Origin of the sequence: Pseudodesulfovibrio portus (assembly GCF_026000375.1) — a bacterium.
GTDB lineage: Bacteria > Desulfobacterota > Desulfovibrionia > Desulfovibrionales > Desulfovibrionaceae > Pseudodesulfovibrio > Pseudodesulfovibrio portus.
Genome location: NZ_AP026708.1, coordinates 1476814 through 1705296, shown reverse-complemented (window position 1 = coordinate 1705296; position 228483 = coordinate 1476814). Strand labels below are relative to the sequence as shown.

The following is a 228483-nucleotide window of genomic DNA, read 5'->3' as shown; positions in this document are numbered from 1 at the left end:
CGGTTCCGGTTTCGAGGAGCGGGACGGGATCAAGGGCCAGCACGCGGACGGGACCACCCGCTATTTCCGCTACCGGGGGGCCATGAATTACGTGGCCTCGGGAAGCAACAAGACCATCACCTTCAAGGACGCGCCGGGCAACAACCAGATCGAATCCGTCTGGACGCCGGGGGGCGAGCTCAACGCCGACTTCTGGGAGTGCTTCGAGGTGGGGGACCGCACCGACGCCCCGGCGGGCGAGGAGCCCCTGGACGATGACGGCATCGAGGTCACCCTGGCCGGTCGCCAGGCCAACGCCATCGAGTTCGTGGTGCCGCGGAACAGCCTGTGGATCGGCACGGCTGGCGGTGAATGGACCCTGAGCGGCGCGGGAGGCCCGGTCACGCCGGAGACCATCCAGGCCAATCAGGAGGGCACCTGCGGGGCGTCCTCGGCCCGGCCCGAGTCCGTGGGGTTCGCCACTCTCTACATCCAGCGGGCGGGCCGCAAGATACGGGAGATGTCCTACCGCTTCGAGTCCGACGCCTACGTGTCCAGGGACCTGACCATCCTGTCCGAGCACATCACCGGGACCGGGCTCACGGCCATGGCCTTTGTCCAGGAGCCGGATTCCATCGTCTACGCGGTCCGTGCCGACGGGGTGCTGGTGGCCCTGACCTACGTACCGGACCAGGAGGTGGCCGCCTGGTCCAGGATCACCACCGACGGGGTCGTGGAGCACGCGGCGTCCGTCTACAACGACCAGGAGAAGCGCGACGAGCTGTGGATCATTGTCCGCCGAACCGTGAACGGGGTCGAGCGCCGCTGCGTCGAGTTCCTGGAAAGGGATTTCGACGGCAACATCGAAAACGGCTTCTACGTGGACAGCGGCCTGTCCTTTTCCGGCGAGCCGACCACTGTAGTGGCCGGTCTGGATCATCTGGCCGGGCGCACCGTGTCGGTGCTGGCCGACGGGGCCATCCAGGCGGACAGGGTCGTCGGCCAGGACGGCTCCCTCACGCTGGACCGCCCTGCCTCGAAGGTCCACGCGGGACTGCCCTACGTGTCCCGGGTCCAGCCCATGCGCTTGGAGGCGGGCAGCGGGCGGGGCACCGCCCAGACCAAGAGCAAGCGCATCACCAAGGTGGCGGCCCGTTTCTACAACACACTGGGCGGGCGCATCGGCCCGGACGAAGCCCACTTGGAGCCCGTGTATTTCCGGTCGCCCTCAACGCCCATGGGCCGGTCCGCAGGCGCTTTCACGGGCGACAAGATCGTGAATTTCCCCAAGGGATGGGGCCGGGACGGTGTGCTGACCATCGTGCAGGATCAGCCCCTGCCCATGTCCGTGCTGCTCATAGTGCCCCACCTTGTGGTCAACGAATAAATCGGGATGCGTCCCATCAACCAGAGAGGAGATCAATAATGGGAACCAATTCGGAGCAAACCATCCAGGCCATCAACCAGGGGATGGGCATGATCGAGGAGTTCAGCGGCAGGATGAAGCGGGACCGGTCCGGTGCCGCCGAAGCCGCGCTGCTGGAAACCGACGCCAGGGCCGACGCCCGGGAAGCGCAGCGCCGGGCCGCCAAGGAGGCGAGCCGTGTGCGTGCCGAAAACGAGCGGGAGCGATCCGGGGAACGCGCCGATTGGGGCGGTTCCAACCTGGCCATGTCCGGCTCCAAGGCCATTGTGCGCGACGCAAGGAGCATCAAGGACATGCAGGAAGAGGAGGACGTCCTCTTCGAAGGCCGACAGAGCGCCGATTCCATCCTGCGCCAGGCCAGGGGCCGGGCCAACATGCTGCGCATCAATTCCGGGTCGTCACCGGAGCGCTCCACCCTGTCCCTGGGGTCGAGCATCTACGGGCCGAGGAGGTAGCCATGACCATTTCATCCATCAAGAGCAAGGAAAGCTTCGAAGGCAACGGTTCCACCACGGAATTCCAGATCGACTTCATGTTCCTGCGCGACGAGGACGTGGAGGTGGTGCTCAAGGACGAGGCCGGGACGGAGAGCGTTCAGGTGGCCGGCACCGATTACCAGCTTTCCGGAGTCGGAGAGGTGGCCGGGGGCACGTGTCGCATGACCGTTCCGCCCGCCGTCGGTCAGAGCCTGCACCTGCGCCGCGTCCCGGCCATCGTGCAGGAGACCGACTACCCGGAGAACGACGCCTTCCCTGCCGCCTCCCACGAGGCCGCCCTCGACTACCTGACCATGATCTGCCAGGCCCTGTCCGAGCGGCTGGACCGGACCATTTCCTTCCGGGTCTCGTCCGCCGTGACCGGGGTCAGCCTGCCCGAGCCGGACCCGGACCGGGTGCTGGCCTGGAACGGGACCGGGGACGATCTCGAAAACCGCGACGTCCTGGCTTGCGGCAACATCCTGGTGCCCGTGTCCGTCGCCCAGGGCGGCACCGGCGCCGACAACGTGACCGAGGCACTGTTCAATCTCGGTTTCGGGGCCATGGGTGCGGCCCTGGCCGGATGCGAGTCCGGCAGCGAGGCCGTGGAAGCCCTCGACCCGGACCTCCTGCGTGCGGACATCCCTGACCTGCTCCGGGCGGCCTACGGCGACGAGGCACAGTCCCACGCCGGAACGGACCTGTCCGGGCTGGCGGTCGCCCGCAACCACATATCCTGGACGCTGACGGCGGACAGCCAGTTCTCCGACGTCGCCCTGCCCTATGACGGGACATATGTGTTCCACGTCTATCCGGCGACCCACGGCCTGGCCCTGGCCGCCTCCTACAAGACGGACGGCAGCCTGCCCGACCCGGATTCCGGGGCCGGGGAAATCCGTATCGCGGTTGAGCAGTATGGTGGTCGCAAGACCATCGTCAGCCTGCAGAACATGGAGGCGTGATCATGCTGACGCCCAAGGAAACCGGCGGGTCCCCTTCCGCCAGTCCGTTCGAGGTGGCCTATTCCGGCCTGCTGGAGGGCGGGTACGCTTCCGCCGGGACCGTGGCCGATACCGCGACCATGGCGCTCGGCTTCAAGCCCACGGTGGTGAACACTGCCTTTCCCCTGTGCGACCCGGCCGTCCACTATCTGTTGCTGATCGTGAAAAACGGTTCCGTCGTGGAGGTTTTTGCAAACAACGCAAGCCTCGGGACCTACGGCACATCGGCCGCCACCCATGCGGCCCTTCTGTCCGAAGCCCTCACGCAGTATGCGGGAACGGATTGCGGTTACCATTCCAACCTGTTCGTGATCGACGGCGCGGCCCTAGCGTGGGAAACGTTCTTCGAACCCTCCGCCCGGATCGAGGGGGCCTGGTTGTGGCGGGAGAACCCGGCATGGGAAACGCCCTGCGTCTACAGGATCGGGGACAGGACCGGGGAGATTGCGGTTGCGGTCTCGGACGAGGTCCTGGCCCTGACCAGCGGACCGCCCGCCAATTTCGTTGACGGGGGCGACGACAACGACTGCTGGTTCATTGCCAAAGCGGTTGCAGGCAAACACATCCGTTTCCAGTTCGACGTCCCCCGGCGGGTCGTCGAGGCCCGGCTCAGGCAGCAGTCCGGCTACAACCACGGGGAATGGAAATGGCAGGCCTGCAATGACGGGGAGACGTGGATCGACCTGTCCGAGCCGTTCACCATGGGCGGGAGCACCTCGGCCATCCTGGGCGACCTGGGCGGCAACGGCGCGTCATACACCCACTATCAACTGCTCGGCATGGGCGGATACCTCAGCGCCACCCCGTATCTCTATGCCATCGAGTTCAGGGATTGCGCCGCCTCGGATTCGGCATACGGACCCGGCGGCGGTCGGTACGAGTTCCTCGACTGCATGGCGCCGGGGGCCGACTCCTCGGGCAACGGGAACCACTGGGACGCCCCCGGCTCCCAGTCCACGGACACGCCGACGAACAACCTGCCGGTGATCAATCCGCTGCCCGACGTCGGCTGGCTGCTGACCGAGGGGAACCGTTCTTTCGAGGGCCATGAATCGGTGGCTTTCATGAAGGCCACCCTGCCCTGTTTTGACGGCTGCTATTGGGAGCTCGCCTGGACCGCCGCCTCCGGGGCCGCTGCGGGCGTCATCTCCGACGGGGTCGGCCAGGCCCAGGACGTCGGTTCGTCCTGGGTGGCAGGGAACTCGGACGTGCACAGGTTCGACGGGACCGGCGGCAGCTTTCCCGCCTCGGTGCCCGACGCGGGCGTCCTCGGCTTTGCCTATAAAAACGGCAACCTGTGGATGTCGGTGGACGGCGTGTGGGACGGCGATCCTGTCGCCTTTGCCGGTCCGGTCGACGCCACCATCGCGGGCGAGGTCTTCCCGTTCGTTTTCGACAGGTTCGCCTCGAACATCCCCTGCGGCGTCTTCCGGTTCGCGGGGCATGATCTGGCCTATTCGCCGCCTGCGGGCTTCAAGCCCTTTGGCGGCTAACTCTCAATCGCAAGGAGACTGCAATGGTTTGGAGATACCCTGACGGCTCGCGCCGGGCCGCACCGCCCGCCCATGTCGTTTTTGATGGATTTCGAAGAAAATTCAATGACCTGACACGCGAGCAGCGTGACGCGATCGGTTACAACGAGGCCGTGCCCGTGAAACGGGAGCCCTTCACCGCCTACGAAACTGCCTGGGACAAAGGGGAGGACCTGATATGCCGCGAGACCGTGATGGCGGTTCAGGTGGACGACTCCGCCCGGGCGGCCCACGTCGCGGCCACGATCCGGGCAGCGCGGGACAGGCTGCTCGTGGAGTCGGACTGGACGCAACTGGCCGACAGTCCGCTTTCCCCGGATGAAAGGACGGCCTGGGCGACCTATCGCCAGGGGCTCAGGTCCGTGCCGCAACAGGCCGGATTCCCGGATGCGGTGCAGTGGCCCGTTCACCCGGAATCATAGGGAAACAGTTCAACACCGACCTCGGCGGGTTTCTTCCTGCCCGCCATCCCTGCCTCAGGGGTGCGTCCTACGGGGCGCACCCCGTCCCTTATTCCCGGGTCAGGAGGGTGATCTGCTCTGCAAAGCCGGGATACTCAGCCAGGAGCTTTGCACGAACGCCGTGGGCGTAGTCCGCGAACTCGAAGCCCGGGGCCACGGTGCAGCCCATGAGCGCGAAGGTGCCGCCGGGGAGCAGCCGCATGCCCTGCCAGGAGTCTCGCGGCACCCTGACCTGCGGGCGGTGGCCCCGGGCCAGGTCGTTGCCGAGGACCACGGTCTCACCCGAGCCGTCCGGGTGGAGCCGGATCATTTCGCACGGGTCGCCCGCGTAGAAGTGGAAGACCTCGTCGGTCTTGAGCCGGTGCATGTGGGAATAGGTCTCCGGGGTGAGGAGGTAGTAGATGGCCGTGGAGTGGCGGCGTTCGCCCGCGTATCTGCCGGGCAGCGCGTCCGGGGCGAAGGTCTCGTCCGAGCGGTGGGTTTCCAGGAACCAGCCCCCTTCCTCGGGGTGGGGGACCAGGCCGAGCATGTCGATGACTTCCCGGGCGGAGAGTTTGGTCATGGTCGGTCCTATCCGTTGTAGTGGGGCGGCGGCACATCCAGCCCGCCGGATTGTTCCATGTCCGCGTCCAGTTCCCTGACCTTGCCTGCCAGCCGTTCCACGATCTTTTCCAGGTCGCGGATCTGCTGCTGTTGCTCGAACAACCGGTCGCTCAGGTCCTCGATGGTCCGGTCCTGCAGGGCGACCAGGCTTTCCAGCCGTTCCACTCGCTTTTCCATGGCGTGCCTCCTTGATATCCCTACCATGCGACAGGGGGGCGCGAATTGCAATGAAACCCGGTCAGGGCCGGTTGGTCAGGTACACGCCGGTGATGACCATCAGCCCGCCCACGGCCAGGGAGAGGTGGATGGGCTCGCCGAGCAGCAGGAAGCTCATGATGACGGCAAAGACCGGCACGGTGTTGATGAAGATGGAGGAGCGGGCCGCGCCGATGACGGCGATGGCCTGGTAGTACCAGAGATAGGCCAGGGATGTGGCCAGGAAGCCGAGATAGACGATACAGCCCCAGTCGAGCATGCGGGCGCGCATCATGTCGGCCGCCAGACCCTCGGCCAGGGCTGCGGGCAGGAGCATGAGCGTGCCGAAGATGGAGGACCATGTGACGCAGGCCAGCGGCGGCACGGATTTCATGACCGAGCGGCCGCCCAGGGTGTAGGCGGTCCATGAGGCCACGCAGCCGAGGATCATGAAGTCGCCCCGGCTCACGCCTTCGGACAGCAGCGCCAAGGGAGAGCCGTCAGCGATGACCACGGACACGCCGATCAGGGAGAGCAGGGCCCCGGCGATGCGCAGCGGGCCGAATTTCTCCTTGTACAGCACGGCGGACAGTGCGGCCACGCAGACCGGGATGCAGGCCACGATGAGCGCGGCCCGGCCCGCAGAGGTGGTCTGCAGGCCGGTGAAGAAGAAATAGCTGTATGCGAACACGCCGGTGGCGCCGATGAAGGCCACGGGCAGGATCTGTTTTTTCGCCAGCCTGGGCATCCCTCCCTCGACCTTCCAGCACATGGCGGCCAGGCCGATGGAGGCCAGGGTGAAGCGCAGGAAGGCGGCGGTCATGGGATGGATGGACTGGGCCAGAATGCGCCCGGCAACCCAGGTGCCGCCCCAGAGCATCATGGAGATGACGAGCAGGGTATACGTATAGGCGAGGGATCGTTGCTGCATGGGGCTGGGATATACGCCTGTGAGACCGAATAATCCAGTGTTTTGCCCCGTGTTTTTTCCGATGGAGGGCATCAGCCGGGGCTGATGATCTTCTCCTTTCGCGTGCCTTCGTACAGTTCGTATTCGAGCAGGCGGCACTCGATCTTGGCGCTCCAGAATATCCTGCGGCTCTTGGTGCGCAGCCCCACCAGCTTGGCCAGCTTGGCGTTGCCCGTGAAGATGAAGCCGGTCTTGCCGCCGCACTGTTTCTTGAAGAAGTCGCCGATGGCCTGGTACACGGACTCGAGCTCCTTGATGTCGCCCAGCCGCTGGCCGTATTCCGGGTTGAGCATGACCAGTCCCGGGCCCTCGGGGATGTCCGTTTCGGTGAAGTCGCAGATGCCGAACTCGATGAAGTCGCCCACCCCGGCGAGCCGGGCGTTGTCCCTGGCCGCCTCGATGGCCTCGGGGTCGTGGTCCGTGGCGATGATCCGTCCTTTGATCTCGGCGTTTTCCGCATCCTCGGCCCGGACCACCATGTCGTCCCAGGCCGCCGGGTCGAAGCCGACCAGGTGCATGAAGGCGAAGTTGTCCCGCAGCAGTCCGGGCGCGCCGTTCAGGGCCATGAGCGCGGCCTCGATGGCCAGGGTGCCGGCCCCGCACATGGGCGCGATGAAGTGGCCGCCCCGTTTGGCCAGCTCGGGCCATCCGGCGGCCAGGATGCAGGCCGCGGCCAGGGTCTCCTGCATGGGGGCCTTGTGCGGCCGCTTGCGGTAGCCCCGGCGGGGCAGGGGCTCGCCCGTGGTATCGAGATACAGGGAGGCCAGGTTTTCGCGCCAGTGCAGGAACAGGCAGACGCCGGTGGTGTCCGGCCCGGAGTCCGGGCGCTTGCCCTGCCGTTCCATGAACCTGTCGGCCACGGCGTCCTTGATCCGAAGCCCGGCGAACCGGGAGTCGTTGACCGTGGTGTCCCGGATCGCGGCGTCCACGCGGAAGTAGCCGTCGGCGGCGATGTACTCCTCCCAGGGGATGGCCTTGGCCTCGCGGTACAGCTCATCCGCGTCAAAGGCCCGGAACTGCTTCAGCCCGAACAGGACCCTGTGCCCGGTGCGCACCATCAGGTTGAGGCGCATGCAGTCGTTGAGCGAGCCGTGCACCTGCACGCCCGCGTCGAGGACCTCGCCTTCCGGAAAACCGAGGGCCGTCAGCTCCGCCTGCAGATATTCGGGCAGCCCCTTGGGGCAGGTGACCAGGATGGGGGCCTTTTTTGAAAAATCAGTCATAACGTCTCTCTTGACGGTTACAGGGGGCCCATGTCCCATTGTCGGGCCGGGTCGGATTCAGTGCCGGGTTCCGGCTCCGGGGCGTCGGGTGCCGTCGTGTCTCCGGGCAGGGGCGCGGATTTCGACAGGGCCAGGATGAGCGCCAGGCCGAAGGGTGCGCCCAGGGCCGGATCGTGAAAGAGCGGCGTGGACATGCCCTGGGCGAAGAGCGCTGCGGCCAGCCCGGCCCCCATGTGCGTCATTCGGCGGAAGAGCAGGAAGAAGAGCGCGGTCAGGCCGCCGAGGGGGATGAGCGCGCCCCAGCCGAGCAGGACGCGGAGCCAGAAGGATTTCACCTGGAAGAGGTGCGCGCCGAACAGGGCCGGGGTGGCCGTGACCCGCTCCCACACGGTTGTCAGTTCCGGCGGGACGGCAAAGGGCAGCGCCTGGTCGAGCGGCAGCCCCGTGAGCAGCAGTCCCGGTTCGCGGAGGTACAGGGCCACGGACTGGGCCCAGAACCAGTAGTCGATGTAGCGCGCCCCGTCCACCCGGGCATAGGGGAGCACGAATGTCAGGCCCAGGAGCAGGAACAGGATGAGGGCGACGAGGATGCGCCGCAGCCTGGAGCCGCGCCCGAAGAAGAGGAATATCCAGCCCGCCCCGAAGAGCCCGGTGCGCGACAGGCAGGCGGCCAGGCCGAGCAGGATCAGCACCCGCCAGATGCGGTGTCCCTGGTCCGGCTCGGACACCCCGTGGTCGTCCCTGCCGGGACGCAGGCCCGCGCACAGGGAGACGAGCAGCAGCCCGGCCAGCATGTCCGCGTCGCCCAACAAACGCTGGACCGGCAGGGCGTGGTGGGTGAACACTCCCGTGGCTAGGTCCATCACGCAGAGCACGGCCAGGGCGGCGCCGTAGCCCTGGAAGGCATCCCGGTCCGGCACGCCGAAGGTCATGGACCACATCAGGGAAAAGCCGAGGATGCCCGCCGGGGCCAGCTCCCAGGCATAGGGCAGGGCGAGCTCCATCTGTTGCAGAAAGGCGTCCTGGCGGAGAAACAGCAGGACCGCCACCCCCAGAAAGGCGAGGGCCTCGAAGAAAAACCGCTTCTTGACAGGGACGCCGGAGCGGCGGAAAAGCATGGCCCAGAATGATCCGAGCCCGGCCAGGATCAGCCAAGGCAGGTACGGAGACGCCTCGGGTCCCGGCCCCATGCGCTGCGTCAGGGCGTTGGTCAGCGGCAGGGCGAGATAGGCCACGACCAACGGGATGGGCGCCATCCTGGATGGGCTCCAAGGCGTGTTTGGTGGAAATTTGCGGACCGGCTGAACCTGAGACATACGGTTGCTCACTTACCCCTTTGCCGGACACAGGTAAAGGCGCATTCCCCTGCACCCCGAAAAAGACGGCTTGTCCCGGCCCGTCTAAATTTTTTTTAGACTTTATTTGGTGCGCCGGGTGCCAGTGGTAATAAAAATCGAATTTAACACTCTGTAATTCAAAGAAAAAACTGCATTTCTGAATATCGATAACTCAACAGCCCTAAATGCTTTGAAATAGTTGTCCGATTAAGATGAATAGTTTAAAGTACCAAAGTGTTACCAAGCCTGGGGGGGCATGCGTGGAACATCGCACCTGCAAAGGAGTGTCCATGAAAAAGGTTACACCGACCATTTCCGGGAAATCGATTTCCCGTTTGCTGGCCGTGTCGGCTCTCGCCGCTCTTCTTTCCGGTTGTGCGGTGATAGGGCCCTTGCTGAGTCTCGGCGGAATGGCCGGGCTCGCGCCGTTGCAGTATGCGTCGACGGTCTACACCATCGGTGAGTTCACCTATGAATACGCTGCCAACGACAAGACGCCCGATCAGGTCATCCAGGCCAAGATCGATTCCGTTGTTTCGGGCGATGCCTTTCACATGCCCGATTACATGAACGACGAACCCGCCGGTCCCGAATCCGCAGTCATGGTGGCCGAGGCCGAAACCGGGCCTCAGGCGGACGCGATCCAGGACCCTGCCCTGTCCGAGGAGCTTCGCCAAAAGCGCATCGAGAACCTGCTCGGCCAGCGCCGCGTGCAGTTCGAGCGTCTCGAGCTGAGGCGCATGGCCTTCCTCAAGGCCCAGAACGAAAACAAGCTGAGCCTGCGCCAGACCGCCATGGCGACCAACCCCGATCTCTTCACCGGTTCCCGGGACAAGGTCTCCCTGGATTAGCCGGAAACATTTCAAGTCAAGGTGCGCGGCCGTTCAGGCCGCGCACCTTTTTTTTGTCGTTTCAGCGGGTCGCCGGGTTCTTGACCTTGTAGAACATGGCGTACAGCACCGGGACCACGATCAGGGTCAGGATGGTGGCGAACGTCAGCCCGGACATGATGGTCACGGCCATGGACGAGAAGAAGGCGTCGAAGACCAGGGGAACCATGCCCAGGATGGTGGTGGCTGCGGCCATGGCCACGGGCCTGATGCGGCTGACGGCCGAGTGCACGACCGCCAGGTACGGGTCCTTGCCGTTTTCCAGCTCCAGCTTGATCTGGTCCAGCAACACCACGGCGTTCTTGATCAGCATGCCCGACAGGCTGAGGAAGCCGAGCAGGGCCATGAAGCCGAAGGGCGCGCCGGTTGCCAGCAGGCCGATGGCCACGCCGATTATGGCCAGGGGCACGGTCAGCCAGATGATGGCCGGGTTCCTGAGGTTGTTGAAGAGCATGATGGTCACCAGGATCATGACGATGAAGGGCAGCCCCAGGCAGGCGGCGAGGCTGGCCTGGGCGTCCGAGGAGTCCTCGTACTCGCCGCCCCATTCCATCATATAGCCCGGCGGCAGTTCCATGCCTTCAATCTGCGGCTGCAGCGTGGTGAGGAGCTCCGAGGGCAATCCCTCCACCGGGTCGCAGGAGGCCGTGATGGTCAGCATCCGGTTGCGCGTCTTGAGAGTGCCGAATTGCATTTCGGTCCGGAATTCGGAAACGATCTCCTCCACCGGGATCATGCGCCCGGCCACCGGGCTGAAGACCTGGACGTTGTCCAGTTCCTGTATCGACGAGCGTTCTTTTTCCGGCGGGCGGACCACGATGGGCAGCAGCTTGTCGCCCTCGCGGTACACACCCACGTTCCTGCCGTTGAAGAAGAGCTCGAGCGCTTCCGCGAGGCCGGGCCGCGTCACCCCGGCCAGTTTGGCCTGGGCTTCGGACATGACCGGGCGGACGACCTTCACTTCCTGCCGCCAGTTGTCGCGTACGCCGCGCGCCTTGCCCGACGCGTGCATGATCTCCTGAGCCTCCACGGACAACCGCTTCAGGACCTTTGTGTCCGGGCCGCTGAACCGGACCTCGATGGAGGCGTCGCGGCCGGGGCCGAGGCGGAATTTCTTGAACTTGGGTTCCGCGTCGGGGTATGACGCTTCGACTTTTTTCCGGTATTCGGACAGGACCGCGTCTACCTGGTGGTAGTCTTCCACCTCGACCAGCAGCATGCCGTAGGCCGAATTCGCCTTTTCCGGGGTGTAGGTCAGGATGAACCGGGGGCCGCCCTGGCCCACGAAGGTGGTCACCGAGGTGACCCGCTCGTCGTCGAGCAGCATCTTCTCGATTTCCGCCAGGTCGGCGCTGGTGGCCCGGATGTCCGTGCCCTGCGGCATCCAGTAGTGGATGAAGAAGCGGGGCTGCGTGGAGTCGGGGAAGAAGGACTGCTTGACGAAGCCGAAGCCGTAGACCGAGGCGGCCAGCAGGGCTGCCAGGGAAACCATTGTCGTGACCCGGTGACTCAGGCAGAACTCGAGGGCCCACCTGTAGCCGCGATAGACCGGGCCGCCGTAGGGGTCCTCGCCCTCGGCCACCGTGGGCTTGAGGAACATGTGGCACAGCAGCGGGGTGACGGTCACGGCCGTGACCCAGCTCATGAGCAGCGAGATGCAGAGCACGATGAACAGGGAGCGGCAGAATTCGCCCACCGCCGCCTCGCTCAGGCCGATGCCCGCAAAGGCCATGATGGCCACCACGGTGGCGCCGAGCAGGGGCCACTTGTTTTGTTCGACGATGTCCACGGAGGCCTGGAGCCGGTCCATGCCCTGCTGGTAGCGGATGAGGATGCCCTCGACCACGACGATGGCGTTGTCCACCAGCATGCCCAGCGCGATGATCAGCGCGCCCAGCGAGATGCGCTCCAGGGCGACCCCGGCCATCTGGATGAAGATGAACGAGCCGCAGATGGTGATGAGCAGGATGGCCCCGATGAGCACGCCCGACTGCATCCCCATGAAGAGGAGCAGGACCACGATGACGATGCCCACGGCCTCGGCCAGGTTGAGGACGAACGAGTTGACGGCGTCGTCCACGCGCGAGGACTGGAAGTAGACCTTGTCCACGTGCATCCCCAGCGGGGTCTGGGCCTGCAGCTCGGCCAGCCTGGCGTCGATGGCGTGGCCGAGGTCCACCACGTTGCCGGACGAGACCATGGAGATGCCCAGCGCCACGGACTCGGAAGTGTTGTAGCGCATGAGCTGCGACGGGGTGTCGGCGTAGCCGCGCCGTATGTCGGCGATGTCCCTGAGCGGGACCATGTTGCCGCTGGAGGCGTCCTTGATGAGCAGGTCGCCGAGGTCGCTCACGTCGCGGATGGTGCCGGTGGGGGATATCTCCACGTATTCCCGGCCTACGCGGACGTTGCCCGAGGGCACGACCAGGTTGCGCTGGGACAGGGCGTCGTACACGGACTCCATGGACAGCCCCATGCGGCTCATGCGGGCGCGGGATATCTCCACGAAGACCTGTTCCGGCTGGCTGCCCCAGGCCGTGATCTTGGCCACCCCGTCCACCAGCAGAAGCTCCTTGCGCAGGTAGTCGGCGAAGTCCTGGATGTCCTGGCGGGAATAGTCTTCGCCGGTGACGGCCAGGAGGATGCCGTATACGTCGCTGAAGTCGTCGACCACCACGGACGGCCCGGCCCCGGGGGGCAGGTCGCCCTGGGCGTCGTTGACCTTGCGCCGCAGTTCATCCCAGACCTGGGGCAGGGTGTCCTTGTCGTATTTGTCCATGACCTCCACCGTGACGATGGACTGGCCGGGGTTGTTGACGGACGAGACCTTGTCCAGCTGGCCCAGCTGCTGTGCGGCGGACTCGATGACGTCGGTCACCTCGTCGGCCACTTCGGCGGGCGTGGCGCCCGGATAGTTTGTCACGATCAGCGCCTGCTTGATGGTGAACTCGGGGTCCTCCAGGCGCGGCATGTCCATGAACGCGAGCGCTCCTCCCACGAGGAAGCAGATCGTCAGGACGAGCGTGATCGTCTTCTTGCGGATGGAAAATTCTGCCAGGTTCATTATTCACGGCCCCCGATGCGGCCGTTCAGGATCTTCACCTTCTGGCCTTCGCGCAGGTAGTTGACGCCGGCCGTCACGATCACGTCCCCGACGGCCACGCCGTTTTCCACGCGGAACATGTCGTTGACGATCCGGCCCACTTCGATTTCGCGCCGGGACACGGTGTTTTCCTTGTCCAGGACCCAGACGTACTTGTCCCCCCCGTCATCGCCCGTCACGGACGAGAAGGGGATGACCACGGCATTTTGGGTCTGGTCGGGAGAGAGGCTGCCCACTATTTCGGCGGTCATGCCGGGCTGGATGCCCAGGTCGGCGGGGTTGTCCATGGTCAGTGTGACCTTGTAGGTCTGGGTCTCGGCATTGGCGTTTGTCTGGTATTCCTTGACGCGCACGGGAATGAGGACGCCGGGCATGGACTCGAACCGGGCGTGGATGGAAGCGAGGTCGATGGTCTTGGTCTGGAAGGCCCCGATCCAGACGGATTCGGGCACGTCGATGACCACGTCCAGGGCCGATGTGTCGGCGAGCTCGACAATGGGCTCCTTGGCCTGGACGTACTCGTGGTTGGACGGGATCTTCCTGGCGATATAACCGCTGAAAGGCGCTTCCAGGCGGGTGTATTGCAGATTCAGTTCGGCCCGGCGCAGGGACTGCTCCATGGACTGGACCTCGGAGCGGCTGGTCTCGAAATTGGATTGGGCCGTGTCAAAGGCGGACTGGGCGATGATGGATTGCTCCAGGAGCTGGCGGTTGCGCTCGATGTTGAGTCGGGCCTCCTTGAGCACGGAGCGGGCACCGGCAAGCTTGGCCCGGAGATCGGCCACTGCGGCCTGGTAGTCCCGCTGGTCCAGCATGGCGATGAGCTGTCCCTTTTCAACGTAATCCCCTTCCTTCACGTCCAGGCGGACGATCTGGCCGGAGATGCGGAAGGCCAGGGAGGCCTCCCTGGTCGCCTTGACCTTGCCCGGGAATGTCCGGGTGGCGTTCTCGGTGCTGTCGGCCACTTCATAGACCCTGACCGGCCGGATCGGATCGGCCTTTGTCATTTCTTCCTTGCAACCGGCCAGGACGGCCAGGGCCAGTACGGCCAGAGCCATGGCAATGACGCTGTCTCTCTTCATGTTGTCTTCCCTCGGTGTGAGTTAATCAGTTGATTAATTTCAGGTGAAAAAAAATTATGCCCAGTACTTCGGCATGCCGGACTGGAGTATGGTGATAACGGTTTGTTTGTAGGCTTCAAGCACTGTGTCGTCGTCGAGGCAGGAGCCGCCGCCCAGCAGGTAGTCGGAGAAAATCATGCCGAGGGTCGCCGTGAATCCGAGGGTGCGGAATGCGGGATCGTCGGGGATGTTTATGCCCAGCCTGTCGATGTTGGCCACAAACACGGCTTCGGCCTTGGAGTGAAAATCCTCCCGCAGGTCGTGCAGGTCCTCAGAGTCGTGATTGAGCTCCTTGAGACCCACCAGGTAGACGTCCCGGTTCATCCGTGCGCTGTCCAGCACGCTGCTCACGAATCGCCTGATCAGGTCGTTCTGGGACGTGGCTTGCTCCAGGGCCAGGCCGGATTCGTACGACAACAGCCGGTCGAAGCGGAGAAATATCTCGCGCAGCAGCCCGACCTTGCCGCCGAAGTAGTAGGATATCATGGCGCTGTTCACCCCGGCCTCGGCCGCGATGTCGCGGATGCCCACCGAGTTGAAGGAGCGCTTGGCAAAAAGCCTGGCCCCGGCCTCGAGTATGATTTCCTTCTTGGTCATGGGGGTGTTTAATCATTTGATTAGCGGATGTCAATCATTTGATTAAATTTCACAAACTGCTTATATAATTACACTAATATGACAATCAATCCTGTGTTTCTGCAAAAGAAGCAGGCCGTGAACTGGCGGGTTGCGCCGGGACGTTTTCCCCTGCGCAACCACGGCTTGCATCTCGCCGGGTTTCGGTATAGGTAGGCCTTTCCCCGTTTCGGCGGGGTTACATCATATTATAAGGAAGACGGTAAGACTGCATGATCAAAATCCGCAAAAACGACAGGGAAGCTGCCTTCGACGACGAGCAATTCGTCGACAAGTCGAAGGTCGTATCCGCCCACCGTTTCGACGACATTTCCGAAATCGACACCCAAATTTTGAACCTGCTGGAAAAGCGGGCCTTTCTCATCCGCAAGGAAGGGGCCTGGCGCAAGTCCCGGCAGAAGTCCCTGGTGGACCCCAAGCTGGAAAAGCTGCTGCGCGGCTCCTTCGACAAGCAGTCGGGCGACCGCGGCCTGGACGCCAAGCTTTCCCGCCAGCTGTTCACCCTGCTCAACCAGTTCTCCCTGGCCGACGTCCGCAAGGCGTTCACCGGCGAGGGGTACAAGCTGGCTCCGCGCGTGGAGAAGATCAACGCGTCCATAGCCGGGCCGCGCTCCTTCCGCCACACCCGCATGATGCTGGCCATGGCCGCAGCCTCGGGCGCGCGGACGCAGCTCTCCCCGGTGACCATGAACGCCCCAAACAAGGACCTGGCCAAGGCCCTCAAGCAGGTGGGCGCGCCCATCTCCTGGGATGACGACTGGATCAGGAACGACGGCGGCAAATTTCTCGAATTCGAGGGGGCCATGGCCTTTGTGGGCGAGGACCCGTTCAACTTCTATATGCTGCTTTGCCTGGCCCTGGGCCATGCGGGCCGCTGCAAGTTCACGGGCAAGCCCGCCCTGCAGCTGCTGGACGCGGCGGCGTTGAACAAGGTGCTGCCCCGCCTGGGCGCCCGCCTGGTGCCCATGAACCCGAACAACCCCGGCCTGCCCGTGCGGCTGGAGTGCGGCGGCGCCATGGACGAGGAAGTGACCCTGCCCGGCGGCATCGAGCCGGATTTCGCGGCCGCCCTGACCCTGGCCGCCTGGTCCTTCCCCGGCGGGCTGACCATCAAGGGCCTGACCGCCGCCGCCCGCATTCGCGTGGCCGAGGCCGTGGACGTGCTCAAGGGTTGCTCCATCAAGGCCGAGCTGGGCAAGGACTTCGTGACCGTGTCCGACGGCATCCCGGTCATCGAGGAGAACCCGGTCCTGCCGCTGTCCGTCAAGCTCAACTCCATGCTCCTGGCCCTGCCGGTCATGTCCGGCGGCTCCATCAACATCCAGGGCTCCTGGCCGAAGAACGACCAGGCCGACCTGGTCCTGGCCGAGCTGCGCAAGCTCGGCGTCCGGGTGGACGTCGCCACCGAGAACATCATCGCCACCATGGAGGGGTCGCAGCCCGAATCCGTGGACATCGTCCTCGGCGAGAACGACGAGCTCATGCCCCTGGCTCTGGCCCTGGCCCTCAAGGTCCGGAACGCCAGGCTGTCCGGCAAGGACAACGACGTGGCCCTGGAGCTGCTCGACCGCATGGGCGCCAGCTACGAGCTGACCGACGACGGCATCGAGCTGAAGCCCTTCAGCGCCAACTGGGACGGCACCTGGTTCAGCCCGGACCCGATCTGGTCCATGGGTTGCGCCCTGGCCGCTTACGCCGTGCCCGGCATCGTTTTGGAGAACCACGGCGAGGTGACGTCCACCTGGCCGGAATTCTGGAACTTCTACAACTCCCTGCCCACCGGCAAGATGAAGCCCAAGCCGGTACGAGAGAAGAAAGATGACCCACGCAGACGAATCAAAATCCGCTAGCCCCGCACAGCAGGGGGAAGCGCGCCTGAGCGACGATATCCCGACCCTGGAGGCCGAAGTGGCCCAGCTCACCCTCGAGCGGGAAAAGACCATCAAGGCCATCCGGGATCTGAGGGAGGCCGAGGACCCGGCCAGGCGCATCTTCCATCACGAAGAGATATTCCGGATGCAGCAGGAAAAGCTGCGTCTTGACGTGGACATCAAGTTCCGCACCAACAAGATCAACCGGATCAACCTCGGCATGGACGAGGCGCAGGTGGCGGACGGGATCAAAGGCGGCTTCCTGTTCTGATCCGTTGAAAAGGGCATGGCCGCCGCGTGGCGGAGGGAAAGCCGAGCCCCGGTCCCGCTCTTTTGCACAGATCAGGAAAGTCGCTGCTGGAAATAGAGGAAACAATGTCCCGTTCGGCATGGAGGCCGGGGAGATGAGAGCCCCATGGCCGCACATCCTCGCCGGGCGGTTTTGAGAGAGACCCTTTTGCGATTTCGAGGAGGAGTAATGGGCAAGTCCATCACACACAAGATCATAGAGAAACACCTTGTCTCCGGGGAAATGGTCCCGGGCAGCGAGGTGGGTCTGCGCATCGACCAGACCCTGACCCAGGACGCCACCGGCACCATGGCCTGGCTCCAGTTCGAGGCCATCGGCATCGGCAAGGTCAAGACCGACCTGTCCGTCAGCTACGTGGACCACAACACCCTGCAGATGGGCTTCCGCAACCCGGACGACCATCGCTTCCTCCGCACCGTGGCCGCCAAGTCCGGCGCGGTCTTCTCCCCGGCGGGCACCGGCATCTGTCATCAGCTTCACCTGGAGAATTTCGCCAAGCCCGGCGCGACCCTGATCGGTTCCGACTCCCATACGCCCACTGCGGGCGGCATCGGCTCCATGGCCATGGGCGCGGGCGGGTTGTCCGTGGCGCTGGCCATGGCCGGCGAGGCCTACTTCATTCCCATGCCCAAGGTGGTCAAGGTTGAACTGACCGGCGAACTGACCGGCTGGGCCGCAGGCAAGGACGTCATCCTCGAGCTGCTTCGTCGCCTGACCGTCAAGGGCGGCGTGGGCAAGGTCTTCGAATACGCCGGTCCCGGCGTGGCCACGCTGTCCGTGCCCGACCGGGCCACCATCACCAACATGGGCGCGGAACTCGGGGCCACCACCTCCATCTTCCCGTCCGACGACCGGACCAGGGATTTCCTGGAGAAGATGGGCCGCGGCTCCGACTGGATGGAACTGGTCGCCGACGCCGACGCCGAGTACGACGAGGTCATCACCATCGACCTGTCCGAGCTGGAACCCATGGTCGCCCAGCCGCACATGCCTGACCAGGTGTGCAAGGTGAAGGAACTGGCCGGGTTGAAGATCGACCAGTGCGCCATCGGCTCCTGCACCAACTCCTCCTACTCCGATCTCAAGAACACCGCCCAGATCCTGTCCGGCAAAAAGACCCCGCCCGAGACCGACCTGCTCATTTCCCCCGGCTCCAAGCAGGTCATGAAGATGCTCTCCCGCGAGGGGCTCATCGAACCCCTGCTGGACGCCGGAGCGCGCGTACTTGAGTGCACCTGCGGCCCGTGCATCGGCATGGGCGGCTCCCCCACCTCCGGGGGCGTGTCCGTGCGTACCTTCAACCGCAACTTCGAAGGCCGGTCCGGCACCCAGGACGGCAAGATATATCTCGTGAGCGCGCAGACTGCGGCCCGCCTGTCCCTGGAGGGCGAATTCTCCGATCCGGCCACCTGGGGCCCGGCTCCCGAGCGCGTGGAGCTGCCCGAGGACGTGCCCTCCATTCGCGACCTGTTCGTGTTCCCGCCCGAGGACGGTTCTTCCGTGGAAGTCCTGCGCGGCCCCAACATCGTGGCCCTGGAGGACTTCGACAAGCTGCCTGAGACCGTGGAGGCCAAGGTGCTGCTCAAGGTGGAGGACAACATCACCACCGACCACATCCTGCCCGCGGGCGCGGAGATCACGGCCCTGCGGTCCAACATCCCGGCCATCAGCCAGTACATCTTCTCCCGCGTGGACGCGGAGTTCGTCGGCCGCATGAAGGACCACGGCAAGGGCGTCATCCTGGGCGGCGAGAACTACGGCCAGGGCTCCAGCCGCGAGCACGCGGCGCTGGGTCCGCGCCACCTCGGCGTCAAGGCGGTCATCGTCAAGTCCCTGGCCCGCATCCACCGCGCCAACCTGGTCAACTTCGGCATCCTGCCGCTGCTCCTGGTGGCCCCGGCGGATTACGACAGGCTCAGTGAAGGCGACGACCTGACCATCCCCGCCTCCGCCATGACCCCCGGCGGCACCGTCGAGATCGGTTTGGCCGATGGCGGGAAGGTGGCGGTCACAAATGATTTGACCAAAAAGGAACTGGAGATTATCCAGGCAGGTGGCCTCCTCAACGCCGTACGCGAAGGCCAGTCCTAAAACGATACGATCCGGCAGCCGCCCGGGGTGGGCGGCTGCCGGTCAAAAGAGTTACTGGAGCGAAAATGTTAGACATAATGCGTAAGAACGCATCAGGCTGGATCGTCAAGATTCTTTTTGCCGTTATCATCGTCGTCTTTGTCTTTGCCTTCGGCATGTCCGGGCTGAACTCCACCGGCGATCCGGTGCTGGCCAAGGTCGGCGACCAGGTCGTCACCAGGGCCGAGTTTGAAACGGTATACCAGCGCATGGCCGAGGCCGTTTCACGCTCCAACCCCGACGTTCCCAGGGAACAGCTCCAGAGCCCGGAATTCCGCAAGATGGTCCTGGGCGACCTGCTCAGCAGGAAGCTGCTGCTGGCCGAGGCCGAAAAGCTCGGCATCGCCGCATCGGACAAGGAAGTGTTTGCGGGCATCGCCGTCCAGAAGGGCTTCCAGGACGCGAACGGCAGGTTCGACAAGGATATTTACGCAGCGGTCCTGCGCCAGAACCGCATGACCCCGGCCCAGTTCGAGGCGGATTTCAAGCAGCAGCTGATCATGAGCAAGGTCAAGGACGCCGTGGCCTCCTCGGCCAGGGTCACCGCTGAGCAGGCCCGCCAGATGTACGACTGGGTGGGCGAACAGGTCCGCATCGACTACATTCAGGTCAAGGCCGCCATGTTCGTGGATGACGCCGCCGTGTCCGGCGACGAGGTCAATGCCTTTTACGAGGCCAACAAGGAGCGGTTCAAGATTCCCGAACGGATCAAGATCCGCCAGTTGGTGTTCACGCCCGTGGAGCTGGCCAAGAACCAGGCCGTGACCGACGAGGAAGTGGCTGCCTACTACGCGGCCAACCAGGCCTCCATGGAAGAGGGCGAGCAGGTCAAGGCCCGCCACATTCTGGTCATGGTCAAGGACACCGACCCCGACTCCGTGAAGACCGAAGCCAAGAAGAAGATCGAGATGGTGCTTGAGAAGGCCAAGTCCGGCGAGGACTTCGCCAAGCTGGCACAGGAATATTCCGAAGGTCCCACCGGCCCGTCCGGCGGCGACCTCGGCTGGTTCGGGCGCGGCGCCATGGTGCCCGCCTTCGAAGAGGCCGCGTTCGGCGCCGCCAAGGGCGACATCGTCGGCCCGGTCAAGTCCCGGTTCGGCTGGCACGTCATCAAGGTGGAGGACCGCAAGGAAGGCTCCGCCCGGACCCTGGACGACGCCAAGGACGAAATCCGCATCCAGATCGCCCAGGAAAAGGCGTCCGAGCAGGTCCAGGACCTTCTGGACCAGTCCCTGGACCGGCTGGTGTCCGGCATGACCCTTGAAGACATCGCCAAAGAACTCGGCCTGGAAGTTGTTTCGGGCGAGCCCATGCCCGCCGATTTCCTGAGCCAGGCCTACGGCGTCACTCCCGAGGTGACCCAGGCCCTCAAGGAGCTGGCTCCGGGCAAGGCGTACGAGTCGCCCGTGAACATCAACGGCGGCTACATGCTGGTGGAAAAGGTCGAAGACGTTCCTGCCGCCTACATGGAAATCGACAAGGTGACTCCCGCCATCACCAATCTGCTCAAGAATCAGAAGACCGCCGAACTGGCCGGGAACAAGGCCGACGAGATTCACAAGGCCCTGATCGCCGACCCCGTCGGCGCGGAAAAAACCTATGAGCGCAAGATAGCCGTGTCGGAACCCTTTGACCGCCAGGGCAACATCACCGGCCTGGGCGCGAGCCAGGAACTGGCCGAGGCCGTGTTCGCGGCCAAGGATACCGCCTGGCTGCCCGATGTCTACGTCATCAACAACAGCGCGGTCATCGCCCGCCTGGACGAACGCATCCCGGCCTCCGAAGCCACCTGGGAACAGCAGAAGGACTTCTGGATGGAACAGGCCGGCAACGCCTACAAGCAGGAAATGCTCGCGGCCTACATGGACGAGCTGAGCAAGAACGCCGACATCGAGATCACGCGGCCCGATCTGCTTCAGTAAACGAAACAATCCCTTGAATGCGAAACGCCCTGCCGGACCCGGCAGGGCGTTTTTTCGTGTTCCCGGATGCGTGCGATGCGCTCAGGGCATTCGGAGGATTGCGTAAAATCCTGCGGACAGATGGCCGTGCATGGTGGCGTAGGTCACTTCTTCGAAGGCGAGGGTCTCGAAATCGAAGAACAGGGCTTCCATGTGGTTGCGGTCGTGATGACGGAGGATGCCGCCGTCGCCGGAGTCGAAGGTGCCGTAGACGCCGTACCGCTCCTTGCCGTCGCGGTAGCGGTCGAGATTGCGCTTGTCGCGGTTGAGCAGGAAGTCGTTGACGTAGAGGATGGAGCCGGGCTTGAGCACGCGCTTGAGCTCGATGAGGGTCTCGGCCTGGGTCCGGGTCTCGGGCATGCAGGTCAGGACCGCGAGCATGACGGCGGCGTCGAACGTGTCGTCGGCGCAGGGCAGGGGGCCGCCGGGATAGGCGTTCAGGTCCAGGCCGGGGTTCTCCTTCCGGCCCCGCTCAATGAGGGAGTCCGCGAAGTCGATGCCGGTCAGCTTGGTGTATCCGGCGTCACGCAGTTCGGCCAGGGTCCGGCCGTATCCGCAACCGAAGTCGAGGACGGCGGCGTCTTCCGGGACGTGCTGCCGGAACGCGTCAAGCCTGAAGGTGGAGGTGAAGTCCTTGGCCGCGCAGTTTTCGTTCCAGTACCGTTGTTGGTCTTCCATGGAAAGTACCTAAAGCGTCAGGCGGACCGTGTAAAGGTTTCTGCCGCGCTGTACGCGCATGAGCACGGTCTTCTGCATACGGTTGCGCAGGAAGGCGTTGAGCAGGTCGATGCCCGAGGCCAGTCGCCGGTTGCCGATCTGGTGGATGATGTCGCCGGGATTGAGGCCGAGCTTGGCCGCTGCCGAGCCGGGCGTGATGTCGGTCACTTCCGCGCCGGAGCCACTGCTGCGGTCGGAGAGGTCGAAGCCCCACCTGGAGCGGACCAGCTCGAGGGCCATCCCCTTGTCCAGGACCTGCGGGTGCAGGGTGTGCGCGACCTCGCGGCCGTCGCGCAGAGTCGTCACGGTCAGGGATTCGGACTTGGTGACGTTGAACAGCCGGGTCAGGTAGTCGTCCTTGTCGGTCACGGTCCGACCGTTCATGGACACGATGATGTCGCCCGCGCGGATGCCGGACCGGGCCGCCGGGGTGTCGGGGTAGACCTCGGACACGAGCATGCCGTGCAGGTCCTTGAGGTTGAAGTAGCGGGCCACGGATTGGTCCACGTCCTGGCCGAACACGCCCAGCCAGATGGGCGAGACATGGCCGGAGGAGAGCAGCTCGTTGACCACCAGCCGCGCCTTGTTGATGGGGATGGCGAAGCCGATGCCCTCTGCCCGGGCCAGGATGGCGGTGTTGATGCCGATCAGCTCGCCGTTGATGTTCAGCAGCGGTCCGCCGGAGTTGCCGGGGTTGATGGCCGCGTCGGTCTGGATGAAGCTGCCGGACGAGCCCGCGTTGGTCTGCATGGGGCGGTTCAGGGCCGAGACCACGCCGGTGGTCACGGTGTGGGAATAGCCGAAGGGGTTGCCGATGGCGATGACGGTCTCGCCGATGTAGATGTCGCTGGAATCGCCCATGGCCACCTGGGGCAGGCGGGAGGCGTCCTTGAGCTTGAGCACGGCCAGGTCGAAGTCCGCGTCCGAGCCCACCAGTTCGGCTTCGAAGTCGCGGCCGTCGTTGAGCCGGACCGTGATGTCGCCGCCCGAGGCCACCACGTGGGCGTTGGTCAGGACCAGCGCCTTGTCGCCGTCGATGATCACGCCGGACCCCAGGCTCTGGGATTTCCGCTCCCGCTGCTTGCCGTAGTATTTCTCGAAGAACTGGTCGAAGAAGGGGTCGCCGAAGGGCGAGCGTCCGGTCTTGGAGGTCGTGACCACGGTGATGTTGACCACCGAGGGGGAGACCGCCCGGACCGCCTCCACCACCGGTGTGCGCCGATGGTCGGCCAGGGCCGGGAGGGTCGCGGAGAGCAGAAGGATCGTTGCCAGTAGGGGGATGGTGTGTTTCATGCCGTGTTACCTGTCGTGGGCCATGGCGTGGAGCCGGGCGATGCGGTCTTCGATGGGCGGATGAGTGGCGAACAGGGATGCCGCCCGTCGGCCCGAGAAGGGGTTGACGATGAACATGTTTTCCGTGGCCGGGCTGCCCTGGAGCGGAATCTGCCGGGAGGCGGCGTCCAGCTTGCCCAGCGCGCCCGCCAGGTGCAGGGGGTTGGACAGCCGCGCGCCGGTGGCGTCGGCCAGGTACTCGCGGGACCGGGAGATGGCCATCTGGATCAGGGCGGCGGCGATGGGCGCGAGAAAGGCCATGGCCAGGGCGGCCAGGGGATTGCCTCGGTCCTCGTCGTCGGAAAAGCTGCCGAAGATGGCCGTGAACTGGAGCATGTTGGCGATGAACACGATGGCCCCGGCCAGGACCGCCGCGATGGTCTGGATGAGGATGTCCCGGTTGGCGATGTGGCCGAGCTCGTGGGCGAGCACGCCGCGCAGTTCGTCGGGGCTCAGGATGTTGACGATGCCTCGCGTGACCGCCACCACGGCGTTCTCCGGGTTGCGGCCCGTGGCAAAGGCGTTGGGGGCGTCCTGGGGGATGAGGAAGATGCGAGGCTTGGGGATGCCCGCCTTGTGGGCCATTTCCTCCACCACCCGGTGGATGTGCGGAGCGTCGCCGGGCGAGAGCTCGGCGGCCTTGTACATTCTCAGGACGATCTTGTCCGAGTACCAGTAGCTGCCCACGTTCATGAGCATGGCCAACCCGAAGGCCAGGAAGAGTCCGGCCCGGCCGCCCATGGCGCCGCCGATGAGCATCAGCAGGCCGGTGAGCAGCCCCAGAAGAAGTATGGTTTTGATCTGACTGGTCATGTCGGGGATTCCTCCGAATACGATGTATTGCCAGTAGATAGGAATTTCGGCGGGGACGTCAAGGCGGGAGGGGCGAATCGCTGCAATTGCAGTCGGACCGGATTCCCCGGCCCGTCATGGCGGCCCGCCTGTCGTCCATGCGAACCAATTCAATTAAAAAATTGATCAGACAGGGAAATAGTTATAATAATGTGAGCGATGTCCCACCCTACTCCACGAGGTCGAGCATGAGAACCTGTCAGGACGAGTCCGTTGACGCCAAGAACACCGACATACCCGTCGTCGGTCAGGCCAAGATAAACAACCCCATCAAATTCGGCCGGTTCGTCCACGAAGACGATGCCGTGCTGGTGAACATTTCCCGGCGCAGCATCCTGGGCGCGGGCAAGGGACGCAAGAAACCTGAAATGGCCTTTTTCGAGCCCGCCGGACCCAGGAGCAAAATTTATTACGACGCCAGCAAGACCAAGTGCGCGGTGGTCACCTGCGGCGGGCTGTGTCCCGGTCTCAACGACGTCATCCGGGCCATCGTCATGGCCGCCCACCATGAATACAAGGTCCCGTCAGTGCTCGGCATCAAGTTCGGGCTGGAGGGGTTCATCCCGGAATACGGGCACGACGTGATCGAGCTGACCCCGGAGTACGTCAGCCGCATCCACGAGTTCGGCGGCACCATACTGGGCAGTTCGCGCGGTCCCCAGGACCCGGAAGCCATCGTGGACGCCCTGGAACGCATGAACGTCTCCATCCTGTTCATGATCGGCGGGGACGGCACCATGCGCGCCGCCTCCAAGGTAGTGGAGGAGATATCCTCGCGCGGGTTGTCCATCTCCGTGGTGGGACTGCCCAAGACCATCGACAACGACATCAATTTTGCCTCGCCGTCCTTTGGTTTCGACACCTCGGTGGAGACGGCGGCCATGGCCATCAAGGGAGCCCACGTGGAAGCCACCGGCGCGCCCTGGGGCATCGGCATGGTCAAGGTCATGGGACGCGACGCGGGCTACATCGCGGCCCAGTCCTCCCTGTCCTGCCAGGAGGTCAACTTCTGCCTCATCCCGGAGGACCCCTTCGACATTCAGGGAGAGAACGGCTTCCTGGCCGCCCTGGAAGAGCGCATGCGCGGGTCCGGCAACGCCGTCATCGTGGTGGCCGAAGGCGCGGGACAGGATCTGCTCAAGGCTTCGGGCCGCAAGGACAGGTCCGGCAACGCCCGCTTGAGCGATATAGCGACCCTGCTCAGGGAGGAGATCATGGATCACTTCAGGGCGCAGTCCATCGAGCCGACCCTCAAGTACATCGACCCGAGCTATATCATCCGATCGGTCCCCGCCAACGCCAACGACCGCATCTATTGCTCCTTCCTCGGCATCCACGCCGTGCACGCGGGCATGACCGGACGCACGGGACTGGTCATCTCCCGCTGGAACGGCCGGTACGTGCATATTCCCATGGACCTGGTCACCAAGGGCAAAAAACGGATCAACACCTGTTCCAACTACTGGCGGGCCGTGCTGGAGTCCACGGGCCAGCCCGTTTCCATGAAAAACACTAAGTCGAAATAATAATTATTCTTGATCTCTGTGTTTGAGCTGTGTATGTTACCCGGAATGTTGGATAATTAGTTTTCAAGGCAATGGTTGTTTTACGGCAATATCCGCAAGGGGGTTTGTATGGATGTGCTGATGCTCTCTCGGCTGCAATTCGCGGCCGCCACCATGTTCCACTTTATTTTCGTCCCGCTGACGCTGGGGCTGTCCGTCCTCATCGCCTGCATGGAGACGCAGTACGTGCGCACCGGGAACGAGGCGTATCGCGACATGGCCAAATTCTGGGGGAAAATCTTTCTGGTGAACTTCGCCCTCGGCGTGGTCACCGGCATCACCCTGGAATTCCAGTTCGGCACCAACTGGTCCCGATACTCCGCCTATGTGGGCGACATTTTCGGTTCGCTCCTGGCCATTGAGGCGACGGCGGCGTTCTTCCTGGAATCCACCTTCATCGGCGTCTGGCACTTCGGCTGGGACAAGCTCTCGCCCAAGGCGCACGCCACGGTGGCCTGGCTGGTGGCCGGCGCCTCCAACCTGTCCGCCATCTGGATTCTCATCGCCAACGGCTTCATGCAGAATCCCGTGGGCTTCACCCTGCGCAACGGGCGTGCCGAGTTGACCGACTTTTTCGCGGTCATCGCCAACAAGTATGCCTGGCTGGAATTCTTCCACGTCATCCCGGCGTCCCTGCTCCTGGCCGGGTTCTTCATCATGGGCATCTCGGCCTGGCACCTGCTGCGCAAGAGCAACGTGGACTTCTTCAAGCGGTCCTTCACCCTGGGCGTGACCGTGGCCCTGATTTTCTCCGTGGTCACCGCCATGGAAGGACACATCCACGGCAACAACCTGTCCGTGACCCAGCCCGCCAAGCTGGCGGCCATGGAGTCCCACTGGGAAACCCAGACGGCCGCTCCCATGAACCTGCTGGTTATCCCGGGCGAGGACGGCAACCTGCTCGAGGCCCTGCCCCTGCCGGGCGTGCTGAGCTTCCTGGCCTACAATGATTTCAACGCCGAGGTGAAGGGGCTGAACGACTTCCCCAAGGAAGACCGTCCGCCCGTTGTCCTGACCTTCCTCTCCTTCCGGTTGATGGTCGGCCTGGGGACCCTGTTCCCGCTCCTGGCCGGTTTCGGCTGGCTCATGCGCAAGCGGCTGGACGACTTCCCGCTCTACCTGAAGGTGCTCCCCTACTGCATACCGCTGCCCTACATCGCCATCTGGGCGGGCTGGACCCTGACCGAAGTGGGCCGCCAGCCGTGGATCGTGTACGGGCTGATGCGAACCTCCGACGCGGTTTCGCCGGTGGGAACGGGCGAGGTGGGCTTCTCGCTGGTGCTGATGACCGTGCTCTACTCCCTGCTCGGCGCGGCGGGCATCTGGCTGATGATCAAGCTTGCCAAGAAGGGGCCTGAAGACAACAGCCCCATCCAGGTCTAACCCAGCGAATGAAAGGAGAAAATCTATGGAAACTTTGATGGAAACCGGTTCGCTGCACTATTACCTGGCCATGGTCTGGTTCCTGCTTTGGGGGGTGCTGTGGTCCGTCTACTTCATCCTTGACGGTTTTGACCTGGGCGTGGGCAGCCTGCTGCCGGTCCTGGCCAGGTCCGAGGCGGAAAAACGGGCCATGTACAACGCCACCGGCCCCTTCTGGGACGGCAACGAGGTCTGGCTCATCGCCGCCGGCGGCGTGACCTTCGCCGCCTTCCCCTATGCCTATGCCCAGATGTTCAGCGGCCTGTATACGGCGCTCATGCTGCTCTTGTTCACCCTCATCGTGCGGGGCGTGTCCTTCGAGTTCCGCTCCAAGGTGGACCATGAAGGCTGGAAGAAGCTGTGGGACACCCTGCACGCTCTTTGTTCCTTCCTTCCCGCACTGCTGCTCGGCGTGGCCTTCGGCAACATCTTCCAGGGCATCCCGCTGGACGAGACCGGGTTCTCCCAGGCCGGGCTGTTCGGCCTGCTCAATCCCTACGGCATCGCGGGCGGCATCCTGTTCGTGACCATCTTCCTCATGCACGGCGCGCTCTGGCTCTGCATCCGCACGACGGGCGATTTGCAGGTCCGTGCCGAGGCACTGGCCGTCAAGCTGTGGCCCGGCGTGGTCGTCCTGACCGTCCTGTTCCTGGCCTACTCCGCCGTGTCCACCAAGCTGTTCACCAACTACCTGGTCTACCCGGTGCTGTTCGTGATCCTGGCGCTGCCCGTGGCCGGGCTGGTGCTCATGCGCTCCTACCTGGGAGCCAAGAAGTACTGGATGGCCTGGGCCGCTTCCTGCCTGTACATCGGGGGCACGGCCCTGTTCGGCGTGATCGGCATCTTCCCGGCCATCATCCCGTCCAACCCCAATCCGGCCAATTCGCTGACCATCATGAACTCCGCGTCCAGCCCTCTGACGCTGCAGATCATGCTCGGCGTGGCTTTGGTCTTCGTGCCCATCGTCATCGGCTACCAATTCTGGGCCTACAAGACGTTCGCCACACCGCTGACGGACGACGACATGCACTACTAACCCTTCCTGCCGACACAACAAGGGCTGCCTTCGGGCAGCCTTTTTTTTGGTCCTTTCCTCCCTGTTGGAATTCGCCCCTCCTGCGGTGCCGCCAGGTCTTCGCACCGGCCAACCGATTTGGTATCCAATAATCTCCAATTACATAATAATCGAGAGGAAGAGATTGTGACGAGTGGGCTGCATCATCAAGCCGGAACTGCACGGCGACATCAAGGAACTGCTGACAAAGCTCGTCAGGGCGCTCATCACCACCGGCGTGGGCAGCGCAGGCAACAACGGGACCAGGAATGTCAAGGGCATCCCCGCCAAGGGCGAGCGAGCCGTGCGGGAACGGGTCGCCTAGCACTTATCGCCTTTTCGGCAGGCGCATCGGCGACCGTTGTCGGCATCCCGCGCGGGGTGCCCCCGTCCCGGCGGCGCGTCGAAAAAAGTGGGCGTTGCGCTTCTTTTGGTATATTGTATTATCCGACAGGAGCCGCCCATGCGGCGCAAGCGGTCTCGGGAGGTCGGCGGTCCAACCGTGCCGCGGGTAAAAAATCGAAGAGGCAAGGGGGTTGCCATGCGTACATTTTTGATATCGGCGTTGGTTGTCTGTTTCCTTGCGGCCGGGCTCGGCTGCAACAAGGCGCAGCAGGGGGCCACCGGAGGCGCCCTGGCCGGTGCGACCATCGGTGCGCTGACCTTCAACAACAAGTTGCTCGGAGCCGCCGTGGGTGCGGGTGTGGGCCTCATGGTGGGCTACATCATCGGCAACGAGTGGGACAAGAGCGACGAAAAGCAGGTCCAGCAGACCCTGGAATCGGGCCGGTCGAACGAGACGGCCTCCTGGACCAATCCCGACACCGGGGTGAGTTACTCGGCCACGCCCAGCCCGGCCTACACCGAGGAGAACCGGGTCTACCGGGATGTGACCATCAAGGACGAGAAGTCCGGCGAAGTGGTCAAGGCCCAGGCCTGGCGCGACGAGAACGGCGTCTGGCACATCAAGGACGAGCCGCAGCCGACGTCCTAGACGCGCAAGTGAGTCAGTTCAGAGCAGGGGAGTGGTCCGGGTGACCGCTCCCTTTTTGCATCCCCCCCCCTACCGCCGCACCACCCCGGCGATGCCGCGCAGGGTGACGGCGGTGATGACCACCGCGCCCCCGGCCACGGCCCACGCGCCGGGCAGCTCCCCGTAGCCCAGGGCCACGAGCACGGGATTGAAGATCGGTTCCAGCATCATGATCAGGATCGCTTCCAGCGCGCCCAGCCGCTTTATCGCCCAGACGTAGAGCGCCAGGGACACGCCCTGCTGGAGAATGCCCAGATAGAGCAACCCGGCCCAGGACTCCACGGACGGCATGGTCGCGAACATGAAGGGCAGGCCGCACAGCGCGGTCAACCCGTGTCCCATGATCACCGACTCCACGGGCGAGGCGTCCTTCTGGGCCCGCATGCACAGGGTGAAAACGGCGTAGGACACGCCCGTGGTGATGGCGATGATATTGCCCCACAGCCCGGTGGGGGAGAGCCGGTCCAGAAAGAAGAGCACCATGCCGCCCACGGTCACGGTGATGAATATCCAGTCCGCCCGCCGGGTCTTTTCCTTGAGCAGCCACGGCGCGAGCAGGGCCACGTACACCGGTGCGGTATAAGCCAGCAGGATCGCATTGGCCGAGGTGGTCAATTTGGTGGCCACCACATTGGTGACCAGCAGCCCGGCATATCCCGCAGCTGCCGCCCACTGCACTCTTGATGGTTTGAACGTGATCCGTCCCCGGAACAGTATGGCCAGGGTCGCCGCCGCCAACGCGCTCCGTACCCCGGTGATGGCCATGGGATTCCACTGGACCAGCTTGATGGCCAGCCCCCCGGAACTCCACATCAGCGCCGTCGTCGCCATGAGCAATATGGCCTTGGTTTTGTCGGACATCAGCAGCTAGTGCAGCAATTCCAGCCCCCTGGCAAGAGGTTCCCAAAAGGAAACCGTGATCACTCCACCGTCACCCGCAATATTTCATCCCAGACGGTCGTGTATCGCGGCGACATCATTTCCCTTTTCATTTTCCAGCTTCGTCTGGTCCCCGATGCGGCAAAGGAGACGGTGTCCCGGCCCCATCGGCTGTTGCACGAGTCCACGGCCTGCATGAGCGGCTTGTGGTCCGGTCGGTGGGCGGGCGGCAGGGCGAGGAGGCTGAGCCAGCGGCTGTGTTCCGGTTCGAGACCCGAGAGCATGACCCCGCATTTCTTGTAGCTGTACCCGTCCTTGAAGATGCTCTCCATGGCCGCGCAGGCGGCGCGGATGAGCGTGGGGGTGTGCGACGTGGCCACGGGCAGGGGCACGGAACGGGTGCCGGAATGCTGGGGCTCGCCGAGCTTGAAGGTGTTGGTTTGCAGGAAGACGAGGATGTTCGACGTGACGGCGTTCTGCCTGCGCAGCTTTTCGGCGGCCCGCGTGGTGTACTGGGCCGCGGCTTCCAGCAGGTGGTCCAGGCGGGTGACCGGGTGGCCGAAGGATCGCGAGGAAACAATGGTCTTCTTGTCCACCGGGCCGTCGGCAAAGTCGAAACAGGGCCAGCCGCGCAGCTCGAGGAGGGTGTGGAGCCCGGCGATGGTCATGCGTTTTTTGACCCAATCCCTTTTCAACCCGCGAAATTCCAGGGCGTTGTTCACGCCGAGTTTGCGCAGCCGCCTGGCGTGGCGCGGGCCGATTCCCCATACGTCGCCGACCTCGGTCCACTTGAGGACCCGGTCCGGGTCCGGGCTGGCGGACAGGTCGAACACTCCCCGGCAACGGGGCTGTTTCTTGGCGAAGCGGTTGGCGAGCTTGGCCAGGGTCTTGGTCGGCGCGATGCCGACGGAGACCGGAATCCCGGTCCACCTGAAAACCGTGGCCCGCAAGCGACGCCCGAACGCTTCCGCCCCTCCCGGCACGCCCGTCAGGTCGCAGAACGCCTCGTCGATGGAATAGATTTCCACCTCCGGGCAGAACCGGGTCAGCACCCGCATGACCCGCGCCGACAAGTCGCCGTACAGTGCATAGTTGGACGAGAACACCGCCACCCCGTTGCGTTCCAGCATGTTTCGGCATTTGAAGTACGGCTTGCCCATGGGGACGCCGAGGTCCTTGGCTTCGTTGGAGCGGGCGATGATGCAACCGTCGTTGTTCGAGAGCACGACGACCGGTCGTTTCCGCAATTCGGGCCGAAAGGCCCGTTCGCATGACGCATAGAAGTTGTTGCAGTCGATGAGGGCATAGGATTTGGGCATGGTCACACCCTGTGGACCACATGGCGGACCACGCCCCAGACCTCGAAGTCCGTCTCAGGGGTCACCTGTATGGTCTTGAACTCGGCGTTTTCGGGAGCCAGGGCCAGCCCGTCCTTTGTCCGGACCAGTCGCTTCACGGTGAACTCCCCGTCCAGAAGGGCGATGACAATATTCCCGGGAGCGGGTGATTGCGCCCGGTCCACCACCAGGATGTCGTCGTGGTGAATCCCGGCTCCCACCATGGAGTCCCCGGATACCCGCACGAAAAAGGTGGCCTCGGGCCTTGGGGCCACATACGCGTTCAGGTCGAGGGGCTTTTCCAGGTATTCATCGGCAGGGGAAGGGAAGCCCGCAGCCACGGCCTCCCCGGCCAACGGCATGGCCGACGCACCGGTCGCAACCAGCCGTCCCGCCTCCCCGGCCCACGGCGTGCACGTGAAGTCAGCCAATATCACCATCAAACAACCTCCAAGAGTCAATCTAGAATAAACATTTTGAAGACTGAGGCTTAATTTGTCAATCTAAACAAAACACATTTCGCATGCCCTCCCTCGCCTCTTTTCCCTGACGCCCCGAGGCTTGGAAGAGTGGGTCAGATGTGGATTTTCCGGGCACGGCTCAACCGGAGGCGTAGCAGCGCTACGGTGAGGATTGAGGCGCGCCCGGAAAATTCGCAGATGGCCCGCTATCCCAAGCCGGCACCCGGTCGATTCCGACTGACAAATGAAAAGGGGAGGTTGCGCAAGCAACCTCCCCTTGAATGGTCAGTCGGAATCGACCGGCGAAGCTACATGTCGGCGCCGGAAGCGGCCTTCTGCATCTTGACCTCGACCTTTTCGGTCAGGCCGGCGTAGTACTCGCGCAGACGCACGAGGACTTCGTCACGACCGAAGTGGTCGACGACGTCGGCGCCTTCGGAAAGGGCCTTACGCAGCTTGGTACCGGACAGGATGACGCGGTCTTCCTTGGTGTGCGGGCAGGTGCGCATGGAGGCCATGCCGTCGCACTTGTAGCAGTAGAAGGTCCAGTCGATGTTCATGTTCTTGCAGAGAAGGGCCTTGCCGGGCTCGGCGGTGCATCCGTCCTGGTAGGGGATCTTCTTGAAGATTTCCTGGGCTTCGAACAGACCGTAGAAGTCGCCGACGCCTGCGTGGTCACGACCGATGAGCATGTTGTTGATGCCGTAGTTCTGGCGGAAGGTGGCGTGAATGAGACCTTCGCGGGGACCGGCGTAACGCATGTCCAGGGGGTAACCGGCGTTGATGACGTTCTCGGGAACGAAGTAGTTGTCGATGAGGATCTGGATGCACTCGATGCGGACGTCACCCGGGATGTCGCCCGGCTTCAGGTTGCCGATCAGGGAGTGGATGACGACGCCGTCACAGACTTCAACGGCGATCTTGGCCAGGAACTCGTGGGAGCGGTGCATGGGGTTACGCAGCTGCAGAGCGGCAACGTTGGACCAGCCGCGCTTTTCCATCTCGGCACGGATCTGGGCGGGGGTCAGGTAGACACCGGGGAAACGCTTGGCGTAGTCGCCTTCGGACAGGACCTTGACGGGACCGGCCAGGTTGTACTTGCCCTGGGCCATGACCATCTGGACGCCCGGATGATCTTCCATGGCGACCTTCCAGAAGACGTCGTCAGCGGACTCTTCGCCTTCGCCCTTGTAGACGTTTTCGCATTCCCACTTCTTGTCGGCCTCGGTCATCTCGTACTTCTCTTCGACCTTCATGGTGGCGTAGATGACGCCGTCCTTGGCCTTGAGAGCGATCTCGTCGCCGACCTTGATGTCGTCATCGTCGGTGTCGAGGGTGATGGGGATGGGCCAGAAGGTGCCGTCTTCCATCAGGAAGTCGGCGCAAACACCCTTCCAGGATGCCTTGGTCATGAAACCGTTCAGCGGAGAGAAACCGCCGATACCCATCATGATGAGATCGCCCTTGGCGCGATCGGAAATTTCAAGGGTCTTCAGGCCTTCAGCTTTTTTGATTTCAGCTTCGAGCTCAGCGCCTTCGAGCAGGCAGCATACGAGACCTTTACCACCGTGAGGTGCTACGAGGTTGGACATTTAAGCCTCCTAAGTAGATTTTTGTCAATAAAACCATTGCCTTACATACATGGTGCGCGGACCAAAGCGCTTACAAACCATGATTATCTCCCATTTTCAGGGTCAGACTTTATTGTACGTTTGTGAAAGTCGTGTCAAGCGCTTTTTTCCGGAGCTTCCGTTACATTAGTATATGACAAAGCAGTGCTGCTGCGGAATAGAGAATATCCCAAAAAAGTCTAGAGAACGTGGGCTTTCTGTGCGATATTTTGTGCTGTCATTTCAGGTTGTTGAATCCGGGCTGCGATTAATGCCAATCGTCGCGAAAAATGTCTTGCATTTGAAGGATTATTTACACTAAAAACTGTGAGGATTCGTGCAGAAAAAAGTCCGCATCCCGACGTGGCTTTAACTGCCGGGGATAGGGCAGGAGCCAAGGTTTGGCGCGGGTATCCCCGCAAACTGCGCAATCAGGGCCGAAATGCGCTTGTTCAAAAATTCACTTTCACGTTGACAAGGGTGTTTGGTCTTGCTAATTCCCAATTTCCGCCTGTTTAGAACAGGTGGCGTATTTTGTTTTAGGTAGAGGATGTCGGTTATTGTGAATAATAAAACCCTATTTAGGAGGAGAAGTTATGCCGACCTTTGTTAACCCGGAAAAATGTGACGGCTGCAAGGGTGGCGAAAAGACCGCTTGCATGTACATTTGCCCCAACGATTTGATGATCCTGGATCCGGATGAGATGAAAGCTTACAACCAGGAACCGTCTGCATGCTGGGAATGTTATTCTTGCGTGAAAATTTGCCCCCAGGGCGCCATTGAAGCCCGTCCCTACGCTGACTTCGCACCCATGGGTGGTACCTCCATCCCCATGCGTTCCGCCGAAGACATCATGTGGACCATCAAGTTCCGTAATGGCTCCGTGAAGCGCTTCAAGTTCCCCATCCGTACCACCCCGGAAGGTTCCATCAAGCCCTTCGACGGTAAGCCGGAACCCACCGACCTCGACAACGAACTGCTGTTCACCGAGGCCGAGCTGAAGGCTCCCATCGCTTTCATCGCAGAAGAAGCTTCCGTCACCGAAGCCGATCTGAAGAAAGAGTGGAAGATGGACGACTACGCCAACCTGGTCTAATTGACCCGATTGAGCGCTTATTGTCTCTTTGAAGAACTTGAATCACGTATAATACAGGAGAAATATTATGCCTCTGCTTCCCGCTAAAGAAGCTTCTAAGGGTGTTGCTCTCGCCGAGCCGGAAATCATCGAGAAAAGCGTTGATATCCTGATGGTCGGCGGTGGCATGGGTAACTGCGGTGCTGCTTTCGAAGCCATCCGCTGGGCCGACAAGGTCGATCCCTCCATCACCATCGAGCTGTGCGACAAGGCCGCTCTCGAGCGTTCCGGCGCCGTTGCTCAGGGTCTGTCCGCCATCAACACCTACATGGGTGACAACGATCCCGACGATTACGTCCGCATGGTCCGCACCGACCTGATGGGCATCGTCCGTGAAGACCTGATCTACGATCTGGGCCGCCACGTTGATGATTCCGTCCATCTGTTCGAAGAATGGGGTCTCCCCGTTTGGGTCAAGAAAGACGGCAAGAACCTCGACGGTGCCAAGGCCAAGGCCGAAGGCCTCGCCATCCGCAACGGCGCCGACCCGGTCCGTTCCGGTCGCTGGCAGATCATGATCAACGGTGAGTCCTACAAGTGCATCGTTGCTGAAGCCGCCAAGAACGCCCTGGGCGAAGACCGCTACGTCGAGCGCGTGTTCATCGTCAAGATGCTCCTGGACGCCAACGAGCCCAACCGCATCGCCGGTGCCGTCGGTTTCTCCACCCGCGAAAACAAAGTGTACATCTACAAGTGCAACGCCGCTGTCGTTGCTTGTGGTGGCGCAGTCAACGTCTACCGTCCCCGGTCCACCGGTGAAGGTATGGGTCGTGCATGGTACCCGGTCTGGAACGCTGGTTCCACCTACACCATGGTCGCTCAGGTTGGCGGCGAAATGACCATGATGGAAAACCGCTTCGTCCCCGCCCGTTTCAAAGACGGTTACGGCCCGGTCGGCGCCTGGTTCCTCCTCTTCAAGGCCAAAGCCACCAACTACAAGGGTGAAGACTATTGTGAGACCAACCGCGCAATGCTGAAGCCTTACGAGGATCGCGGCTACGCCAAGGGTCACATCATCCCCACCTGCCTGCGTAACCACATGATGCTCCGTGAAATGCGTGAAGGCCGCGGCCCGATCTTCATGGACACCAAGACCGCCCTGCTGAAGACCGTCAACAACGACATGACCGGTCCTGAGTGGAAGCACCTCGAGTCCGAAGCCTGGGAAGACTTCCTCGACATGTGCGTTGGCCAGGCCAACCTGTGGGCCGCCACCAACTGCGCTCCTGAGGATCGCGGTTCCGAGATCATGCCCACCGAACCTTACCTCCTCGGTTCCCACTCCGGTTGCTGCGGCATCTGGGTTTCCGGTCCCGACGAAGAATGGGTTCCCGAATCCTACAAGATCAAGGCTGACAACGGTAAGGTCTACAACCGTATGACCACCGTCAACGGCCTCTGGACCTGTGCTGATGGCGTTGGCGCCTCCGGCCACAAGTTCTCCTCCGGTTCCCACGCTGAAGGCCGCATCGTCGGCAAGCAGATGGTGCGCTGGGTTGTCGACCACAAGGACTTCACCCCCACCCTGAAGGAAAACGCCGCCGACCTCGCCAAGGAAGTCTACCAGCCCTGGTACACCTACGAAGAGAACAAGGCCGGTTCCACCGATCCCGTCGTGAACCCCGCTTACATCACTCCCCACAACTTCATGATGCGCCTCATCAAGTGCACCGATGAATACGGTGGTGGTGTCGCTACCCTGTACATGACCTCCAAGGCTCTGCTGAACACCGGTTTCTGGCTGCTCGGCATGATGGAAGAAGACTCCCAGAAGCTCGCCGCTCGTGACCTGCACGAACTGATGCGTTGCTGGGAACAGTTCCACCGCCTCTGGACCGTCCGCCTGCACATGCAGCACATCGAGTTCCGCGAAGAATCCCGTTACCCGGGCTTCTACTACCGCGGCGACTTCATGGGCCTGGACGACTCCAAGTGGAAGTGCTTCTGTAACTCCAAGTACGATCCCGCCACTGGCGTGACCACGGTCTTCAAGAAGCCCTACGTCAAGATCATCCCCGACGCCTAAGCTTAGGTAATGATCACCCCGAGAGCGCGGGTCCCCGGACCCGCGCTCTCTTAAAAATACCGGGGCTAAAATGGTCTGAATCCGGGCCGGGAAAACCGCTCCCGGTCCGGGTTTAGGCCATTTTGTTGGCTTGAGCCTCAACTTTATTCGGGAGGAGTTAAGAGAATGTCGAATAACAGTATTCTCGTAGTAGGCGGAGGATTCGCAGGGATCACCGCCGCCCTCGAAGCCGCTGAAATCGGCTACGAGGTGTACATCGTTGAAACCAATCCCTACCTCGGTGGACGGGTTGCTCAGCTCAATCAGTATTTCCCGAAGCTGTGCCCGCCCTCCTGTGGTCTTGAGATTCAGTTCCAGCGCATCAAAAACAACCCCAATGTCAAGGTCATCACCATGGCCGACGTCACGTCCGTTTCCGGCACCGCCGGCAACTACGACGTGAAGATCACGCAGCGTCCCCGCTTCGTGAACGAAAAATGTACCGCCTGCGGCGAATGCGAGAAGGCCACGTCCACCAAGGTCGAATCCGAATTCGACTTCGGCACCGGCTCCCGCGGTCTGGCGTACAAGACCCATCCCTTCATGTTCCCCATGCGCTACGTCGTGGATGCCGAGAACGCATCCGAGTCCGAGCTGTCCGCCATCCAGGCCGCCTGCCCGTACGACGCCGTGGCCCTGGACGACGCCCCCAAGACCATCGATCTGGCCGTCGGCGCCATCGTGGTCGCCACGGGCTGGAAGCCCTATGACGTTGCCAACCTGACCAACCTGGGCGGCGGCGCATTGAAGAATGTGGTCACCAACATGCAGTTCGAGCGTCTGTGCGCGCCCAACGGCCCCACCAACGGCAAGATCCAGCGTCCTTCCGACGGCGCAGAGCCCAAGAAGATCGCCTTTGTCCAGTGTGCCGGTTCCCGCGACCAGAACCACCTGAACTACTGCTCTTATATCTGCTGCATGGCTTCGCTGAAGCATGTCCGCTACGTGCGGGAACGCTCCGATGCCAGCGCAACGATCTACTACATCGACCTGCGCACCCCCGGCCGCTACGACAAGTTCAAGTCCATCACCGAGGCCGACGACAAGCTCAGCCTGGTCAAGGGCAAGGTCGCCGGGATCGTCGAGGATGCGAACGGCAACCCGATCGTCACCGTGGAGAACGCGCTCACCGGCATCAAGACCGACGAGAAGTTCGACATGGTCGTCCTGGCCACCGGCATGCAGCCCAGCATCGCCGAACTGCAGGTCCCGGCCGGTCAGGCCGACGCTGACGGTTTCGTCATCGACGGCGAGGGCATCATTGCCGCCGGTTGCGCCAAGCAGCCCTTTGATGTCATGAAGACCGCCCAGTCCGGCACCGCTGCCGCGATGAAGGCGATTCAAACCGTGGTAGGGAGGTAACCGATGGCTGAAAAGCTTGGAGTATATATCTGTGGAGGCTGCGACATCGGCGCGAATCTCGATGTCGATGCCCTGGCTGAATTTGCCGCCGGCGGCAAACACTCCTCCTGCGTGACCGTGGCCAAGTCCAATGCTGTCCTGTGCAGCCCCGAGGGCAAGGCCATGATCGAGGCGGACATCGCTGAAAACGAACTGGACGGCGTGGTCTGCTGCGCCTGTACCCCGCGTTCCAAGTGGGACGTGTTCAAGTTCGGCGACAAAGTCCAGGTGGAACGCGTGTCCCTGCGCGAGCAGTGCGTGTGGTCCTACCAGGAAGACCCCGTATTCCCCGGCCAGATGGAAATCATCGCCAAGGACTACATCAACATGGGAATCACCAAGCTGTTCAACAGCCGGATTCCCGCTCCGGAGCTGCCGGACGCCTTCAAGACCGTGCTGGTCGTGGGCGGCGGTTACACCGGTCTCAACGCGGCGCTGAACGCCGCCAGCCTGGGCTACTCCGTGGTCCTGGCCGAAAAGAGCGACACGCTGGGCGGCAAAGCTGCGACCATGTACAAGTCCTTCCCGCTGGGCGCTCCCTATTCCGAACGCGAGCAGCTCATCGACGTGCCCGACCTGATCGCCAAGGTGGAAGCCAGCGACAAGATCCAGGTCCTGACCGGTGCGACCCTCGAGTCCCTGGCCGGTGCCCCGGCCCAGTACAAGGCCACCATCAGCGGAACCGAATACGAGATCGGCGCGGTCGTCATGGCCACCGGCTTCGTGCCCGGCAATCCCAAGTTCCTGGCCCCGCTGGGCTACGGCACCATCAAGAACGTGGTCACCACCGCCGAACTGGAAGCCATGGCAGCCAACGGCGGCATCAAGACCGCCGACGGCAAGACCCCGTCCTCCGTGGCCTTCATCGTCGACACCTCCCTGCTCATGAAGGGCGTCTCCTACGGCGCTTGCGGCGAAGCCTGCGAGGCTCCCGAGGACATGCCCTGCAAGGAAGAGGACGAAAGCGGCGACGCCGACGAGTGCGAGACCTTCGTCTATGAGGACAAGGAATCCGCCAAGCACCTGGCCTACTCCTCCGAGCTGACCTCCCTGGTCGCCCTGAAGCAGGCCAACTACGTGCGCGAGCTCGCCCCCAACGCCGTTGCCTACATCGTGTACGATCACATGATGGTCCCCGGCATCAACGAGAAATACTATCAGGCAGCCCAGGACGATCCCGGCGTCATGCTGACCAAGGGCACCGTGACCGGCGTCTCCGAGGCCGGTTCCTCCGTGGTCATCAAGGCCAAGGATACCCTGCTGGGCGCCGACGTGGAGCTGGCCGCCGACCTGGTTGTCGTCCCGACCGCCATCGTCCCGACCACCGCTGCCGACCCGACCATGAACTTCGTCTACCGCCAGGGCCCGGCATTCCCGGACCTCGAGCTGTTCGACGGGTTCGCCGATTCCAACTACATCTGCTTCCCCTACGAGACGCGCCGCACGGGCGTCTACGCAGCGGGTTGCGTTCGCCAGCCCATGGGCATGGGCCTTGCCGCCGAAGACGCGGCCGGTGCCGCCCTCAAGGCCATCCAGTGCATCGAGTCCGCCAACCGCGGCGTGTCCGTACACCCCCGGTCCGGCGACCTGAGCTTCCCGGAGTTCAACTTCACCCGTTGTACCCAGTGCAAACGCTGCACCGAGGAATGCCCGTTCGGCGCTCTGGACGATGACGAGAAGGGCACGCCGCTTCCGAACCCCACCCGCTGCCGCCGTTGCGGTACCTGCATGGGTGCGTGTCCGGAGCGCGTCATCAGCTTCTCCAACTACGGCATCAGCCAGATGGGTCAGGCCATCAAGGAAGTCAAGGTTCCCGACTCCCTCGACGCCGGCGGCCCCCGCTTCATCGTCCTGGCCTGTGAAAACGACGCCTACCCGGCCCTGGACATGGCTGCCATGCGCGGCAAGTCCTGGTCCCCGTATGTCCGCTTCCTGCCGGTGCGCTGCCTCGGTTCCGTCAACGCCATCTGGGTGGCAGACGCCATGTCCAAGGGCATTGACGGCGTGATGCTGCTCGGCTGCAAGTACGGCGACGACTACCAGTGCCACTTCGTCAAGGGTTCCGAGCTGTGCAACCGCCGCAAGGAAAACATCGCCGAGTCCCTTGGACGCCTTGGTGTCGAGCCTGAGCGCGTTGAGCAGTACGAGGTCTCCATCGACATGTACGACCAAGTGCCCGACATGATCGACGAGTTCGTCAGGAACATCACCACCAACTTCGGCCCGAACCCGTTCAAGGGTTACTAGGAGGTACGGCATGTCCAATACCGTCAAGGTACAACCGGACCTTACGTTCGTGAAAGAGTTGCAGGCCGTAGGCGGCGACTCGCTGAAAAAATGCTACCAGTGCGCCACCTGCTCGGTGGTATGCCCTCTCTCCCCGGCTGACAGCCCCTATCCCCGCAAGGAGATGGTCTGGGCCCAGTGGGGATTGAAGGACCGCCTGGTCAACGATATCGACATCTGGCTGTGCCACAACTGCGGCACCTGTTCCGATCTCTGCCCCCGCGGCGCCAAGCCGGGCGACCTGCTGTCCGCCCTGCGCAACATGGCCTACCGCAACCTGGCTCCGCTGCCGATCATCGGCAAGCTGATGTCCAGCTCCGCAGGCATCCTGCCCCTGGCTGCTCCGGCATTGATCTTCTACGGTCTCATCTGGGTCATCATGGCTGGCAAGTTCGGCACCATGTTCCCCACCTTCGAGTGGAACGCGGCCGACCACGCCTGGACCGCCGTTGAAGGCGGCAAGGTCGTCTTCGGCGGCCTGTTCCCCGGCGACTACACCATCGACCCGGTCTTCATGCTTGTCTTCGCCTTCATGATCTTCATGTTCTATGCAGGCGTGAGAAACATGCTCAAGGCGTTCGACGCGCAGCCCAAGACCTTCATCGTGGGCCGCAAGGAAGAACCCTGCTTCCTCTCCTGCCTGATCGACACCCTGCAGTACGAAGTGCTGCAGCACACGCAGTTCTTCGACTGCAAGGACGAGCAGACCGACGAGCTGGACGAGAAGCGCGCCACCGGCCACCGCTGGCTGATGTTTGCCTTCATCGCCCTGGCCGTGGTCACCGGCGTCGTCGCTTCCGGCCACTGGGGCGGATGGCTCCTGCGGAACCTCGGCATCACCGGTCTCGGTGACATCGTGTCCGCCATCGGTCACACCCCCATGCCGTTCTACCACCCGATCAAGCTCCTCGCCCTGGTTGGCGCGGGCCTGGGTGTGTACGGCCTGCTGGCCGTGACCAAGCGCAGGGTGAACCTGGACCAGGCCAAACAGTCCTCCAGCTGGTACGACTGGTACCTGCTGGCCGTGATCTGGACCGTCTTCCTGACCGGCATCGGCGCCATGGTGTTCCGCGTGCTCGGCGTCGGCCTGCTGGCCTACCCGATCTACTACGTGCACCTGGTCGGCGTATTCATGCTGTTCGCGTACCTGCCGTGGTCCAAGCTGGGCCACCTGGTCTACCGTACCGTGGCCCTGTCCTGCGCCAAGAAGATTGGTCGCATCCCCATGGGCGCCGACAAATAGTCGCCTGGGTGAACACATTAAAGAAGCTTACTTAGTTAAGGAGGCATCAAATGGCTGAAGCTAAGGTTTTCCCCATGAACGCTTTTGTGTCTGTTCTGCGCGGCGAAGCCGCCGATCAGGCTCAGCTCGATATGCTGGCTTACATCACCCAGGCCGAATCCTTGGACGCTGACATGGCCCCCGTGGCTCAGGCACTGTCCAAGGCCTGGATCTATGAACAGGAACCCGGTCTGACCGCTTACGCCGAAGGCGACATCGCCAAGCTCGGCAACCAGGTCAAGGTCGAAGCCCTTCCCGAGTCCGACGCCGCCCGTGCGCAGGCTGTCCTGGACATCCTGTCCGGCCTCAAGGAAGAGAACGCAGCCCTCAAGGCCGAAGTTGAGAAACTGACCGCCGAGAAGGCTGATCTGGCCGCCAAGATCGGTCCCCTGGAAGCCAAGGTCAAGACCATCGACGCTGCCAACGCCGCAGGCGAACAGCAGGTCTCCGTGGCCACCACCAAGCTCAACGAGATGACGAGCAAGCTCAACGACCTGATGGCGGAAGTCGAAAAGGTCAAGAGCCAGGGCGTCGTGGTTGCCGGTGTTGCCGGTGACGGCGCTGCCGCTTCTGCCGATGCAGGCATGTCCACCGGCCCCGAGGTCGGCGGCGAGCCCGAGGCCGACTTCGGTCTCGGCGGCGATGCATTCGGCGGCGACAACTGGTAGCCCCGGATCTCCCGATACAAGACAAGGCCCCGCGCTTCGGCGCGGGGCCTTTTTTACGTCTTCGGTCCGGGGGCGCGAACTCCTGCGCAGTGCCTCGGGCCCCTGGATGCGGGGCATCGGGGACAGTCGGCTTGAGGCCACGCTTCACGCTGCAGGTGCGCATCTGCGCTGTCTCAGGGGGCTTCAGGCCACAGGGGAAGGGGGGATGCCGTATCGTCCCCGATTGGCGGAAAAGACCGAGAGCGCCCGTCCGGTTTTTCCGGATTACCGGGCCGCCGACGGTGGAAAGGGGAGCAATGGGTTGATGTCAGTGGGTTGGAATGGATTTTGCTGAAATCCGGCGAAATATGAAGTTTTGCTAATTGATAATTAAATGTGTTGTGGAAAACAGGAATTTGACAGGGCTCAAGAAAACACAGATTTCTAGTTCCTGTGCGGCTTACCGGGCGATCAGGGTTGCGAGGCGATCGCAGGTGCCCGGAGAAGGGAAAGGCGCAAGAGGTGTAAATTCCGGTTTTATCAGACAGTCAAAAGGATGACCTCGATTGCGGGCCTGGGTTTGAACAGGCAAAACAACAGGCTGCAATTATTGATAATCCATAACATTGAATGAATTTTGCTATTGGCAAATCGTCCGTGCTGGTCCGGGGTGGATGGCATGCACGGAACGCGGATAACACAATGCTCGTAAGGAGACGGTCATGAAGACTCGCTTTCTTGGAATTGTGTTTGCTCTCGGTTTGATGTTGATCCCTGCCTTGGCCTCCGCTTCACCCATGGACGGTACCTATATCGGTGCCGGTTCCGTGGTGACGGGTTTCGGGACCATGAACATTAACAACTACACGGCTGTTATCGGCGCCGACCCCAGTCAGTACGCGGTGGATTACACCAATGCGTATCTTCCGAGCGCCGATGACCTGCCCCTCGGCGACCTGGCCTCCGACGGTTTCACCGTCTGGCTGTCCGCCCCCTCGGTCATCTCCTTCAGCGGCAATCTCACTGAGTTCACCGGAACCGGAACCCTGTCGTTCTTCGACCTGGACCCGGTCCTGGGCTACATGACCGCCGTGCTGTCCGCCAGCGGCATCAGTTCCCTGTTCGGCACCTTCGCTGCCGATGCAACCCTGTATAAACAGGCCGCCACGCCCATTCCCGGCGCCATCTGGCTCCTGGGTTCCGGCGTCATCGGCCTTGTGGGATTGCGGAGAAGAGCCCGCAGAGCGTAGATTGTCTGCGCATTGAGCCTGAAAGGGCCGGCAACCGCATGCGGTTGTCGGCCCTTGTTGCTTTTCCTGCAACGGCCCGCCGGAGACGGGCGGCAGCCGATGAGCCCGTCCGGGGCTACACCTCGTCCCTGTCCACGGCGAACATGGCGAAGGACTGCTGAACGGGCATGACCTCGATGGCGTTGATGTTGACGTGGGCGGGCAGGGCGGTGGCCCAGTAGACGCATTCGGCGATGTCGTCGGCGGTGAGGGCATCCACCCCCTTGTAGACCTTGGACGCGGCGTCCTTGTCGCCCTTGAACCGGACTTCGGAGAACTCGGTTTCGCACATGCCGGGCTCGATGTTGGTCACGCGCACGCGGGTGCCGGCCAGGTCTGCGCGCAGGTTCTTGGAGAAGTGGTTCACGAACGCCTTGGTCCCGCCGTAGCAGTTGCCCCCGGGGTAGGGATAGTTCCCGGCGATGGAGCCGAGGTTGACCACGTGGCCCTTGTTGCGCTCGACCATGGCGGGCAGCACGGCGCGGGTCATGTATGTCAGCCCCTTGATGTTGGTGTCGATCATGGTCTCCCAATCATCCAGGGAACAGGCCTGTGCAGGCTCCATGCCCAGCGCCAGGCCCGCGTTGTTGACCAGCGCGTCCACGGGCAGGAATTCGGCGGGCAGGTTGGCCACGGCCTCTTCGCAGGCCTTGCGGTCGCGGACGTCGAAGACCACGGTGTGCACCTTGGCCGGGGCGAGGGCGGCCTTGAGCTCGTCGAGGCGTTCGGCGCGGCGGCCCGAAAGGATCAGCTGCCAGCCTTCCCTGGCGTACCGTTCCGCCATGGCCTTGCCGAATCCGGCTGTTGCTCCGGTAATGAATATGGTCTTTTGCATGTGGATGCTCCTTGTTTTTGTCGGTTCGGTGACAAGGGTACAGCAGGCAAATCATGAAGAAAAGCCTTGTTTGAAGCCCGATAATCAGTATGGATGTACCAAAATACGCAATAAAAGCCATGTATGCACGAATCTGGCCGGTCAAATCACGAACAAAATTTGGCGTTTCTCAAAAGTCGCTAAACTTTGGTCTGATTATCAATTATTTCAGCGTGTATTAGACTTTTTTAGTCAAATGGGGTAATAGTTGTCGTCCTCTTATAAATAGTTCGTCATTTCAGGCGATTGGTTGTTGCGGGAAACGTCATTGCGAGGTGTTCCCGGTGGTTTTTTCTATCTTATTGGATTCATATGGCAAATCTTATTCTTGATGACATTTGTGTCCGTTTCGGCGGGCTCCAGGCCCTGACCGAAGTCGCCTTCACCGTGACCGAGGGCGAAGTGGTGGGGCTGATCGGCCCCAACGGGGCGGGCAAAACCACGGTGTTCAACGTGATCACCGGCGTATACAAGGCTTCTTCCGGTTCGGTGTCCTACGACGGCACGACCATCACGGGGCTGAGGCCCTACCAGGTCCTGTCCATGGGCATTGCCCGGACTTTTCAGAACATTCGTCTGTTCCAGAACATGACGGCCCTGGAAAACTGCATGGTGGCGCAGCACTCCCGCTCCAGGGCGGGCGTGATCGGGGCGATCCTTCGCAGTCCCGGCCAGCAGCGGGAAGAGGCGAGAATCATCGAAAGGTCGCAGAAGGCGCTTGATTTCATGGGGCTCGGCGGGGTGACCGACGAGGTCGCCTCCAACCTGCCGTACGGCCATCAGCGGCGGCTCGAGATCGCCCGCGCCCTGGCCAGCGACCCCAAGACCATCCTTTTGGACGAACCGGCGGCGGGACTGAACCCGGCCGAATCCATGGAGCTGATGCGCGACATCGGCCGCATCACCGAACTCGGCATCAACGTGCTCATGGTGGAACACGACATGAAGGTCGTCATGGGCATCTGCAACCGGATCGTTGTTCTCGACCATGGTGTAATGATCGCGGAAGGGCTGCCCGAGGATATCCAGCGGAACCCCGACGTGATTGAGGCATATTTGGGCCAGTAAGAGAGAGGCTGGCATCAACCGCAAAAATGGAGAGAGGATTTATGAAACGTTTACTGGTACTCGTGGTTGCCCTGGCCGCCCTGGGCCTGTTCCTGGCGGGCTGCGGTGAAGAAAAGAAAGCCGATCAGGTCCTCAAGATCGGCACCATGTCCCCCCTGACCGGTCCCTACGCCGCTGACGGCAACGACATCCGCCAGGGCACCGAGATCGCCGTCGAAGTCTTTATGGAAGCGGGCGGCATTCCCGGTTTCACCAATATCGAAGTCATTCCCCAGGACACCGCCTGTGATCCGAAGCAGGCCGTGGCCGCCGCCAACAAGCTGATCAACGAGAAGGTCACCGGCGTGGTGGGCGCGTACTGCTCCAGCTCCACCATCCCCGCCTCCGAGACCCTGGCCGAGGAAAACATCATCATGCTGACCCCGGCTTCCACCAACCCCAAGGTCACCGAGCGCGGCCTGCCCTACATGTTCCGCACCTGCGGTCGTGACGACCACCAGGCCCCTGCCGCCGTCAAGTTCATGAAGGAAGCCGAAGGCGTGAAGACCATCTTCATCGTCGACGACAAGACCACCTACTCCCAGGGTCTGGCCGAGGGCGTTGCCCTGGCCGCCAAGGAAGTGGGCATCGAGGTCCTGGAACACGACCACGTCAACCAGGGCGACAAGGACTACTCCGCCGTCCTGACCAAGATCAAGTCCGCCAACCCGGATCTGCTCTACATCTCCCTGCAGAACTCCGCCACCGGCGCTCTGATGGTCATCCAGGCCAAGCGCATGGGCATCGACGCCATCCTCATGGGTCAGGACGCCGTCTACCATCCCAAGCTCATCGAAATCGCCAAGGGCGACGCCGAGGGCATGTACTGCACCTTCGGCGCCATCGACAAGAACGCGCCCGCCTACAAGGAATTCCTGGCCAAGTACAAGGCCAAGTCCGGCAACGAGCCCGGCGCGTACTCCGCGTACTCCTTCGACTCCGCCACCGCGTACCTGATGGCCGTCAAGGCTGCGGGCACCACCGATCCCGTCAAGGTCCGCGAAGAGCTGATGAAGCTCGACTTCACCGGCGCCTCCAAGCAGATCAACTACCAGGAGAACGGCGATTCCGGCTCCAACTACACCGTGTACAGGATCACCGACGGCCAGTTCGTGCCCTACTGGAACTCCCTGACCGGCGAAAAGTACTAGCCTTCAACGCTTAACAACCAAACCGGGACCCCGCGACTGCGGGGTCCCGGACATCGGAACAACATGGACTTAGAATTTTTCATACAGCAGCTGATCAACGGCATCACGCTGGGGGGCGTTTACGCTCTCATTGCCCTTGGCTACACCATGGTCTACGGCATCATTCAGCTCATCAATTTCGCGCACGGCGAGTTCTTCGCCGCCGGCGGCTACATGGGCGTGATCCTGATCTCCTACCTGGCGTCCCAGGGACTGCATCCTTACGCCTGTCTGGCCATCGCACTGGTCCTGGCCATGGGCTACTGCGCCCTGCTGGCCATGGCCGTGGAACGACTCGCCTACAAGCCGCTTCGCAACGCCTCGCGACTGGCCGCGCTCCTGTCCGCGCTCGGCATGTCCATCTTCCTGCAGAACGGGCTGATGCTCACCCAGGGCGTGTACGACAAGGCGTACCCCACGGAGATCACCTCCGGCGGCCTTGAGTGGGGACTCATCTCCGTCTCCTACATGCAGATGTTCATCGTCGGCCTGACCGCCGCGTTGTTGGTGGGGTTGAACATCCTGGTCTTCAAGACCCGCATCGGCCGGGCCATGCGCGCCACGGCCCAGGACAAGGTCATGTCCGCCCTGGTCGGCATCAACTCCAACCGCATCATCGCCGTCACCTTCGCCATCGGCGCGGGGCTGGCTGCGGCTGCGGGCATCATGGTCGGCCTGTACTACGGGTCGGTCAACTACTCCATGGGCTTCGTGCCCGGCATCAAGGCCTTTGCGGCGGCGGTGCTCGGCGGCATCGGCAATATCACGGGAGCCATGATCGGAGGACTGATCATCGGCATGGTGGAAATCTTCGCAGCCGGATACATCTCCGGCGAATACAAAGACGTGTTCGCCTTCATTATCCTCATCGGCGTGCTGTACTTCAAGCCCACCGGCATCATGGGAGAGAACGTTGACGATACGCGAGTCTAAAAAATTATGGCTGGCCTGCGGGGTCGGCCTGCTCTGGTTCCTTATCCTGCTCTGGCCCATGCTCGGCATCACGCCCGACGGGCTGGAATTCGGCAAGACCCTGACCGTCTTCGGCTACGTGGTCGTGGCTTCGGTCATCATCATGCTCTTCTACCAGATCCAGCAGGCGGGCAAGCTCGACGCCGTGGGCACCCCCCTGAAGGCGGCCACCGTCTCGGTGCAGGGCCTGTACGAGAGAACCCCGCGCTGGGTGCTCCTGTCCATCGTCATGGGCTGCGCCATCGCCTACCCGCTGTTGACCGAACGCTATGCCCACGACGTCGCCATCCAGGTGCTGGTCTACGTCTGCCTCGGCCTGGGGCTGAACATCGTCATCGGCCTGGCCGGGCTGCTCGACCTGGGCTACATCGCCTTCTACGGCGTGGGTGCCTACACCTACGCGCTCATGAGCCTGCACTTCGGGCTGTCCTTCTGGCTCTGTCTGCCCGTGGCCGCCCTGACCGCAGCCATCGCCGGGTGCATCATCGGCTACCCGACCCTGCGCATGCGCGGCGACTACCTGGCCATCGTGACCCTGGGCTTCGGCGAGATCGTGCGCCTGATCCTGAACAACTGGATGGCGCTGACCAACGGCCCCAACGGCATCCTGTCCATCCCCCGACCGGAGCTGTTCGGCTATTCCTTCCGCTCCCTGTCGAGCATGTACTATGTGATCCTGGGCATCGCCGTCATCACCATCCTTTCGGTCTACCGCCTCAACTATTCGCGCATCGGACGCGCCTGGGAGGCCATCCGCGAGGACGAGACAGCCGCCGAACTCATGGGCGTGAACACCTTTCTGCTCAAGCTCCTGGCCTATGCCATGGGCGCGACCTTTGCCGGATTCGCCGGGGCCTTCTTCTCCGCGCGCATGAAGTTCGTCGGGCCCGAGTCCTTCACCTTTCTGGAATCCGCCATGGTCCTGGCCATGGTCATCCTCGGCGGCATGGGGTCCATCCCCGGCGTCATCCTCGGCGTCCTCGCCCTGGTCGCCCTGCCCGAGGTGTTCCGCGAATTCGAACTCTACCGCATGCTGGTCTTCGGCGGCGTCATGACCCTGATGATGCTGATCCGCCCGGCAGGCATCTGGCCCGCCAAGCGCGTGGGCAGGCGATCCGAGGAGGCGGAGTAGAACCATGCACGACAAGACTCCCATCCTCGAACTCAGGAACGTGGTCTCCGCCTACGGACGCATCCAGGCGCTCAAGGGCATCTCCATCAAGGTCTATGACGGCGAGATCGTGTCCATCATCGGGGCCAACGGCGCGGGCAAGTCCACCACGCTCATGACCATCTGCAACATCGTCAAGGCCGTTTCGGGCGACATCCTGTACAAGGGAGACCGCATCAACGACGTGGGCAGCGACGTCCTGCCCACCATGGGCTTGTGCCAGGTGCCGGAAGGCCGCCGCATCTTTCCGCGGCTGACGGTCATGGAAAATCTCGATATGGGCGCGTTCTTCCGGACCGACGCCGGGGGAATCAAGGACGACATCGAGCGGGTGTTCGATCTCTTCCCCAAACTGCGCGAGCGGCGCAAGCAGCTCGGCGGCACCCTGTCCGGCGGCGAGCAGCAGATGCTGGCCATGGCCCGCTCCCTGATGAGCCGCCCCAAGGTCCTGCTCCTGGACGAACCGTCCATGGGGCTGGCACCGCTCCTGGTCAAGCAGATCTTCGACATCGTCAAGGAGATCAATTCCCAGGGCGTGACCGTGGTCCTGGTCGAGCAGAACGCCAACCTCGCCCTGCAGGCGGCCCAGCGCGGCTATGTCCTGGAGACCGGCAACGTGGTCATGGAGGACGATGCGGCAAAGCTCCTGGCCAATCCCGACATCCGCAAGGCGTATCTCGGCGAATAGCCCCGACGCGCAAACAGCATAGGCAAAGGCCCCCCGGATGATTCCGGGCAAGGCGTTTTCCATAAATGTTGATAAAAATGGCCTCGACGTTATCGAGGCCATTTTTATTGTTACTCAAATAGATACAGCGATTTACTATCGCCTTCTAGCAAACGCAAAACCCAAAAAAAAGTATGAATGACTACCCACTTCTTCGTGCCATCTTATTGGCTATGAGCGAAACAAGACACCCAAACACGATATAACCCAAAATGGCCTCCGTACACAAAAGGAATAGTTCTTGGGAGCCACGATTATGAGAGTCTATGAATCCAAAAGAAGTAAACGTCATAATGCTTGTATAAAGCGGGTGCTCGATGTGCGGGAAAAAATCAAACAGAGCCCAATAAATATAAATGATGAAGCAAGACCATAGAAGGAGAGGAAACCATGAGCGCCCACAATTGGAAGTCATTTCCCAAATGTAGTGAATTGTCGGATGCTGATCCTTGAATTCTTCTATATAGCTTAAATCCATGACATGCCGGACAAATCGCTGACTGCCAAAACAGTCTTGAATATTGATCCCATAGCATTTCATGAAGTTGTCATATTTAACACCTGTAACGTCTGTGCCATGCATGACTGCATTTTGAAGATCTGCCCCTTTCACAGTCGCCCAAATAAGATCTGCGTCTATGAAAGATGCAAATTGAAGATTTGCTCCCTGAAAATCAGCATCGAAAAGATCTGTTCCCTTAAAATGTGCTCTTCTGAGGTCTGTATTTCGGAAGTTTGCCCCGGCGAGATTTTTCTTTTCAAGAACCACAAATTTAAGGTCAGGACATATATCTGGATTGTCCTTGCGCCACTCATTCCAGACCTCAACATCATTCTCCAGTATTGCCAAGTGCTTTGAATTAGCCACGGCTTTATCCTCCAATGCTAATGTGAATTGGATTAATTTATTAACAAGATCATTTGAAGGGGAAAGCAATGTCAACCTGATTGGCAGCTTGGGCCGAAAAAACTAGCACAGGCAACACATCGTTAGTTGGATAACTCTTCTAGTGACGTCGCAACCTGGGAAAATATTTTACCCATAAGAAGAACCCCCTGTTTGCTTTTGCAGACAGGGGGTTACGGTTGTTTTTCGGCGTTTTCGTCAACATTTATTGAAAACGTCTTGGATCCCGGGGGGCCTTTTGTTCGGGAGAAGATCGAAGGGCGGCCCGGGCTGACGCCCGGGCCTGAAATGGCTGATTCAGCGGTTAGACGTAATCGCCCCGGTTGAACTTGAACTGTTCCGTTGCGGCCAGGGTCTCCAACTCGTCGACAATGGCGTTGAGGCCGGGATGGGACTGCCCCAGTTCAGGCTGCTCGCTTCGAATGGCGGCCACCTCGCTGGCGATGTCGTCCAGGGTCCCGTACGCGGACTTGAGCCCGGCATCGGTGTCCGACAACGTCTCGGCATAGTTGTCCCACTTGTCGAGGATGGATTCCACCTGGCCCGTCACCCGGTCGGCGGTCACGTCACTGACGTTGACCACTGCACCTGCTGCGATCAGGGGATTCACGATCGGAGGCGGCGTCGCGCCCTGCACTGCGGCAGGTGCGTCTCCCCGAGCCACTTCCTGATTGAGAAGATCCCCGAAGGCCTGTTCAGGCTGTTTCGCCTTGTCCTTCCGTTGCGACTGCTCCGGCTGGACGCCCTCGATCTGATCAGGACGGATCTTCATGGTTCTACTCCTATCCTGTGGTTTGCCTGAAATGGTGCAAAGACCTTGCCAAGGATGTGGTGTTGACAACTATGTGTAACTGCTTATCTTTTTAATATAGGAGGCCGGAAAAATCTGCCGCTTGAGGCGATTGTTCCTGCTCCATTCGGAACAAAATGTACCGCATAAGAAAATAGTTGTCTATTGGGTGCGGGAAAGGCATATTTATGACAAGAGGAATTAATTTTCGGCCATTCGGCCGGAAAAGAAAATACAGCAAGGAGAAACAGCATGGTTGATATCAAGAAGATTCTGTGCGCGGTTGATTTCTCGGAGTACAGCCCCATCGTGGCCGATTATGCCAACATGATGGCCAAGTGCTCCGGGGCCAAGATCCTGGTGCTTTATGTCGCCCCCTCGCTCAGTCAATATGTGGGCTTTCATGTGCCGCCCAGCTCCATCGAGTCCTTTGTTGGCGAGATCGTGACCGGGGCCGAAGACACCATGAACGCATTCGTCAAGGAGCACTTCGAAGGGCTCGATGTCGAGGGCAAGGTGGTCACCGGTTATCCGGCCGAGGAAATCCTGGGCATCACCGAGGACGAGAAGTGCGACATGGTGGTCATGGGCACCCACGGCCGCAAGGGCATTGACCGCATCCTGTTCGGCTCCGTGGCCGAGAAGGTCGTCAAGAGCTCGATCGCCCCGGTGCTCACGGTGCGGCCCACGGACTAGCGGACTTTACGGCAACTGATAAAGAATATAAGGAACGGCTTCGGTCGTTTCTTATTTTTTTATGATGTGAGGCAGTGATGAAAGACTTCAGCGTCCGTCCGGAAATCGAGGACTTCGCCCCCTACGTACCGGGCATGACCATCGAGCAGATCCAGGAAAAATACGGCTTGAATTCCGTGATCAAGCTGGCCAGCAACGAGAACCCGCTGGGGGCTTCGCCCATCGTGCAGAAGGTCATCTCCCGGCACGCGGCCCGTGCCTTCCGCTACCCGGAGAACCATTCCCCGCGCCTGACTGCGGCCATCGCCAAGTCCGTGGGAGTGCCCGAGGAGTGCATCCTGGTGGGCAACGGCTCGGACGAAATCATCGACATGCTTTTCCGCATGAAGGCTGTCCCGGGCAAGGCCAACGTGGTCTGCTACGAGAACTCCTTTGCCATGTACCGCATGTGCGCCAAGCTGTGCGGCCTGGAATACCGGGAGGTCCCGCGCGAGGCGTACTACGGGTTGCCGCTCGAAGCCATGGCCAAGGCCGCCGACGCGGACACGGCCATGGTCATCGTCACCAGCCCCGACAACCCCACCGGCCTGACCGCTTCCGTGGACGACCTGGCGCTGCTGTCCGGCGCGCTGCCCGCCGACTGCCTGCTGGTGGTGGACGAGGCGTACATCGATTTTGCCTGGCCGCCGGAATCCTACACCCCGGTCCAGGCCTTTGAATCATTCAAGAACGTGGTCGCCCTGCGCACCTTTTCCAAGGCCTACGGGCTGGCCGGGCTGCGGCTCGGTTACGGCATCCTGCCGCCCATGCTGGCCGCGCGCATGAAAAACGCCCGCATCCCGTTCACGGTCAACCTGCTGGCCGAGGAGGCCGGAGTGGCCGCCCTGGAGGACGAGGTCTTCTACAACGAGACCCTGGCCCTGGTCATGCGGGGGCGCGAATATTTTACCAAGGAACTGCCCAAACTCGGCTGCCGGGTGTGGCCGACCCAGTCCAACTTCGTCATGTTCGAGTCGCCCCAGGACACGGCGGAGGTCTTCGAGGAGCTGCTCAAGCGCGGCATCATCATCCGCCCGCTCAAGTCTTTCGGCCTGGAAAGGTGCATGCGCGTGAACGTGGGCACGGACGAGGAGAACAGGACGTTCATCAAGGTGCTCGGCGAGGTCCTCAATGGGTAGCACCCTGATCGTGACCATCGACGGTCCGGCCGGGGTGGGCAAGTCCACCATGGCCAAGGCGCTGGCCCGCCACCTGTCCATCCCGTACCTCGACACCGGGGCCATGTTCCGGTCCGTGGCCTGGAAACTCGGAGAGGGGGCCTGGGAGTGGGACGAGGCGCGGCTGCAGGCCGCCCTGGACACCATTGAGTACAGCCTGTCCGGCATCGGTCAGGATTCGGTCCTTTCCCTGAACGGCACGGTCATCGGCGACGAGATCCGTACCGAGGAGGTGGGCATGTGGGCGTCCAACGTGGCCACCCTGCCCGTGGTCCGCACCTTCCTCAAGAAGGCGCAGCAGGACCTGGGCGCGCGGTTCTCCCTCGTGGCCGAGGGCCGCGACATGGGCACGGTCATCTTCCCGGACGCGCCGCACAAGTTTTTTCTCGACGCCTCGGTGGAGGAGCGGGCCGTCAGGCGGTTCAAGCAGCTCTCGGCCATGGGCAAACCCGCCGATGTCGAGGAACTCCGGGAACAGATCGCCAGGCGCGATCACCAGGACCGCAACCGGGCAGTGGCCCCGCTCAAGCCCGCTGACGACGCCGTGGTCATCGACACCACGGATTTGGACAAGGGACAAGTGCTCGCCGCCTTGAAAGAAGGCGTTGCCTGATATACTACGGGGATCGAAAGGAGATACCCATGCTGGATTTGAAGCTGATGCAGAAAAACCCGGAGATCGTCCGGGAGGCTCTTGATAAACGGAATTCCAAGGTCGACGTCCGGGAATTTGCCGATCTCGACGAGAAGCGCAAAGCGCTCATCGCCGAGGTGGAGGCCCTCAAGGCCGAACGGAACAAGGTCGGCCCGGAGATCGCCAAGCGCAAGAAGGCGGGCGAGGATGCGTCCGACCTGCTCGAGAAGATGGGCGAGGTGTCCAACCGCGCCAAGGAGCTGGACCGTGAGCTGAATGAGGTCGAGAAGGCCGAGAAGGAATGGATGATGGCCGTGCCCAACATCCCGCACGAGTCCGTGCCGCTGGGCGCGTCCGAGGACGACAACCCGGTCCTGCGCTCTTGGGGCGACAAGCCCGAATTCGATTTCGAGCCCAAGGAGCACTGGGAATTGGGGGCCGCGCTGGGCGGCCTGGATTTCGAACGGGCGGCCAAGCTGGCCGGTTCCCGCTTTGCCCTCAGCTTCGGTCCCATCGCCCGTCTCGAGCGCGCCCTGGGCCAGTTCATGCTCGACCAGCAGACCACCGAGCGCGGCTACACCGAGGTGTCCCCGCCCACCATCGTCAACAAGGCGACCATGACCGGCACGGGCCAGCTGCCCAAATTCGAGGAAGACCTGTTCAAGCTGACCGACGAGCGGGAACTCTACCTCATCCCCACTGCCGAGGTGCCGCTGACCAACATCTATGCCGGAGAAGTCATCCCCGAAGAAACGCTGCCGGTCAAGTTCTGCGCCCATACCCTGTGCTACCGTTCCGAGGCGGGCTCCTACGGCAAGGACACCAAGGGCCTTATCCGGCTGCATCAGTTCTACAAGGTGGAGATGGTCAACTTCGCCCATCCGGACAGGTCCTACGACGCGCTGGAGGACATGACCCGATCCGCCGAACTCATTCTGGAGAAGCTCGGCCTTGCCTACCGGACCATCACCCTGTGCACCGGGGACATGGGCTTCGGCGCGGCCAAGACCTACGACATCGAGGTCTGGCTGCCCGGCCAGGACAAGTACCGCGAGATTTCCTCCTGCTCCAACTGCGAGGACTTCCAGGCGCGCCGCGCCAACATCAAGTTCCAGCCCGCGGACTCCAAGAAGAAGCAGTTGGTGCACACCCTGAACGGCTCCGGCCTGGCCGTGGGCCGCTGCCTGGTGGCGGTTATCGAGAATTATCAGCAGGCTGATGGGTCCATCGTCATTCCCGAGGTGCTCAAGCCCTACATGGGCGGCCTCGAAATCATTAAGCCCGAATAGGCCGCTTCGAGCAGCGGGCCTTTAAAACCGAAAATGTTGGCCGCCCACAAGGGCGGCCTTTTTTTTGAGAGAAGCGCCTTTGGCGCAGGGAAGGAAAGTGAAGTATTAGCGCATTCGCGTTCGGCGGTGTTCGTCATCCTTACATCGTGTTCCGCTTTTACAGCGGCTGACTTTTTGGCTGGCGCACCAAAAAGTAAGCAAAAAGTGCGCTTTGTAGCGCGGCCGCCCCAAGATCGCGGGAAGAATCCGATCAGCTCGGGACGGCTCCCATCCGAGGGGGCTGGCTGGCGTTGATTGTCCAGGGAGATGTTGGCCCTGGTTAGGCGTACGTACTGCGTTTTGGGAGCCGCCGTCCCTCGCTGTCGGCTTCTAGGCCGCGATCAAGGCGGGGTTGCCCTGCGATTACTCGTGCGAGCGTCTTCAATGGGTGCACCTGTTGGAGATGGCAGGGGTAGGCGGTCGCAGAAGACAATCGTTGGCAGGCCTTAGAGCCTGTTCCGGGCGACTTGCGCAGCCCGTCGACCTTGCCATGGGCAAGTTTGCAGACGGGCAGCAAAGTTGCCTACAGGCTCTTGGGCCTTCCAGCGCGAGCTAACCCCAAAAGCGCCCTTTTTCCCCTATTTTTGGGGCGCCAGCCAAAAATAGGGCCGCCGTGTGGCGGAACACGATGAAGGGAGAACGCCGGACGCTGAACGCGAATGCGCGCACATTCCACATTCCCCAGCGCCAAAGGCGCTTTCCTTCAAAGAAAAGGCCGCCCTGTGGGCGGCCATCATTGTCGGCTTTGAAGGCCCGCTGCTCGAAGCGACTACACCAACCCTGACAGGTCGTAGGTGTCGGCCTTCTCAATATCCACCGGGACGATGGTGCCGAGTTCAAGTCGGGTGTCGGGCGGAGCGCTGACATAGGTCACCCCGTCCACGTCGGGGGCCTGGAACCAGGCGCGGCCTATGTACAGGCCGGGCCATTCGTCGGATTCCCGCTCTATGAGCACGTCCACGGTCTCGCCCACGTAGCCTTCCATGATTTCGGCGCTGATCTCGGCCTGCAACGCCATGAGCGCGTCCCGGCGCTGAATCTTGACCTCGTCGTCCACCTGGTTGTCCATCTCGGCGGCAGGGGTGCCGTCCTCGGCCCAGTAGGGGAACACGCCCAGGTGGTGGAAGCGCGTCCGGCGCACGAAATCCATGAGCGCTGCAAAGTGTTCGTCTGTCTCTCCGGGATAGCCCACGATGAAGGTGGTGCGCAGGGCGGCTTCCGGGAAAAAGGAGCGCACCCGGTCGATGACCTTCTCCGGGTTGCGGGCGAACGGGCGGCCCATGGAGCCGAGCACGTCCGGGTGGGCGTGCTGGAGCGGGATGTCGAAGTAGGGCAGGAACGGCTTGCCGGTTCCCTTGAGCAGGGTCAGCAGGGACTCGGTCAGCCCGGCGGGGTAGAGATACATGATGCGCAGCCACTCAAGGGCCGGGATGTCGGCCAGCCCCCGGAGCAGGGCGGGCAGGTCGTGGCCGTCGCCCAGGTCCGAGCCGTAGGCCGTGGAGTCCTGGCCCACCACGATGATTTCCGGCACCTGCCCGGCCAGTTGCCGGGCCTCGTCCAGCAGGAATTCCACGGGCCAGCTCTTGTGCGGGCCGCGTATGGACGGGATGGTGCAGAACCGGCAGTTGTGCGAACACCCCTCGGAGACCTTGAGGTAGGCATAGCTCGGGGCCGTGGACAGGTTCCGGGGCAGCCCCTCCACGGTCTGCGCGGCCAGCGCCTCGCGGGCCATGGCGGGCCACAGCTCGATTTCCTCGGTGTTCAGCCACAGGTCCACCTCGGGCAACCCGTCCTTGAGGTCCTGGCCGTACCGCGAGACCAGGCACCCGGCCACGCAGACGAGCGGGCGTTTGCCCTCGGCCTCGTCCGCCTCGCGCACGGTGTCGAGGATGGTGGCGATGGACTCCTCGGTGGCGGGCTGGATGAATCCGCAGGTGTTGATCAGCGCCAGGTCAGCCTCGGCCACGGTATCCACCGCGACCATGGCCGGCCCCAGGGCGCCCAGCAGCCGCTCCGTGTCCACCCTGTTCTTGGGGCAGCCCAGGCTTATGGTGTGGACGCGTATGGATTTTTCGGGATTCCCGTTCATGTGATTATCCTTTTGATATGGGGGTCAAAGTGGGGTATTATTCACTGAGTGGTATCCCCCGGTCCGACCGAGTGTGCACGGGTACCGTTTGGAGGTCAAATTGATCGACGCTATCCACATCGAGGACAGGCAATACGTCATCGGCGTTATCGGCGACATCCCCGCGCTGCTGACGTTCTGGCAGATGTTCAAGGACCAGTCCAACGATGATATTCTCAGTGAAATAGGCGTGGTGGCCGTCGCCCTGCCGGGTGAGTCCGTGCTGCCCGAGGCCCGGGACGAGGACAGGTCCATCCCCACCTATGCCGGCTACCGGACCATGCTTGAGAACCACCCGGAAATCAACATGGTCATCGAGGCCACGGGGCGCCCATCCCTGGTCAACGAGCTGCGCAACTATCTGCCGCCCGCCATCACCCTGGTCGAGCGCAACGCGGCAAATTTCTTCATCAAGCTTTTGACCTCGGACAAGATGTGGGTGGCCTGCAAGGTCGACCTGCTGCACACCCAGAACATGCTCAAGACCATCATCGACCAGATGGACCACGAGATTCTGTTCCTTGACTCCCACGGGGAGATCGTGGACATGAACCAGCCTGTGCGCGACCGGACCGGCCTGTCGAAGAAGTCGCTGTTGGGCAGCCACTATGCCGACGTCTTTGCCGGAGGCTCGCAGAACGGGAAGGGCATATGGGACGATCCGTTCGACAGGACCATGGCAACGGGCCAGCCCGCCGAGGCCGTGGCCAGCCAGGTGGGCCCGGACGGTCGGGTTCAGTATTTCCGCATCTACACCACGCCCATTGCCGACGAGGACGGAACCATCGGCCACGTGGTGGCCGTGCGCCGCGACATCACGCGGCGCAGGCTCATGGAGAACCGGCTCCAGCAGGCGGAAAAGCTCGCCTCCATCGGCGAACTCTCCACCTACATGGCGCATGAAATCCGCAACCCGCTCTTTTCCATCTCCGGGTTCGCCAACTCGCTCATGCGGTCCACCGGCGTGGACGACAAGGCCCGCGAAAAGATCGCCATCATCCTGGACGAATCCCGACGACTGGACGAGATACTGAAGAGCCTGATGAATTTCACCCGGCCCACCGAGGCGCAGGTGGCGGAGGTGGACCTCAACGAGCTGGTCCGGTCCACCATGGACGTCATGAGCCTGCCCTGCGACAACCAGTGCGTGGAGCAGCAGATCGAGCTGGAAGAGATGCTGCCCAAGGTGCGGGCCAATCCCGATCTCATCAAGCAGTGCCTCATCAACTTGATCAAGAACTCCATCGAGGCCATGACCGAGGGTGGAAGGTTGTTGATAACCACTACCCTGAACGAGGATTTCGTCATGCTCACCGTGGAGGACACGGGGCACGGCATCCCGCTGGGAATCCGCGACAAGATATTCAGCCCGTTCTTCTCCACCAAGGACAAGGGCGCGGGCCTGGGTCTGGCCCAGACGCGCAAGATCGTCGACGAGCTGGGCGGTCGCGTGGACCTCGCCTCGGTCGAGGGCGTGGGCACCAAGGTGACCTTGTTCCTGCCGCCCATCCTTGCGGTTGCGGAAGAGGACGAGTCCGAGTAAAAGGTGAGCCTCTTGAAAACGCAAACCCAAGGGGCTTTTCTCATGGATACAATCGTCCTGGCCACCAACAACAAGGGCAAGATCAGGGAGCTTTCCGTCATGCTGGAACCGTTCGGCGTGCGGGTGAAGTCCCTGGGCGAGTTCCCGGAGATCGGGGACATCCCCGAGACCGGCGAAACCTTTCTGGAAAACGCCTTCATCAAGGCGCGTACCGTGGCCGAATTGACCGGCCTGGTGGCCGTGGCCGACGATTCCGGCATCGAGATCGACGCCCTGGACGGCCGTCCCGGCGTCTACTCCGCCCGCTACGCGGGCGAGGAGTGCGACGACCACGCCAACAACGAGAAAATGCTCGCCGAGATGAAGGATGTGCCCGAGGACAAGCGCACGGGCCGCTACCGCTGCGTCATGGCCGCCAGCGCGCCCAACGGCGCCGAGATCAACGCGGACGGCTCCTACGAGATCACCGTGGGCCACGGCTACAAGGGCAGGGGCGGCTTCGGCTACGACGTCATCGTCATCGACCCGGACCTGGGCTGCCACGTGGCCGAGTTGGACCCCGAGGTCAAGAACGGCAAGTCTCACCGGGGCAAGGCCATGAAGAAGCTCCTCGAACTCTGGCCCGACTTCTGGGAAAAGGCCAACAAGTAGCTTTTGGGGGAGGCCCCCGGCGGACTGCTCGCCGCAGGGGCGTCTCCGACGGGCAGGGCGCTGCCCTGCACCCGCCAGGGGGCAAAGCCCCCTGGACCCCCATCGTCGCCTCCGGCGAGGTCGATGCTTCGGGCGAGAAAAAACGACATACGCCGCGTCATGCTCATACATGGCGCGGCGTTTTTTCTCGCCCGAAGCGGGGGTTGGTTATTCGGGAGATGTAGAGCGGGGTGAAAGCGTGCAGGGGGCGAGCCTGCCGAGGACATCACTGCCCTATATTGGCTTTGATTCACCAGAAATTCCACCGGGCCATCAACGAAATGCTCCGGGATTTGCCGTGTCGGAAAAGTCGAATTTCAGCCAAAATGGCCCACATTCGGTCCAAATGCAAAGGGGGCGGGTGACTTGGGCGAGTGAACGCATTCCTGAAAAATCGGAATAGAGGGCAAAAAAAGTGGTATGAGCGGTCAATGTATTGAATTGTTAGAACTTGAATAAAATTTGCTATATGGCCGTAGGTGATCATGCGCCGGTAGGATCGTAAATAGGGTGTCTGTGATCCGTTTTGTTTTTCTGAATGCAACAATGGGGCGACATATGAACTCTCGTATTGTCAAGACGGTCTGGGGGCTGCTGCTGATTTCACTGTGTATAGTCGGCGCGAAGGCGGCCAACGCGGCGTATACACTGGAAAAGAACCCCAACGACTCCAGCGCGACGGCCCAAAATTTGGACCCCTACTTCAGCAGCGACATCAGCTATCTGGTTGAGACGGATCTTTCAGGGACCATCGCCAACTGGAGCGCGTCCGTGTACGGGTTTTCCGGTGACAATACGTATGACTACTATTCGTTTTCCGTCGGCACCGCTGGGAGTTCCCTGCATCTGGGTAATGCCGTCTCTTTCGACATCGATTTTGCCGAAGTTGCAGGTTTGGACACCGTTCTCACGCTCTACGACACCGATGGGACCCGTCTACTTGCATATAATGATGACAGTGGTGCAGATTGCGCAGGTGACCTAGAGTCAGACACATTCAATTCGTTTTTCAGGTATACATTCAACACTGCGGGGACGTATTACATTCGTGTGGGCCAGTATTTACAAAGTGGTTCACTCTACGGCGGACCTCTTGTGGCGGATGCAACATACCATCTGCACGTCGGCACCACCAATCCGACCCCGATCCCCGGCGCAGTGTGGCTGCTCGGTTCCGGCCTGGTCGGTCTGGTCGGGATTCGCCGCAAGATGAAGGCGTAGCGGTCCGTCCCAATTCAAAAGAAAGGCCTCCTGCCGACGTGTTTCGGCGGGAGGCCTTGCTTTTATGGGTAGGTGCGTCTCCAGCCCGACCGGAGGCTTGGGAGAGTGGTGCAGCCGTGCATTTTCTCCGGCGCAGCCGTACCGCAGGCGTAGCAGCGCTACGGTGAGGACGGCGGCAAGCCGGAAAAATGTGCGGATGTGCCGCTATCGCAAGCCGGGTTACAAGGCCGCGCCGCAGGCGGCTCCTGACGCGAATGCCCAGTGTAGGTTGAAGCCGCCGAGGTGGCCGGTGACGTCCAGGGTCTCGCCGATGACGTAGAGGCCGGGGGTGGTCTTCACTTCCATGGTCTTGGAGGAGATGTGGTCGGTGTCCACGCCGCCGAGGCAGACCTCGGCCTTGGCGAATCCCTCCGTACCAGCCGGGGTGACGGTGAAGCGGTGGATGCGGTCTTCCAATGTTTCGAGCTGCTTTTTGGACAGCTGGCTGACCGGGGTTTCGGCCAGGTCGGCGGGCAGGAGCAGGGGGGGCAGCCGCTTGGGCAGGACGCGGGCGAGCAGGTTGCCCAGGCGGATGTTGGAGCTTCTGTTTTCCTCGATGAAACCGGCCACCGACCTGTCGGGCAGGAAATCGATGACCACGGGCCGACCTTCCTGCCAGTAGTTGGACGCCTGGAGCACTGCCGGGCCGGACACGCCCCGGTGGGTGAAGAGCAGGGGGTCGGTGAAACGCATGCCCCCGGCTTCCACGGTGGCCGGCAGGGCGTTGCCCGCCATCTCGGCACACATCTTTTGGGCTCTTTTCGGAAAGACCAGCGGCACCAGCCCCGGGCGCGGCGCGACGATGTCCAGGCCGTATTGCCGGGCCAGGCGGAAGCCGAGGTCCGAGGCCCCGACCTGGGGCCAGGACGGGCCGCCCAGGGCGACCACCAGCTTGGCAGCAGTCAGATTACCGGCAACGCATCGAACGGTGAACGGACCCTTGCCGGTAATCGATTTAATGTTTTCTTCCAGAAGGATGGAAACGCCTGCCTTGCGGCATCGGTCCGTAAGCGCCCCTGCCACCTTGCCCGCGCCCTCCAGAGTGAAGAGCTGGCCGTGGTCGCGTTCCTCAAAGGTGATGTTGTCCTCGGCCAGGAAGGCGACCACGTCCCACGGGGAGAGCCGGGCCAGGGCGGATTTGACGAAGTGCGGGTTGGCGCAGAGGTAGTTGGCCGGGCCGACGTCGAGGTTGGTGAAATTGCATTTGCCGCCGCCCGAGACGCGCACCTTGCGCGCGGTCTTGGGGCCGTGGTCGACGACCGCGACCTTGCGTCCGCGCCGGGCAGCGGCCAGGGCGCACCACAGGCCCGAGGCCCCGGCCCCGAGGATGATGACGTCGTATCCGTTCATGGGCCGGTTCTACGGCAGACGGTGATTTGAGGCAAGGGCCGGGTGCGTCCCGGCGTGCCGCGTCCCCTTTTCATCCATTTCAGTTTCTGGTATGTGCTTCAGACCAACGTGACAACAATGGAGGATGCAAACATGCTGGGTTATTTCTGGTTTTTCCTGGGGCTGTTCATGACCATCGCCGCCTTGGTTATGCTCAAGGTCAGCACCCCGAACGAACACTAGGTCTTTCGCCGTATCCACGGCACACGGGGGGAACCGGCAGTCCGCCGGTTCCCCTTCACTTTTCCGGAGGTTCGCCATGATCATCTATTCCTGGAACGTCAACGGTTACCGGGCCGTCCTGAAAAAGGGTTTTCGCGACTGGCTGGACGGTTGCGGCGGCGATGTGGTCATGCTCCAGGAGACCAAGGCGCACCCGGACCAGATATCGGTCGAGGAGCGGGAGCCCGATTCCTATGAAAACCACTACTGGAACTGGTCCAAGAAAAAAAAGGGTTATTCCGGCGTGGCCTGCTTCGCCAACCCGGAGCCCCTGGCCGTGAACATCGGCCTGCCCGATCCGGCCTACCGGGACGAGGGGCGCGTCCTGCACCTGGAATACCCGGACTTCCATCTGTTCAACATCTATTTCCCCAACGGCCAGATGTCGGACGAGCGGCTGGATTTCAAGATGGGGTTCTACGACTGCTTCCTGGCCCACGCCGAGGAACTGCGCAAGACCAAGCCCATCGTGGTGGGCGGCGATTTCAACACCGCGCACACGGAGATCGACCTCAAGAACCCCAAGGCCAATTCCGAGCGGTCCGGCTTCCTGCCCATCGAGCGCGCCTGGATCGACAAGTTCATCGACGCCGGGTACGTGGACACCTTCCGCCTGTTCGAGGAAGGCCCGCACCATTACTCCTGGTGGTCCTACCGATTCAACGCCCGCAAGAACAATGCCGGGTGGCGCATCGACTACTTCTTCGTTTCCGAGGAGCTGCGCGACAAGGTCGTGGGTGCCTGGATCGAGCCCGACGTCATGGGCTCGGACCACTGCCCCATCGCGGTCGAAATCGACGTCTGATCCCGGCTCCGGCCCCATAATAACTGCTTTGACACCGGTTGACGTGTATGGGAAAGATCACCCATGTTCAACTTTTCGCAGCTGGTGGCCGAAGACCACATCAAGCGCGCCCTCCGGGAGGGCAAGTTCGACAACCTGGAGGGCATGGGCAGGCCCCTGCCCAAGGACGAGGCCGAAAACCTGCCGCCTGAACTGCGCATGGCCTACCGGGTGCTCAGGAACTCCGGGTACGTGCCCGCCGAGATCGTTGAGGAAAAGGAGATCATGTCCGCCATCGATCTGCTTTCGCACATGAAGGACGAGGGTGAGCGCTACCGGCAGATGCAGAAGTTGAACGTGATGATCATGAAGATGAACGAGCGGCGCGGCCGCCCCGTGCACCTGGACGATTCGGGTGAATATTACCGCCTTATCGTGGAGAAAGTACGTATCGCCGAGGAACGGTTCGGCAGACCCGCTTCAGACAAATAAGTTGCGAGTACAAAAATACAAAGGCTGTTCAAAAATGTGCGAGTGCAAGGCGACAACCGTCAATCAACCGCAGGCGCAGCAGCGCTGCGTTGAGGATTGATTTGCGGTTGGCAACGCAGCAATCGTGCGTTTTTCAACAGCCGACAAGGAAAGAAAATGCATAAATTTGGAATGGTGGCCTTGATCGGCCCCCCCAACGCAGGCAAGTCCACCCTGATGAATCAGTATCTGGGGCAGAAGGTGGCCATTGTCTCGCCCAAGCCGCAGACCACGCGTAACCGCATCAGCGGCATCCTGACCACGGACGAGGCGCAGGTGGTCTTCCTGGACACGCCGGGCATCCACCGGCTGCGCGGCAAGATGAACCGTTTCCTGCTGGAATCGGCCTGGAACGCCCTGGCTTCGGCTGACGGCGTGGTGGTGCTGCTCGACGCGGCCCTGTATTGCGCCAAGCCGCAGCTGCTGGAAAAGGAGATCACGCCCCTGGTCAAGCCCGTCAGCGAAGCGGGCAGGCCCGTGCTGGTGGCCGTGAACAAGATCGACCGGATCAAGGAAAAGGACCAGCTCCTGCCGTTCATGGCCCGGCTCGCCGAGCTGTGGCCCGAAGCGGAATTCGTCCCGGTCTCGGCCCTGCGCGGCAAGGGAACCGACGAGCTCATGGAGCGCATCCTCTCCTTCCTGCCCGAGGGACCGGCCATGTTCCCGGAGGACCAGATTTCCACGGTGCCGTTGCGTTTCATGGCCTCGGAGATCATCCGCGAAAAGCTCTTCTACTCGCTGCGCCAGGAGCTCCCCTATTCCACGGCCGTTGAGATCGAGCAGTGGGACGAGGACTCCCGTCCCGACATGATCATCATCAACGCGGTCATCTATACTTCCCGCAAGAGCCACAAGGGCATGATCATCGGCAAGCAGGGCGCGAATCTCAAGAAGATCGGCACCCTGGCGCGCCAGGACATCGGCGAGCTGACCGGCACCAAGGTCCACCTGGAACTGTGGGTCAAGGTGCGGGAGGGGTGGACCGAAGACCCCGGCTTCCTGCGGGCCATGGGGTTGGGCGAGTAAAGCTGCTCGCCGCAGGGCGTCTCCGGCGGGCAGAGCGCTGCCCTGCACCCGCTCAAGGCCGAGGGCCTTGAGAATCCCGTATCCGCCTTCGGCGGGGTGTGTGGTGGCTTCGTACCGTATGCTGCGGTGCGATTCAGACGAGAAAAAATCGATACGCCGTGCCATGTGCAGACATGGTGCGGCGCTTTTTTCTGGTCCGTGTCGCGGGTTATTTCAGGTTGAATTGGGCAATGGCGGTATGCACCGCGCCGGTGGGTTTGAGTTCGCTTTGCCACAAGGTGAACCGGTCCACGGTGAACGCGGGCCATGTCTCCCGCGCGGCCCTGTCCAGCACGGTCTGCCAGTCCTCTTTGCCGGGCTTCCTGATGCGGCCCAGCGTCAGGTGGGGACGAAACCGTTTCTTTTCTCGCGGGATATCGACTGACGCCAGCACGTCGTTGACGGCGGCGGCCAGGTCTTCGCATTGTTCTGCGCCCCGGTCCAGGCCGAGCCAGATTACGCGGGGCTGCCCGGGGTTGGGAAACGCCCCGGCCCCGCCCGCCTGCATGGTGAAGGCGGGACGCTCGATGGACGCCAGCGTGTCGATGACGGAGGGGATGCGGGCAGCTTCGGTGTCGCCCAGGAACTTGAGGGTCAGGTGCCAGTTGCCGGGCCGGGTCCAGTTCACCCGGGTGTGCAGGGTCTTGTCCATTTCCTGCGTTAACGGACGGACGCGGTCCTGGTAGCCGGGCGGGAGCTTGATGCCGATGAACAGCCGGGCCATGGCTACTTCTTGATATTGTCCAGGGCGTGGCCGAACAGGGCCACGTCGCCGAGCAGGGTTTCCGCCACCCGGTCCAGCCCCTCGGGCAACTCGGCCTGTTCGGCCAGTCCGATCAGCTCGTCCGGGTCCACGCCGTTTTCCTCGGCCAGCTCGCGCAATTTCGTTTCCAGGTTCTCGTCCATGCCCCGATCATAAAGGAGAGGGGGGCCGGGGGCAACTCCATGCAAAAAGGCCCTGTCCCGAAAACGGAACAGGGCCCCTGCTGTCGAATGGGCTGCGCTAGATGTCGTAGCCGAAGGAGTCCACCACGCCCTTGGTGCGGGCCTTGGAGGCCTGCATACGGGCTTCCAGGTCCTTGGCGTACTGGTCGAGGTCCAGTTCGATCTGGGCCACGCCGGTGTCCATGGCGGCCTTGGCCACGGCCGGGGCCAGCCAGGTCAGCACGCGGGGGTCCAGCGGCTTGGGAATGATGTAGTCGATGCCGTATTCCAGCTTGTCCACGCCGAAGGCGTCGCAGATTTCCTGGGAGACCGGCTCCTTGGCCAGCTTTGCCAGGGCGTCGGCTGCGGCGATCTTCATCTCTTCGTTGATGGTCTTGGCGCGGCAGTCCAGGGCACCCCTGAAGATGAACGGGAAGCCGAGCACGTTGTTCACCTGGTTGGGGTAGTCGGAACGGCCCGTGCCCATGATGATGTCCGGGCGCACTTCCTTGACGTCCGGGTAGGGGATCTCCGGGTCGGGGTTGGCGCAGGCGAAGATGATGGCGTTCTCGGCCATGGTCTTGACCATGTCCTGGTTGATGGCATCCTTGACGGACAGGCCCAGGAACATGTCGGCGCCGACCATGCAGTCGGCCAGGGACCCCTTGTCCTCGGCCTGTGCGTATGCCTGCTTGAACTCGTTGAGGCCCTCGCGTCCGGCGTGGATCAGGCCGCGGGAGTCGAACATGAAGATGTTCTCGCGCTTGACGCCCATGTGCACGTAGAGGTTGGAGCAGGCGATGGCCGCCGCGCCCGCGCCCGAGACCACGATCTTGATCTCTTCGATCTTCTTGCCGGAAATCTCCAGGGCGTTGATGATGCCTGCGGCGGAGATGATGGCCGTGCCGTGCTGGTCGTCATGGAAGACCGGGATGCCCATCTCTTCCTTGAGCCGGGTTTCGATCTCGAAGCATTCCGGGGCCTTGATGTCTTCCAGGTTGATGCCGCCGAAGGTGGGTTCGAGCAGCTTGCAGAAGGCGACCACCTCGTCGGGCGTTTTGGCAGAGATGTTCAGGTCGTAGACGTCAATGTCGGAGAAAATCTTGAAGAGCACGCCCTTGCCTTCCATGACCGGCTTGCCCGCCTCGGGGCCGATGTTGCCCAGGCCGAGCACGGCGGTGCCGTTGGAGACCACGGCCACCAGGTTGCCCTTGTTGGTGTATTCGTAGACCTTTTCCGTGTCCGCATGGATCTCGCGGCACGCCTCGGCCACGCCGGGGCTGTACGCCATGGACAGGTCTTTCTGGTTCCTGCACGGCTTGATGGAGATGACTTCCAGCTTACCCTTGCGTTTGCTGGAGTGGTAATTCAGTGCCTCTTCCTTGGTGAACAGTGCCATGATCAGGCCTCCCTTATGATTGCTGTTCGAAATATGGACCGCAGTGTCGGAATCCGGGCCGGACGACAAGAGATATACCATGTGCGCCAACGCTTTCTGGATTCATTCGGTTCCGTATACACGACTCCTGTTTGAGCGTCCAATCAATTTACCCGGGATGGGCGGGGAGCGGAGGGTCAGGGCAGCAGGATTGCCGGGATGTTCTTGCCCCTTTCCGACCAGAACCTGATCGCTCCCGGATGCAGGGGCACGGGCAGGTTGTCCAGTGCGTGCGCCTCGGACATGGACCGGGCCGCCCTGTGGGCCGAGCGCATGCCCTCCAGCCCCTGCTCGCTGAAGATGGCCTTGAGCCCGAGGTAGACCACGTCTTCGTCGAGGTCCTTTCTGGCGCACCACAGGGCCGAGTCCTGGAAGGTGGCCACGGCCTTGTCCTGCCCCGCATAGGTCCCGGACGGGATTTTGGTGAAGACATAGAACGGGTAGAGGTCGTAGAAGCCCGACTGCACCGAGATGCCGTGCAGGTCGATGAGCCGGATGGGCGTGTGCGTCGCCGCTTCGATGATCGAGCAATTCGGGTAGCCCACCAGGGCCCAGAAGGCGTCCACCCTGCCCGCGCCGAAGTTCGCCGCCGCTTCGGAATAGCCCAGGTTGCGGTGGTCGATCTCGTTCCACAGGCGGAGGTGCCTGAAGAACCTTTCCGCCGAGAGGGCCGCGCCGGAACCCGCATTGCCCACAGCCACGATCTTGCCCTTGAGGTCGCGAACGGAGTGGATGTCGGAATCCCTGCGCACCACCAACTGGGCGGGTGCGCCATACAGGTAGGCGATTGTCCGGACATGGTCCATCCGGGCTTCCTCGCAGTCGAGCTTGCCGTTGCGGCCCAGGAAGGCGTCCCCTGCATACAGGATGGCCATGTCCGCCTGGTCGAGGTTCAGGGCGCAGATATTGCTCAGGGACCCGCCGGACCCGCTCGGGGTGATGTCCATCCACTTTTCGTTTTCCGTGATCAGGGCGGACATCTTGTTGGCGAAATAATTGAACGTCCCGCCCGAAGGGCCGCCGTTGAAGACGAGGGAGACCTTCTGCCTCGACTGCAGTGTCCGGGTCGGCTGTTTGCGCTCATCTTCCCCCTCGGGCGAGCAGCCGGCCAGGAACGCGGCCCACAGGCTGATGGCGATGGTCAGGGCAACAGAGGCTGAACGGTACATCGGAACTCCGATACTGTTTGACGCACGGCTGGCAACACGGATTGAATGAGAGATTGTGGCACAGGGATAAAGGGAATTCAACGCGTTGCGACAAGTTATAATGTCCTGAAAATGAAAAGGGGCAACCGGGATGCCGGTTGCCCCTTCGGGGTTTGTCGGTTTTCGCCTAGGCGGTCGCGCTTGCGAACATCCGCTTCAACGGGGCGAACCAGATTCCCGACAGGAACCATGAGTATGCGTACACGCAGGCGATGATGATGGCGAACCAGATGGCGATTTCCGTTGGTTCGGCCGCCAGGGAGAAGGCCGGGACGTAGGCGAACAGGAACGGGGCCAGGTACAGGAACTTGGCGAACTTGAACGAGGCGAACGCGGTCCGCCACATGTTGGCCCCGGCGATGGTGGCGCCCGCAAAGGCCGCGATGCACACCGGGGGCGTGATGTTGGAGTCCTGGGACAGCCAGTACACGATCATGTGCGCGGCAACCTCGTTGACGCCCAGGTGCGTCAGGGCGGGTACGGCCACAACCGCCGTGATCAGGTAGGCGGCGGTGACGGGCACGCCCATGCCCAGGATGAGGGAGGCCAGCGCGATGAGCAGGATGGTGGCCACCAGGGACCCGTGGGCCAGCTCGATGACGATGTCGGCGAAGGTCAGCACCAGTCCGGAGTAGGTGAGTACGCCGATGATGATGCCGATGACGCCGACCGTGGCGCCGATCTTCAGCGAGTTGATGGTTCCCTCGCGGGCGGCGACCACGAACTGGCCGAGTTCGGACTTCATGCCCGAAACGGTCTGACGGCGGTAGGCGAACAGGGCCGCCGCCGCGATCAGTCCGTAGAGCAGCAGGATGCGGCCCGACAGGAACGGCCTGACGGCGTCCGCCGCTTCCTTGCCGCCCGCTGCGGAGATGATCTTGATCACCCAGGGGCAGATGACCATGAAGGCCATGATGCACAGCAGGGTCGGGTCGATGTGGTTGCCCTTGTCCTTGAAGGACAGGCCGATGCAGGCGGCAAGGCCGATGATGGCCGAATAGCCGGGCGAGTACCCGGCCAGCATGAAGATGGTGATGCCCACCAGCGGCAGGGTGTACAGCCATTCCTTCTTGAAGATTTCCATGGCGGAATACTTGTACCGTTCACCCACGACGTTGTTCTTTTTGGCCTCGTAGTGAACCATGACGAAGACCGAGAAGAAGTACATGAGCGCCGGGAAGATGGCGATGAGCATGATGGTCGAGTAGGGCAGGCCGGTCATTTCGGCCATGATGAAGCCGCCCGCGCCCATGATGGGGGGCATGAACATGCCGCCGATGGAGGCTGCGGGCTCGATGCCGCCTGCGATGTGGGGCTTGAAGCCCGCCTTCTTCATCATGGGGATGGTGAACGCGCCCGTGGACACGGTGTTGGCGATGGCCGAGCCGGAGATGGAGCCGAACAGGCCGGAAGCGATGACCGACACCTTGGCCGGGCCGCCGACCTTGTGGCCCACGGCGGCCAGGGGGAAGTCGATGAAGAACTTCTGCGCTCCGCACCGCTCCAGGAAGGCCCCGAAGAGCACGAACAGGATGATGTAGGTGGCGAGCACGTTGGCCATGATGCCGAACACGCCGTCGGAGCGGTAGAAGATGGAGGTGCACAGCTCGGGGAACGTCGCGCCCGCGTGGGCGATGAGTTCCGGCATTTGCGCCCCGTACATCCCGAACAGGATCATGGCCACGCCGATGATGACGAAGACGTTGCCGACCACGCGCCGGGCGAGCTCCACGCCGATGAGCACGCCGACCATGGCCATCCACTGGTCCAGCTCGGTCTCGATGCCGGTGCGGTAGTTGATGGCCTCGAAATTCACTATCCAGTACCCCACGGTCACGGCCGAGGCGACCATGAGCAGGTAGTCCAGGATGCGCAAGACGATGTGTTTGGACTTGTACAGCAGGAAGACCAGGATATAGGTCACGATGACGTATATGCCCCGGTGAAACTGGGTGGCCGCAGGCTCGAAAATGGCGGACCATGAGTAGAACAGGACCAGGCCTACGGACAGGAAGTCAAAAAGGAATTGTTCGATTCTGGAAAGTTTGTCGTACATTATGCACTCGCAACTGCCCTGGCGGCAGCAGGTTGAAGCACTCCGCTCCCCGTGGACGGCCCAATGGGCGGGGCCTGCCGAAATGCATACGGCAAGCCGTCGCTCGGGAAGGAGCAAAGACTAAAATATCAATTTGTCGGACAAAAGGCCTGGAAGCCTTTTGAAGCCGGGCGGACCGGAGTCCGCCCGGTCATATGTGCTGCAAAGCGAGTGCGGCCTACTCGAGGACGCCCTTTTCCTTCCAGAACTTGACTGCGCCGGGGTGCAGGGGAATGACGTTGGGGTCGATTCCCTTGATGCCGTTGGCCACGGACATGTCCTTGAAGGTCTTCTTCTGCTCGAGCATGTGCTTGAGGCCTGCGTCGGACCAGACGGCCTGCATCAGCTCGTAGACGTGATCCGCGGGGATCTTGGCATTGGTCACCAGGAGGGCGGAGTCGAAGAAGGAGGGGACGTCGGCGTCCACGCCGCGGTAGGTACCGGCGGGCACGGACAGCTTGCCGAAGTAGGGGTATTTGTCGAAGTAGCCGGAAGCCTTGGCGTCGGCGGCCAGGTCAACGAGCTCGATGTCGTTGGTCTGGGCGGCCATGATGACGGCACCGGACGGGAATGCGGTGAACAGCCAGAAGGCGTCGAGCTGCTCGTTGCCGAAGGCCTGGGCAGCGTCGTTGTAGCCCATGGCGTTGCGTTCAATGGAGTCCCAGACGCCCATGTGGGTGAAGAAGAGTTCGCAGTTGGCGAAGGCGCCGGAACCGGCGTTGCCCACGCCGACTTTCTTGCCGGCCAGGTCCTTGACGGACTTGATGCCCGAGCCCTTGCGCACGACGAGCTGGGCGGGAGCACCGTAGAGGTAGCCCACGGCCATGACGTTTTCATACTTGTTGGTATCGTTCTTCATCTTGCCGTTGCGACCGAGGAAGACATGACCGGCGTACACGGTGGAGAAGGCCACGCGACCGGCGTTGGTGGTGCGGAGGTTCTCGACGGAACCGCCGGAAGACTGGGCCTTGACTGCGAAGTTGGGGCTGTTTTTGATGGGTTCGAAAACCTGGATTCCGTTGGCGACAACCTGGAAAGTACCGCCAGCAGGGCCGCCGCCGAAGACATAGCGCTTTTTGGCGTGCGCGCTGAAAGACATGCCGAGGATGACGGCAAGGGCGAGGGCCAGGATGATAATCCGTTTCATGTTTCCTCCTAAAGGACCGCAAATGTTAATAAGGACCGCAACTTTTTTTGCCATCGATCTCTAACGTGGCAAAATACACCCCGATGGAAATTACCATCGGTAGCCTGTTGTGTCATAGGACAGCAAATTTTTCAACGTCTTTTCTCTTGTGCACGATCCGTCACACGCTGATTTTATTAGGAAATTAATATTATTGGGTTTTTTGACCGACCAGTCAGTCCGGGCCGTTCATCCGGGGGCGAACCGTTGCCTTTTGACTTCCGGGCAAGGTGTGGTACATGCGCAGGCGTCCTTGTCTCGGAGGTGGACATGCTTCAAAACGTCAGGGTTGTCCTGTTCAGCCCCAAGTATCCGGAGAACATCGGCTCCGTGGCCCGCGCCTGCCTGAACATGGGCGTGGACGACCTGGTCGTCGTGGCCCCGCGCAATTTCGATATGGAGAAGGCCCTGCCCCTGGCAACGGCCCATGCCCGGCACATCCTGGAGACCGCGCGCATCACCGACACCCTGGCCGAAGCGGTGGAGGGGTGCACGGCGGTGTACGGGACCACGGCCCGCACCGGGGGATGGCGCAAGGGGATCATGAGCCCCGAGACCCTGGCGGGCGTGGTGGACGAGCGGATCGGGTCCGGCGGCAACGTGGCCATCGTTTTCGGTCCCGAAGACAAGGGGCTGACCAACGAGGAGACGTCCATCTGCTCCGGCCTGATGACCATCCCCACCAGCCGGGAGGGCACCTCCCTGAACCTGGCCCAGGCCGTGGTGGTCGTGCTGTACGAGTGCTTCAAGAAGGCCCTGGCCTCGCCGTACACCCCGGACGGCCCGCCCGAGGAGCGGCCCACCACCGTGCAGGAGCAGGAGGCGCTGTTCGGCAACCTGCAGGAGACCCTGCTGGCCATCGATTTTCTCAAGGACGACAACCCGGACTACTGGATGCTGCCGGTGCGCCGCTTCTTTTCCAAGATCAATCTCAAGCGCAACGAGTTCAATCTGCTCATGGGTGTCTGTCGTCAGGTGCAGTGGTTCGTGAAAAGGTATGGGCCTAAATAGGTCGCTTCGAGCAGCGGGCCTTTAAAAGCGAAATGTTGGCCGCCCAAGGGGCGGCCTTTTTTTTTGAGAGAAGCGCCTTCGGCGCTGGGAAGAAAGATGTCGGCGCATTCGCGTTTTAGTTTTTTCGTCCTCCCCGCGTTGTGTTCCGCTTTTACAGCGGCTTACTTTTTGATTCGGGCCGTCCATGGCCCTCACCCCTTCGGGGTCGCGCCTTGCCAGGCGCGCTCCAAATCCGCTGTCCTGCGGATTTGTGGCTGGCGCACCAAAAAGTAAGCAAAAAGTGCGCTTTTCCAGCTTGGCCGCCCCCAAGATCGCGGCAAGAATCCGATCAGCTCGGATCGGCTCCCATCCGTGGGGATTGGGACGCGTTGTGCCTGCAGAAGGGTGAAGGCCATGGCGAGGAACACGTATTTCCTTATGGGAGCCGCCGCTCCTCGCTGTCGGCTTCTAGGCCGCGATCAAGGGCGGGGTTGCCCTGCGATTACTCGTGCGAGCGTCTTCAACGGGTGCACCTGTTGGAGATGGCAGGGGTAGGCGGTCGCAGAAGACAATCGTTGGCAGGCCGTAGAGCCTGTTCCGGGCGACTTGCGCAGCCCGTCGACCTTGCCGCAGACAAGTTTGCAGACGGGCAACAAAGTCGCCTACAGGCTTTTGGGCCTGACAGCGCGAGCTACCCCGAAAGCGCCCTTTTTCCCCTATTTTTGGGGCGTCAGCCAAAAATAGGGCCGCCGAGGGGCGGAACACGATGAAAGGAGAACGATAAACGTACAACGCGAATGCGCCCACAACTCTTCCAACCCTGGAATATCCCTCTCCCGACAAAAAAAGACCGCCCCTTGGGCGGTCATTCATTACTGCCTTTAAAGGCCCGCCGCTTGAGGCGACCCATGTGTCACTTGATGCGCAGTTCGTCCGGCACCTTCGGCATGGCGCCGGGTTGGGTGCAGACGTAGGCGGCCACTTCGGCGGCCCGGCGGTGGAGGGCGTCGAGGTCCCAGCCGTCAAGATAGGCCAGGGCCAGCGCAGCGGTAAACGAATCCCCCGCGCCGATGGTGTCCGTGACCTTCACCGGAGTGCCCGGCAGGTCCGAGGCCGCGTCCGGGGAGATGACGAGGCTGCCCCTGTCCCCCCTGGTGAGCACGCACAGCTTGAGCCAGTGGCGGTTCATGAGCGCCTGGAGCGCTTCTTTCTCGTCCCGGGGCAGGGAGTACATGTCGATCAGGATGGCCAGTTCGTCGTCGTTGATCTTGAGCACGTCGGCCAGCTCCAGGGAACAGGTGATGATCGCCCGGGAGTAGAAATTCTGGCGCAGGTTGATGTCACAGATCTTGAGCGCGCCGGGCGCGGCCCGGAGAAAGTCGTGGATGGCGGACCGGGAAACGCCGGAACGCTGGGCCAGGGTGCCGAAGCAGACCGCGTTCGCCCTGGCCGCCAGATTGAGCGCGTCGGCGTCCAGGGTGATGAAATCCCAGGCCACGTCGTCGGGGAAGGTGTATGTGGCCACGCCGCTTGCATCGATGCGGGCGTCCACCGTGCCGGTGGGGTGGACCGGGTCCACCGACACCGAATCGATGTTCAGGCCGCTGGTGGCCAGGACGGACAGGGCCTCCCGGCCCAGTTCGTCGTCGCCCACGCGCGACACGGGGATGCCCGCGCCGCCCAGCGCGTTCACGTGGTAGGCGAAGTTTGCGGGCGCGCCGCCGAGCATCCGGGAGTCGGGCAGGACGTCCCAGAGAATTTCTCCCAAACCTATGGCCAGGTGGTGCGTCATGCCCCGCCCTTCCCGACAATGGCCTTGAGCCGGGATTCGGCCCGGCTGCGCAGGACTTCGTCGCCTGTGGCGGCCAGCCTTTCCAGGAGCATGATGAAGTTGTTCAGGGCGGGTTCCATGAGCGGGTGGTTCGGCCCCAGCGATGTCTCGTAGGCCCCCAGCCCGGCGTCGAACAGGTCCAGGGACTCGCCTTCCCGGCCCGTTGCCGAGAGCAGCAGGGCCAGGTTGCACAGGGCCTGGGCCGTCTCGGGGTGATCAGGGCCGTATATCCGCTCCCGGATGTCCAGGCTTTTCCGGAAATGTTCCTCGGCACCGGCCGTTTCGCCCGTCCGCTCCAGCATGAGGGCCACGGTGTTGTGGTCCGAGGCCACCTCCGGGTGATCCTCGCCGTAGGCGGCCCGGTTGATGCCCAGGGCCCGGTTGGCCGCGTCCAGGGCCTCGCCGGATCGGTCTTCCGCCTCCAAGAGCAGGGCCATGTTGGACAGGCAGGAGGCCGTGGCCGGATGGTCCGCGCCGTGGGTGGCTTCCAGCACGCGCATGCATTCGATGAAGGCCTGTTCCGCCTCTTCGGCCCGGCCCAGGGCCTGGCGGACCACGCCGAGACTGTTCAGGACGGACACGATGACCGGGTTGTCCTCGGTGAAGATTTCTTTCTGGAGCCTGAGGCATTCGGTGAAGGCGGCCTCGGCCCGCTCGAGGTCCCCTCCGGCCCAGTAGACCGTGCCCAGGCCTTCCAGGTCGGCGGCGATGTCCGGGTGCCGGTCGGTCTTGAGGAGGACGTCCACGGCCATGGCCGCCTCAAGGAGCGCGGCTGCTTCCTGATGGCGCTGCTGGTGGTGGAGCGAGAACCCGGCCTGGTGCAGGACCCGGTTGGCCGCCGCCGTGGTCAGGCCGATGTCCCCGGCCAGGTCGCGGCAGGCATGGACGTGGGGCATGAGCCACTGGACCGTGGGCCAGTTCTGCGGCTCGGCGTCAGGCAGGATCAGGTTCAGGCCGTACACGGCCCTTCCGGCCCATTCCAGGGTCTGCTCCGGGTCGAGGGCGTCCCGCAGGGCGTCGCGGACGTCCCGGGGCAGGGTGAAAATCCGGGCGTCGGCGTCGGTCCGGACAAGGTCGAGCTCCACCAGCGGCTCGAACAGGGCGGTGGTGGCGAAAAATGCGGCCGCCGGGTTGATCAGGGCCGGGTTGTGCGGGGTGCCGTCCATGGCCAGGGCAAAGTCGTAGGGCAGCGGCGAGTCCGCCAGCATGGCGGCCATGTACAGGGCCTCCGCCCCGCCGGGGGCCTGGCGTTCCACTTCGGTGACGGCGGCCATGATGTCGGCCGGGGTGCGCGGGGTCGGATTCTCTGTCATGGAAGGGCTCCTTGGTTGCTGCGGTTCCACTATCCCGTTTGCCGGGGGAATTCAAGGAGGCGGGGCGGTTGACAAGAAAAGGGCCGCCCCCGAAACGTATGGGGTGCGGCCCGTTCCCGGCGGAAGTGAGCGGTTTTATCGTTTGGTGGAAATCAGGGTGTTGAGCAGGGAGTCCGAGGTGGTGATGACCTTGGTATTGGCCTGGTACCCGCGCTGGGTGATGATCATCTTGGCGAATTCCTCGGCCATGTCCACGTTGCTCTCCTCCAGCGTGTTCTGGGCGATGGTGCCTCGACCGTTGGTCGAGGCCGTCCCGGCGATGGCCGCTCCCGAGGCCTCGGTGGCCACGAAGTTGGTGTGGCCGCTTCGCCTGAGCCCCCACTGGCTGTTGAAGGTGTATACCGCGACCTGGAAGAGTTGTTCTGTCTGGTTGTTGGTGAAATGCCCGTTCAGGAACCCTTCTCGGTCCACGCTGACATATTGCAGGTAGCCCGAGGTGTAGCCGTCCTGGATGTGGTACAGGGTGGCGGACGGGTTGTCGTAGCTGGTGGTGACGCGGGCGTCCCGCACCGGGTCGCCGATGGAGGCCAGGTTCTGCACGTTGTTGCCGAGGCCGCTCGCATTGCTCACCCCGCCGGTCCAGGTCCCGGTGGCGGAGGTGATGCCGAAGTCGTAGGAAATGAAATGCTCGGTCCCGATGGCTCCGCCGTTGCTGCCGAAGGTGACGGCGAATTGGGGCAGGCCGTCCTCGTCGAAGGAGGCCGTTGTCCACGCGCCGGGGCTGGTGGCGCTGCTGGCCGTGGTGGAGTCCAGGGAGAACGCGACCTGGTTCACGAACTGCCCCTGGCCGTCGAAGACCATGACGCCCGCGCCGACCAGTCCGGCCCCGGAGGTCCCGTAGGCCGCCGAGCCGTCGGATTCGGCGGGAATGGCGATGAGGTACTCCCAATAGGAGTTCCCCGGGGTGGCGTTGGACAGGGTGTAGTCCGCTATGGGGTCGAAATAGACGGTCACTTCGTGGCCGTTGCCCTCGTTGTCGTAGCAGGTGATGCTCGATGAATACTCGGGCAGGGTGTCCCCGAAGGGCGTGGACGCGTTGCTCAGGTTGGCGTTGTATGCCTCGAGCATGGCCATGAAGGGCGTGGAGTAGCTGCCGAACAGGTCGGCTGCCGTGTGGTCGAGGTTGGTGACCATTTCGAAGGAAGTGGTGGCCCGGGGCTCCGATTGCACCGTGCGGACGAGGTTGCCGTCGACGATTTCGTCTTCGTACGGCAGTTGGACGTCCGAGATGGTGGTGGCCAGTTCCCCGGTCTCGCGGTCAACGACGTACCCCTGCAGCCGGTATCCGTGGGGGTCCACGAGGTAGGCTTCGTTGTTGAAACGGAACGCGCCGGCGCGGGTGTAGTACTCCGCGCCGTTCGTCGTGTTGCCGTCATACGGGTTGTTGACCCCGAAATAGCCGTTTCCCTCGATGGCCAGGTCCGTGGCCGTGGTGGTCGTCTCCAGCCCGCCCTCCGTGAAGATGGTGCGGATTTCCGAGACGGCCACGCCTTTGCCGATCTGGCTGAAGGCGAAGGCACCCGTCTCATAGATGGAGCCCCCGGTGCCCAGTTGCTGGCTCATGAGCGACCCGAACTGGGTGTCGGCCTTCTTGTAGCCCGTGGTGCTGACGTTTGCCAGGTTGTTGCCCACCACCTGCATGCTCGCGTTGTGCGCGACCACGCCAGTGGCTCCAACATACAAACTGCTGAAACTCATACTTCCTCCAATCCGGCTGGCCGGATGTGGCGGGAATCCCGGAACGACCCGTTCCCGGAAAGAAATTCCCGATTCCTTCTCACCCGTGGTGTGAGCAAGGGATGTGCCATTTTGAATCGTATTGTATTTCAATATATAAGGTCCGGCACCGGGCAGGAATATCCTTCCGGCGTCTCCGGTGGAGGCGTGGTCGGGGTTTCCGATCTTTCCCTTGCCAGCTTTTCCCTCACGGCGTAGGCTGGCCGGACTTTCGTCGAAAGTGACAGCAATCGAAAAAACATGGAGATATCATTGATGAAGAAGACCTTTATTCTGCTCGCCGCAGCGGCCCTTGCCCTCATGCTCATGGCCGGTTGCGACCGGCAGGAACCCTCGGTCAAGATCTGCATTGTGGACGAAGCCGCAGCCTTCAAGGACAACAAGGTGGCCAAGGACGCCATGGCCTACCTGCAGCAGCTTGGAGCGCCCATGCAGGCCGAGGCCGAGGCCGCCTACAAGGCCATGCAGGAGAATCAGACTGAGGAAACCGTGGCCGCCTACAAGCTGGCCATGGGCAAATTGCAGAACACCATGAACGGCGAGCAGCAGCGCATCGTGGCCTTGGTCGACGCGAAGTTCAACGAAGTGCTGGAGAAATACCGCGCCGAAAACGGACTGACCCTCATCCTGAGCAAGCAGGCCGTGATTTCCGCCAGCGACGCCGTCGACATCACCGCCGACATCGTGGCGGCCATGGACGGCGTGGTCCTGGATTTTACTCCGCCCGCCGCAGCGGCAGCGCCCGAAAAGGAAGAGGCCGCCCCCGAAGCCGCGTCTGAAGCCGCGCCCGAAGCGGCCAAGCCCGCCGAATAGCCGGACCGAAAGAAACAAAAAAAGGGCACCCGCGCGCGGGTGCCCTTTTTTTGTTGTCGTGGATTCGGTCAGTGGTTCATGTAGGCATTCATCTGGTCCGTGGTCTCCCGGTGGGCCGCAACGAACAGGTCGAAATTCGTTTTGACCTGGTCCATTTCGCCGTCCCTGGACAGGCGCTCCATGTTCAGGGCCAGTTCCGACAGCCGTTCGGCCCGGACCACGCCGCACATGCCCTTGAGGGAGTGGGCCAGCTTGGAGGCTGTCAGGGCATCTCCCGAATCGATGGCCTCCCGCAGTTCGGACGTCCTCTGCGGGCTGTCCTGGAAAAAGGCGACCAGCAGTTCCTGTGCGAGTTCCTCGTCGTCAGCCAGGCTGGCCAGGAATTGCGTTTGGTTGAAAAGGACATCGGTCATGCTCTTGGCTCCCTTGTCGAAAGTGGAGTCCTGTTTATCATTCACGCTGTCTTATGGGAAGGAATTTCCGTGCGCCGGAGCCGCAACCGGACCGATCCCCGGGTCATTTGCAGGTGCAGAATTTGCCGGCGCGCCTGTGCCAGCGGTCCCCGTCGAATTCGAGAACAACCTCCTGCATGGAGCGGAAGGCGGGATTGCTCAGGCAGAATCGGTTCGGGAGCTGCTTGTACGCCTCGGACACCTTCCGGGCGTGGGAGTAATGGGCCCGCACCCAGAAGTCTTTTTCCGGGGCGTCGGAACGGATGCGGGCGTATGCCTCTTCCAGGGAGACCGCTCCCTGTCCCGGGGCCGTGATCACGGTGGGCCGCCTGAGGGGGATGCCGTTTTCGGTCCCTGCGAACAGGAGCCGCGAGTTGCTGCAAAACAACGTGCCGCATCGGCCGTCGCCATGCTGGAAGACCAGCCCCCGTCCGTTGCCGAACAGTTTCCCGGCCTCCCGGTACAGGTGTTCCGGATCGGCGGGCGGAGCAGGCTCCCGGAGGTCCGTCTCCGTGCCGTTGAGGCACATGACGGGGTGCCGGGGGATGAGGTGGTATTGCGGCCCGTGGGAGCGTCGGAAGTACCGGACGCGGGGGGTGCCTGTCGTCAGGACGGCGGTCATGGCCGCCAGGGTCAGCCCTTTGACGACACGTGCGTCGGCGTCGCCTGCGCGGCCGGCCCCGGCGTGGTCCAGGAGCAGGGAGCAGCAGAGCAGGGCCTGCTCACGAAAGCCTCCGGCCTTTGACAGGTCCTTGCCCAGGCGTTGCAGGGCCCGGGCCGCGCCCCGCTCTCCGCGCCGGGCGGCGGCCCGCAGGACCAGCCCCTCGAACAGCTCGGCCACGCAGGCCTCGGGACCGGCGCTGGGCACGGGCAGGGGCTCTCCGGGACACCCGGCTGCGGCCAGGGTCATGAGCATGGCCGCGCCGACGCGGCTGTCCGATACCGTCGGCTCGGGGGGACGGAAATCACGCGGCACCGGGGCGTTGAAAAGAGAGAACCAGCCGGGCCAGTCCCCGTTGAAGCTGCGGGCCATGCCCTCGAGGACGCCCAGCCTGGCGGGCAGCCAGCACTCCCTGACAGGGTAGCCGTCGGCCAGCAGCTCGAGGATGCCGCCCAGTCTGTCCGGGGACGGAAACGTGCACACTGCCGCGCGCAAATTGCCCACCCGCCGCTCGCGCAGCATCCTGGGAAGCCCTCCGGCCAGATCGCCGCCGTCAAACAGGTACGTTCCCCGTTGACTCCTGAGCAGAAATGCGTCGCCCCTCCATACGGGCAGAGCTCTGAATTGCGTCAACCTTACTGAATCCTTGCATTGTTTCGATCGGTGACGCGAATTAGGTCATATTATATTTAACTTGTCAATCTATATAATAAATACGCAAATGACGTGAGCTGAAGAGTTCATAACGAGCTGAAATAGTTGGTTTCCGATAGGTGCGCGGAAGCGAATGATCCGGGATTTTCAAAAAAATATCACGTTAATTCAGGTAGATAAATTGATGCGGCTCGCAGTTTGCAGGGAAGAGAATTGTGCGTTGACAAGGTTGGAAACGCCCATTATAGCCTCCGAACCAAACGAAGGGAGTAATGTATAGATGAATAAATTAATCAACTACGCCATCACGCCGGTTTTATGTGCCTTTCTCGTGATTATGGCTGTGGTTGTCGTTGTCAAACAGCAGAAAATCGACGACCTCAGCCACCAGCTTGATCTGGCGCACAAGACCGCTGAAGCCCGGAAAGGGCTTGTGGAAGAGGCCCGCCTTCTCCAGAAGGCCCTGGACCTGTCCCCGGTCAGGACGGTGACCGTCACCGCCTACAACCCGACCACCGACCAGTGTGACGACGATCCGCTCATCGCGGCGTCCATGCGCAAGGTCCGGGCGGGCACCATCGCCGTGTCCCGGGACCTGTTCGACCAGGGTTGGGTGTTCGGCCGCAAAGTCCGCATTGAAGGCTACGGCATCTTCGAGATCAACGACCTCATGAACAAGCGCTTCACCAAGCGCGTCGACATCTTCATGTGGGACGAGGACCAGGCCCGCCAATTCGGCAAAAAGAACGTCAAGGTGGCACTCCTGGAAATCTAGGTGCCTCCGGACCCCTGAAAACGAAAAACCCCGCAGTGATGCGGGGTTTTTTTTGTCCAAATCGCCAACCGGCACGAGACGAAAAGCCCTTGCCGTCAATCCAGCCAGGAGATTTCCACGTCCCTGCGTTTGGGGATGCGCTTGTATCGGTATTTGGGGTAGCCGAGCATGAGGGCGGCGTAGACGCCGTGTCCTTCGGGTATGCCCAGGGTTTCCCGGATGGCGCAGCAGCCTTCGGCCACTTCCATGAGGAACCCGGCCCAGCATGCGCCGATGTTGTGCGCATGGGCGGCCAGTTCGAGGTAGGCGGCGGCCAGGGAGCAGTCCTCGGCCGGGTTGAAGCCGTCTTCGGGCGCGTGGGCCACGGCCACGTGGGGTGCGCCGTGCAGGATCTTGTCCAGCCCTTTTTCCCAGTTCCTGACCACGCCCGGGAAGACCGAGTTGGTGGCCATGTATTCCACGGTCAGCCCGGCCAGGCGGCGGGTGACCTGCGGATTGCGGGTGACGATCCAGCGGGCCGGCTGGCCGTTCTTGGCGCTGGGGGCGTGACTGGCCACCCAGAAGAGGTGCTCGAGGGTCTCTTCGGGGATGATCTTGTCCTTGTAGGTGCGGATGGAGCGGCGGCCGCGCAGGAACTGCTCGGCCTCCTGCGGGGAAATCCCGAGGTCCTTGAGCAGCGGGCCGCACTGGTCCGGGGACAGCCCGTCGGTGACCACGGGCATCTCGGGCAGGGTGACGGCCCGGACCGGGCAGACGGCCACGCAGTGCCCGCAGTTGATGCAGGTCTTCCTGGCGGCGGGGCGCAGCTTGGGGAAGCCGTCCTTGCCGTCCACGATGAGATCGAAGGGACATTCGTCGGCGCAGGCGCCGCACTGCTTGCACAGTTCCTTGTCGAACATGGCTATTTCCCGGTTTCGGCGATGATGGCGGGGACGGCTTCGGTCATGACGCCGCGCAGGGCTTCCTGCATGATGTCGGCCTCGGAGCCGTATCCGGCCAGGACCACGTCTTCCACCTGGCTGGAATACTTCTGGATGTGCAGGGTCTGGCCCGCCTTGACGACCATGATGCGGACCGCGATCTTGCCCTCGAAGGTGGTGGCGCCGGTCTGGTTGAGGCTCAGGGAAAGCACTTCGCCGGTGACCATGGGGGCTTCGCCGGGGGTCACGGTGGAGGTGCGGTACTTGGGTCGGCAGCCCACCTTTTCCAGCTCGTCGAACAGGGCCCAGCCCACCCAGTCGGCCACGTCGGACACGGCGGTGATGGCGGTGCCGTCGTTGTAGCGGCCCAGGGTCTTGTCGGCGCGTTTATCCTCGAATTTGAAGACCACCATGTCGGCGGCGCAGCGGGCGGGAACACCCACGGCCTGGTAACCGAGGGTGATGCCGCCCGACTTGGTGCAGGCGACGGCCAGGAGCAGCAGACACAGCAGGGCGGCCCGTTTAAGGAATCGCATTCAACGTCTCCGTTAGATTTCGTCCCCTTGGGGCGGGGTCGGTTCATTCATCTTTTCGAGCTGTTCGTCCAGCTCCTTCTCCATCTTGTCCAGGAGCTTCTTGGTCACTTCCATGAGCCTGTCCAGGTTCTTGTCCACAAAGGACTTGGCCTTGGCGTCCAGTTCTTCGTCGGACGGCGGAGCGGTGTTTTCGTCCTGTTCAAGCCGGGCGCGATCCCGGTCGAGCTTGAGCAGGTCCTGGATGGCTTCCAGGTTCTTGCGCACCTGGGCCAGCTCTTCGCGGCTGGCGAGGCTGCGTTCCTTGAGGGCGGCGACTTCGGCCTCGAGGGCGGACAGCCGGTCTTCGTCGGAAGGCGTGCAGCCGAGGCTCGTGAACAGGACCATGGCGGCAAGGGCCAGTCCGGCAAGGGTTTGCATTCGTGCGTGTCTCATGGGGCCTCGCTTATCATAGGGGGGCGTCCGCTGACAATGCGTGTGCAAATTTTCACCTCTGGGGCCGTTTTTTTGCCGGGGGCGGGTGTTCACTTCCTGTCTTGATTTTGCTTCCAGAGTCCGTACAATAGGTTATCCGGTCGCTTCCATATCAAGTGAGATAGTATTGCCATGCAAACCGTACGCGTTCTGATATTGCTTATAGCCCTGGCCATGCCGGCCGTTTCCGGCGCCGCCGACTTCGTGTCCACGCCGCACCCGATGAGTTTCCGCGGGCTCGAGTGGGGCGTCTCCCTGGCCGACGTCCCGGACCTCATGCCTGTGCAGGAGAAGGGGTACAAGGATACCTATTTCAAGAAAAACGAGCCCATGAAGCTGGACAAGGCCGACCTGCAGTCCGTGGCCTATTACTTTCGCAAGGACAAGCTCTACCGCGTCGGCGTCGCCTTCAAGGGCAGGGTGAACCAGTTCCTGCTCAAGGACATGCTCATCCAGGCATACGGGCCGGGCCGGGGCATCGGGTTTCGCTACGGCTGGATGTGGCCGGACTTTTCCATAGAGCTCAATTACGACAACGAGCACGACACCGGCAGCCTGTATTACACCTTTGAAGGCGGGCTCAAGTAGCCGCCCGGATCATGCCATGACCAGCCACCGCACCGCCACCAAGCTCAAGCTGCGCTACAAGGCCTTCTACGTCCTGAGCATCGTCGCCCTGTGTGTGTTGTTGTGCGTCAACTTCGGCATCGTCTACACCCTGATCGCCACCCCGCCAGAAAACCCGGAGTCCCTGCTGCGGCTCTTCTACCTGACCATGGTGGCCGGTTTCTTCATCCTGGCCGCCCAGGCGTTGCTGGTATTCAAGCGGTTCGTGTCCATCCTGGACAGGGACAGCCTCGCCCTCACCGCCATGGCCGATCAGCTGGAGCGGCTGGTGGTGTACGACGCCATGACCAAGACGTTCAACCGGATCAAGTTCGAAGAGGTGGCGGCACGGGAGCTGAACAACGTGCGCCGCTACGGCAACGACCTGTCCGGCATCATTTTCGACGTGGACGACTACCGCACCATCAACGAGACCCACGGGTACAAGGCGGGCGACAAGTTCTTGTGCAATCTGTCCAGCTATGTGGAAGGGATGCTCAGGAACAACGATTATCTCTTCCGCTGGCGCGGCGGCAAATTCGTCATCCTGGCCCCGCATACGGATGTGGACAAGGCGGCCATCGTCGCGGAAAAGCTCCGCCAGGTCGTGAGCCACAAGATCTTCGGCGGAAAGATTCGCATGACCATTTCCCTCGGGGTGGCTCAGGCCGGTCGGGAAGATTCCGTGGACTCCCTCATGCAGCGCCTCCAGGCGGCCCTGGCCGGGGCCAAGAACTCCGGCAGGAACAGGGTGATCGTCAAGCGCGAGGATGAACTTGCGGCCTGACGAAGACCCCGTCACGGCACCCGATCTAATCCCCTTTCCCTTTATTGTGATTTCGCGCTATGGGTATGGTGGAATGCGGCACACTGTTCGTTGTTCAACCGGTAGTACGCCATGACCCTGGATAATCTGAAGACCTTACTTAAGTTCACGCCGTTTAGGGTACTCCTGCCCTCCGCGCTGATGCTCCTGCTTTTTGCCGGGTCCATCTTCATGTACATGCTCCCCACCATTGAACGCGAGCTCATGGAGTCCAAGAAAAGGATTTCCATCGAGTTGACCGGGTCGGTCATCAGCGCCCTCGAGCATTTTTACGCCCTGTCCCAACAAGGTGAAGTGACGGAAGAATACGCCAAGAAGCTGGCGCGGGAGTTCGTCCGATCCATGCGCTACGGGCCGGAGAGCAAGGACTATTTCTGGGTCACCGATGAACGCGCCGTCATGATCATGCATCCCTACCGGCGCGATCTGATCGGCAGGAACATGACCGAATTCCGGGACCGGGAAGGAACCCGGGTTTTCTCGGAATTCGTGCGCGTCGCCAAGGAGGGGCACGCGGGCTTCGTCCGCTACTACTGGCAGTGGAACGACGATCCCGAACGGGTGGAGGCGAAGCTGTCCTACGTGCACGTGTTCCCGCAGTGGGGCTGGATCGTCGGCACCGGGCTGTATGTGGCCGACGTCGAACAGGAGATAGCGGTCTTTCGGAATCGCGCCGCCTTGATCCTGTTGGGCATCCTGTTCATCATCGCTTCCCTTTCCGTCTATATCCTGCGGCAATCTGCCATGGGCGAGCAGAAGAGGGCGCTCATCCAGAGCCAGCGGGAGCGGCTGGTGCGCGTCCTTCAGGAGAGCGAGGAGCGGTATCGGACCATCGCCGACTTCGCCTACGGGTGGGAGGCCTGGATCGGGCTCGACGGTTCCATAATCTATTGTTCCCCTGCCTGCGAGCGGATCACCGGGTATCCCCCCGAACGATTTTTCGAGGAGCCGGAATTGGTGCGCTCCATCATCCTTGAGGATGACCGGGGCGCATGGGATGCCTATCTGCTGTCGGCCAACAACGAGCATGGCGATTCCCTGGATTTCCGGATCACGACCGCCGACAACAAAACCCGCTGGATCGGCGTGGTGGGACGGTCCGTCTCCGGCATCAACAACAAGCCGCTGGGTGTGCGGTTCAGCTTCAGGGACATCACGGACAACAAGCTCATGGAGGAGCAGCTTCGCCATCAGGCCCTGCACGATCCGCTGACCAACCTGGCCAACCGCACCCTGTGCCTGGACCGCATCAACCAGGCCATGCGCCGGGCCAGCCGCCGGGGCAGCTATTATTTCGCCGTGGTGTTCCTCGATCTGGACCGCTTCAAGGTCATCAACGATTCCCTGGGCCACCGCTTCGGGGACATGGTGCTGACCGAGACCGCCATCCGGCTGACGGCCGAGATGCGCGGCCTGGACACGGTGGCCCGTTTCGGCGGCGACGAGTTCGTCCTGCTTCTGGACGAGCTGTCCAGCCCGGGCGAGGCCATCCGCATCGTCAAGCGCGTCCGTCAGCGTTTATCCGAGCCGTTCCTGTTCCAGGAGAACCAGGTGCAGACCACGGCCAGTTTCGGGCTCGTGCTCAGCCCCATTCCCAACATCCGGCCCGGCGACGTGCTCCAGCACGCCAACATCGCCATGCATCGGGCCAAGGAAGCGGGCCGCAACCGGTTCAAGGTCTTCACCGAGCGGATGCTGGAGACCGCCGTGGACCAGCTCACCCTGGAAAACGACATGCGCCGCGGGCTCGAAAGCGGGGAATTCCACGTGGCCTTCCAACCCATCATGGACATCAGCGGCCACGACGTCATCGGCTTCGAGGCGCTGGCCCGGTGGGACCACCCGGACAGGGGGGCCATCCCGCCGTCTGAATTCATTCCCCTGGCCGAGGAGTCCGGCCTGATCATCCCCCTTGGCGAGTGGGTGCTCTACGAGTCGCTACGGACCCTGGCCGACTGGCGGACCAGGACGGACAAGGCCAAGGACGTATCCGTGTCGGTCAATCTTTCCTCCAAGCAGTTCATCCGCTCGGAACTGGACAAGATAGTCCTCAGGGCGCTTGCCGAATTCGACCTGGACCCGTCCAGTCTCAAGCTGGAGATCACCGAGTCCACCATCATGGAAAACCCGGAATCCGCCATCCGCATCCTCAAGCGGCTGCGCAAGGAGGGCGTGCGGTTCTCCATCGACGACTTCGGCAAGGGGTATTCCTCCCTGTCCCAGCTCCAGCAGCTGCCCGTGGACACCCTCAAGGTCGATCGCGCCTTCATCTCGCGCATGAAGACCGACCCGGAGAACATGGAGATCGTCAAGGCGGTCATCGCCCTGGCCCACTCCCTGGATCTCGACGTGGTGGCCGAAGGCGTCGAGGAACCGGGACAGCTCTGTTCCCTCATCGACCTGGAGTGCGAATGCGTCCAGGGGTTCTATTTCCACCGTCCCCTGCCCACCGATGAAGCCCTGCAACTGCTCATGCTGCGTGGCGGCGGGAGTGACGGAGACGCCCGGGAGAATGTGGCACGGGCCAGTCGACGCTGTCGGGAAGAAGGCGCGGAGTAGCCTCCCCGGTTCCCGGTTCGGGGCGGACCATTCTTGCATCCCGTGCGCAATTTGCACTCGCCCACCCCGGCCTTCTCTTCAAGAAAATAAATGATTCCGGACTCTTATTCTTAGGCACGGCCATTGCTCATGCCCTTGCATGAACACGAGCGCCGAGAGGCTCAAGGAGGATGGAATCATGAGAACCGTCATAGCATTTGCACTGATGATAGCCCTGCTGACCGGCTGTACTGCCAACCGGGCCCAGAACGGAGCCCTGCTCGGCTCCCTGGCCGGTGCCACCGTAGGCGCCCTGACCTTCAAGAACAAGGTGTCCGGCGCGGCCATCGGCGCGGGAACCGGATTGCTGGTGGGGTACATCGCCGGCAACGAGATGGACAAGATGGACGCCTACGACCAGAGCCGGGTGGTCGATACCCTGGAAACCACTCCCTCCGGCCGCCAGACCCAATGGGTCAACCCCGACACCCGCACCCACTACGAGGCCGTGCCCCAGCCGCCTCGCCAGTACGACAACGGCCGCGTCGAGCGCGACGTGACGCTCAAGGCGCGCATGGCCGACGGGTCCACCGAGACCATATACGCCCGCGCCTACAGACAGCCCGACGGCTCCTGGCAGCTGGTCCAGTAGACCGGCCGCCGAGCCTTACCTCCGAAGGCCCCCGGATCGTCCGGGGGCCCTTTGGCGGTTGCGGGGGCTAATGGGCCGCGAACACCTCGCGGGCGGCGAACAACCCGTTCAGGGCGGCCGGGAACCCGGCGTACACGGCCATCTGCATGATGGTCTCGGTGATCTGTTCGCGGGTCAGGCCCACGTTGAGCCCGGCGGCGATGTGCACCTTGAGTTGCGGGGCAGCCGTGCCCATGGCGGTCAGGGCCGCGATGGTGGCTATCTCCCGCGATTCGAGGTCCAGTCCGGGGCGCGAGTAGATGTCTCCGAAGGGGAACTCGATCAGGTAATGGGCGAAATCCGGGGCGATGTCCCGGAGGCCGTCCACCACTGCCTGCCCTGCCTGTCCGTCGATTTCCTCAAGCTTCTTCATTCCTCTTTCATAACGCGTCATGCTCTTTCTCCATGGCTTCATACAGTTCGATCTTGTGGTCGAGGGCGACCAGATTGGACTTGAGCCGGGCGATGGCCGACTCGAGGTCCTGCCTGTGGGAAAGCAGCATGGCCTTTCGCTCCGGGACGGTCTCGTCGCCCTCGTAGCGCAGGTCGGCGTACCGTTTAATCCGGGCAAGCCCCATGCCGGTCGCCTTGAGGCGCAGCACGAATTCCAGCCAGATCAGGTCGCGGTCGGTGTAGACGCGCCGCCCCGAGGCCCGCTCCACGTCGCGGATCAGGCCGATCTTTTCATAGTACCGCAGGGTGTGCGGGCTGAGTCCGAGTCGTTTGGCCGTGTCGCTGATTGTCATGCGCTTTCTTCACTCCTGAAGCCAGGGTACAAGTTCGAGTAAACTCTAAGTCAAGGGGAAATCCCATTCGGTTTCCAGGGCCCGGGTTCGCAGTCTATCGCAGTTTGGAGAAGGGCAGGGGGAGCGGGCGCGGGATATGCCCGCCCAAGCGGCGCTGCCAGTAGATGGCGGCGCAGCCGATGAGCATGGCCCCGTCGCGCAGGAAGGCCTGGAGCGGGCCCGTCGGATCGTTGTCCGTGGCCCGTGGCGTGCCGAAGCAACCGCAATCCGCGTCCAGCCCGATGTACAGGGCGTAGAGCAAGATGCACATGAACCCCAACAACTGTACGACAACGGCCGCAAGAGCCCCGCGCAGGTCGAGGATCAGCCCCAGGCCGGTGATGACCTCAACGGTCGGGATGGCGTAGGCCAGAAGGGTGGACATGCGCCATGTGACCAGCCCGTACAGGTTGATGGTCATGGCGAAGCCTTCCGGGTCCGAGAGCTTGAGGATGCCCGCATAGAGGAACAGGCCGCCCAGGATGAGCCTGAGGATGAAATAGGCCGGGCTGCCGGACAGGAGAGGTTTCATGCGCTGTGGTTTCCTTGCTGTGGTCGCGTTTTGTTGCGTGACGATAAATGGATATCGGGCGGAGCGCAAATGGGCTTTTTCAATGCCGGGCCACCGTTCCGAAGGCTGTCGATCGTTTTCTCTACCAAAAGTCTAGAAAAATTCAAGAATTTCAACCACAACCATGTCGAAAATTGGGTGTTTCAGAAAAAAATCTTAAAAATAAATAGGATAAAGTTTATTTTTTCTTGAGATAAGCCGGTTTTTTCTGTACTCCAATGAAGAACAACAAGGTCTACAAGCAGTGGAGGAGTGTGCAATGACCGGCAAAAAAGTGCTTTCCGTGGCTGAGATCGCCCGCGAACTGGATCTGCCCGAGTCCACGGTGCATTACTGGAAGAACCGGTTCGCCCAGCACCTGCCCTCGGTGGGGCGCGGTCGCCAGAAGCGGTTTCGGCCCGAAGCCGTTGAGGTTTTTGCCACCATCTCCAAATTGCTCAAGGAAGGGCACACGGCCCGCGACGTCATGGACCAGCTGGCCCATTCCTACCCCCTGCAGGCCGACGCCATGCCCGAATCCGTCGGCGTCCCGGCGGCCATGGCCGTGAACGGCCCGTCCATGGAGCCGGTCATGAAGATGGCCGCGGCCATCGGCATGGAGATCGCCAAGTCCGTGGGCGACGGCATCCGCTCCGTGCTCGACTCCCAAAACGCGGGAGGCGCGGATATTTCCGACGTGCGCCAGGGGCTTGAGGACGCGGCCGGGCGCATCACGGCCGCCATGGAGGAGACCGAGGCCCTCAAGAGCGAGAACAAGGAACTCAAGCAGAAGCTGGCGGTCATGGAAGCGGAGATGGTCCGGCTGAGGAAGGACCGCCGCGAAATGGAAAAGTACCTCCTTGACAAGATCAAATCAGTATCTACCTAGTCCCTGTTCCGGGGACTAACCACCCGAACACACTCTCCTAACCATAGTCCCGCCGGTCGAGCGCCGCTCGACCGGCGGGCACGTATATCATTCGATTCCGGAGGTAGTTAACATGGGCAGAAAAACCAGCCACAAATTCAAGGCCGAAGTCAGCCAGTTGCTCGATATTCTGGTCCACTCGCTGTACACCAACAAGGAAATCTTCCTGCGCGAGCTCGTCTCCAACGCGTCCGACGCCCTGGAGAAGGTCCGCTTCAAGTCCCAGAGCGAGGGCGAGGACGACGGCGTGACCCAGGAAATCCGCATCACCGTCGACAAGGACGCCGGGACCCTGACCATCACCGACACCGGCATCGGCATGACCCGCGACGAGCTGATGCGAAACATCGGCACCATCGCCCACTCCGGCACCGCCGAGCTGACCCGGCTGGCCGAGGAGGGCAAGGAGTCCCTCGACTCCCTGATCGGCCGGTTCGGCGTGGGCTTCTATTCCGTGTACATGGTGGCCGACGAGGTGACCGTGACCACCCGATCCGCCGAGGAAGGGGCCGCCCCCATCGCCTGGACGTCTGACGGCAAGACCGACTACAAGCTCCAGGAACTGGACGAGGACCGACCGCGCGGCACCGAGATCGTGGTCCACCTCAAGAAGGATCTGGCCGACCGGTTCACCAACGAGGCGCACCTCAAGCAGATCATCAACAAGCACTCCAATTTCATCAATTTCCCCATCTTCGTGGGTGAGGAGCGCGTCAACACCATCCAGGCCCTGTGGCGCGAGCCCAAGTTCCAGATCACATCCGATCAGTACGCCGAGTTCTACAAGTTCCTGACGTTCGACGCCGAGGACCCGTTCGACACCCTGCACACGTCCGTTGACGCGCCGGTCCAGTTCAACGCCCTGATGTTCATTCCCAAGTCCGGCGACGACCCGTTCGGCCTGGGCCGGGAGAACCGGGGGTTGGACCTGTACGTCCGCCGCGTGCTCATCGAAAAGCAGAACAAGGACCTGCTGCCCGAATACCTGGGCTTCCTCAAGGGCGTGGTGGACACCGAGGACCTGCCCCTGAACATTTCGCGCGAGACCCTGCAGGACAACATCCTGATGCGCAAGATCAGCTCCACCCTGACCAAGCAGGTCTTCACCCATCTGGAGAAGATGGCCAAGGACGACGCGGACCGGTACAACGAGTTCTGGCGCGCCCACGGCGAGCTGTTCAAGGCGGGCTACATGGACTTCCTGAACAAGGACAAGTTCGGCGGCCTGGTGCGTTTCAACTCTTCCGCCTCCGAGGACGCAAAGGGGCTGACCTCGTTCGCCGACTACATCGGTCGGGCCAAGGAAGAGCAGAAGGAAATCTACTACGCCTACGGCCCCAGCCGCGAGGCCCTCGGCCTGTCCCCGCACCTGGAGGTTTTCCGCAGGAAGTCCATCGAGGTCCTGTACCTCTACGAGCCCATCGACGAATTCGTCATGGACGCCCTGCGCGAATTCGACGGCTACGCGCTGGTGGCCGCCGAGCACGCGGAGATGGACAAGCTCGACAAGTTCGAGTCCCTGGAAAAGGAGGACAAGCCCGAGGCCCTGAGCGAGGAGCAGAAATCCACCCTGGACAAGCTCGTTGCCCGCTTCAAGGACGCGCTCGGCGACTCCGTGACCGAGGTCAAGCCGTCCACCCGGCTGTCCGACTCCCCGGTCTGCCTGTCCAACCCGGACGGCCAGTTCACTTCCTCCATGGACAAGATCATGCGCGTCATGCATAAGGACTCGTCCATTCCCAAGAAGGTGCTGGAGATCAACCCGGACCACGCGCTCATCCGCAACATGCTGTCCATCATGGAAAGGGATGAGAACGACCCGTTCATCGACCAGGCCGCCAACCAGCTCTTCGAATCCGCCCTGCTGCTCGAAGGCTACCTGACCGACCCCCACGCCCTGGTGGGCCGCGTTCAGGACCTGCTCACCAAGTCCAGCGGCTGGTACGTGGACGCAAGCAAATAACCCCCTGCCGCGCAAGCGGCGGAGATATGAGAAAGCCCGGACCGGCCAGTCCGGGCTTTTGTTTTTGTGTCGGGATCAGTAGCCCAGGCCGAGCAGCTTGCGGCACAGCTCCGTGGCGTAGTGGTCGGTCATGCCCGAGACATAGTCCACGATGGCCATGACGACCCGGTAGTGGCAGTCGGGGCGGTCCGTGGGGATACCGTCGATGATGTCGTCGCCGATGAGGATTTTCACCTTGTCCCGGTTGGCGGATTTCTCCTCGGTACAGAACCGGTGCGCCTCGCCCATGATCTGGTCCAGGAGGCGTCCGATGGCGTTTTGCGCGCCCAGCTCCAGGATGGCTTTTCGCCGGGACAGGAACAGGGTCCTGGTGATGGAACCGTACACGTCGTGGATGGTCCGGCAGATGCCGCCCTCGGATTGCTCCATGAGGCTCGACTTGACGTCGAAGGTGCCGGTCATGATGGCCTCGTAATGGGTCTCGAAGAGCCCGGCGATCTCCTCGGTGGCCAGGTGGATGAGCTTGGCCCGTATCTGGGAGTTGCGCTGCCGGAAGTGGGCGTCAGGCAGCTTTGCGTACTTTTCGTCCTTGTCCATGCCCAGGGCTGCGGCAAAGCGGTCGTACATGAACATGGGGTCGAGGATACCCATCTCGGTGCCGTCCTCGATGTCGATGATCCGGTAGCAGATGTCGTCGGCGGCCTCGGTCAGGTAGGCCAGGGGCGGCCGCGAGTACCGCCCGTCCATGGGGATGAGCCCCAGGGTCTCGGCGACCTCGGCCATGGCGTCGGCTTCGGTCTGGAAGTAGCTGAACTTGTCCTTCCCGGCGTCGAAGTCCGAGGGCCACGGGTACTTGAGCAGCGCGCCGAGCACGGCGTGGGTCGGGCTCATGCCGGTCTTGTAGAATCCGGTGGACAGCAGGACGCGCACGGCCATGGCGTTGCCGTCGAATTTGATGAAGTCGGAGCGCTGTTCCGGCCGCAGGTGGTTGAGGCCGTCCCGGTTTTGCCTGAACCAGGCCTTGATGGCCTCCTCCCCGCTGTGCCCGAAGGGCGGGTTGCCGATGTCGTGCGCCAGGCACGCACCCTGGACCGCCTCTCCCACGTCGCGGGGCTGCAGCCCGTGGGGCAGCTCGCCCCGCTCCTCCAGAAACAGCCCCGCCAGCTCGCCCAGGCTCTTGCCCACGGACGCCACCTCCAGGCTGTGGGTCAGCCGGGAATGGATGTGGTCGTTCTCGTTGAGCGGGTGGACCTGCGTCTTGCGCGCCAGCCGCCGAAAATGGTCGCTGAACGTGATCCGGTCGATGTCTTTTTGAAACGGGCTTCGCACCCGGTCCCCGCCGCTCTCGCTTCCATACCGGGAAGCATCCAGAAGCCGCGTCCAATCCATCCGTTGCGTCATGAAAAACCTGTGCTGTTTCGGGGTTGCGTCAAGCCGACGAATTGGACCAAATATTCCCCCAAGGGTCAATCACCCACTCTCCTTACTTCCCCCGGCGAGGAAGCAAAGCGACCCCTCGCTTCTTTCTCCCCTTTGGAGCGATTTGGGTGCGGCACGCACCCAACAGCGGCTTTCCTCCCCGATGCATGGAGGTTGGGTAGAGTGGGTCAGATGTGCATTTTGTCGGGCGCAGCCCTACCGCAGCCGTACCCCCGTACGGCGAGGACAGGGGCAAGCCCGGCAAAATGTGCAGATGGCCCGCTATCCCCAACCGGCACGGTCGCCCGCAAAAAAGGCGGGGCTGGAAAACCAGCCCCGCCTTTTTTGCGGGCGACCCTACAGCGTGGGGTCCATGGCCGATGTCAGGAGCCTCGCGATGTCCATGACGTCCGCCTTGTAGGTGCCTGCATCGACCTCCGCCTTGAGGCGGGCGATCTTGCGTGCCCGTTCATCGGGCGGGTCCCGATGGGGCCGCTCCGACTCGGTGGCGTCGAACTCGTCGAAAACGCGTTCCGTTTCCATATCGACCGCGCACTGGACGCGGCTATCCTTATAACCCTTCATTAACCCCTCCCTGGGTTATTGAAGTCAAGGGGAAGGGGTCTCACTCCCTTCCCGGATTCTCCCCTCATCCCGTTGCGACAGCCTCTGATCACGTCCCTGCGATCAGGCTACTCCCGCAACCCGTAGGATGGTTGCTGCGGGAACCTGTATTCGTGGTCCCCGTTCGCGGTTGAAACTCTTATCGGACGGTCCGCGCCCGAGGCTTAGGGTGCGTAGCCGTTTTTTCCGAATTAATTTTTCTTTTAAAAACATATAGATAGGTTTTTCAAAAATGGTTGAAAACAGCCGGAAACGACCGCTGCCGGGGGGATTCCAGCCGCTGCCGCGTCGGTTCCGCCAATGACAAGCAGGGGCAAAACAGTGTATGGACCGTGCATGTCCGCCGACATCACCACCATCTGTCTCGTTGACGCGCCGCCGGAGCTCGGCCGGGCATTTGAAGGCGAGGGATACCGGGTCCTTGACCTGCATGCCTCGCCCGCCCCGTTTTTCGATCTGCCCGCCGCCCTGGCAGGGGCCGGGTTCACGCCCGACCTGGTCCTGCAGGTGGAGCGGCTGGGGGTGCGGTCCGTGCTGACCGGCCTGGATTCCCTTGATTGCCCCCTCCTGTTCTGGGCCGTGGACCCCCATCTCAACGCCCATTGGCACAGCGCGTACGCGCGGCTGTTCGACGTGGTCTGCTCCACCCAGAAGGCGTGGATTCCCCGGCTCGCCGAGCGCGGTGCGCCGGACGTCCGCTGGCTGCCGTGGTTCGGCCTGGACCGGCCGTTCAACCCGTGGGAGGAGCGCGTCCACGGCCTGGCCTTTGTGGGGCGCGTCACGGATCAGCGCCCGGCACGCAAGTGGCTGGTGGAATATCTCATGGACAAGGGAGCGGCCTGCAACCCGGCCATCCGCGACTCCGTGCCCAAGGCGGCCATGCTCGACCTCTATTCCCGGTCAAAGATCATTCCCAACGAATCCATCTTCGGGGAGGTCAACTTCCGGCTCTTCGAGGGAGCCTGCTGCGGCTGTCTGGTCGTGGGTCAGGCCATCGACGAGCAGGCCGAGCTGTTCGAGCCCGGCCGGGAGATGGACACCTATGATCACGTGGTGGAGCTGGACGACAAGCTGGCCGGGTACCTGGCCAACGACAAGCTGGTCCGGACCATGTCCAGGGCGGCCCACGCCCGCGTCAGGGCCGAACACCTGCCGGTCCACCGCGCCCGGCGCATCGTGGAATACGCGCGCGCCGCGAGTCGGAACCGGGCCACGGGAAGCGGGGCGGCCAAGTGGACCGCGCTCACGGCCGGGGCCATGTGGGAGGCGGGCGTTTCCGAGGTGGGGCTGAAGACGGTGCTCGATCTGCTGGGGGGCGTGGACCAGGACGGGGACATCATGGCCGCCACCCTGCGCCTCCATGCCCTGGTGGACGCGCCGAAGCTGCTGGAAGAGAATCTCAAGGCGTTGTTGACCCGGCCCACAGCCGGTGCGCCGGACCTCAACCTGGCCGCGTCCATGGCCGCCTTGCGCCTCAACGATTTCAAATGGGCCAAGACCTTCTGGTATAGGCACCTTGAGGACGGGGGAATCGAGCCGGTCCCGCCGGAAAGCCCGAACGCGCTCTACACCCTGTGGGCCAGGGACCTGCAGAGGCGGGGGCTGGCCCTGCGTCCGGGATTCGGGTTCGACCCGGCCCGCCACCTCCCGGCCACGGCCATGGAGTGCCTGATGATGGTGCTGGAGGACACGCCGCAGGATCTGCCCACGCTGCGCCTGATGGACGCCGTGCTCAGGCCCGTTTTCGGCACGGGCCAGACCCGGGTGGGCTACCTCTCCATCCTGACCCTGTTCGAGCGCGACGACTGGCGGCTGGCCCTGGAGATCGCCCTGGCCGACCTCGCGGCCTGCCGGTTGGAGTCCGGGCTGGAGGAGATGCACCTGGCCCGGGAGCTGGCCGTGAAGGCGGGGCAGGAGCCCGCGTTCATCCGCGTGCTCAAGGGGCGCGACCCGTCCGGGCGGATCGCGGCCAGGCTGGGCATCGGCGGCTAGACGTCGATCCTGAACGAAAAGTCCACGTCGCAGGCGGCCTTGCCGCCCCGAATCCCCCAGTTCTCCATGGGCAGGTCGTGGACCACGATGAACACGTCTTCGGGCGGCACGCCGCAGGCCGACAGGTTGTCCACGATATGCGCGTACAGGGCGCGCTTGGCGTCCACGCTCCGCCCGGCAAAGGCCTTGATCTCCACCAGAATTTCGCCGTCCCTCCGGCTCTCGTCCCAGTTCTCCGGCCCGACCTCGTTGATGTACTGGTAGCGGTCGTTCTTCGGTATGCCGAAGGCCCGGACCAGGGCGTCGTGCACGCCGTCGAGGAGCTCCTTCTTGCTCGCTGCGTCCCGCCCGGTGCGCATGGTCAGTGTGGTAAGCGGCATGATATTCCCTCCGGTATGCTCCACGCCTAGCCGGGCGGGGGCGGTTTTGCAAATGAAAAAAGCGAGATGCAGCGGACACGGGAACGACGTATTTCGTCACCGGCCCGCCATGATTTCCCGACCGATTTACGGCATTTTGTTTCTAGACATTTTCTCGAAAAGTGGTCATGGTTTTTACACCAACAGAACCTGTCATGGAGGTGGCGATGAAATTGATTTCCTGATTCCCGGGTACGGGTTGTCAGCTGTCGGAAGCCCAGGAATCAACATATAACGCCGGACGGGGGATTATGGCCCAGAAGCATTTTGTCCTCGACACCAACGTCCTTATTGAAAACCCGAAATGCATCACCGCCCTGCGCAACGGGGCGGAAAACCAGATATACATTCCGTATACTGTGCTGGCCGAGCTGGACGGCCTGAAAAAAGACCCGCGCATCGGGCACATCGTTTCACAGGCCGTTCGCGCCATTCTTCATGACGACGACGTCAACATCTTCCCGCCCGATTTCGCCGAGACCCTGACCGATCCGGTCCTGGACGACCGCATTCTCAAGGAGACCCTGCACGTGGGTCCGCAGGACCCGGTGCTCATCACCAACGACCGCATCCTCCAGATCAAGGCCAAGTGCTACGGCATCCCCAGCGAGGAGTACCGCGACTCCGACCCGTTCCGGTCCGAGTCCCAGCGCTACACCGGGTTCGTGGACGAGGGCGAGGAGCCGGTCCGCAACTGTTTCCGCTGGGAGAACGGGACCCCGATCTTCCACGGCCCGGACGGGCCCAAGGAGATCGGCTACACCCATGAAATCTGGGGCGTGAAGCCGCGAAGCGTCTACCAGAACCTGGCCCTCGAACTGATGCTCTGCGAGGGCATCGACCTGGTGTCCATCCAGTCCGAGGCGGGCTACGGCAAGACCTTCCTGTCGCTCGCCGCCGCCCTCTACCTGATGCTGGAGCGCAAGGACAATCCCTACCGCAAGATCTACCTGGTCAAGCCGGTGGTGGAGATAGGGGCCAAGATGGGCTACCTGCCCGGCGACATCGAGGAGAAGATGCTGCCGTACATCAAGTATGTGCAGGACCTGCTCATCAAGCTGCACGACATCCGCCCGTGCAACCGCATCTGGCTCGATCCCCAAAGCGACCAGTTCAAGTTCAACCCCAAGAAATTCGAGGTCCAGCCCGTGGCTTTCCTGCGGGGCATGAATATCGAGAACGCCGTGGTCATCGTGGACGAGATGCAGAACCTGTCGCGCGGCGAGACCCGCGCCCTGCTGACCCGCATGGGCGAGGGCGTCAAGTGCATCTGCCTGGGCGACACCCGGCAGGTGGACAACCCGTACCTCAACGAGTCGAACAACGGTCTGAACTGGACAGTACGCAAGCTCAAAGGGTACAAGAACTATGCACACATGGTTCTCAAGGGCGACCGCTCCCGCGGGCCCATCACGGACATCGTGCTGAAATCGAAACTGTAGCAGACACCCCCGCGCCGGGCCGGGCCCGGCGCGGGCGTCACGGAGTTTACAGCATGCCCGAAAGGCATGACCGCATCCCGCTCCTCGCGGGACTCTTTTTCCTGGTCTGGACGGTCTGCGTCCCGAGCTTCGGCCGTGCGCAACAGCCCGCCATGATGGAGCCCATGCAGGAGGCGCGGTTCCCGTCCCTGGAGTCGGCCATCCGCATCAAGGGGCCGCTGGATTTCTGCGGCGAGTTCGTGCCCCTGCACCTGCCCGAGGTGCGCGAACGGTTGGAGAAGGAGCTGCTGCTCATGCTCTGGGACCGCGCCCAGGCCATCCTCTGGCTCAAGCGTTCGGGCCGCTACTTTTCGCATATCGAGACCGTGCTCAGGGGCGCGGACATGCCCGACGACCTCAAGTACGTGGCGGTCATCGAGTCCGCGCTCAAGCCCCATGCCGGGTCCAACCGGGGCGCGCGCGGGGTCTGGCAGTTCATTTCCTCCACGGGCCGCAAGTACGGCCTGACCGTGGACCGGGCCATCGACGACCGGCGCAACTTCTATCTTTCCACCAGGGCGGCGGCCCGGTATCTGCGCGACCTGCACGACCAGTTCGGGTCCTGGACCCTGGCCTGCGCCGCCTACAACATGGGCGAGAACGGGCTGGATAAGCAGGTCGGCAAGCAGGAGGTCAAGGACTACTACCGCCTGCACCTGCCCACAGAGACCGAGCGGTACGTGCTGCGGGCCATCGCGGCCAAGCTGATCATGTCCGACCCGGCCCGGTACGGCTTCGACCTGCGGCCCGGCGACTATTATGCGCCCACCCGGTTCGACCGCATCAAGCTCAAGGCCAAGTACCCCACGCCCGTAACCATCGTGGCCAAGGCCGCGGGGACCTATTACAAGACCATCCGCGACCTGAACCCGCAACTGCTCGGCGACGTCATCCCCAAGGGCGAGCACATCCTGTTCCTGCCCGAGGGCGCGTCCGAGGAGTTCGCGGACAAGTACCATCCCCTCATCACCAGCTACCGCAAGAACCTCCGGCCCGACACCTACGTGGTGCAAAGCGGCGATTCCCTGACCGCCATCGCCCGCAAACACAACATGACCCTGTGGCAGCTGTGCAAGCTGAACAAGCTCACCACCCGGTCCACCATCCGTCCCGGCCAGAAGCTGTATCTGTCGAAATAAGGCGCATCCGGGGCCTTCGGTTCCTAGGCTTATTGTGCTGCCGTCTTTTCCCCGTGTGCAAGGGAAATGAGATGGTCAGCCCCTGCCAGATCGCAGTTGCCTGTATTCTCAAGAGATTGAGAGCAATTGCGAGTTTTTTCTTGCAGCCAGGGCTGTAGTGTGAGTTATATTACGCAGGGAGAAAACGTTATGGATCAGGAGTTTTATAAAGGCTTGCTCGACTCGCTCCTTGAGGGAGTTTACTTCGTGGATTTGGATCGTAAGGTGGTTTACTGGAACAAGGCTGCCGAAAGATTGAGCGGTTATACTGCACAAGAGGTTGTGGGCAACAGTTGCGCCGACAATTTGCTTCGCCATATAGATGAAGACGGCAACGAATTATGTCTGGCAGGCTGTCCCCTTGAAGGAACGATGGGAGACGGGAAGTCCAGAGAAGCCAGCGTATACATGCACCACAAGTTCGGGCACCGAATCCCCGTTTTTGTCCGTGCTTCCCCGATGAGGGATGAGCAAGGCGCCATTATCGGGGCCGTTGAAGTTTTTTCCGACAACAGCAAGAACGTCAATATCCTGCAGGAAATGGAGAATCTGAGGAAGGAGGTTCTCACGGATCCGCTGACGGGAATAGGGAATCGTCGCTATGCCGACATCACACTTGATCGGCTGGAAGCAACGCTGAAGGAGAGCCGCGTCCCCTATGGCGTGTTGTTCGTGGATGTCGATTTTTTCAAGAAAGTCAATGACACATGGGGCCATCCAATTGGTGACCGGGTACTCCAAATGGTTGCCAAGACCATTGAAGGAGCTCTCAGGCCTCTGGATGTCGTCTGCAGGTGGGGTGGGGAAGAACTCGTTGTTTTCATTTCGAACGCTACAGAGAAGGGGCTCGCCGTTACCGCCGAGCGTCTTCGCTCCCTTGCCGAGCATTCCTGGGTTGAGCATGAAGGCGAACTGATTCGGGTCACAATATCTTTGGGAGGAGCGGTTTCCAAAGACGGCGAGACAACCGAATCCGTTGTCGGCAGGGCGGACCACCAGATGTACCTCAGCAAAGAATCAGGACGCAATTGTGTTCATATAGGTGACAGCAAGACCTCCTCCGGTCAGGCAATACCCAATTAGCGCCGCTTCCCTGGCGGCGTTGATCCTGCTAGAAGAGGGCATGACCGGCCGCGACACCAGCATCGACAACGCCAAGGGCGTGCTCATCACCCTGGTGGTGCTCGGCCATCTGGTCTGGCCCGTGCCCAGCGGCGACCGGGGGGCCGACGCCCTCTACATCGCGATATACTTTTTTCACATGCCCATGTTCGCCCTGATTTCAGGCTACCTGTCGCGCGCCGTGGGCGGATGGGAGCCGGTGATCAAGGGGGCGAAGCTGCTCCTGGCTCCGTACGTGGTCTTCTTCGGCATCCATTGGGTGCTCCAGACAGCGGTGGGGGTCGAGCCCTATCCCGTGTACGAGGGACATTACGGCCTCTGGTTCCTGCTCAGCCTTTTCTGTTGGCGGGTCCTGCTGCCCCATGTGGTGCGCCTGCCCCACGCCCTGCCGGTGACCATCGGCGTCGCGGTGGGGGTCGGCTTCATCCCCTTTGTGGGGCTGGAACTGAGCCTGTCCCGGACCATCGTGCTCCTGCCGTTCTTCCTGGCCGGGCGCCTGATGCGGGAGAGGGGCACGAGCCCCGTTGCCGTCCTGTCCAGGCCCGCCGCCGGTGTGGTGATCGCCCTTGCCCTCCCGGCCGCGTTTTTCCTGGCCCGGTGGAACATCCAGCCCATGCTGTACGGCAACAACTCCTACGCGGGCCTGGGACCGGCCATACCGGTCGGGCTGGTGGGCCGGGTCGTGATGTACGGCGTGGCCTTCGGCTCGGGGCTGGCGGCGCTCGCCCTGGTGCCGCGAGCCAAGAGCATGCTGACCCGCATCGGCAGCCATTCGCTGCACGTATACCTGCTGCACTCCGCGTTGCTCATCCCGTACCGGGCCATCCCCGCTGCCCACGACGTCATCGGCTCCACCCCCTGGCTCCTGGTCCCGGCGGCCGTCCTCCTGGCCTGGCTCCTGTCCACCCCGATCGTGGTCCGGGCCTCCCTCGGACTGGTCTCGCCGTTTTCCCGGTTCCGTCGGCATAGGCAATGAAAAATCCCCGATCGCATGACCGGGGATTTGATGGTGCGTTCGACTGAAACCGACGCGGCCCCTGAACCGGGACATCCGGGCCGGTTACAATCCTTTTCCCGCCATGTAGTCGATGAGGTCCGCCACCCGGCAGGAATAGCCCCACTCGTTGTCGTACCATGCATAGACTTTGGCCAAGTTGCCGCTTTGGACCATGGTGAAGTCGGCTTCCACAATGCCCGAATTCGGGTTGCCCACGTAATCGGAGGAGACCATCGGCTCCTCGCTGTAGGCCATGATGCCCTTCAGGGAGCCTTGGGCCGCCTCGCGCAGCACGTGCTTGAGTGATTCGGTGTCGGTGTCCCCTTCAAGCACGGCGACGAAGTCCACAAGGGAAACCGTGGGGGTCGGCACGCGGACGGAGAAGCCGTCGAAACGGCCCTGCATTTCGGGAATGACCAGGCCGACGGCCTTGGCCGCGCCGGTGGATGTGGGGATCATGTTGCACGCCGCAGCCCTGGCCCGGCGCAGATCCTTGTGCGGCATGTCCAGGATGCGCTGGTCGTTGGTGTATGCGTGCACCGTGGTCAACACGCCCTTGCTGATGCCGAAGGCCTCATGAATGACCTTGACTATGGGGGCGAGGCAGTTGGTGGTGCAGGACGCGTTGGACACGATGTGGTGCTTGACCGGATCGTACAGGTGGTGGTTCACACCCATGACCAGGGTGATGTCCTCGTCCTTGCCCGGTGCGGAAATGACGACTTTTTTGGCCCCGGCCTGGATGTGCTGGGCCGCAGCGGGGCCGGTCCGGAAAATGCCGGTGGACTCCACCACCACGTCCACGCCCAGTCTGCCCCACGGAATATTGCGGGGGTCCCGCTCGGCGAAGTTGCGGACGGTGAAGTCGTCGCTCACCCGGAAGACGTCCCCGTCCACGGCGATGGGGACAGGCAATGATTTGTAGCAGGTGTCATGGCGCAGCAGGTGTGCGTTGGTTTCTATGTCGAACAGGTCATTGACCGCGACGACCTCCAGGGTGTCGCGGTGGCGTTCCCAAATGGTTTTAAGTACCTGGCGGCCGATGCGACCGAATCCGTTTATGCCGACTCTTATTTTGGCCATTATTTTCCTCCCGGAGGACCTCGGTCCCGAAGCCGGTTTTTGTTGTTGGTCTTCAAACACGCGGTAATTGAAATCGTCGGCCAGCTCACTGGTGCGCTTGAGGGCCTTGTACATGCGCGCATTTTCCAGAGCGAGCCCGGAGAGGTTGGCGATGCACCGGAGAAAATCCAGTTCTTCTTCGTTGAACTCGCGGCGCTCGCCGGAATAGACGCGCAGCACGCCGAGTATCTTGTCGCGAGCATTGAGCGGCACCACTGCCAGTGAGACGATTCCCTCGGCCTGCGCTTCCTTGGGGTACTGGAAGCGGCTGTCCTCACACACGTCGTCGATCACCACCACATGGCCCTTCAGGACCTCCTGGTCCAGGCGGCTCTTGTCCACCTCCACAGGCCCCTTCCGGGCGTAGCGGTCGCTGAGTCCGTAGTGTCCGCCGGGTTCGAGCATGGTTTCATGGCTATCGAGAACACGGATGAAGCACCCCATGGCATCCATTGCCTGTGCCACCTTTTTGGTTATGGCGGCCATCACTTCGGAGGGTTCAAGGCTGGAGTTCACTGTCCGGGCGAGATCGTAGATCGTTTTGTATAACCGTTGACTCATATCGAACCTGCCTTGTTTGCGGTTTCACGGAAGGCCCCGAACCGGGAAGGCCGCTGCGGGCGGCCCCATCGTTTGTTTGATGCCGATGCAGACAAGATTAGAGCACAAGCCGTCAAAACAAAAGCACATTATGCCGAGAAAGACATAATTGTGCCGGGGCAAACGGTGTCGAGGAGGGCATGCATTGCTTTCGGGGAGCAGGCGGAACTGGTTGCCGCTGCGTCGCCGCAGTGGGGAAACGGACCCAAAAAAAGGCCCCGGTCAAACGACCGGGGCCTTGAATGCGTGATTGGAAGTCGGCTCTACATCTGCGCCAGCGCTTCCTCGGGGGTCAGGGAGTCGATGCCGAAGGCCTCGCCCACGGCCGGGCAGGTCAGTTTGCCGTTCCAGGTGTTCAGGCCCAGGGCCAGGCCCGGATCGTCCTTGAGGGCGTCCAGTCCCTTGGCGGCGAGGCGCAGGGCGTAGGGCGCGGTCTGGTTGACCAGGGCGAAGGTGGAGGTGCGGGGCACTGCGCCGGGCATGTTGGCCACGCCGTAGTGGACCACGCCGTCGATCTCGTAGACCGGGTTGTCGTGGGTGGTGGCGTGGGTGGTCTCGATGCAGCCGCCCTGATCAACGGCCACGTCCACGATGACCGAGCCCTTTTTCATCATGGGCAGCATGTCGCGGGTGATGAGGTTGGGGGCCTTGGCGCCGGGCAGCAGGACCGCGCCGATGACCAGGTCGGCCTGCTGGATCATCTGGCGGATGTTCGGCTCGGTGGACATCATGGTGGTGATGCGGCCCTGGAATACGTCGTCCAGGTACTGCAGCCGCTGGTGGGAAAGGTCGAGGATGGTCACGCGGGCACCCATGCCCATGGCGATGCGGGCCGCGTTGGTGCCGACCACGCCGCCGCCAAGGACCAGGACTTCGGCCGGGGACACGCCGGGCACGCCGCCCAGCAGGATGCCCTGGCCGCCCTGGGTCTTTTCCAGGTAGTGCGCGCCGACCTGGGTGGCCATGCGGCCCGCGACCTCGCTCATGGGGGTGAGCAGGGGCAGGGTGCCGTCGGCGGACTTGACGGTCTCGTAGGCCACGGAGTTGGTGCCGGACTCGAGCAGGGCGGCTGTCAGGGACTCGGCGGCCGCCAGGTGGAGGTAGGTGAACAGGAGCAGGCCCTTGCGCAGGTACTTGTACTCGGATTCCAGCGGCTCCTTGACCTTGATGACCATCTGCGCGCCCCAGGCGTCGGCGGCGGACACCATCTTGGCACCGGCGGAGATATACTCCTCGTCGGTCAGGCCGCTGCCCAGGCCGGCTCCGGCCTCGACGACAACTTCATGGCCGAAACGGACCAGGGACTCGACCGCGCCGGGGGTCATGGCAACGCGGTTCTCCAACGTCTTGATTTCCTTCGGGATACCGATGATCATTTTCTCTCTCTCCTGTAAAAAGGGTTCCGCCGCATTCCAGCGGTGGGCTATTTGATGAACTGGTCGGCCACGGCGTCGGGCAAAAGCAGCCACTTGCGCCGGGATTTCATGACGACGAAAGATTCCGAGGCGGTGATGCCGCCCACGGTGGTCAGGTCCTTGTCCAGGAAGTCGTACAGGTCGGTGGTCCCGTCCGTGCACACGATCTCCACGATGATGTCGTAGCGGCCCGTGACCACGGCGCACCAGTTGACGCGCGGCAGCCCGCCGATCTGGTCCAGCTTTTCGCCCAACTGCTCGTGGCTGGCCAGGGAAACGCCCACCAGGGCCACGGTCAGCCCCTTGGCCTTCATGGGATTGACCAGCCCGGCCACCTTGAGCGCGCCCGCAGCGATCAGGTTCTTCATGCGCGAACGGACCGTGGGCGCGGTCACGCCCATGGCTTCGCCGATCCTGCCCGGCGACAACTGCCCGTCGCGGGTCAGTTCGGCCACCAGCCGCTTGTCTTGTGAGTCCAAAGTGTTCATCGCGGTTCTTCCTGTCTGGTTTTTTCAAATGTGAAAACCTGATGGAAATTTTTTATCAAATAGCAAAAAAAGATGTCAATGATTTTTTGCAGTCTCAAGGGTGCGGGCAACGGCCGGGGGAGCCGGGCAGCGGAGGGGCCGGGCTGTCCGGGCGGGTCGGGGCGCAGCCCTCTGCGGGGAGGGGCGCATGATGCCGGGAGGCGGTGTCTTGCGGGGCGCGGGACCTAGCCGCTGATGGAGCCGAGGAAGAGCGCCCCGCCGAACAGGGCGATGGCGGAGGCGCCGCAGATGGAGAGACCGGCGTAGATCCGGTTGAACACGGCCTTGTTGGAGCCGGAGAGTTGGAGCGTGACGTTGCGGGCCGTGACCGCGAACCAGGCGAACAGGGTGGTGGTCAGCCCCATGCCCAGCGCCATGCAGACGAGGGCCAGCACGCCGGTCCAGAAGATGTTCAGACCGATGGCAAAGGCCAGGATGACCGCCGCGCCGGGGCAGGGGATCAGGCCGGTGACAAAGGAGACCGTGAGTATGGACCGGAGGTCGTCCGGCTCGTTCTCGCGCGCGCAGTCGCAACCGGGCGAGAGCAGGCCGCCCTTGAGGATGTCGCGGACGGACTTGAAGACCAGGAACAGCCCCATGAGCGCGAGCAGTCCGTAGCTGGCGGGCTGGATGGCGCGGCTGGCCTCGGCGAACCCGCCCATGCCCGAGGAGAAGAGCATGTATGCCGCGCCAACGGCCACGGCGGCGGACCCCATGTGCACGAAGGTGATGGCGTTGCCCATGATCGCTCCGGCGGCCAGGGAGCCGGGATTGGCCATGAAATAGGAGCAGACCACGGCCTTGCCGTGCCCCGGCCCCACGGCGTGGACCACGCCGTAGATGAAGGACAGCCCCAGGAAGAGCCACAGGGCGGACCCGAACGGGTTGCCCGCAAGCTCCATGCCGAAGGTGTTGAGGCGCTGGGTGAGTTCCTTCTGGGCTGAGCGGACAAAGGCCATGAGCCGTTCCACCGGGCCCGGGGAATCCACTTCCCGCATTTCGGCGGCGACCGGTTGCGGCGCTTCGCCGGGGGTGCCGGAGACGGCGACGTGGATCATGCTGGGCACGATGAACTGCCAGTAGGTGTGGTCCTTGCCGGGCCTGATGGTGTGGCTCACCTGGGCCATGCCGCCCATCTCGAAGGCAATGCCGCCGTCCACCAGCACGATGTCCGAGTAGTACTCGGGATCGAACACGCCCATGCGGAAATCCTTGAACTCCGCATAGGGCAGGATGAGGGGAACGGTGAAGTCGTAAACCAGGCGACCGTCCCGGACGGATGCCCGGAAGTCGCGGGTCTCGGTGACCGGAATCCGTTTGCCGCCGGATTCCACGAAGGTGAACCAGCCGTAGTTCTTGAGGTAGGCAAAGGCCCCTTCACGGATGGCCTCCTGTCCCTCGGGCGTGGACAGCGCTTCCGGGGTCAGCCCTATATCGCTCAGGATGGCCCGGCTGAATATCTCGTCGAACAGCCAGTTCTGGCGGATGGCCGCAAGTCCGGTGTCGTCGAACACGAAGGTCAGGGACGTGTCCACGAAGACGTGGGGATGGGCCGCCGCAGGGCCGGTCCGCAGGGCGGGCCACAGGCAGACGGCCAGGATGAGGATGCACAGGGATTTTCTCATGGGCACAGGCAGAGTGATAAAGGAGGGCGGGGCGCATGGCAAGGGTGATTCCGCGTGAGCAAACTGCGCATTCTAATGGCATCATGCCTCTTGGTCCTGTATGGTTTGCCCAAACATGAAGGTGGATCCCGGAAGACCCTATGCTCAGACTTGCCGTTTGTTTTTTGTTGACGCTATTTCTTGTCGCCGCGATTGCAGGCAGGACGGAGCTGCATATCGTGAGCCTGGCCTTGTCGCCGTATTCCTATGAACAGGACGGCAAGTTGACGGGCTTGGTCTACGATTTGGGCAACGCCCTGGCCGAGGAAGCCGGTCTGACGGCGCAAAATCGGCAGGTCCGAGTGCTGCGGGCCGTCGAGGAGATCGCCCTGGGGAGGGCGGACATGGTCCTCATGCTTCCCACCTCGGCCATCGAGAAGGTGGCCGACAATCTGGGGCCGATACTTTCCTTGGAGACCATCGCCCTGGGACGCCGCGGAGCGGACTACCGCTCCGTCGAGGGGTTGAGGGGCAGAACCGTGGCCTCGGTCCGCGGTACTCGGTACGATGAACGCATCTCGCCGGAGAACGGCATCACCATCTACCAGACGACCAACTACCTCCACAGCCTCAAGCTGCTCCTCGGCAACCGGGTGGACGCAGTGGTCGGACCCCGGTTCGGCCTGATGCACACTATCCGGGAGAACGGCCTCCCCCCGGAGCGGTTCGGCGAACCCCTTGTACTCAACGTCACCCAGGCCTGCGTGTTTCTGTCGAAGAGGGTTGACCCGGAAGTGGCCCGGCGGCTGCGGGCGGCCATGGTGCGGATGGTGCGGGAAGGCAAGGCGGAAAGGCTCTGTTTCAGCTACGATCCACAATACAGATGACAGTTTGCGCGTCTTTGTGTAGTCTTGAATGATGATTGGAAACTCCTTCGGCACGGCCGTCCCGTTTGCCTCCGGAACCTCAGATGAGTGAAGCCAAAATCAAGAGCCCCCGCCCGTTCTTCACCAGTCGGTCCATCTCCCGGGATTTGACCTTCAGCCTGGTGGCCATCGTCATGATCATCGCCACGGCCATGGGCGGTTACATCTATTGGCAGCAATCCGAGGAGACATGGGAGACTTCCGAGGAAAAGGCCGAGGACACCATCACCTCGGTGGCCGAAATCCTGGCCGTTCCCATCTGGAACCTGGACTACGACAACGCCCGGCTCATCGGTTCGGTCTACACCCATGACGACATGGTCCAGGGCATCCGCATCTACGGCTCGCGCAACGAGGTCGTCTTTGCCCACGAGAAGTTCTCCGGCACCCAGGCCGATTTCAGCAAGGTCCGCTCCATCGTCTTCGAGGGCCGCACCATCGGCCGGGCCGAGATCGATTTCACCCTGGTCCGGGAAAAGAAGCGGCTGGATGAGCAGATGCTCGTCTCCATCATCATCATCGTCGTCTCCATATCCGTCATCCTGGCCCTCACCGGCCTGCTCCTGCGCGTCTTCCTGAACAAGCCGCTCATGGTCCTGCAGTCGGGTATCGCCCGGGTGGCCAAGGGCGATTTCTCCTACGATTTCGGGGAAGTCTACCACGCCGAGTTGCTTGAGATCGCCAAGCGTTTCCGCCGCATGTCCATCGAGATCGAGGGCCGCGAGAACAAGCTCCAGGCCATGAACAAGACCCTGCAGGAGGCCGAGGAAAAATATCGCGGCATCTTCGAGAACGCCATCGAGGGCATTTTCCAGGCTACGCCCGACGGTGTGCTCCGGCGCGCCAACCCGGCCATGGCCCGCATCTTCGGCTACGACTCCCTGGACGAGTTCCTGTCCAACGTGCGTTCCCTCAACTCCCGGATCATGGTCAACCCGGACCACATGCTCGGCTTCTACGAGAAGGTGCGCACCGAGGGCGAGGTGAAGCGGTTCGAGGCCGAATACTATCGCCGGGACGGCATGACCATCTGGGGGTCCCTGAACGCGCGCGCCATCTACGACGACGAGGGGCGTTTCATTTTCGTGGAAGGCATCCTCGAGGATATTTCCGACCGCAAGAAGGCGGAGCAGGACCTGGCCGACCTCAACCGCCACCTGGAGCAGCTCGTGCGCGAGCGCACCGAGGACCTGGTCAACAAGGCGCGGGAACTGGAAGAGGCCAACCAGCGGCTGCGCGAACTGGACGAGATGAAGTCCGCCTTCCTGTCTTCGGTCTCCCACGAACTGCGGACGCCGCTGACTTCCATCCTGGGTTTTGCCAAGCTGCTTTCCAAGGAGTTCGGGAAGAACTTCCTGCCCCTGGCCGGGGATAACCAGCACCTCGTCGGCAAGGGCGTGCGCATCCGCGAGAACCTGGCCATCATCAGTCACGAGGGAGAGCGGCTGACCCGCCTGATCAACGACGTGCTCGACCTGAACAAGATCGAGTCCGGGCGCATGGGCTGGCGCGACGAACCGCTGAACATGAACGACGTCATCTCCGTGGCCGCCAATTCGGTCAGCGGCATGTTCTCCCAGACGGACGTCAGGCTGCTCACCGAGATCGAGCCCGAGCTGCCGACCATCGAGGCCGACCCGGACCGCATGCAGCAGGTGCTCATCAACCTGCTCAACAACGCGGTCAAGTTCACCGAACAGGGCAGCGTCACCCTGCGCGCCTTCCCGCGTTTCGGCCAGCTCCGCGTGGAGGTGGTGGACACCGGCACCGGCATCCACGCCGAGGACCAGTCCGATATTTTCGAGAAGTTCCACCAGACCGTCGCCGACAACACCATGGTCGACAAGCCCAAGGGCACCGGCCTGGGCCTGACCATCTGCCGCGAGATCATCGAGCACTACGGCGGCCGCATCTGGGTCGAGTCCGAGGTTGGGAAGGGCTCGACTTTTATTTTCACGCTCCCTGCTGTTTAGTAGCGCGCGGCTTGCGATAGCGGCGCATCTGCACATTTTTCGGTCTTGCCGAGTCCTCGCCGTAGCCAGGCTACGACTGCGGGTCGGCTGCGCCCGAGAAAATGCACATCTGCACCACTCTCGAAAGCCTTGAGGCTGTTGGTGCGGGGAGCGGGGTCGCTTCGCTTCCGCTCCTAGGGAAGGTGGGGTGGAGAGGGAGGGAAGATGAAAGGCAAAATGTTTGGGAAGTGAAAAGCCCCCGGCCCGGAGTGTGCCGGGCGGGGGCTTTTGATTTGATATTCTGCGAATCAGCTAGTCTTCGTACTCGTAGTCGATGTCCACGTGGATTTCCTTGCCGTAGCGGGTTTCCAGGTCGGCCAGGATGCCGCGCTTGTTGTTGAGGAGGTAGATGGCCAGCTCTTCTTCGCACAGGTGCTCCACGCGGTCTTCGCCGGGTTTGCGGATTTCGCGGTGGATGGTCTTCAGGGCCTGCATGGCCTGCCATTCCATGTTGCGGCGGATGCCGGTGCCCCTGCAGCAGGGGCAGGGCTCGGTGGAGATGGCGATGGCCGAGGACCCGAGGCGCTGGCGGACCAGCTCCATGAGGCCGAAGGAGGAGATGCGCGACACGTCGGTGCGGGCGCGGTCGTTCTTCATCTCGGCGCGCATGACCTTTTCCACCTCGCGGCAGTCCTTGGGGTTCTTCATCTCGATGAAGTCGATGACCACCTGGCCGCCGATGTCCCGCAGCCTGAGCTGGCGGGCGATCTCGCGGGCGGCTTCCACGTTGGTCTTGAGCGCCATCTTCTGGAAATTGCGTTCCCCGCCGATCTTGCCGGAGTTGATGTCCACGGCGGTCAGGGCCTCGGTGGCGTCGAAGACCAGCCTGCCGCCGGAGGGCATGGTGGCCTCGCGGGAGTATATCTCCTCCACCTGGCGAACCAGGTTGAAGCGCTCCAGCAGCGACAGGTCGGGGTCCTCGTGCAGCCGGACGAAGTTGTTCTTGCGCGGGAAGGCGAGCTTCACGAACTTGCGGATCTGCTCGAAGGTTTCCTTGTCGTCCACCCAGACCTCGGTGACGTCGGCGGTCAGGTAGTCGCGCACGGCCCGCGCGGCCAGGCCCAGCTCCTTGTAGACGATGGACGGGGCCTTTTCCTTCTGGGCGTTGGCCCGGATGTCGGTCCACAGCCGGTTCAGGTATTTGTAGTCGCGCTCGAGGGCCGCCTTGGACTGGCCCACGGCGGCGGTGCGGGCGATGAGGCCCACGCCCTCGGTGGTCTCGAAGGCTTCGAGCACCTTCTTGAGGCGGACGCGCTCCTTCTCGTCCTCGATCTTGCGGGACACGCCCATCTGGGAGCGGCCAACGGTGTAGACGAAGCTGCGTCCGGGCAGAGAAAGATAGGAGGTCAGGAACGCGCCCTTCTTGCCGGTGGGTTCCTTGACCACCTGGACCAGGACTTCCTGGCCGGGCTTGAGCACCTTCTGCATGAGCGGGTAGCGCTGGCCCTTCTTGGTGGCCGGGCTGCCCATGTAGTATTCCGGATGGACCTCGTCGATCTGGAGGAACCCGTTGCGCTCGGCCCCGTAGTTGATGAACGCGGCCTGGAGCCCGTTGTCGATGTTGTGGATGTAGCCCTTGTAGATGTTGCCCTTGGTCTTGGCCTGGTGCACCATCTCGACGTAGTACTCGTTAACCTTGCCTTCTTCGGCAATGACGACCTCTACCTGTTCTCCCGGCAGTACGGAGATGAACATCTTCTGCCGTTTCTTTTTTGCGGTCATGAAAACCTCTGGACGAGAAAAAAGTGTGTACGATCATGGCGCGGCTTCAGGCGGTCCCGTCTTCCAGGACATGCCCGGTTCCGTGGTAGTAAGTCTCGTCCCGGTCATCCCGGGCGACGATTGCACCCTCTTTCAGGAGGGCTTCCACGGCAGAGCGGACCTGTTTCGGGTCCGCGTTCAGGGCCTGTGCCAGCTGGGAAGCGGTCTGCGGCCTGCGGGCCAGGGACGCCCGGACGTGGTCCATGACCTGGTCCGTGCGTATCGCCTTCCCGCCGTGCGCGGTCCGCGTTTCAACGCGGCGTTCCCCGCTTTCGAGCGCCATGCGCCAGCGGCTTAGAACCGCCCCGTCCACGGGGCGGACCCTCTTCACGGTTCCGGGACGGGTCAGCGTGACCACATCCACCCGATCAGGGGCAAGCCGCTTGCAAAAATCCTTCAACCTGCCGAGGTTCTCGTCGCTGTCGTTGATTCCTTCGGCAAGCAAAATTTCCAAAAATATCTTTCCCTTGAATTCTCTCCTGAATTCAAGGAGCCCTTCGGCCACCGCCTCGGGCGTCACGCCCCCAAAGGGGCGGTTCACGGCCAGGAATTCATCGGTGACCAATGAATCCAGGCTGGGCAGGACCACGTCCGCCAGGCAAAGCTCCCGGCGTACCGCCGGGTCGGTCATCAGGGTGGCGTTGGTCAGCACCGCGATGTCCGTGTCCGGGAAGAGCTTCCTGGCCCCAATGATGACCTCGGCCATCTCCGAATTGAGACAGGGTTCGCCCAGCCCTCCCAGGGTGACCATGTCGGGCATTTCGAACCCTTCCGCCTTCCAGGCCGCCAACTCCTTGAGGATGTCGGCCGCCGGGACGTAGGGGCCCCGCTCCGTCGTCAGCGTCCTGGTCGCTCCCACCTCGCAGTACACGCAATCCATGGAGCAGATCCGGCCGCCGAGCAGGTCGAGTCCGAGGGAGCGGCCCAGCCGACCGCTCATGACGGGTCCGAATACATATTTATAGCCCATGTCGTGCCGCGTACCTCGATGCGAAAAGCGGGAAAATCTATGGAAGTTATTAAGGACTGGTGAACGGCTGTCAAGGAGAAGGAAAAATATGTTAGCTTGCCGGGCAGGGGAAACGGGAGGCGCATTCCGATGCGTCCGGTCCCTTTCCCTTGACTTCGACGCCCTCCCGCCGTAGGCAGAGGCGCAACATTTTTCAGGAGGCCGGATCAATGATCGAACCCGGACAGCTCATACTGCTCATCAGCCACAAAGGCAAACGATACCTGCGCAAGCTCGAAACCGGCGGCGAGGTTCACACCCACGACGGCAAGCTGCTCATGGACGAAGTGGCCGAGGCCGGTTTCGGCCAGTACGTCAAAACCCACCTCGGCAGGGCGTACCTCGTGCTCAAGCCGACCCTGCACGACCTGATCAAGGGCGTGAAGCGCCAGACCCAGATCATGTACCCCAAGGAGATCGGGTACCTGATGATGAAGCTCGGCATCGGCCCGGGCTCCACGGTCATCGAATCCGGCACCGGCTCCGGCGGCCTGACCACGGCCCTGGCCTGGTTCGTGGGCGACACGGGCAAGGTCATCACCTACGAGCGCCGTGCCGACTTTTTCAAGCTGGCGGGCAAGAACCTGGAGCGCGTCGGCCTGGCCGACCGCGTTGAGCAGGTCAACCAGAACATCGAGGACGGCTTCCTGCACTCCGGCGCGGACGCCCTGTTCCTGGACGTGCGCACCCCGTGGGAATACCTGCAGAGCATCCCTGCGGCGGTCATCCCCGGTGCCATGTGCGGCTTCCTGCTGCCCACGGTGAACCAGGTGTCCGACCTGCTGCGCGGGCTTGAGGACGGTCCGTTCGCCGACCTGGAGGTCCTGGAAATCCTGGTCCGCCGCTGGAAGCCCGTGGCCGACAGGCTGCGGCCCGAGGACCGCATGGTGGCCCACACCGGCTTCCTGGTCTTTGCCCGTTACATGGAGCCGCCCGTGGCTGCTCCCAGGGCGGAGCCCCCGGCAGAGACCGCCGTTGAATCCGCGGACCTCGTCGAACACGCCCCGCAAACGGAGACCGACGAGACGGACTCCGATCATCAGGAATAATGAACAGGCCCGTCTCCCGGCGGGCCTCATGCTGAAGATAAAGCCCCGATTGCTGCATTGCCGCAAAAAGATTTCAAGGCCGGCGGGTACACCCTGTACCCGCCGGCCTTGAAATTTCTGTGTTTTGACTCGCGCCGTCTGCGACAGCCGTCGTCTCGCGGAGGACCGCCTCTCCGGCGGGCCCGTCACTTGTCGGTTTGGGCGATGGCCTGTTTGAAGAGCCGATCCCACGTGCCGTCAGCCTTGATGGCCTTGATGGCCTCATCGATGGCCGGGACAAGGGGTGCGTGTTTCTTGTGCATGTACAGGTAGAGAAGCCGTTCATCCAGGATGGCCGGTTCCAGGTTGATGTTCCGGTACCCATGCTTGTCTATTTCGTGCCGTCCCATCGCCGGGAGGGTCAGGGCGGCGTCGATCCTGCCCGTGGAGAGCATGGCCATGCTGCTGTGGGTCGAGATGACCGTGGTCAGGCGCATCGAAACGGGTATCTTGCCCCTGGGCAGCCGCCAGCCCTTGGGAACGGCGGCGAACCTGTTGGCCAGATCGCCCCATGACTTCACGCGGGTGCCTTTCCTGGTGAATGCGACGAGTTCGGCATGCAGGATGGGTTCTTCCACCCGGATCAGGTCGGGAAATTGTTGTTCGAGTCCCGGCAGCCTGGGGCCGTCGCCGTCATTGATGCCGCTGTTGGTCAGTTGCAGTGAACGTCTGTCGGGCTGCTGGACGACCGTGATTTCCAAGCCCGTTCTTCGCCCGATTTCCGGATAGAGGGTGTCATAAAAACCGGTGCCGTTTTCGGTGGAGTAGGGGGGAATCGCCTGGGTGCTGATGACCAGTTTCCCGCCTGCGGCAGAGGGCTGCCCGAGCAACAGCAGAAAACAGACGGCAAGCAGATATTGGCGAATCAAGTGGGCCTCCAGATGAAATCAGGTGTCATATCAACCTAGGGACGGGTAGGGGGAATTGCTATTATATTTTGATCGGGTTGTTCAAGGGCACCGTCTCTCGACACCCGGTTTGCCCATAGGGTTGATCTATATGAATATTTGTTGAATTGGCCGTTGGTGGCAGGCGATGATTGCTGCGGATTCCTTGGTTTCTCTCGGTAAATCGCGACTTGATCGGTTTTACCCGTCATGTTTCTGTGGAAAAGGGGGTAAATATGAATTTTACTACCCCAAAGTCCTTGAATTTGGTATGTGAAGCGGAAAGAACTCAGGATGTCATCCGATCCAATGAATCAATTGAAACAAATGTTTGCCGATAACGAGAGGTGGTTTAAAGAACTGGTTCTCGAATTTGCGGGGTCCCCTGATGCGGAGTCCCGTTGGCCTGATTTTTATGAACGGCTGATGGCGTCGGCACCGGAATCCGACGGTCGGATGCCGCCTTCTGCGGTCGCGCTTGATGCGGCCGACCAGCCGCTGTTGGTCCTCGATAAATCCCATGCCATCGTGTGGCAGAACCGGGTCGCAGCGGACCTGCTCGGCGCGCAGGAGGGGATATTGCTTCGTGACGCGGCCCCCTGGCTTGTCGCGGAGCTTGAGAAGGAGTGCTCCCGAAAGGGCGTTGAGTCGGGTATCCGCGTCGAGGTCGTCCGGCCTGACGGGGAGCGGGAAACCCATTTTTCCGTCATCCTGTCGGCATGGGCGGAGGGTTGTGTGCTGGTGCTCAACGACATCACGCACAAGGTCAAGGCCGAGCAGCAGCTGACACGGGAACGAAACCAGTCGGCGCTGTACCTGGACGTTGTCGGGGCGATGGTCGTGGCCCTGGACGCCTCGGGCGCCGTGACCATGGCCAACCAGACCACCTGCCGGACCCTTGGGTACGGGGTGCACGAATTGATCGGCCGGAATTGGGTGGAGGCCGTGGTCCCGGAGGAGCAGCGCGACGAGGTGCTGGACTACCTCTATCTCGTGTTTTCCGGCCAGACGGAGTCGGCGGATGAATTTTTCTACTACGTCACCACCAAGGACGGCGAGGACCGGCTCGTCCAGTGGCAGCACAAGCTGCTGACCAACGAGGGCGACATGCCCATCGGCGCCCTCTGCTCGGGCATGGACGTCACCGAGCAGCGGGCCTCGGAGGAGGCCCTGGCCGAAAAGGAGCTCTGGCTCCGTTCGACGTTCGTCGCCCTGGGCGAGGCGGTGCTCATCCTGACCCCGGAATGGAAGATCATCGATGCCAACCCGGCGGCGGAGATCATATTCGGCATGACCAACGAGGAACTGGTGGACACCCCGGCGGAAACGCTGCACGTGGACGCCGTCCACAACGCGGAGTTCAAGGTCCGGTGCCGGGCCGCATTCGACGAGCGGAAACGGGTCATGTTCGAGTTCCCCATGCGCAGGCAAAGCGGGGCGGTGTTTCCGTCCGAGCAGTCGGTGTCGCTGATCATCGGCGACGACGGCCACCCCCTGGGCATCGTCAACACCATCAGGGACATCTCCTCCCGCAAGCGGGCCGAACGGGTCCTGCGGGAAAGCGAGGAAAAGTTCCGGCGCATTTTCGAATCCATCGAGGAAGGGTACATCGTCACCGACCTGGGCGGGCGAATCCAGATGGTCAACCCGGCCACGTGCCGGCTGTTCGGCTATCCCCGCGAGGAACTGGTCGGCCGGACCATGGACGAGCTGTACCTCTACAGGAAGGAGCAGCTGTTCCTGCACAAGGCCCTTGCCGGCGGAGACCCCGTCCGCGGCCTGAAGATACAGGTCGTCAGGAAGGACGGGGCCGTCATCACGGTGGACGGCAACGCCCATGTGGTCACGGACGACAACGGCGACCCCGTGGGCATGGAGGGGACCTTCCGCGACATCACCAGGCAGATCGAGGCGGAAAAGGTGCTCATGGAGCGGGAGCAGCAGTACCGGGCCTTTTTCGAGAACAACCACGCCATCATGATCCTGACCGATCCCAAGACCGGGAACGTGGTGGACGCCAACCCGGCGGCCGGCGACTTCTACGGGTATTCCCAGGAGGCGATGCGGTCCATGAACATGAGCCAGATCAATGCCCAGGACGAGGAAGAGATATTCCGGGAAATGGACATGGCCCGCGCGGAAAAGCGTGCCTACTTCATCCTCCAGCACAAACTGGCCGACAGTTCCATCCGGGACGTGGAGGTCTACTCCGGTCCGATAATGGTCCAGGGCCGCCAGTTGCTGTATTCGGTCATCCATGACGTGACCAACCGGATCAGGCTGGAAAGCGAGATGAAGACCCTGGCCACCACCGACGCCCTGACCGGGGTGGACAACCGGCACCAGTTCTTTTCCAAGGGCTCCCAGGAGCTCAGGCGGGCGTTGCGGTACAAGAAGCCGCTCACCCTGCTCATGCTCGACATCGACTACTTCAAGTCCATCAACGACACCTACGGCCATCAGGCCGGGGACGAGGTCCTGCGCCAACTGGCCCAGGCGTCGTCCTCCCTGCTCCGCGAGAGCGACATTTTCGGCAGGCTGGGCGGCGAGGAGTTTGCCGTGGTCCTGCCGGAGACCGGGCTCAGGCTCGGCATGGAGGTCGCCGAGCGGCTGCGCAAGCGGTTGTCCGAAGTCAGGGTGGATTTCGAGGGAAAGAAAATAACCTTTACGGTTTCCATCGGCGCCACCCTGGCCCGCCGAAGCGACAAGGCCATCGAGGACGTCATCAAGCGCGCCGACGAGGCCCTCTACAAGGCCAAGCGCATGGGCCGCAACCGGGTGGACCGGGCATAAGCCGCCTCGTCCGGGCCCGTCACTCCTGCCTTTCCCGGCCCGTTTCCCCTCCGGAAAAAACACCTTTTACCCCTTCTCAGTAGCCGGTTTTTCCTTGAAAAACCCTTGACGTTTTGCATGGGGTTTGGGATATGGTTCTGAGTCTTACGTGACGATTTTCACAATTTGGTCTATCTACGTTCGGGAAAAGGCGGCCGCCAGGTTTCAAGGAGCTTTTCGGCTTTCATTTTTATCGAACAATTACGAGTAATTAATGACATTTGATACAGTGTTGGCCGAACGCAAGGCCGATTTGTCCAAGGGGTGGGCGGAGCTGGTGCTCCGGACCTATCCCAAGGAAACGCAGAAAGTCTGGACCCGTCAGAAGGATCGTTTTCAGAACCCCGTGGGGGCCGCCATACTCGAGGCGACCGGGGAACTGTTCGAACTACTGATCGACTGGAAGGATGCGGAAGAAATCGCCGTCTCCCTGGACAAGCTCATTCGGATCAGGGCGGTGCAGGATTTCAGCCCGTCCCAGGCCATCGGTTTCGTCTTCCTGTTGAAGAAGCTCATTCGCGACGAGTTCTTCAAGGAAATGGAAAAGGACGGAACCCTGGCGGACCTGCTGCGTTTCGAGGCCAGGATCGACAACCTGGCCATGATGTCTTTCGACATCTATACCAAAAGTCGCGAACAAGTATTCCGGATGCGCGTTGACGAGGTCAAGCGCTCCCAGCGCAGTCTGCTCAGGCGCGCCGGAATGACAGTGGACGTTACGGTCGATAACTCGACCGATTAGGGGCGTGATTGGGGTTGGCTTCGGTGTTGAGCCGGGCATGGTCTGTTGAGGGGTAGGATGCGTGGCACGGCCACGGATTCATTTTTCGTACACACCGCCGTCTTTGCATCGGTCAACCGTCAAGCGCGCACCAAAAGTGGCAGGCCTTCCGGAGTGAGTCCCGGCGGGTCCAACCTTCAAGCGAGGTGACGGTAGATGAATGCTCTTTACTCACTTCTGTTCGTCTTTCTCCTGGTGTTGATCCCGTTGTTCGGGGTTGATGCAGCGCACATGAGGACCTTCTTCGGTGTCTGTATCCCGACAACGGCGTTCATCATCTTTTTGCTCGGCTTTGTTTACAAAGTCATCACCTGGGGCCGGAGCGCAGTGCCGTTCCGCATCCCCACAACCGGCGGCCAGTTCAAGTCCTTCGATCCGAAGTTGTTCCCCCAGAACAAGCTCGACTGTCCCCAGACCGGCGCGCAGACCTTCTTCCGCATGGTTCTCGAAGTCTTTGCGTTCCGGTCCCTGTTCAGGAACACGGCCGTGTCCCTGCACCAAGGAAAGGATCACCCGGTAGTAGCCTACAAGTCCTCCAAGTGGCTGTGGCTCTTCGCCATCACTTTCCACTATTCCTTTTTCCTGATCGCCCTGCGGCACCTGCGCCTCTTCCTCGAGCCGATTCCCTTCTTCGTGAACGGGCTCGAGTTCGTGGACGGCCTCCTGCAGATCGGCGCACCGACCCTGTACCTGACCAACGTCGGTCTGGTGCTCGGCGTGCTCCTGCTTCTGGGCCGCAGGCTGACCAACCCCAGGATCAACTACATCAGCTACGCCTCTGACTACTTCCCGCTGTTCCTGCTCCTGGCCGTCGCCCTGTCGGGCATCTACATGCGCTACTACGCCAAGGTCGACGTGATCGCGATCAAGGAACTGACCATGGGTCTGGTGACGTTCAACTACGTCGTCCCCGACGCCATCGGCGTTTCCTTCTTCGTCCATGTCTTCCTGGTCAGTTGCCTCATGGCGTACTTCCCGTTCAGCAAGCTCATGCACATGCCGGGCGTCTTCCTGTCTCCGACAAGGAACCTGCCGAACGACACGCGCGCAAAGCACCACGTGAACCCCTGGAACGATCCCAACATCAAGCCCCACGCCTACGCGGACTACGAAAAGCAATTCGGCGTCCCCATGGCCGAGGCGGGCCTGCCCCTCGACAATCCCGAGAACGGCGTCGCCCCCGAGGAAAAGGCTTAAGTCCAGGGTTCTCTCTGGTGATATCTTTATCTGAGGAGATAAGAATATGTCCGACATCCCCAAAGCTGATGAGCTCTTCAAGAGCATAGATTACAATCCGCCGACCACCGGGTGGATGGAAACCCCGGTGGACTTCTCCCCGGGCCGCTGGTGTTACCCCGCCAAGCCCGAGAAGATGGAGTACATGGAGTCCAAGCTCCCCGGTCTGTGGGGCCCCGCCCGCGAGTGGCTGCCGTCCGACGAGGACTGGAAGCTGCCTTCCAACTGGAAGGAGATCGTGGTCAACGGATTCCGCGAGAGGCTGAAGAAGTTCCGCACCCTGCAGCTGTTCATGGACATCTGCGTGCGCTGCGGCGCCTGCGCCGACAAGTGTCACTACTTCATCGGTTCCGGCGACCCCAAGAACATGCCCGTGCTCCGCGCCGAACTGATGCGTTCCGTGTACCGAGGCGAGTTCACCGTGGCGGGCAAGATCCTGTCCAAGCTGACCGGCTCCCGGGTCATGGAAGAAGATGTCCTGAAAGAATGGTTCATCTACTTCTACCAGTGCACCCAGTGCCGTCGCTGTTCCCTGTTCTGCCCCTACGGCATCGACACTGCGGAAATGACCATGATGGCCCGCGAACTGATGCATCTGGTCGGCCTGAACACCAACTGGATCATGGAGCCCGTCTCCAACTGCAACATCACCGGCAACCACCTGGGCATCCAGCCCCACGCCTTCAAGGATATCGTGGACTTCATGGTCGACGACATCGAGGAAGTGACCGGTCGCCGGGTCAAGGCCCCGCTCAACGAAAAGGGCCATGAGATCCTGTTCATCACCCCGTCCGGCGACGTGTTCGCCGACCCGGGCATCTATACGTTCATGGGCTACCTGCTCCTGTTCGACTACCTCGACCTGGACTACACCCTGTCCACCTACGCATCCGAGGGCGGCAACTTCGGCTCGTTCACCAACAACGAGACCATGAAGAAGCTCAACGCCAAGATGTACGCCGAAGCCGAGCGCCTCGGCTGCAAGTGGATTCTGGGCGGCGAGTGCGGCCACATGTGGCGCGTCGTCCATCAGTACATGGACACCATGAACGCCGAGCTGCAGCACTCCGGCATGACGACCCCCCGGTCGCCCATCACCGGAACCGTGTTCGACACCTCTGCGGCCACCAAGATGCTGCACATCACCGAGTTCACCGCCGACCTGATCAAGCACGGCAAGCTGAACCTCGACCCGAGCCGCAACGACCACCTGCGGGTCACCTTCCACGATTCCTGCAACCCGGCGCGCGGCATGGGCCTCCTGGACGAACCGCGCTACGTGCTCAAGAACGTGTGCAACAACTACTTCGAGATGCCGGAAGGCACCACCCGCGAGCAGACCTTCTGCTGCGCCGGCGGTTCCGGCCTGAACACCGACGAGATCATGGAAATCCGCCTGCGTGGCGGCCTGCCTCGCGGCAACGCCCTGCGCTACGTGCAGGAAAAGCACGGCGTCAACACCATGGCCTGCATCTGCGCCATCGACCGCGCCACCCTGATTCCGCTGGCCGACTACTGGGCGCCCGGCGTGGGCATCACCGGTACCCACGAACTGGTCGCCAACGCGTTGGTCCTCGAAGAGGGCGAAGTGCGCAAGATGGACATGCGTCAGGAATACCTCCCCGGTTTCGAGGACGAGGAAGACGACTGGACGCCCCCGAACATGGAGGATGCATAAATGAAAATGCACTACGGATTCCCGATCATCATCGGCCTGGTCATCTTCATCGGCATGCTGACCGCGCCCTTTGCGGTCGGCACCATGACCAAGGTATACAAGCAGCCCGAGCTGAAAATGCCGGTAGGAGAGAAAGAGTGCATCGAGTCCAAGGAGTTCATGCGCGAGCAGCACATGCAGCTTCTCAACGACTGGCGCGACTGGGCTCTGCGTGACGGCAAGAGGATCTATACCAACCACGCTGGCAAAGAGTTCGTCATCAGCCTGCAGAACACGTGCATGAAGTGCCACAACAACAAGGCCGACTTCTGCGACAAGTGTCACACTGATGCCGGTGTCTCTCCCTACTGCTGGGATTGCCACATTCAGCCGGAGGGTTTGAAATAATGAAGAACAACAGAAGAACCTTCATCAAGCTTGCCGGTATCGCCGCAGCCGGGTTGGCCGTGGCGCCCAAGGCGCTGGCTTCCAGCGGCGGGCATTCTCCGGTCAAGGCCAACCCCAAGGGGTTGCACGCCACGCAGTGGGCCATGGTCATCGACACCACCAAGCTGCACACCGAGGAAGAGATCGCCAAGCTGGCCGAGGCCTGCCACGCCATCCACAACGTCCCCAAGATCGAGGGGCACAAGGAAGTGAAGTGGCTGTGGTCCGATACCTACGCCCATACCTTCCCGGAGCAGGAAAACCCGCATCTGGCGGAAGAAGTCCATCATCGTGATTTCCCGCTCCTGTGCAACCACTGCGAGAACCCGCCCTGCGTGCGCGTCTGCCCGACCAAGGCGACCTACAAGCGTCCGGACGGCATCGTGGCCATGGACTACCACCGCTGCATCGGCTGCCGGTACTGCATGGCGGGTTGCCCCTACGGTTCCCGCTCCTTCAACTGGGGCGAGCCCAGGAAGAACCTGGATTTGAGCAAGCTCAATCCCGAGTTCCCCACCCGCATGCGCGGCGTGGTCGAAAAGTGCAACTTCTGCGTCGAGCGCCTGGCCGTCGGCAAGATGCCCGCCTGCGTCGAAGCGTCCGAAGGGGCCATGGTGTTCGGCGATCTCAACGATCCCGATTCCGAGGTCCGCCAGGTACTGCGTGAGAAGTTCACCATCCGCCGCAAACCGACCGCAGGCACCGAGCCCTGTGTGTACTACGTCATTTAGGAGGAATCAGAATGCTTGAACTCGCACTCAAAGGTTCCAAGAGATACTACGGCTGGATCGCCTTCCTCCTTGTGCTGATCGGCATCGGCTCCCTTGCTTATGTCAACCAGCTCATGGTGGGTCTGGAGACCACCGGCATGAATCGCGACGTGTCCTGGGGATTCTATATCTCCCAGTTCACCTACCTGGTCGGCCTGGCCGCATCCGGCGTCATGATCGTGCTGCCCAACTACTTCCACTCCTACAAGACCAACAAGCACATGGTCATCTTCGGCGAATTCATGGCAATCGCCGCATGTATCATGTGCATGCTGTTCATCGCCGTGGACGTCGGGCAGCCGACCCGCATGCTGAACGTCATGCTGCATCCCACCCCGAACTCCATCCTGTTCTGGGATATGACCGTTCTCGTCGGCTACCTGTCCCTCAACCTGTTGGTCGGCTGGACCTGCCTGCAGGCGGACCGCGCCAACCTGCCGCATCCGAAGTGGCTGAAGCCGTTCATCTACGTGTCCATCATCTGGGCCTTCTCCATCCACACCGTGACCGCGTTCCTGTACCAGGGTCTGCCCGGCCGCCACTACTGGCTGACCGCCATCCTGGCCGCCCGCTTCCTGGCAAGCGCGTTCTGCTCCGGTCCCGCCATCCTCCTGTTGGTGATGATGGTCACGGAGAAGTTCACGACCTTCAAGATGGCCAAGAACGCTCTTTCCACGCTGGTCAAGATCATCGCTTATGCAATGTGCATAAACATGTTCTTCTTCGCCCTGGAAATCTTCACCGCGTTCTACTCGAACATGCCCGGTCACATGCATCCGATCACCTTCCTGTTTGCGCATGCAGACCCCACTCTGGTGACCCTGATGTGGACCTTCCTGGCGTGTGCGGCGATCTCCATCATCCTGCTGGTGACGCCGAAGTTCCGCAACAACCTGAAGCTGCTGCCCTATACCCTGATCATCCTGGTCGTCGCCACCTGGCTCGACAAGGGTCTGGGTCTGGTCATCGGCGGTTTCACGCCCAACCCGTTCCACGCCATCACGCCTTACTGGCCCACCGGCAAGGAACTGCTGGTGTCCATGATGGTCTATGCCATCGGCGCGCTGATCGTGACCGTGCTCTTCAAGATCGCCACGAGCGTGAAGGAAGAGATGGGACACTCCCAGGGATTGCCCTGCGGATGCTCCACCGAGGACACATGCGAATGCGCCCCCGAGGAAGTCGAAGAAGCCCCTGCCGAGGCCTAAAACCGGCACCCGCTGACAGCCTAGCCACGTAACGTCACCTCGCTAGGTTCCAAGGCTGATTCAAGGGCCGCCCCTACTATGGGGCGGCCCTTTTCATGGGAGGCCGACCGGGGAGTCCTCCTGCGGGAAACCCCGGGAACACGATTTTGCGGGTTTTCCCGCCATGGGGAAACCGCTATGCTCCGGCCATGCGCACAGTTCCCATGCCGATGTTTTGAAAGGAAATACATTTTATGAAATCCGTTTTGTTTTTTCTGGTTTTCGTCGCCGCCCTGGCTGCGGAGCCTGTTCGGGCCGGGGACACGATCCGGTGGGGCGGGGCCGACAATCCGCCGTATCATATATTTTCCGGGCCCGGTGCCGACACGGGGTATTCCGATATCGTCCGAATCTTTTTTGCCGACCGCCTGACGGAATACGACCACCGGAAGGTCAAGATGACCCTGGCCCGGCTCATGGAGAACGCCCGCAACGGCGAGGATTACTGCTATTGCAACCTGCGCAGGACTCCGGAGCGCGAGGAGCTCTTCCATTACTCCGACGTGACGGCCGTGACCCTGGGGCCGCGTCTGTACGTCAGGAAGGGCAGCCCCATTCTCGACATGGCCGAACACGGCACCGTCAGCCTGGAGTCGCTGCTGGACTCCGGCAGGTACGCCGGGGTGGCCGAGACGGGCCGCTCTTTCGGGCCGGACGTGCGCCGGATATTCGAGAAGCACAAGTCGTCGGTGCTGCTGCAGGTCTGCCCGGACGTTGCGCAAAAGTTCGAGATGGTTCACAACAACCGGGTGGATTTCTTCATCGAGTATCCGTTCGTGCTGCAGCACTACGTCAAAACCGCAGGCAAGAGGCAGGATCTTGTTCCGCTCGGGATTGCGGAGCATGATCCCTATGTCCTGTCCTACGTGGTCTGCACCAAGACCGACTTCGGCAAGCGGGTCATCGAGCGGATCAATGAGGAATTGCGGGCTGCCAAGGGGACTCCGGCGCACCGCGAGCTGTTCGAGACCCCGGCCAGGGACCTTGATGAAAACTCACGCAGGGAATACGGTGAGTTGTACGGCAAGTTTCTGGAAATGAACTGATCCGGGGCCGTTCTTGACGCGGCCGGGATCACGATATACCCCCAGTGGAAATCAGCAAGTCAACGCGAGGAAGCTATGAACATCGGTCAGTACACCTTTGAAGAATTCAAGCAGAAGGCCAAGGAATTTCACGGTTATCCGGCACCGGGGCTGCTCATCGGCGGCTACATGGTGGAGGCGGCCAAGGCGCGGCTGCCCGAAGGGACGTTGTTCGAGGCCATGGTCGAGTCGGGCAAGTGTCTGCCGGACGCGGTCCAGCTGTTGACGCTCTGTTCCACGGGCAACAACTGGATGAAGGTCAAGCTTCTCGGCCGATACGCGGTCTCCCTGTACGACAAGTTCACGGGCGAAGGGTTCAGGGTGGCGGTGGATCAGGAAAAGCTCGCCAAATGGCCCGAAATCAAAGCCTGGTTCATGAAGGAGAAGCCCAAGGCCGAGCAGGACACGGACAAGCTGTTCGCCGAGATAGAGCAGGCCGGGGACACCATCTGTTCCATCCGGCCCGTCAAGATTTCCAAGCGGTATCTCGGTCACGGCCACATGACCACCATCGACGTCTGCCCGGTCTGCAACGAGGCCTACCCCGGCTCGGACGGGTCCATCTGCCGAGGCTGCCAGGGCGAGGCCCCCTATGAAAGCATCGAGGGCGTGGTCTGCGCCGACGATGCGCCCGGCCTCAGGGTCGTGTCCGTGGAGGACGCGGTGGGCACCAAGGTGGTCCACGACATGACCGGCATCGTGCCCGGCGAGTCCAAGGGGCCGATCACCAAGGCGGGCGATACCCTCGCCGCAGGCGACGTGTGCCGGTTGCAGCGCATCGGCAAGTTCAACGTCTTTGACGGCTCGGACCTGCCCGGCGACGAGTGGGTGCACGAGAACGAAGCGGTCAAGGCGTTCGCCAAGCGCATGGCCGGGCCGGGCGTCTCCTACGACCCGAACCCGGAAGAGGGCAAGATCAATTTCTTCGCCGATGAACCCGGCATGCTGTCCATCGACCTGGACGCGCTTTCCCGGTTCAACCTGTCCCCGGACGTCATGCTGGCCACCCGCCACGACGGCTCGCTCATGCCCAAGGGCAAGGGCGTTGCCGGGACCCGGGCCATCCCGCTCTACATCTCCCGCGACCGGTTCAGCCGCGCGCTGACCGCCCTCGGCGAAGGCCCGGTGCTGTCCGTGCTGCCGCTCAGGGCGGCCAAGGTCGGCATCCTGGTCACCGGCACCGAGGTCTTCCAGGGGCTCATCGAGGACAAGTTCATCCCCATCATCTCGTCCAAGGTCATCAAGCTCGGCTGCGAGGTGGTCAAATCCGACATCGTGCCCGACGAAAAGGACATGATCACCAAGTCCGCCACAGCCATGCTCGACGCGGGCTGTGACCTGATCGTGACCACTGCGGGCATGTCCGTTGACCCGGACGACGTGACCCGCGCCGGCCTGGTGGACGCGGGCCTGCACGACGACCTCTACGGCGTGCCCGTGCTGCCCGGCACCATGTCCCTCGTGGGCCGCATGCGGTCCGCCGACGTCATGGGCGTCCCGGCCTGTGCGCTCTTCTACAAGACCACCGCCTTCGACCTGATCCTGCCGCGCATCCTGGCCGGGCAGAAACTCACCCGCAAGGACCTGGCGCGCCTGGGCGAGGGCGGGTTCTGCATGACCTGCAAGACCTGTTCGTTTCCCAAGTGCCCGTTTGGGAAGTAAGCGGCTTGCGATAGCGGGCCATCTGCACATTTTTCGGACCCAGTTTAATCCTCACCGTAGCGCTGCTACGCCTCCGGTTAAACTGCATCCGAGAAAATGCACAGCTGACCCACTCTCCCAAGCCTTGAGATTGTAAGAAGGCCATCCGCGTTGCGGATGGCCTTTTTTGTGTAGGGTTGTGTGCGGCGGATTGCACATCCGATGTGCAGGTGCACAGGCCTTTGCCCGGTTTGTCGCCCCGGGGTTTTGCCAACCGGCTGAGAAGGCGTGCTTTTTTGCTTGGTATGGAAGGTGCATAACAAATAGCTTTGATTACTGTTTGGAAAAACCTATGATGATTTCACACCGTTGAAGTCTGGAATAATAAATAACAGTGAGGAAAACATGAAGAAAGTTGGAATTCATATCGGTCTGGCAGTGCTGTTGGTTGTGGGCGTTGCCGTCAACGGGCAGGCCTTTTGGGGGTTTGGCCAGTATGATCGCGTGGAGCCGGTGAACGGGGTGGTGACCATTCCTGTGGGCGACGTGAGCGACGGCCGGGCGCATTATTTTTCATATGATCACGACGGCCGGGAAGTGAAGTTCTTCCTGCTCAAGAGTTCGGACGGCGTCATCCGGGCGGCGTTCGACGCCTGCGACGTGTGTTTCGGCGAGAAGAAGGGCTACTCCCAGGATGGGGATTTCATGATCTGCAACAACTGCGGCCAGCGCTTCCATTCCGCGCGTATCAACGTGGTCAAGGGCGGTTGCAACCCGTCCCCGCTCGACCGTGCCGTCGAAGGGAACGACGTGGTTCTCAAGGCCCGGGATATCGCGGCGGGCAGCAGGTATTTCTAAATGAACATTCTGACCATCCCGTTGCGCAATACGCGCCGAAAGTGGATGAAGACCCTGCTCCTGCTGGTCGTCTTCACCCTCGGGGTCACATCCATCGTGTCGCTCAACTACGTGTCCAGCGTGGTGGGCGACTCCCTGGAAAAGAAACTCACGGCTTTCGGCGCCAACATCCTGGTCCAGCCCCACCGCGAGAAGCTGACCGTCAGTTACGGCGGTTTCTCCATGGGCGACATGGTGCTCGGGCAGGCCGACCTGGACGAGACCTCCGTGAGCGACAGGATCGGCTCCATCGAGCTCAACGACCGTATCTCGGTCATCGCGCCCAAGCTGGTGACCATGGTCAAGATCGCCAACACCGGCGTTGGCCTGGTGGGCGTGCGTTTCGACAAGGAAAAGGTGCTCAAGGGATACTGGGCTGTGAACGGCACGTATCCCGTGCGCGATGACGACGTGCTCGTCGGAGGCAAGGCCGCCGCCAAGCTCGACCTCAAGGTCGGCGACGCCATCGACCTGGAAGGCGTGGATGCGACGGTCTCCGGCATACTCATGCCCACGGGCAGCGACGACGACTCGGTCATCTTCGCGCCCATGGATTTTGTCCAGTCGAACTTCGGCACGCCCGGCCACGTCAGCTTCATCGAGGTGGCCGCCCTGTGCGCGGGCTGCCCCATCGAGGACATCGTCAACCAGATCCAGGCGGCCGTGCCCGACGCGGACATCCAGGCCCTGCAGTCCATCGTCAAGCAGCGCATGTACTCGGTGGAGTTCGTCAAGCGGCTCATCCTGACCGTCAGCCTGGTCATCCTGTTCATCGCCTGCTGCATGGTCGGCGTGACCATGCTCTCCTCGGTCAACGAGCGCATCAAGGAAATCGGCCTCATGCGCTCCATCGGCTTCGGTCGCGCGTCCATATTCTCCATCTTCTGCTTCGAGGCCGCGCTCATCGGCGTGCTGGCCGGGATCATCGGCTATCTGGGCGGCTACGGGCTGAGCCTCAAGGTGCTGGCCATGCTCGACATGGCCGAAGGCGCCACCGTGTCCTTCGACCCGGCGCACATGGGGCTCACCGGCCTGCTCATCGTGTCCGTGTCCGTGCTGTCCGCGCTCTTCCCGGCCTGGAAGGCGTCGTCAGTGGAACCGTCCGAAGCCCTCATATCCCTCTAGGAGCCGCCATGCTTGAAGCAAAAAACATCATCAAGACCTTCCGGTCCGAGGGCGTGGTAACCCATGCCCTGGACACCGTGGGCATCACGGTCGATCCCGGTGAGTTCGTGTCCATCGTGGGCCGTTCCGGATCGGGCAAGACCACCTTCCTGAACATCCTGTCCACGCTCCTGGCCCCGGACTCCGGGGAGATCATATACAACGGCGAGGACATTACCAGCCTGCCTCCGCGTCGGCTCAACGAACTGCGGCATAAGGACTTCGCCGTGGTCTTCCAGTTCCACTACCTGCTGCCCTATCTCTCGGCCCGCGAAAACGTGCTCCTGCCTTACATGAAGGGGCTCGGCCGGGTGCCCAAGGACGCGCGCATGCGCGCCGACGAGTGCCTGGAGCGGGTCGGATTGGGCGGCAAGGGGAGCAAGATTCCCGGCCACCTGTCCGGCGGCGAGCAGCAGCGCGTGGCCATCGCCCGCGCCCTGGTCAAGAAATCATGGGTCCTGTTCGCCGACGAGCCCACCGGCAACCTGGACAAGGCCACCGGCGAATCTGTCATGGATCTGCTGGTCGATCTCAAGAACGACGGCCTGTCCGTCGTCATGGTCACACACGACGACGAATACGCGGCCAGGGCGGACCGGACGGTATCCATGGCCGACGGCCGGGTGATATAAAGGGGAGGCGGGAAGCGCCTCCGGCGGCCTCGCAGGGGCGCTCCTTCGGAGAGAGCAGGGCGCTGCCCTGCACCCGCCAAAGGGCGAGCCCCTTTGGAATCCCATAGCCGCCTTCGGCGGAGGCCTCGGACAAGGCCTCCGTGCCGGGTGACGATTCGGGCAAGAAAAACGAGAAACGCCGTGCCATGTTGCAAACATGGTACGGCGTTTTATCTTGCCCGAATCGCGGGTAGTTTTATTTATGGGATTTTCAATTCTGCACGCCTATCTGCTCTCATTCAAATCGCGTAATTCCGCTTCCGCGCAGCTTTCGCCGTCAGGCGGCATAAAAAAGTTTGGGAGATTCTCAAGAACCCTTTCCAAAGGGTTCTTGAGCCGCCGGAGACATTGTCACACGTAATTCGGATAGTCCGTGCACAAGAGGTGCAGGGGCGGTTCGTCCTCTTCGATTTTCGGGAACCGGGCCTGGGGTTCGTGGAACCGGTTGTCGGTGTTGTCGTCGTTGACGGACGACACCTCGCCCACCAGGACCTTGCCCTTGCCGGGTTCGCCGTAGAAGCGGTGGTACATGCCCTGCTCGAGGAAGATGGATTCGCCGGGCGTGAGCACCACGGTGCCGCCGGGGGCGACCGTGCGCTCAAAGCCGTCCACGGACACGGTGAGCGGGTCCGTGCCCAGCTCTTCTCCCGGCGTGGAGCCGTACAATTCGACCACCAGGTTGCCGCCGCCGCGGTTGATGATGTCTTCGGTCTTGGCCCAGTGGAAATGCATGGGACAGATCTGGTTTTCGCGCACGATCATGATCTTTTCCGCATACGTCTTCGGATGGCCTGCGGCCAGGTTGCCGTTGCGGATGGTGAACAGGATCAGGCCGCGTTTCTCGAAGTCGCCCGCGCCGTAGTCTGTCAGGTCCCAGCCGAGCTGGTTTGCCACCACTTCGGAGTTCCCCTTGCCCTTCCAGTCATCCGGGCCCCAGAAGGCCCAGGGCGGGAGCCTGAACTGGAAGGACTCGAAAAAGGCCTTGGCATCGCTGATGAGCGCGTTGATTTCGGATCGTTTCATGGCCCGAATCTATGAGAGGGGTGGGGCGCCGTCAAGCGCGGATCGACTGGACATGGCCGCTGGGTCCGGTGCATGCTGCCTGCCATGGAAAACGAAATCACGATCATTTTGTACGACGATGCCGTCCACCGGAATCAGGTGACGGATCTTTGGGAGAACGTCTTCGGCTATCCCGCCGACTACAACGCCCCGGAAGTGGTCATCGACCGCAAGATCGCCGTTGACGATCTGCTGTTCGTGGCCGTGGAAGGCGGTGCGGTCGTCGGCACGGTCATGGCCGGGTATGACGGCCATCGGGGGTGGATCTATTCCCTGGCCGTGCGCACGGACAGCCGCTCCCGGGGTATCGGCTCCATGCTTCTCGCTGCCGCGGAACAGGCGCTGGCGGGGCAGGGCTGCATCAAGGTCAATCTCCAGATCCTCGACAGCAACGCCGGGGCTTGCCGCTTTTACGAGGCCAACGGCTACGGTGTGGAGGCGCGGATCAGCATGGGCAAAAAACTGGCCTGATGCATTCCCCCGGCGAAGGCAATATGCTGAGAAAAAAAAGTGGCCTTTGCTTTCGGGGGCGGGTATAGGAAAATCCTGCTCCGGCTTTTCGGGGGGCGATGAAGCCCCGACAAACTTACGAGGTGCTTTCATGGGCATGTTCTCAAAGAAGACCAAAGACAATACCGAACTCAACGCCTTTCTGGGCGTGGGCACCGAATACAGGGGCAAACTCGATTTCGTCGGCACGGTCCGCATCGACGGCCGTTTCGATGGTGAAATTTCCACCGACGGAGACCTGATCCTGGGCCGCAAGGCCTGCATCTGCGGCACGGTCCGGGTGGGCCGCCTCACTTCCTGCGGGGAGATACGGGGCGACGTATACGTCAAGGAGCAGGCGGTTTTCGAAAAGACGTCCACTCTCAACGGCAGCCTCAATTCTCCCTCACTGGTGGTGGAGAAGGGCGCCATCGTGGAGGGGACCATCACCATGACGGGCGCGGCCGTTCCGGCCGCCAAGCCCAAGATCGTGGCAGCCGATTTCGGCGGCAAGCCTGCAGCCAATGGGACAACTCCGGTCGCCAAGACCGGTTCCGATACAGGCAAGTAAAGAGAGGTAAGTCATGTTTGAGCTGGTCATCGAAGACAGGGGCGGGGAATACGTCGCCTTCAAAGCGGAGAAGGAGCGCGAGGTCGAACTCATCCGGCAGCGCCACGTCCGCTCCCTGACCGAAGGCCTGGCCTCCATCCGCGAAGCCAAGCCCGCCAAGAAAGCCAAGAAATAACCGGCTTTCCCAAGCATCCTGAAAAGATCGACCCCCCGCGCGCGGACACCCGCCGCAGGGATTGATCTTTTTTTGCGCCCAATTTCCGGCCCGTCGCCCTTGGGAGGGGCGCCGCCATTTACTGTCGCCGCGATATGTGAGAAAGTCCGCCGGAGATCACACGGGAGACACGTTTCATGGAAAAGATAATTCTGGTTCACGTGACGGGCGGCGACCGGCCCGGGCTGACTGCGGAGCTGTCGGCCGTTCTGGCCGGGTTCGACGTGGATGTTTTGGACATCGGCCAGGTGGTCATCCACAACTTCCTGACCCTCGGCATCCTCATCCGGTTGCCCGCCAATTCACAGCCTGTGCTCAAGGACCTGCTGTTCAAGGCACACGAGCTGGGCGTGAACATGAAGCTGCATCCCCTGGCCGAGGAGGAATATTCCTCCTGGGTGGGCGAGGCGCACAAGCCGCGCTACATCATCACGCTGCTGGCCCGGTCCGTGACAAGCAGCCAGGTGGCGGCCATCACCCGCATCATCACCGCCAACGGACTGAATATCGACACCATTCACAGGTTGTCCGGGCGCGTGCCGCTCGATTGCAACGACTATGAATGCTCACGCGGCTGCGTGGAATTCACCGTGCGCGGCACGCCCAAGGACATCGCTGCCATCCGGTCCGAGTTCCTGGACATCTCCTCCGAGTTGATGGTGGACATCGCCTTTCAGGAGGACAACATCTTTCGCCGCAATCGTCGCCTCGTGGCCTTTGACATGGACTCCACGCTCATCCAGGCCGAGGTCATTGACGAGTTGGCCAAGGAGGCGGGCGTGGGCGACCAGGTGGCGGCCATCACCGAGTCCGCCATGCGCGGCGAGCTGGACTTCAAGCAGTCCCTGCGCAAGCGGTTGTCCCTGCTCGAAGGGTTGGACGAGAACGTTCTCAAGAAGGTCGCGGACCGGCTGCCCATGTCCGAGGGCGCGGAAAAGCTCATCGCCAACCTCAAGAACGTGGGCTACAAGATCGCCATCCTGTCCGGCGGGTTCACCTATTTCGGCGACATCCTCAAGCAGAAGTTCGGCATCGACTACGTCTACGCCAACGAACTGGAGATCGTGGACGGCAAGCTCACCGGCAAGGCGCTCGGCGACATCGTGGACGCCGAGAAAAAGGCCGAGTTGCTCCAGTCCATCGCCGAGAAGGAAAACATCTCCCTGCAGCAGGTCATCGCCGTGGGCGACGGGGCCAACGACCTGCCCATGCTCAATCTCGCCGGCCTCGGCATCGCCTTCCACGCCAAGCCCAAGGTCAAGAAGGGCGCCCGCCAGGCCATCTCCACCCTCGGCCTGGACACCATCCTCTACCTCCTCGGCTTCCGCGACCGCGAAGTGCTGTAGGGGCAAGGCAGCCTCCGGCGGCTGGGGGAAGGGGAGAGAGGGAACCCTTTGCAAAGGGCTTCCCTCTCTCCCCTTCCCCCAGACCCCTATCCCCTCTCTCCCTCCTAAATTTTTTATATCGCCTTCGGCGCATGTTCCGGCCAATTCACAGTGAGCGAATTGGATGCAGCAGGCGTCCGACAGCGGGTCTCTGCGTACCGCCCCGCACACCCGGTACCCGTGCCGCGCTCCTCCTCTCCATGATTGAACAAACTCCCCCAGCCTGTTAAACACGGGAAAACATTCCATCTTGGGAGGCCGCATGTTCCAGTCCGACAAGCCCTATACGCTCGATTCAGTGGTCCGCATGGTCCTGGCGGTGGGCTTCATCATCGGCATGGTCTGGCTGCTGGGCTACCTGTCCAGCGTGCTGGTGCCGTTCGTGGCCGCGTTGCTCCTGGCCTACCTGCTCAACCCGGTTGCCAGTTTTATCCAGAAGTACGTGAAGAGCCGTGGCGTGGCCGTTACCCTGACCCTGCTCGGGGTGGTGGTTGCGGCGGGCGGGGTGTTCCTGATCGTGGTGCCGCTTATGGCAAGCGAGTTCGCGCACATGGGCGACGTGCTCTCAAGGCTGGCTTCGGACTCGGATTTCGGAGACAAGGTGGCGGGCCATCTGCCCCCGGACATCTGGGCGTGGGTCCGCGAGGCCGTGCAGGCCCCGGAGGTGCGGGATATCTTTACCTCTGATGGGGCCATGGGTGCGGTCAAGTCCGCCCTGACAGCCGCCCTGCCGGGGCTCAAGGGCGTGGCCGTGGGAGCCTGGAACGTGGTGGCCGGGGTGGCCGGGCTGTTCGTCATCCTGCTGTACATGATCTTTCTGCTGGCCGACTTCGGCAGGATCAGGAACAACTGGCAGAACTACCTGCCGGGAAAGTACCGGGAGAGCGTGACCGGGTTCCTGGCAGAGTTCGAGAAGACCATGGGGCTGTATTTCCGGGGGCAGGTCGTGGTCTGTCTCATCGTGGGCGTGCTCATGGCCGTGGGTTTCGCGATCATAGGCCTGCCGTTGGGCATCGTGCTCGGCCTGCTCATCGGCATCCTGAACATCGCCCCCTACCTTGGGGTGCTGGGCGCTGTCCCGGCTGTCCTCCTGGCCGCGCTGGATTCCCTGGAGGCCGGGGAGTCGGTCTGGATCGGCATCGGTCTGGTCGTGGCGGTCATGGCCGTGGTCCAGGTCATCCAGGACGTGATCCTGGTGCCGAGAATCCAAGGGGAGAGCCTGGGCTTGTCCCCCTGGCTCATCCTGCTTTCCCTGTCGGTCTGGGGCAAGATGCTCGGCTTCCTCGGCCTGCTCATCGCTCTGCCCATGACCTGCCTGTGCCTGTCCTGGTATCGACGGCTTCTGGCCACGCGTGAACCCGCCTGACCGGGGCGCGTATTTTCAAAAAACAAGGCCGGGGCGTATCGCGATACGCCCCGGCCTTGTCATATCCCTTCGGTATTCGAATCTAGAGGGTGGCGAAACTCTGCAGCACCCAGATGACCCGGCCCACGGTGCGGGCATCCATCTCGGCGGCCGGGATGGTCAGGTCGGTGTATTGATCGTTGTCCGCCTTGAGCAGGAACGAGTCCCCCTGATGGAAGACGCGGCGGATGGTCAATCCCTGGTGCGGGAAGTGGACCGCGCACAGGTCGCCGTCCGGGTGCTCCTTCTGGTCGCGGTCGATGCCGACAAAGGCGCCGCGCGTGATGACCGGCTCCATGGAGGCGGAATCGATCTTGACCACGGTCAGCTTGGGGCGGCAGAAGGACTCGGGAACGGACAGTTCCTCGATGGCCCTGGGTTCCCATTCGGCGGCTTCCTTGTCCGCGCCGGCCATGGTGGACACGGGAACCACGCGGCCCCGGGAGTTCATGCGCCCGTAGGGAGCCGGGGTTTCGCGGAGCAGGGTGTCCGCCGGGATCTTGCCCTTGTCTGCGTTGATGTAGACGGGCTCGACGCCTTCGGCCAGCCAGTCCGGGTCCAAGCCGTGGCTGCGGTAAAGCTTGAGGAACCAGTCCGCCGGTATGGAACAACGGCGTTTGGCGTCCGAGATGCTGGATTGACGAACGTCAAGGACTTCGGCGAGTTGAACCTGGGTCCGCGCGCCGGTAGCCTTTTTGATCCGCTCAAGCGCTTCCTCAAACCATTTGAGCTGCGCTTCATCACATCTCTGTTTCTTCTTGGGCATCTATTGCTCCTTCTGCAAAAAACTTTGAAGTAAACCATATGGCCGGACGAATCGTCGCCCTTGGCCCATATGCAATTCGTTTTTTAACGGGGGTATCCCCCATGACCTGAGTGCAGGTTCCGCCATTGCTTTTTTATCATGCGGGAAAAAATCCTGATTGAGTAAGGAAAAATTCCCAACGGGCGACAGTCTACCCTTTCCTATAACATATTTCAAAGGAAAAGGATGCGCTGATTTTCATCGGCGCATCCTTTCAGATGTTCATGCGTCAAGGCCGCTACTGCATGTATTTCAGGAACGGGCTCTTGGGTGTGATGATGAACTTCGAGTTCTTGTCGAACCCCTTGCGATAGGCTTCCAGGCTTCGGGTGAAGGCATAGAAGTCGGGGGATTGACCCAATGCGTCGGCGTAGGTCTTGGTGGCCAGGGCGTCGCCCTCGCCGCGCAGGATTTCGGCCTGCTTGTCCGCGTCGGCCAGGATGATGGTCCGTTCCTTGTCGGCGGCGGCCTTGATCCTGGCCGATGCCTCGCGACCCTCGGAGCGGTACTGCTTGGCCTGGCGCTCGCGTTCTGCCTTCATGCGACCGAAGATGGAGCGCGCGTTTTCCGCAGGCAGGTCGGTGCGCTTGATGCGGACGTCCAGGACGTCGATGCCGTAGGGCTCGAGCAGTTCCTTGCTCCGCTTGGTGACGGCGGCCATGATCTCCTGGCGTTTGTGGGACACGACCTCGATCAGCGTGTACCGGCCCAGCGCCACGCGCAGCTGCGAGCGGACGATGTCGTCCAGCCGGGCGCGCGCGCCCTGGATGGTGCGGACCTTGGTGTAGAAGGTCAACGGGTTCACTATCTTCCATTTGGTGTAGGAATCCACGTTCATGTATTTCTTGTCCGTGGTGGTGATCTCTTCGGGCTTGGCGTCGAAGTCCAGGATGCGCGCATCGAAGAAGACCACGTTCTGGACCAGGGGCAGCTTGAAGTGCAGGCCGGGGCCGAGCGCTTCATCGCCTACCGGGCGACCGAGCTGGATGACGATGGCGGTTTGGGTCTCGTCGACGGTGAAGGCGGCGGACGACAGCACGAACCCGCCCACGACAAGGGCTATGAGTAATAAAATGGTTGTTTTTTTCATGGTGAACCCGCCTTACTGCGTGGGCTGGGGAGCCGGTTGCTGTTTGGCCGCGGGAAGCTTTTCCAGGGGCAGGTACGGGACTGATTTCCTGAGGGCGTCGTCGGACATGATGACCTTTTCGATTTCCGGGTTGGCCAGGATGGCTTCCATGGTCTCCAGGTACAAACGCTGGCGGGTGATGTCCTTGGCCTTGTTGTACTCGGCCAGCACGGACAGGAACCGGGCCGCGTCACCCTCGGCCTTGCGGATTTTCGCTTCCTTGTATGCCAGGGCGTTGTTGGTGATGTGGGAAGCCTCGCCGCGCGCCTTGGGCAGGATGTCGCGCTGGTACGCCTCGGCCTCGTTGATGAAGCGGGACTTGTCCTCGCGTGCGCTGGCCACGTCCTTGAAGGCGTCGATGACCTCGTCCGGCGGATGCACGTTCTGCATCTGCACGGCCACCACGGACAGGCCGGTGTCGTACATGTCCAGGATTTCCTGCATCAGTGTCCGGGTCGAGACCTGGATTTCCTGCTTGCCGGTTGTCAGGGCGTCATCGATCTTGCCGTAGCCGATGACTTCGCGCATGGCGGCCTCGCCGGCGTGGGCCAGGGTCATTTCGGGATCGTTGACGTTGAACAGGTAGTTCTTGGCGTCCTTGATCATGTACTGGACGATGAACTGGACGGAGACGATGTTTTCGTCGCCCGTGAGCATCAGGGATTCTTCCTTGACCTCGCGGCTGACGCCCTGCTGGAAGCTCAGGTTGCGCGCCAGGCCCGAGGACCGGAAACCGAATTCCACGCGCCTGATCTGCGTCACCTTGGGGGTCAGTACGCTTTCCACGGGGAAGGGAATGTGGTAATTCGGACCCGCCGTGGTAACACGGTTGAATTGCCCGAATTGTTTCACCACACCGACTTCGTCGGGTTCCACGATGTAGAATCCGCTGGCTATCCAGAGGAGGATGATGATCGGTACGATGAACTTCCAGCCAGGCAGTTTGAAATTCTTGAATTTCTCCAACTGCTCCTGGAAGTCGTCAAAGCTCGGCGGCTTGCCGCCGGGGCGCCCCTGTTGCTGCTTTTGTAATTTTTCCCAGTCCCAATTCATAATGAGACACAAGTAGGCACATTGCGAGGGCAGGTCAAGGATAGTTGGATGAAAAAGTGGTATAATGATCGACGTGCCCATCGGGGACCGACAAAGCCGGGAGCTCCGGCATGACCAGTCTGCAGCTTTTCACCGGCCTGTTCCGTCGATTCCGGGCCAAGGTTCTCGGCAGTCCGGTGCGGGTGGTCGGCCAGTGCAGGATGTGCGGTTCATGCTGCGCGGACATCCTGATTCTCTACAAGGGCAAGTGGTTGCGCAGGAAAAGGGATTGCGAGGCCATGGTCAGGGAACTGCCCGGCTATTCCCGGTTCGAGTGCGTGGGGCGCAACCCGGACGGGTTTCTGACCTTCACCTGCAGGAGCCTGGGCGAGGACAAGTTTTGCACATCATATGAAGAGCGTCCTTCTTTGTGTAGAAATTACCCTTCCAAGTCGCTATATTACCAGGGAGGATGGCTGCGGCCCGACTGCGGCTATTCGTTCAGGGCCGAGACGTTTCGCCAGGCCATCAGGCGGCTGCTGACCGGGAGGGACGATTTTTCAAAGGTGCTCGAGGAGCAGCTGCGCAAGGGCGGGGACAAGGAACCCTCAAAAAAAGATACGGAATCATGAAGAAACTCATATTCATTCTCGTGGCAGTGCTTGTCACCGGTGGAGGCATCTGGTTTTTCACCGCCGGGCAGAAGGCCGGGAAGATCAAGGTCCTCCAGACGGCCAAGGTCGAGCGGGGCAGCGTTTCCCGCGTGTTGGAGGCCACGGGCATCGTCCAGGCCCAGGTGGGCGCGCAGGTCAAGATCGGCGCCCAGGCCACGGGCGTGCTCGAATCGGTCCCGGTCAAGGTGGGCGACAGGGTCAAGAAGGGCGATCTGGTGGCCAAAATCGACGCCCGCGAGCTCGAGGCCCGCATCGCCGAGGCCCGGGCCAATCTGCAACTGGCCCAGGCCAAGCTCGCCTACATGGAAAAGAATCTTCCCCGGCAGCGGACCCTGGTGCAGAAGAAACTCGCGGCTCAGGATTCCCTGGACACGGCCGTGCAGGACGCGGCGGTGGCCCGGCACACCGTGGCATCAAGTCGGGCCAAGCTGCGCACCCTGGAGGTCCAGCTTTCCTACACGCGCATCTATTCGCCCATCGACGGCGTTGTCTCACAGGTGGCGGCGCAGGAGGGCGAGACCATCGTTTCAGGCCTGTCCGTGTCCAATCTGATCACCGTGCTCGACCCGGACAAGCTCGAGATGTGGATATACGTGGACGAGACCGACGTGGGCCGCGTCAGGGAAGGGCTGTCCGTGCGCTATACCGTGGACTCCTATCGCGACAAGGTCTTCGAGGGCGTGGTCAACCGCATCTATCCCGAGCCTGAGGTCCGGGACAACATCGTCTACTACCAGACCCTGGTCACGGTCACCAGGGAGCAGGCCGCGTTCCTGCGCCCGGAGATGACCACCCAGTGCAAGATCATCGTGGAGACCCGAAACGACGTGGTGATCGTGCCCAACACCGCCCTCAAGTGGGTCCGGGACCGGCAGGTCTGTTTCGTGATGGGCGACAACCCCGAGGCCGAGCCGCGCGAGGTCTCGCCCAAGCTCGGCCTGGTCGGCCTGGAGACCTCCGAGGTCCTGGAAGGGCTGTCCGAGGGCGACGTGGTCGCCACCCAACTGGTGCTGCCCGGGGACAAGGTCTCCAAGAAGGGGAAGTAGCATGACCCAGGCGGCCATCGCCCTGAACGACGTCACCCGGACCTTTACCCGACAGGCCGGGGACGGCGCGGACGAGGATTCCGGCATCCGGGTGCTCAAATCCATCACCCTCGACGTGCCCACCGGTTCGTTCGTGGCCCTGCAGGGCACGTCCGGGTCCGGCAAGTCCACGCTGCTGCATATCATAGGCCTGCTCGACAGGGCCACGTCCGGCACCTACCACCTGCTCGGGCAGGACGTGTCCACCCTGGACGACGACCATCAGTCCGACCTGCGCAACCTGGCGCTGGGGTTCGTGTTCCAGTCCTTTTATCTCATCCCCTACGCCACGGCGCTGGAAAACGTCATCCTGCCCGGCCTGTATTCCGGCAGGCCGCGCTCCGAGCTGGTGGCCCGGGCCGAGTCCCTCATGGAGCAGGTGGGGCTGTCCGACCGCATGAACTTCAAGCCGTCCCGGCTGTCCGGCGGCCAGCAGCAGCGGGTGGCCATGGCCCGCGCCCTGCTCAACGAGCCCAAGGTCATCCTGGCCGACGAGCCCACCGGCCAGCTCGACTCCACCACCTCCCGCGAACTGATCAAGCTCTTTCACACGGTGCACGAGGCCGGCACCACCATCGTGCTCGTGACCCACGACGAGGAGGTGGCCCGGGAGGCCGACCGCGTCATCCGGCTGCACGACGGACGCATCGTCGAGGACATTACGGCCGGATAGGCGGGAATCGCCTCAGGCACAGGTTGGCCATCAAGCACAGGGGTTGAATGTGATACGGCAGACTGCGAGAATAGTGAGTATGGGGTTGGAGGCCGTCTGGGCCTTCAAGCTCAGGTCTTTTTTCGTGGTGTTGGGAGTGGCTTTCGGCATTGCCTCGCTGACGCTCATCGTGACCGCCGTGGACGGGGCCAACCGCATGGCCGTGGAGATCGTGGACATGTTCGGGCCGGACGCGGCCCTGGTCTTCGGCGGCAACATCCAGAAGCGGGCCGTGGGCATGCGCACCCTCACCCTGAGCAACGAGGACGCCAAGCGGATCAGGGATTCCCTGCCCGGCGTGTCCCAGGTCATCCCCATGCGGGCCAAGTTCGGCCAGACCGTCAAGTCGGGCAACGAAAACTTCCAGGACGTGCGCATCATCGGGGCCACCGAGGACTACGCCCTGGCCTGGAACTGGCCCCTGGCCGAGGGCCGCGACATCTCCGCCGAGGACCAGCGGCTGGGCGCCCGGATCGCCATCCTGGGCGACAAGGTGTCCAAGGAGATTTTCGGCCAGGAGTCGCCCGTGGGCCGGGTCATCTATATCGCGGGCATCCCCTTCCAGGTGGTAGGGCGGCTCACCCTGCGCGGTGTGTCCGGCGGCGGGGGAGGCGACATCGACAGCCGGATCATCGTTCCCCTGTCCACCCTGGTCCAGCGTTTCAACATGGACCGCAAATACTTCCGCGCCCTGCGCATCAAGTTCCTCGAGCCGGACTACATGTCCGCCCATGTGGAGAACCTGCGTTTGCTGTTGCGCCACCTGCACCACATAGGGCCGGGGGAGGACGACGACTTCTCGATCATCACCGCCGACGAGGTGCTCAAGTTTCTGTCCATGTTCAAGGGCGGGCTGACCATCTTCCTGGGCGTGACCGCAGGCATCGCCGTGCTCGTGGGCGGGTTCGTCCTGGCCAACCTCTTCTCCCTGTCCGTGTCCGAGCGGGCCGAGGAGATCGGGCTCAAGAAGGCCATGGGCGCGCGCAGTTCGGCCATCCTCGGCCAGTTCCTGGTGGAGGCGTGTGCCCTGACCGCCCTGGGCGGCGTGTTCGGCCTGTTCCTCGGCCTCGGCCTGGGCCAGTTCCTGTCGCGCCTGGATATCCTGACCATCCAATTCTCCTGGAAGGCGTTCTTCATGGCCCTGGCCGGGTCACAGGCCGTGGGCCTCGTCTTCGGCCTCAAACCGGCCAAACAGGCCGCCGACCTCGACCCCATCCAGGCCCTGCGCGGCGAGGGGTAGGGATGCCTCCGGCGGCCGGGGGAAGGGGAGGAAAAACCCTTTATAAAGGGTTTTTCCTCCCCTTCCCCCAGACCCCCATCCCCTCCTTTTCCTAAATTTTTTCCATGCGCATCCGCGCGGGTGTGGTTGGAGAACACGTGCATTTTTTTGACACGCTGTTCCAAACGCCACCACATGGAGCTTCCGACAACGAAGAGCGGCGGTTGTGGCGTGGGCACCGTCCCGAAGGATTCGCGCGGGCCAGCTTTCCGCGCGCCGAAGCTGGTCCGCGCGAATCCTTCGGGACATTCCGTGCAGCCCCAAGCCGCGTTCTCCCGCTTCCGCGCACCTCTCGCCGAAGGCGACAAGGGGGTCCAGGGGGCCTCGCTCCCTGGCGGGTGCTGGGCGGAGCCCGCCCCCCGGAGGGCTGCCCGGGGCCTTGCCGGGCTTGCACGAAAACCCGCCACGCGGTAGGTAGTCTTTCATGCGCATCAACATCCCCCGAGTGCACGGTGAAACCCCTAAAGAGAAGGTGATCCGCTCCATTCTGCTGATCCTGGTCTTTGCGGCCGTGATCTGGGCGTTCACCGAGAACAACAAGCGGGTCATCGACCGGCTGAATCTGGACGGGGCGGTCTACGACGAGACCGGGACCCTGGACAAGGAACAGCAGAAGTTCATCGTCTCCTTCACCCGCTCCCTGCGCGACGACTACGGGCTGGACTGCAAGATCCAGATTTACGGCGGGGATTTCGTAGTCCCGGAACTGGACGCCAAGACCCTGTACATCGGCCTGGCCCCGTCCATCGACGTGGTTGAGATGCGGTTCCCGCCCATGATGCGCCAGGCCCTGGGGCCCGAGTTCATCGAGTCCCTCAAAAGCACCTTCCTCCTGCCGTCCTTCAAGCAGGGCGACTGGCCCACGGCTATCCAGGAGGTGCTGGTGGAAATTTACAACAAGCTCGAATCGTTGGGCAAAGAGAGAGATAATGGCTGACAAGGTGACCATGTACACGGACGGTTCCTGCCTGGGCAATCCCGGTCCCGGCGGATACGGCGCGGTCCTCATCCATGGCGAATACAAGGGCGGGAACAACGACAATTACAAGGAATTTTCCCAAGGATACCGCCGGACCACCAACAACCGAATGGAACTTTTGGCCGTCATCGTGGCCCTGGGCGCGCTGAAGCGGCCCTGTTCCGTGGACCTCTGGACCGACTCCAAGTACGTGCAGCAGGCCATCACCAAGGGCTGGCTCAGGAACTGGCAGAAGAACGGCTGGAGGACTGCGGCCAAGAAGCCGGTCAAGAATCAGGACCTGTGGCGCAGGCTCATGCCGCTCGTGGAGACCCACGACGTGAATTTCCACTGGGTCAAGGGCCACTCCGGCCATCTGCTCAACGAGCGCGTGGACGACCTGGCCCGCAACGCCGCCTCGGGTCGCGACCTCCTTGAAGACGAGGGCATGGAATAACCATTCCTTCCCGATCCCAAAAAAGAACCGGCCCACCGCAAACGCGATGGGCCGGTTTTTTACGCTATCAGTTCAGCCGCTCGCCCTCAAACCCTTGGCGAGCGATCCGGGTGTCGTTACCCGGCAGCGGGTCAATCCGCCAAGTTCCCCAAAAAGGAACCATCTCTTCAACCCCTGCCGTGTCCTGAAATTTTACCTAAAGAAAACATCCCTTAAACTCCCTGCCTCGAGGCTGGGGAGAGTGGTGCAGCTGTGCATTTTCTCGGGTGCCCGGCGGCCGGAGGCGTAGCAGCGCTACGGTGAGGACCGCCGGGTGCCCGAAAAATGTGCAGATGTGCCGCTATCGCCAGCCGACGTTATGCGTTCACTTCTTGGCGAAGCCACTCCTTGATGGGCGGCGTCAGCTCCAGGATTCCCTTGATGTTCTTGATGTCGTCCTTGAGTTCCTTGGCCAGGTTCTCGGGAACCTCCTTGGAACACAGGACCTGGGAACCGTAGTTGTCCATCTTCATGAGAACCGCCTTGGGCGCGTCCCAGGTGTCGATGGCGAAATAGACCGAATACTCGCCGCTGCGGGTCACGGGCGAACGCATGTCGTCACGATAGTTGTTGTTGCCCCACTCCAGGTACAGGGTGACGGCGTCCTCGTGGATCATGTCCCAGTTCACCTCGTTGATCCATTGCTTGCAGGCTTGGAAATCGTTGCTCATATGCTATCCTCCCATTCAGGGTCGTGTTGTAAATGATAATAGCTACTGTTTGCAACTTTGTCCAGTCTGAAATTACGGATCGATTCCCTTTTTTTTGTTTTCGGCCACCACGAAGGCCAGGACCGTGAAGCCGACGATCAGGGCAAGTGCTGCCGGTTCGCGCGTCCAGAGGGCCCAGATGGTGATGGCGGCGGTAGCGAGCGCAAAGGCGAAGCGGCCCGTCTTGTGCCGGTTCCAGGGGGCGGCGATCCAGTTCTTCTCCCATTCCAGCCCGCGGTGCACGAAACGGAACCACCGGTTATCCGGCGGATCGTCGAGGTCCAGGCGGAAGAAACCGGCACCGAAAAGGATCAGCGCGGCGGCCAGGAACAGGTAGCTGTGGAACAGGAGGGTGGGGCAGAGCAGGGTGAGGGCGGCGAAATGGAAGGTCCAGTTCCACGGCTCCCGGTGGCGGGCGAGTGCCAGCGCGACAAGTTCGGACGGGGTGACGATCATGAGGCATGGTACAGACGAGTGCGTCCCGGATGCAACAAATTGTTCGCGGGGAACAATGCGAAATATCTTTTCTGAAACGCATTGACAGATGGACACGAGGAGATTAGTTGAGTGGTCAATTATTGACAAGTCAACGATATAAATCAGAGGTTTTATACATATGAAGAAAGAACAATTGGAAACATTTCATCAGCGGTCGCCCGGAAGAAGGCTGGCCATGCTGAGCCGCCTGAGCATGGCCTACATGGCCGGTCCGCTGGCGGAAATGGGCATTGGCCGCGGGAAAATCGGCTTTCTCTTGAGCGTGCTGCAATTCGAGGGCATCGTTCAGGAGGAGTTGACGAACCGGCTGTGCATCGACCGGGCGGCCACGGCCAGGGCCCTGCAGGCCCTGGAAGACCAGGGCCTGGTCCGGCGTGAAGAGGACAGGGAAGACCGGCGCAAGAAGCGGGTGTTCTCCACCGACAAGGCGCGGGCCCTGCAGCCGAAGCTCATGGAAATGCTGACCCGGCATAACGAGGCCCTGTTCTCCGGGCTGACCCGGTCCGAGCAGGACCAGTTCCTCGATATGCTGGACCGGCTGGTGGACAACCTGCGCGTCGCCGTCGAGGGGGGGAGCCGATGAATACTCCATCCCGCCGAAGAGGCGTGCTTTTTGCGGTGGCCGCGACCCAGTTCGCCGCGCCGTTCATGATTTCCTCGGTGGGCATCGTACTGCCCGCCATAGGCCGGGACTTCCAGGCCAGCGGCGTGGCCCTGTCCATGGTCGAGTCCGTATTCCTGGGCGTCAACGCCATGTTCCTGCTCGCCTTCGGGCGGGCCTCGGACCTCATGGGGCGCAACTGGATCTTTACCCTCGGCCTGATCATCTTCTGCCTGTCCACCGTCGCCCTCGGGTTTTCGCCGACCATCCATGCCATGATCGCCATCCGGGCGCTCCAGGCGCTGGGCGGGGCCATGCAGGTATCCACGGGCCTGGCCATCCTCATGGACGTCTACCCGTCCGAAGAGCGGGGTCGGGTCCTGGGCATTTCCCTGGCCTGCATCTACCTGGGGTTGTCCACCGGGCCCTTCATGGGCGGGTACCTGGCCGACATCCTGGGCTGGCGCTGGCTGTTCTTCCTCTGTGTGGTCCCGTGCCTGGCGGCCCTGGTTCAGGCGTTCAGGGCCCTGAAATGGGACTTTCGCCGTCTGGAGGTGCCCTTCGACTACGCCGGGGCCCTGGCGTCCATGGTCTGTATCGGGCTGCTCCTGTCCGGCGGGGCGAACATGGACACGGACTACGGGTTCCCGCTTCTGGGCGGCTCCCTGGCCGCCCTGGCCGTGTTCCTGCGCATCGAGTCCCGGCGCGAGAATCCGCTGCTCGACCTCGGCCTGTTCAAGGGCAACGTGGACTTCAGCTTCGGCAATTTGCTGCAGTTCCTGAACTACTCGGCCACCTTCGGACTGACCTTCCTGATGAGCCTGTTCCTGCAGCTGGGCCACGGCATGACCCCGCTTCACGCCGGGACCATCCTGGTGGTCCAGCCCCTGGTCCAGTCCGTGCTCTCCCCCCTGTGCGGGCGGCTGGCCGACCGTTACCCGCCCGAACCCCTGGTGACCGCAGGCATGCTGCTGTCCATGGCCGGTCTCGGCTGGGCGTCGACCTTTGACGCAGCCACCTCCATGGCCTCGGTCATCGTCATGCTGGCCGTGATGGGCGTGGGCATCGCCCTGTTCGTCTCGCCGAACATGAAGACGATCATGGGCTCCGTGCCGCCCAAGTCCTACGGGGTGGCCACGGCCATAACCGGGCAGATGCGCATCATCGGCATGACGTTTTCCATGGTGGCCATCTCCATGGTCATATCTGTCATCATCGGCGACCGGGTCCTGGACACGGACGTATTCGACCTGTTCAACCGGGTTGTGAAGGTCGTCCTCGGCGGCGGCTGCGTGGTCGGCGCACTGGGCATGCTCCTTTCCCTGGCGGCGTCGCGACGCAAGCGGCGGGCGGCCCGGAAAAGCGTCGAGCCCTAGCCTGTTTAAGGACGCCCGGCGGGTGTACAAAGCGCGCCGGGTTCATGTAGATATGCCTTTGGAGGACCATATGGATATGCATCTTATTTCGCGGGCCGTAGCCGAACTGGGCGAGTGCCTGCGCGTGGAAGAAAATCTGCTGGCAACCGCCGAGTCCTGCACCGGCGGGCTGCTGGCCTCCACCCTGACCGACACCCCCGGCAGCTCCGAGTGGTTCGCCGGGTCCGTGGTCGCCTATTCCAACGAGGTCAAGGCCCGGCTGCTGGGCGTGCCGCCCGAGGTGCTGGACGAGCACGGCGCGGTGTCCGAGCCCGTTGTCCTGGCCATGGCCGAGGGGGTGCTCAAGGCCACGGGCGCGCATGTTTCCGTTGCCATCTCCGGCATCGCCGGTCCGACCGGCGGCACCCCGGAAAAACCTGTGGGCACGGTCTGGATGGCCTGGGCATGGCCCGGCAAGACCAGGGCGCGGCGCTACAACTTTTCGGGCTCGCGTTCGGAGGTCAAGGCGCAGTCCGTGATGGCGGCCATCAACGGACTGCTCGGCGTGGTGCGGTAGGGCGGATCGGCGTCCGGCTATTTCTCTTCCAGGATCACCCCGTCGCAGACGAACGAGATGCCCTGGGTGGAGGCGGTGCCGATCATGACCGTCTGGACGACCGGGACATGGACCTCTTTGGGGCTCTCCCAGCTGACGATGAAGTTGGCCCCGGACCCGCCCGACGAGTCGCGTTCCCGGATGTAGACCTCGCGGGTGGCCATGGGCGCGATGACCATGGGCTCGGTCAGGTGGTCCTTCACCAGCGCACCGTGGTCGTCGTAGTACTTGATCGTCGTGATCGTGATGGGATTGGCCTCGTCCACGTTCCGGATGGAGAGCATGATGGCCAGTTGGTAGGGCCGTCCCTTTGCTCCCTGGTAGACGTGAGAGTACGCGGGCACGTAGAGCCTCTGGCCCTTGGCGGTCCACATGGTCTCGTCGGCTCCGGCCGGACAGGCGATGGTAAGGACGAACAGCGCCGCGATGATATGGCGAAGGCACGGTATGCGCATGAGGGGCTCCTTGTTTTCGGATTTTCTCTTCAAACTATGCCCGTGCGGCAGGCGGATTGCAAGAAATAGGGAACGGATCGTCTAGAAGAAGGCCCGGCCTGTCAGGCTCAGGCCGAGCAGGCAGAGCAGGACGAGCACCACGCGCCGGAAGACGGCTTCGGGCAGCCTGCGCCGGACTTTGCCCCCGAGCCAGATGCCCACCCCCACCGGAATGATCCCCGCGACGGACAGGATCACCACGTCCACGGACAGCAGGCCGAACTTGCCCATGCCCGCGAGCATGATGATGCTCGAGAAGGTGAACGAGGTGTTGATGGCCTGGACGAGCTCGTCCTTGGTGATGGGCAGGGACATGAGATAGGGCAGGACCGGCATGATCTGGGAGCCGGTCAACCCGTTGACCACGCCGGTGACGAAGCCGGTGCCCGTGGCGATGAGCGGGTTGTGCCCGATGCTGACGGTTTTCCCCCACAGCCCCCACAGCCCGTACATGACCATGGCGATGCCGAGCACCCCCCGGGGGATGTCCGAGTGGGCGTCGCTCAGGATCCACAGCCCGAGCAGCAGGCCGGGGATGGTGGCCGCGAGCATGACCCTGAACATCTTGAGGACGCGGAAGAAGTCGCCCGCCTCGATCATGACCAGGGCGTTGGACATGAGCGACGGGATGATGACCAGGGGAATGGCCACCCTGAGGTCGAGGTAGCCGGCCATGACGCCGAGGCAGGTGGTGGCGAAACCGAGGCCTGCGGTGCCCTTGAGGAACGCCGAGAACAGGAACGTGGCGAGAACGAATGCGATGATGAGCGGTTCCATTCGGGTGTCCATTACGCCTTGCGGCTTTGCGAGGCAACCCGATTCCCCCTTTTCACCGCGCCGACTCTGGGGTATGCAGAGAGCCCGATTGAAATAACCTGTTCGGAGAAGGACCATGAATATACCCAAAGGATACGCCTTCGGCGCGGTCGCCGCGTCGTTCAAGAAGCCCGGCAAGCTGGACCTGGGGGCCATCGTGAGCAAGACCCCGGCCGTGGCCGCCGGAGTGTTCACCACCAACAAGTTTCAGGCCGCGCCCGTGCTCCAGTGCCGGGAGATGCTGGCCGACGGCAGGAAGATGTCCGGTTTTCTGGTCAACTCGGGACAGGCCAACGCCTGCACCGGCGACCAGGGCCGCGCCAACTGCCGGGAGACCCTGAACCTGGCCGCCAAGACGCTGGGCGTCCCGGCCGACGAACTGCTCCCGGCGTCCACGGGCGTCATCGGCGCGCAGTTCGACATGGCCAAATGGGAAGCGGCCATGCCCGGCCTGGGCGAGTCCCTCGGCAAGGCCGGTCCCGAGGACACGGCCAGGGCGATCATGACCACGGACACCGTGCACAAGCTGGCCGATGCCTCCTTCGCCCTCAAGGGCGGCGAGGTGCGGCTGCTCGGCATGTGCAAGGGCGCGGGCATGATCTCCCCGAACATGGCCACCATGCTCTCCTTCATCGTCTGCGACGCGGACATCTCCGCCGAGGCGTGGCAGACCATGCTGGCCGACTGCGTGAACCTGACCATCAACCGCGTCACCGTGGACGGCGACATGTCCACCAACGACTGCGTCATGGCCCTGGCCAACGGCGCGTCCGGCGTGGCCATCGAGACCGAGGAGGACTACGTGCTGCTGCGCAAGCACCTGCTGTCCGTGCTCGAGGAGCTGGCCTACATGATCGTCATGGACGCCGAGGGCGGCACCAAGGTGGCCTTCATCCAGGTGTCCGGGGCCAGGACCGACGCGGACGCCGAGCTGGTGGCCCGGGCCGTGGGCAATTCGCCCCTGGTCAAGACCGCGCTCTTCGGCTCGGACCCCAACTGGGGCCGGATCATCTGCGCGGCGGGCTACTCGGGTGCGGATTTCAAGGCCGAGGACCTGGTCCTCAAGATCGGCGGGGTCCTGGTCTTCAGGAACGGCACCCCGGAACCGGGCGACATGGACGGCCTGCTGGGGCCGATCATGAAGGAGCGGGACATCGTCATCCACCTGGACGTCGGCGACGGGCCGGGTTCCACCATGCTCCTGGCCAGCGACCTGACCCGGGAATACATATCCATCAACGCGGATTACCGCTCATAGGGGGGAGCCATGCCCATACTCAAGGTCCAGACCTGGGCCGGCATCAGCAAGGAGAAGAAGCGCGACTTCGTGGAAACCCTGACTCGCGAGGCCGTGCGCATCCTGGACTGCGCCCCCGAGGCGGTGACGGTCCTCATAGACGAGATACCCAAGGAAAACTGGGGCGCTGCCGGAGAACTCTGCACCGAGCGTTTCCCCGACAAATAATTCACCAATAAGTAGACCCCCTCTCCAAGCTGGCACAGCCTCCGCAAAGCGGCGACAAAAAGTTTAGGAAAAGGAGGGGATGGGGGTCCGGGGGAGGCATTCATCCATGGCTGACATGAAGGGGCGGGACAGGCTGACCCGTATTGTGGATTTTTTCAATGAGTGCGGCATGCTGCGCAAGACGCCGAGGACCGGGTACCAGTTCCTGGGCACGGGCAGCGAGAACGTGGCCGAGCACTCCTTCCGCACGGCGGTCATCGGGCACGTGCTGGCCCTGATGGCCGGGGCGGACGTGGCCCGGACCACCTACATGTGCCTGTTTCACGACCTGCACGAGGCGCGGACCTCGGATTTCAACTACGTGAACCGCATCTACAACAAGTCCGAGCGCACCCGGGCGCTTGAGCACGCCACCGGCGGCACCGGCCTGGAGGAGGACGTCCTCGGCTACTGGGCGGAACTCGAGGAGACCGCCACCCTGGAGGCCCGGCTGGCACAGGACGCGGACCAGCTGGACTTCATCCTGAACCTCAAGGAGGAGTTCGACCTGGGCAACAAGTATGCGGGCCAGTGGCTGGAATCGGCGGTGCAGCGGGTGCGCACGGAGTGGGGCCGTGAATTGGCCGACGCTATAGAGAATACCGATCACAAGGATTGGTGGTTTCTGGGGCCGGACCCGGATTGGTGGACTCGCAAGAACGGAAAGGGCAAAAAATAAGGGGAACCTGACTGCATCCGGCAGGAAAAAGTCACGTTTTTAACCGGTAAAAGGGTAATGGTCTTGCCGTTTTCGCGTATCTTCGATAGGGGTAGACATTACAGATTTGCAGATTCCGGTTCACGGGACATGTGAACCGTTCATTGGACTCACCACAACTGCGCCCGACGGGCGCGGAGCCACGGATGGCGGATAAAACACGCGGGATGATGGCATCTGTTCTCATTCCCTGCAGCCTGTGCAGGGAAATCGTAGACGAACTGGGTGCCCAAGCACTCTTTTTGCTCAACGCTGCGCGCCTGGTGTTCGCCGGGTGGGGGCAGTTTCCCAAGATTATCCGACAGGTCTATTTCATCGGCGTCCAGTCGGTGACGGTCATAGCCCTGATCGGCCTGTTCACGGGCATGGTCATGGGCATGCAGCTCTATTTCGCCCTGTCCATATTCGGTGCCGACGGATTTCTGGGAACCGGCGTGGCGCTGTCGATGGTCCGCGAGCTGGGGCCCGTGCTGACGGCCATCATGCTTACGGGCCGGGCGGGTTCGGCCATGACCGCCGAGATCGGGGTCATGCGCATCTCCGAGCAGATCGACGCCCTGTCCATAATGGACATCAACCCCGTCCGTTACCTGGTTTCCCCCAAGTTGGCCGCCAGCCTGATCAGCTTCCCCATCCTGACCGCCTTTTTCGACCTGATCGCCATGTGGGGCGGCTGGCTGACCGGCGTCAAGCTCCTCGGGGCCAACGCGGGCGTGTACTGGTCGCGGGTGCAGAGCTCCCTGGATTGGGCCGATATCGAGGGCGGCTTCATCAAGTCCATCTTCTTCGGCCTCCTGGTCTGCACCATCTGCTGTTTCGAAGGGTATTACACCCACACCCGTTCCGGCCACGCGGGCCCGGAGGGCGTGAGCCAGTCCACCACCAACGCGGTGGTCAAGTCCTGCGTGGTCATCCTGGCGGCGGACTACATCCTGACGTCGCTCTTGTGGTAGGGGAGAGTTCATGAGCACCGCGCCGAGCATACGACTGGAAAACCTGTCCGTGGGATACGGCGGGACGCCCGTGGTCAGAGGCCTGAACATCGAGTTTCCCAGCGGCAAGCTGTCCATGGTCGTGGGCGGTTCGGGTTGCGGCAAGTCCACCCTGATCAAGCACATCCTCCAGCTGCACGCCCCCATCGGAGGCAGGATTTTCATCGGCGGCCACGACATCAGCTCCATGCCCAAGCGCCATGCCCGCTGCATCCGGCAGCGCACCGGCGTGCTCTTCCAGGACGGCGCGCTGCTCGGGTCGCTCAGGCTCAAGGACAACGTGGCCCTGCCGTTGCGGGAGCACACCCGCCTGAAAGAGGCGCAGGTCATGGAGATCGTGCAGGACCGGCTGGAGTTGGTGGGGCTGGGCCATGCCCTGGAACTGTACCCCAACGAACTGTCGGGCGGCATGCGCAAGCGCGCCGGGTTGGCCCGGGCGCTGGTCATGGACCCGCAGGTGCTTTTCTGCGACGAGCCCACATCCGGGCTGGACCCGATCCTGTCCGCCGAACTGGACCAGCTCCTCCTGGAGATGATGGGGCATTTCGATATGACCATGGTGGTGGTTACCCACGACCTGGCGAGCATGCGCGGGCTGGCGGACCACGTGGTCATCCTGGGCGAGAGCAAGTGTCTCTACCAGGGGACCATCGAAGAGTTGGAGAAGACCGAAGACCCGTACCTGCGTCGTTTCCTGGACAGGAAGGCCGAGGAGAGGGACGCCCCCAGGCTGACCCTCCCGCCGCTGGACCCGTCCATGTTCAAGATCGACTGCAAGGCGATGCTCGGCGATACAACAACGATCCGAAAAGGATAAGCGATGCTGAAGATGAAGAAAGAGACCGCTGTGGGGATTTTTGTCATCATGGGGCTGCTGGCTGTGGTCTACATGAGCGTCAAGCTGGGAAACGTCCAGTTGTTTTCGGATAAATATTATCTTGTCAAAGCCAACTTTTCTGATATATCCGGCCTCAAGGCGAACGCTCCTGTCCAGATGTTCGGCGTGGAAATAGGTTTTGTCAGCGAGGTCGACCTGAATCAGGAGCGGGGCGTGGCGGAAGTGTCCATGATGCTCCTCAAGAAGGTGAAGCTTACCGACGACGCCATCGCGGCCGTAAAAACTAATGGATTGATCGGAGACAAGTATGTGAAGATCATTCCGGGCGGCCTGGGAGAGCCGGTCAAGCCGGGCGACACTTTGTTCGACACCCAGCCTGCCATTGACCTGGAAGATTTGATAAGCAAGTTCGCCTTCGGCGAAGTGTAATAAAGGCTATACGTTGGTTGAGGGGCCGATATGTTGGTGAGAAGAGTACTGTTATCCCTGTTGCTGGTCTGCATTTTTTCCAGCGCTGCATCGCCGGTCCTGGCGGATCAATCTCCCATGGAGAGGGTTCAGGAAGGGACGGAGAAGCTGATCGCCATGCTTTCCGATCCGGACATCCTGAGTCCGGAGAACCACGAGGATGCCATCGCCCGGCTCCGGGCCGTGGCCGAGCAGTACATCGATTTCGGCCTGGTCACCAAATACGCAGTGGGCAGACCCTGGCTGTCCATGACTCCGCAGATGCGGACCGACCTGACAGAGGCCTTCATCAAGCTGCTCGAACGGTCCTACCTGAAGCGCATTCCCGCCTACGAAGGACAGGAAGTCCTGTACAAGAAAGAGGCTGTTCAGGACGATAAAGCGAAAGTTCTCACGGAAATCATTGACAAAGACAAGAAAATTGTAGTTGAATTCCGTTTGAGGATCATCCAGGATAAGTGGATGATCTATGATATCGTCGCCGAGGGCGTCAGCCTGGTGATGAATTATCGCAGTCAGTTTTCGGAGGTGCTGAGCAAGGGCACTCCCGAGGATTTGTTGCAGCTTATACGTGAGCGGATAGAAATTATCGACCGACAACAGCAGGAAGAAGAGCAGGCGTCGTGAGAATCAGACATAAGAAGTCCGGTGGTTTGGCAGCAGTGGCGGTGACCGTCTTTCTCCTTTTGGGAGCGGCGGGTTCCTGTTTTGCGGCCAACGCCCAGGCGGAGCCCGTGCAGGTCGCCCAGTTCTCTTCCGGCCAGATTGGCGGCGAGGCGGATTTTGACAATTTCGACGACGAGTACGGCGAGATCGAGACCATTGCCGATCCCCTGTACTACTGGAACAAGACCTGGTTCTTCTTCAACGACGGCCTGTACCACGGCCTGTTCAAGCCCCTGGCTTCCGGGTATGCCTGGATCATTCCGGAACAGCCCCGCACCTGGGTCAACAACTTCTTCACCAACCTGCTTTTCCCTGTCCGCTTCGTCAACAACGTGCTGACCGGCAAGTTCGACGCCGCCTACATGGAAGTGTCCAAGTTCATTGCCAACACCGCTTTCGGCTTCGGCGGGCTGGGCGACGTCACCGCCGACATGCCCCATAACTGGGAACCGGAACGGCCCACCGCCGACGGCTTCGGTCAGACGCTGGGCAAGGCCGGGTTCGGTCACGGCATTTACCTGGTCTGGCCCCTGCTGGGACCCAGTTCCATCCGCGAGACCGTCGGTTTCGTGGGCGACTACTTCTGTGATCCCCTGACCTACGCCGACCTGACCCTCGTGGAGATGATCGCCGTCAAGTCCTACAAGAACGTCAACGCGCTCTCCCTGGAGCTCGATGGCAACGAGTACGAGACCTTGACCGAGGGTGCTGTGGACAAGTACGCGGCCGTTCGCGACGCATATATCCGCTACCGGGCCAAGAAGGTCACCGAGTAGCGGTCTTTCCCCGCAATGAAAATCGCCGTCATTTCGGATACCCACATGGGGACTCCGCCTTCCTGGCTTGACCGGGTCTATTCGACGTGGCTCGCCCCGGCGGATGTGCTCGTCCATTGCGGCGACATCACGTCCTTTGCGGCGTGGTCCTTTTTCATGCAGCATGACAACTTCATCTGCGTGCGCGGCAACTGCGACTGGGACCCGCAGCTGGTGGATCAGCTTGAGCCCATGGTCACGGCCAGGGTCGGCGGCCTCATGCTCGGCGTCACCCATGGCTGGGGTCCGCGCTCACAGGTGCCGGTCAAGGTGGCCCAGGCGTTCGGGCCGGAGTTCGATCTGGTCTGCTACGGCCACACCCATGCCCGCGACTGGTCAGTGGTCGAGGGCGTTCGGCTCTGCAATCCCGGTTCCCTCGGCGAATCGGGTTCCCTGGCGGTGATAACCATCGGCGACGGTGGCGACATGCGTTGCGAATTTATCGACGCGGCCCAGCTTCCATTCCCATAGTCGGTTTCGAGTTCCATTTTCGATTGTTGCAGGGGTCTGGGCGGAAAGACCGTTCGGCTAGGCCCGGAACACGGTCTTCAGGTTGCACTTTTATGCCTGCAATGGCATGAGGTATCCGTGGATATGAAAAGGAAAACAGCGCTTGCCGTAGTGGCCGTGACCCTGGTCGCGTGCCTGGCTCTCTCCTGGCGTCCGGCGAGGGCACAGGAAAGCAAGGAGCTGCTTTTCGGCATGTCCGCCGCATTCACGGGAGCCAATGGGGAACTCGGCATGGAGTTCTACCGGGGGATGATGGCCTACCTCGATCATTTCAACAGTTCGGGCGGTGCCGACGGCTGGACCATCCGCATCCTTCCGGCCAATGACGGCTACAATCCGGTCCCCTGTTTTCAGAATACCATCCGCTTCATCGAGCAGGACAAGGTCTTTGCCCTGTGTTCCTACGTGGGCACTCCGACCACCACGCGCGTCCTCCCCCTGCTCCAGAAATTCGAGGACAGGCACATATACATGCTGTTCCCCTTTACCGGGGCACAGCCTTTGAGGTCCGAGCCTTTCGGCAAATACGTCTACAATCTCCGCGCCTCCTATTTCGACGAGACGTCCGGTCTGGTGGACAACCTGCTCTCCATCGGCAGGAGCCGGATCGGGGTCTTCTACCAGAGCGACGCCTACGGGAGGACCGGGTGGGACGGGGTAAAACGCGCCCTCGACCGCTACGGGCTGGAGATCGTGGGCGAGGCCGCCTACAGGCGCGGCGCGTCCTTTGATCAGGACTTCACCGAAGAGGTGGAGCACATCACGATCAAGGATGTGGACGCCATCATCGTCATCGGCACCTATGCGTCGCAGGGGGCCTTTGTCCGCGATGCGCGACGGAGCGGGTTCAAGGGCCCCATCGCCGGACTGTCATTCTGCGACAGTGACAAGATGCTCGAACTGCTCACCGAGCAGAGCAAAAGGGATGGATACGATTATACCGGGGACCTGATCCACACGCAGGTGGTGCCGAGCTATTCGGACCTCAATTATCCCGGAGTCCGGCGGTATCGGGAAATCATGGGCAACTACAAGGGTGTTCCCATGACTCAGACCGAGGGATGCAAGCCGCGCCGGTTCAGCTATGTCAGCTTCGAAGGTTTTCTCAACGGCGTGCTGCTGGCCGAAATGGTCAAGCGCATGTCCGACTATCCGTCCAAGGAGCGCATACCCGAGATCATGGAGTCCCTGCGCAACTTCGACCTAGGCATAGGCCACCACGTCGATTTCGGGGGCGAGCGCCGCCAGGGGCTTTCCGCCGTGTACTTCACCACCGTGTCCGACGGCATCTTCAACACCTTCACCAACTGGGAAAGGTGGCGTAAATGAAGGCTCCCAGGCTCCTTCTCAAGCCGCTTTTCTTCATGACGGTCATCTTCGGCGTCATCGCCGTGGTCACCTCGGTGACCTTCGGCAACCGTCTGCGCAGGGAAATGACCAGGGAATACGAATCCAAGGCCCTGGCCCTGGCCCGGAGCGTCGCCGAATCCGACATAGCCACCATCCTCAGCCGGGATGCCGGATCGGTCCAGGCGCGGATAGACCAGTACCTCGGCATTGCTGCCGTCTCATACGTGCTGGTGGTGGACGAGAACGGGGAAACGCTGTCCCACACCTTCCTCCCGGACGTGCCGCCCGAGATCGGCAAGTTGCTGGTCACGCTGCCGAGCGGGGACGGGGTGGTCAACGAAGAGCACCTGATGCGGGAGATCTCGCTGGGCGGCAGGACGTACCTGCACGTCTCAAGCCCCATCCTGAGCGGGCTGGCCGGGTACGTGCACATAGGCATGGACATGACCGAGATCACCCGCAACATCCATGAGGCGCTGGTGGAGCAGCAGATCATCATGCTGATTCTCTTCGGCGGCAGCGTGCTGCTCGTGTTCTTGTTCATCATGAATATTTCCAAGCCGTTGACGCAGCTTTCCGAATACGCGGGCCGGGTGGCGGTCAAGGACTTCAGCAACGTGCCGGTGATCACCTCCGACGATGAGGTGGGGCAGCTGGCCAAGGCCATGAGTGCCATGACCGGCCAGATATCCGACCTGGTGACCAGCCTGGAGGACAGGGTCCTGAAAAAAACCCGGGAACTCAAGGAGGCGCGCGACGAGCTCCAGCAGAAGGTGGAGGAGCGGACGTCCGAGTTGATGCGCACCAACACCCAGCTCAAGATCGAGATCGCCGAGAGAAAGGTCATCGGCGACGCCCTGCGCAAGGCCGAGAAGAAGTACCGGACCATCTTCGAGAACGCGGTGGAAGGCATCTACCAGTCGTCGCCCAGCGGCCGTTTCCAGGATACCAACCCGGCACTGGCCCGCATCCTCGGCTACAAATCGCCCGAGGAACTGATGAGTTCCATCTACGACATCGGCACCCAGATGTACGTGGACCCCAACCGGCGCAAGGATTTCCTCGAACTCCTGGAAGAGCGGGACCAGGTCAAGAATTTCGTGTCCAAGGTGCGCAAGCGCGACGGTCGCATCATCTGGATTTCCGAGAACGTGCGCCGGATCGTGGACGACACCGGCAAGATCGTCTGCTTCGAGGGGTCCATCGAGGACATCACCATGCGCAAGAAGGCCGAGGATCAGCTCAAGCGCCAGGCCTTCCACGATCCGTTGACAGGGCTGCCCAACCGGGCCCTGTTCCTGGACCACCTGCGCATGGCCATGGAGCGCGCCCGGCGGCGCAAGCACATGTTCGCGGTCCTGTACATGGACCTGGACCGGTTCAAGGTGGTCAACGATTCCCTCGGCCACGACGCGGGCGACGAGCTTCTCCGGGGCGTGGCCAGGGTGCTGGAAGGGTGCGGCCGGTCCGTGGACACCATCGCCCGGTTCGGCGGCGACGAGTTCGCCATCCTCCAGGAAGAGATCTCCGCACCCAAGGACGCCATCACCATCGCCCGACGCATCCTGGAAGGCGTGCGCCAGCCGTTCAACATCGGCGGCAACGAGGTCTTCACCTCCGCCTCGCTGGGCATCGTGCTCAAGACCGACGGCTACGACCGGCCCGAGGCCCTGCTCCGGGACGCCGACACGGCCATGTACCGGGCCAAGGAGCTGGGCAAGTCCCGGTTCAAGGTGTTCAACAAGAAGATGCACGACCAGGCCCTGGAGCTCATGGCCCTGGAAACGGACCTGCGCCGGGCCGTGGACCTGCACGAGTTCGAGGTGGCCTACCAGCCCATCGTCAACCTGGAGAGCCGCAAGGTGTGCGGCTTCGAGGCGCTGGTCCGGTGGCGGCATCCGGATCACGGCATCATCGGACCGACGGATTTCATCTCCCTGGCCGAAGACACGGGCCTGATCTACACCATCGACAACATGGTGCTCAAGGAGGCCTGCACCCAGGTCAAGCGGTGGCAGGACATGCTCGGGGTCGAGTCCGGCGAGGAGCTGACCATCAACATCAATATTTCCGGCAAGCATTTCGGCCAGTCCATGCTGGTCGGCCAGGTGGCCAAGGCCATGGAGACCTCCGGGCTGGGTGCGGAGTCCCTGTTCCTGGAGATCACGGAGTCCGCGCTCATGGACAACCCGTCCATGGCCGAGGACATGCTGCAGCAACTCAAGGACGTGGGCGTGCGCATCTGCATCGACGATTTCGGCACCGGATATTCGTCCCTGTCCTACCTGCAGCGGTTCCCCATCGACGTGGTCAAGGTGGACAGGAGCTTCATCGACGCCGTGGATGTCAACGCGGACAGCCAGGCCATCGTGCGCACGGTGTTCTCCCTCGGCGAGTCCATGGGGCTCAAGATCGTTGCCGAGGGCGTGGAAACGGCTGAACAGCTGGCCTTCCTGGAAGAGGAAGGGTGCCGGTTCGTGCAGGGATATTTCTTTTTCAAACCCATGAGCGTCGAGGATGTGGACAAGCTCCTGGAGGGGACCAAGCAACCGTCCTGACGTCCGTCCGGCCAACAACAGGGGGTAACCTATGGCGATCAGGGAATACATGACCTGCGAGTTGGAGCCCATCGAGCAGGTGCTCATGCCCTTCCAGGTCTTTTTCCGTTCCAAGACCACCAGCGGCATCCTGCTCATCGTGTGTGCCGTGGCGGCCATGGTCTGGGCAAACTCCCCGTGGGGCGCATACTATGACGCGCTCTGGCATACGGAGTGCTCCGTGGGCTTCGGTCCGGCAGTGCTGTCGAAGTCCCTGCATCACTGGATCAACGATGGCCTCATGGCCGTGTTTTTCTTTGTTGTCGGCCTGGAAATAAAACGGGAATTCATGGTGGGCGAACTGTCCACGCGCAGCCAGGCCGTGCTGCCCTTTGCCGGGGCGCTCGGCGGTATGGTTGTGCCCGCGGCCCTCTATGCGCTCGTCACGGCGGGCTCGCCGGCCATAGCCGGATGGGGCGTTCCCATGGCCACGGACATCGCTTTCGCCCTGGGCATTCTCAGCCTGCTCGGCGACCGGGTTCCCTACCAGCTCAAGATATTCCTGACCGCCGTGGCCATCGTGGACGACATCGGCGGCATCCTGGTCATCGCCCTGTTCTATACCTCGTCCATTTCCATGTTGATGCTGGGCGCGGCCATGGCCCTGCTGCTGCTCGCCTACGCCGGAAACCGCATGGGCGTCCGCAATCCATTTTTCTATGCCCTCATCGGCTGCCTGGTCTGGCTGACCGTGCTAAAGTCCGGCGTCCACTCCACGGTGGCGGGCGTGGCCATGGCCTTCATGATCCCGGCCAGGACCCGCTGCGACGCAAAGGCCTTTCTTCGCAACGCCACCAACATTCTCGACGACTACGGCAAGTCGGTCCGGCCCGGGGCCTCGGTGCTGACCAACTCGGCCATGCATTCGGCCCTGTTGGCCATGCAGCACGTGGCCACAAGCGCCCAGACCCCGCTCCAGCGCCTGGAGCACGCGCTGCACCCGGTGGTGGACTATGCCATCATGCCCATCTTCGCCCTGGCCAATGCGGGAGTGGTGCTCGGAGGCGACATGGGGGCGGTGCTGTCCAGCCAGGTCACCATGGGCACGCTCCTGGGGCTGGTCCTGGGCAAGCCCCTCGGCATCACCCTGGCGGTGGTGGCCATCACCAGGATATCGGGCGGCTATCCCAGGGGCATGAGCTTCCGCCATTTCCTTGGCGCGGGCATGCTGGGCGGCATCGGGTTCACCATGTCCCTGTTCATCGCGGCCCTGGCCTTCGGCGGTTCGCCGGAGCTGCTCACCGGGGCCAAGACCGCCATCCTGCTGGCGTCCGTCCTGGCGGGCATCGGCGGGTACCTGCTGCTCAGGAGCACGCCGCTCCCGGTCGTGTCGGATGGATCGTAGGACTTCTCATCAGGCATAAACCAGTGTAATGTGCCGGTGAATCAGAACGCCAACCTGTGAGAAAAGAACGATGACGACCAGCGACCAAGAATTGATCGAGGGCGTTTTTTCCATCGAGAAAACCGGCAAGATAGGCACCGGCACCACCGCCAGGAGGGTCAAGCAGACGGCCCTGTATTACGCCAAGGAGGTGGATGGGGGCATGGTCGAGCTACAGCTTCTCAATGACCAGAAGGTGCCGTTCGGGGCCGTGGATCAAATCTCGAAGGAAGACCTCCTCGCCGAATACATCCCCATGCCCCAGCTGTACAAGGAGGTCATGGGCAATCTGCGTTCCGTGCAGAAGGCCCTGGCCCGCGGCGACAAGTTCCGCAAGCGGGGCGAGACCTTCACCGCCGAATTCGAGTACGCCCATGCGCTCGATCTGGACGAGGAGAACGTGCGCGCCAACTTCGGCATCGGCCTCTGCCTGCTCGAACGCGACGACAAGGAAAAGGCCAGGGAGGTCTTTGACCGCATCCTCAAGATCGATTCCGCCTTTGAGGACGAGCATAAGCACCTTTTCAACGAGTACGGCATCGCGCTCCGGAAAAAGTCGCTGGGCGACCAGGCCGTGGACTACTACAGGCGCGCCCTGGACCTTTCCAGCGACGACGAGAACCTGTGGTACAATCTGGGCCGCGTCCTCTTCGACCAGGAGAAATGGGCCGAGTGCGCCGAGGCCGCTTCCCGTTGCCTGGACCTCAATCCAGATCACCCCGAGGGCAAGAAGATGCTCGCCTACCTGACCAAGAAAGGTCTGGTCTAGGCCCTCCGGCCGGGATGCCCTATGGGTACCGTCAAATCCTTCATCATCGCAGGCACGCACAGCGGCTGCGGCAAGACGTCCATCTCCCTCGGGCTGATGGCCGCCATGGCCCGCCGGGGCATGCGCGTCCAGCCCTTCAAGTGCGGCCCGGATTTCATCGACCCCGGCCACCACGGGCTGGCCTGCGCCCGCGACGGCGAGCCTGTGCCCAGCCACAACCTCGACGGCTGGATGCTCGACGAGCCGACCAACAGGGACATCTTCAATCGATACGGCGCGGGTTGCGACGTGGCCGTGGTCGAGGGCGTCATGGGGCTTTTCGACGGCATCTCCGGCACCCGGGAGGACGGCTCCACCGCCCAGATGGCCAAGGCCCTGGGGCTGCCGGTCATTCTTGTGGTGGACGCCCGGTCCATGGCCCGGTCCGCCGTTGCCCTGGTGTCCGGCTACGCCCATTTCGACGCGGGGCTGAACATCGTGGGCGTCATCTTCAACCGGGTGGGCGGGCCCTCCCATGCCGAACTGCTCAGGGAGGCCATGTCCCAGCTGCCCGGCATCCCGGTGCTCGGCTGTCTCAAGCGGGATGAGGACATCAGCACGCCGTCCCGCCATCTGGGGCTGGTCACGCCCGATCAGGAAGGGCCTGACATGACCCGGTACCAGCGGCTGGCCGACTGGGTGGAGACCGGCGTCAGCGTGGATGAACTGCTGGGCGCCCTGCCGGACATCGACGTGGTGCCGCCCTTCGAGCCGGTGCCCCAGCTGCCCAAGGTCACCTTGGGCCTGGCCCGGGACAACGCGTTCTGTTTCTACTACGAGGAGAACCTGCGCCTGCTGCGGGAGGCAGGGGCGCGGCTGGTGGAATTTTCCCCCCTGGCCGACACCCGGCTGCCCGACGAGCTGGACGGCCTCTACATCGGCGGCGGCTATCCTGAGCTGTACGCCTTCGAGCTGGGCCAGAACACCAAGCTGCGGCGGGAGATACGGGAGTTCTGCGAATCGGGACGCCCGGTCTATGCCGAGTGCGGCGGGTTCATGTACCTCATGAACGACATCATCACCGGCCGGGGAAGGTATGCCATGGCCGGGGTGTTCCCGGTCCGGGCCGAGATGGGCGAACGGTTCCGTGCCCTGGGCTACCGGGAGGTGGTCACGCAGGCCGACACCATACTCGGCGGCGCCGGGCAGACCGCGCGCGGCCACGAGTTCCACTACTCCGCCATCCAGGAGGAAGAGGGCGCTGCCGAATTGACCCCGGTCTACGCCATGTCCGGTCGCAAGGGCGTCATCGAGACCCCGGAAGGATTTGTGCAGGGCAACACCTTCGGCTCCTACGTCCACCTCCACTTCGCCTCCAACCCGGCCATCCCCAAGGCCTTTGTCCGGGCCTGCCTGGACGTGGCTTCGGGCAACAGACCTGAAATCAAATAAAAAAAAGGCCGCCCTTGAGGGCGGCCTTTTCGTGATTCGAATTCTTATGTCGCGACGCTATTGCACGTTCTCGTTGAAGGGAATCTGCAGCTTGGTCAGCGCCTCGGACAGCTTGGCGGCTTTTTTGGCGTCCACGAAGGACAGGATCTCGCCGGCCTGGCGACCGCGCATGCCGGACAAAACCTTGACGGCCAGGTCGTCGTCCATGGATTGCAGGATTTCGGCGGCCTTCTTGGCCTTGGTGTTGGAGAGCATGTCCACCAGTTGCTTGACGCGCTTGTCCTTGATCTCCTTGGCGTCGTCCAGCATGGACTTGATCTCGGCATGCATTTTCTCGACGCGTACGGCTTCGGCCCTGATGGACGCCTCCATCTCCTTGAGCGTCCGCTCCTTGATGGCCAGCTCCTCTTCCTTGCGCTTGAGCGCCTTCCACTCCTCGGGCAGGTCCGCTTCGGTGCGTGCCTCGGCAGCCTGATCCGCTTCGGCCTCGGCCTGGGCGGCCCGGTTGGCCTCGGAATCCGCCGTGTCGGCGATGGGGGTGGGCGTTTCCTCTTCCGCGGCTGCGGCAATGGAGGCGATTCCGTCAGGCAGGACCGTGTCGACCACCTTGAGCGTCAGTGAATCGACGCTGACCATGCCGAACACGATCAGCTTCAACAGGGCCAGAAAAACGAGGCTGGCAAGGACTCTAGAAATCTTTAGATTCGTAGCGAATCGTTGCCATTTCGTCGTTTTCCTTCTCTTCGCGGGCGCTTTCTTCTTCATGGTGCTTCTTGGCTTGCGTTGACTTCAGCTTCTCAAGGAGTTTCTTGTCCTTGGATCGTTCCACGGCCTGTGCCCGACATCTTTGCAAGTTAAGTTCCAAACTGTTCAGTTCCAGCCGGGCTATGGAGATGTCCTGCTCCAGGGCTTCCTTGTACTGCCGCCAGAGCCACATGTCGTTGGACGTGCGGCGGGAGTCCTTTTCCTTGGCCATGTGGGCGACCAGGCTCGTTTCCATCTCGGCCATCCTGGCCGCCTGGGCGTCCCGGTCCGCCTTGGCCTTGAGCAGGGCCGCCTTGGCCTGCTCCTCCAGCTGCTCCCGGTAGTCGAGCACCTTGTCGAGCTTGAATGCGAACGGTTTGACCATGTCGGGAATGTGCCACGAACCGGGTTGCCGGGGCAAGCCGGGTTACTTGGCCGCCTTGTCCGGGGCTCCGGCCAGTCCGCAGTACCCCTTTTCCCTGGACTCGTCGGCCCAGCGCCACATCATGCACTGGGTCACCTGGCACATCTTCATCTTGTCGTCGTGGGTCATGAGCAACGGGCAGAACATGAATTTTGCGTCGCTTTCCGCAACCAGCATGGAGGCCTCCTTGGCAGAAAAATGAAACGGCGCGCCGCATGTCCGCGACGCGCCGTCATCATAGCGTGCATTGACGGTTCTTGAAAGGTCAACTTTCCGGCGTGGTCTGGACCTTGAGCATGCCGGTGGTTTCCGGGGTCTCGGCCGGGGAACCGACGGGCTGCTCCATCGTGTCCGGTGCGGCCTCGGCGGGCATCTCGGCCATCTGCGTCGCGGGCAGGTTGATCAGGGTGTCCATGCCGAGCAGTCCCTTGAGCTTTTCCAGGGACAGGATGGACAGGCGGGCCTTGTCGTCCAGGACGTTCACGTAGCCGCCGTCGGCGATGATCTTGGCGTAGTCGCTGTCCTCGAGCTTGGGGTTGTCCTTGAACCGGGCCTCGAAATTGGCGGCGTATTCCTTGATGTAGTTGTCGATTTCCGGCTTGGTGAGGCTGTCGATGTCCTTCATGCCCGCCACCACCTGTTCCGGTGTCAGGACGTCGGATTCGACCACCTTGGCGAAGCTGCGCATGTAGCGCAGGGTGCCGTCGTAGATGTGGCTGCGCTTGACCACGTTCATGCCCGCCCAACCGGCGCGGAGCCACTTGAACAGGAAGACCGTGGTGGTGGCCTGGTCCATGTCCTCAATGTAGACCTGCACCGAGCCGGAGGCATAGGTGAAGGTGTCCATCCAGCCGATCATGCCCCGGTTCAGCCCTTCGAGACCGGAGTAGAAGTAGTCCCACTGCTTGTCGTCGAGGATGGCGCCCTTGCGGCCCACGTCGGACTTGTCCTCCTGCTCGGTGACGGACAGGAGCACGTTCTTGCCCGCGTAGTTGAGCAGGATGATCAGCCGGTTCAGGTCATAGAGGTAGTATGCCTCGGCAAAGGAGTCCGGGGTGGTGGACTCGAATTCCCGACCGCGAACGACCACGGGCTGGGACAGGTTTTCCAGCTGGTCCCACAGCCCCTTGTCGAGATTCAATATCTCGCTTCCCTCGTGCCAGCCGGACATGCGCAGGACCGCCGGGCAGAGCAGGTAGTTGGGGATTTCCGGGTTGTAGAAATAATGCAGGATGCGCCTGAGGTCGCTTTTCACTTCATTGCGCAGGCAGACGCCCAGGCCGTCGAACCGGCGGGCCGGGGCGATGTCCTTGGGCTCGGTGGTCAGGGTGACGAAGTCGAGCATGGACCGGACCCTGGCCGGGTCGAACTGTGTGCCGGGCGTGCGCAACACCTCGAAAAGATGATCGATGCTCGACTCGACCTTGGCGTCCAGCGGGTCAGGATTCTTGTCCAGCTCGACGCCCATGAGTCCGGTCGGCTCGTCTTCGGCCATGGCCGGGGTCCACAGCCCGCTGCACAGCACAAATAAAGAGACCACCAGGACCAGGAAGGGCCTCGGCAACGATATTATATTGGTATTCATATGATTTGTTTGTTGAATTTCTCTTTACCCAGGGGGTTGCCCGGTTGCATTCCGTCAACTTCAATTTAGTAATCTTCCGCAAGTTTGGCAAGCCGGAATAGGACATTCTAATTGCGCCGGATCATTCTGCTGAATTGGTTGGTTTTTTCTTGAAGGCGAGCAGCTCCATGCGGGTCACGGCCTTGCCGCCGAATTTCTTGCGCACCGCATCCACGGCCCGATCCAGTTCGCTGGTGGCCTCGACCTTGGCGGGTTCTTCCTCGAACAGCGTCACCTGGCGGTTCCTGGGCGAGAAATTGGACACGCCCACGCCGATGAGGCGCACGGCCCGTTTCAGTTTCACCTGTTTGAGCAGCAGGCAGGCGGTCTCGTAGATGACGGCGGTGTTGTCCGTGCGCGAGTCGAGGCTTTTGGATCGGGTGATCTGCTTGAAGTCCGAGAACTTGACCTTGAGCGTCACGGTGCGGCCCTTGTAGCCGTGGCGGCGGAGGTCTTCGCCCACCCGCTCGGACTGGGCCAGGAGCCACTGGCGGAGCGTTTCGCGGTCCGTGGTGTCCTCGTGAAAGGTGTTCTCCGCGCTGCAGCTTTTGGCCGCCTCGGACGGGACCACCCGGTTGGGGTCGATGCCCGATGCCCGGTCAAAGAGCGCGCCGCCGTATTTGCCCAGCCTCGCCTCCCAGTGCTCGCGGGGTTTCTGCAGCACGTCGCCGCAGGTGCGCACGCCCATGCGCGTCAATATTTCAACGAGCTTCTTGCCCACGCCGGGGATCTTGCCCACCTTGAGCGTCCGCAGGAAGTCGTGCATCTCCTCGTGCCGGATGATGAACATGCCGTCGGGCTTGTTCATGTCCGAGGCAATCTTGGCCAGGAAGCGGACAGGGGCCGCGCCCACCGAGCAGGTCAGCCCCGTGACCTCCTTCATGCGCGCCTTGATCCGTCGCGCCACCTCGTCGATGGGGCCGAACAGCCGTTCAAGCCCCGTGCCGTCGAGATAGGCCTCGTCCACGCTGGCCTGCTCAACGGTGGGCGAGAATTCGGCCAGGACGCCCATGACCATCCGGGATATTTCCTTGTACCGCTTCATGCGCCCGGGGATCATGATGATATCGGGGCAGAGCTGACGCGCCTTGACCACGGACATGGCCGAGCGCACGCCGTACTTGCGCACCTCGTAGCTGGCCGCCGAGACCACGCTCCGGTCGGACGTGCCGCCCACGGCCACGGGCTTGCCCTGCAGGTCGGGGTTGTCCATCTGCTCCACCGAGGCGAAGAAGGCGTCCATGTCGATATGGAGGATCCAGGTTCTCATGATTGGGGGGAGTGTACCCTCGGGAGGCGGGGTGTGCAATGGCGGCTGCGCCGCCGGGCTGTATTAATGTGCTTAGCGCATTCGCGTTTTACTTTTTTTGTTCTTCCTTTTGAGTGTTCCGCCACTCGGCGGCCCTATTTTTGGCTGGCGCCCCAAAAATAGGGGAAAAAGGGCGCTTTCGGGGTAGCTCGCGCTGTCAGGCCCAAGAGCCTGTAGGCGACTTTGCTGCCCGTCTGCAAACTTGCCTGCGGCAAGGTCGACGGGCTGCGCAAGTCGCCCGGAACAGGCTCTAGGGTCTGACAGCGGATTGTCCGTCATTGTCGAATGACTTTGCCATCTCCATTAGGCGCACCTAAAGAAAACACCCTGCCCAAGAAGTCGGGGGCTACTCCCGCCCTTGATTGTGGCTTAGAAGCCGACAGCAAGGAGCGGCGGCTCCCATAAGAGAATACGTGCTCCTCGCCATGGCCTTCACTCGTCTGCAAACTCAACGCGTACCGATCCCCACGGATGGGAGCCGCTCCGAGTTGATCGGATTCTTGCCGTGATCTTGGGGGCGGCCAAGCTCGGCAAGCGCACTTTTTGCTTACTTTTTGGTGCGCCAGCCACAAATCCGCAGGACAGCGGATTTGGAGCGCGCCTGGCAAGGCGCGACCCCGATGGGGCGAGGGCCATGGACGGCCCGAATCAAAAAGTCAGCCGCTGTAAAAGCGGAACACAAAGTAGGGAGGACGAAAGAAGTTGAACGCGAATGCGCTCACGAATCAAAGGAGGCGATCACTCCCGCCGTCGGCGGGGTGGAGCCTAGAAGTACATGGAGAAAACCGCATACCCCACGCCGACGAGGGCGATGGAAACACCCCGGCTCACCTGGTTGTAGAGGATGAGCTTGAAGGCCATGCGCGGGCGGAAGATGCCCGCGTAATAGGGGAACTGGTGGCGGAAGGCGCGCATTGGCGAGGACAGCACGTTGCCGAGCATCAGGGCCAGCACCACCTGGGTCTGGGTCAGGGCGGTGTCGGTCATGAGCGCGCTGGCCGCGGCCAGGCCGGCCTGGAATTCGGCGACCATGTGGAAGGCGACGATGGACAGGGCCTCGGGCGGCAGGAAGGTGAACAGGGGCACGGTCCCGGCCAGCCCGTCCTGCAGCCAGGCGAACAGCCCGGCCTGCTTGAGGAAGAAGAACAGGGCATAGATGGGGCAGGTCAGGAAGAGAATCCTGGGCAGCCGTTTCAGGAACCGCTTCCACGCCTTTTTCAGGGCCGACGAGGTGTCGCGCATGGATTCCATCTCATCCAGGCGGCAGGGGATGCATCCCTCTTCGAGGGGCGGGAGCAGGAACTTGCCCGCGAGGACGATGGCCATGGTGCGCAGCACGGCGGCAAAGGCGGTCAGGCCCACGTATATGCTCGCGGCTGCGCCGATAAAGGGAGTCGCGATGAACAGGATGGTGGGCAGGTGCAGGAAATAGGTGGGCAGGGCGTTGAACAGGTTGGACAGGATCAGTTCCCTGTCCGAGATGTCGCCCCGCTCATGAGCTCCCGAGAGCATGGTGTTGGCCGTCAGCCCGGAGAAGAAGGCCATGGCGAAGCTGGCAGCCGACACGTCCTTGAGCCGGGCGCGCCGGGCCAGGGGCTCGGCAAGCTTGGCGGCGAACCGGGTCCAGTGCAGGGATTCGATGACAATGCCCACCAGCAGGGCCACGGAGATGAAGAAGGTCAGCCTGATGAGCGGCCAGAAGAGGCCGTTCCACAGTACGGGCCAGGAAAAATCGAATTCCATCTACTTTTTCTTGCTCTTGACCTTGATCTTGCGCACCTGGGCGAGCTGGTCGTCGGGCATGTAGAAGGTGTTCTTGTCGCCCGGGAAGGTGGTCCGGCGCACGTCCGCGCAATACATCTGAAGCGCCTCTCGGGCAGCAGCACCCAGGTCGGCGTAGCGGCGCACGAACTTGGGCGTGAACCGGTCGAAGAAGCCGAGAACGTCGTTGTAGACCAGAATCTGCCCGTCGGTGACGTTGCCCGCGCCGATGCCGATGGTCGGGATGGTCACGGATTCGGTGATCAACTCGGCGGCCTCCACGGGGATGGCTTCGAGCACCACGCAGAAGGCACCCGCCTCCTCCACGGCCTGTGCATCCTCGATGAGCGTCTTGACGGCGTCGGCGGACTTGCCCTGGGCCTTGAACCCGCCGAACTCGGCGATGTGCTGCGGCGTCAGTCCCACGTGGGCCATGACCGGGATGCCCGCCTGGGTCAATGCCTTGACCTGGGGCGCGACCGGGACGCCGCCCTCCAGCTTGACCGCCTTGGCCCTGCCTTCCGAAATGAGGCGACCGCCGTTTTCCAGGGCCTTGTCCACGGTGGCAAAGGACATGAAGGGCATGTCCGCCACGAGCAGGGCCCGCTCCACGCCCCGGCTGGCCGCGCGGGTGTGATGGACCATCTCGTCCACGGTCACGGACAGAGTGTCCTCATGGCCGAGCACGGTCATGGCCAGTGAATCCCCCACCAGGAGCAGGTCCATGCCTGCCTGGTCGCCGATCATGGCCGAGGGGTAGTCGAAGGCCGTCATGCAGCAGATTTTCTCGCCGTTCTTCATGGCCCGGATGTCGGGCGCGGTGATCGGCTTGGCCTTGGCCGAAGCGGATTTGTTGTTGGTGCTCATGGTCGGGAGAGTAGGGCCGCAAATGGCCTGCGTCAAGGTCTTGTGCGGGAAAATAGCCCCGGTTTCCGCGGCACGACGGCTTGTCCAAGGTCCGGGGTCCCCTTTCATGGCCCTGCGGGGCTACCGGGGTGTAATGTATTGAGGGTCGGGTCGGGGCGTATATGTGCAACCGTGCACATGTTTTGTGCAATTGTTGGTAGATTGCACAAGCCGTCGGCAAGGCAGATGTCCATAACATGTTGTAAATCAAGTGTTTATTTTTTGGCACGCCCTGTGCTTTAACCCAGCCATGATTGATGCAGTCACTGTCACTCTTATCATCCTGACCGTCGCTCTGTTGCGGCGGTCCCTCCTCACCGACCCGGACGCCGCCCCCGGCGTCCGGGAAGAAGGGGGAGCCTACGGCGACAAGGCCCTTGTGCCGGTACAGGTCCGGGCGATTAACCCCCATCCCGCCAGGACGCGCCGGTCACGCTGATGAGGCCTTCAGCATAGACCATACCTCCCTTGAACAGCAGAACCCTCCTCGAAAGCAGAACCTCAACCCCGGAAAGGGCCGCGAAAGCGGCCCTTTCTCGTTGTGGCTCCGTGCATGGTAAAGGAGAATCAATTCGGTCCGCCTTGTCATAAAAGCCCCGGCAGGATATATAGCCTATACTTTAACCAACCCTGCGGCGGTGTTGACATGATCGACGATGGCAGGCGTTACATGGCCGAAGACGGAGAAGAACCGTGTTTCGAGGAGCTGACCGAAGAGGAGCGGATGGACTACGTGACCAGCCGCATCGAGGCCAAGCTGCTCGACTACGACGGGTACGACTTCACCCTGCGCCAGTCCCGCGCCCTGAACATCTTCTTCGAGCTCTCCCAGGAGCTGCGGGGACGGGAGATGTTCTACACCGTCTGCATGGTCATCCCCCGCATCCTGCTCAGGCTTGAATCCTCCATATATATCCTGGAGGACGAGGAGACGTTTTCCCTGGCCGGGTGCTCCCTTGGCCGGTGCGAGATGGAGCCCACCCGGACCTGGGACCACGAATTGACCGATCACATCGTGCTTTCCGGCCAGCGGCTGTTCATCCCCATCTGCGCCAATCCGGAGTATATCGACATGCTCCCCTTTGCTCCGCCCCACAACATCATCGGCAGTTTCGTCATGAGCCCGTGCGACAAGCTGGCCGGTCACGCCCAGCTTTTTCTCGAGAAATACGTCAACCGCATCGGGTTCCAACTCCACCACCGGATCATCCGGGCCCGCAACCGGGAACACATCTCCTTCATCAAGTCCATGGTCCAGGACATCGGCCACAACGTCATTGTCCCGAACATGTATTTCAAGCTCTATTTCAACCAGCTGAAACGACAGATCGAGGAGCTGCATCTCACCACCGCCAAGGTGCTCGACATGATGAACGACTGCGGTCGGCAGGACTGCGTCGGGGAGGGCAACCGGCTGGCCTCCATCGCGGCGGGCATCGAGGCCCAGTACCAGGAGATATACAGCCACTATGAGTCCACCTCCATGTTCTTGGAGACCCTGCTCCGTCGCCGCCATTTCGAGGAGGGGCGCTACGTGCTGGACAAGCGTGAGGTGAACCTGCGCAAGACGGTCATCGAGCCCGTGGTGGAGCGGTTCCGCCTCCGGTTCGAGGATCTCGGCATCAAGCTCGATCTCAGCCTGGGCGGCCCGCCGGACCAGATGATCCGGCTGGTCATCGACAGGGGGCTGATCCTCCAGGTCGTGGACAATCTTTTCAACAACGCGCTCAAGTACACGGGGAATGCGGACCTGCCCGACGGCCGGTCCGGCAAGTTCGTGGCCTATGGTTGGGAAGTCCTCAAGGATCACTTCGCGCCGGGGTTGCCCGGCATCCGCATCTGGGTCGCGTCCACGGGAAAACCCCTTGAACTCGGCGATCCCATGGAGGTCTTCAAGCCCGGCTTCCGCGCGGGCAACGTGGCCCGCCAGCCCGGCACGGGCCGCGGCCTGTACTTCGTGCGCCAGGTGGTCGAGCTCCACGACGGCCAGGTCGGGTACGCCTACACCGCACGGGGCAACGAATTCTCCATGATCCTGCCCTTCGAGCAGGAGAAGCGGTAGCCTCCTTTCCCTTTAAAAACAGTACGGCTTGGCGTATACCCTCCCCATGCGAATCAGACTGACGCTGGCATACGAGGGCACGGATTTTTGCGGCTGGCAGCTGCAGCCGAAGGATCGGACCGTCCAGGGCGAGGTGGAAAAGGCGCTGTCGCGCATCCTGGGTGCGCCCGTCCGCGTCCACGGTTCGGGCCGGACCGACGCCGGGGTCCACGCCCTGTGCCAGGTCTGCCATTTCGACTGTCCGGGCGAGCGGGCCGGCTTTCCATGGCAGCGCAGCCTGAACGCGGTCATGCCCGAGGACGTGCGCGTCCTCGACGCGGCCGAGGCCCCGGATGATTTTCACGCCCGGTACGGGACCCTGGAAAAGACCTACGAATATGCCTTGTGGCACGAGCGGGGGTTCTGCCTGCCCCAGCGCAGGCGGTTCGTCTGGGCGTGCGGGCCGGTGAACTTCTCCCGCATGGAAGCGGCCGCCGAAATCCTCAAGGGCGAGCATGACTTCGCGGCCTTCCAGAACGTGGGCACGGACATCGACTCCACGGTGCGCACCATCACCGAGCTCTCCCGCCGACCGGGCCCCACCGGCCATGAATCCGTATGGCGGTTCACGGCAAACGGCTTTCTCAAGCAGATGGTCCGCAACCTGATGGGCTGCCTCGTGGCCTGCGGGCGCGGCAAGCTGTCGCCGGACGACGTGCGGGCCATTCTCGACTCCGGCGACCGGACAACGGCCCCGGCCACGGCCCCGCCCCAGGGGCTGACGTTGACCAGCGTCGTGTACAGGTAGTTTTTTTGTGATGCCTCCGGCGGGCTTCTTTGGAGAAAGCAGGGCGCTGCCCTGCACCCGCTCAAGGCCGAGGGCCTTAAGAATCCCGTGTCGCCTTCGGCGAGGGGTGTGCGGGAGTGGAGAGGCGGGTCGTGGCTTGGGGGCAGTGCCCACGCCACATGTGCCGTCATTCGTCATCGGGGAATACGGGTGGTGGCGTTTGAAACGATGTGCCGAAAAGAGGTGCACTCATTCTCAGCCACAACCCGCGCGGATGCGCCTACAAAAAGTTTAGGAAAAGGAGGGGATGGGGGTCCGGGGGAAGGGGAGGAAATAACCCTTTTCAAAGGGTTTTTCCTCCCCTTCCCCCGGCCGCCGGAGGCATCTTCCCCTCCGGCTATTTGATGCCGATGCTCCAGTTGCGGGTGTCCCAGAACAGGGTGGACGGCCCGGCCTGCTTGCCGAACTGGCGGCCCATTTTCCCGAATTTGACGATGACGCCGGGGTGGATGACCCGCCTGGCCGTGATGGACACGCCGGAGAGTCTCCGCTGGCGGGCGTCGATGAGTTTGTGGATCTGGTCGGTGATGGCCCTGCGCCGCCTGGCCAGCGTCCGTCTGTGGGTGAGCACCTCGGCCACGGCCCGGCGCTTGGCTTCGGGGGTGCGCATGAGGATGACCTCGGGCGGGTCGGTGCCCAGGGCCTCGTCGATCTTGCGGATGGCCTGGGTCATCTTGGCCCGCTGTGCCCGCAGGGACTCGTCCTCGGGGTGGTCTATGTCCACCTGGACAACGGTCTTGATGCCGAGCTCGGACCCGATCTCGTTGACCAGCACGCCTTTGCCCGTGATGATGTGGCCGCCGTGGATGATGCCCTTGCCGGATACCGCCACGAGTTTGCCCTTGGCGCGGATGATGGAGTTGGAAATTTCGTTGGCGATGGTCACGTCGCCGCCCGCCTGGATGTTGGCGTTGACGGTGTAGTTGGCGCTGACCTCGCTTCCGGCGATCACGCTGCCGCCCTCGGGCATGAGGATGCCGCCGGACACCGACACCATGCCGCCCGCTCTCACGGACGAGGATTCGATGGATCCTTCCACGATGACGTGCAGGGGCGCGGACACCGAGAACCCCGCCTGGATGGAGCCCTTGATCTTGACGGAGCCGTACTCCAGCCTGACGTTGCCCGAGTTGAAATCCACGTTGCCGGGAATCTCCAGGCAGGACGTGACCGAGAGCTGGTTGCGCTCCATGACGGCCACGCCTTCCCCCTTGGACTGGTAGGTCACGCCGTCGTCGAGGAGGGTCACGTTTTCGCCCAGGTGGATGTGCAGCTCTCTGCCTGCGTGGGCCGGGATGGTCTTGCCGTAGATGTCGATGCCGCCCTCGCCGGGGGTGGGGTGGTGGTAGCGGGCGATGGACTGGCCCGGCCTGACCATGGGGTGGGCGCCCCGGTTGCGGAAATCCATTCGTCCGCTCTCGTCTTCGGTGCCGGCGTCTTCCCGGGTGGAGACCAGATATTCGAGCCAGCCGTCCCGGCCGGGGATAGGGTGGACTCCCTGGACGATGACCTGGTCGAAAAGCGGCGCGCCCGTTTTCGACGCCTGCTCGATCCGGGCCTCAAGGCGGTCCGGATCGATGTCGATGACCACGCCCATGTCCCGTATTTCCTTTTCCAGTTTGGAGGGCGTCACGGGGTTGCCCTGGAAATCCCGGTGGTGGACGGTCCCCATGACCGCTATTTCGTCCTCGGTGATGCGCGGGATGGGGTCCACGGTGATCACGCCGCCCTTGAGGCGGGCCATGCCCCAGACCCGGGACACGTAGGATTCCGTGGTCGGGTCCCAGTCCACGTTGTCCCCGACGGTCACCTGGATGTCTTCGGGTTTGAAGTCGTGCTTGGTGGGGATGGGCGTGCCGTCGATGGTCTCGCCGGGCCGGGCGGAGCGTGGCTCCCGGTAGCGGGCGAACCGGTCCTGGGGGAAGACGGGGTAGTCCAGGTCGCCCAGGGCGATGAGCGCACCGTGCTGCGGCTCTCCCGGCGGGATGCCGCGTACCAGCGCGATGCCGGTGAAGGGCCGTCCGTCGTGGATGGCCTCCACCACCCGCCGGGCGGCGTCCTCGTCCACGGGCAGGCGGACCCCGGCCTCGGCGACCTGTTCGCGGATGAGGTCCACCGAAGGCTTTCGGCCGCCGGTGGCAGGGAAGTACCGGTTGACGCCGAGTTTCATGCCGTCGTCGGACATGGCAAACCGAAATTGTGCGTCAGGGTTTTCCTTGAGTGGTTTTTCGTCCGCCATCGAAACACTCCGGGCCGGGCAGGCCGTATGGGTTACCTGCAAGCAGGAGGACACGGGGTGGCCGCAGCCGATCCTATCACAGGTCGAGCATGCTAGGCAATTCTGGTAAAAAAACGAAGTGGTTGAGAATGGTTATGGTTGTTTGTTCAGGGACAGCCGCCAGTAGAGTTCCTCGAGCAGGGAGACCAGGTCGGCGTGGATGCCGCCGGGTTCGGGCGGCTTGCCGAACAGCGCCCTCCTTTGTTCATTGAGGCCTTCCTTGGACACGGCGGCGGAGTCGGAGTGGAACACGGTCATGGACAGCCGTTCGGCCAGCAGGTAGCCGGTCAGCCCGCCCTTCAGCAGCCCCATGAGCACCCGGAACCGGTCCCTGTTCTCCCTCCAGAAGGCCAGGGCTTCGTTGTTCGGTTTTTCTGCCAGGGATTCGCAGATGAGCGAGTACAGGGAGTTGATGCCCGCGCCGGGGATGCCGCGCCGCCAGCCCAGCAGCCACGGGTTGCGCCAGAACAGGAGGAAGTGGTGGGTGCCGGTGCGGATGATCTCCTCCATGGCCGCCCTGGCGGCGAGGAGCGCTTCGTCCTCCCAGACCACGGGCCGGGCAGACACGTCCCAGGCCGGGAGCGGGGCGGCGGGCATGGCCTCGCCCAACACCTGGCCGAGGATGTGCCTGAGCCAGTCGTTGGCCTGCAGGGACGCGGGCGTTTCCAGGTGGGCGTAGCTCAGGATGACGCGGCCCGCGCCGAAGTCGTTCGCGGTCAGGCAGGGCAGCCCCTGCATGAAGTCCGGGCGCAGGTGGATGCCGTACAGGTTCTCCCAGTCGGTCATGGTCCCTTCGGGCAGGGTGGCCAGTTCGAGGTCCGCCACCCAGAAGTCCGGGCCGGGCTTGCCGTATCGGGCCAGCACCGTGACGTCGTCGTCCACGGGCGCGAACCGTCCCGGCCACCAGACCGGGAGCAGGGCCGTGTCCATGGAGTCCGGGACCAGCGGGTTGGCCGTGTCCAGGCTGGCCTCGACGTGGCCGGAGAGAAAATGGTGGAGGCGGTTCTTGTATCCCTGGCGGGTCCAGGGGGAGAGCCCCAGGCCGTAGGGTCCGGACAGGGCCAGCCCGGTGCCGCCGCAGAAGCCGAGGTAGGTGCCGCCTTTGCTGACGAACTCGCAGACCGCGTCCATGCCCCTGACGCCCAGCCTGTCCGCCTTGCCCTTGGCCCGCCCGCCGGGCACGATGAGCAGTTTCGGGGCCCCGTCCGCGCCGGGGCCGGGCTTGCCAGAGAGCGCGCCATCGGCTATTTCTGACCCTCGCACCAACCGGTGGGGGATACCCCACGCGGAGAGCGCCCGGGTGACCAGAAGTCCCCAGAAATGCGACTCGTCCCAATATATATGTATGCTTGACATATGCGGCTCTCTCGACAAGGGTAGCCCGACGCTACCAAAGGGGCGCATATGAGCGCAAGCGTAACCATACGAAATTTCAGACCGTCGGCCGATTCGGCCGGCATTTTGTCGTCATAAAGGAAGGAACTTCAATGGCTCGAAAGGAACTGGCCAAGGCGTATGAGCCCTGGGATGTCGAAGAAAAATGGGAAAATCACTGGGAAGACAGCAAGACCTTCAGCCCTGATCCCGACGGCCCGGGCGAGTCCTACTCCATCGTCATCCCGCCGCCCAACGTCACCGGCGTCCTGCACATGGGCCACGCCCTGAACCTGACGCTCCAGGACATCCTCTGCCGCTTCAACCGCCAGCAGGGCAAGAACGTCCTGTGGGTGCCGGGCACCGACCACGCGGGCATCGCCACCCAGAACGTGGTCGAGCGTCAGCTCAAGGAAGAGGGCCTCACCCGTCACGACCTGGGCCGCGAGAAGTTCATCGAGCGCGTCTGGGAGTGGAAGCAGGAGAAGGGCGACCACATCCTGAGCCAGATCCGGCGCATGGGCGCATCCGTGGACTGGACCCGCGAGTGCTTCACCTTTGACGACCAGCGGGCCAAGGCCGTGCGCAAGGTCTTTGTCGAGCTCTTCGAGCAGGGGCTGATCTACAAGGGCGACTACATCATCAACTGGTGCAACCGCTGCCACACCGCCCTGGCCGACGACGAGGTCGAGCACGAGCCCAAGCCGGGCAAGCTCCACCACATCAAGTACAAGCTGGCCGACGGCTCCGGCGACCTGACCGTGGCCACCACCCGCCCGGAGACCATGCTCGGCGACACGGCCATTGCCGTGAACCCCGAAGACGACCGGTTCAATCATCTGATCGGCAAGACCGCCATCCTGCCCATCGTGGGCCGCGAGCTGCCCATCATCGGCGACACCTACGTGGACATCGAGTTCGGCACCGGCTGCCTCAAGGTCACGCCCGCCCACGACATGAACGACTGGGAGCTGGGCCGCAAGCACGGCCTCGAGGTCCTGTCCGTGCTGGACGAGGACGGCATCCTCAACGAGAACGCGCCCGAGAAGTACCGGGGCATGACCACCGAAGAGGCCCGCAAAGTTATTTTGGAGGAGCTGGACGAACTCGGCCAGTTGGTGTCCATCGAGGACCACGACCACAAGGTTGGCGTCTGCTACCGGTGCAAGTCCGTGATCGAGCCGCACGTGTCCACCCAGTGGTTCGTGTCCATGAAGCCCCTGGCCGAGAAGGCGCGCGCCGCCGTTCCCGCAGACACCCAGATTTTCCCCGAGCACTGGACCAAGACGTACTACCAGTGGCTGGACGAAATCCGCGACTGGTGCATCTCCCGCCAGATATGGTGGGGCCACCGCATCCCGGCCTGGACCTGCGAGGAGTGCGGCGAGCTGATCGTGGCCATGGACGATCCCACCGAGTGCACCAAGTGCGGCTCCGCCAAAATTGAGCGCGACGAAGACGTCCTTGACACCTGGTTCTCGTCCGCGCTGTGGCCGTTCTCGACCCTGGGCTGGCCCGACGACACCAGGGAGCTGGCCAAGTACTACCCGACCTCCTGCCTGGTGACCGGTTTCGACATCCTGTTCTTCTGGGTGGCCCGCATGATGATGATGGGCCTCCAGTTCAAGGCGCAGGTGCCGTTCAACCACGTCTACATCCACGCCCTGGTCCGCGACGAGAAGGGCAAGAAGATGAGTAAGTCCACGGGCAACGTCATCGACCCCCTGGACATGATCAAGAAGTACGGGGCCGACGCCCTGCGTTTCACCCTGACCAGCTTCGCGGCCATGGGCCGGGACATCAAGCTCTCGGAGCAGCGCATCGAGGGCTACAAGCATTTCATGAACAAAATCTGGAACGCCACCCGGTTCGCCATGATGAATCTGCCGGACGAGATTCCGGCGGTGGACTTCACCCAGGCCGCCGGTCTGGCCGATCAATGGATTCTGCACCGTCTGGAAGAGGTCAAGGCGTCCATTGCCCAGGCCACCGAGGAATACCGGTTCAACGAGATCGCCCAGACGCTCTACAAGTTCATCTGGTCTGAATTCTGCGACTGGTATCTGGAGATGGTCAAGCCCGCCCTGTACGGCGAGGACGAGGAGGCCAAGGCGCGTACCCAGGCCGTGCTCTGGACGGTCCTGTCCGAGACCATGGTCCTGCTCCACCCGGTGACCCCGTTCATCACCCAGGAAATCTGGAACGTGCTGCCGAGGCCCGCCGGGGACGACCGAAGCGAGGACATCGCCACCCTGGAATTCCCGGCCCTGCGCCCGGCCTGCCTGAACGACAAGGCGGTCAGGGACATGGAGCTGTTCATGGGCGTGGTCTCCGGCACCCGGAACATCCGCACCGAACTGCTCATCGAACCGGCCAAGAAGCTCGACCTGCTCATCAAGACGGTCTCGGACGAAGACAAGGCCGTGCTCGAAGCCAACATGGACCTCATCAAGTCCCTGGCCCGCATCGAGAATATCACCATCGGCCCCGACGTGACCGCGCCCAAGGCGTCCGGCGCAGCCGTGGTCCAGGGCAACGAGCTGTCCGTGCCCCTTACCGGCGTGGTGGACTTCGAGTCCGAACTGGCCCGGCTGGACAAGAACCTGGCCAAGCTCGAAAAGACCATGAAGGGCGTTTCCGGCAAGCTCAAGAACCCCGGCTTCGTGAACAACGCCCCCGAGGCCGTGGTGGAAGGCGAAAAGAAGAAGCTCGCCGAGATGGAAGAAGAGAAGACAAAACTCACCCAACTCAAGGCCCGCCTTGAGTCGGTCATGGGATAGATTGACAAGCAATCCGGGGGAAACCTCTTGAAAGAGGTTTCCCCCGGACCCCCTTCCAGAACTTTTTGGCGCGCCGCCTGAAAGGATGGAAGGCCAAGCTGGATTGAGATGGCGGCGGACTCGTCGCCCTAGCGATAACAACCCAGACTCCCCACTCACCCCGAACACCGCGAAGCGGCGACAAAAAGTTTGGGAAGGAAGAGGGGATGGGGGTCCGGGGGAAGGGGAGAGGGACAACCCTTTTCAAAGGGTTTCTCTCTCCCCTTCCCCCGGCCGCCGGAGGCAAACTGATATGGCAAACGTATTCCTCGTCGGAGCCGGTCCCGGCGATCCGGGCATGCTCACCCTGCGCGCCAAGGAGATCATCGAGACCTGCGACATCATGATCTACGACTATCTGGCCAACGCCGACTTCCTGAAGTGGTGCAAGCCGGAGTGCGAGATTTTGTATGTGGGCAAAAAGGGCGGCGACCATACCCTGCCCCAGGACAAGATCAACGACCTGATCGTGGAGAAGTCCCGGTCCGGCAAGATCGTCTGCCGTCTCAAGGGCGGCGACCCGTACGTTTTCGGGCGCGGCGGGGAAGAGGGCGAGGAGCTTGTGGAAGCGGGCATCGATTTCGAGGTGGTGCCCGGCATCACCGCGGGCGTGGCCGCTCCGGCCTACGCGGGCATCCCGGTCACCCACCGCGACCACACCACCAGCGTCTGCTTCATCACCGGCCACGAGGACCCGACCAAGGAAGAGTCGGGCAACAACTGGTCCGTGTACGGCCGGTCCAACTCCACCCTGGTCTTCTACATGGGCGTGGGCAACCTGCCCATGATCGCCAAAAATCTCATGGACAACGGCCGCGCTCCCGACACCCCGGTGGCCCTGGTGCGCTGGGGCACCCGGTGCAACCAGACGTCCTTTGTGTCCACGCTCGAAAACGTGGCCGAGGAGGCCAGGGCGCGGGACTGGAAGGCCCCGTCCATCATCATCGTGGGCGGCGTGTGCGGTCTGCACGACAAGCTCGGCTGGTTCGAGAAGAAGCCCATGCTCGGCCAGGGCGTGGTCGTGACCCGCGCCCGCGAACAGGCGTCCGGGCTGGTCGACATCCTGCGCGGCCACGGCGCGTGCGTTCACGAGTTTCCGACCATCAGGGTCGAGCCGTTGAGCGACTACGTGGACGTGGAGACCGCCATCCTCCAGCTCGCCCGCTACCAGTGGACCGTGTTCACCTCGGTCAACGGCGTGAAGTTCTTCTGGCAGCAGTTAAAAGAGATCGGTCTGGATTCGCGCATCTTCGGCGGCATGCAGATCGCGGCCATCGGCCCGGCAACGGCGGACGCCCTGCGCGAACGCGGCATCGAGCCGGACTTCGTCCCCGAGAAGTACGTGGCCGAGCACGTGGTCAAGGGACTGCTGGAGCGCGGCATCCAGGGCGCGGACGTGCTCATCCCCCGGGCCAAGGTCGCCCGCGAGGTGCTCCCCAGGGAGCTCAAGGAAGCGGGCTGCAACGTCACGGTCCTGCCGGTCTACGAGACCAAGCTGGTCCAGGCCACCGGCGACGAGATAGTGGCCGCGCTTGACAACGGCGACATCCAATACGTGACCTTCACCTCCTCATCCACGGTCGAGAATTTCTTCGACCTGGTGGACCCCGATGTGTTCAGGAAATATCCGGACGTGAAGATCGCGTCCATCGGCCCGGTGACCACCGAGACCGTGAAACGGTTCGGCTTCACCCCGGCCATCGAGCCCGACGAATACACCATCCCCGGCCTGGTGGCCGAACTAGTCAGGGACGCGGGTTAGTCCGATGAATCCGACAGGGCCTCAGCCACTCGGTTGAGGCCCTTTCCGTTGTCCGCCCCCTTGATTAAGCTCTGGAAAAGAGCCACATTCGGACAACGGGCCAAAAGAGATTATTCACCAAGGAGCTTCCATGCCGCTGCCCATAGCCGTCCTCGTTTCAGGGGGCGGGTCCAACCTCCAGTCCATCATCGACCGCGTTGAACAGGGTGCCCTGGACGTGGACATCCGGCTCGTCGTGTCCAACAAGGGTGACGCCTACGGCCTGGAGCGGGCCAAAAAGCACAATATCCCGCACAAGGTGCTGCTGCACACCGATTACGCCACCCGCGAGGCGTTCGACGCCGACATGGTCAAGGCCATCAACGACGCGGGCGTGGACAGCTCCGGCGCGGTGGTCCTGGCCGGGTTCATGCGCATCATCACCCCGGTGTTCCTGTCCGCCTTCGAGAACCGGGTGATCAACATCCATCCGGCCCTGCTGCCGAGCTTCCCCGGCGCGCACGGCCAGCCCGACGCCGCCGACTACGGCGTGAAGATTTCCGGCTGCACCGTGCATTTCGTGGATGAAAAGACTGACCACGGCCCGATCATCATCCAGGCCGCCGTACCCGCCCTGGCGGGCGAAACCGGCGATGAGCTGGGACCGCGCATTCTCAAGCTCGAACACCGCGTCTTTCCCCAGGCCCTGCAATGGCTGGCCGAGGACCGTCTGGAACTGGACGGCAGGTTCGTGCGCTTGAAACCGGCTGGCAAGCGGCTGGCCGAGCAGCCTTTGGCAGACGTCGAGCAGGAGACGAGGGCGCTGGTCTGGCCGCCCCTGGAAGAAGGATTTTAGGGGGCCTCCGGCGGCCCTGCCGGGGGTCGCCTTCGGCGCGACCAGGGAACCTTTCGAGAAAGGTTCCCTGGACCCTCCAAAGCTTTTTGGGTCGCCTTGCTGCGAGGGGTGCGCGGGTGCGGGGGAGCAGGTCATGGAATGTCCCGAAGTGTTCGCCCCTGGCAGCTTCGGCGCGCAAACAAGTTGCCCGAGGCGAACCCTTCGGGACAGTGCCCACGCCACAACTCCCGGCATTCGGCAACCGAAATCCGTGTGGTGGCGTTTGATACCGGGTTAGGAAACGGCAGGAATATTTTGAGATTCACATTCCCCGCGAAGCGGTTACAAAAAGTTTAGGAAAGAAGAGGGGATGGGGGTCCGGGGGAAGGGGAGAGGGATAACCCTTTTCAAAGGGTTTCTCTCTCCCCTTCCCCCGGCCGCCGGAGGCATCATGCAGTTAGAAGACGTACGGTTCGTGGCCATTGATTTCGAGACTGCCGATCCCAGGCGGGACTCGGCTTGCGCGGTGGGCATCGTGGTGGTGGACCAGGGCGAGATCGTGGCCCGGGACTACCGGCTGATCCGGCCGCCGCGCAAGAAGTTCAATCCGTTTTGCGTGCGCGTGCACGGCATCCACTGGTCGGACGTGTGCGACGAGCCCTCCTTCGGGGATTTGTGGCCGGAGCTGGAGCCGATGTTCGCGGGTGCCGATTTCATCGTGGCCCACAATGCGTCCTTTGATAAGTCCGTGCTGCACACCTGCTGCAAGGAGGCGGGCTGGGACGCGCCGGAGCAGCCGTTCCTGTGCACCGTCCAGTTGGCGCGCAAGACCTGGGAGCTGGCCTGCAACAAGCTCCCGGCGGTCTGCGAGCACCTGGGCATCGAACTCGATCACCACAACGCGGCCTCGGACGCCGAGGCGTGCGCGCTCATCGCGGTCAACGGATTCAGGGAAAATCCCGGCTTCCTGGGCAAGGTGAAGTGATGGCACGGGTCTGGTTCATAGGCGCCGGTCCGGGCGATCCGGAACTGCTGACCGTCAAGGGCCAGCGGCTCATCGCCGAGGCTGACTTGGTGCTCTATGCCGGGTCGTTGGTCCCCGCGCAGGTGGTGGCCGGGGCCAAGGAAGGGGCAAAGGTGGCGGACTCCGCACCGCTCAATCTCGACGAAACGCATGCATTGATGATGGAGACCGTGCGCAAGGGCGGCATGGTGGCCCGGGTCCATACCGGCGACCCCGCCCTGTACGGGGCCATCCGCGAGCAGATGGAACTGCTCGACCGCGACGGGGTGGACTACGCGGTGGTGCCCGGCGTGACCGCCGGGTTTGCGGCTGCGGCTGCGGCCTGCCGGTCCTACACCGTGCCCGAGGTCACCCAGACCCTGATTTTCACCCGCATCGCCGGGAAGACGCCGGTCCCGGAGAACGAGGCGTTGCGCAAGCTGGCGACCCACGGCTCGGCCATGTGCATCTACCTGTCGGCGGGCGACCCAGAGGGCGTGCAGTCCGAACTGCTGGCGGGCGGCCTGGCCGGATTCACCCTGGCGATCATGGCCTACCGCGTGGGCTGGCCCGAAGAAAAAGTGGTCGTGACCGACCTCGCCAATCTTGCCGTAACCGCCCGTGAAAACGATTTTAATCGCCAGACTGTATTCCTCATCCTGCCCGGCCAGTCCGTCGAAGACGCAGGAAACGCAAAATCTCTCTTGTACGACGAGAATTTCAAGCATATGTACCGCAAATAGCGACCGCCGGTAATTCCCGCAAACCCCGTTATGCCGGGGGCTGCGGGAGGATCGGTCGGTCGGAATTCATGTTTGGGTTGTTCAGTAACACCCGCGCATGAGGCGCGGGCAGGAGTTGGTCATGAAAGAGAAAAAGACGGTCAAGGTGCGCCCCTGGAAGGAAGAGGATATCCCCGCCATCGTGGCTTGCCAACGGGCCGCCTATCCCGATTTCGACGAACAGTATGACGAACGTATTTACGCCATGCAGTTCGCTGCGTTTCCCGAGGGCCAGGTGCTGGCCGAGGTGAACGGCAAGGTCGTCGGCTATGCCACGTCCATCATCGTGCTGCTGGACGACTCCATAGACTGGTACCGCTATGACGAGATCACGGGCGGCGGTTCCTTCAGCACGCACACGCCCACGGGCGACACGCTGTACGGGGCCGACATCGCGGTCCATCCCGACTACCGGGGCATGGGCGTGGCCGGGAAGATGTACGTGCACCGCAAGCGGATCATGAAACGGTACAACCTGAGTCGCATGATCGCCCACGGGCGGATCATGAACTACAACGAGCAGGCCGGGCGGGTGACGGCCCGGGAATACGTGGAGCTGGTCCGGGAGGGCAAGCTCAAGGATTCCGCCCTGAACGCCCATCTCAAGGCGGGCTACCGCGTCAAGGGCGTGTTTCTCGACCTGTTGCAGGACGATTCGAGCCTCAATTATTCGACGTTCCTGGAGATGCCCAACCCGGACTTCCAGCCGGTGCGGCGCAAGATCGCGGGCTCTCCCCTGAAGAGGACCGTCCGGCAGTTCCGCGTCTGCGCAGCGCAATACCAGATGCGCAGGATCGCGTCATGGGAGGACATGCGCCAGGCCGTGGAGTTCTTCGTGGCCACCGCCGACGCCTATCACAGTCATTTTTTGGTTATGCCGGAGCTGTTCACGGCCCAGATGTTCAGCACCATGCCGCCCGAGTGGGATTCGCGCCGGGCGGTTCTGGAGCTGGCGGGCATGGCGGACAGGTATCTGGACATGTTCCGCGAGCTGGCCACGACATACAATCTGCATATCATCGGCGGCTCCCACCCGATCCTGCGCGACGGAAAGCTCTACAACGTGGCGCATCTGTTCACGCCCACGGGCAACGTATACACCCAGGACAAGCTGCACATCACGCCCGGCGAGCGGGAGGACTGGGGCATCCATCCCGGCGAAGGGCTGAGCGTGTTTCAGACGCCGCTCGGGCGCATCGCCATCCAGGTCTGCTACGACATCGAGTTCCCGGAGACGTCGCGCCTGCTGGCCCTGGCCGGGGCCGAGGCCATCTTCGTGCCGTTCAGCACGGACGAGAAGCGGGCCTACATGCGGGTGCGGTGCACGGCCCAGGCCCGGGCCATCGAGAATTCCATCTACACGGTCATCGCGGCCAACGTGGGCAATCTGTACGGCGTCAAGACGTACCTGCTCAACTACGGCCAGTCCGCCGTTTTTTCCCCCAGCGACCCCGCCTTCCCCATCCCGTCCCTGAACGGCGAGGCGGACCCCGGCGTGGAGACCGTGGTCATCGCGGATCTCGACTTCGCCAGCCTGTCGCAGGTGCGCGAATTCGGCAGCGTCAGGCCCCTTCACGAGCGGCGGCCCGACATGTACGAACTGAGGCCCAAGGCCAAGATCAAGATCGTCCGTACCGAATAGGGGGGCGCAATACCCGGAGAGCGTTGAAATGGTGCGCGTTTAAAACGCAGCCGCCTCATTGTAAACGGCCCGCGCATTGGGTACTCAAGAGGCCATGGGCCATATCATCGCAAAGGACATGTACCGCCAGCTGGGGCGGACGCTCGACAACACGCCGGTGCGGATGCCCTGGACTCCGGCCATGCGCGCCATGCTGGAAGCGCTCTACACGCCGGAAGAGGCCGAACTCGTCACCCGCATGCCGTATCGGCCGTCGCGCATCGGGCGCATCGCCAGGCTGTCCGGGTTCGATGAATACCGGCTGAGGCGTCTGCTGCCGGATATGTGCGGCAAGGGCCTCGTCTGCGACATCCACGACGGCGACGGCTACCGGTACATGATCTCCCCCATCGTCATCGGGTTTTTCGAATTTTCCATGATGCGCATCCGGGGCGACATCGATCCGGCCAGATGGGCCGAGCTGTTCCAGGCCTATATGTTCGGCGGCGACGCATTCCTGGAAGCCAATTTCGGGGACGGGCAGCAGGTGTCCGTGATGCGGGCGCTCCCCCACGAGGAGACTGTGCATCAGCAGGATTACGTGGAGATTCTGGATTACGAGAAGGCCGCCGCGCTCATCCATGCGCAGGATGTCTTTGCCGTGGGGCTCTGCGCCTGCAGGCATGAAAAAGAGCACCTTGGCGGCCGGGAATGCGAGGTGCCGCTCGAGACCTGCACCTCCATGGGATCGGCAGCAGAATTTCTCATCCGCAACGAGTTCGCCCGGGAGGCATCCAGGGAGGAAATACTGGATATTTTCGCCCGTTCAAAGGATTGCGGCTACACCCTGTCCACGGACAACGTGAAGCAGGGGGCAGGATTCGTGTGCCACTGCTGCGGCTGCTGCTGCAATCTCATGCACGGCATCAAGCGGGGGTATCCGGGGATACTGGTCTCCTCGTCGTTCATCGCCCGATGTGACGCGGACACCTGCACCGGCTGCGGGAAATGCGTCCGCGCCTGCCCCATCGACGCGGTGAGCCTGGCGGAACGCCCGGCCGGGCCGGGGGAGAAACCCCGGAAATACGCCGTGGTGGATCAGGATATATGCCTGGGCTGCGGGGTGTGCGCCCTGAAATGCAAGCCGCAGTCCATGGAGCTGCACAAGCGCGAGCAGAAGGTCTTCCATCCCGAGGACTCCCTGGAGCGCGTGCTGATGCAGTCCCTGGAGCGCGGCACCTTGCAGAGCCTCATCTTCGACAACCCCAACAGCCGGGCCGAAAATTTCATGCGGGCCCTGCTGGGCGGCTTCCTCAAGCTGAGCCCGGTCAGGAAGGCGCTCATGAGCGAGACCCTGCGTTCCCGTTTCCTCGACGCCGTCCGCAAGGGTTCCGGCTGACACCAACGCCATTGAACCGTCCCAAAGGAGAAGGGCCATGGAAACCATTCAGGTCAGGACACACGAACGAGAGGAATTGCTCGACATCACCACGGCCGTCCGCAAGGCGGTCAACGAGAACGGCTGGTCCGACGGCGCGTTGCTGCTGTACTGCCCGCATACCACCGGGGCCATCACGGTCAATGAAGGAGCGGATCCAGATGTCGTCAGGGACATCGTCGTGAACATGCGCAAGCTGGTCCCCCATCGCGGCGACTACCACCACGCCGAGGGCAACTCGGACGCGCACATCAAATCATCCATGTTCGGCTGCGACCAGATGGTCATCGTGGAGGGGGGCAACCTCCAGCTCGGCACCTGGCAGAAAATCTACTTCTGCGAGTTCGACGGCCCGAGGACGCGCAAGCTGTGGGTCAAGTGGCTGGGCGCCTAGGCCCTCGAGTAGTCGTTTCGTTGCGCTGCAGGAGCCAAGCGGGTATGCTTGCGCGTGTTCCCCGGCCGCCAAGTCGCCTGGAACGAATCCGGGAAAAGACCATGAAGAACAGCTATCGATTTTTCAGCAACACCGAGTGCGAATACTTCCCCTGCCACAAGACGGCCAGGCCGGAGCAGTTCAACTGCCTGTTCTGCTTCTGCCCGCTCTATTTCTTTGAGGAGTGCGGCGGCAACTACCGCGTGCTGAAGTCCGGGGTGAAGGATTGCACCACCTGCCTGATACCCCACACTCCGAAGGGGTACGACCACATTTTGGCCAGGCTCAAGGCGCGCTTCGACGAGGTGCGGTCCGGGGCGGACGACGAAGAGGAATAATCCTACTTTTTCCTGCGGCCGGTTTTTTTCACGTTGAACGGCGAGTGGGTCATGTAATACTGGAGCTCGCGCTCAAGGGCCCGGTGTTCGCGCAGCATGCGTTTTTCCTGGGTCTCGGAGTCCATGGTCGGGTCCTGGAACCGGGAGACGGCGACAAAGGCATATTTGATGCGGGCCAGCTCGTCCTGCTGCTTTTTGGTGTAGAAGTAATAGGCCAGGATCTTGGCGGCGCTTTTGATGTCTTCCTTGGAGTATGGCATGCGGGCGATGTCCAGGGGATGCTGCCCCCCGTCCTCGATCAGGGGGAGCAGGGCCATCATCACGTTTTTCGAGCGCTTCAGGGATTCGGGGCTGATGCGGTATACCCGCACGGTCCTTTTTCTGCTCAGGAACCATTTGAGTACGTACAGCAGGCTCGTCAGGACGATGAGGCCGACCCATATTTCCATATCAAGGACATCCATTCGTTCCTCCGGGGTAATCCAGAATATCGGCGTGTTCGATCAGGCCGTCAGTTGGCGGTCATGTAGTTGATGAGACTCTTTTTGTAGACTCCCGGATCGGCACATTCAATTATTTCCAGTTCGGTATCGCCGCTTTTCACGCCATCGGCCAGGTTCACGTCCCGGGCCCGGATGGGGTGCATGGTCTTGTTCAGGATGACCCTGATCTTCGGGCTGAGAGGCTTGCCGGGGTTGGACTCCCGGACCACGGCGTAGTCGCCGGTGTTCAGCTGCACCAGGCTGCCCGACGGGAAGATGCCCAGGCACTTGATGAAAAGCTGGATTTCCAGGGGATCGAACTCCTGCTCGCGCATGCCGTACATGATGCCCAGCGCCTTGTTGGGCAGGATGGCGTCCCGGTAGCACCGGTTGGAGGTCAGGGCGTCGTATATGTCGGCCAGGCAGATGATCCGGGCAAAGGCGGGGATTTCCCTGCGGGTCAACCCGCTTGGGTAGCCGCTGCCGTTGTACTTCTCATGGTGCAGCCTGACCGCTTCGAGGACCTTGGACGGGATGTCCGGGTTGGATTTGAGCAGGACGAACCCGTAGGCCGGGTGCTTGCGCATCTCGGCGAACTCCTCGGGAGTCAGCTTGGCCGGCTTGTTGACGATGTTCTGGTCCACGGATGTCTTGCCCAGGTCGTGCATCATCCCGGCCATGCCCAGGTCGACCAGTTCTTCCCTGGTCATGCCGATGTATTCGCCGAAGACCACGGCAATGGCCGCCACGTTGATGGAGTGGGTGTAGGTGTAGTCGTCGAACTCCGAGAGCTTGGACAAACAGACCAGGGTGTCCGGATTGCGGATGGCGCAATCCACGATGGCGCTGGCGGTGTCCACGGCGGCCTGATAGTCCATCTTGCGGCCGAGCTTGGCGTCGTTGACGATCCGCATGGCACAGCTCATGGCGGACTCGTATGTCACCCGGGTGGCCTTCATGGCCTGCGGGAATGGGGCGCGCTCCTTGTGCGCCGGGGCGGCTTCGCGATTGGAAATGAGCTGGTCCAGCCGCTGCTCGTCCGTCAACCCGCGGTTTTCGTCCTTCATCTGCACGAAGACCTGCCGGTAGCCCTCCGCCTTCAACCGTGCGACCTGTTCGCCGGATTCGATGATGCCCGGTTCCGCATACAGGTGCGGCAGGTGTTCCCACATCTCCGAGGAGAGCTTGACCACCTCCATGCCCGGTTCGAGTTCGTCTATGGATATCTTCTTGATCATTATTTGGTCCTGTCTGTCACCGTGTGAGCCGCTTCACCTTTTCCAGGTGTTTGCCGATGGCTTCCTCTTCTTTGCTGTTCAGGTCGAGGAACATGGTGCCCAATGTGAGGATGCCTCTTTCCCGCTTGATGTTTCTGACGGCCAGGGGGAGTTTGAGCACCCCCTCCGCGCCGAGATTGAACGACACCACCATGGTGTCGTCCACCCTGGTGGCGGTGAGCGGGTCCTTGGCCGTGGCCCGCGCGGAAATCTTGCAGCCGGTGGTGGACAGGTTGACCACCAGGCACTCGTGGGCGGCGTTGTCGGCGTGCAGTTCGCCGTCGATGTTCACCTCGCGGCGGGTTTCCCTGCGCAACTCGATCTTTTCTATGACGCCCGGATACTCGATGAAGACGAGGGGAGCCGGCGTGCGGATGGCGTCCAGGGCGTGGGCCCGGAACCCGTATACCGTGCCCTTGTGGATGTACTTGAGCACGATTTGTCCGCCGCCCGCGAGCTCCCGGCGTATCTTGGACGGCAGCCGGACGCTGACGATGATGTATTCGTAGGGATCAAAACCGACCACGCGGCCCCGGTAGGAGTGCGGGACGTCCGGCACGCGGACCACCACTTCCTTGCCCACGGCCACGCTCATCTTTATGCCGGGAATCTTCGACACCGTTGCGTTCGAGGGAGCGATGGCGGGCTGTTTGACGTCGTTGTTCGACATGTGAGTATATTCTCCGAGTGTGGTTTCGCCGCAGTCCGTTTCCCTCAGTCCGTGGGCACTTCAATTCCAGTCTCATGACTGTAACGGAAATATAAACGGTCTGTCGATAAAGAATTGCCGCCTTTCAGGGGAGCCGCTGCTCCCGGGCGGTGGCCGCACCGGCTCAGAAGACCACCGCCTCGAACCAGAGGATGGTGGTCTCCCGGTCCTTCCAGGCGTTTTGGGGCAGCCCGGCCTTGACGCAGGTCTGCGCCAGGAAGGTCTCCCTGTCCCACCCCCACTCCACGGGCACCTGGGGCAGGAGCAGGCCGGACCGGCCGTCCCTGGACATGATCAACCCGTGACGGCCCACCTCCACCTGTTCCGGGTCCGGGCAGGGCGCCAGCGGGCTCAGGATGGATATTTCGTATTCCACGGCGTGGAACTCGCCTTCGGTCAACGGCGGAAAACGTGGGTCCTCAAAGGCCGCGCTCCGGGCCATGTTCCAGACCGTGCGGAACAGTTCGCCCGAGCCCTGGACGTTGCCGATGCAGCCGCGCAGGGAGCCGCCGATCTTGAGGGTGACGAAGGCCCCCAGGTGCTCCTTCAGCTTGGCCGTGGGCGGCTCCGGCGGGCCGAAGGGGCCGTCGGACGGGTTGAACCTGAACCGTATGGACTGCGCCACCAGTTCTCTCAGATAGGTTTTTTCCTCGTCGGTCAGCTCGAAGCGGAAGTCGTTCATAAGGGTTTCCTCACCTGTTTTTGGCGGCCGGGACGAAGAGCATGCCGAGCAGCCCGAGAACGAAGAGCCCGATGACCGCGCTCATGCCCACACGCTGGCTGTCGGCGGCCAGGGTCAGCCAGCCCACCAGGAACGGTCCCAGGAACGAGGTCAGCTTGCCCGACAGGGCGAACAGCCCGAACATCTCGGTGCGCAGCTCTTCCGGGGCCACCCGGGCCAGGTAGGACCGGCTCGATGCCTGGACCGGTCCCACGAATATACCGATTGCCAACCCGAAAATCCAGAACAGGGTCCTGTCCGTTACCAGCAGGATGGCCACGCCGGGCACGATCAGCCCGGTCAGGGAGGCGAGGATGGTCTTGCGCGGCCCGACCCGGTCGTCCATCCAGGCAAAGGCCGCCGCGCCCAGCCCGGCGGTGACGTTGAGCCCGATGCCGAAGAGGATGACCTCGGAGGGGGCCATGCCGAAGGTGGCCGCCGCGTAGATGCCGCCGAAGGCGAACATGGTGGTCAGCCCGTCGTTGTACAGCATGCGCGCCAGCAGGAACACGGCCACGCCCCGGTGGCCGCGGATATGGCGCAGCGAATCCCTGATCTGCCCGAAGGCCTGGCCCACGGCCTTTCCGAGCGGGACGGCCGCGGATTTCGCGTCCGGCGAGAACAGGAACAGGGGCAGGCAGAACAGCAGGTACCAGACTGCGGTCAGGGGCATTACCGCCCGGACGTGCATGGCTTCCTCGCGCGGAACGCCGAACCAGCCGGGCGGCTGCACGAAGCCGTACAGGGCGATCACCAGCAGGACCAGCCCGCCCGCGTAGCCGAGTCCCCAGCCCCAGCCCGACCAGCGGCCGATGGCCCGGGGGGCGGCCAGGTCCGGGAGCATGGCGTTGTAGAAGATCATGGCGTACTCGCTGCCGATGGTGCCGATGCCCGCGAGCAGCAGGCCGAGCCGGACAAGGGAGACGTCCGGCCTGACGAACCACAGGAGGCCCGTGGCCAGGATGCAGAGCGCGGTGAAGACGGCCAGCCACGGCTTGCGCCGTCCCGACCGGTCGGCCACGGCCCCGAGGACCGGGCCGCCCAGGCCGATGACCAACCCGGCCACGCCCATCATGGTCCCCCACTGGGCTGTGCCCACGGTCTCGTTTTCGGCTACGGCCCTGGTGAAGTAGGCGGCAAAGACAAAGGTCTGGACCAGGGCCGCGAAGCCGGAGTTGGCCCAGTCGTAGAGGGCCCAGGACCACAGGGCGCGGAGGGGGGATTTTGGTTCGGGCATGAAAGGCACGGTAATACAAGTGGACCGGGGATGCCACCATCCTTTGGCGACGAAAACAAAAGGCGGGAAAAAAGGCGTGGGGTATGCTATGGCTTGGACATGCGCGCTATTATTGGGGTCTGTCTTTTTTTACTCCTGCTCCCGCATCCGACCTTTGCCGGGGAGGGGGCGGTTTTGCTCGTGACCAACGAGTATTATCCCTATGTGTCCCTGACCGGGGACAATCCGGGCATGCTGTACGAGGTGGTGGCCGCTGCCTTCCGGGAGGTGCAGGTCGAGGCCAGGATCGAATGCCGCCCCTGGCGGCGGTGCGCCCTGATGGTCGAGGACGGAACGGCTTTCGGGGCCTTCCCCTATGCCAGGACGCCCCGGCGGGAGGCGTACGCCTGGTTTTCCGACGTCATCGGGGAGTGCCGCAACGCCTTCTTTTTTCTCAAGGGACGGATGGCCGGATTCTCGTTCACCGGCCTGGACGCCCTGCGCCCCTATACCCTTGCCGGGACATCGGGCCATTTCTACGAGGAGGCCTTTGAGCGGGCCGGTCTCAGGGTGGACTACGCTCCGGGCGAGGCCTCGGGCGTGCACAAGGTGCGGATGATGCGTGTGGACCTTTTTGCCGAGGACGAAATGGTGGGTTGGAACCTGATCCACCGCATCTTCCCTTCGCAGGCGCACCTGTTCAGCTCATCAACGGCGTGGAACGTCAACCCCCAGCACGTCATGGTTTCCAAGCGGTATCCGGAGGCAGAGCGGCTCATGGAGCGCTTCAACCGGGGGCTGGCCGCCATCCGCGAGAACGGTGTCTACGACCGTATCGAATCGAAATACTTCCCCCGCTGACCGGGGAGCGCGTTACGGTTTTTCCGCCCAGAGCACGAACACGGGATTCTGCGCCTTGAAGCGCAGGTCGCCGGCCAGGGAATCCGTGGCCGAGGCCTGGAGCTGAGTCACGCCGAAGTGCCAGCCGAGTCTGTCGAAGTGGGCCTTGGCCGCGTGCAGCGTGTCCAGGAGGATGCAGTGGGCCACGATCCGGCCACGGGCGGCCAGCCGGTCGCAGGCCACCTCCAGCAGGGCGGAATCGCGGTTGGACTCGCCGCCCAGGCCGCCGCCGATGAAGACCCGGTCCGGTGCGGGCAATCCCTCCAGCACGTCCGGCATCTCGCCGAGGATGGTCTCGACCAGCCAGGCCCCGGTGCGCCGGATGTTCTCGCGGATCATGGCCGCGCGGGTCTTGTGGCGCTCCACGGCGAAGACGCGGCCCCGCCGGGCCAGGTGGGACGCCTCGATGGACACCGAGCCGCAGCCCGCGCCCAGGTCCCAGACCGTGGAGCCCGGTTCCACGTTGAGGTGGGCCAGGCCCGCGGCGCGCACGGGCAGCTTGGTGATCAGGTTCTTCTGGTGCAGGTAGTAGTGGTCCGGGATGCCGAGCGTCAGCTCGATCTCCGGCGGATACTGCCGCTCCAGGATGACCAGGTTGAGGTCGGAGAAGTCCATGCCCCAGGTCTCGGGCAGTGCCAGGGGCCGGACGCGCTCCTCCGGCGTGCCGAGGTCCTCCAGCACGGTCATGGAAAAACAGTCCGCACCCCGTTCGAGCAATGCGCGGGCCACCTCGGCCGGGGTGTTGGTCGCGTCGGTGAAGACGGCGATCAGGTCCGCGCGCACCAGGGAGGCGTACAGCGGCGAGAAGTCGTCGCGCCCGTGCAGGGAGACGAAGTCCATCTCCTGCCACGGCAGCCCGAGTCGGGCCGCAGCCAGCTGCAGGGTGGAGACGTTGGGCGTGACCAGCAGGTTCTCGCGCCCGATCTCCTCGCCCAGCCGTTTGCCGATGCCGAAGAAGAGCGGGTCGCCGTCGGCCAGCACCACCACGTTCAACCCCTTGCCCATGGCCTTGCGGATGGCGTCGAACAGGGGAGGCAGGGGGCCGGAAACGGTCCGCACGGCTGCGCTGTCGGGAATCAGCCCGGAAGGCACGGCGTCGAGCACCCGCTTGCCGCCCACCACCAGATGGGCGTCGGCGAGGAAACGCTGTGCGTGTTCGGGAAGATGGAGCGAACCGGGGGTCAGCCCGATGACGCGGACGGGTTGCGTGAGTGGCATGGACGGTAATGTAAACGAAACAATGAAAAGGGGAAAGAGGAATGCAATCGTGAACGAAAACGTTTGCGGAAGGTTTTCACTTTATTGGGATTGTGCTAGGTAGGGCGCAATCATGGGCGTCCAGTCCGCGCGCCCGCCAAAGGAGGACTCATGGAATTCTTTCTCGATACGGCCAATCTGGATCAGATAAAGGAAGTCAGGGAACTCGGTCTGCTCGACGGCGTGACCACCAACCCGACGCTCATGTCCCGCGAGGGCGGCGACTGGCGCGAACAGGCCGCGCTCATCTGCGAAGCCGTGGACGGCCCTGTTTCCCTCGAGGTCATCGGCACCTCCGCCGGGGAGATGATCAAGGAGGCCAAGGATCTCGTCTCATTCGGCCCCAACGTGGTGGTCAAGATTCCCATGATCCCCGAAGGACTCAAGGCGCTCAAGGAACTGACCGAGCGCGGGATCAAGACCAACGTGACCCTGGTCTTCTCCCCCAACCAGGCGCTGCTGGCCGCCAAGCTCGGGGCCACCTACGTCTCCCCGTTCGTGGGCCGCCTGGACGCCCTGGGCCAGTCCGGCATGGAGGGCGTGAACCAGATGCGGACCATCTTCGACAACTACGGCTTCGCCACCAAGATTCTGGTGGCCTCGGTGCGCCACCCCATGCACGTCCTGGATTCCGGCCTCATCGGCGCTGACGTGGTCACCCTGCCGTACTCCACCATCCTGCAGCTCATGCACCACCCCCTGACGGACAAGGGGCTGGCGGCTTTCCTGGCCGACTGGGAGGCTTTCCAGAAGGGGAACTAGCCCGGACGAATGCACAACAGAGGCGGCCCGCTCGGGAGAGCGGGCCGCCTCTGTTGTGCCGTCACTTCAAGCTACCGATTCAGGAGCCAGTCCTCGGCTTCCTGCCTGTCGAAGAAGACCTTGAACATGATGGACCGGTTGACGGCCGGGGTTTCGTAGGCAAGTTGCGCCTGCGGGGCGTCGACCGGCGGCATGGAGGCCACACGCAGCCCCATGGTCTGGAGGTTGTTTTTTTCCCAGTATTCGGCCAGGGCCAGGATGTCGCTGTAGTCGATGGTGACGGTCAGGTTGCGTTCGTCCAACAGCAGGCGGCGGATTCCTTCCCGGCTCGCCGTGGTCACCTGGGCCTGGATGTATTCGATGCCGTCTTCGAAGGAGCTCATTTCCCCGGAGGATTCCACGAACAGGTAGTTGTCCATGCGTGTTGTTTCAAACTTGACGGGCATGGTGATCTCCATCGGGACGCGGCGTCATTTGAGTCGGGTGCCCTCGAAGTCGAAGACGGTGTAATCCACCTGCACCCGGCCGCCGGAGAACGCTTCCGCCGCCTTTTGGGCGCTGTGGGCCAGGAGGGTGATCAGTTGGCGGCGGACCGGGGGGTCGGTCAGCATGTTCAGGACCTGCACGGCGGTGTTGGCGTGGCGGATTTCCGGGAGCAGGAGGCCGTCCACACCGGCCTCGGCGCACCGGTCCGCCAGCCGGTTGAAGTCCACGGCGTGGGTCCCGGCGTGGGTGTATTCCAACCCCTGGGCCTGCTTGACCAGCTTGCCGAAGAAGACCGACCAGGTGACGCGGGTGAAGCCGCGTTCGGCGACCGCGCGCATGGCATGGGCGAAGAAGTCCGCCGCCTGGATGCAGGCCAGCCGGGGCGTCCCCGGGTTGGCCTTCAGGAAAAATCGTTCCGAGCGCCTGCCTGTGGTGAAGACCGCGCTGGTGAGGCCCTGGGCCCGGGCCACATCCAATCCCTCGTCGATGGTCGCCTTCCACGACTCGTGGGAATAGGGCTGGACGATCCCCTGGGTGCCGAGGATGGAGATGCCGCCGACAATGCCCAGGCGCGCGTTCATGGTTTTCCCGGCGATGGTTTCGCCTTCGGGCACCTCGACGAGCACGGAAATGCGGCCGGTCTTCATGCCGCGGGCGGCCATCCGCACGCCTTCCTCGATCTGTTTCAGCGGCTCCGGGTTGATGGCGGCAGACCCCACGGCCACGGGCAGGCCGGGCAGGGTGGCGTGGCCCACGCCCCTGCCGCCGTCCACTGCCACGGACAGCGCGCCGGGACTCTCCCGGTCCAGGGTGACCACGGCCTGGATTTCGCACCCGTGGGTGGCGTCCGGGTCGTCACCCCCGTCCTTGATGACGGTCACGCGCACGGTGTTGTTTCCCGGCTCATAGCGTTCGACCGGCACGGTCAGGGTTCCGCCGGGCGGGAGCGGGACGCAGATGGCGTCCGGTCGTCCGCCCGTGAGCAGGAACACCGTTCCGGCCATGGCCGCAGCCGTGGCGCAACTGCCTGTGGTCCGTCCGGTTCGCAACTGCGCGGCCATGGCTAGTGCACCCTGCGCGGCGGCTCGTAGAGGTGGGTTCCGGCCAGCGCGGAGATGTTCTTGATGATGTTCTTGAAGAGCAGGACGTGGAAGGGATACATGGCGTACCAGTAGAGGATGCCGGTCAACCCGCGCGGCAGGAACTTGGCGGTCATGGACAGGTCCACGGCGTTGTCCCACTGGGAGTCGAGCTTGAATTCCAGGAGCGCTTCGCCGGGCAGCCGCATCTCGGCCAGGAGCAGGAGCCTCCGCCCCTCGTCCGAGGCGATGACCCGCCAGAAGTCCAGGGCGTCGCCCACCCGCAGGCCTTCGTGCCCCTTGGGGCGGCCCGGCTTCATGCCCGGCCCGGCCAGGAGCCGGTCGACGAGCCCCCTGAGCCGCCACAGCGCGTCGCCGTAGTACCATCCCTGTTCGCCGCCGATGCGCTGGACCACCCCCCAGACCTTGGACGGGTCCCCCTGGAGCCGGGCCGAGTAGCCCATCTCGAACCGGGTGCCGCCCGCATAGGACGGGTCGTCCACGGACGCCCACTCGGGCATGCACGCGCTGCCCACGTCGAACAGGCAGGTCTCCACGGTCTGCTGCTCGGTCTTTTCCAGGGCGCGGCGGATGGCTTCGCGACAGGACAGGAGTTCCTGGGGAATCAGGTCGCGGATGTGGTTGTCGCGGCAGACCACCTCGTTGCGCAGCCCTTCGATGAGGGAGCGGCCAAGGGACATGGGCACGGGGGTGACCAGTGACACCCAGAAGGAGGACAGCCGGGGGGAGATGAACGGCGAGGGCAGGAGATGCCGCCGGGGAATGCCTGCCACCTCGGCATAGAGCTGGAAGAGTTCGGCGTAGGACAGGACGTCCGGCCCGCCGATGTCCAGGGTCAGCCCGGCCGTGGCCTCGTTCTCCAGGCAGCCTGCCAGGTAGCCGAGCACGTTGCGGATGGCGATGGGCTGGGTCCTGGTGCGCACCCACCGGGGGGTGATCATGACCGGCAGCCGGTCCGCCAGGTAGCGGACCAGTTCGAAGGAGGACGATCCCGATCCGATGATCTGGGCGGCCCGGAGTACGGTCACTTTGGCCGGGCCAAGGGCGAGGATGCGTCCGACCTCGGCACGGGATTTCAAATGCTTGGAAAGGGGCTGGTCCTCGAAGTCCTCGCCCAGGCCGCCGAGGTAGATGATCCGTTCGAGTCCCGAGGACTGGGCCGCGGTGACCATGTTGTAGGCGGCGTCGCGCTCCTGTGCCGCGAAGTCGCGGCTCGGGCGGCTCATGGAGTGGACCAGGTAGAATGCTGCGGAGCATCCCTGCGCGGCCTGCTTGAGGCTTTCGGGGTCGTGCATGTCCGCGCGCACGGCCTCCACCTTGTCGCCCCAGGACCGCGCCCGGATCTTGTCCACGCTGCGGCCTGCGGCGCGCACCCGGTGCCCCCGCTCCAGCAGGAGCGGCACCAGCCTTCCGCCCACGTATCCCGTGGAACCGAGAACCAGAACCGGGCCGTCAGCCATGGCGTCCTTCCGTCGTTATCTGGGCTTGGTCTCGAACCGCAGCCCCTGGTTGTCCTCGTCGTGCTGCCAGCCGCGTTCGTTCATGCACGCCTTGTAGCGGGCCTGCTGCTTGTGGCCGTCGAGGGGGAACTCCTCGCCCGCGATGACCTGGCAGTCCAGGGAGTCGGCCTTGAATCGCGCCTCGGCCGTCTTGCCGGAGTAGGCCGGGTTGCGCCACGGCTTGGAACAGCCCGCTCCGAGGAGGAGCAGTCCGGCGACACAGATGAGCGATATGAGAGTGATCCGGCGCATGGCGTCTCCTTGGTTATTCGTCTTTCAGGTCCCGGTTCATGAGGTCGATGGTGGCCTGTCGCGGGTCCTTGCCTTCATACAGGATACTATAGACCTGCTCGGTGATGGGCAACTCCACATTGAGCTTCCTGGAAAGATTATAAAGGGACTTGGTGGTCTTGACGCCCTCTGCCACGGCCTTCATCTCGCTGATGATGTCGTCGAGCCGCCGCCCCTGGCCGAGCTTGAGGCCCACCTGGCGGTTGCGCGACAGGTCGCCGGTGCAGGTCAGCACCAGGTCGCCCATGCCGGACAGCCCCATGAAGGTCCGCTCCTGGCCGCCCATGGCCGTGCCCAGGCGGCTCAACTCGGCCAGCCCGCGCGTGATCAGCGCGGCCCGGGCGTCGTGGCCGAAGCCCAGCCCGTCGGCGATGCCCGCCGCGATGGCGATGACGTTCTTGACCGCGCCGCCCAGCTCCACGCCCCGGTAGTCCGGGGTGAAGTAGACGCGGAAATACGGGGTGGAGAACGCCTCCTGCAGCTCGCGCCCGAGGTCGTGGTCCTCGCAGCCGAGGGACACGGAGGTGGGCATGTCCTCGGACACCTCGGCGGCGAAGGAGGGGCCGGACAGGGAGGCGTAGCGGGGGTGCTTGCCGTCCAGGGACTGGGCCACCACCCGGGACATGGGCGCCAGCGTGTCCAGCTCGATGCCCTTTGACGCGCAGACGATGACCGGGTTGTCCGGCAGGATGTGGCGGAACCCTTTCAGTGCGGGCCGGATGAACTGGCTGGGAATGACCACCAGGAAATAGTCCGTGTTTGCAAAGGCCAAGGCCGGGTCGCTCTCCACGATGAGCTTGTCGGACAGCGTGCGGCCCGGCAGGAAGGTCTTGTTCTCGCGGGTCTCGCGGATTTCGGCCACGACTTCAGGCTCACGGGCCCAGAGCACGGTCTCCCTTCCGTTTTTGGCGAGCATGTCGGCCAGGGTGGTTCCCCAGGCCCCCGCGCCCAGAACGGCTATCTTCATGGATGATCTCCTTTGGTTCATTGTGCAGTCTCGAAGCATACTTGGGGCCGGGTTCGGTGGCAAGAAGAGAAGCGTTCCCGTTCAGGGGCGGGAGTGAGGCAACTGGTTGCATCCGAATCCGACGGCGGGTATACACCCTCCCATGGCTATTCAATTCACAGAGACCGAAGAACGGATATTGGCCCTGGCGGGCTCGGACCTGCCGGACACCGAGCAGCCCTTCAAGACCATTGCCGAGAAGGTCGGCTGCACCGAGCAGGAGGTCGTCGACCTGCTGAAAAATCTCAAGGAGCGCAAGATCATCCGCCGCTTCGGGGCCACGCTCAGGCACCAGAAGGCGGGCTACGGCCACAACGCCATGGTCGCCTGGCGGGTGCCCGAGGAGCGTTCCGACGAGGTCGGCGAGATCTTCGCGGCCCGGCCCGAGATATCCCACTGCTACATCCGGCGCACCTACCCCGAGTGGACCTACAACTTCTACACCATGATCCACGGCGAGCGGCCCGGCCACGCCCTTGAGGTGGTGGCCGAGCTCGAGAAGGTCACCGGGCTGGACGACAACTGCGTGCTCCGGTCCCTCAAGGAACTCAAGAAGACCTCGATGGTTTATTTCAAATAAGGAAAGAATCATGGATTCCAAATCGCTTTACGCCAAGGCCCAGACCCTGATGCCCGGCGGCGTCAACTCGCCGCTCCGCGCCTGCAAGTACGTCAACAGCCAGCCCGTGTTCATCGAGAACGCCAAGGGCGCGCACCTGTTCGACGTGGACGGGCGCGAGTACGTGGACTACGTCTTTTCCTGGGGCCCGCAGATACTCGGCCACCAGGACCCGGCGGTCAGCGCGGCGGCCCACGCGGCCATCGACCTCGGCTCCAGCTACGGCGCGCCCTGCCTGGGCGAGATCGCCCTGGCCGAGGAGATTTCGAAGCTCATCCCGTCCATGGAGATGATGCGCATGGTCTCCTCCGGCACCGAGGCCACCATGTCCGCCCTGCGTCTGGCGCGCGGCTACACGGGCCGCAACAAGTTCGTCAAGTTCATCGGCAACTACCACGGCCACGCCGACGCCTTCCTGGCCGCAGCCGGAAGCGCCGCCGCCACCGTGCCCGGGACCCCCGGCGTGCCCGAGGAAGTGACCCGCCACACCCTCCTGGCCCAGTACAACGACCTGGACGCGGTCAAGGCCCACTTCGAGGCGGGCGGCGACGACATCGCCTGCGTCATCGTGGAGCCCGTTGCCGGGAACATGGGGCTGGTCCTGCCCAAGGACGGATTCCTCCAGGGGCTGCGCGACCTGTGCACCCGATACGGCGCGCTGCTCATCTTCGACGAGGTCATCACCGGCTTCAGGCTGTCCCCCGGCGGCGCGCAGGTGCGTTTCGGCATCACCCCGGACTTGACCACCCTGGGCAAGATCATCGGCGGTGGATTCCCTGTCGGCTGCTACGGCGGCAAGCGGGAGATCATGGAGCACATGGCCCCGGTGGGCGGCGTGTTCCAGGCCGGGACCCTGTCCGGCAACCCGGTGGCCATGGCCGCCGGTCTGGCCACCCTGAAGCGGCTCGGGGAGTGCGACTACGAGGCGCTCGAGGCCCGCACCTTCAAGCTGACCGACGAACTGGCCGCCATCATGCGCGAGAAGGGCAGGGCCGTGTCCGTGAACCGGATCGCCTCGGCCTTCACCATGTATTTCAACGACGGCCCGGTGACCAACATGATCGAGTCCGGCAACTCCGACGCGGACGCCTACGCAGCCTACTGGCAGCAGATGCTCGCCCAGGGCGTCTATCTCGCCCCGGCCGGTTTCGAGTGCGCCTTCACCTGCTTCGCCCACACGGACGAGGATTTCGAGAAGACGCTGGAGGCGGCCCGCAAGGTCCGGTTCTAGGCGCGCGCACGGCACGGAAAAATCGGTGGACAGCCGGAACGCACGGGGTGCGCTCCGGCTGCCCTGTTTCAGGGGCATAGGCAAAGGAAGGGCGGTATTTGCCGTTGTTTTTTCTTTCGCAATGGGGCGGTTGCTGGTAGATATACACAATGTCCGCCAAGAAAATCGCCATCTACGCATTGACCTCGCAAGGGCTCACCCTGGCCTATCGGCTGGCCGGCCGTCTGGACGGGACGGTGTACGCCTCCCGTCGGCTGGAGCCCGAGGAGGCCATGCCCTTCGACTCCCTGTCCGACCTGGTCTCGGCCACCTTCCACGCCTTCGAGGGCCACGTATTCGTCGTCGCCGCAGGCATTGTGGTCCGCTGCATCGCCCCGCACCTCCAGAGCAAGGAGACCGACCCCGCCGTGGTCTGCCTGGACCAGCAGGGCGAGTTCGCCGTCAGCCTGTTGTCCGGTCATCTGGGCGGGGCCAACGAGCTGGCCGCCCGGTGCGCCCGCGCCGTGGGCGGGCAGCCTGTGATAACCACGGCCACGGACTCGGTGGGCATCCTCTCCGTGGACACCATGGCCGTGTCCAAGGGGCTGGTCATCGGCGATATCGGCCACATCAAGGCCGTCAACATGGCCCTGCTCGAGGGACAGACGGTCCATCTGCACGACCCCGAGGACTGGCTCGGCCTGGCCTGGGACACCAGCTTCGTGGGCGTGGCCCGCAAGGAGGACTGGGATTGCGGCAAGCCCGGCATCTGGGTCTCCTGGCACAACGACTGTCCCGAGGCCGCGCTGGCCCTGCACCCGCGCGTGCTGCACCTGGGCATAGGCTGCCGCCGCGACGTCTCCACCTATGAAATTCTCGACCACGTCAACGAGGTCTTCAAGCGCTACGGCCTGGCCATGGAGTCCATCGCCTCGGTGGGTTCCGTGGAGGCCAAGCGCAATGAGCCCGGCCTTCTCGAAGCGGCCCACGAATTCGGCGTGGACCCCGTGTTTTTCTCCACGGCGCAACTGGCGGCCATCCGCGTGCCCACCCCGTCGGACCGGGTGCAGCAGCACATGGGCGTGCCCAGCGTGGCCGAGGCCTCGGCCCTGCGCGCCTCCCACGGCGGCGAACTGGTCGTGACCAAGGAAAAGACCGACACCGTGACCCTGGCCATCGCCAGGAGCAGTCGTGCTTAAGGCCGTCAGCCTGGGGCCGGGAGACGAGAGCCTGCTCACTCCGGCGGCCCGGCAGGCCATCAGCGAGGCGGACGTGGTGGCCGGGTACAAGGGGTATATCGAACTGGTCCCGGACGAGCTTCTCCAGGGAAAGGAAATCCTGTCCACCGGCATGATGGGCGAGGTGGACCGCGCCAAGGGAGCTGTCCGGGCGGCCCGGGACGGCAAGCGGACCGTCATGGTCTGCTCCGGCGACGCGGGCATCTACGCCATGGCCGGGCTGTTGCTGGAAATCCTCGAAGCCGACGGGCTGCTTGATGCCGTCCCGTTCGAGGTGGTGCCCGGCGTGGCCGCCTTCAATGCGGCGGCGGCCCTGCTCGGCGCGCCGCTCATGCACGATTTCGCCTCGATCAGCCTGAGCGACCTGCTCACTCCCTGGGAACTGATCGAGCGCCGTCTCGAAGCCGCCGCTTCGGCCGACTTCGTCATCGCCATCTACAATCCCCGCTCGAAAAAACGCAGCGATCACTTGGCCAAGGCTCTCGGGATCATAGGAAAATTTCGCGGCCCGGACACCCCGGCAGGGGTGGTGGGCAAGGCATACAGGTCCGGCCAGTCCGTGCGCGTCACGACCCTGGGCGGCGTGGATGTCGAGAGTGTGGACATGCAGACGGTGCTCATTGTCGGCAACTCGGCCACCAGGAAAATCGGCGACCGGCTGATTACCCCGCGCGGGTATCATCGGAAATACGCCATTTGAGGGCGACGCGAAATGTCGTGAAAGCCCCTTGCCATAAAGAGGCTTTTTCAGGTAAAAGCAGGGGCCTACGATGGCACCCCCTGCTTGACAGGGGTGGGATGTTTATTTATCCCGCATAGTAGAGAGTGTGACTGTTTATATTTTTATGCAACAGGAGGAACTAGGTAAATGAAGAAATCTCTGATCATCAGCCTGATGGTTGCCGCTTTGGTGTGTGTCTTCGCGCTGCCCGCCGTGTTCGCCGGCGCCGCAGCTCCGGACGTCATCACCATGAAGGCCCCCGAGGGCACCAAAATGACCAAGAACCCCGTGACCTTTACTCACAAGAAGCACGAAGCGGACTACGGCATTGACTGTCTGGTCTGTCACCACAAGGCCGAGTCCAAGGACGCCGTCACCGGTTGTGCTTCCGAGGGTTGCCATGCGGACGCTTCCAAGGCCGCCAAGAAGGACCCCAAGGGTTTCTACCAGGCTTTCCACAGCAAGAAGGCTGACGCCTCCTGCCTGGGTTGCCACAAGAAGGAAAAGAAGGCTGGCAAGGCCGCCCCTGTTGGCTGCAAGGATTGCCACCCCAAATAAGCCGTTAGGGTGAATTCGAGGGGGGCTGCCAAACAGCCCCCCTTTTTAAAAACCTTCCTCCCGGAGGTAACCATGACCCCGGCTCCCCCGCCTCCCACTGACGACAACGTCGATGTGAATGACGTGCTGAACGACCCAGCCGAAAGCGAGGCTCTTGATCCCGATTCCGTGGACGCGGATTTCGAGCAGGAACTCGAAGACCTTTTTTCCGACGACCTTGAAGACGACACCTCTGCCGTCGACGAGGCCGACGAACCTCTCGTGCTTGATGACGAGGCCGGAGAAGAGGACGACGACCTTTCTTTTGAGGATGTGGACGAGGGCGAGGACGTGGCCGACGACCTGATCGTGCTCGACGATGTGGTTGAGGAGGAAGATGAGCCTGTGGTCCTCGAGGACGTGGCCGAAGCGCCCGTCGCCGAATCCGATGAGGATGTCGAGGCACTGGTGGACGACATTGCCGAGGAGCCCGCTCCCGAATCCGATGAGGAGGAAGAGGAGATCATCGAGCTGGACGACCTGGTCGAAGAGGCCGGGGACGAAACGGACGGCGACGATGTGATGGCCCTGGACGACCTGCTGGAAGAAGACGCCGAAGAAGAGCCGGCTGCCGACGAGCCCGATGAGATGGTCCTGGAGGACGTGATCGAGGAAGACGAGGCGGTCGAAGAAGAAATTTCCCCGGAACCCGAAGACATGATGGATGCCAGCCTGGCCGAAGAGCCCGCCCCGGAAGTGCCGGTGGACGAGGCCGTGGCCGAGGCGGACATCGACGACATCCTCGACGAGCCGGAAGTTGAAGCGGACGACCTGCCCGAGGCGTCGTTTGAAGAGCTTGCCGATGAGACCGTGGACTCCGAGTTGACCGGCCTGGACGAGCTCGACGAGGAAGACATGGACGACGTGGACAGCCTCCTGGACAACGTGGAGGTGGACGTGTCCGATGTGGTGGACGCCGAAGAAGAGGCGGACATCGAGGTTCCCGACATCGATATGGACGATTCCCTGGGCGACGTGCTGGCCGCAGAGGCCATGCCGCCGGACGCAGGCATGGACGTGTCCGACGACGTGGACGTGGACCAGCTTCTGGTGGAAGCCCGCTGCGAGGCCGAGGCCTCCAGCGTGGCGGAACTCCAGGGCAAGGTGGCCCTGCTCGAATCCCGCGTGGAAGAGCTGGAAAAGCGGCTGCGCGAGGAGATCGCCCAGCTGGTGCCCGCCGAGGCCGCCCGGATCATCCGCGAGGAGATCGCGGCCCTGGCCGCCGAACTCGACGATTAGCCCGGAATTGCAATGCAATGAAAAAGCCGACCGCAAGGTCGGCTTTTTTGCGTTCAGGTGCCGCAGAAAGTCTGGTGCACGAGTTCTTCCGGACGGGGCGGGGCGGCGTACCGGTCGTTGCCCGGCTGTGCCTCGAAGGGGCGGGCCAGCACCTCGGCCAGCCTGAGGGCCGGTTGGAAGTCGCCCTTGTCCTCGGCGGCCCGGATGGCCTCCTCGATGCGGTGGTTGCGCGGTATGCAGGCGGGGTTGGCGTCGCGCATGACCCTGGCCGCAGCGTCATCGGATATCCCCTGGTCGCGCAGGGCGGCGCGCCATGAGCCGGTCCAGGCCCGGATGTCCTCCCCGGACGAGAACAATCCTACGAGCCCGGCATCGTCGGCGGTACTCTCCGCCAGCGTCCGGAAGGTCACGGTAAAGTCCGTCCGGTCCCGGTGCATGATCCCGAGCAGGTTCCGGGCCAGTTCGAATCCGTGGTTGCTCGGCTCCAGCCCTATCTTGCGGCACAACCCTTCCCGGTAGCGGGCGGTGAAGGCCGGGGCGAACCCCTCGATGACAGCGTCGCCCTCCTTGCGGGCCTGCTCCGGGTCGGCATGGAAAAGGGGCAGCAGGCAGCCGCCCAGGCAGGCCATGTTCCACATGGCGATGTTGGCCTGCTGGTTGAAACCGTACCGGCCCTGGTGGTCGATGGAGCTGAACACCCGCGCCGGGTCGTAGGCGTCCATGAAGGCGCACGGGCCGTAGTCGATGGTCTGGCCGGACACGGCGGTGTTGTCCGTGTTCATGACCCCGTGGATGAAGCCCACGCACAGCCATCGGGCCACGAGTTCGGCCTTGGCCCGGCAGACGGCCCCGAACAGGGCCACATACGGGTTGGCCGCGTCCCGGCATTGCGGGTAGTGGCGGTCAATGACGTAGTCGGCCAGTTGCCTGACCGCATCCTCGTCCTCGCGCGCGGCGAAATATTCGAAGGTGCCCACCCGCACGAAGCTGTCGGCCACGCGGGTCAGGACGCCGCCGGGCAGGTCGGTTTCACGGAAGACCGTTTCTCCGGTGGCGGTCATGGCCAGGGCGCGGGAGGTGGGGATGCCCAGCGCGTGCATGGCCTCGGACACGATGTACTCGCGGATGACCGGGCCCAGGGGCGAGCGGCCGTCGCCGCCCCGCGAGAAGCGCGTTTTCCCGGAGCCCTTGAGTTGGATGTCGTATCGCCTGCCGTGGCTGGTGACGACCTCGCCCAGGAGCACGGCCCTGCCGTCGCCCAGCTGGGGCACGAAGTGGCCGAACTGATGCCCGGCATAGGCCTGGGCAATGGGGTCGGTCCCCGGCAGCAGCGAATTGCCCGAGAACACGGCGGCAAGCTCTGCGTCGTCCTCGGGCAGGTCGAGCTCCAGCTCGGCGGCCAGGGGCCGGTTGAGGGCGATGAGGCGCGGCTCTGCCACGGGAACGGGGTGGATGCGCTGGAAGAATTTGTCCGGGAGCCGGGCGTAGCTGTTGTCGAAGGTCATGACAGCAATTGTTTCCACGCCGGCAGCAGGGTGTCAATGGAGTTGGACAGGAGCCGCATGTAGCGCAGCTCCAGGTCGGCCAGTTCGCCGTCCCCACGGCGCAGCCATTCGGACATCCAGGCGAAGCGCAGGGCCAGGATGAGTTCCGGGAGCAGGGCGAGGGAGTCGGGGTCCAGGCGGTCCCGGTCCCTGAGTTCGCGCAGCAGTGCCGGGGCCAGGCCGCGAACCAGGGCGGGCGGGTCCTCGATGCCCACGCAGCCGAGACAGTTGGCCGCGTCGAACAGGGCGGGCCGGATGCCGCAGAATTCCCAGTCGATGACCGCAGCCACGCCGGTTCCGCGCCAGATGACGTTCAGGGGGTGGAAGTCCCCCTGGCAGAGGGCGCGCGGCAGGTGCGGCCAGGCCTCGAACAGCGGGGCGAGCGCGGGCAGCACGGGCAGCAGCCCCTCGCGGACCTCCGGGCGGCGGGTGCGCATGGCCCCCATGAGCTCGTTGATGTAGTCCTCGAGGTTGAGTTCCGGCTCGCCGGAAAAGGGGGCGGCAGCGTGTTCCGGGCCTCGCAGGTCGGCCAGGAACCGTCCCAGGCCCGTGCCCCGGTCCGCGTCCTCGATGAATTCCGGCTGGGGCAGGGGGTCGCCGGGGATGTAGGGCGAGAGATGGTATGCGTTGCCGTCGACTTCCGGGGCGAACCGTCCCCGGGGGCCGGGCAGGTAGGCGGGAACGGGCAGCCCTGCTTGGGCCAGGGCGTGGAGCAGGATCCCGATCTTCTCGCGCCGGTCCCATTGGCCGGGGCGGAGTTTCTCGATCATCCAGACGTTGCCGTCCTCGTCCTCCACGGCCTGGCGCTGAACGCACCGCTCGGGACTGCCGGGCAGGAAAAGATCCGTGCGGGGGCGGGCAGGAGCCAGCCCCCACAGGAAAAGCATGTCGATCATGAATGGTTACTCGATGCCGAGGACGGAGTAGAGCTTGGGCAGGTTGTCCTTGATGATCGTCTGCTCGGAGCCGGGCACCTGCTTGTCCAGTTCGGCCTGGAAGGCTTCCATCTGGCCGCCCATCTGCTGGCCGATCATCTGTTCCATCATCTTCTTCTGCTCTTCGGGCATGTCCTTGAGCTGGGCCTGCATCTGTTCGGTGGCCTTGTTCATCTGCTCTGCGCTGACCATGGTCATGGTATGGCTGTATATGTACATGAACCGTTCCTCGTCCCAGCCCCGGGCCTTGATGGCGCCGAGCACCTTGGCGGACAGGGCCGCGCCCGTGGCGTCGCCGACATATTTCTGGCTTTCGGCGGTCAGGCCGGGAATGGACGGCAGGTCCGCCAGAAACCGCTCGAACTCCGAAGCGGAAAACGGGCCGCCCACTTCTTCGATGACGGTCTTGCCCTCTTCGGACAATTTGGGATCGTCGGCCACGTCGTCGCCGCAACCGGCGAACAGGGTCAGGGCGGCGAGGACGAGAAGCAGGGACAACATGGATTTGCGCATGGATTCTCCTGGATGGTTCGGGTTGGATTTCTCCTACCAGCCTATAGGGGCCGGCGCGGTTTTCGTCAACCGGGTCGTTTCGCCGGCAGGGGTCGGACGGTGCGTATGTCCGCCACCTTGCCGTGATGGGCGGACGGGTCGCCCAGCAGGAAATCAACCAGCCCGCGGGCCGATTGTTCGGGCGAAATGAGCAGCCCGTTTTCCTTCCACGGCACGAACACGTCTTTCAACTGCCGGGCCGCGCCGCCCTCGGACTCCCGGGCCTCTTTCTGCATGCGGGTCTCGACGATGCCGGGCCGCCAGATGACCGTGGTGATCTGCGGGGCCTCCTCGGCCAGTTGCCGGGCCAGATGCTCCTCGGCGGCCTTGGCCGCGCAGTACGCGCCGATGCCCGGCTGTGCCCGGTCCGCCGCGCCGGAGCCGAAGAATACGGCCAGCCCCCGTCCCTGTTGGAGCAGCAGCGGCACGGCGCGGCGCATGAGCTGATGGGCGGCGGTGACCGATGCGTCCATGACCTCGCGGAATCGGAGCGCGTCCAGTTCCCAGACGTTGGGGCCGGGCGCGAGCACCCCGGCGGCGTGGATGAAGCCGTGAAAGCCGTTCATTCCGGCGGCGGCTTCCACCAGGTCCCGGGCCGTGGCGGAGGCGGCCGAGTCCCCCGCCACATACTCGGCCTGAACGCCCAAATCGCGGCATTGCCCGCACACGTCGGCCAGCCTGTTTTCGGTTCGCGCCCCGAGCACGAGGTTGACGCCCTCCCGTGCCAGCTCCACGGCCAGGGCCGCGCCGATGCCCCTGGAAGCGCCGGTCAGGATCAGGGTTTTATTCCTCAGAGAAGTCATATACGCTCTCCCTTCATGCGATATTTCACGATACGGAAAGAGAGTACCCCATGACGTTGAAAGTGAGCAAGTTGCGGCCCCTGGTGGCCCAGTCGGAAATCCGGAACATGACGCTGGAGTGCGCCCGCGTGGGCGGGGTCAACCTGGCCCAGGGCGTGTGCGACCTGCCCGTGCCCAAGGTGGTCATGGACGGCGTGACCGGGGCCATGGCCGACGGCTACAACATCTACACCCGTTTCGACGGGCTGCCCCGGTTGCGGCAGGCCATCGCGGCCAAGCAGAAGAAGTATGCGCGCATGGACGTGGACCCCGAGGGCCAGGTGGTGGTCTCGGCCGGGGCCACGGGCGCGTTCTACGCCGCCTGCCTCGCCCTGCTCGACGAGGGGGACGAGGTCGTGGTCTTCGAGCCGTACTACGGCTACCACATCGTGACCATGGCGGCGCTGGGCATCAAGCCGGTCTACGTCACCCTTGAGCCGCCGACCTGGGAATTCTGCGCCGAAGACCTGGAAAAGGCGGTCACCGGCAAGACCCGCGCCCTGATCCTGAACACCCCGTCCAACCCGGCGGGCAAGGTCTTCTCCCGCGAGGAACTGGCGGTCATCGCCGATTTCGCCGAGGCCCACGACCTGTTCGTGTTCACCGACGAGATATACGAGCACTTCGTGTTCGACGGGCGCGAGCACGTGGCCCCGGCCACCCTGCCCGGCATGGCCCGGCGGACCATCACCATCTCCGGCCTGTCCAAGGTGTTCGCCGTCACCGGCTGGCGGCTGGGCTATGCCGTCTGCGACCCGGAGTGGGCGCTGCCCATCGGCCATTTCAACGACCTGGTGTACGTGTGTGCGCCCTCGCCGCTTCAGATCGGCGCGGCCAGGGGGCTGGAGGAGCTGGGGGAGGACTATTACCGAGGCGTGTCCGACGACCATCAGCACAAGCGCGATCTGTTCTGCGACACCCTGCGCTCCATCGGCCTGGCCCCGCACGTCCCGGAGGGCGCGTATTACACCCTGGCCGACGTCACGTCCCTGCCCGGCGTCACGGCCAAGGAGCGGGCGCTGCACCTGCTGGAAAAGACCGGGGTGGCCTGCGTGCCGGGCTCGGCCTTCTATTCCGGCCCGGTGGGGGAGACCCTGGCCCGGTTCTGTTTTGCCAAGGAGATGGACGTGCTTGAAGACGCCATGCACAGGCTGCGGAGGCTGGGGCAATGAACGCGAGCCAGAAAAAGGATTTCAAGACGTACGCCCTGGAAGAGATCAAGGGGCTGAAGGCGGAGATTCCCCGGCTGGAGGAGCTGGTCAAGCCCGTGGCCCCGGACAATGCCATCGGCCGCATCTCGCGCATGGACAACATCGTCAACCAGTCCGTGGCCGAGGCCCAGCTGTCCAAGGCCAGGGTGCGGCTGGTCCGGTTGCAGGAGGCGCTGAAAAAGGTGGACAAGGACGAGGATTTCGGCCTGTGCGTCGAGTGCGGCGACCCCATCCCCATGGCCCGGCTCAAGGCCATGCCCGAGACGGTGCACTGCGTGGAGTGCGCCGAGTAGCGGGTCCCGGTCGCGCCTTAGAACATGGAATAGAACCGCTTGAGCATGGCCTCGGGCAGGGCGCTGTCCCAGTGGCCCGTCGCCTTGGCCCACAGCCAGGCCAGCAGGAGGGTGGCCGTTGCGCCCGCCCCCACGGCCAGCCACGGGATGCGCTTTTTGCCGTACACGGAAAACGACAGGCACCCGTCGACCGGGCATGCCCCGACACATTCCCCGCAGCCGATGCACTCCGGCGACCGGACCACGGATTTTTCCTGCACTTTGATGCCGGACGGGCATCGGCGCGTGCATTTCCCGCAGTCCACGCAACTCGCCGCGTCCCGTTTGACGGACGTGGGGCCGAGCAGGGAGATGATGCCGAGCAGCGCGCCGTAGGGGCAGAGATAGCGGCACCAGAAGTTGCGCACGACCAGGCTAATCGCAGCAAGCAGCCCGATGACGGTCAGGGAAAGGGTGGACGGGGCGAGGAAGAACTGGAGCATGCGCGCGTCCGCCGTCATGTTGTACGGGCCGGTGAGGAACGCCTCCAGCGAGCGCGGGTCCATGGAGAACACGGCGAAGCAGAAGCCGCCCAGCAACAGGTATTTGACTCCGGTCAGGGGCAGGTCGATCCATTTCGGGGGGATGAGGGCCAGATGCATGCGCCGACCGGCCCGCTCCAACAGCCCCGAGAGAAAACCCACCGGGCAGATGTAGCCGCAGAATGCCTTGCGGAACAGGAAGGCCATGACCAGGATGCTGATGAAGATGGCCAGCCCGGCCGGGTGCACCGGGTCCCACCGGCCCGTGATCAGCAGGTGCCGGAACCCCATCAGTGCGCTGATGGGCAGGAAGCCTTCCACGGCGCCGGGCTTGGACGTGAACGTCTCGGACCGGCCCGAGACCCAGGCCACGAAGCCGACGAAGCGGTAGCCCGCATGGAGGCAGAAAAGGGTGAAACCGGCCTGGACGGCCAGGCGGAACCGGGAGGGGGTGAGCGTGTTTTTCATGGATGTCCTGAACTGTTTTGCAGCCCCTTTACGCCAAGCCCTCCTCCCGGGCAAGGGTGTGCAGCATGTGCACGGCGAGCGGCTCGTCCGGCCCTGCCGCGCTTGACTATCTCACTAATCTGGCTTAACAAACCACCTCTTTGCCCGCGGTGGATGGGATTTCTGCGCGTGGGTGAGTTTCGGAAACCGAGATAAATCCGGGAGATAGGATCGTTGTTCGAGAGCCTGCAAGATAGACTCAGCTCCACATTTTCGAAGTTGGGCGGCAAAAAGACCCTTGATGAAAATAACATCAAGGAGGGCCTTCGCGAGGTTCGCCTTGCGTTGCTGGAAGCCGACGTCAACTTCAAGGTGGTCAAGGGGTTTGTCGACCAGGTCAAGGAACGCGCCCTGGGCGACGAGGTCCTCAAGGGGCTGGAGCCCGGCCAGCATTTCATCAAGATCGTCAACGAGGAGCTGATCGAGCTTCTGGGCGGCGAGCAGCAGGACCTTGACCTTGCGGCCAAGCCGCTCAAGCTGATGATGGTCGGCCTGCAGGGTTCGGGTAAGACCACCAGCTCGGGCAAGATCGCGCTCTTCCTGCGCAAGCAGCATGGGCGCAAGCCGTACCTGGTCCCGGCGGACGTCTATCGCCCGGCGGCCATCGACCAGTTGAACACCCTGGCCAAGCAGCTCGACGTGCCCGTGTATCCGTCCACCACGGACATGAACCCGGTGGACATCTGCAAGGATGCGCTGGTCAAGGCCGAGGAACTGGGCTGCGACCTGGTGCTCTTCGACACCGCAGGCCGACTGCACATCGACGAGACGTTGATGGACGAGCTTGAGAACATCAAGCGCGAATGCACGCCCCAGGAAATTTTATTCGTGGCCGACGCCATGACCGGCCAGGACGCCGTGACCGTCGCCGACTCCTTCAATGAGAAGCTCGGCATCACCGGCGTGGTCCTGACCAAGATGGACGGCGACGCCCGAGGCGGCGCGGCCCTGTCCATCAAGTCCGTGACCGGCAGGTCGGTCAAGTTCGTGGGCGTGGGCGAGAAGCTCTCCGAGTTGGAGCTCTTCCACCCCGACCGCATCGCCTCGCGCATCCTCGGCATGGGCGACATGATGACGCTCATCGAGAAGGCCCAGAGCGAGATCGACGAGGATGAGGCCAAGGCCATGGCCGAGAAGATGGCCAAGGCGGAGTTCGACTTCGAGGACTTCCTCGGCCACATGAAGAAGCTCAAGAAGCTCGGGAGCATGGAAGGGCTGCTCAAGATGATCCCCGGCATGGGCAACATCATGAAGCAGATGGGCGACAACGCCATGCCCGAGGACGAGATGAAGCGCACCGAGGCGATCATCTCCTCCATGACCCTGAAGGAACGCCGCCAGCCGTCCCTGATCAACCAGAGCCGCAAGGAACGCATCGCCAAGGGCTCAGGCTTCAAGGTCGCCGACGTCAATGTGCTCATCAAGAATTTCAAGCAGATGAGCAAGGTCATGCAGGCCATGATGGGCGGCGGCAAGGGCAAGAAGCAGAAAGGTATGCTGGGCAGGCTCAAGGGCCTGGCCGGTGGCGGCGGGATGCCGGACATGGACGCCATGGGCGGAATGCCCGGAATGGGCGGAATGCCGGGAATGGGCGAGGAAGAGGGGGGCCGCAGGGATCTGTCCAAGAAAACCCTCAAGGAACGCCAGAAAAAGAAATTGAACAAGAAAAAAAATAAAAAGAAGAAAAAGAAAAAATAACAGGGAATTAAGAGGTTTTGAGGGCCAATCGGTGTGCTGGACCTCTCACCTTATAATTATATCATCTTGCTATAAACTGTGCAAAAACGTATGAAAAAACTATTGGGAGAATAAGTATCATGGCTATGAAAATCAGACTGACCCGTATGGGTTCCAAGAAGCGTCCCTTCTACCGCGTGGTGGCCCTGGATTCCGCTGCCCGTCGCGACGGACGCCCTGTTGAATACCTCGGGCATTACAACCCGATGGTCGAGCCCAACGACATCAAGCTCGATATGGACAAGATCGAACAGTGGCTTGCCAAGGGCGCCGAGCCCAGCAACACCGTTCGTTCCCTGCTGAAAAAGGCCGGCAAGTAGCGTACGCCTCTTGTGCGGGGAGCCGACAGCCCCCGCGTGGTCCGGACCGGTTTGGCAGCTGAGACTCATGGCGCACGGCGATGCGCCTACACGGAGGTGACGTCATGTTGAAAGAGATGATTGAGTACATTGCCAAGTCCCTTGTGGACAACCCGGACGAAGTGCACGTTTCGGAAGTCGAAGGTGAACAGACTTCAGTGATCGAGCTGAAGGTGGCCAAGGAAGACCTTGGCAAGGTGATCGGCAAACAGGGCCGCACGGCCCGTGCCATGCGTACCTTGCTCGGTGCCGCCTCCACCAAGGCCCGCAAGCGCTCCGTCCTGGAGATTCTCGAGTAGTCTGGCAGGCCGATGGCTAAACGACATTCCGCCGAGGGGTTCATCCTCGTGGGCGGGGTGGTCAAGCCGCACGGAATTCGAGGGGAGTTCTGCATGAAGAGTCATGCAGACTCCCCGTCCCTTTTCGACGCGGTGGACACCCTGTACCTGCAGGATGGGGCCCGGCCTCAACAGCCCGTTTCCATCACATCCTGGCGTGAACACAAGGAATTCATCCTTGTCACCGTCAAGGGCGTGACCGATCGCGACCAGGCCGACAGGCTGCGTGGCCGGTCTGTCCTCGTGCGCGAGGAGGATCTGCCGGAGCCGGACGAGGGCGAGCACTATCTCTATCAGATGATCGGCTGCCGCGTGGTGCTCGAAGACGGCACCGAGGTGGGCGAGCTCACGGGCTATTACGAGACCGGCGAGCAGGACACCTGGGTGATCGTCAATGACGCCGGGACCGAAATCCTGCTGCCCGCCGTGCCCGAGTTCGTGCTGGACATCGACCTGGACGCGGAGACCATCCTCATCGAGCCGCCGGAAGGGCTGCTGGATCTCTATCTCAACCCCGATCCGCCCAAAAAGAAAAAGAAGCGCACGCCCCCGCGCCGGAAAAAGCAGTCATGAATTTCCATCTCGTCTCCATCTTTCCGCACTACTTCGAGTCGCCGCTGCAGAGCGGCCTCATGGGCAAGGCCGTGGAGAACGGGCTGGTCTCCCTCGACTACGTGGACGTGCGCCGGTTCGCGGGCGGGGTGCACAAGTCCGTGGACGACCGCCCCTTCGGCGGCGGGCCGGGCATGCTGCTCAAGCTCGACCCCATGGTCAAGGCCCTGGACTCCGTCGAGCGCAAGGGACGCATCCTGATGCTCTCCCCGCGCGGCAAGCCGTTCAACCAGGCCCAGGCCAAGGCTTTGTCGCAGGAAGAGGACGTGACGCTCATCTGCGGGCGCTACGAGGGCATCGACGAGCGGCTCCTTGACCTCTACCCCATCGAGCTGGTCTCGGTCGGCGATTTCGTGCTCAACGGCGGCGAGATCGGGGCCGTGTGCATGGTCGAGGCCATCGCCCGGCTTCTGCCCGGCTTCATGGGGCACGAGGACTCCGGCGAAGAGGAGTCCTTTTCCGCCGGGCTGCTCGAATACCCGCACTACACCAGGCCCGAGGACTATGACGGGCTCGCCGTGCCCGAGGTGCTGCGAAGCGGCGACCACGGCAAGATCGCGGACTGGCGGCGGGAGTGCTCGCTGTCCGCCACCCTGAGCGACCGGCCGGACCTGCTGCCCAACGCGCGGCTGACCGTCGAGGATATCGATTTTCTGCGCGCACAACCGCGCACCCGGTTGGGGCGCAACCTGTATATCGCGCTCTGCCACTATCCGGTGGTCAACAAGTTCGGCGAAAAGGTGGCGGTGTCCGTGACCAACCTGGACCTGCACGACATGGCCCGCGTGGCCCGCAGCTACGGCCTGGGAGGGTTCTACGCCACCACGCCCATCGAGGACCAGAAAGCGCTGGCCGACAGGCTCCTCAGCCACTGGAAGGAGGGGGCGGGCAGCCAGGCCAATCCGGACCGCGCCGAGGCCTTTTCCAAGGTCAAGGTTTTTGACGATATCGAGTCTGCGGTCCTTGACATCGAGGCGCAAACAGGGCAATGTCCCCGCCTCGCGGCCACTTCAGCACGGCTGGATCGCCGCAAGGAGGCGGAGCCTGCCCTGACCTGTTCAGAGGTCCAAAAATGGCTCGCCAACTCTCCGGTTTTATTGATTTTTGGAACCGGACACGGTTTGGCGGAAGAAGTCCTCTCCAAAGCGGACGGCATAATGCGGCCTGTCAGGTATTTGGACGACTACAACCATCTGTCGGTAAGAAGTGCGGTTGCCATCATTGTTGATCGCCTCATCGCGGATGAGTACTAAGAATTCAGGAGACTGCTATGGACATCATCAAGAAAATCGAGTCCGAACACATTCGTTTGGACATGCCCGAGTTCAAGGCCGGTGACACCGTCAAGGTTCACTACCGCATCATCGAGGGTGAAAAGGAACGCATCCAGGTCTTCCAGGGCGCTGTCCTGCGTCGCCGTCGCGGCACCACCAACTCCACCTTCACCGTGCGCAAGATTTCCGACGGTATCGGCGTGGAGCGCGTGTTCCCCATGAACTCCCCCTTCATCGACCGCGTGGAAGTGGTCTCCGAGGGCAAGGTTCGCCGCAGCCGCATCTACTACCTGCGCAATCTGCGGGGTAAGGCCGCACGCATCAAGTCCAAACAGATCTGGGAGTAATTTTCCGGAGAAGCGGCGATCTGCACCGCTGCTCGGCGATAGCAGACCCTTGCGTAGGAGGACTACGCGGCGGTCCTGCAATCCCCTCGCATCGGCACATCTCACCACTTCTCCGAAAAATTCCTGTGATGGAATATATGCCCGAAGTGTCAACTGACACTTCGGGCTTTCTGGGTTTTGGGGATGGCCGTGGTGGCTTTTTGTGGAGCTTTGGGGCACAAACAGTGCCGGAGGAGATCAGCGGATGAGCCAGGTCGTTTTGTACGAAGCAGGGGGGTATTCCCCGACGGAGATCGCCGGGGTGGACGAGGCCGGGCGGGGGTGTCTGGCCGGGCCCGTGGTGGCCGGGGCGTGCATCCTGCCGGTCGAGTACGACCTGCCGGGGCTGACCGACTCCAAGCAGTTGACGGCCGTGCGGCGCGAGGAGCTGTATCCCCTGATCCGGGAGCAGGCAGTGGCCTGGGCCGTGGGTGTGGCCTGGGCGCCGGAGATAGACGAAGTCAATATTTTGCAGGCCACGTTCCGGGCCATGGGGCGGGCCGTGCGCTGCCTCAAGGCGGAGCCGAGATTCCTGCGCATCGACGGGGACAAGACCATTCCGGGTTACGCGCTGGGGCGCGACATCCATCAGGAGTACGTGATCAAGGGCGACGGCAAGGTCCCTGCCATCTCCGCCGCCTCGGTCCTGGCCAAGACCTTCCGCGACCGGCTCATGGTCAAGCTGGCCAAACGCTACCCCGGCTACGGCATCTCCCAGCACATGGGCTACGGCACCAAGGCCCACATCGAGGCCATCCGAAAACTCGGCCCCTGCCGCCTCCACCGCCTGACCTTCAAAAAGGTCAAACCCGAAGACAAGCCGCAGGAACAGGCCAGCCTGTTCTAGGCGCGGCACGACCTTCCGTGATCGGGCGCAGGGCCCGTCCTTGACCATGGGGCAAACCTGTACTATTTATTGTACAGAAAAGGAGGCCGACATGCCCGAAGCCATCACCTACACCGATGCTCGTCAACGCCTGGCGTCCACCATGGACGAGGTGTGCGATTCGCATGAGCCCGTGATCATCACGCGGCGCAAGGCAAAGTCTGTGGTCATGATGTCCCTGGAAGACTATAATTCGATCGCTGAAACGGCGTATCTGCTAGGCAGCCCGGCCAATGCCGACCGGTTGCGTGCGTCAATCCGTTCCGCCCAGGCGGGGGAGCTTGAAGAACACGCGCTCCTGGAGGACTGATGCGCCTCACCTGGACCGAACACGGTTGGGAAGATTATCTGTATTGGCAGAAGGCCGACAAAAAGATGGTCAAGCGCATCAATCTGCTCATCCGGGACGCCCTGAGGACTCCCTTTGAAGGGCGGGGCAAGCCCGAACCGCTCCGTTTCGACCTCACCGGCTACTGGTCCCGCCGCATCGACAGGGAACACCGCCTTGTCTACGCCTACGACAGCGAGGCGGACGCACTGATCATCGCCCAATGCCGTTACCACTACTGAGCCTGACCGCCTCGCACAGCAGCACGAGGCACCCAACATCGATCACCCACCCCGCGAAGCGGCGATAAAAAGTTTTGGAGGGGGAGTCCAGAGGGGGAACCTTTCTCGAAAGGTTCCCCCTCTGGCCGTCGGAGACATTCTTACTTGTAGTCCGCCAATTGCCGGGCGGTGTCGCGCGCGATATCGCGGTCCTTGATGTCCTGCTTCTTTGAGTGGACGTTCTTGCCGCGTCCCAGGCCGATCTGGACCTTGACCTTGCCGCGCGCGAAGTAGAGGCGCATGGGGATCACGGACAGGCCCTTTTGTTCGGTCTTGGCCTGGAGGTTCTCGATTTCCTGCTTGTGCATGAGCAGCCGCCGGGGGCGTTCAGGATCGTGCTGATCGTAGACCCCGGTCTTGTCGTAGGGGGCGATGTGCACACCCACGAGATACGCCTCGCCGTCGGCCGTGAACCGGACGTAGCCGTCCTTGAAGGACACCTGCCCGGCGCGCAGGGATTTGACCTCGCTGCCCTTGAGCGAGATGCCCGCCTCGAGGTCTTCGGTGATGTCGTACAGCCGCCGCGCCTGCTTGTTGACCGCGATGGTGTTCGGGGAGGTGGATTTCTTTTTTTTCTTTGCCATGGATTATGAGGGCAACTCGTCGTTTTCGAGAAGGGACGAGAAGAATGTGACTTCCTCGGGGAAGTGCTTGAAAATGTTGTCCATCACCAGGTTGTTGATGCGGCTGACCGTGCGGCATTCCAGGACGTCCCTGAGCAGCTTGCGGCAGTCGTGCATGTTGGTCTGCCGGATGATGCGCTTGATGCCGGGAATGGCCTGCGGGGTCATGGAGATGGAGTCGATGCCCATGCCGAGCAGGATGGGCACGCAGAACGGGTCGGACGCCACCTCGCCGCAGAGCGATACTTCTATGCCCGCCTGATGGGCCGCGTCAACCACCAATTTGATGGCCCTGAGGGTGGCCGGGTGGAGCGGCTGGTACAGGTAGGAGACATGGCGGTTGGTCCGGTCCACGCCCAGCGAATACTGGATCAGGTCGTTGGTGCCGATGGAGAAGAAGTCCACCTCGTGGGCCAGGTACTCGGCGATCATCACGGCGGCGGGCAGTTCGATCATGGTGCCCACCGGCATGTTCGGGTCGTATTCCACGCCCTCGCGGCGAAGCTCCGCCTTGGCCTGGGCGAGCCACGCCTTGGCCTGCCTGATTTCCTTGACCCCGGAGATCATGGGGAACATGAGCGACACGTTGCCGTAGGCCGAGGCGCGCAGGATGGCCCGGAGCTGGGTCTTGAACAATTGCGGGTTCTTCAGGCAGAAACGGATGGCCCGAAGCCCCATGGCCGGGTTGGCCTCGTGCAGTTCGCCGAAGGAGGCGATGAACTTGTCGCTGCCCAGATCCAGGGTGCGGAAGACGACCTTGCGCGGGGACATGATGGACGCCAGGTCGATATACTTGTCGGCCAGCTCGTCCTCGGAGGGCAGCTCCTTGCGGTTCAGGTAGGCGTACTCGGTGCGGTAGAGGCCCACGCCCTCGCCGCCGTTGTCCAGGACAGCGGCCACTTCCTCCACCAGCTCGATGTTTGCCTGCACCTCGACCCGGGAGCCGTCGAAGGTCTCGGCGGGCAGGTGGCACTGGCGCTTGATCTTGCGCGAGTAGTCCTCGAACAGGGCGGCCCGCTCGTTGTAATCCTCGAGTTCCGACTCGGTGGGATTGACCACGATCTTGCCGGTCAACCCATCCAGGACGACCAGGTCGCCGTCGCGGACCTTGTCCTCCAGCCCGTCCACGCCGACCAGGGCCGGGATGGCCAGTGAGCGGGCCATGATGCCGGTGTGGGAGGTCTTGCCGCCGCGCACCGTGGCAAAGCCCATGATCTTGTCCGCCTGGAGCTCCACGGTGTCCGCCGGGGTCAGGTCGTGGGCCATGATGATGGCCCGGCCCGAGATGGCGGTCATGTCAACTTCCAGGCCCATGAGCTTGGTCTGTACCTTGTCGGCCACCACGCGGACGTCCTGCATGCGCTCGCGGATGTAGGGGTCGCGGATGGCCCCGAAGGCCTGCTCCTGGTCGGCCACGGCCTTTTCCAGCGCCCAGGCCGCGTTCAGGCCGAGCGTCTTGATGTATTCCTCGGCGGCCCCGGAGAGCTTGGGGTCCCTGAGCATCATCAGGTGGGTGTCGATGAGGGAGCCGTGGCTTTTCAGCTCTTCGGGAAGGGTCTTGCGAATGGTCTTGAGTTCCCCCTCCACGGTGGCGAAGGCCTCGTGCAGCCGCGTGATCTCGTCACCGACCAGCCGGGCCGCGACGGTCTGTCTCGGCAGGTTGGCGGCATGACTTCGGTTGACGAAAAAGGCCTTGCCTATGGCGATGCCCGTGGCAACCGGTATGCCCGTGATGATCGAGTCGGCCATGAATTATCCTTCGAGCTTGTTGGCGAACAGTTCTTCCAGCCGTTCCAGGGCGGCCTCGGCGTCCACGCCGGTGGCGCGCAGTTCCAGGACGTTGCCCGGCCCGGCGGCCAGGGTCAGGATGTCGAGTATGGACTTGGCGTCCGCCTCCTGGTCGTCCAGGACCAGGGAGATGTCGGCCTCAAAGGTCTGTGCCTCCTGGGCGAGCCTGCCCGCCGGACGGGCATGCAGCCCGTTGTCGGAGGCGACGATGACCTTCCGGGAGAGGTAATCTTCGTTGTCCATGTCTGTGGTGCTTTCATCCGTCATTATCGAACCTGCTTTTTCAACCCGTGGTTATGTATGATTGAGCGGAAAATCACAAGCCAAATCCGTTTCGGACGGCTTCTTCCACCCAGGGGAAAATGTCTATCAGCATCACGAACACGATCACTGCCAGCACGCGGGAGAGCACTCCCGTGCGCACGAAGCGGGCGAAGAGCAGCAGCCCGCCCACGCCGATGGGCAGCTCCCACCACTGCTGGGGATTCGGCCAGATCAGGGTCCACAGCCAGATGAGCAGCCCGGCGTTGGCGTATTTCACCCTCCGGCCCCAGTTGATGAGATCCCACCGCTTGAGCTTCTCCAGCAGCTTGAACCCTTCCCGGACGCCTGCGGCGAAGGTGTAGGCCCGAAATATCTGGAGCCCGGCCAGGAAGACCACGCCCACGGCCAGGGCCGTCCGGGGCAGGCCCGACAGGATCAGGCAGATGGTGAGCAGCGCCCAGAAGATGAGCAGGCTGCCCGCGAACACCGAGTCGCCGATGGCGGACAGGGTGTAGGCCATGGTGTCCTTGACCTTGGCCAGCATCTTGGGCGGGAACCGGCCCGTCTTGATGGCCCCCTCGACGTTGAGGAGGATGCCCACCAGACACGGCGTCCAGAACGGATGGGACTGGTAGTGGCGGGCGTACCGTTTCTGGGCGTTCCTGAGCATCTTGGGATCGTTGTGGATGGCGCGCAGGCCGGGTTGCATGGCGTACATCAGCCCGATGTTCTGCATGCCGCGCGTGTTGAATCCCGCGCCCACCAGGTAGCAGCGCAGGAAGCTGCGCACGAAGGCCATGCCCCGGCTGTCCGTCCGCGTCTGCGCCGATCCCCTGTCTTTCATGGTGCGCCTTCCCGCCTACCGCTGTCCGGGCAGGAGGTTGTGGCGGGCCAGGTAGCGGCAGCAGGCCAGGGCCACGAAGATCTTGACCGCGTCCCAGGGGATGAACGGGACCACGCCGACGGCCACGGCCTTGCCCCAGGAGAAATCAAGGGCGAACTTGAGCCAGGCGGCCCCTGCGCCGTAGGCGGCGAGAATGGCCATGATGCCGAAGACGATGCCCCTGGTCCAGGGAATCAGGTCCCTGCCGGTCCGGGCCAGCCCGCAGAGCAGGGCGGAGGCCAGGAAGCCGAACAGGTAGCCGCCCGTGGGGCCGAGCAGGTGCCCGAGCCCGGACTTGCCGCCCGCGAAAACGGGCAGGCCTACGGTTCCGGCCAGCAGGTAGAGGCCCATGGCCATGACGCCGTGCCGGGGGCCGAGGGCGTACCCGGCCAGGAAGATGAACAGCGGCTGCATGGAGATGGGCACGGGGCCTATGGGCACGATGAGGTATGCGCCTGCGCCGATGAGGGCGGCCATGAGCGCGGTCCAGACGAGCCGGTGCAGGTCGAGCATTGAATTTTCGGTCATTGTCATCCGTTATGATGCCGCCGGAACCAGGCCGGCGCGGTTGATGTCATCCAGGTCCGAGCGGACGCTGTTGCCCCGCGTGGTCAGGTAGTCCCCGACCATGAGGCCGCTGGCCCCGGACGTGAGCAGTTCGCTTTTGCGCGTTTCGCCGAACACGGTGGGCCGCCCGCCGCAGATGCGCAGGTGCCGGTCCGGCAGCAGGAAGCGGAACAGGGCCACGATCTTCAGCGCTTCTTCCGGCGAGAGCACGGGCCGGTTTTCCAGCGGCGTGCCCGGGACGGGGTGGAGGAAGTTGACGGGCACGGAGTGTACCTTCAGTTCCCTCAGGAGCAGGGCCAGCTCCACCCGGTCGTCCCACGATTCGCCGATGCCGAAGATGCCGCCGGAGCAGACGTGCAGCCCGGCGTCGATCCCGGCGCGCACCGCGGCCACGTCCTCCTCGTACGCGTGCGTGGAGCACATGCGGGGGAAGAACGAGGCCGATGTTTCCAGGTTGTGATGATAGCCCTTCAACCCGGCATGTTTCAATGTTTTTAATTGCGAGCGGTCAAGGATGCCGGGCGAAAGGTCCGGGGCCATGCCCAGGGCCGCCACCCGGCGCACGGATTCGGCAAAGCCGTCCAGGTCCCTGCCGCCCACCAGCTTGCCGCTGGCCACGATGCCGAAGCGGGTCACGCCGTGACCTTGTGCGGCAACGGCGGCCTTCTCGATGTCGTCGGCGGGCAGCAGCGGATACACCGGGCTTTCCCCCCGGTGGTGGCCCGACTGGGCGCAGAACGAGCAGTCCTCGGAACAGGTCCCGGACTTGGCGTTGATGATGGCGCACAATCCCACCGCATTGGTGAAGCGGGCCGTTTTTATGCGGTGTGCGAGGGGCAGGAATTCGCCGAGGCGCTCGTCGGGGAGTTCGATGAGGTATCGGATCTCGGAATCCGCGAGGTCGCGCCCGTCAAGGACTTTGCGGCAGGCGGCGTTCAGGCTCATGGGGTGCTATTTGGGCCAGTCGCGGGGAGAAGTCAAGCCGGGCCGGATTCTGCACACCCGGGGCGACGCCATGTGAATAAAAGGATTTGAAAAGGGGGGTTGATTCGCCGCCGGAAAAGCCTATGCTTTGGTTCTGATTCTTATTCGGGAGGTATGTATTATGGAAATGGAACTGGATCTTTTCTTTGTGGACGGGGTGCTGCTGGTCGCCTTGATGGCGCTGGGCGCGAGCCTCGGCCATTTCATCGGAGGGCTCGCCCGGCACAGGTGCCCGGCGCTGTTCCGCATTGCCGCCCGTTTCGAGCGGCGCCATCCCGGCCTGTTCGACCAGGGCGACTTCTACTGCTTCTTCCGCAAGGGCGCACTGTACGGAAGTTAGGGCGCTTCGCGGCTGAAATACAAATCGAAAGGCCGGAAGCGGGATATCCCGCTTCCGGCCTTTCGGTTTGTCCGGGAAAGATCAGTCCCGCATCAGGGCATAGACTTCCTTGGACGTCCAGCCCGTCACCCGGTCGGCCACCCTGCGGGCGATTTCCTTGGGCTTGCCCCCGGCCCCGGCCTCCTCGTCGATCAACTCGCGGATCGTGTCCTCGCCCGCATCGCCGGTCGCTCCGGCCGGGGCGATGATGACGGTCAACTCGCCGCGCAGGTCGAGATCCACGCTGTCGAGGTCGCCCAGGGTGCCCCGGATGAATTCCTCATACTCTTTGGTCAGCTCGCGGGCCACGCAGAACTCGCGGTCGCCCAGGATGTCGAAGGCGATGCCGAGGGTGCCCGCAAGGCGGGACTTGCGTTCGAACAGGACCAGGGTGGCGCCGGTGTCGCGGTGGGCCTTGAGGAGTTTCTCGGTCTGGGATTTCTTGCGCGGGGCGAACCCGAGAAAGGTGTAGGGCAGGGGCGGCAGGCCCGAGGCGGACAGGGCGGTCACCGGCGCGCTGGGGCCGGGCACGGGCCTGACCGGAATATCCTGGTCGCGGCAGGCGCGGACCAGGGTGAAGCCGGGGTCGGACAGCAGCGGGGTGCCCGCGTCCGAGATGAGGGCGACGTCGAGCCCGTCTTCGAGGAAGCCCACGACCTTGGGCAGCCGCTTGTCCTCGTTGTGCTCGAAAAAGGACATCAGCCGTCCGTGCCTGGCGAGTCCGAGCCGCTGGAAGAGCAGCCCGGCCCGGCGGGTGTCCTCGGCCAGGACCACGTCGGCGTCTTCCAGCACGGCGCGGGCGCGGGGCGAGAGATCGTCCACATTGCCCAGGGGGGTGGCCACCACCCAGAGTGTTCCGGTATCCGTCATTATTCCATCCCGGTCAGGTCGAATGCGTTTTCGGTGTGTTCCACGTCCATGGATGTCCCGGAGTCCGTGACTGCGGCCAGGTCGAACCGGCAGGGCTCGTCCCACAGCGCCTTTTCCGTCAGGTACCGGCTGGCCGCCTTGACCAGCCGGGCGCGCTTCTTCGGGGTCAATCCGTCCGCCGGGCTCGTCATGGAGCCCGCCCTGCGCGTCTTGACCTCCACGAACACGATGGTGTCGCGGTCGCGGCAGACCAGGTCCAGCTCCCACTGCCGGAACCGCCAGTTGCGGTCCAGCACGCGCAGCCCCTTGGACTCGAGATACCGGGCGGCGGCGTCCTCGCCCAGGTCGCCGATCCGTTTGGTCGGCAGCAATTTTGCGAAAAAGCCCATGAAGTGGAGAGATAGCACAGGGGAGCCCGGCTTGCCAGACGGCGCAGGCGTCAATTCCCGCTCAACTGCCGGACAACGGCGTCGGGGCTGAAATCGTATTCCGTGATGCGGGAATTATACGTTTTGCTGAACAGCCTGAAGTCGATCTTCTTCCAGTTGTCGGGGTCGAGAAGCGGTGCGTAGGTGTCGAGGTTGGAGTTGTCGATGAGGCGCATTTCGGATTGCAGGGTCGGATCGGGCGCGGCGAAATCGTGTCCGTGGTGGTAATCGAGGATCATGACCAGGGCCCACGCGCCCTCCATGAAGTGCCCGCCGATGGCGGCCTCCATGCGGCCTTCCCTCACGGCCTGGAGGCAGTCCGCCGACCAGCCGATGCCTCCGGTGAGAAAACTCTTTCCGGCCTTGATGCCCAACTCCTCGACCGCGTCCAGGATGCCGAGGGCGGTGTCTCCGTGCACGGCCCAGTACACCCGGGCGTCGGGATGGTAGTCCAGCAGGGCCAGGGTCTTGGTCCGGGCCTTGTCCCGCTGCCACTCCGCCCAGACGAACCGGTCCAGCACGGCTCTGGGGTTGTTCTCAAGGGCCTGCATCAGCCCGTTCATCCTGTAGGTGCCCGAGGTGGCGTCCCTTGATCCGCCGATGCCGACCATGTGCAGCAACCTGTCATTGTCCGTCAGTCCATTCTCGATGCCCTGGTGGATCAGGCGGTCCGCCAGCATGCGCCCGGCCAGGAGGTCGTCGGGATATATGTGCCCGATCCAGTGCGGGTAGATTTCCCGCGGGCCTCCGACCAGCGGCCGTTCCAGCGGGATGGTGTCCGTGTTGACGATGACCGACTTGATGCCCATCTGTTCGAGCATGGGCAGCATGTTCCGGGTGCTGGTGGCCTGATACATGTAGACGAGATAGTCCGGCTTGGCCTTTTGGTGGGCGATCTGGTCGGCATTTTCCTCCACCTCGAAGCGATGTCTTGCGTAGACCACTTCGAGCTCCATGCCGAGGTCCCGGGCGGCCTCCTGCATGAAGGCCGCGAATTCATCCCAGAAGGGCTGTTCCCCCTGTGGCGAGGGGGAGATGAAGGCCACCCGTATGGGCGTCCGCGCAGCCGAACCGGAGGGGACGAGGGGGAGCAGGCACAGGCAGAGTGCGATTATTGCGGACAGGCGTTTCATGCTTTTCCAGTTTTCGGTTGCTTATGCGAGGGGCTGTAGACGGTAGGTTATAGTTTCAGGGGAAAAGGAGCAAGTTCGTTGTTGGGCCGCATCACCTCTTTTTGCCTCGAGTGTTTTGGGGTATGCTCCGGGCAGGAGGCTCCCATGCTTAAATACGCAATGATCGGCGGCGGCCCCGGCGCATTCGTGGGCGCGGTGCACCGCAACGCCCTGGCCCTCAACGGGCAGGCGACACTGGTGGCGGGATGCTTTTCCCGCGATCTGGAAAAGACGCGGGAACTCGGCCTGGAACTCGGCCTGGACGAGGACAGGCTCTACGCCACGCCCGAGGAGATGGCCCGGCTCGAGGCGGGCGATATCGATTTCGCCGTGGTGGTCACCTCCAACGAGGCCCATTACCCCAACGTGAAGACGTGCCTGGAGAACGGCATCAACGTCATGTGCGACAAGCCGTTCACCCACACTTCGGCCCAGGCCGAGGAACTGGTCGGGCTTGCCCGCGCCGGCGGCCTCCACCTGGCCGTGACCTATACCTACGCGGGCTATCCCATGGTCCGCCAGATGCGGGAGATGATCGCGCGCGGCGACATCGGGGAGGTCCGATTCGTCAACGCCGAGTACCCGCAGGGATGGCTGGCCGAGCTGCTGGAAGCCACCGGCCACACCCAGGCGAGCTGGCGGGCGGACCCGGAGCGCAGCGGCGGCACCCTGTCCCTGGGCGACGTGGGTTCGCACATCGAATACCTGGTGCCCCACGTCACCGGGCTCAAGCTGACCCGGCTGGCCGCCCGGCTGGATTCCCTGGTGGAGGGCCGCGAGCTGGACGACAACGGCGCCATCCTGACCGAATACGCGGGCGGCGCGCGCGGCATGTACTGGTACTCCCAGGCGGCCACGGGCATGGTCAACGGCTTGAAATTGCGGGTCTTCGGCGACCGGGGCGGCCTGGAATGGTTTCAGGAGGATGCGGAGCATCTCCGGTACATGCCGCTGGGCGAGTCCGCCCGGACCATCGTGCGCGGCTCGCCCGATCTGCTGCCCGGGGCCATGGCCTATTCGCATACCCCGGCCGGTCATCCCGAGGGGTGGCTGATGGCCTTTGCCAACATCTATCGGGCGTTCTGCGACACCCTCATATCAAACGCGCCCGTGGATTTTCCCACCGGGGAGGACGGCGTGCGCGGCGTGCGCTTCATCGAGGCGTGCCTTGAGAGCTCCCGGGACGATACCGTCTGGGTGGAAATGGAGTAGTTCGTCCGGGAGCGGGCCGTTATTGTTCGGAGAGCTGGCGGGCCACGGCGTCCGGGCTGAAGTCGTACTTCTCCAGTCCGGGGTTGTACGTTTTGCTCAACCGCCTGAAGTCGATGGACGGCCAGTTGTCGCGGTCGAGGACCGGAAGAAACCTGTGGGCGGTGTCGCTGTCGATGATGCGCATCTCCGAATGCAGCGTCGGGTCCGGCTGGGCGAAGTCGTGGCCGTTGTGGTAGTCCAGAAGCAGCAACAGCGCCCAGGCCCCCTCCATGAAATGGCCGCCGATGGTGGTCACCATGCTCCCGTTCAGCACCTTTCCCACGCACTCCGGGGACCAGTCTATGCCCCCGGTCAGGATGTCCTTGCCGGGCACGGCCCCCCTCTTGTCCATGGCGTCCAGGACCCCCATGGCGGTGTGGTCGTTGATGGCCCAGAATACCGTTGCGTCGGGGTAGAGGGACAGGAGCTTCACGGCCTTCTGGCGCGACACTTCCCGCTTCCAGTAGGCGAGGACGAATTGGTCCACGACCACGTCGGGAAAATCCGCCACGGCGGACAACAACCCGGTCCTTCTGTGCGAGGAAGAAGTGGCCGTATGGCTGCCCCCGAGGCCGATGACATGGATTTTCCCGTCCGGAGCCCGGAGATTCATCTGCCCGGCCCGGTCAAACAGTCGTTTTGCCAGCATGCGCCCGGCCGAGGCGTCGTCAGGGAATATGTGCCCGATCCAGGACGGGTAGATCCCTCGCGGGGAACCGGCTGCGGCCCTCTCGGCGTCGACGACGTCGGTGTTGACGATGAGCGTCTTCACCCCGGCGTCGCGGGCCATGGTCAGGGTGGCTATGGTGGTGTCCGCCTGGTAGATGCTCACCAGGTAATCGGGCCTGGCCTGGCCGGACAGCGTTTTGCGGACCAGGTCGTTCACCTCGAAACGGTTGTCGGCTTCAAGCACGGTCAGGTTTATTCCGAGGTCTTCAGCCGCGACCTTCATGAAGGCGATAAAGTCGTTCCAGAAGGGCCGCTTGGAAGCCATGGAGGGGCTGACGAAGGTTACGGAGGGCAATTCGACCGCAGCGAGGGAGTTCGTCGGGAGAGCGGCGAGCAGCAATGCACAAAGGACCAGCCAGAGAAAACGTTGTCCCGTTCTTTTCATGAGTCCGACATCCTGTCCGGTTAATGACCGCCCCAGATCGAAAATATGTATAAATGTAGCACGGTTTACTCTTCGGGGCAATAACGGTTCCAATTTATGTCCGGTTCGATGTCCGTTTGCCTGCCGAGGCTGCCGCCATACGGTCGGGACGTTTGCTTTCATTGACACCCCGGCGGTCCGGCCGTAGTTTTCTGCCATGCCGTACGCCCAAGCCCTGACCAAGGCGCATGAAGCCTTTTTGACCGATCTGTTTCCCGGAGACGGGTGTCTGCTCACGCCCGAGGCAATGAACGTGTTCGCCACGGACGCGGGCCGCGAGCGGGCCATGCCCCTGGCGGTCGTCCGGCCGGAGAATCGCGGGCAGGTGGCCGAGCTGTTGCGCTGGGCCGATGCAGAGCGCATGCCCGTGGTTCCCCGGGCGCGGGCCACCAACCAGGTGGGCGCGGTGGTGCCGATCCATGGCGGGGTGGTGGTCTCCCTGCTGCGCATGAACACGATCATCGACATCGACGGGCAAGACTTCGCGGCGGTGCTCCAGCCCGGCGTGGTCACTGCGGACCTCCAGGCCGCGTGCGCGAAACAACGGCTTTTCTATCCACCCGACCCGGCCAGCGTGAAGACTTCCACCGTGGGCGGCAACATCGCCACCTGCGCGGGCGGGCTCCGGGCCGTGAAGTACGGCGTGACCCGCGACTGGGTGCTCGGCCTGGAAGCGGTCCTGCCCGGCGGACGCATCCTGACCATGGGCGGCCGGGCGCACAAGGACGTGGTCGGCCTGGACCTGAAGCGGCTCTTTGTCGGCTCGGCGGGCAAGCTCGGCCTGATCACCGAGGTGACGGTCAAGTTGGTGCCCCTGCCCGAGGCCTCGGCCTCGGTGCTGGTCGGCTTCCGCGACCTGGCCACCTGCATGGACGGGGCCCGGGCCGTGTTCCGGGCCGGGCTGCTGCCGTCGGCCTGCGAGTTCATGGACGGGACGGTCCTGGACGTGGTGCGCATGGGCAACGACATCCCGGTGGCGCAGAAGGCCAAGGGCGCGCTCCTGTTCAAGGTGGACGGCACGAGCGAAGGGGTGGACGCCGAGGTCCGGCGGCTGACGCAGGCGCTCGACGCCGTGCGTCCCCTGTCCGTGGAAGTGGGCGTCGACGAGGCCGAGGAGGCCATCTGGGACGTGCGGCGTTCCATCTCGCCCGGCTCCTACCGGCTGCGGCCCGACAAGGTGTCCGAGGACATCGCCGTGCCGCGCTCCAAGGTCGGCGAGCTCGTGGAGACCATCCACCGCACCGGCGACGAATACGGCCTGCCCGTGCTCTGCTACGGCCATCTGGGCGACGGCAACATCCACGCCAACATCATGTTCGACGGCGCGGCAGAGGGCGAACGGGCCACGGCCCACACGATCAAGGACGAATTGTTCCGGCTGGCCCTGCGCCTCGGCGGCACCATCTCCGGCGAGCACGGCACCGGGCTGGCCAAGGCCTCGTTTGTGCCCGAGCAGCTCTCGGCGGACGAGTTGCGGATCATGGCGGACATCAAAAAGGTTTTCGATCCCAACGACATCATGAACCCCGGAAAGGGGTGGTAGCCGTATTGTCCATGCGGCACCGTCTGCTGCGTTGCTGCGGCAAATCCGGACCCTCGCGTATGCGGAATACGCCACGGCCCCGGATTTCACTTGCGCCTTGCAGCCGATACCACCTGAACAATACGGCACCGTTGTCAATCCGCGTCGGTACGAGTTAGGACATAGGCCATGTCGAATCACTGCATCTTGTGCGGCAAGTGCATGGAAGTGTGTCCGCTTCTGCGCGCCACCAACCGCGAGGAACTGAGCCCGCGCGCCAAGGCCGAGTTGTGCCGCGTGCTGGCGGAGAATCCCGGCGAGTTGTCCGAGGTCGAGGCGGCCCGGCTGGCCGGGTTGTGCCTGGGCTGCGGCCGGTGCGCCGAGGTCTGTTCCCAGGGCGTGGACGTACCCGCGCTGGTGGCCGGACTGCGCGGCGCGCACCCTGATTTCAAGGCGTGGCTGTGGAAGACATGGCTGACCCGCGCCAAACAGCTCTGGCCCGCCGGTTCGGCAGCGGCCAAGCTCATTCCCCATGCGTTTCACACCGAAAAGCTCGGCCCCATGCTCAAGATGCTGGCCGGGATGTCGGGCGGCCCCGGCCTGGACCCGTTTGTCGAGATCGAGAAATATCCCGATACATGGCGCGGCGAGCGGATGCTCCTGTTCGCGGGCTGCACCGCGAACTTCGTGCAGGGGCGCTGGCTCATGGCCGCGCTCAAGCTCCTGGACGGGCTGGGCGTGGACGTCATTTCCGGCGACTTCGCCTGCTGCGGCTCGGGTCTCAAGTGCGCGGGTTTCGAGGAAGAGAGCCGGGAGATGGCCGAGAAGAACGTGGCGGTCTGGCGCGAGGCGGGCAGGCCCAAGATCGTCACCTTCTGCACCTCCTGCCTGGCCGGTCTGAAAGGATACGCCGGGTGTTTTGAAGACGAGGCGGAGTGCACGTTCTGGTTGGAATCCATGTTTCCGTTATCGATTGGTTTACATGATGTGCGCTTCATGATAACCGACAACCTGCCGAAAACGTTGGGCTATCACCACCCCTGCCACGCGGGGAAGGCGGACCCGGACCGGGCGCTGCTCACCACAATGCTCGGAGACCGGCTGGTCGCGGCCACGGACAGGCAGTGCTGCGGCTTCGGCGGCGTCATGCGGTTGGCCGCGCCCGGCGCCACCGACCCGGTCAATCGCGAGTGCTGGGCCGCGCTTGACGGCGCGGAGGTCCTGCTCACGGGCTGCTCCGCCTGTCTGGCCCAGCTTTCGGCAACCGCCCCGGAAGGGGTGATGGTGGGACACTGGTTGGAAATCATGAGGTAGGTATACATGTCGGACAAGATTTCTCCTGTTGCGGTGGTCAAGGAAGCGCTGGCGGTCAGTTGGGCCAGGAAGGGAACACTCGTGGGGGTGATGATTCTCGGCATAATGCCGTCCCTGCTGATGGTGGGGATTCAATTGGCCTATCCCGACCTGGCGGCGGTCGTGGGCATCGTAGGGTTTGCCTGTGTGATGGTGGTGAGTTGCTTCGTTTATGTGATGCTGA

219 protein-coding genes and 1 pseudogene (2 of these 220 cut by a window edge) are annotated in these 228483 nt (G+C 62.8%); 129 read left to right on the top strand and 91 right to left on the bottom strand.

Annotated elements, in window-relative coordinates; translation table 11 throughout:
- The 5 genes in view from OO730_RS08230 to OO730_RS08210 are tightly spaced (at most 38 nt apart) and all read left to right on the top strand, a layout consistent with a single transcriptional unit that may run on beyond the window.
- A protein-coding gene (locus OO730_RS08230; protein WP_264980951.1) for a hypothetical protein crosses the window boundary here: on the top strand, positions 1-1366 show its 3' portion. Its footprint begins 728 nt before the window's first position; the window shows 1366 of its 2094 coding nt (coding positions 729-2094); its start codon lies beyond the left edge, outside the window; its stop codon occupies positions 1364-1366.
- A gap of 38 nt (positions 1367-1404) precedes the next feature.
- Positions 1405-1860, top strand: a complete 456-nt coding sequence (locus OO730_RS08225) for a hypothetical protein (RefSeq protein WP_264980950.1) — start codon at positions 1405-1407, stop codon at positions 1858-1860.
- 2 nt (positions 1861-1862) lie between these two features.
- Positions 1863-2843, top strand: coding sequence for a phage tail fiber protein (locus tag OO730_RS08220; protein WP_264980949.1), 981 nt, complete (start codon positions 1863-1865; stop codon positions 2841-2843).
- 2 nt (positions 2844-2845) lie between these two features.
- Positions 2846-4375 carry a hypothetical protein gene (locus OO730_RS08215; RefSeq protein WP_264984102.1) on the top strand — a complete coding sequence of 510 codons (1530 nt, stop codon included), beginning with the start codon at positions 2846-2848 and terminating at the stop codon, positions 4373-4375.
- 23 nt (positions 4376-4398) lie between these two features.
- Positions 4399-4836, top strand: coding sequence for a tail fiber assembly protein (locus OO730_RS08210; protein ID WP_264984101.1), 438 nt, complete (start codon positions 4399-4401; stop codon positions 4834-4836).
- A gap of 88 nt (positions 4837-4924) precedes the next feature.
- Here the strand turns inward: OO730_RS08210 and OO730_RS08205 are convergent, their stop codons facing one another.
- The 5 genes from OO730_RS08205 to OO730_RS08185 form a co-directional block, all read right to left on the bottom strand.
- Positions 4925-5437: a cupin domain-containing protein gene (locus OO730_RS08205; RefSeq protein ID WP_264984100.1), complete on the bottom strand. Its 513-nt coding sequence runs from the start codon at positions 5435-5437 to the stop codon at positions 4925-4927.
- Positions 5438-5445: 8 nt separating this feature from the next.
- Positions 5446-5655, bottom strand: coding sequence for a SlyX family protein (locus OO730_RS08200; RefSeq protein ID WP_264984099.1), 210 nt, complete (start codon positions 5653-5655; stop codon positions 5446-5448).
- Positions 5656-5716: 61 nt separating this feature from the next.
- Positions 5717-6604, bottom strand: coding sequence for a DMT family transporter (locus OO730_RS08195; protein ID WP_264984098.1), 888 nt, complete (start codon positions 6602-6604; stop codon positions 5717-5719).
- A 71-nt stretch (positions 6605-6675) separates the two neighbouring features.
- Positions 6676-7866, bottom strand: coding sequence for a THUMP domain-containing class I SAM-dependent RNA methyltransferase (locus OO730_RS08190; RefSeq protein ID WP_264984097.1), 1191 nt, complete (start codon positions 7864-7866; stop codon positions 6676-6678).
- A gap of 17 nt (positions 7867-7883) precedes the next feature.
- Positions 7884-9122, bottom strand: coding sequence for a hypothetical protein (locus OO730_RS08185; protein WP_264984096.1), 1239 nt, complete (start codon positions 9120-9122; stop codon positions 7884-7886).
- 371 nt (positions 9123-9493) lie between these two features.
- Here OO730_RS08185 and OO730_RS08180 point away from each other — a divergent pair, with 371 nt between their 5' ends.
- Positions 9494-10054, top strand: coding sequence for a hypothetical protein (locus OO730_RS08180; RefSeq protein WP_264984095.1), 561 nt, complete (start codon positions 9494-9496; stop codon positions 10052-10054).
- Between the two features lie 61 nt (positions 10055-10115).
- Here the strand turns inward: OO730_RS08180 and OO730_RS08175 are convergent, their stop codons facing one another.
- From OO730_RS08175 to OO730_RS08165, 3 genes are read right to left on the bottom strand one after another with little or no spacing between them, the layout of a single operon-like run.
- Positions 10116-13157, bottom strand: a complete 3042-nt coding sequence (locus OO730_RS08175) for an efflux RND transporter permease subunit (protein ID WP_264984094.1) — start codon at positions 13155-13157, stop codon at positions 10116-10118.
- On the bottom strand, positions 13157-14278 hold the full coding sequence (locus OO730_RS08170) for an efflux RND transporter periplasmic adaptor subunit (RefSeq protein WP_264984093.1): 1122 nt from the start codon (positions 14276-14278) through the stop codon (positions 13157-13159). Before OO730_RS08170 ends, OO730_RS08175 begins: the two co-directional genes overlap by 1 nt.
- A gap of 54 nt (positions 14279-14332) precedes the next feature.
- Entirely contained in the window at positions 14333-14914 is a 582-nt protein-coding gene (locus OO730_RS08165; protein ID WP_264984092.1) for a TetR/AcrR family transcriptional regulator, read from the bottom strand.
- Positions 14915-15165: 251 nt separating this feature from the next.
- On the opposite strand from OO730_RS08165, the gene OO730_RS08160 reads away from it, so the two are divergent.
- The 4 genes from OO730_RS08160 to OO730_RS08145 all read left to right on the top strand — a co-directional run bounded on the left by OO730_RS08160 (position 15166) and on the right by OO730_RS08145 (position 21186).
- Positions 15166-16803, top strand: coding sequence for a chorismate mutase (locus OO730_RS08160; protein ID WP_264984091.1), 1638 nt, complete (start codon positions 15166-15168; stop codon positions 16801-16803).
- Positions 16772-17095 (top strand): hypothetical protein, encoded by a 324-nt coding sequence (locus OO730_RS08155; protein WP_264984090.1) that lies wholly within the window; start codon positions 16772-16774, stop codon positions 17093-17095. The genes OO730_RS08160 and OO730_RS08155 overlap by 32 nt, the downstream gene beginning before the upstream one ends.
- Before the next feature lie 207 nt (positions 17096-17302).
- Entirely contained in the window at positions 17303-19225 is a 1923-nt protein-coding gene (locus tag OO730_RS08150) for an aconitate hydratase (protein WP_264984089.1), read from the top strand.
- A gap of 65 nt (positions 19226-19290) precedes the next feature.
- Positions 19291-21186, top strand: coding sequence for a peptidylprolyl isomerase (locus tag OO730_RS08145; protein WP_264984088.1), 1896 nt, complete (start codon positions 19291-19293; stop codon positions 21184-21186).
- Between the two features lie 81 nt (positions 21187-21267).
- Here the strand turns inward: OO730_RS08145 and OO730_RS08140 are convergent, their stop codons facing one another.
- Genes OO730_RS08140 through OO730_RS08130 form a run of 3 tightly spaced genes read right to left on the bottom strand, consistent with a single transcriptional unit; the run spans position 21268 to position 24087 of the window.
- Positions 21268-21903 carry a class I SAM-dependent methyltransferase gene (locus OO730_RS08140; RefSeq protein ID WP_264984087.1) on the bottom strand — a complete coding sequence of 212 codons (636 nt, stop codon included), beginning with the start codon at positions 21901-21903 and terminating at the stop codon, positions 21268-21270.
- Positions 21904-21912: 9 nt separating this feature from the next.
- A complete protein-coding gene (locus tag OO730_RS08135; RefSeq protein WP_264984086.1) occupies positions 21913-23235 on the bottom strand; it encodes a trypsin-like peptidase domain-containing protein in 1323 nt (440 codons plus the stop codon).
- Between the two features lie 6 nt (positions 23236-23241).
- Complete coding sequence (locus OO730_RS08130; RefSeq protein WP_264984085.1) at positions 23242-24087, bottom strand: zinc metalloprotease HtpX; 846 nt, start codon at positions 24085-24087, stop codon at positions 23242-23244.
- A gap of 227 nt (positions 24088-24314) precedes the next feature.
- Between OO730_RS08130 and OO730_RS08125 the strand changes: the two genes are divergently transcribed.
- The 5 genes from OO730_RS08125 (at position 24315) to OO730_RS08105 (ending at position 29161) form a co-directional block, all read left to right on the top strand.
- Positions 24315-25652: an ATP-dependent 6-phosphofructokinase gene (locus tag OO730_RS08125; RefSeq protein WP_264984084.1), complete on the top strand. Its 1338-nt coding sequence runs from the start codon at positions 24315-24317 to the stop codon at positions 25650-25652.
- A gap of 108 nt (positions 25653-25760) precedes the next feature.
- Positions 25761-27074, top strand: a complete 1314-nt coding sequence (locus OO730_RS08120) for a cytochrome ubiquinol oxidase subunit I (protein ID WP_264984083.1) — start codon at positions 25761-25763, stop codon at positions 27072-27074.
- A 25-nt stretch (positions 27075-27099) separates the two neighbouring features.
- Positions 27100-28149 carry a cytochrome d ubiquinol oxidase subunit II gene (cydB, locus tag OO730_RS08115; RefSeq protein WP_264984082.1) on the top strand — a complete coding sequence of 350 codons (1050 nt, stop codon included), beginning with the start codon at positions 27100-27102 and terminating at the stop codon, positions 28147-28149.
- A gap of 172 nt (positions 28150-28321) precedes the next feature.
- Positions 28322-28492 (top strand): hypothetical protein, encoded by a 171-nt coding sequence (locus OO730_RS08110; RefSeq protein ID WP_264984081.1) that lies wholly within the window; start codon positions 28322-28324, stop codon positions 28490-28492.
- Between the two features lie 216 nt (positions 28493-28708).
- Entirely contained in the window at positions 28709-29161 is a 453-nt protein-coding gene (locus tag OO730_RS08105; protein ID WP_264984080.1) for a DUF1269 domain-containing protein, read from the top strand.
- A gap of 69 nt (positions 29162-29230) precedes the next feature.
- Here OO730_RS08105 and OO730_RS08100 read toward each other — a convergent pair whose 3' ends face one another.
- The 4 genes from OO730_RS08100 to sat form a co-directional block, all read right to left on the bottom strand.
- On the bottom strand, positions 29231-30061 hold the full coding sequence (locus tag OO730_RS08100) for a DMT family transporter (protein ID WP_264984079.1): 831 nt from the start codon (positions 30059-30061) through the stop codon (positions 29231-29233).
- Between the two features lie 59 nt (positions 30062-30120).
- On the bottom strand, positions 30121-31398 hold the full coding sequence (locus tag OO730_RS08095) for a Y-family DNA polymerase (protein ID WP_264984078.1): 1278 nt from the start codon (positions 31396-31398) through the stop codon (positions 30121-30123).
- A 2-nt stretch (positions 31399-31400) separates the two neighbouring features.
- Positions 31401-31856, bottom strand: coding sequence for a LexA family protein (locus OO730_RS08090; RefSeq protein ID WP_264984077.1), 456 nt, complete (start codon positions 31854-31856; stop codon positions 31401-31403).
- Positions 31857-32185: 329 nt separating this feature from the next.
- A complete protein-coding gene (gene sat, locus OO730_RS08085) occupies positions 32186-33469 on the bottom strand; it encodes a sulfate adenylyltransferase (protein WP_264984076.1) in 1284 nt (427 codons plus the stop codon).
- A gap of 614 nt (positions 33470-34083) precedes the next feature.
- Between sat and aprB the strand changes: the two genes are divergently transcribed.
- From aprB to OO730_RS08050, 7 genes are all read left to right on the top strand, one after another.
- On the top strand, positions 34084-34584 hold the full coding sequence (gene aprB / locus OO730_RS08080; RefSeq protein WP_264984075.1) for an adenylyl-sulfate reductase subunit beta: 501 nt from the start codon (positions 34084-34086) through the stop codon (positions 34582-34584).
- A gap of 67 nt (positions 34585-34651) precedes the next feature.
- A complete protein-coding gene (aprA, locus tag OO730_RS08075; RefSeq protein WP_264984074.1) occupies positions 34652-36649 on the top strand; it encodes an adenylyl-sulfate reductase subunit alpha in 1998 nt (665 codons plus the stop codon).
- A gap of 75 nt (positions 36650-36724) precedes the next feature.
- Entirely contained in the window at positions 36725-38050 is a 1326-nt protein-coding gene (locus OO730_RS08070; protein WP_264984144.1) for a CoB--CoM heterodisulfide reductase iron-sulfur subunit A family protein, read from the top strand.
- 3 nt (positions 38051-38053) lie between these two features.
- Positions 38054-40336, top strand: a complete 2283-nt coding sequence (locus OO730_RS08065) for a hydrogenase iron-sulfur subunit (protein ID WP_264984073.1) — start codon at positions 38054-38056, stop codon at positions 40334-40336.
- A gap of 10 nt (positions 40337-40346) precedes the next feature.
- Positions 40347-41618, top strand: coding sequence for a quinone-interacting membrane-bound oxidoreductase complex subunit QmoC (gene qmoC, locus OO730_RS08060; RefSeq protein WP_264984072.1), 1272 nt, complete (start codon positions 40347-40349; stop codon positions 41616-41618).
- A gap of 50 nt (positions 41619-41668) precedes the next feature.
- Positions 41669-42325, top strand: coding sequence for a hypothetical protein (locus OO730_RS08055; RefSeq protein WP_264984071.1), 657 nt, complete (start codon positions 41669-41671; stop codon positions 42323-42325).
- A 776-nt stretch (positions 42326-43101) separates the two neighbouring features.
- Positions 43102-43554, top strand: a complete 453-nt coding sequence (locus OO730_RS08050) for a VPLPA-CTERM sorting domain-containing protein (RefSeq protein ID WP_264984070.1) — start codon at positions 43102-43104, stop codon at positions 43552-43554.
- Positions 43555-43669: 115 nt separating this feature from the next.
- On the opposite strand, the gene OO730_RS08045 is transcribed toward OO730_RS08050, so the two are convergent.
- Positions 43670-44428, bottom strand: a complete 759-nt coding sequence (locus OO730_RS08045; RefSeq protein WP_264984069.1) for an SDR family oxidoreductase — start codon at positions 44426-44428, stop codon at positions 43670-43672.
- Between the two features lie 351 nt (positions 44429-44779).
- Here OO730_RS08045 and OO730_RS08040 point away from each other — a divergent pair, with 351 nt between their 5' ends.
- The 5 genes from OO730_RS08040 (at position 44780) to OO730_RS08020 (ending at position 49595) form a co-directional block, all read left to right on the top strand.
- Entirely contained in the window at positions 44780-45535 is a 756-nt protein-coding gene (locus OO730_RS08040; protein ID WP_264984068.1) for an ABC transporter ATP-binding protein, read from the top strand.
- 41 nt (positions 45536-45576) lie between these two features.
- Positions 45577-46725 carry a branched-chain amino acid ABC transporter substrate-binding protein gene (locus tag OO730_RS08035; protein WP_264984067.1) on the top strand — a complete coding sequence of 383 codons (1149 nt, stop codon included), beginning with the start codon at positions 45577-45579 and terminating at the stop codon, positions 46723-46725.
- Positions 46726-46788: 63 nt separating this feature from the next.
- Positions 46789-47697 (top strand): branched-chain amino acid ABC transporter permease, encoded by a 909-nt coding sequence (locus OO730_RS08030; protein WP_264984066.1) that lies wholly within the window; start codon positions 46789-46791, stop codon positions 47695-47697.
- Positions 47678-48868, top strand: a complete 1191-nt coding sequence (locus tag OO730_RS08025) for an ABC transporter permease subunit (RefSeq protein ID WP_264984065.1) — start codon at positions 47678-47680, stop codon at positions 48866-48868. The genes OO730_RS08030 and OO730_RS08025 overlap by 20 nt, the downstream gene beginning before the upstream one ends.
- Positions 48869-48872: 4 nt before the next feature.
- Complete coding sequence (locus tag OO730_RS08020; RefSeq protein WP_264984064.1) at positions 48873-49595, top strand: ABC transporter ATP-binding protein; 723 nt, start codon at positions 48873-48875, stop codon at positions 49593-49595.
- Between the two features lie 181 nt (positions 49596-49776).
- On the opposite strand, the gene OO730_RS08015 is transcribed toward OO730_RS08020, so the two are convergent.
- A complete protein-coding gene (locus tag OO730_RS08015) occupies positions 49777-50502 on the bottom strand; it encodes a pentapeptide repeat-containing protein (RefSeq protein ID WP_264984063.1) in 726 nt (241 codons plus the stop codon).
- Positions 50503-50845: 343 nt separating this feature from the next.
- Entirely contained in the window at positions 50846-51313 is a 468-nt protein-coding gene (locus OO730_RS08010; protein WP_264984062.1) for a hypothetical protein, read from the bottom strand.
- Positions 51314-51583: 270 nt separating this feature from the next.
- Here OO730_RS08010 and OO730_RS08005 point away from each other — a divergent pair, with 270 nt between their 5' ends.
- The 4 genes from OO730_RS08005 to serS all read left to right on the top strand — a co-directional run bounded on the left by OO730_RS08005 (position 51584) and on the right by serS (position 55167).
- Positions 51584-52027: a universal stress protein gene (locus OO730_RS08005; RefSeq protein ID WP_264984061.1), complete on the top strand. Its 444-nt coding sequence runs from the start codon at positions 51584-51586 to the stop codon at positions 52025-52027.
- Between the two features lie 77 nt (positions 52028-52104).
- Complete coding sequence (hisC, locus tag OO730_RS08000) at positions 52105-53205, top strand: histidinol-phosphate transaminase (protein WP_264984060.1); 1101 nt, start codon at positions 52105-52107, stop codon at positions 53203-53205.
- The gene (gene cmk, locus OO730_RS07995; protein WP_264984059.1) at positions 53198-53857 is read left to right on the top strand and encodes a (d)CMP kinase; all 660 of its coding nucleotides are present in this window, start codon (positions 53198-53200) and stop codon (positions 53855-53857) included. The genes hisC and cmk overlap by 8 nt, the downstream gene beginning before the upstream one ends.
- 29 nt (positions 53858-53886) lie before the next feature.
- Positions 53887-55167: a serine--tRNA ligase gene (gene serS, locus OO730_RS07990; RefSeq protein WP_264984058.1), complete on the top strand. Its 1281-nt coding sequence runs from the start codon at positions 53887-53889 to the stop codon at positions 55165-55167.
- Between the two features lie 808 nt (positions 55168-55975).
- Here serS and rimO read toward each other — a convergent pair.
- On the bottom strand, positions 55976-57295 hold the full coding sequence (rimO, locus tag OO730_RS07985; RefSeq protein ID WP_264984057.1) for a 30S ribosomal protein S12 methylthiotransferase RimO: 1320 nt from the start codon (positions 57293-57295) through the stop codon (positions 55976-55978).
- A 100-nt stretch (positions 57296-57395) separates the two neighbouring features.
- On the opposite strand from rimO, the gene OO730_RS07980 reads away from it, so the two are divergent.
- The 3 genes from OO730_RS07980 (at position 57396) to OO730_RS07970 (ending at position 60788) form a co-directional block, all read left to right on the top strand.
- Positions 57396-58877: a two-component system sensor histidine kinase NtrB gene (locus OO730_RS07980; RefSeq protein ID WP_264984056.1), complete on the top strand. Its 1482-nt coding sequence runs from the start codon at positions 57396-57398 to the stop codon at positions 58875-58877.
- A gap of 42 nt (positions 58878-58919) precedes the next feature.
- Positions 58920-59528, top strand: coding sequence for an RdgB/HAM1 family non-canonical purine NTP pyrophosphatase (rdgB, locus tag OO730_RS07975; protein WP_264984055.1), 609 nt, complete (start codon positions 58920-58922; stop codon positions 59526-59528).
- A gap of 597 nt (positions 59529-60125) precedes the next feature.
- The gene (locus tag OO730_RS07970) at positions 60126-60788 is read left to right on the top strand and encodes a VPLPA-CTERM sorting domain-containing protein (RefSeq protein WP_264984054.1); all 663 of its coding nucleotides are present in this window, start codon (positions 60126-60128) and stop codon (positions 60786-60788) included.
- 219 nt (positions 60789-61007) lie between these two features.
- On the opposite strand, the gene OO730_RS07965 is transcribed toward OO730_RS07970, so the two are convergent.
- Positions 61008-62177, bottom strand: a complete 1170-nt coding sequence (locus tag OO730_RS07965; RefSeq protein ID WP_264984053.1) for an NAD(P)/FAD-dependent oxidoreductase — start codon at positions 62175-62177, stop codon at positions 61008-61010.
- A gap of 298 nt (positions 62178-62475) precedes the next feature.
- Here OO730_RS07965 and OO730_RS07960 point away from each other — a divergent pair, with 298 nt between their 5' ends.
- From OO730_RS07960 to era, 3 genes are all read left to right on the top strand, one after another.
- Complete coding sequence (locus tag OO730_RS07960; RefSeq protein ID WP_264984052.1) at positions 62476-63243, top strand: exodeoxyribonuclease III; 768 nt, start codon at positions 62476-62478, stop codon at positions 63241-63243.
- Between the two features lie 63 nt (positions 63244-63306).
- Complete coding sequence (locus OO730_RS07955; protein WP_264984051.1) at positions 63307-63714, top strand: DnaJ family domain-containing protein; 408 nt, start codon at positions 63307-63309, stop codon at positions 63712-63714.
- A 156-nt stretch (positions 63715-63870) separates the two neighbouring features.
- Complete coding sequence (era, locus tag OO730_RS07950) at positions 63871-64779, top strand: GTPase Era (protein ID WP_264984050.1); 909 nt, start codon at positions 63871-63873, stop codon at positions 64777-64779.
- A gap of 208 nt (positions 64780-64987) precedes the next feature.
- On the opposite strand, the gene thpR is transcribed toward era, so the two are convergent.
- The 6 genes from thpR to OO730_RS07920 form a co-directional block, all read right to left on the bottom strand.
- Positions 64988-65542 (bottom strand): RNA 2',3'-cyclic phosphodiesterase, encoded by a 555-nt coding sequence (thpR, locus tag OO730_RS07945; RefSeq protein ID WP_264984049.1) that lies wholly within the window; start codon positions 65540-65542, stop codon positions 64988-64990.
- A 2-nt stretch (positions 65543-65544) separates the two neighbouring features.
- Positions 65545-65724 carry a hypothetical protein gene (locus OO730_RS07940; protein ID WP_264984048.1) on the bottom strand — a complete coding sequence of 60 codons (180 nt, stop codon included), beginning with the start codon at positions 65722-65724 and terminating at the stop codon, positions 65545-65547.
- Positions 65725-65821: 97 nt separating this feature from the next.
- Complete coding sequence (locus OO730_RS07935) at positions 65822-67141, bottom strand: malic enzyme-like NAD(P)-binding protein (RefSeq protein ID WP_323373375.1); 1320 nt, start codon at positions 67139-67141, stop codon at positions 65822-65824.
- Positions 67142-67317: 176 nt separating this feature from the next.
- Positions 67318-68349 carry a TAXI family TRAP transporter solute-binding subunit gene (locus OO730_RS07930; protein WP_264984047.1) on the bottom strand — a complete coding sequence of 344 codons (1032 nt, stop codon included), beginning with the start codon at positions 68347-68349 and terminating at the stop codon, positions 67318-67320.
- 166 nt (positions 68350-68515) lie between these two features.
- Positions 68516-70444: a TRAP transporter permease gene (locus OO730_RS07925; protein ID WP_264984046.1), complete on the bottom strand. Its 1929-nt coding sequence runs from the start codon at positions 70442-70444 to the stop codon at positions 68516-68518.
- A 217-nt stretch (positions 70445-70661) separates the two neighbouring features.
- The gene (locus OO730_RS07920) at positions 70662-71630 is read right to left on the bottom strand and encodes a TAXI family TRAP transporter solute-binding subunit (RefSeq protein ID WP_264984045.1); all 969 of its coding nucleotides are present in this window, start codon (positions 71628-71630) and stop codon (positions 70662-70664) included.
- Between the two features lie 309 nt (positions 71631-71939).
- Between OO730_RS07920 and OO730_RS07915 the strand changes: the two genes are divergently transcribed.
- On the top strand, positions 71940-72680 hold the full coding sequence (locus OO730_RS07915) for an RNA methyltransferase (RefSeq protein WP_264984044.1): 741 nt from the start codon (positions 71940-71942) through the stop codon (positions 72678-72680).
- A gap of 892 nt (positions 72681-73572) precedes the next feature.
- Here the strand turns inward: OO730_RS07915 and OO730_RS07910 are convergent.
- The 3 genes from OO730_RS07910 to OO730_RS07900 form a co-directional block, all read right to left on the bottom strand.
- Entirely contained in the window at positions 73573-74451 is an 879-nt protein-coding gene (locus OO730_RS07910; RefSeq protein WP_264984043.1) for a carbohydrate kinase family protein, read from the bottom strand.
- Complete coding sequence (locus OO730_RS07905; protein ID WP_264984042.1) at positions 74448-75803, bottom strand: tetratricopeptide repeat protein; 1356 nt, start codon at positions 75801-75803, stop codon at positions 74448-74450. Before OO730_RS07905 ends, OO730_RS07910 begins: the two co-directional genes overlap by 4 nt.
- A 135-nt stretch (positions 75804-75938) precedes the next feature.
- On the bottom strand, positions 75939-77561 hold the full coding sequence (locus tag OO730_RS07900) for a flagellar hook protein FlgE (protein ID WP_264984041.1): 1623 nt from the start codon (positions 77559-77561) through the stop codon (positions 75939-75941).
- 294 nt (positions 77562-77855) lie between these two features.
- On the opposite strand from OO730_RS07900, the gene OO730_RS07895 reads away from it, so the two are divergent.
- Positions 77856-78413, top strand: coding sequence for an OmpH family outer membrane protein (locus OO730_RS07895; RefSeq protein ID WP_264984040.1), 558 nt, complete (start codon positions 77856-77858; stop codon positions 78411-78413).
- A gap of 68 nt (positions 78414-78481) precedes the next feature.
- Here the strand turns inward: OO730_RS07895 and OO730_RS07890 are convergent, their stop codons facing one another.
- Positions 78482-78871, bottom strand: a complete 390-nt coding sequence (locus OO730_RS07890) for an Hpt domain-containing protein (protein WP_264984039.1) — start codon at positions 78869-78871, stop codon at positions 78482-78484.
- Between the two features lie 58 nt (positions 78872-78929).
- Positions 78930-80159, bottom strand: coding sequence for an MBL fold metallo-hydrolase (locus tag OO730_RS07885; protein ID WP_264984038.1), 1230 nt, complete (start codon positions 80157-80159; stop codon positions 78930-78932).
- 301 nt (positions 80160-80460) lie between these two features.
- On the opposite strand from OO730_RS07885, the gene OO730_RS07880 reads away from it, so the two are divergent.
- A complete protein-coding gene (locus OO730_RS07880; protein WP_264984037.1) occupies positions 80461-80955 on the top strand; it encodes a 3D domain-containing protein in 495 nt (164 codons plus the stop codon).
- Between the two features lie 95 nt (positions 80956-81050).
- On the opposite strand, the gene OO730_RS07875 is transcribed toward OO730_RS07880, so the two are convergent.
- Genes OO730_RS07875 through OO730_RS07865 form a run of 3 tightly spaced genes read right to left on the bottom strand, consistent with a single transcriptional unit; the run spans position 81051 to position 82843 of the window.
- Positions 81051-81854 carry a nitroreductase family protein gene (locus tag OO730_RS07875; protein ID WP_264984036.1) on the bottom strand — a complete coding sequence of 268 codons (804 nt, stop codon included), beginning with the start codon at positions 81852-81854 and terminating at the stop codon, positions 81051-81053.
- 2 nt (positions 81855-81856) lie between these two features.
- Positions 81857-82411, bottom strand: a complete 555-nt coding sequence (locus tag OO730_RS07870) for a hypothetical protein (protein WP_264984035.1) — start codon at positions 82409-82411, stop codon at positions 81857-81859.
- Positions 82412-82423: 12 nt separating this feature from the next.
- A complete protein-coding gene (locus tag OO730_RS07865) occupies positions 82424-82843 on the bottom strand; it encodes a hypothetical protein (protein ID WP_264984034.1) in 420 nt (139 codons plus the stop codon).
- A gap of 171 nt (positions 82844-83014) precedes the next feature.
- On the opposite strand from OO730_RS07865, the gene OO730_RS07860 reads away from it, so the two are divergent.
- The 4 genes from OO730_RS07860 (at position 83015) to OO730_RS07845 (ending at position 87504) form a co-directional block, all read left to right on the top strand.
- A complete protein-coding gene (locus OO730_RS07860) occupies positions 83015-83470 on the top strand; it encodes a hypothetical protein (protein WP_264984033.1) in 456 nt (151 codons plus the stop codon).
- Positions 83471-83486: 16 nt separating this feature from the next.
- Positions 83487-84275 (top strand): GGDEF domain-containing protein, encoded by a 789-nt coding sequence (locus tag OO730_RS07855; protein WP_264984032.1) that lies wholly within the window; start codon positions 83487-83489, stop codon positions 84273-84275.
- A 111-nt stretch (positions 84276-84386) separates the two neighbouring features.
- Positions 84387-86873: an EAL domain-containing protein gene (locus OO730_RS07850; RefSeq protein WP_264984031.1), complete on the top strand. Its 2487-nt coding sequence runs from the start codon at positions 84387-84389 to the stop codon at positions 86871-86873.
- Between the two features lie 178 nt (positions 86874-87051).
- On the top strand, positions 87052-87504 hold the full coding sequence (locus OO730_RS07845; protein ID WP_264984030.1) for a glycine zipper domain-containing protein: 453 nt from the start codon (positions 87052-87054) through the stop codon (positions 87502-87504).
- 67 nt (positions 87505-87571) lie between these two features.
- On the opposite strand, the gene OO730_RS07840 is transcribed toward OO730_RS07845, so the two are convergent.
- From OO730_RS07840 to OO730_RS07830, 3 genes are all read right to left on the bottom strand, one after another.
- A complete protein-coding gene (locus OO730_RS07840) occupies positions 87572-87916 on the bottom strand; it encodes a carboxymuconolactone decarboxylase family protein (RefSeq protein ID WP_264984029.1) in 345 nt (114 codons plus the stop codon).
- A gap of 7 nt (positions 87917-87923) precedes the next feature.
- A complete protein-coding gene (locus OO730_RS07835) occupies positions 87924-88289 on the bottom strand; it encodes a MerR family transcriptional regulator (protein WP_264984028.1) in 366 nt (121 codons plus the stop codon).
- A 94-nt stretch (positions 88290-88383) separates the two neighbouring features.
- Positions 88384-88860, bottom strand: a complete 477-nt coding sequence (locus OO730_RS07830) for a DoxX family protein (protein ID WP_264984027.1) — start codon at positions 88858-88860, stop codon at positions 88384-88386.
- Positions 88861-89158: 298 nt separating this feature from the next.
- Here OO730_RS07830 and OO730_RS07825 point away from each other — a divergent pair, with 298 nt between their 5' ends.
- Together OO730_RS07825 and htpG are read left to right on the top strand one after the other, a co-directional pair.
- A complete protein-coding gene (locus OO730_RS07825; protein WP_264984026.1) occupies positions 89159-89767 on the top strand; it encodes a helix-turn-helix domain-containing protein in 609 nt (202 codons plus the stop codon).
- 112 nt (positions 89768-89879) lie between these two features.
- Positions 89880-91769 carry a molecular chaperone HtpG gene (gene htpG, locus OO730_RS07820; protein WP_264984025.1) on the top strand — a complete coding sequence of 630 codons (1890 nt, stop codon included), beginning with the start codon at positions 89880-89882 and terminating at the stop codon, positions 91767-91769.
- Positions 91770-91844: 75 nt separating this feature from the next.
- On the opposite strand, the gene dgt is transcribed toward htpG, so the two are convergent.
- Together dgt and OO730_RS07810 are read right to left on the bottom strand one after the other, a co-directional pair.
- Positions 91845-93170, bottom strand: coding sequence for a dGTP triphosphohydrolase (dgt, locus tag OO730_RS07815; protein WP_264984024.1), 1326 nt, complete (start codon positions 93168-93170; stop codon positions 91845-91847).
- Positions 93171-93545: 375 nt separating this feature from the next.
- Positions 93546-93773, bottom strand: a complete 228-nt coding sequence (locus OO730_RS07810) for a flagellar biosynthesis anti-sigma factor FlgM (RefSeq protein WP_264984023.1) — start codon at positions 93771-93773, stop codon at positions 93546-93548.
- A gap of 375 nt (positions 93774-94148) precedes the next feature.
- Between OO730_RS07810 and OO730_RS07805 the strand changes: the two genes are divergently transcribed.
- Positions 94149-95804, top strand: a complete 1656-nt coding sequence (locus tag OO730_RS07805; RefSeq protein WP_264984022.1) for a glycosyltransferase family protein — start codon at positions 94149-94151, stop codon at positions 95802-95804.
- Here the strand turns inward: OO730_RS07805 and OO730_RS07800 are convergent.
- On the bottom strand, positions 95801-96184 hold the full coding sequence (locus tag OO730_RS07800) for a tautomerase family protein (RefSeq protein WP_264984021.1): 384 nt from the start codon (positions 96182-96184) through the stop codon (positions 95801-95803). The genes OO730_RS07805 and OO730_RS07800 overlap by 4 nt on opposite strands.
- Before the next feature lie 290 nt (positions 96185-96474).
- On the opposite strand from OO730_RS07800, the gene OO730_RS07795 reads away from it, so the two are divergent.
- The 4 genes from OO730_RS07795 (at position 96475) to OO730_RS07780 (ending at position 100980) form a co-directional block, all read left to right on the top strand.
- The gene (locus OO730_RS07795; protein ID WP_264984020.1) at positions 96475-97665 is read left to right on the top strand and encodes a PhoH family protein; all 1191 of its coding nucleotides are present in this window, start codon (positions 96475-96477) and stop codon (positions 97663-97665) included.
- A gap of 53 nt (positions 97666-97718) precedes the next feature.
- Positions 97719-98843, top strand: coding sequence for a lytic transglycosylase domain-containing protein (locus OO730_RS07790; protein ID WP_264984019.1), 1125 nt, complete (start codon positions 97719-97721; stop codon positions 98841-98843).
- A gap of 189 nt (positions 98844-99032) precedes the next feature.
- Positions 99033-99965 (top strand): GGDEF domain-containing protein, encoded by a 933-nt coding sequence (locus OO730_RS07785; protein ID WP_264984018.1) that lies wholly within the window; start codon positions 99033-99035, stop codon positions 99963-99965.
- Between the two features lie 40 nt (positions 99966-100005).
- Positions 100006-100980 (top strand): acyltransferase family protein, encoded by a 975-nt coding sequence (locus tag OO730_RS07780; protein ID WP_264984017.1) that lies wholly within the window; start codon positions 100006-100008, stop codon positions 100978-100980.
- Positions 100981-101064: 84 nt separating this feature from the next.
- On the opposite strand, the gene gap is transcribed toward OO730_RS07780, so the two are convergent.
- The 5 genes and pseudogenes from gap to OO730_RS07755 all read right to left on the bottom strand — a co-directional run bounded on the left by gap (position 101065) and on the right by OO730_RS07755 (position 106290).
- Positions 101065-102084, bottom strand: a complete 1020-nt coding sequence (gene gap / locus OO730_RS07775) for a type I glyceraldehyde-3-phosphate dehydrogenase (RefSeq protein ID WP_264984142.1) — start codon at positions 102082-102084, stop codon at positions 101065-101067.
- A gap of 132 nt (positions 102085-102216) precedes the next feature.
- Positions 102217-102684 (bottom strand): annotated as a pseudogene (locus tag OO730_RS07770) (GAF domain-containing protein); the annotation flags it as partial.
- Between the two features lie 302 nt (positions 102685-102986).
- Positions 102987-104099, bottom strand: a complete 1113-nt coding sequence (gene ald / locus OO730_RS07765) for an alanine dehydrogenase (protein ID WP_264984016.1) — start codon at positions 104097-104099, stop codon at positions 102987-102989.
- A gap of 47 nt (positions 104100-104146) precedes the next feature.
- The gene (locus OO730_RS07760) at positions 104147-104626 is read right to left on the bottom strand and encodes an Lrp/AsnC family transcriptional regulator (RefSeq protein ID WP_264984015.1); all 480 of its coding nucleotides are present in this window, start codon (positions 104624-104626) and stop codon (positions 104147-104149) included.
- Positions 104627-104850: 224 nt separating this feature from the next.
- Positions 104851-106290 carry a HoxN/HupN/NixA family nickel/cobalt transporter gene (locus tag OO730_RS07755; RefSeq protein WP_264984014.1) on the bottom strand — a complete coding sequence of 480 codons (1440 nt, stop codon included), beginning with the start codon at positions 106288-106290 and terminating at the stop codon, positions 104851-104853.
- Positions 106291-106508: 218 nt separating this feature from the next.
- On the opposite strand from OO730_RS07755, the gene OO730_RS07750 reads away from it, so the two are divergent.
- Positions 106509-107156 carry a substrate-binding periplasmic protein gene (locus tag OO730_RS07750; RefSeq protein ID WP_264984013.1) on the top strand — a complete coding sequence of 216 codons (648 nt, stop codon included), beginning with the start codon at positions 106509-106511 and terminating at the stop codon, positions 107154-107156.
- A gap of 83 nt (positions 107157-107239) precedes the next feature.
- On the top strand, positions 107240-109168 hold the full coding sequence (locus OO730_RS07745; RefSeq protein WP_264984012.1) for a sensor histidine kinase: 1929 nt from the start codon (positions 107240-107242) through the stop codon (positions 109166-109168).
- Between the two features lie 291 nt (positions 109169-109459).
- On the opposite strand, the gene OO730_RS07740 is transcribed toward OO730_RS07745, so the two are convergent.
- Positions 109460-110929, bottom strand: coding sequence for an Rne/Rng family ribonuclease (locus OO730_RS07740; protein WP_264984011.1), 1470 nt, complete (start codon positions 110927-110929; stop codon positions 109460-109462).
- 46 nt (positions 110930-110975) lie between these two features.
- Entirely contained in the window at positions 110976-111938 is a 963-nt protein-coding gene (locus OO730_RS07735; protein WP_264984010.1) for a radical SAM protein, read from the bottom strand.
- Positions 111939-112147: 209 nt separating this feature from the next.
- Between OO730_RS07735 and OO730_RS07730 the strand changes: the two genes are divergently transcribed.
- Positions 112148-113026, top strand: a complete 879-nt coding sequence (locus OO730_RS07730; RefSeq protein WP_264984009.1) for a tRNA (adenine-N1)-methyltransferase — start codon at positions 112148-112150, stop codon at positions 113024-113026.
- A 185-nt stretch (positions 113027-113211) separates the two neighbouring features.
- On the opposite strand, the gene OO730_RS07725 is transcribed toward OO730_RS07730, so the two are convergent.
- Positions 113212-113934 (bottom strand): substrate-binding periplasmic protein, encoded by a 723-nt coding sequence (locus OO730_RS07725; RefSeq protein ID WP_264984008.1) that lies wholly within the window; start codon positions 113932-113934, stop codon positions 113212-113214.
- 444 nt (positions 113935-114378) lie between these two features.
- Here OO730_RS07725 and OO730_RS07720 point away from each other — a divergent pair, with 444 nt between their 5' ends.
- The 12 genes from OO730_RS07720 (at position 114379) to OO730_RS07665 (ending at position 128341) form a co-directional block, all read left to right on the top strand.
- Entirely contained in the window at positions 114379-116745 is a 2367-nt protein-coding gene (locus OO730_RS07720) for a PAS domain S-box protein (protein WP_264984007.1), read from the top strand.
- Between the two features lie 253 nt (positions 116746-116998).
- A complete protein-coding gene (locus tag OO730_RS07715; protein ID WP_264984006.1) occupies positions 116999-117526 on the top strand; it encodes an RsbRD N-terminal domain-containing protein in 528 nt (175 codons plus the stop codon).
- Between the two features lie 195 nt (positions 117527-117721).
- Complete coding sequence (gene dsrM / locus OO730_RS07710; protein WP_264984005.1) at positions 117722-118762, top strand: sulfate reduction electron transfer complex DsrMKJOP subunit DsrM; 1041 nt, start codon at positions 117722-117724, stop codon at positions 118760-118762.
- Positions 118763-118808: 46 nt separating this feature from the next.
- Entirely contained in the window at positions 118809-120479 is a 1671-nt protein-coding gene (gene dsrK / locus OO730_RS07705) for a sulfate reduction electron transfer complex DsrMKJOP subunit DsrK (protein WP_264984004.1), read from the top strand.
- Positions 120480-120866, top strand: a complete 387-nt coding sequence (dsrJ, locus tag OO730_RS07700; RefSeq protein WP_264984003.1) for a sulfate reduction electron transfer complex DsrMKJOP subunit DsrJ — start codon at positions 120480-120482, stop codon at positions 120864-120866. It abuts the gene before it with no gap.
- A complete protein-coding gene (gene dsrO / locus OO730_RS07695; RefSeq protein WP_264984002.1) occupies positions 120866-121636 on the top strand; it encodes a sulfate reduction electron transfer complex DsrMKJOP subunit DsrO in 771 nt (256 codons plus the stop codon). The genes dsrJ and dsrO overlap by 1 nt, the downstream gene beginning before the upstream one ends.
- Positions 121637-121647: 11 nt before the next feature.
- A complete protein-coding gene (dsrP, locus tag OO730_RS07690) occupies positions 121648-122883 on the top strand; it encodes a sulfate reduction electron transfer complex DsrMKJOP subunit DsrP (protein WP_264984001.1) in 1236 nt (411 codons plus the stop codon).
- A 233-nt stretch (positions 122884-123116) separates the two neighbouring features.
- Positions 123117-123968, top strand: a complete 852-nt coding sequence (locus tag OO730_RS07685; RefSeq protein WP_264984000.1) for a transporter substrate-binding domain-containing protein — start codon at positions 123117-123119, stop codon at positions 123966-123968.
- 75 nt (positions 123969-124043) lie between these two features.
- The gene (locus OO730_RS07680; RefSeq protein ID WP_264983999.1) at positions 124044-125669 is read left to right on the top strand and encodes an FmdE family protein; all 1626 of its coding nucleotides are present in this window, start codon (positions 124044-124046) and stop codon (positions 125667-125669) included.
- Positions 125670-126053: 384 nt separating this feature from the next.
- Positions 126054-126506 carry a DUF2318 domain-containing protein gene (locus OO730_RS07675; protein ID WP_264983998.1) on the top strand — a complete coding sequence of 151 codons (453 nt, stop codon included), beginning with the start codon at positions 126054-126056 and terminating at the stop codon, positions 126504-126506.
- Positions 126507-127670 carry an ABC transporter permease gene (locus OO730_RS07670; RefSeq protein ID WP_264983997.1) on the top strand — a complete coding sequence of 388 codons (1164 nt, stop codon included), beginning with the start codon at positions 126507-126509 and terminating at the stop codon, positions 127668-127670.
- A gap of 8 nt (positions 127671-127678) precedes the next feature.
- Positions 127679-128341 (top strand): ABC transporter ATP-binding protein, encoded by a 663-nt coding sequence (locus tag OO730_RS07665; RefSeq protein WP_264983996.1) that lies wholly within the window; start codon positions 127679-127681, stop codon positions 128339-128341.
- Between the two features lie 390 nt (positions 128342-128731).
- On the opposite strand, the gene OO730_RS07660 is transcribed toward OO730_RS07665, so the two are convergent.
- Complete coding sequence (locus tag OO730_RS07660; protein ID WP_264983995.1) at positions 128732-129403, bottom strand: D-lyxose/D-mannose family sugar isomerase; 672 nt, start codon at positions 129401-129403, stop codon at positions 128732-128734.
- 84 nt (positions 129404-129487) lie between these two features.
- On the opposite strand from OO730_RS07660, the gene OO730_RS07655 reads away from it, so the two are divergent.
- The 5 genes from OO730_RS07655 (at position 129488) to OO730_RS07635 (ending at position 133467) form a co-directional block, all read left to right on the top strand.
- Entirely contained in the window at positions 129488-129913 is a 426-nt protein-coding gene (locus tag OO730_RS07655; protein WP_264983994.1) for a GNAT family acetyltransferase, read from the top strand.
- A gap of 130 nt (positions 129914-130043) precedes the next feature.
- The gene (locus OO730_RS07650; RefSeq protein ID WP_264983993.1) at positions 130044-130502 is read left to right on the top strand and encodes a bactofilin family protein; all 459 of its coding nucleotides are present in this window, start codon (positions 130044-130046) and stop codon (positions 130500-130502) included.
- Positions 130503-130515: 13 nt separating this feature from the next.
- On the top strand, positions 130516-130677 hold the full coding sequence (locus OO730_RS07645) for a hypothetical protein (RefSeq protein WP_264983992.1): 162 nt from the start codon (positions 130516-130518) through the stop codon (positions 130675-130677).
- Positions 130678-130853: 176 nt separating this feature from the next.
- The gene (serB, locus tag OO730_RS07640; RefSeq protein ID WP_264983991.1) at positions 130854-132062 is read left to right on the top strand and encodes a phosphoserine phosphatase SerB; all 1209 of its coding nucleotides are present in this window, start codon (positions 130854-130856) and stop codon (positions 132060-132062) included.
- A gap of 301 nt (positions 132063-132363) precedes the next feature.
- Positions 132364-133467: an AI-2E family transporter gene (locus OO730_RS07635; RefSeq protein ID WP_264983990.1), complete on the top strand. Its 1104-nt coding sequence runs from the start codon at positions 132364-132366 to the stop codon at positions 133465-133467.
- Positions 133468-133549: 82 nt separating this feature from the next.
- Here the strand turns inward: OO730_RS07635 and OO730_RS07630 are convergent, their stop codons facing one another.
- From OO730_RS07630 to hflK, 3 genes are all read right to left on the bottom strand, one after another.
- Positions 133550-134272, bottom strand: coding sequence for a LexA family transcriptional regulator (locus tag OO730_RS07630; protein ID WP_264983989.1), 723 nt, complete (start codon positions 134270-134272; stop codon positions 133550-133552).
- A gap of 277 nt (positions 134273-134549) precedes the next feature.
- Complete coding sequence (gene hflC, locus OO730_RS07625; RefSeq protein WP_264983988.1) at positions 134550-135401, bottom strand: protease modulator HflC; 852 nt, start codon at positions 135399-135401, stop codon at positions 134550-134552.
- Between the two features lie 12 nt (positions 135402-135413).
- A complete protein-coding gene (gene hflK, locus OO730_RS07620) occupies positions 135414-136493 on the bottom strand; it encodes an FtsH protease activity modulator HflK (RefSeq protein WP_264983987.1) in 1080 nt (359 codons plus the stop codon).
- A gap of 110 nt (positions 136494-136603) precedes the next feature.
- On the opposite strand from hflK, the gene OO730_RS07615 reads away from it, so the two are divergent.
- The 6 genes from OO730_RS07615 to rnhA all read left to right on the top strand — a co-directional run bounded on the left by OO730_RS07615 (position 136604) and on the right by rnhA (position 141637).
- Positions 136604-137104 (top strand): YkgJ family cysteine cluster protein, encoded by a 501-nt coding sequence (locus OO730_RS07615; RefSeq protein ID WP_264983986.1) that lies wholly within the window; start codon positions 136604-136606, stop codon positions 137102-137104.
- Positions 137101-138192: an efflux RND transporter periplasmic adaptor subunit gene (locus tag OO730_RS07610; RefSeq protein WP_264983985.1), complete on the top strand. Its 1092-nt coding sequence runs from the start codon at positions 137101-137103 to the stop codon at positions 138190-138192. The genes OO730_RS07615 and OO730_RS07610 overlap by 4 nt, the downstream gene beginning before the upstream one ends.
- A 1-nt stretch (position 138193) precedes the next feature.
- Positions 138194-138904, top strand: a complete 711-nt coding sequence (locus OO730_RS07605; RefSeq protein WP_264983984.1) for an ABC transporter ATP-binding protein — start codon at positions 138194-138196, stop codon at positions 138902-138904.
- A gap of 79 nt (positions 138905-138983) precedes the next feature.
- Complete coding sequence (locus tag OO730_RS07600) at positions 138984-140183, top strand: ABC transporter permease (RefSeq protein ID WP_264984141.1); 1200 nt, start codon at positions 138984-138986, stop codon at positions 140181-140183.
- 463 nt (positions 140184-140646) lie between these two features.
- Positions 140647-141159 carry a TPM domain-containing protein gene (locus OO730_RS07595; protein WP_264983983.1) on the top strand — a complete coding sequence of 171 codons (513 nt, stop codon included), beginning with the start codon at positions 140647-140649 and terminating at the stop codon, positions 141157-141159.
- Positions 141152-141637, top strand: a complete 486-nt coding sequence (gene rnhA, locus OO730_RS07590; RefSeq protein WP_264983982.1) for a ribonuclease HI — start codon at positions 141152-141154, stop codon at positions 141635-141637. Before OO730_RS07595 ends, rnhA begins: the two co-directional genes overlap by 8 nt.
- 356 nt (positions 141638-141993) lie before the next feature.
- Here rnhA and OO730_RS07585 read toward each other — a convergent pair whose 3' ends face one another.
- Positions 141994-142347, bottom strand: a complete 354-nt coding sequence (locus OO730_RS07585; RefSeq protein ID WP_264983981.1) for a DVU0772 family protein — start codon at positions 142345-142347, stop codon at positions 141994-141996.
- A gap of 72 nt (positions 142348-142419) precedes the next feature.
- Complete coding sequence (locus OO730_RS07580) at positions 142420-142842, bottom strand: hypothetical protein (RefSeq protein WP_264983980.1); 423 nt, start codon at positions 142840-142842, stop codon at positions 142420-142422.
- Positions 142843-143002: 160 nt separating this feature from the next.
- Between OO730_RS07580 and OO730_RS07575 the strand changes: the two genes are divergently transcribed.
- The 3 genes from OO730_RS07575 to OO730_RS07565 all read left to right on the top strand — a co-directional run bounded on the left by OO730_RS07575 (position 143003) and on the right by OO730_RS07565 (position 145417).
- Entirely contained in the window at positions 143003-143467 is a 465-nt protein-coding gene (locus tag OO730_RS07575; RefSeq protein WP_264983979.1) for a MarR family winged helix-turn-helix transcriptional regulator, read from the top strand.
- Positions 143464-144861 carry an MFS transporter gene (locus OO730_RS07570; RefSeq protein ID WP_264983978.1) on the top strand — a complete coding sequence of 466 codons (1398 nt, stop codon included), beginning with the start codon at positions 143464-143466 and terminating at the stop codon, positions 144859-144861. Before OO730_RS07575 ends, OO730_RS07570 begins: the two co-directional genes overlap by 4 nt.
- 70 nt (positions 144862-144931) lie before the next feature.
- Positions 144932-145417 carry a CinA family protein gene (locus OO730_RS07565; RefSeq protein WP_264983977.1) on the top strand — a complete coding sequence of 162 codons (486 nt, stop codon included), beginning with the start codon at positions 144932-144934 and terminating at the stop codon, positions 145415-145417.
- A 17-nt stretch (positions 145418-145434) separates the two neighbouring features.
- On the opposite strand, the gene OO730_RS07560 is transcribed toward OO730_RS07565, so the two are convergent.
- Positions 145435-145911, bottom strand: coding sequence for a DUF3124 domain-containing protein (locus OO730_RS07560; protein WP_264983976.1), 477 nt, complete (start codon positions 145909-145911; stop codon positions 145435-145437).
- A gap of 81 nt (positions 145912-145992) precedes the next feature.
- Positions 145993-146727: a sulfite exporter TauE/SafE family protein gene (locus OO730_RS07555; protein WP_264983975.1), complete on the bottom strand. Its 735-nt coding sequence runs from the start codon at positions 146725-146727 to the stop codon at positions 145993-145995.
- A 115-nt stretch (positions 146728-146842) separates the two neighbouring features.
- Between OO730_RS07555 and argJ the strand changes: the two genes are divergently transcribed.
- From argJ to OO730_RS07485, 14 genes are all read left to right on the top strand, one after another.
- Complete coding sequence (gene argJ, locus OO730_RS07550) at positions 146843-148024, top strand: bifunctional glutamate N-acetyltransferase/amino-acid acetyltransferase ArgJ (protein WP_264983974.1); 1182 nt, start codon at positions 146843-146845, stop codon at positions 148022-148024.
- A gap of 9 nt (positions 148025-148033) precedes the next feature.
- The gene (locus OO730_RS07545) at positions 148034-148231 is read left to right on the top strand and encodes a tautomerase family protein (protein WP_264983973.1); all 198 of its coding nucleotides are present in this window, start codon (positions 148034-148036) and stop codon (positions 148229-148231) included.
- Positions 148232-148337: 106 nt separating this feature from the next.
- On the top strand, positions 148338-148949 hold the full coding sequence (locus OO730_RS07540) for an HD domain-containing protein (RefSeq protein ID WP_264983972.1): 612 nt from the start codon (positions 148338-148340) through the stop codon (positions 148947-148949).
- A 206-nt stretch (positions 148950-149155) separates the two neighbouring features.
- Positions 149156-149941, top strand: coding sequence for an MlaE family ABC transporter permease (locus tag OO730_RS07535; protein ID WP_264983971.1), 786 nt, complete (start codon positions 149156-149158; stop codon positions 149939-149941).
- 10 nt (positions 149942-149951) lie between these two features.
- Positions 149952-150797 carry an ABC transporter ATP-binding protein gene (locus tag OO730_RS07530; protein WP_264983970.1) on the top strand — a complete coding sequence of 282 codons (846 nt, stop codon included), beginning with the start codon at positions 149952-149954 and terminating at the stop codon, positions 150795-150797.
- Positions 150798-150800: 3 nt separating this feature from the next.
- Complete coding sequence (mlaD, locus tag OO730_RS07525; RefSeq protein ID WP_264983969.1) at positions 150801-151247, top strand: outer membrane lipid asymmetry maintenance protein MlaD; 447 nt, start codon at positions 150801-150803, stop codon at positions 151245-151247.
- A 30-nt stretch (positions 151248-151277) separates the two neighbouring features.
- Complete coding sequence (locus OO730_RS07520) at positions 151278-151913, top strand: Tgt2/MlaC family protein (protein ID WP_264983968.1); 636 nt, start codon at positions 151278-151280, stop codon at positions 151911-151913.
- Positions 151910-152728 carry an MlaA family lipoprotein gene (locus OO730_RS07515; protein ID WP_264983967.1) on the top strand — a complete coding sequence of 273 codons (819 nt, stop codon included), beginning with the start codon at positions 151910-151912 and terminating at the stop codon, positions 152726-152728. The genes OO730_RS07520 and OO730_RS07515 overlap by 4 nt, the downstream gene beginning before the upstream one ends.
- Positions 152729-152743: 15 nt before the next feature.
- On the top strand, positions 152744-153238 hold the full coding sequence (locus OO730_RS07510) for a metallophosphoesterase family protein (RefSeq protein WP_264983966.1): 495 nt from the start codon (positions 152744-152746) through the stop codon (positions 153236-153238).
- 123 nt (positions 153239-153361) lie between these two features.
- A complete protein-coding gene (locus OO730_RS07505; protein ID WP_264983965.1) occupies positions 153362-154606 on the top strand; it encodes an ABC transporter substrate-binding protein in 1245 nt (414 codons plus the stop codon).
- Positions 154603-157185, top strand: coding sequence for an EAL domain-containing protein (locus OO730_RS07500; protein WP_264983964.1), 2583 nt, complete (start codon positions 154603-154605; stop codon positions 157183-157185). The genes OO730_RS07505 and OO730_RS07500 overlap by 4 nt, the downstream gene beginning before the upstream one ends.
- Positions 157186-157216: 31 nt before the next feature.
- A complete protein-coding gene (gene nhaA / locus OO730_RS07495) occupies positions 157217-158569 on the top strand; it encodes a Na+/H+ antiporter NhaA (RefSeq protein WP_264983963.1) in 1353 nt (450 codons plus the stop codon).
- Between the two features lie 70 nt (positions 158570-158639).
- A complete protein-coding gene (locus OO730_RS07490) occupies positions 158640-159377 on the top strand; it encodes a tetratricopeptide repeat protein (protein WP_264983962.1) in 738 nt (245 codons plus the stop codon).
- Between the two features lie 21 nt (positions 159378-159398).
- Entirely contained in the window at positions 159399-160808 is a 1410-nt protein-coding gene (locus OO730_RS07485; protein WP_264983961.1) for a cobyrinate a,c-diamide synthase, read from the top strand.
- A 57-nt stretch (positions 160809-160865) separates the two neighbouring features.
- Here the strand turns inward: OO730_RS07485 and OO730_RS07480 are convergent, their stop codons facing one another.
- From OO730_RS07480 to panB, 7 genes are all read right to left on the bottom strand, one after another.
- Positions 160866-161465 (bottom strand): MotE family protein, encoded by a 600-nt coding sequence (locus tag OO730_RS07480; protein WP_264983960.1) that lies wholly within the window; start codon positions 161463-161465, stop codon positions 160866-160868.
- 31 nt (positions 161466-161496) lie between these two features.
- Positions 161497-161937: a flagellar export protein FliJ gene (fliJ, locus tag OO730_RS07475; protein ID WP_264983959.1), complete on the bottom strand. Its 441-nt coding sequence runs from the start codon at positions 161935-161937 to the stop codon at positions 161497-161499.
- Positions 161938-161979: 42 nt separating this feature from the next.
- Positions 161980-162153, bottom strand: a complete 174-nt coding sequence (locus tag OO730_RS07470) for a hypothetical protein (RefSeq protein ID WP_264983958.1) — start codon at positions 162151-162153, stop codon at positions 161980-161982.
- An 88-nt stretch (positions 162154-162241) separates the two neighbouring features.
- Complete coding sequence (locus OO730_RS07465) at positions 162242-163561, bottom strand: hypothetical protein (protein WP_264983957.1); 1320 nt, start codon at positions 163559-163561, stop codon at positions 162242-162244.
- A 121-nt stretch (positions 163562-163682) separates the two neighbouring features.
- A complete protein-coding gene (locus OO730_RS07460; RefSeq protein ID WP_264983956.1) occupies positions 163683-164870 on the bottom strand; it encodes a DNA polymerase IV in 1188 nt (395 codons plus the stop codon).
- An 804-nt stretch (positions 164871-165674) separates the two neighbouring features.
- Positions 165675-166652, bottom strand: a complete 978-nt coding sequence (locus OO730_RS07455; protein WP_264983955.1) for a hypothetical protein — start codon at positions 166650-166652, stop codon at positions 165675-165677.
- Positions 166653-167537: a 3-methyl-2-oxobutanoate hydroxymethyltransferase gene (gene panB / locus OO730_RS07450; RefSeq protein WP_264983954.1), complete on the bottom strand. Its 885-nt coding sequence runs from the start codon at positions 167535-167537 to the stop codon at positions 166653-166655.
- Between the two features lie 685 nt (positions 167538-168222).
- Between panB and OO730_RS07445 the strand changes: the two genes are divergently transcribed.
- Positions 168223-169638, top strand: coding sequence for a sensor histidine kinase (locus OO730_RS07445; RefSeq protein ID WP_264983953.1), 1416 nt, complete (start codon positions 168223-168225; stop codon positions 169636-169638).
- 46 nt (positions 169639-169684) lie between these two features.
- A complete protein-coding gene (gene truA / locus OO730_RS07440) occupies positions 169685-170425 on the top strand; it encodes a tRNA pseudouridine(38-40) synthase TruA (RefSeq protein ID WP_264983952.1) in 741 nt (246 codons plus the stop codon).
- A 376-nt stretch (positions 170426-170801) separates the two neighbouring features.
- Here truA and OO730_RS07435 read toward each other — a convergent pair whose 3' ends face one another.
- Both OO730_RS07435 and OO730_RS07430 read right to left on the bottom strand, forming a co-directional pair.
- Positions 170802-172703, bottom strand: coding sequence for a DUF342 domain-containing protein (locus OO730_RS07435; RefSeq protein ID WP_264983951.1), 1902 nt, complete (start codon positions 172701-172703; stop codon positions 170802-170804).
- A 132-nt stretch (positions 172704-172835) separates the two neighbouring features.
- Positions 172836-174098, bottom strand: a complete 1263-nt coding sequence (locus tag OO730_RS07430; protein WP_264983950.1) for a BPL-N domain-containing protein — start codon at positions 174096-174098, stop codon at positions 172836-172838.
- A gap of 131 nt (positions 174099-174229) precedes the next feature.
- Between OO730_RS07430 and OO730_RS07425 the strand changes: the two genes are divergently transcribed.
- From OO730_RS07425 to OO730_RS07385, 9 genes are all read left to right on the top strand, one after another.
- Positions 174230-176896: a valine--tRNA ligase gene (locus tag OO730_RS07425; RefSeq protein WP_264983949.1), complete on the top strand. Its 2667-nt coding sequence runs from the start codon at positions 174230-174232 to the stop codon at positions 176894-176896.
- Positions 176897-177188: 292 nt separating this feature from the next.
- Entirely contained in the window at positions 177189-178697 is a 1509-nt protein-coding gene (gene cobA / locus OO730_RS07420; protein ID WP_264983948.1) for a uroporphyrinogen-III C-methyltransferase, read from the top strand.
- A 130-nt stretch (positions 178698-178827) separates the two neighbouring features.
- The gene (purN, locus tag OO730_RS07415) at positions 178828-179532 is read left to right on the top strand and encodes a phosphoribosylglycinamide formyltransferase (protein WP_264983947.1); all 705 of its coding nucleotides are present in this window, start codon (positions 178828-178830) and stop codon (positions 179530-179532) included.
- A 430-nt stretch (positions 179533-179962) separates the two neighbouring features.
- Entirely contained in the window at positions 179963-180496 is a 534-nt protein-coding gene (locus OO730_RS07410) for a 3'-5' exonuclease (RefSeq protein ID WP_264983946.1), read from the top strand.
- Entirely contained in the window at positions 180496-181257 is a 762-nt protein-coding gene (gene cobM, locus OO730_RS07405; RefSeq protein ID WP_264983945.1) for a precorrin-4 C(11)-methyltransferase, read from the top strand. The genes OO730_RS07410 and cobM overlap by 1 nt, the downstream gene beginning before the upstream one ends.
- A 121-nt stretch (positions 181258-181378) precedes the next feature.
- The gene (locus OO730_RS07400) at positions 181379-182938 is read left to right on the top strand and encodes a bifunctional GNAT family N-acetyltransferase/carbon-nitrogen hydrolase family protein (protein WP_264983944.1); all 1560 of its coding nucleotides are present in this window, start codon (positions 181379-181381) and stop codon (positions 182936-182938) included.
- 94 nt (positions 182939-183032) lie between these two features.
- Positions 183033-184316 (top strand): 4Fe-4S dicluster domain-containing protein, encoded by a 1284-nt coding sequence (locus OO730_RS07395; RefSeq protein ID WP_264983943.1) that lies wholly within the window; start codon positions 183033-183035, stop codon positions 184314-184316.
- Between the two features lie 37 nt (positions 184317-184353).
- Positions 184354-184749 carry a secondary thiamine-phosphate synthase enzyme YjbQ gene (locus OO730_RS07390; RefSeq protein WP_264983942.1) on the top strand — a complete coding sequence of 132 codons (396 nt, stop codon included), beginning with the start codon at positions 184354-184356 and terminating at the stop codon, positions 184747-184749.
- Between the two features lie 101 nt (positions 184750-184850).
- The gene (locus tag OO730_RS07385; protein ID WP_264983941.1) at positions 184851-185126 is read left to right on the top strand and encodes a cysteine-rich small domain-containing protein; all 276 of its coding nucleotides are present in this window, start codon (positions 184851-184853) and stop codon (positions 185124-185126) included.
- Between the two features lie 2 nt (positions 185127-185128).
- On the opposite strand, the gene OO730_RS07380 is transcribed toward OO730_RS07385, so the two are convergent.
- The 5 genes from OO730_RS07380 to OO730_RS07360 all read right to left on the bottom strand — a co-directional run bounded on the left by OO730_RS07380 (position 185129) and on the right by OO730_RS07360 (position 189552).
- On the bottom strand, positions 185129-185590 hold the full coding sequence (locus tag OO730_RS07380) for a hypothetical protein (RefSeq protein ID WP_264983940.1): 462 nt from the start codon (positions 185588-185590) through the stop codon (positions 185129-185131).
- A 47-nt stretch (positions 185591-185637) separates the two neighbouring features.
- Positions 185638-186846: an HD-GYP domain-containing protein gene (locus tag OO730_RS07375; protein WP_264983939.1), complete on the bottom strand. Its 1209-nt coding sequence runs from the start codon at positions 186844-186846 to the stop codon at positions 185638-185640.
- A gap of 16 nt (positions 186847-186862) precedes the next feature.
- Entirely contained in the window at positions 186863-187555 is a 693-nt protein-coding gene (locus OO730_RS07370) for a flagellar brake protein (protein ID WP_264983938.1), read from the bottom strand.
- Between the two features lie 163 nt (positions 187556-187718).
- The gene (amrA, locus tag OO730_RS07365) at positions 187719-188276 is read right to left on the bottom strand and encodes an AmmeMemoRadiSam system protein A (protein WP_264983937.1); all 558 of its coding nucleotides are present in this window, start codon (positions 188274-188276) and stop codon (positions 187719-187721) included.
- A 10-nt stretch (positions 188277-188286) separates the two neighbouring features.
- On the bottom strand, positions 188287-189552 hold the full coding sequence (locus tag OO730_RS07360) for an MFS transporter (protein ID WP_264983936.1): 1266 nt from the start codon (positions 189550-189552) through the stop codon (positions 188287-188289).
- A gap of 180 nt (positions 189553-189732) precedes the next feature.
- On the opposite strand from OO730_RS07360, the gene OO730_RS07355 reads away from it, so the two are divergent.
- Positions 189733-190392, top strand: a complete 660-nt coding sequence (locus tag OO730_RS07355; protein WP_264983935.1) for a substrate-binding periplasmic protein — start codon at positions 189733-189735, stop codon at positions 190390-190392.
- A 12-nt stretch (positions 190393-190404) separates the two neighbouring features.
- Here OO730_RS07355 and cbiE read toward each other — a convergent pair whose 3' ends face one another.
- Positions 190405-191649, bottom strand: coding sequence for a precorrin-6y C5,15-methyltransferase (decarboxylating) subunit CbiE (gene cbiE, locus OO730_RS07350; protein ID WP_264983934.1), 1245 nt, complete (start codon positions 191647-191649; stop codon positions 190405-190407).
- A gap of 150 nt (positions 191650-191799) precedes the next feature.
- On the opposite strand from cbiE, the gene fsa reads away from it, so the two are divergent.
- Positions 191800-192450, top strand: a complete 651-nt coding sequence (gene fsa, locus OO730_RS07345) for a fructose-6-phosphate aldolase (RefSeq protein ID WP_264983933.1) — start codon at positions 191800-191802, stop codon at positions 192448-192450.
- A gap of 71 nt (positions 192451-192521) precedes the next feature.
- Here fsa and OO730_RS07340 read toward each other — a convergent pair whose 3' ends face one another.
- From OO730_RS07340 to OO730_RS07320, 5 genes are read right to left on the bottom strand one after another with little or no spacing between them, the layout of a single operon-like run.
- Positions 192522-192896, bottom strand: coding sequence for a hypothetical protein (locus OO730_RS07340; RefSeq protein WP_264983932.1), 375 nt, complete (start codon positions 192894-192896; stop codon positions 192522-192524).
- Between the two features lie 24 nt (positions 192897-192920).
- Positions 192921-193997, bottom strand: coding sequence for a cobalt-precorrin-5B (C(1))-methyltransferase CbiD (gene cbiD, locus OO730_RS07335; protein WP_264983931.1), 1077 nt, complete (start codon positions 193995-193997; stop codon positions 192921-192923).
- Positions 193998-193999: 2 nt separating this feature from the next.
- Entirely contained in the window at positions 194000-195496 is a 1497-nt protein-coding gene (locus OO730_RS07330) for an SDR family oxidoreductase (protein ID WP_264983930.1), read from the bottom strand.
- Between the two features lie 15 nt (positions 195497-195511).
- On the bottom strand, positions 195512-195787 hold the full coding sequence (locus OO730_RS07325) for a hypothetical protein (protein ID WP_264983929.1): 276 nt from the start codon (positions 195785-195787) through the stop codon (positions 195512-195514).
- A gap of 13 nt (positions 195788-195800) precedes the next feature.
- Complete coding sequence (locus tag OO730_RS07320) at positions 195801-196793, bottom strand: NAD(P)H-dependent glycerol-3-phosphate dehydrogenase (protein WP_264983928.1); 993 nt, start codon at positions 196791-196793, stop codon at positions 195801-195803.
- 142 nt (positions 196794-196935) lie between these two features.
- Here OO730_RS07320 and ahbB point away from each other — a divergent pair, with 142 nt between their 5' ends.
- The 6 genes from ahbB to OO730_RS07290 all read left to right on the top strand — a co-directional run bounded on the left by ahbB (position 196936) and on the right by OO730_RS07290 (position 202456).
- Positions 196936-197412, top strand: a complete 477-nt coding sequence (ahbB, locus tag OO730_RS07315; RefSeq protein WP_264983927.1) for a siroheme decarboxylase subunit beta — start codon at positions 196936-196938, stop codon at positions 197410-197412.
- Between the two features lie 10 nt (positions 197413-197422).
- Positions 197423-198682 (top strand): glutamate-1-semialdehyde 2,1-aminomutase, encoded by a 1260-nt coding sequence (hemL, locus tag OO730_RS07310; RefSeq protein ID WP_264983926.1) that lies wholly within the window; start codon positions 197423-197425, stop codon positions 198680-198682.
- A 149-nt stretch (positions 198683-198831) separates the two neighbouring features.
- A complete protein-coding gene (locus OO730_RS07305) occupies positions 198832-199860 on the top strand; it encodes a cobalt-precorrin 5A hydrolase (protein ID WP_264983925.1) in 1029 nt (342 codons plus the stop codon).
- Positions 199853-200599: a precorrin-3B C(17)-methyltransferase gene (gene cobJ / locus OO730_RS07300; protein WP_264983924.1), complete on the top strand. Its 747-nt coding sequence runs from the start codon at positions 199853-199855 to the stop codon at positions 200597-200599. The genes OO730_RS07305 and cobJ overlap by 8 nt, the downstream gene beginning before the upstream one ends.
- A 168-nt stretch (positions 200600-200767) precedes the next feature.
- Complete coding sequence (locus OO730_RS07295; RefSeq protein WP_264983923.1) at positions 200768-201178, top strand: cytochrome c3 family protein; 411 nt, start codon at positions 200768-200770, stop codon at positions 201176-201178.
- 72 nt (positions 201179-201250) lie between these two features.
- Complete coding sequence (locus OO730_RS07290) at positions 201251-202456, top strand: hypothetical protein (protein WP_264983922.1); 1206 nt, start codon at positions 201251-201253, stop codon at positions 202454-202456.
- A 53-nt stretch (positions 202457-202509) separates the two neighbouring features.
- Here the strand turns inward: OO730_RS07290 and OO730_RS07285 are convergent, their stop codons facing one another.
- From OO730_RS07285 to OO730_RS07270, 4 genes are all read right to left on the bottom strand, one after another.
- Positions 202510-203961, bottom strand: a complete 1452-nt coding sequence (locus OO730_RS07285) for a protein adenylyltransferase SelO (RefSeq protein ID WP_264983921.1) — start codon at positions 203959-203961, stop codon at positions 202510-202512.
- Positions 203958-204896: a phosphotransferase enzyme family protein gene (locus OO730_RS07280; protein WP_264983920.1), complete on the bottom strand. Its 939-nt coding sequence runs from the start codon at positions 204894-204896 to the stop codon at positions 203958-203960. The genes OO730_RS07285 and OO730_RS07280 overlap by 4 nt, the downstream gene beginning before the upstream one ends.
- 6 nt (positions 204897-204902) lie before the next feature.
- Positions 204903-205448, bottom strand: coding sequence for a hypothetical protein (locus tag OO730_RS07275; protein ID WP_264983919.1), 546 nt, complete (start codon positions 205446-205448; stop codon positions 204903-204905).
- Positions 205449-205513: 65 nt separating this feature from the next.
- Complete coding sequence (locus OO730_RS07270; protein ID WP_264983918.1) at positions 205514-206290, bottom strand: SDR family NAD(P)-dependent oxidoreductase; 777 nt, start codon at positions 206288-206290, stop codon at positions 205514-205516.
- A gap of 50 nt (positions 206291-206340) precedes the next feature.
- Here OO730_RS07270 and OO730_RS07265 point away from each other — a divergent pair, with 50 nt between their 5' ends.
- Complete coding sequence (locus tag OO730_RS07265; protein ID WP_264983917.1) at positions 206341-207501, top strand: pyridoxal phosphate-dependent aminotransferase; 1161 nt, start codon at positions 206341-206343, stop codon at positions 207499-207501.
- Complete coding sequence (locus OO730_RS07260) at positions 207498-207833, top strand: TraR/DksA family transcriptional regulator (protein WP_264983916.1); 336 nt, start codon at positions 207498-207500, stop codon at positions 207831-207833. Before OO730_RS07265 ends, OO730_RS07260 begins: the two co-directional genes overlap by 4 nt.
- Before the next feature lie 17 nt (positions 207834-207850).
- Here OO730_RS07260 and OO730_RS07255 read toward each other — a convergent pair whose 3' ends face one another.
- Complete coding sequence (locus OO730_RS07255) at positions 207851-208822, bottom strand: 4Fe-4S binding protein (protein WP_264983915.1); 972 nt, start codon at positions 208820-208822, stop codon at positions 207851-207853.
- 213 nt (positions 208823-209035) lie between these two features.
- Between OO730_RS07255 and ffh the strand changes: the two genes are divergently transcribed.
- The 9 genes from ffh (at position 209036) to OO730_RS07210 (ending at position 215023) form a co-directional block, all read left to right on the top strand.
- Positions 209036-210559, top strand: coding sequence for a signal recognition particle protein (gene ffh / locus OO730_RS07250; protein WP_264983914.1), 1524 nt, complete (start codon positions 209036-209038; stop codon positions 210557-210559).
- Positions 210560-210678: 119 nt separating this feature from the next.
- On the top strand, positions 210679-210918 hold the full coding sequence (gene rpsP / locus OO730_RS07245; RefSeq protein ID WP_264983913.1) for a 30S ribosomal protein S16: 240 nt from the start codon (positions 210679-210681) through the stop codon (positions 210916-210918).
- A 104-nt stretch (positions 210919-211022) separates the two neighbouring features.
- Complete coding sequence (locus OO730_RS07240; RefSeq protein WP_015414977.1) at positions 211023-211256, top strand: KH domain-containing protein; 234 nt, start codon at positions 211023-211025, stop codon at positions 211254-211256.
- Positions 211257-211268: 12 nt separating this feature from the next.
- A complete protein-coding gene (gene rimM / locus OO730_RS07235) occupies positions 211269-211868 on the top strand; it encodes a ribosome maturation factor RimM (RefSeq protein ID WP_264983912.1) in 600 nt (199 codons plus the stop codon).
- Positions 211865-213160 (top strand): tRNA (guanosine(37)-N1)-methyltransferase TrmD, encoded by a 1296-nt coding sequence (trmD, locus tag OO730_RS07230; protein WP_264983911.1) that lies wholly within the window; start codon positions 211865-211867, stop codon positions 213158-213160. Before rimM ends, trmD begins: the two co-directional genes overlap by 4 nt.
- 17 nt (positions 213161-213177) lie before the next feature.
- Positions 213178-213528, top strand: coding sequence for a 50S ribosomal protein L19 (gene rplS, locus OO730_RS07225; protein ID WP_264983910.1), 351 nt, complete (start codon positions 213178-213180; stop codon positions 213526-213528).
- A gap of 244 nt (positions 213529-213772) precedes the next feature.
- Positions 213773-214414 carry a ribonuclease HII gene (locus OO730_RS07220; protein ID WP_264983909.1) on the top strand — a complete coding sequence of 214 codons (642 nt, stop codon included), beginning with the start codon at positions 213773-213775 and terminating at the stop codon, positions 214412-214414.
- Between the two features lie 91 nt (positions 214415-214505).
- A complete protein-coding gene (locus tag OO730_RS07215) occupies positions 214506-214763 on the top strand; it encodes a type II toxin-antitoxin system Phd/YefM family antitoxin (RefSeq protein WP_264983908.1) in 258 nt (85 codons plus the stop codon).
- Positions 214763-215023 (top strand): Txe/YoeB family addiction module toxin, encoded by a 261-nt coding sequence (locus OO730_RS07210; RefSeq protein WP_264983907.1) that lies wholly within the window; start codon positions 214763-214765, stop codon positions 215021-215023. Before OO730_RS07215 ends, OO730_RS07210 begins: the two co-directional genes overlap by 1 nt.
- Before the next feature lie 140 nt (positions 215024-215163).
- Here the strand turns inward: OO730_RS07210 and smpB are convergent, their stop codons facing one another.
- Genes smpB through bioB form a run of 6 tightly spaced genes read right to left on the bottom strand, consistent with a single transcriptional unit; the run spans position 215164 to position 220132 of the window.
- Complete coding sequence (gene smpB, locus OO730_RS07205) at positions 215164-215646, bottom strand: SsrA-binding protein SmpB (protein ID WP_264983906.1); 483 nt, start codon at positions 215644-215646, stop codon at positions 215164-215166.
- Between the two features lie 3 nt (positions 215647-215649).
- On the bottom strand, positions 215650-217434 hold the full coding sequence (gene ptsP, locus OO730_RS07200) for a phosphoenolpyruvate--protein phosphotransferase (protein WP_264983905.1): 1785 nt from the start codon (positions 217432-217434) through the stop codon (positions 215650-215652).
- Positions 217435-217437: 3 nt separating this feature from the next.
- Positions 217438-217740: an HPr family phosphocarrier protein gene (locus OO730_RS07195; protein WP_264983904.1), complete on the bottom strand. Its 303-nt coding sequence runs from the start codon at positions 217738-217740 to the stop codon at positions 217438-217440.
- Positions 217741-217789: 49 nt separating this feature from the next.
- Positions 217790-218581, bottom strand: a complete 792-nt coding sequence (locus OO730_RS07190) for a PTS system mannose/fructose/sorbose family transporter subunit IID (protein WP_264983903.1) — start codon at positions 218579-218581, stop codon at positions 217790-217792.
- A 15-nt stretch (positions 218582-218596) separates the two neighbouring features.
- Positions 218597-219148 carry a biotin transporter BioY gene (locus OO730_RS07185; RefSeq protein ID WP_264983902.1) on the bottom strand — a complete coding sequence of 184 codons (552 nt, stop codon included), beginning with the start codon at positions 219146-219148 and terminating at the stop codon, positions 218597-218599.
- Positions 219149-219157: 9 nt separating this feature from the next.
- Positions 219158-220132 carry a biotin synthase BioB gene (bioB, locus tag OO730_RS07180; protein ID WP_264983901.1) on the bottom strand — a complete coding sequence of 325 codons (975 nt, stop codon included), beginning with the start codon at positions 220130-220132 and terminating at the stop codon, positions 219158-219160.
- 166 nt (positions 220133-220298) lie between these two features.
- Here bioB and OO730_RS07175 point away from each other — a divergent pair, with 166 nt between their 5' ends.
- Positions 220299-220511 (top strand): hypothetical protein, encoded by a 213-nt coding sequence (locus OO730_RS07175; protein ID WP_264983900.1) that lies wholly within the window; start codon positions 220299-220301, stop codon positions 220509-220511.
- Between the two features lie 81 nt (positions 220512-220592).
- Here OO730_RS07175 and rsmI read toward each other — a convergent pair whose 3' ends face one another.
- The 3 genes from rsmI to OO730_RS07160 are packed head-to-tail and all read right to left on the bottom strand — an operon-like array spanning position 220593 to position 222981.
- Positions 220593-221420 (bottom strand): 16S rRNA (cytidine(1402)-2'-O)-methyltransferase, encoded by an 828-nt coding sequence (gene rsmI / locus OO730_RS07170; protein WP_264983899.1) that lies wholly within the window; start codon positions 221418-221420, stop codon positions 220593-220595.
- Positions 221420-221809, bottom strand: coding sequence for a YraN family protein (locus OO730_RS07165; RefSeq protein ID WP_264983898.1), 390 nt, complete (start codon positions 221807-221809; stop codon positions 221420-221422). Before OO730_RS07165 ends, rsmI begins: the two co-directional genes overlap by 1 nt.
- A gap of 50 nt (positions 221810-221859) precedes the next feature.
- Entirely contained in the window at positions 221860-222981 is a 1122-nt protein-coding gene (locus OO730_RS07160) for an ABC transporter substrate-binding protein (protein WP_264983897.1), read from the bottom strand.
- Positions 222982-223125: 144 nt separating this feature from the next.
- On the opposite strand from OO730_RS07160, the gene OO730_RS07155 reads away from it, so the two are divergent.
- Positions 223126-224232, top strand: coding sequence for a Gfo/Idh/MocA family protein (locus OO730_RS07155; protein ID WP_264983896.1), 1107 nt, complete (start codon positions 223126-223128; stop codon positions 224230-224232).
- Positions 224233-224251: 19 nt separating this feature from the next.
- On the opposite strand, the gene OO730_RS07150 is transcribed toward OO730_RS07155, so the two are convergent.
- Positions 224252-225385 (bottom strand): ABC transporter substrate-binding protein, encoded by a 1134-nt coding sequence (locus OO730_RS07150; protein WP_264983895.1) that lies wholly within the window; start codon positions 225383-225385, stop codon positions 224252-224254.
- 196 nt (positions 225386-225581) lie between these two features.
- Here OO730_RS07150 and OO730_RS07145 point away from each other — a divergent pair, with 196 nt between their 5' ends.
- The 3 genes from OO730_RS07145 to OO730_RS07135 form a co-directional block, all read left to right on the top strand.
- A complete protein-coding gene (locus tag OO730_RS07145; protein ID WP_264983894.1) occupies positions 225582-226967 on the top strand; it encodes an FAD-binding oxidoreductase in 1386 nt (461 codons plus the stop codon).
- Between the two features lie 168 nt (positions 226968-227135).
- Complete coding sequence (locus OO730_RS07140; protein WP_264983893.1) at positions 227136-228260, top strand: (Fe-S)-binding protein; 1125 nt, start codon at positions 227136-227138, stop codon at positions 228258-228260.
- 6 nt (positions 228261-228266) lie between these two features.
- Positions 228267-228483, top strand: partial view of a hypothetical protein gene (locus OO730_RS07135; RefSeq protein WP_264983892.1) — the beginning only. 587 nt of this gene lie beyond the right edge of the window; only the first 217 of its 804 coding nucleotides appear in the window; its start codon is at positions 228267-228269; its stop codon lies off the right edge, out of view.

Bases quoted from the DNA above. Each gene is read 5' to 3' on its own strand.
- OO730_RS08225 (WP_264980950.1), top strand. From the start codon at position 1,405: ATGGGAACCAATTCGGAGCAAACCATCCAGGCCATCAACCAGGGGATG.
- OO730_RS08220 (WP_264980949.1), top strand. From the start codon at position 1,863: ATGACCATTTCATCCATCAAGAGCAAGGAAAGCTTCGAAGGCAACGGT.
- OO730_RS08215 (WP_264984102.1), top strand. From the start codon at position 2,846: ATGCTGACGCCCAAGGAAACCGGCGGGTCCCCTTCCGCCAGTCCGTTC.
- OO730_RS08210 (WP_264984101.1), top strand. From the start codon at position 4,399: ATGGTTTGGAGATACCCTGACGGCTCGCGCCGGGCCGCACCGCCCGCC.
- OO730_RS08205 (WP_264984100.1), bottom strand. From the start codon at position 5,437: ATGACCAAACTCTCCGCCCGGGAAGTCATCGACATGCTCGGCCTGGTC.
- OO730_RS08200 (WP_264984099.1), bottom strand. From the start codon at position 5,655: ATGGAAAAGCGAGTGGAACGGCTGGAAAGCCTGGTCGCCCTGCAGGAC.
- OO730_RS08195 (WP_264984098.1), bottom strand. From the start codon at position 6,604: ATGCAGCAACGATCCCTCGCCTATACGTATACCCTGCTCGTCATCTCC.
- OO730_RS08190 (WP_264984097.1), bottom strand. From the start codon at position 7,866: ATGACTGATTTTTCAAAAAAGGCCCCCATCCTGGTCACCTGCCCCAAG.
- OO730_RS08185 (WP_264984096.1), bottom strand. From the start codon at position 9,122: ATGGCGCCCATCCCGTTGGTCGTGGCCTATCTCGCCCTGCCGCTGACC.
- OO730_RS08180 (WP_264984095.1), top strand. From the start codon at position 9,494: ATGAAAAAGGTTACACCGACCATTTCCGGGAAATCGATTTCCCGTTTG.
- OO730_RS08175 (WP_264984094.1), bottom strand. From the start codon at position 13,157: ATGAACCTGGCAGAATTTTCCATCCGCAAGAAGACGATCACGCTCGTC.
- OO730_RS08170 (WP_264984093.1), bottom strand. From the start codon at position 14,278: ATGAAGAGAGACAGCGTCATTGCCATGGCTCTGGCCGTACTGGCCCTG.
- OO730_RS08165 (WP_264984092.1), bottom strand. From the start codon at position 14,914: ATGACCAAGAAGGAAATCATACTCGAGGCCGGGGCCAGGCTTTTTGCC.
- OO730_RS08160 (WP_264984091.1), top strand. From the start codon at position 15,166: ATGATCAAAATCCGCAAAAACGACAGGGAAGCTGCCTTCGACGACGAG.
- OO730_RS08155 (WP_264984090.1), top strand. From the start codon at position 16,772: ATGACCCACGCAGACGAATCAAAATCCGCTAGCCCCGCACAGCAGGGG.
- OO730_RS08150 (WP_264984089.1), top strand. From the start codon at position 17,303: ATGGGCAAGTCCATCACACACAAGATCATAGAGAAACACCTTGTCTCC.
- OO730_RS08145 (WP_264984088.1), top strand. From the start codon at position 19,291: ATGTTAGACATAATGCGTAAGAACGCATCAGGCTGGATCGTCAAGATT.
- OO730_RS08140 (WP_264984087.1), bottom strand. From the start codon at position 21,903: ATGGAAGACCAACAACGGTACTGGAACGAAAACTGCGCGGCCAAGGAC.
- OO730_RS08135 (WP_264984086.1), bottom strand. From the start codon at position 23,235: ATGAAACACACCATCCCCCTACTGGCAACGATCCTTCTGCTCTCCGCG.
- OO730_RS08130 (WP_264984085.1), bottom strand. From the start codon at position 24,087: ATGACCAGTCAGATCAAAACCATACTTCTTCTGGGGCTGCTCACCGGC.
- OO730_RS08125 (WP_264984084.1), top strand. From the start codon at position 24,315: ATGAGAACCTGTCAGGACGAGTCCGTTGACGCCAAGAACACCGACATA.
- OO730_RS08120 (WP_264984083.1), top strand. From the start codon at position 25,761: ATGGATGTGCTGATGCTCTCTCGGCTGCAATTCGCGGCCGCCACCATG.
- cydB (WP_264984082.1), top strand. From the start codon at position 27,100: ATGGAAACTTTGATGGAAACCGGTTCGCTGCACTATTACCTGGCCATG.
- OO730_RS08105 (WP_264984080.1), top strand. From the start codon at position 28,709: ATGCGTACATTTTTGATATCGGCGTTGGTTGTCTGTTTCCTTGCGGCC.
- OO730_RS08100 (WP_264984079.1), bottom strand. From the start codon at position 30,061: ATGTCCGACAAAACCAAGGCCATATTGCTCATGGCGACGACGGCGCTG.
- OO730_RS08095 (WP_264984078.1), bottom strand. From the start codon at position 31,398: ATGCCCAAATCCTATGCCCTCATCGACTGCAACAACTTCTATGCGTCA.
- OO730_RS08090 (WP_264984077.1), bottom strand. From the start codon at position 31,856: ATGGTGATATTGGCTGACTTCACGTGCACGCCGTGGGCCGGGGAGGCG.
- sat (WP_264984076.1), bottom strand. From the start codon at position 33,469: ATGTCCAACCTCGTAGCACCTCACGGTGGTAAAGGTCTCGTATGCTGC.
- aprB (WP_264984075.1), top strand. From the start codon at position 34,084: ATGCCGACCTTTGTTAACCCGGAAAAATGTGACGGCTGCAAGGGTGGC.
- aprA (WP_264984074.1), top strand. From the start codon at position 34,652: ATGCCTCTGCTTCCCGCTAAAGAAGCTTCTAAGGGTGTTGCTCTCGCC.
- OO730_RS08065 (WP_264984073.1), top strand. From the start codon at position 38,054: ATGGCTGAAAAGCTTGGAGTATATATCTGTGGAGGCTGCGACATCGGC.
- qmoC (WP_264984072.1), top strand. From the start codon at position 40,347: ATGTCCAATACCGTCAAGGTACAACCGGACCTTACGTTCGTGAAAGAG.
- OO730_RS08055 (WP_264984071.1), top strand. From the start codon at position 41,669: ATGGCTGAAGCTAAGGTTTTCCCCATGAACGCTTTTGTGTCTGTTCTG.
- OO730_RS08050 (WP_264984070.1), top strand. From the start codon at position 43,102: ATGGACGGTACCTATATCGGTGCCGGTTCCGTGGTGACGGGTTTCGGG.
- OO730_RS08045 (WP_264984069.1), bottom strand. From the start codon at position 44,428: ATGCAAAAGACCATATTCATTACCGGAGCAACAGCCGGATTCGGCAAG.
- OO730_RS08040 (WP_264984068.1), top strand. From the start codon at position 44,780: ATGGCAAATCTTATTCTTGATGACATTTGTGTCCGTTTCGGCGGGCTC.
- OO730_RS08035 (WP_264984067.1), top strand. From the start codon at position 45,577: ATGAAACGTTTACTGGTACTCGTGGTTGCCCTGGCCGCCCTGGGCCTG.
- OO730_RS08030 (WP_264984066.1), top strand. From the start codon at position 46,789: ATGGACTTAGAATTTTTCATACAGCAGCTGATCAACGGCATCACGCTG.
- OO730_RS08020 (WP_264984064.1), top strand. From the start codon at position 48,873: ATGCACGACAAGACTCCCATCCTCGAACTCAGGAACGTGGTCTCCGCC.
- OO730_RS08010 (WP_264984062.1), bottom strand. From the start codon at position 51,313: ATGAAGATCCGTCCTGATCAGATCGAGGGCGTCCAGCCGGAGCAGTCG.
- OO730_RS08005 (WP_264984061.1), top strand. From the start codon at position 51,584: ATGGTTGATATCAAGAAGATTCTGTGCGCGGTTGATTTCTCGGAGTAC.
- hisC (WP_264984060.1), top strand. From the start codon at position 52,105: ATGAAAGACTTCAGCGTCCGTCCGGAAATCGAGGACTTCGCCCCCTAC.
- cmk (WP_264984059.1), top strand. From the start codon at position 53,198: ATGGGTAGCACCCTGATCGTGACCATCGACGGTCCGGCCGGGGTGGGC.
- serS (WP_264984058.1), top strand. From the start codon at position 53,887: ATGCTGGATTTGAAGCTGATGCAGAAAAACCCGGAGATCGTCCGGGAG.
- rimO (WP_264984057.1), bottom strand. From the start codon at position 57,295: ATGAACGGGAATCCCGAAAAATCCATACGCGTCCACACCATAAGCCTG.
- rdgB (WP_264984055.1), top strand. From the start codon at position 58,920: ATGGATACAATCGTCCTGGCCACCAACAACAAGGGCAAGATCAGGGAG.
- OO730_RS07970 (WP_264984054.1), top strand. From the start codon at position 60,126: ATGAACTCTCGTATTGTCAAGACGGTCTGGGGGCTGCTGCTGATTTCA.
- OO730_RS07965 (WP_264984053.1), bottom strand. From the start codon at position 62,177: ATGAACGGATACGACGTCATCATCCTCGGGGCCGGGGCCTCGGGCCTG.
- OO730_RS07960 (WP_264984052.1), top strand. From the start codon at position 62,476: ATGATCATCTATTCCTGGAACGTCAACGGTTACCGGGCCGTCCTGAAA.
- OO730_RS07955 (WP_264984051.1), top strand. From the start codon at position 63,307: ATGTTCAACTTTTCGCAGCTGGTGGCCGAAGACCACATCAAGCGCGCC.
- era (WP_264984050.1), top strand. From the start codon at position 63,871: ATGCATAAATTTGGAATGGTGGCCTTGATCGGCCCCCCCAACGCAGGC.
- thpR (WP_264984049.1), bottom strand. From the start codon at position 65,542: ATGGCCCGGCTGTTCATCGGCATCAAGCTCCCGCCCGGCTACCAGGAC.
- OO730_RS07940 (WP_264984048.1), bottom strand. From the start codon at position 65,724: ATGGACGAGAACCTGGAAACGAAATTGCGCGAGCTGGCCGAGGAAAAC.
- OO730_RS07935 (WP_323373375.1), bottom strand. From the start codon at position 67,141: ATGGCACTGTTCACCAAGGAAGAGGCACTGAATTACCACTCCAGCAAA.
- OO730_RS07930 (WP_264984047.1), bottom strand. From the start codon at position 68,349: ATGTACCGTTCAGCCTCTGTTGCCCTGACCATCGCCATCAGCCTGTGG.
- OO730_RS07925 (WP_264984046.1), bottom strand. From the start codon at position 70,444: ATGTACGACAAACTTTCCAGAATCGAACAATTCCTTTTTGACTTCCTG.
- OO730_RS07920 (WP_264984045.1), bottom strand. From the start codon at position 71,630: ATGAAACGGATTATCATCCTGGCCCTCGCCCTTGCCGTCATCCTCGGC.
- OO730_RS07915 (WP_264984044.1), top strand. From the start codon at position 71,940: ATGCTTCAAAACGTCAGGGTTGTCCTGTTCAGCCCCAAGTATCCGGAG.
- OO730_RS07910 (WP_264984043.1), bottom strand. From the start codon at position 74,451: ATGACGCACCACCTGGCCATAGGTTTGGGAGAAATTCTCTGGGACGTC.
- OO730_RS07905 (WP_264984042.1), bottom strand. From the start codon at position 75,803: ATGACAGAGAATCCGACCCCGCGCACCCCGGCCGACATCATGGCCGCC.
- OO730_RS07900 (WP_264984041.1), bottom strand. From the start codon at position 77,561: ATGAGTTTCAGCAGTTTGTATGTTGGAGCCACTGGCGTGGTCGCGCAC.
- OO730_RS07895 (WP_264984040.1), top strand. From the start codon at position 77,856: ATGAAGAAGACCTTTATTCTGCTCGCCGCAGCGGCCCTTGCCCTCATG.
- OO730_RS07880 (WP_264984037.1), top strand. From the start codon at position 80,461: ATGAATAAATTAATCAACTACGCCATCACGCCGGTTTTATGTGCCTTT.
- OO730_RS07875 (WP_264984036.1), bottom strand. From the start codon at position 81,854: ATGTTCGACAAGGAACTGTGCAAGCAGTGCGGCGCCTGCGCCGACGAA.
- OO730_RS07870 (WP_264984035.1), bottom strand. From the start codon at position 82,411: ATGCGATTCCTTAAACGGGCCGCCCTGCTGTGTCTGCTGCTCCTGGCC.
- OO730_RS07865 (WP_264984034.1), bottom strand. From the start codon at position 82,843: ATGAGACACGCACGAATGCAAACCCTTGCCGGACTGGCCCTTGCCGCC.
- OO730_RS07860 (WP_264984033.1), top strand. From the start codon at position 83,015: ATGCAAACCGTACGCGTTCTGATATTGCTTATAGCCCTGGCCATGCCG.
- OO730_RS07855 (WP_264984032.1), top strand. From the start codon at position 83,487: ATGACCAGCCACCGCACCGCCACCAAGCTCAAGCTGCGCTACAAGGCC.
- OO730_RS07850 (WP_264984031.1), top strand. From the start codon at position 84,387: ATGACCCTGGATAATCTGAAGACCTTACTTAAGTTCACGCCGTTTAGG.
- OO730_RS07845 (WP_264984030.1), top strand. From the start codon at position 87,052: ATGAGAACCGTCATAGCATTTGCACTGATGATAGCCCTGCTGACCGGC.
- OO730_RS07840 (WP_264984029.1), bottom strand. From the start codon at position 87,916: ATGAAGAAGCTTGAGGAAATCGACGGACAGGCAGGGCAGGCAGTGGTG.
- OO730_RS07835 (WP_264984028.1), bottom strand. From the start codon at position 88,289: ATGACAATCAGCGACACGGCCAAACGACTCGGACTCAGCCCGCACACC.
- OO730_RS07830 (WP_264984027.1), bottom strand. From the start codon at position 88,860: ATGAAACCTCTCCTGTCCGGCAGCCCGGCCTATTTCATCCTCAGGCTC.
- OO730_RS07825 (WP_264984026.1), top strand. From the start codon at position 89,159: ATGACCGGCAAAAAAGTGCTTTCCGTGGCTGAGATCGCCCGCGAACTG.
- htpG (WP_264984025.1), top strand. From the start codon at position 89,880: ATGGGCAGAAAAACCAGCCACAAATTCAAGGCCGAAGTCAGCCAGTTG.
- dgt (WP_264984024.1), bottom strand. From the start codon at position 93,170: ATGACGCAACGGATGGATTGGACGCGGCTTCTGGATGCTTCCCGGTAT.
- OO730_RS07810 (WP_264984023.1), bottom strand. From the start codon at position 93,773: ATGAAGGGTTATAAGGATAGCCGCGTCCAGTGCGCGGTCGATATGGAA.
- OO730_RS07805 (WP_264984022.1), top strand. From the start codon at position 94,149: ATGTCCGCCGACATCACCACCATCTGTCTCGTTGACGCGCCGCCGGAG.
- OO730_RS07800 (WP_264984021.1), bottom strand. From the start codon at position 96,184: ATGCCGCTTACCACACTGACCATGCGCACCGGGCGGGACGCAGCGAGC.
- OO730_RS07795 (WP_264984020.1), top strand. From the start codon at position 96,475: ATGGCCCAGAAGCATTTTGTCCTCGACACCAACGTCCTTATTGAAAAC.
- OO730_RS07790 (WP_264984019.1), top strand. From the start codon at position 97,719: ATGCCCGAAAGGCATGACCGCATCCCGCTCCTCGCGGGACTCTTTTTC.
- OO730_RS07785 (WP_264984018.1), top strand. From the start codon at position 99,033: ATGGATCAGGAGTTTTATAAAGGCTTGCTCGACTCGCTCCTTGAGGGA.
- OO730_RS07780 (WP_264984017.1), top strand. From the start codon at position 100,006: ATGACCGGCCGCGACACCAGCATCGACAACGCCAAGGGCGTGCTCATC.
- gap (WP_264984142.1), bottom strand. From the start codon at position 102,084: ATGGCCAAAATAAGAGTCGGCATAAACGGATTCGGTCGCATCGGCCGC.
- ald (WP_264984016.1), bottom strand. From the start codon at position 104,099: ATGATCATCGGTATCCCGAAGGAAATCAAGACGTTGGAGAACCGCGTT.
- OO730_RS07760 (WP_264984015.1), bottom strand. From the start codon at position 104,626: ATGAACACTTTGGACTCACAAGACAAGCGGCTGGTGGCCGAACTGACC.
- OO730_RS07755 (WP_264984014.1), bottom strand. From the start codon at position 106,290: ATGAGAAAATCCCTGTGCATCCTCATCCTGGCCGTCTGCCTGTGGCCC.
- OO730_RS07745 (WP_264984012.1), top strand. From the start codon at position 107,240: ATGAGTGAAGCCAAAATCAAGAGCCCCCGCCCGTTCTTCACCAGTCGG.
- OO730_RS07740 (WP_264984011.1), bottom strand. From the start codon at position 110,929: ATGACCGCAAAAAAGAAACGGCAGAAGATGTTCATCTCCGTACTGCCG.
- OO730_RS07735 (WP_264984010.1), bottom strand. From the start codon at position 111,938: ATGGGCTATAAATATGTATTCGGACCCGTCATGAGCGGTCGGCTGGGC.
- OO730_RS07730 (WP_264984009.1), top strand. From the start codon at position 112,148: ATGATCGAACCCGGACAGCTCATACTGCTCATCAGCCACAAAGGCAAA.
- OO730_RS07720 (WP_264984007.1), top strand. From the start codon at position 114,379: ATGGCGTCGGCACCGGAATCCGACGGTCGGATGCCGCCTTCTGCGGTC.
- OO730_RS07715 (WP_264984006.1), top strand. From the start codon at position 116,999: ATGACATTTGATACAGTGTTGGCCGAACGCAAGGCCGATTTGTCCAAG.
- dsrM (WP_264984005.1), top strand. From the start codon at position 117,722: ATGAATGCTCTTTACTCACTTCTGTTCGTCTTTCTCCTGGTGTTGATC.
- dsrK (WP_264984004.1), top strand. From the start codon at position 118,809: ATGTCCGACATCCCCAAAGCTGATGAGCTCTTCAAGAGCATAGATTAC.
- dsrJ (WP_264984003.1), top strand. From the start codon at position 120,480: ATGAAAATGCACTACGGATTCCCGATCATCATCGGCCTGGTCATCTTC.
- dsrO (WP_264984002.1), top strand. From the start codon at position 120,866: ATGAAGAACAACAGAAGAACCTTCATCAAGCTTGCCGGTATCGCCGCA.
- dsrP (WP_264984001.1), top strand. From the start codon at position 121,648: ATGCTTGAACTCGCACTCAAAGGTTCCAAGAGATACTACGGCTGGATC.
- OO730_RS07685 (WP_264984000.1), top strand. From the start codon at position 123,117: ATGAAATCCGTTTTGTTTTTTCTGGTTTTCGTCGCCGCCCTGGCTGCG.
- OO730_RS07680 (WP_264983999.1), top strand. From the start codon at position 124,044: ATGAACATCGGTCAGTACACCTTTGAAGAATTCAAGCAGAAGGCCAAG.
- OO730_RS07675 (WP_264983998.1), top strand. From the start codon at position 126,054: ATGAAGAAAGTTGGAATTCATATCGGTCTGGCAGTGCTGTTGGTTGTG.
- OO730_RS07670 (WP_264983997.1), top strand. From the start codon at position 126,507: ATGAACATTCTGACCATCCCGTTGCGCAATACGCGCCGAAAGTGGATG.
- OO730_RS07665 (WP_264983996.1), top strand. From the start codon at position 127,679: ATGCTTGAAGCAAAAAACATCATCAAGACCTTCCGGTCCGAGGGCGTG.
- OO730_RS07660 (WP_264983995.1), bottom strand. From the start codon at position 129,403: ATGAAACGATCCGAAATCAACGCGCTCATCAGCGATGCCAAGGCCTTT.
- OO730_RS07655 (WP_264983994.1), top strand. From the start codon at position 129,488: ATGGAAAACGAAATCACGATCATTTTGTACGACGATGCCGTCCACCGG.
- OO730_RS07650 (WP_264983993.1), top strand. From the start codon at position 130,044: ATGGGCATGTTCTCAAAGAAGACCAAAGACAATACCGAACTCAACGCC.
- OO730_RS07645 (WP_264983992.1), top strand. From the start codon at position 130,516: ATGTTTGAGCTGGTCATCGAAGACAGGGGCGGGGAATACGTCGCCTTC.
- serB (WP_264983991.1), top strand. From the start codon at position 130,854: ATGGAAAAGATAATTCTGGTTCACGTGACGGGCGGCGACCGGCCCGGG.
- OO730_RS07635 (WP_264983990.1), top strand. From the start codon at position 132,364: ATGTTCCAGTCCGACAAGCCCTATACGCTCGATTCAGTGGTCCGCATG.
- OO730_RS07630 (WP_264983989.1), bottom strand. From the start codon at position 134,272: ATGCCCAAGAAGAAACAGAGATGTGATGAAGCGCAGCTCAAATGGTTT.
- hflC (WP_264983988.1), bottom strand. From the start codon at position 135,401: ATGAAAAAAACAACCATTTTATTACTCATAGCCCTTGTCGTGGGCGGG.
- hflK (WP_264983987.1), bottom strand. From the start codon at position 136,493: ATGAATTGGGACTGGGAAAAATTACAAAAGCAGCAACAGGGGCGCCCC.
- OO730_RS07615 (WP_264983986.1), top strand. From the start codon at position 136,604: ATGACCAGTCTGCAGCTTTTCACCGGCCTGTTCCGTCGATTCCGGGCC.
- OO730_RS07610 (WP_264983985.1), top strand. From the start codon at position 137,101: ATGAAGAAACTCATATTCATTCTCGTGGCAGTGCTTGTCACCGGTGGA.
- OO730_RS07605 (WP_264983984.1), top strand. From the start codon at position 138,194: ATGACCCAGGCGGCCATCGCCCTGAACGACGTCACCCGGACCTTTACC.
- OO730_RS07600 (WP_264984141.1), top strand. From the start codon at position 138,984: ATGGGGTTGGAGGCCGTCTGGGCCTTCAAGCTCAGGTCTTTTTTCGTG.
- OO730_RS07595 (WP_264983983.1), top strand. From the start codon at position 140,647: ATGCGCATCAACATCCCCCGAGTGCACGGTGAAACCCCTAAAGAGAAG.
- rnhA (WP_264983982.1), top strand. From the start codon at position 141,152: ATGGCTGACAAGGTGACCATGTACACGGACGGTTCCTGCCTGGGCAAT.
- OO730_RS07585 (WP_264983981.1), bottom strand. From the start codon at position 142,347: ATGAGCAACGATTTCCAAGCCTGCAAGCAATGGATCAACGAGGTGAAC.
- OO730_RS07580 (WP_264983980.1), bottom strand. From the start codon at position 142,842: ATGATCGTCACCCCGTCCGAACTTGTCGCGCTGGCACTCGCCCGCCAC.
- OO730_RS07575 (WP_264983979.1), top strand. From the start codon at position 143,003: ATGAAGAAAGAACAATTGGAAACATTTCATCAGCGGTCGCCCGGAAGA.
- OO730_RS07570 (WP_264983978.1), top strand. From the start codon at position 143,464: ATGAATACTCCATCCCGCCGAAGAGGCGTGCTTTTTGCGGTGGCCGCG.
- OO730_RS07565 (WP_264983977.1), top strand. From the start codon at position 144,932: ATGGATATGCATCTTATTTCGCGGGCCGTAGCCGAACTGGGCGAGTGC.
- OO730_RS07560 (WP_264983976.1), bottom strand. From the start codon at position 145,911: ATGCGCATACCGTGCCTTCGCCATATCATCGCGGCGCTGTTCGTCCTT.
- OO730_RS07555 (WP_264983975.1), bottom strand. From the start codon at position 146,727: ATGGAACCGCTCATCATCGCATTCGTTCTCGCCACGTTCCTGTTCTCG.
- argJ (WP_264983974.1), top strand. From the start codon at position 146,843: ATGAATATACCCAAAGGATACGCCTTCGGCGCGGTCGCCGCGTCGTTC.
- OO730_RS07545 (WP_264983973.1), top strand. From the start codon at position 148,034: ATGCCCATACTCAAGGTCCAGACCTGGGCCGGCATCAGCAAGGAGAAG.
- OO730_RS07540 (WP_264983972.1), top strand. From the start codon at position 148,338: ATGGCTGACATGAAGGGGCGGGACAGGCTGACCCGTATTGTGGATTTT.
- OO730_RS07535 (WP_264983971.1), top strand. From the start codon at position 149,156: ATGATGGCATCTGTTCTCATTCCCTGCAGCCTGTGCAGGGAAATCGTA.
- OO730_RS07530 (WP_264983970.1), top strand. From the start codon at position 149,952: ATGAGCACCGCGCCGAGCATACGACTGGAAAACCTGTCCGTGGGATAC.
- mlaD (WP_264983969.1), top strand. From the start codon at position 150,801: ATGCTGAAGATGAAGAAAGAGACCGCTGTGGGGATTTTTGTCATCATG.
- OO730_RS07520 (WP_264983968.1), top strand. From the start codon at position 151,278: ATGTTGGTGAGAAGAGTACTGTTATCCCTGTTGCTGGTCTGCATTTTT.
- OO730_RS07510 (WP_264983966.1), top strand. From the start codon at position 152,744: ATGAAAATCGCCGTCATTTCGGATACCCACATGGGGACTCCGCCTTCC.
- OO730_RS07505 (WP_264983965.1), top strand. From the start codon at position 153,362: ATGAAAAGGAAAACAGCGCTTGCCGTAGTGGCCGTGACCCTGGTCGCG.
- OO730_RS07500 (WP_264983964.1), top strand. From the start codon at position 154,603: ATGAAGGCTCCCAGGCTCCTTCTCAAGCCGCTTTTCTTCATGACGGTC.
- nhaA (WP_264983963.1), top strand. From the start codon at position 157,217: ATGGCGATCAGGGAATACATGACCTGCGAGTTGGAGCCCATCGAGCAG.
- OO730_RS07490 (WP_264983962.1), top strand. From the start codon at position 158,640: ATGACGACCAGCGACCAAGAATTGATCGAGGGCGTTTTTTCCATCGAG.
- OO730_RS07485 (WP_264983961.1), top strand. From the start codon at position 159,399: ATGGGTACCGTCAAATCCTTCATCATCGCAGGCACGCACAGCGGCTGC.
- fliJ (WP_264983959.1), bottom strand. From the start codon at position 161,937: ATGGTCAAACCGTTCGCATTCAAGCTCGACAAGGTGCTCGACTACCGG.
- OO730_RS07470 (WP_264983958.1), bottom strand. From the start codon at position 162,153: ATGCTGGTTGCGGAAAGCGACGCAAAATTCATGTTCTGCCCGTTGCTC.
- OO730_RS07465 (WP_264983957.1), bottom strand. From the start codon at position 163,561: ATGAATACCAATATAATATCGTTGCCGAGGCCCTTCCTGGTCCTGGTG.
- OO730_RS07460 (WP_264983956.1), bottom strand. From the start codon at position 164,870: ATGAGAACCTGGATCCTCCATATCGACATGGACGCCTTCTTCGCCTCG.
- OO730_RS07455 (WP_264983955.1), bottom strand. From the start codon at position 166,652: ATGGAATTCGATTTTTCCTGGCCCGTACTGTGGAACGGCCTCTTCTGG.
- panB (WP_264983954.1), bottom strand. From the start codon at position 167,537: ATGAGCACCAACAACAAATCCGCTTCGGCCAAGGCCAAGCCGATCACC.
- OO730_RS07445 (WP_264983953.1), top strand. From the start codon at position 168,223: ATGATCGACGATGGCAGGCGTTACATGGCCGAAGACGGAGAAGAACCG.
- truA (WP_264983952.1), top strand. From the start codon at position 169,685: ATGCGAATCAGACTGACGCTGGCATACGAGGGCACGGATTTTTGCGGC.
- OO730_RS07435 (WP_264983951.1), bottom strand. From the start codon at position 172,703: ATGGCGGACGAAAAACCACTCAAGGAAAACCCTGACGCACAATTTCGG.
- OO730_RS07430 (WP_264983950.1), bottom strand. From the start codon at position 174,098: ATGTCAAGCATACATATATATTGGGACGAGTCGCATTTCTGGGGACTT.
- OO730_RS07425 (WP_264983949.1), top strand. From the start codon at position 174,230: ATGGCTCGAAAGGAACTGGCCAAGGCGTATGAGCCCTGGGATGTCGAA.
- cobA (WP_264983948.1), top strand. From the start codon at position 177,189: ATGGCAAACGTATTCCTCGTCGGAGCCGGTCCCGGCGATCCGGGCATG.
- purN (WP_264983947.1), top strand. From the start codon at position 178,828: ATGCCGCTGCCCATAGCCGTCCTCGTTTCAGGGGGCGGGTCCAACCTC.
- OO730_RS07410 (WP_264983946.1), top strand. From the start codon at position 179,963: ATGCAGTTAGAAGACGTACGGTTCGTGGCCATTGATTTCGAGACTGCC.
- cobM (WP_264983945.1), top strand. From the start codon at position 180,496: ATGGCACGGGTCTGGTTCATAGGCGCCGGTCCGGGCGATCCGGAACTG.
- OO730_RS07400 (WP_264983944.1), top strand. From the start codon at position 181,379: ATGAAAGAGAAAAAGACGGTCAAGGTGCGCCCCTGGAAGGAAGAGGAT.
- OO730_RS07395 (WP_264983943.1), top strand. From the start codon at position 183,033: ATGGGCCATATCATCGCAAAGGACATGTACCGCCAGCTGGGGCGGACG.
- OO730_RS07390 (WP_264983942.1), top strand. From the start codon at position 184,354: ATGGAAACCATTCAGGTCAGGACACACGAACGAGAGGAATTGCTCGAC.
- OO730_RS07385 (WP_264983941.1), top strand. From the start codon at position 184,851: ATGAAGAACAGCTATCGATTTTTCAGCAACACCGAGTGCGAATACTTC.
- OO730_RS07380 (WP_264983940.1), bottom strand. From the start codon at position 185,590: ATGGATGTCCTTGATATGGAAATATGGGTCGGCCTCATCGTCCTGACG.
- OO730_RS07375 (WP_264983939.1), bottom strand. From the start codon at position 186,846: ATGATCAAGAAGATATCCATAGACGAACTCGAACCGGGCATGGAGGTG.
- OO730_RS07370 (WP_264983938.1), bottom strand. From the start codon at position 187,555: ATGTCGAACAACGACGTCAAACAGCCCGCCATCGCTCCCTCGAACGCA.
- amrA (WP_264983937.1), bottom strand. From the start codon at position 188,276: ATGAACGACTTCCGCTTCGAGCTGACCGACGAGGAAAAAACCTATCTG.
- OO730_RS07360 (WP_264983936.1), bottom strand. From the start codon at position 189,552: ATGCCCGAACCAAAATCCCCCCTCCGCGCCCTGTGGTCCTGGGCCCTC.
- cbiE (WP_264983934.1), bottom strand. From the start codon at position 191,649: ATGCCACTCACGCAACCCGTCCGCGTCATCGGGCTGACCCCCGGTTCG.
- fsa (WP_264983933.1), top strand. From the start codon at position 191,800: ATGGAATTCTTTCTCGATACGGCCAATCTGGATCAGATAAAGGAAGTC.
- OO730_RS07340 (WP_264983932.1), bottom strand. From the start codon at position 192,896: ATGCCCGTCAAGTTTGAAACAACACGCATGGACAACTACCTGTTCGTG.
- cbiD (WP_264983931.1), bottom strand. From the start codon at position 193,997: ATGGCCGCGCAGTTGCGAACCGGACGGACCACAGGCAGTTGCGCCACG.
- OO730_RS07330 (WP_264983930.1), bottom strand. From the start codon at position 195,496: ATGGCTGACGGCCCGGTTCTGGTTCTCGGTTCCACGGGATACGTGGGC.
- OO730_RS07325 (WP_264983929.1), bottom strand. From the start codon at position 195,787: ATGCGCCGGATCACTCTCATATCGCTCATCTGTGTCGCCGGACTGCTC.
- OO730_RS07320 (WP_264983928.1), bottom strand. From the start codon at position 196,793: ATGAAGATAGCCGTTCTGGGCGCGGGGGCCTGGGGAACCACCCTGGCC.
- ahbB (WP_264983927.1), top strand. From the start codon at position 196,936: ATGGCTATTCAATTCACAGAGACCGAAGAACGGATATTGGCCCTGGCG.
- hemL (WP_264983926.1), top strand. From the start codon at position 197,423: ATGGATTCCAAATCGCTTTACGCCAAGGCCCAGACCCTGATGCCCGGC.
- OO730_RS07305 (WP_264983925.1), top strand. From the start codon at position 198,832: ATGTCCGCCAAGAAAATCGCCATCTACGCATTGACCTCGCAAGGGCTC.
- OO730_RS07295 (WP_264983923.1), top strand. From the start codon at position 200,768: ATGAAGAAATCTCTGATCATCAGCCTGATGGTTGCCGCTTTGGTGTGT.
- OO730_RS07290 (WP_264983922.1), top strand. From the start codon at position 201,251: ATGACCCCGGCTCCCCCGCCTCCCACTGACGACAACGTCGATGTGAAT.
- OO730_RS07285 (WP_264983921.1), bottom strand. From the start codon at position 203,961: ATGACCTTCGACAACAGCTACGCCCGGCTCCCGGACAAATTCTTCCAG.
- OO730_RS07280 (WP_264983920.1), bottom strand. From the start codon at position 204,896: ATGATCGACATGCTTTTCCTGTGGGGGCTGGCTCCTGCCCGCCCCCGC.
- OO730_RS07275 (WP_264983919.1), bottom strand. From the start codon at position 205,448: ATGCGCAAATCCATGTTGTCCCTGCTTCTCGTCCTCGCCGCCCTGACC.
- OO730_RS07270 (WP_264983918.1), bottom strand. From the start codon at position 206,290: ATGACTTCTCTGAGGAATAAAACCCTGATCCTGACCGGCGCTTCCAGG.
- OO730_RS07265 (WP_264983917.1), top strand. From the start codon at position 206,341: ATGACGTTGAAAGTGAGCAAGTTGCGGCCCCTGGTGGCCCAGTCGGAA.
- OO730_RS07260 (WP_264983916.1), top strand. From the start codon at position 207,498: ATGAACGCGAGCCAGAAAAAGGATTTCAAGACGTACGCCCTGGAAGAG.
- OO730_RS07255 (WP_264983915.1), bottom strand. From the start codon at position 208,822: ATGAAAAACACGCTCACCCCCTCCCGGTTCCGCCTGGCCGTCCAGGCC.
- rpsP (WP_264983913.1), top strand. From the start codon at position 210,679: ATGGCTATGAAAATCAGACTGACCCGTATGGGTTCCAAGAAGCGTCCC.
- OO730_RS07240 (WP_015414977.1), top strand. From the start codon at position 211,023: ATGTTGAAAGAGATGATTGAGTACATTGCCAAGTCCCTTGTGGACAAC.
- rimM (WP_264983912.1), top strand. From the start codon at position 211,269: ATGGCTAAACGACATTCCGCCGAGGGGTTCATCCTCGTGGGCGGGGTG.
- trmD (WP_264983911.1), top strand. From the start codon at position 211,865: ATGAATTTCCATCTCGTCTCCATCTTTCCGCACTACTTCGAGTCGCCG.
- rplS (WP_264983910.1), top strand. From the start codon at position 213,178: ATGGACATCATCAAGAAAATCGAGTCCGAACACATTCGTTTGGACATG.
- OO730_RS07220 (WP_264983909.1), top strand. From the start codon at position 213,773: ATGAGCCAGGTCGTTTTGTACGAAGCAGGGGGGTATTCCCCGACGGAG.
- OO730_RS07215 (WP_264983908.1), top strand. From the start codon at position 214,506: ATGCCCGAAGCCATCACCTACACCGATGCTCGTCAACGCCTGGCGTCC.
- OO730_RS07210 (WP_264983907.1), top strand. From the start codon at position 214,763: ATGCGCCTCACCTGGACCGAACACGGTTGGGAAGATTATCTGTATTGG.
- smpB (WP_264983906.1), bottom strand. From the start codon at position 215,646: ATGGCAAAGAAAAAAAAGAAATCCACCTCCCCGAACACCATCGCGGTC.
- ptsP (WP_264983905.1), bottom strand. From the start codon at position 217,434: ATGGCCGACTCGATCATCACGGGCATACCGGTTGCCACGGGCATCGCC.
- OO730_RS07195 (WP_264983904.1), bottom strand. From the start codon at position 217,740: ATGACGGATGAAAGCACCACAGACATGGACAACGAAGATTACCTCTCC.
- OO730_RS07190 (WP_264983903.1), bottom strand. From the start codon at position 218,581: ATGAAAGACAGGGGATCGGCGCAGACGCGGACGGACAGCCGGGGCATG.
- OO730_RS07185 (WP_264983902.1), bottom strand. From the start codon at position 219,148: ATGACCGAAAATTCAATGCTCGACCTGCACCGGCTCGTCTGGACCGCG.
- bioB (WP_264983901.1), bottom strand. From the start codon at position 220,132: ATGAGCCTGAACGCCGCCTGCCGCAAAGTCCTTGACGGGCGCGACCTC.
- OO730_RS07175 (WP_264983900.1), top strand. From the start codon at position 220,299: ATGGAACTGGATCTTTTCTTTGTGGACGGGGTGCTGCTGGTCGCCTTG.
- rsmI (WP_264983899.1), bottom strand. From the start codon at position 221,420: ATGACGGATACCGGAACACTCTGGGTGGTGGCCACCCCCCTGGGCAAT.
- OO730_RS07165 (WP_264983898.1), bottom strand. From the start codon at position 221,809: ATGGGCTTTTTCGCAAAATTGCTGCCGACCAAACGGATCGGCGACCTG.
- OO730_RS07160 (WP_264983897.1), bottom strand. From the start codon at position 222,981: ATGAAACGCCTGTCCGCAATAATCGCACTCTGCCTGTGCCTGCTCCCC.
- OO730_RS07155 (WP_264983896.1), top strand. From the start codon at position 223,126: ATGCTTAAATACGCAATGATCGGCGGCGGCCCCGGCGCATTCGTGGGC.
- OO730_RS07150 (WP_264983895.1), bottom strand. From the start codon at position 225,385: ATGAAAAGAACGGGACAACGTTTTCTCTGGCTGGTCCTTTGTGCATTG.
- OO730_RS07145 (WP_264983894.1), top strand. From the start codon at position 225,582: ATGCCGTACGCCCAAGCCCTGACCAAGGCGCATGAAGCCTTTTTGACC.
- OO730_RS07140 (WP_264983893.1), top strand. From the start codon at position 227,136: ATGTCGAATCACTGCATCTTGTGCGGCAAGTGCATGGAAGTGTGTCCG.